Raw genomic sequence first — 227,340 nt, 5'->3', positions numbered from 1 at the left:
CCATGCTGCCCCCCCTGTCCCCTTCCGCTGCCGTGCCGGCCCCCTCGATCGACCTGCCGGCGCGCCGGCGGCTGCTCGAGTCGATGGCGAGCCGCGGGTCGTCGGAGGTCGCGGCGCTTACGCTGCCCGGCTTGCTGGCGTGGGTGCATGGTCGTTCGGCCTCCACCGGACCGATGCTGGCCTGGTGGGCGGGCTTCGCCCTCTTCGCCGTTGCCATGTTCGTGCTGCGGCGTCGTTTCAAGGCGGACCTCGCGGTGGAGGGCGACGCCGCGGCCCTGCGGTGGGAGCCCTGGTTCGGCCGCCTGGCCCTGCTCAATGGCCTGTTCTGGACCGCGCCCATCTTCCTCACGATGGGCGAGGGAAGCTACGAGTTCAAGCTGTTGCTCTACCTCGTGCTGTGCGGGGTGATCGCTTCCGCGTCCGCCTTCCTGGCGACGGTGCCCGGCGTGTTCCTGCGCTTCCTCGCCGGCTGCTTCGTGCCCATGGCGGCCGCCGTGCCGTGGGTGTTCCCGAACCGGTGGCCGTTCCTGCTGATCGTCACCTTGCTGTACGGCCTGCTGATCTGCCGCCATGCCTGGGGCACCCAGCAGTTCGTCCGCCAACAGCTCGCCCTCGAACGCGAACGGGCTGCCCTGGCCGAGCAGTACCGGCTGGCGCGGGACCGCGCCGAGCAGGCGCTGGCCGAGAAGGAGCGCTTCCTCTCGACGGCGAGCCACGACCTGCGCCAGCCGGTGCACGCCCTCGGCATGCTGGTCGACGCCGCCCTGACGCGCAATGCGGACGCAGGGCTCACGCCGGTGCTGCAGGACGTGCAGCGTTGCGCCCGCTCGCTGATCGACATGTTCGATGCCTTGCTCGACCTCTCGCGCATCGAAGCGGGCACGTATGCGCCGGCTGCGGTGCCGGTGCCCCTCGGCGACCTCTTTGCCGACGTGGCCACGGTGTTCGGACGCGACGCGCAGGCCCTGGGCTTGCGGCTGCGCTTTCATGTGCCGCGCCGCCGGGAGGCCATCGTCGCCGGCGACCCGACCCTGCTCCGGCAGATCGCCTTCAACCTGGTCCAGAACGCTCTGCGCTACACACCCCAGGGCGGGGTGCTGGTCGGCGCGCGGGCGAACGGCACGCGCTGGCGGCTGGAAGTTTGGGACACGGGCACCGGCGTGGCCCCGGAGGACCGCAACCGCATCTACTCGCCCTTCTTTCGCAGCGCCAGTGCCGAGCAGTCGGTCCAGCCCGCCCAGGCCGGCCGCGGGCATGGGCTGGGTCTCGCGGTGGTGGCGCGGTGTGCCGAACTGATGGGCGCGGGGTTCGGGTTCGACTCCACGCCCGGCCGAGGATCCATGTTCTGGGTGGACCTCGTCGCCGTGCCCACGCACGCGCCGGCACTGGCGCGGGCCGTCGCACCCGGCGATGCCGGCCTGCGCGGCCGCTGCCTTCTCGTGGACGACGATCCGCAGATCGGCGCCGGCTGGTCGGCGTTGCTGGCGGCGTGGGGCGTGACCGCCCGGGTGGCCCGCTCGGCGGCAGAGGCCAGAGCCTGCCTCGACGATGGCTTCATGCCGGATGGGATCCTGTGCGACCTGCGGCTCGGCAACGAGCGAGATGGCTTTGCGCTGCTGCAGGAACTGATGGCCCGCTGCCCGCAGGCGCGTGGCGCCATGGTGAGTGGCGAGTTCGATGCTCCAGAGCTGGTCCAGGCCGAGGAAGACGGCTACCTGGTGTTCAGGAAGCCGCTGGAGCCGGCCGAGTTGCATGCGGTCCTGGCGAACTGGATGCCGCCCGCCCGAGTCAGCGCGTACGACCCGTCGAATAGCCCATCGCCGTGAAGGCGCATGCGCCCCTCACTGGCGCACGCGGGCGAGCCGCCCTACAGTGGCCGCTCACCCCGAACTCATGGAGGATTCCCGATGAAGAGAATGTTGACCCTGGCGCTGGCCCTGATGGCCGCCCCGATGGCCATGGCCGCCGAGACGACGGTGGCACTGCACATCGCCGAGAAACAGGGGCAGGGCGCTGCGGTCGGTTCGGTGCGCATCGTGGAGACGGCCCATGGTCTGGCCTTCCATCCGACGCTCAAGGGTCTGCCGCCCGGGCTGCACGGGTTCCACGTGCATGAGAACGGCTCCTGTGCCCCGGCCGACAAGGACGGTGCGCCCGTGCCGGCCCTGGCCGCGGGCGGCCACCTCGACCCCCAAGGCAGCAAACGGCATGGCGAGCCCTGGGGCGATGGTCACCTCGGCGACCTCCCGCCCCTGTACGTGGCTGCCGACGGGACGGCACAGCAGCCTGTGCTCGCGCCGCGCCTGAAGCTGTCGGATGTGCGCCAACGTGCGCTGATGGTTCACGCGGGCGGCGACAACCATGCTGATCATCCGGCCCCGCTCGGCGGTGGCGGCGCGCGCCTGGCCTGCGGTGTGATCGGCCAATGACAACCGGGGCGCGACGCCCTCCGTCGTGCCCCGCCAGCCCCACTAAAGGGGGGCCGTGAAGCGGTGCAGCCGGCGACGCCCGATGCGATGATGGTCCATCGAGGCACTCCGCCTTTCCGTCTCCCTACCTGAAGAGGTCTCCGCATGAAATCGTTGCTGCTCGCCTTCGCCCTGGCACTGTTCTCGGTTGCCGGCTGGGCCCAGGCGCCGAGCGACCCGTCCCTCGAGCGCCTGCTCGCCGTCACCCAGGCCGAGCGCATGAACGACTCCGTCATCGCGCAGGTCAAGGCGTCGCTCAAGCCGATGATGGCCAAGGCCCTCGATGGCCAGACGCTCGACGCCGAGCAGCGTGCCCAGGCCGACGAACTCATCAACCGGTTGGCGGCCCGCACCGAGATCATCCTCGCCGAGGAACTGGCCTGGGACCGCATGAAGGCCTTCAACCTGCAGGTCTACCGCGAAGCCTTCACCCAGCGCGAGGTCGACGACCTCATCACCTTCTATGAAAGCCCCACCGGGCGCGCCTTCGTCGACAAGATGCCCGCCGTGATGGCCAAGACCATGGGGCTGATGCAGGAGCGCATGGGGCCGCTGATGGCCAGGTTGCAGGCCGCCGCTGCCGAGACGGCACGCGAATTCACCGAGCAGCAGCGCACGCGCAAGGGCGCCGCGCCCATGTGAGGCGGCGGGGCGCGCGCGGTACCATGGCGAGCCCCGACACACTGTCAGCCCCGGCCCGCGCGCATCCTGCCCGGCCGCTGCCGCCCGGCCCATGAACCGCTCCGACAACTCCGATCCTCCCGACACACCTCAGGCCGAGGCCGAACGCAAGGCGGCGGCCTCCCGGACCACCTGGACCAGCGTGGTCGTCAACCTGGTGCTCACCGTGGTGCAGATCGTGGTGGGAGTCATGGCCAAGTCGCAAAGCCTGGTGGCCGACGGCATCCATTCGCTCTCCGACCTGGTGGCCGATTTCGTCGTGCTCTTCGCCAGCCACCACAGCGGCAAGGCCGCCGACGAAGGGCACCCGTACGGGCATCAGCGCTTCGAGACCGCGGCGTCACTGGTCTTGGGCGGCCTGCTGCTGGCCGTGGGCCTCGGCATGCTGTGGTCGGCCGTGGGCAAGCTGGAGTCACCGGAGTCCGTTCCCACCGTGCACGTGGCGGCGCTGTGGGTGGCCGGCGGCACGCTGGTCGCCAAGGAGCTGCTCTTCCGCTACATGCTGGCCGTCGGCAAGAAGGTGCGTTCCGGCATGCTCGTCGCCAACGCATGGCATGCCAGGGCCGACGCCGCGTCGTCGCTGGTGGTGGGCCTGGGCATCGCCGGCAACCTGGCGGGCTACCCGCTGTTCGACCCGATCGCCGCCGCCATCGTGGGCTTTCTCGTGGCCCGCATGGGCTGGGGTTTCGCCTGGCGCGCGCTGCACGACCTGATGGACGGTGCAGCCGACGAGCGGGAGGTCACCGCGATCCGCGAGACGCTGGCCGGCACACCCGGTGTGGCCGGCGTGCACGATGTGCGCACCCGCAAGATGGGCGACATGATCGTCGTCGATGCCCACCTCGAGGTCGATGCGGCCATCACCGTGGAGGCCGGTCACGAGATCGCGGTGGAGGCCCGGGCCCGCGTGATGTCGCGCCATCCGGTGCTCAACGTGATGATCCACGTCGACCCCTGGCGGCGGCCGGACCGTGACCACGCCGACAGCTCATTACCAGCGGTCGCCCCGGCCGCTGCGGGCACCTGGGTGGCCGGCTCAGTCGCGGACGCCGGGTCCCGCTGAGAAGCGGTCCACCGCGTCGGTGATGAGGCCGTCCACCCCGAGCCCCAGCAGGCGCCGGGCTTCGGCCGGATCGTTCACGGTGTAGGCGAGGGCGCGCAGCCGGTTGTCGTGCAGCCGCCCCACGCTCGCCGCATCGAGCAGCGGGTGATGGCACACCACCGCCACGCAGCCCAGGTCGAGCGCGGTGTCGAGCCAACCGGGCCGCAGTTCGTCGAGCAGCAGGGCGCGCGGCAGATCGGGCGCACCTTCGCGCGCACCGGCAAGCGCCTCGGGCCTGAAGGAACTCAGCAGCGGCGGGCGCGCCTCGCCCGACCACAGCGTCGCGGCAGCCGCCGCCACGGCGCGGCCGGTGGCCTTTGCCGCCTCGGCGCTTGGCGGCTTCAGTTCGATGTTGAGTGCGAACCCGTTGCGCAGGCAGAAGCGGGCAATGCTGTCCAGCGAAGGCGGCGGCTCGCCGGCCCAGGCGCGGCCGTGCCAGCTGCCCGCGTCCAGGCGCGACAGGGCACCCCAGTCGAGGTCACAGGCAGAGCCGCGTCCGGAGGTGGTGCGCTCCAGCGTGGCGTCGTGGATCAGGAACGGCACGCCGTCGGCGCTCAGCTTCACGTCGCATTCGAAGGCACGGTAGCCGTGGGCTGCGCCGAGGCGGAATGCCGCCAGGGTGTTTTCCGGTGCGAGGGTGCCGGCGCCGCGGTGGGCGATCCACAGGGGGTAGGGCCAGTCGGGCAGGGCCATGGGTCAGGGGTCGATGCGAGCGCCGGTGGCCGCGTCGAACCAGTGCAGGTGGTCGGGCAGCCACTGTAGCCGCACGGTGCTGTGCTCGGCCGGCGGGGTCAGCGTGCCATCGAGCCGGAGCGTGAAATCAGTCCCGGCGAGCTGGCCGTGCACCAGCCGCTCGGCACCCAGCATCTCGAGCAGGTCGACCTGCATGGGCCAACCCGCGCCACCCTCGGCGGCGTCCAGGGCCACGTGTTCCGGACGCAGCCCCAGGATCAGATCGCCTTCGCGCGGGGCTGGAGCCGGCAGGGGCAGCCGGTGGTCACCCACCATGAAGTGGCTCCCCGCGGCGCGGCCGCGCACCAGGTTCATGGGCGGGGAGCCGATGAAGCCGGCGACGAAGGTGGTGGCCGGCCGGGCATACACCGCATCGGGCGAGCCGATCTGCTCCACGCGCCCGGCGTTCATCACGATCATGCGCTGGGCGAGCGTCATCGCCTCGACCTGGTCGTGGGTCACGAAGAGGGACGTGACGCCGAGCTCGGCGTGCAGCTTGCGAATCTCGATGCGGGTCTGTGCTCGCAGCTTGGCGTCGAGGTTGGACAGCGGTTCGTCGAAGAGGAACACCTCCGGCTCGCGCACGATGGCGCGGCCCATGGCCACCCGCTGGCGCTGGCCGCCCGACAGCTCGCGGGGTCGGCGCTCGAGCAGGGCGGACAGCTGCAGGATGCCGGCGGCCTTGTCGACCCGCTTGCGGATCTCGTCCTTCGGCACCCCGGCGATCTTCAAGCCGTAGGCCATGTTGTCGTACACGCTCATGTGCGGGTAGAGCGCGTAGTTCTGGAACACCATGGCGATGTCGCGCTCGGACGGCTCGACGTCGTTGACGACCCGCCCGCTGATGGCGATCTCGCCGCCCGAGATCTCCTCGAGGCCGGCCACCATGCGCAGCAGCGTGCTCTTGCCGCAGCCGGACGGTCCGACGATGACGATGAATTCGCCGTCGGCGATCTCGGCGTCGATGCCGTGGATGACGGCCGGGCCGTGCCCCTTGATGCCGTAGCGCTTGGTGACGCCGCGGATGGAAATGGAACCCATGTGGACTGCTCTTCTCGTGTTGTCTTGCGTTTGTCTTGTCGATCTTATTTTTCGGTGTCGACCAGGCCCTTGACGAACCACTTCTGCATCAGCATGACCACCAGCGCCGGCGGAATCATGGCCAGCACCGCGGTGGCCATGACGAGGTTCCATTCGTTGGCCGCCTCGCCGCCGCCGATCATCCGCTTGATGCCGATGACCACCGGGTACATCGACTCCTCGGTGGTCACCAGCAGCGGCCACAGGTACTGGTTCCAGCCGTAGATGAACTGGATCACGAAGAGCGCGGCGATGCTGGTGCGCGAGAGCGGCACGAGCATGTCGCGGAAGAAGCGCATCGGCCCGGCGCCGTCGATGCGCGCGGCCTCCAGCAGTTCGTCCGGCACTGTGAGGAAGAACTGGCGGAAGAGGAACGTCGCCGTGGCCGAGGCGATCAGCGGCACGGTGAGCCCGGCATAGCTGTTGAGCAGCCCGAGGTCGGCCACCACTTGGTAGGTGGGCGCGATGCGAACCTCCACCGGCAGCATGAGGGTCATGAAGATGGCCCAGAAGAACACCATGCGGAACCGGAAGCGGAAGTACACGATGGCGAACGCCGACAGCAGCGAGATGGCGATCTTGCCCAGCGCGATGACCAGGGCGGTGATCAGGCTCACGAGCATCATGCGGCCGACCGGTGCCGTGGAGCCGGCGCCCGTGCTCCGGCCCGTCAGCGCCGCCGTGTAGTTCTCCACCAGGTGGGGCCCGGGGAGCAGGGACATCGGCGCATTGACGATGTCCTCGGCGCTCTGGGTGGACGCCACGAAGGTGATGTAGAGCGGAAAGGCGACGATGATGACGCCGAGAATCAGGATGGCATGGGCCAGCAGGCCCAGGGTGGGACGGCGTTCGACCATCAGTAGTTGACCTTCTTCTCGACGAAACGGAACTGCACCACGGTGAGCGCCACGACGATGACCATCAGCACGACCGACTGCGCCGCCGAGCCGCCCAGGTCCATCGCCTTGAAGCCGTCGTAGTAGACCTTGTAGACGAGGATGGCGGTGTCACGGCCCGGCCCGCCCTGCGTGGACGCGTCCACGATGGCGAAGGTCTCGAAGAAGGCGTACACCACGTTGATCACCAGCAGGAAGAAGGTGGTCGGCGACAGCAGGGGGAACTGGATCGTCCAGAAGCGCCGCCAGGGGCGCGCGCCGTCGATGGCCGCCGCCTCGATCAGCGACTTCGGAATGCTCTGCAGCCCGGCCACGAAGAAGAGGAAGTTGTAGGAGATCTGCTTCCAGACGGCGGCCGCGACGATGAGCGCCATGGCATGGTCGCTGTCGAGCAGGTGGTTCCATTGGAAGCCGATGGCATTGAGCGCATACGACACGATGCCGATGCTGGGCGCGAACATGAAGAGCCACAGCACGCCGGCCACGGCGGGCGCCACGGCATACGGCCAGATGAGCAGCGTGCGGTAGAAGGTCGTGCCGCGCACGATGCGGTCGGCGAACACGGCGAGCAGCAACGACAGGCTGATGCCCAGCGTCGCCACGAGCAGCGAGAACACCGCCGTGATCTGGAACGACGCGAGGTAGCTCTCGTCATTGAAGAGCGCGCGGAAGTTGTCGAGCCCCACCCATTCGACGGACGTGCCGAAGGCATCCGCCTGCTGCAGCGACTGCAGCAGGGCCTGCGCCGCCGGCCAGAAGAAGAAGACGGCGATCACGGCCACCTGGGGTGCGAGCAGCACCCAAGGCAGCCAGGTCGACTTGAAGACGACTCGTTTTTCCACGCTCAGCGCTTGTTCGCCCGCTCGAACTTCTCCAGCAGTTCGTTGCCACGCTTGGTGATGGCCACGAGTGCTTCCTTCGGCGACTTCTTGCCGGCCCACACCTGTTCGAGTTCTTCATCCTCGATGGTGCGGATCTGCAGGTAGTTGCCCAGGCGGATGCCGCGGCTCTTGTCGGTCACCTTGCGGATCATCTGGGTGACCGCCACGTCGGTGCCCGGGTTCTCCTTGTAGAAGCCGGACTTCTCGGTGAGCTGGTAGGCCGCGGTGGTGACGGGCAGGTAGCCGGTGCGCTTGTGGCTGGCCGATTGCACCTCGGGGCGTGAGATGTACTGGAAGAACTCGGCCACGCCCTTGTACTCCTCGGCCTTCTTGCCCGACATCACCCACAGGCTCGCGCCGCCGATGACGGTGTTCTGCGGGGCGCCGGGCACGTCCGGGTAGAAGGGCAGGGCGGCCAGACCATAGCCGAAGCGGGCATTCTTCTTGACGTTGCCATAGAAGCCCGAGGACGTGGTGACCATCGCGCATTCACCCGAGACGAAGGACGCCTCCGGCACGTTGCCGCGGCCCTTGTAGACGAACAGGCCCTGCTTGGACATGTTGGCCAGGTTCTCGATGTGGCGCAGGTGCAGCGGGGAGTCGACGGCCAGTCGGGCGTCGAGGCCGGCGAGGCCGTTGCGCTTGGTGGCGAACTCGACGTTGTGCCAGGCGGAGAAGCTCTCCAGCTGGGTCCAGCCCTGCCAGGCGGTGGTGAACGGGCACTTGTGGCCGGACGCCTTGAGCTTGGCGGCGGCACCTGCCACCTCGGGCCAGGTGGTGGGCGCCTTGTCCGGGTCGAGGCCTGCGGCCTTGAAGGCGTCCTTGTTGTAATAGAAGATCGTCGTGGAGCTGTTGAACGGGAAGCTGATCATCTGCCCGTTCGGGGCGGTGTAGTAGCCGGCCACGGCCGAGATGTAGGCGGTCGGGTCGAACTTGAGCCCGGCGTCCTTCATGACCTGGCCCACGGGCACGGCCACGCCGCGGGCGGCCATCATCGTGGCCGTGCCCACTTCGAACACCTGCAGGATGTGCGGCGCGTTGCCGGCACGGAAGGCGGCCACGGCGGCCGTCATGGATTCGTCGTAGCTGCCCTTGAAGGTCGGGACGATGCGGTAGCGCTGCTGGCTCGCGTTGAACTCGCGGGCCAGGTCGTTCACCCATTCGCCGTTCACGGCGGTCATGGAGTGCCACCACTGGATGTCGGTCTGCGCCTGGGCGGGCAGGGCCGCGGCCAGGGCCACCAGGCCGGTTGCGAGGGTGAGGGAAGTCGAGGTCATGAAGGCTCCAGGAACGGCGCGGCGAAACGCCGGAAAAACCGACGAGTTGGCCAAAATTATGTGACACGCTGGTTTATGTCCTTCGGGTCGGTCCGCCGACATCGGGGATTACCCGCCGCCCCGGCGTGGTGCAGTGCCGGTCCTCGCCCCTGGGGAGAGCCGGAGCCGGCCGCCCGCTGCGGTACCATTCGTGTCCAAGTGCAATACAGGCGCCGTCGCTGCCTGGCAGTCATGAACGCACCGATCCCGCTCAATCACATCGCCGCCGCGGCGCACGCCCCGGACCACGCGCCCCGGCTGCGCGAAATTCCGTACAACTACACCTCCTTCTCCGACCGCGAGATCGTCATCCGCATCCTCGGCCCGCGCGCCTGGGAACTGCTGGACCGACTCCGCGAGGAGCGCCAGACGGGCCGCTCCGCCCGGATGCTGTACGAGGTGCTCGGCGACATCTGGGTGGTGCAGCGCAACCCCTACCTTCAGGACGACCTGCTCGACAACCCGAAGCGTCGGCGCCTGCTGATCGAGGCCCTGAACCACCGGCTGGGTGAAGTGCAGCAGCGTCGCACGCCAGGCACCGACCCTGCCCGTGACGCCTCCGTCGGCGAGCTGCTCGACGCGGCCACCGTTGCCGTGAAGGCCTTCGCCGACCAGTTCGAGCAGGTTGCCGAACTGCGCCGCCGTGCCACCAAGGTGCTCGGACGCCACACCGCTCGCGACAACATCAAGTTCGACGGGCTGTCTCGCGTCGCCCACGTGACCGATGCCACCGACTGGCGGGTGGAGTACCCGTTCGTGGTGCTGACGCCCGACACCGAGGCCGAGATGGCCGCGCTGGTCAAGCACTGCATCGAACTCGGCCTCACCATCATCCCGCGCGGAGGCGGCACCGGGTACACCGGCGGCGCCGTCCCGCTCACCTGGAACAGCGCGGTCATCAACACCGAGAAGCTCGAGGCGATGACCGAGGTGGAGCACGTGCGCCTGCCCGGTCTCGACCACGATGTGGCGACCATCTGGACCGAAGCGGGCGTCGTCACGCAGCGCGTGGCGGATGCGGCCGAGCGGGCCGGCTTCGTCTTCGCGGTGGACCCGACCTCGGCCGAGGCCTCCTGCGTCGGCGGCAACATCGCCATGAACGCGGGTGGCAAGAAGGCCGTGTTGTGGGGCACCGCCCTCGACAACCTGGCGTCGTGGCGCATGGTCACGCCCGAGGCGAAGTGGCTGGAAGTCACGCGGCTGGACCACAACCTGGGCAAGATCCACGATGCCGAGCTGGCGCGCTTCGAGCTCAAGTACCTCGATGCGTCCGGCAAGACGGTCGAGCGTGTCGAGCGGCTCGAGGTGCCGGGCCGCACCTTCCGCAAGGAAGGTCTCGGCAAGGACGTGACCGACAAGTTCCTCGCCGGTCTGCCGGGCATCCAGAAGGAGGGCTGCGACGGCCTCATCACCAGCGCCCGCTGGGTGGTGCACAAGATGCCGGCGCACACGCGCACCGTCTGCCTGGAGTTCTTCGGCAACGCCAAGGACGCGGTGCCCTCCATCGTGGAGATCAAGGACTTCATGTTCGCCGAGGCCCGTGCCGGTGGCGCCATCCTGGCCGGCCTCGAGCACCTCGACGACCGCTACCTGAAGGCCGTGGGCTACGCCACCAAGAGCAAGCGCGGCGGCCTGCCGAAGATGGTGCTGGTGGGCGACATCGCGGGCGACGATGCCGATGCGGTGGCCCGTGCCACCAGCGAGGTCGTGCGCATCGCCAACAGCCGTGCCGGCGAAGGCTTCGTGGCGGTGAGCCCGGATGCCCGCAAGAAATTCTGGCTCGACCGCAAGCGCACGGCGGCGATCAGCCGCCACACCAACGCCTTCAAGGTGAACGAGGACGTGGTGATCCCCTTGCCCCGCATGGGCGAGTACACCAACGGCATTGAGCGCATCAACATCGAGCTCAGCCTGCGCAACAAACTCGCGCTGGTCGATGCACTCGAAGACTTCTTCCTGCGCGGCAACCTGCCCCTGGGCAAGAGCGACGACGCGGGCGAGATCGCCTCCGCCGAGCTCCTTGAGGACCGCGTGCAGCAGGCCCTGGCGCTGCTGCGCGAGGTGCGTACCCTGTGGCAGCAATGGCTGCACGGCCTCGACGTGCTGCAGCCCGACACCGGCCGCAGCTTCTTCTTCGACCTGCAGGACCACAGCCTGCGGGCCTCCTGGAAGACGCAGATCCGCGCGCCGCTGCAGCGCATCTTCGCCGGCTCGGCCCTGTCGCCGATCGTCGACGAATGCAGCCGCATCCACAAGGAGGTGCTGCGCGGGCGGGTGTGGGTCGCCCTGCACATGCACGCCGGCGACGGCAACGTGCACACCAACATCCCGGTCAACAGCGACAACTACGAGATGCTGCAGACGGCGCACGAGGCCGTGGCGCGCATCATGGTGCTGGCGCGTTCGCTGGACGGTGTCATCTCCGGCGAGCACGGCATCGGCATCACCAAGCTCGAGTTCCTGACCGACGACGAGATCCGCGACTTCACCGAGTACAAGAAGCGGGTCGACCCGGAGGGCCGTTTCAACAAGGGCAAGCTGCTGCGCGACAGCAGCCTGAAGGCCGACCTCACCAACGCGTACACGCCGAGCTTCGGCCTGATGGGCCACGAGTCGCTCATCATGCAGCAGAGCGACATCGGCAACATCGCGAACTCGATGAAGGACTGCCTGCGCTGCGGCAAGTGCAAACCGGTGTGCGCGACCCACGTACCGCGCGCCAACCTGCTGTACAGCCCGCGCAACAAGATTCTCGCCACCTCGCTGCTGGTCGAGGCCTTCCTCTATGAGGAGCAGACCCGCCGTGGCGTGAGCGTCAAGCACTGGCAGGAGTTCGAGGACGTCGCCGACCACTGCACCGTCTGCCACAAGTGCCTGACCCCGTGCCCGGTGAAGATCGACTTCGGCGACGTGTCGATGAACATGCGCAACCTCTTGACCAAGATGGGCAAGAAGAGCTTCCGCCCGGGCAACAAGATGGCGATGATGATGCTCAACGCCACCAACCCCGAGACGATCAAGCTGCTGCGTGCGGGCATGGTGGGCGTGGGCTTCAAGGCGCAGCGCATGGCCAACAACCTGCTGCGCGGCCTGGCCCGCAAGCAGACGGCCGCGCCGCGCTCGAGCGTGGGTCCTGCCCCGGTGAAAGAGCAGGTCATCCACTTCATCAACAAGAAGTTGCCCGGTGGCCTGCCCAAGAAGACGGCGCGCGCCCTGCTCGACATCGAGGACAAGGACTACGTCCCGATCATCCGCAACCCCAAGGCGACGACCGCCGACACCGAGGCCGTCTTCTACTTCCCCGGCTGCGGCTCCGAACGCCTGTTCTCGCAGGTCGGCCTGGCCACGCAGGCGATGCTGTGGCACGCCGGCGTGCAGACCGTGCTGCCGCCGGGCTACCTCTGCTGCGGCTATCCGCAACGGGGCAGCGGGCAGTTCGACAAGGCCGACAAGATCATCACCGACAACCGGGTGCTCTTCCACCGCGTGGCCAACACGCTCAACTACCTCGACATCAAGACCGTGGTGGTGAGCTGCGGCACCTGCTACGACCAGCTGCAGGGCTACCAGTTCGACAAGATCTTCCCCGGCTGCCGCATCATCGACATCCACGAGTACCTGCTGGAGAAGGGCATCACGCTGCCGCGCCAGGGCGGGTACATGTACCACGACCCCTGCCACACGCCCCTCAAGCAGCAGGACCCGATGAAGACGGTGAAGGCGCTGATCGGCGACAACGTCGTCAAGAGCGAGCGCTGCTGTGGCGAGAGCGGAACCCTGGGCGTGACGCGCCCCGACATCTCCACCCAGGTGCGCTTCCGCAAGGAAGAGGAAATCCGCCGCAATGAAGCCACCCTGCGTGCGCAGGGCGCCGAGGGCGACCTCAAGATCCTGACCAGCTGCCCGTCCTGCCTGCAGGGCCTGAACCGTTTCGGCAACGACCTGAACAACGGCCTGCTGGAAGCCGACTACATCGTGGTGGAGATGGCCAACCAGATCCTCGGACCCGACTGGATGCCTGACTACGTGCGACAGGCAAACGCGGGCGGCATCGAGCGGGTGCTGGTCTGATGGCCTTGCAACCTGCCTGCGAGCTGTGCACATCGGCGGGGGGCGTGCCCGTCGCCGAGGGCCGGCGCTGGCGGGTGATCCGTGCGGTGGACACCGACTTCCCGGCCTTCTACCGCCTCGTCTGGACGGAGCACCTGGCCGAGTTCAGCGACCTGGAGGCGGATGAGCGGGCGGCCTGCATGGAGGCCGTCACACGCATCGAGCGGGCCCTGCGCGAGACCTTGCGGCCGACCAAGGTGAACCTGGCGACGCTGGGCAACGTGGTGCCGCACCTGCACTGGCATGTCATCGCCCGCTTCGACTGGGACAGCCATTTCCCTCAACCGGTGTGGGGGCAGCGCCAGCGGGCGGTCTTCCCCTCGGCGAGCGAGCGCCTGGGCGTGTCCCTCGACGCGCTCGACGCGGCGGTGCGGGCGGCCGTTGCCGAGTCGTGACGGCCTGGGCCTACACTCGGCGTTTCCCGTGACGCGCGAATTCCCATGGCCGGCCTGACTGCCCAAACGCCCAACCCCACCTCGATCACCGTGCACGAACAGTCGCGCGTACTCGAGATCGGCTTCGCGGACGGAGCCAGCTTCCGCATTCCCTTCGAACTGATGCGCGTCTACTCGCCTTCGGCCGAGGTGCAGGGCCACGGCCCCGGGCAGGAAGTGCTGCAGACCGGCAAACGGGACGTCGGTCTGGCCGACCTGGCCCAGGTCGGCCACTACGCCCTCCAGCCCACCTTCACCGACGGCCACAGCTCCGGCCTCTTCACCTGGGAGTACCTGTACTTCCTCGGGTCGCAGCAGGAGGCGCTGTGGCGGCAGTACGAGGAGCGGCTGGCAGCAGCCGGCAAGTCCCGAGACGCCGAGATGGCGCCGCCGCCCGCTCCGGGTTGCGGCCACTCGCACTGATTTCCCCTGAGGCCCACGCATGAGCAACACCCACTTCGGTTTCCAGACGGTCGACGAGCGCGAGAAGTCCTCGCGCGTGCGCGGCGTGTTCGACTCGGTGGCATCCCGGTACGACGTCATGAACGACCTGATGTCCATGGGCCTGCACCGGCTGTGGAAGGCGTACACCGTCGCCATCGCCCGCCTGCGCCAGGGAGACCGCGTGCTGGACATCGCCGGCGGCACGGGCGACCTGGCCCGCGCCTTCGCGAAGAAGGTGGGGCCGCAGGGGATGGTGGTGCACACCGACATCAATGAAGCCATGCTGCGCCAGGGCCGCAACCGTCTGCTCGATGAAGGCCTGGTCTTGCCGACCTCCATCTGCGACGCCGAGGCGCTGCCGTTCCCGGACAACAGCTTCGACGTGGTGAGCGTGGCCTTCGGACTGCGCAACATGACCCACAAGGACCGCGCGCTGGCCGAGATGAACCGGGTGCTTCGCCCGGGCGGTCGACTGCTGGTGCTGGAGTTCTCCAAGGTGGCGAAGCCGCTGGAGAAGGCCTACGACTGGTATTCCTTCAAGGTGCTGCCGCGCATCGGGCAGGTCGTGGCGGGCGACGCCGAAAGCTACCGCTACCTGGCCGAGTCCATCCGCATGCATCCAGGGCAGCAGGAACTGAAGGGCCTGATGAAGGCAGCAGGGTTCGCCCACGTGGATGTCCACAACCTGAGCGCGGGCGTCGTCGCCCTTCACGTCGGCATCAAGTGCTGACAGTGTGGGTGCGGGACAACGCCTCGCGCGGGCCGAGCCGTCGGGAGACGGCGTCGTGCCGGTCCGGTTGAGGTCGTCACCCCAGCGAGCGGGCGGGTGTGGCCCCGCCTGTACATCCTGCCGTCACCCCAACCGGCCCGCGGCAAATTCGGCGCGCTTGCCGGGCTGACGCCCGGCAAGCCGACGCTCTGTTCCGCGCTCGCCCGTCGGTTCGCCCGGCCGGCGGAGCGGGCCGTTGTGCAGACGGGCGCAGCCGGTGAGGCGATTCGGCGCATTTCAAAGCGTGGAGCGAGGCTGGACCGGCTCTTGCGTAAGGGCCGGCGCCTCGTGGCGACACGAGGTGACGTAGGTCAATTCGCCCCCCCGGAACCAGGGGGGGAACCCTCAATTGGAGGATGGTGGAGGGGGGCTCCGCAACGAAAATTGCAACCACTGATTGCGTGCCCTCGAACGCCGGCAACCGCCGTGCGGCCAGGGAAGAAGCGCAACGCACCAGGAAGAGCCAAATGCTGAAAGTGTTCCAGCTGCATGTGTCCATCGCAACGTTCGCCGGCATGGTTGCCGACGGCTTGCTGTGCTTTTTCGCCGTGCTGCTCGCCGCTTCCTCCCTCCAGCTGGTGCCCGGCTCGCCCGAGATCTCCACCCAGAACCTCTTCCTCATCGCCAGCGGCTTCGCCATGGTGATGTCGCTGCTGTACGCGTTCGTGGGCCTGTACCGCCCCACGCCGATCGGCTTCGGCTCCATGCTTCGCCGCACGCTGGTGGCGCTCGTCGTCGGCGGCTGCCTGACCTACCTCGTGCTCGAAAAGCTGGCGAGCAGCGGCTACGCCCATCAACTGATGCTGTCCGTCGTGCTGTACCTGCTGATCGGCCTGGTGGTGGTGCGCAGCGCGCTGTTCCTGATGCGTCGCCTGGCCACGACGCCGCGGGTGCTGATCGTCGGCACGGGGCCGGAGGCCCAGAGCGTGGCCACCGACCTCATGACCCTCAAGCGCGTGGAGCGTGATGTGGTCGGCTTCTTCGCCACCGACGCCGCCGAGGCGCAGAGCGGCACGATGCGCGGCCATCCCGTGTTCTCCGGCGCCCAGTCCATCGAGGAGATCGTCTCGGCCCACAACGTCGACGAGATCATCGTCGCCGTGCGCGAACAGCGCGGTGGCGGCGTTCCCATGGACCAGCTGCTGGCCTGTCGCATCCGGGGCATCCCCATCCTCGACCTGGCGGGGTTCTACGAGCGGGCCAAGTCCGAAGTGCCCATCGACAGCCTGAAGGCCAGTTGGCTGGTCTACGGCCATGGCTTCGTCCAGGGCCGCGCCCGCCGCATCGCCAAGCGGACCTTCGACATCGTGAGCTCGTCGGTGCTGCTGGTGGTGGCCTCGCCGGTGATGCTGATCACCATGATCGCCATCAAGCTCGACAGCCCGGGGCCGGTGCTCTACAGCCAGGAGCGGGTCGGCCTGGGCGGCAAGGGCTTCATGTGCCTGAAGTTCCGCAGCATGCGCACCGACGCCGAAAAGGATGGCCAGGCCGTCTGGGCGCAGAAGAACGATGCGCGCGTCACCCGCGTGGGCGCCTTCATCCGCAAGACCCGCATCGACGAGTTGCCGCAGCTCTTCAGCGTGCTCAAGGGCGAGATGAGCATGGTCGGCCCGCGCCCCGAGCGCCCGACCTTCGTCAAGCAGCTGAAGGAAATCATCCCGTTCTATGATGTGCGCCACAGCATCAAGCCAGGCGTGACCGGCTGGGCGCAGGTTCGTTACAGTTATGGCGCATCGGTCGATGACGCGCGCAAGAAGCACCAGTACGACCTCTACTACGTGAAGAACAACTCTTTGCTGCTGGATCTCCTGGTGCTGATTGAAACGGTGAGCGTCGTGCTCTTCCGTGAAGGTGCTCATTGATCGGCATGCGCTTCGGTTCCAGTGGATTGCAAAGGGAAATTCAGATGATTGCCAAGCGTGTCGTGCTGCTCTGGGGAGCGTTGCTCTCTGCCGTCCTCCTGTCGGCCTGCGGCTCCCTGAACAGCTATCCGGCGGCCCCCCAGTCGGCCGCCTCGCCCGATCACCGCTACAAGATCGGCCCGCTCGATACCCTCAACATCGTGGTGTGGCGCAACCCGGAGTTGTCGTCCAACGTGACGGTGCGTCCGGATGGCCGCATCTCCACGCCGCTGGTCGAAGACCTGGTGGCCGCCGGCCGCAGCCCGGCCGACCTGGCCCGCGAGGTCGAGGGCGTGCTGGCGAAGTACGTGCGTGATCCCGTGGTGACGGTGGTGGTGAGCGGCTTCCAGGGCACTTACTCCGACCAGATTCGCATCGTCGGTGAAGCCGCCCGTCCGCAGGCCGTGGCCTATCGCCAGAACATGACCGTGCTCGACGTGATGATCCAGGTCGGCGGCCTGACCGATTTCGCGGACGGCAACGGTGCCGTCCTGGTGCGCGGCTCGGAGAACGGCAAGCAGTACTCGGTCCGCCTCAAGGACCTGCTCAAGCGTGGCGACATCTCCGCCAACGTGGCCGTGCTGCCGGGCGACATCGTGATCGTGCCGCAAAGCTGGTTCTGACGACGCGGCCTTCTGCCGCCCCGTCACCGCGGGCGGCTGTCTGAGCGGCTGCTCCGGCACCCGCTCGACCTTTTGCCATCGCATGCAACGCTCCGCGTGCCGGCGCCATCGATCAGGACCCGACGGGTCCCGGCGCGGCGCACTTTGAAGTATCTCCCGGACGCAACCCCGACAGGCCATGGACACTTTCTTGACGATGATGCGGTACGACGTGCGGCGGATGTGGGATCGCCGCTGGCTCGTCGCAGCCATCGCCTGGGCCCTTGCCCTTCTTTTCGGCGCGATGCTGTTCTTCGTGCGCGACCGCTACGAAGCCTCGGCGCGCATCTATGTCGACACCCAGACGGTCCTGAAGCCACTGATGGCCGGCCTGGCCTTCCAGCCCGACATCGACCAGCAGGTCCGCATGCTCGCGCGCACGCTGATTTCGCGTCCCAACGTCGAGCGGCTGTACGAAGACCCGAAGATCGGCCTGCAGCGTCCGCCGCCGCCTCGCTACGACATGGCCGTCGAGCGCCTGAAGGACGCCATCAAGGTCACGCCGAGCGGGGGTGGCAACCTCTTCACGATCAGCTACCGCGACAGCGATTCCGGTCGGGCCCAGCGTCTGGTGGAAGCGCTCGTCGCCGTGTTCGTGGCCTCGAGCGAGGACACCAAGCAGCGCGACTCCACCGAGGCTCGCCGCTTCATCGAGGAGCAGATCAAGGACTACGAGGCGAAGCTCGTGCAGGCAGAGAACCGCTTGAAGGAGTTCAAGCTGCAGAATTTCGGGGTCACGGGCGTGGCCAACCAGGATCACTTCACCCGGCTGGCCTCGTTGTCGGACGAGGTGGCGAAGCTGAAGCTGGAGCTGTCGTCGGCCCAGCAGTCGCGTGACGCGCTCAAGCGCGAGTTGGCCGCCGAAGACCCGCAGCTGCCCCCGGAGTCGATGCCGAGCAACATGGCCGCGGCGCCGTCCGAACTCGAGCAGCGGCTGCAGGCCCAGTACCGCAACCTCGACGACCTGCTGCGCCGATACACCGAAGACCACCCCGACGTGCTGAGCGCGCGCCGGATGATCGCCTCGATGGAAAAGCAGATCAAGGACGAACAGGAAGGGCCGGCCAAGGGCGGTCGCAGCCGCGGCTCCGCCGCCACCAATCCGGTCTACCAACGCCTGCGCGTGTCACTGGCCGAGGCTGAGGCCAACATCGCCTCGCTGCGCTCGCAACTGGCCGTGCAGGAAGGCCGGTTGGAGCAGGTGCGCGGCCTGGCGAGCCGGATGCCGCAAGTGGAGGCCGACCTCTCGCAGCTGAACCGCGACTACGACATCGTCCGCAAGAACTACGAGCAGCTGGTGTCGCGCCGCGAGGCCGCCTCCCTGGGCGTGAAGATCGATCAATCCTCCCACCTCGCCGACTTCCGCATCGTCGAGCCGCCTCGCGTGGCGCCCAAGCCGGTGTTCCCGAGCCGGAAGATCCTGGCCGTGCTCGCCATGTTCGCCTCGTTGGCGCTCGCGGCAGCGGCCGTCTTCGGGCTGGGTCGGCTGAAGCCGACCGTCGATTCCATTTCGCAGATGCACCAGTTGGCGTCCCGGCCGGTGCTCGGCTCCGTCTCCCTGCTGCGCGGGACGGAGCAACGCGAGCAACGACGGCAAGATGTCTTCCGCTTCGCCAGCGTCATGGGCCTCTTCGTCGTGGCTCACGTCGTGTGGGTCGCGATGATCGCCTGGTACGGCGTCTGACCTGGAGATTCCGATGAGCACGATTCAGCAAGCCGCCAAGCGCCTCGAAGAACTTCGCCGCGCCGGCGTGTCGATCCCGTGGGAAACCGAATCACCGGAGGCCGCGGCCACGCGTGCGGCGGCCGCGGGCGACGAGGTTCCCCGCATGGCCGCCGTCGATCCGGTGGACGCCGTCCAGGCCCGGCCGGAGGCGCCCGCTCCGGCCGTGAAACCCGCACCGGCGCGTGTGCCGAGCGGCCGCCAATCCGAAGTGGTGAAGCTCGATCTGACACAACTGGCCGATGCCGGGTACCTGGTGCCTGGCAACGACAACAACCAGCTGGCCGAAGAATTCCGCGCCATCAAGCGGCCGCTCATCCGCAATGCCCAGGGGAAGGGTGCGGCCCCCGTCCACCACGCGAACCTGGTCGTCGTCACCAGCGCATTGGCCGGGGAGGGCAAGACCTTCTTCGCGATGAACCTCGCGCTGAGCATCGCCATGGAGCTGGATGCGTCGGCCTTGCTCATCGAGGCCGACATCCTCAAGCCGGCCGTCATGAGCCGCCTGGGCCTGGCGCCGCGCCGGGGCCTGCTCGACCTGCTCAATGATCCGGCGCTCGACCCGGCGGAGGTCATGCTCCGGACCAACGTCCCGAAGCTCAGCCTGTTGCCGGCAGGCAACCGCTCGGTCCACACGACCGAGCTGCTGGCCAGCACGCGCATGGGCGAATTCCTGGACGAGCTCGCCACCCGCTATGCCGATCGCATCATCGTCTTCGATGCGCCGCCCTTGCTGATGACGAGCGAGGCCCAGGTGCTGGCCAGCCGGGCCGGCCAGGTGGTGGTGCTGGCGGAAGCCGGCCGAACGCCGGCGGCGGCCTTCGCCCAGGCCATGTCCAAGGTGGAATCCTGCCCCGTCGTGATGACCGCGCTCAACAAGAGCAAGGAGTCCAACGGCGGGGTGGTGTATGGCTACGGCGCCGACTCGATGTACGCCGAAATGCAGGGGGCCGCGTGACCGGCCGCCGCAGCGGGCTGCCGGCGTCGGTTCAGCGCCGGTTGCAGACCGGCACCCTGCTGTCGCTGCTGCTGGCCGGCATCTGCTCCGTGCAGGCGCAAGGCCTGCGCGTGCCGGGGACCATGCCCGTCCCGGGAAGCTCGACCGTGGCGCCCGATCCGTTGGCGCCGCCGGCTGTGCCGGGCATGCCGGAGCCCCTGCCGCCTCTCGGCACGCCAGGCGCCGTGCCCGCCGCACCTCCCGCCGGCGTGCAGCCGCCCGGCGGCTCGGCCCCGGTTCGCGGGCTCGAGCGCGGCCTGGGCCAGCCGGTCGAAGGCAACCCCCTGGTGGCACCGCGGGTCTCGCGCACCACGTTCCTCGAAGGTGAACTGATCACCCGCGCCACCGGCACCGACCGAGGGCGGCTGGACCGTGAATCCGGCAAGGACCTGATCCTCGGCGTGAGCCCCCGGCTCAGCATGCGAACCCGCGGCGCGCGGGTCCGCCTGGATGCCACCGTCGGTTTCGACCACGTTCGCTACATCAAGCACACCGACGAGGACTACACCCAGCCCCGGGTCAACCTCGCCGCGCAGACCACCCTCGTCGACAACCTGCTTTTCCTCGACGGCGGGATCGACATCGACCGCCGCGCCGAGTCGCCGTATTCGGTGCAGACGGCCGATGTGCCGTCGGAGGAGCAGGTCGAGACGTCGATCTACCGCTTGAGCCCGCGGCTCGAGCAGCGCCGCCCGTCCGGCTGGAACACGCTGCTGCGCAGCGACAACATCTGGGCCCGGCGCTCCTATTCGCAGGTGCCGTCCACGGGGCAGGAGGGCGACTCCTACTCGCAGAGCACGCTGGCCCGCATCGAACGCCAGCCCGAGCCGTTCGGGTTCGGCCTCGAGGGCGGTCGGGAGTTGCTGCGCTACCAGGACCAGGACGACGACGTGGTGCGCATCGAGAACGCGCGCGCCTCGGTGAGCATGGCCGTGACGCCCCAGGTCACGACCTGGTTGCTCGGCGGCGCCGAACGCAGCCACTTCCTCGGGCGCAGCCAGACCGATTCCGATTTCGGCGTGCGCGTGCGCTGGGCACCGCTGGAGCGGTCCGTGTTCGATGCCGAGGTGCGCAAGCGCTTCTTCGGCACCGGCTTCAACGCCCAGTGGAACCACCGCCATCGCAATTTCGGCTTGACGCTGTCCGGCAGCCGCGAGCCGCTCACGCAGCCGGAAGCGGTGCAGCTGTCCGGCAACATCGGTGAACAGTTCGACGCGATGTTCCGGTCGCGCGGCTACACGCCCTCGCAGCGCGAGGCGCTCGTGCGTGCGGCCCTGGAGGCCTACGGCCTGCCGGCCAACCTGGCCGATCCGGTCGGCCTGCACGTCAACCGGCCCCAGCTTTCCACCACGGCCTCGGGGATGCTGAGCATCATGGGGCGGCGCTCGGTGTTCGTCCTCTCGGCCTACTACCGGAAGCTCGTGCAGTTGCGGCGCGACGGTGACATCGAGGTCCCGGGCGTGCAGGGGGACCGTCGGCAGTACGGCGGTCAGCTCTCGGCCACCTTCCGCGTCACGCCCTTGTCGTCCCTCGACGCCTCCTGGCGCTTCGACGATTCGCGTGGCATCGGTGCCGATGCGATGCGGGCGTCGCGTGATCAGGTGTTCTCGATCGGTACCTCGCATGCCATGTCGCCGCGCACCCGCGTGAACCTGTCCGTCCAGCACCATGTCCTCGAGACGGCCGAGCCGTCCCGTCCGTCGTCGGCTTCGGCCAACAGTGCCACGCTCGGCCTCCATTACCGCTTCTAGGTCCTCCGGTGTTCGAAACCCATTTCGGCTTCAGTGCCCCGCCGTTCCAGCTCAACCCCGACCCGACGTTCTACTTCGGCAGCAAGGGGCACAGCAACGCGCTGGCGTACCTGCAATACGGCGTTCACCAGGCAGAGGGTTTCATCGTCGTCACCGGGGACATCGGTGCCGGCAAGACCACGCTCGTGCGCACGCTGCTCGAAGGGCTGGACTCGACCCAGGTCAAGGCCGCCCAGATCGCCAGCACGCAGCTTGATGCCACCGGGCTGCTGCAGGCCATGCTGACCGCCTTCGGTGTTCCTCACCAGCCGGGTGCCCAGTCGAAGGCCAGCCTCATCTCCACGCTCGAAGCGTTCTTCATGACGCTCGCCATCAAGAACAAGCGGGCGCTGCTGGTCGTGGACGAGGCACAGAACCTCAGCATGGATGCGATCGAAGAGCTTCGCATGCTCTCGAACTTCCAGCTGCGCAAGCAGGCGCTGCTGCAGAGCTTCCTCGTGGGGCAGCCTGAACTGCGCGGCATGCTCGAGTCCCAGCGGCTCGAACAGCTGCGACAGCGCGTCATCGCGTCGTGCCACCTGGGGCCGCTCGACCTCGACGAAACCCGTCGCTACATCGAGCACCGCCTGAACCGGGTGGGCTGGAAGGGCAACCCGAGCTTCGAGGATGCCGCCTTCCCCCGCATCCACCAGGCCACCGGCGGCATTCCGCGTCGCATCAACCTGCTGTGCAACCGGCTGCTGCTGTCGGCGTTCCTCGAGAACCTGAACCGCATCGACGAAGACCACATCGTGCGCATCGCGCGCGAACTGCGCGACGAGGTCGGCGAAACAACGGTGGCCATGGCTCCCGTGCGGCCGGCGGAGCCGCGTGCCCAGCGCGTGGCGGAGCCCCGCACCGTGGTGCCCGTGCCGATGCCCGGCCCCGCAGAGCAGCCCGAGCGGTCCCTGGCCCTGCACCGCATCGCGCGCCTCGACGTGCAGGGCGAGCGCACCGTCATGTGCCTTGTCGACTCGCCGGCCAGCTACTTCAAGGCCGCGCTGCTGGCCTCGGCGCTGGAGCAGGGAGAGTCCGCCTGCCGCGTGGTGGTGGTCGGCTGCCGCACGGCCCAGCAGCTCGGGCCGGTGGAAAACTATGCCGAGGCGGTGGACCTGCCCTCGCTCGAAGTCCATCTGGGCGTGCAGTCCGGTGGGGCGGCCCGCCGTACCGCCGACAGCGTGCTCCGGTTCGAGACGCTGCTCGACGAGTTCGATCCCGACGCGGTCGTGCCCCTCGGGCTGTCGGACGATCTCGTCTCGTGTGTGATGCTGGCCATTCGCCGCGGCATCCCGTCGCTCCGGGTCGACGCCGGCAGCTTGCCGCCGGAGTCCTTTCCGGGCCCGCGCATCAATGCCGACGTGCTGGATCGGCTGTCGAGCGTGCTGTATGCACCCACGCGCGTCGCCTCGTTGGCGCTCGCCCAGAGCGGGGTGCCGGCGCATCGCATCCAGGTCGTGGGCAGCGTGCTGCTCGACGGCGTCGCCGCGGCCCAGACCGCGGGCACGCTGGCCAACGCCCTCATGGCCCACCACGGTCTCGGGTCCGATTTCATCCTGGTCACCTCGCGCGTCGGGGAAGGGCGCCTGGCGGCGGCCTCGCTCAGCAAACTCGTGCTGATGCTGTCCCGCGTGCGGGGCGAGCGTTCCATGCTCTGGCTGGTCTGCGGCGAGACGCAGTCCGCGCTGCGGGCCCAGGGCCTGGGCACCGTGCTGTCCCGCTCGGGCATCGCGCTGGCGTCGTTGCCGGTCTTCTCGGCCAAGCTGCCCATCCTGGAACGCGCGTCGCACCTTGTCACCGACGCGCAGGACGACCTGGTCGAAGTGGCGTTCGCCCTGGGCAAGAAGGTGTTGCTCGTCGACGAGGAGGGCCAGGCGCCGATGGTGACCGATCCCGCCATGGCCTGGCTGCCGCTCAACGCCACCGACCTCGGCCCGGCACAGCCTCCACGGGACGCGCGCAATCCCGACGGCGGCGCCGCGCCTGCCGTCGCGCGCCACCTTCGCGGATGGCTTGCCGACCCGGCTGGCCAGGCCTCCCTTCGTCCTGAGGGCGCTCCCGCGGCGCGCCTGCTCAGCGAGAGAGCCTGACCGCGCCCGGCGTGTGCAACGCCTGACACCGACCGAAGCCTTCCATGAATGACGCCATCACCGTCCTGATGTACCACGCCGTGGGCGACGAGCGCGGCGCCTGCGAAGGCGCCGATGCCCACTACGCCGTCTCGTCCCGGCAGTTCGCCACGCATCTGGCGCTCGCGCGCGACAACGGCCTGGCCGTGCGCAGCGTGGCCGACATCCTGCGCCGCGACCGCGCCGAGCGCTGCGTTGCCTTCACCTTCGACGACGGCCATGCGAGCAACGGCCCGGCGGCCGAACTGATCGCGCGCCACGGCGGCAGCGCCGACTTCTTCATCAACCCCTCCAATGTCGGCACGCCGCACTACCTCGGATGGAGCGACCTGCGCGACATGGCTGCCGCCGGCATGTCGATCCAGTCCCATGGCCAGCAGCATGTCTACCTCGATGACCTGGCGCCGGGCGAGGTGGATGCGCAACTGGGGGACTCCCGCAAGGCCATCGAGGACCAGCTCGGCACGCCGGTGACCATCTTTGCGCCCCCTGGCGGACGGGTGGTGGCTGACATGGCCGGCGTTGCGCGGCGCGCCGGTTACAGCGCGGTGTGCTCTTCGCGTGTCGGCCTCTGGCACCGGGATGAAGGCCCCTGGGACATCGCCCGCCTGGCCGTGCTGCTGGGCACGGCCGACGCGCAGGTGGCCCGCTGGATGCGGCAGGACCGCTGGGAGATGGCCAACCGGCGCGCGCGCCATGCGGTGCTGTCGTCCGCCAAGCGCCTGCTCGGCAATCAGCGCTACGACCGGTTGCGGGCCCAGCTGCTCGGCAGCGGCCGCGACGCCTGAGGCCGGCCGTGATCGAGTTCGTGTTCTGGTTCGCGCTGGGCTTGCTCGCCTATACCTACGCGGGGTACCCGCTGTGCGTGGCGGTGTGGGCGCGCCTGCGGCCCGATCCCGTCCGTCGTGGTGCCTTCGAGCCGCCGGTGGCGATCATCGTGGTCGCACACAACGAAGGCGCCCGCATCGAGCGCAAGATCGCCACCTGCCTGGCGCAGGACTACCCTGCGGACCGGCTGCGCATCGTCGTCGCCTCCGACGGTTCCACCGACGACACCTGTGCCCGCATCGTGGCCCTGGGACATGCCAACGTCACGGTGCTGCCGTTCAGCACCCGGCGGGGAAAGGCGGCCTGCCTCAACGACGCCGTGGCCAGCTGCACCGAGGAGGTGGTGGTCCTGACCGACGCCCGGCAGATGCTCAATCCCGAGGCGGTGCGCTGCCTGCTCGAAAACCTGGCCGATGCCAGGGTGGGTGCCGTCAGCGGCGAGCTGATGCTCGTGCGCGACGACATGACGCCCTTCGGGGAAGGCGTCGATGCCTACTGGCGGTACGAGAAGTTCATTCGCCAGCGCGAGGGGCTGGTCCATTCGGCTCCGGGCGTGACCGGGGCGCTCTATGCGCTGAGGCGAGCCTGCTTCCAGCCCATTTCCGAGCGCACCATCCTCGACGACGTGGCCATTCCCATGCAGGCCGTCCGGGCCGGCTTCCGCGCCGTCTTCGACGGTCGCGCGCATGCCTACGACCAGGCGTCCAAGTCGCCGGCACAGGAGCAGATGCGCAAGGTCCGCACGCTTGCGGGCAACTACCAGCTGATGGCCATGATGCCGTGGCTGCTCGTGCCCTGGCGCAACCCCATCTTCGTTCAGTTCATGTCGCACAAGGTGCTTCGCCTGATCGCGCCTTTCGCCATGCTCGCGCTGCTGCTGGCCAACCTGGCGCTGGTGGGTCGAAGCGCTGGCTATGGCGTGTTCCTCCTGGTCCAGGTGGCGGGCTACGGGCTCCCGCTGGCGGGGCGGTTCTGGCCTGCGGTCGGAGCCTGGCGCGTCACCAAGCTGGCGTCGGCCTTCGTGCTGCTGAACGCCTATGCCGTGCTCGGGTTGCGGCAGTTTCTTTCCCAGCGCGACGGCCACCTCTGGCAGTCCCACCCCGCCAATGGCGCTGACCGCAGCAAGGGACAACCGTGAACGCCCCGATCAAGAAGCGCGTCCTGTACTTCACCTCGCTCTTCCCCTGCTGGTCCGAGACCTTCATCGTGCGCGAGATCGACGAGCTCATCCGCCTGGGGGTGGACGTGCGCATCGTTTCACTCAAGCACCCGGTGGAGAAGCTGGTGCAGAACGATGCCCGGGCCCTGCTCGATCGCGTGGTGTACCCGGCGACCGGCGTGCGCGGCTGGCTGAACGCCCTGGGTGAGTGCCTGCGCCATCCCCTGCGGGAGATCGGCGCACTGGCGCAGTTGGCGCGCGGGCTGGGTCGCCATCCCGAGGTCCTCGGCAAGTCCGTCGTGGTCTGGTGGCGAACCCTCGGCATCCTGCCCACGCTGCGGGCGCAGGCGCCGGATCACCTTCACGCCCACTGGGCCACCTATCCGTCGACGTCGGCGATGCTGGCCGCCGAGCGCCTGGGCACGCCCTTCAGCTTCACTGCGCACGCGCACGACATCTTCCTCGAAGACCACCTCATCGCCCGCAAGATGAACCGTGCCGCCTTCGGGGTGACCATCTCCGAATTCAACCGCCGCTACCTCGCCGACAAGATCTCGCCGCGTGCCCTCGACTGCATGCGCATCGTTCACTGTGGCGTGCGCCCCGCCTCGTTCACGTTCGCCCCCGAGGGCCGGGAACCCGGCCTGATCCTCGCCGTCGGGCGCCTGGACGAGATCAAGGGGTTTCGCCACCTTGTCGATGCGTGCGAGGTGCTTGCCCATCGCGGCGTGGCGTTCGAGTGCCGCATCATCGGCGAAGGCCCGCTGCGCGGCGACCTCGAAGCCCGCATCGCGGCGGCCGGGCTCACCGGTCGCGTGACCCTGCTTGGCGCCCGCAAGCAGGAAGAAGTGCGCGACGCGCTCTCGCGTGCAAGCATGTTCGTGTTGCCGTCGGTCGTCACCACGCGTGGCGACCGCGATGGCATCCCGGTGGCGCTGATGGAAGCCATGGCCGTCGGCTTGCCCGTCGTGTCCACCCGGGTTTCGGGAATTCCGGAGCTCGTGGCGCATGGCGAATCCGGCCTTCTGGCTGACCCCGGAGACGCCAAGGCGCTCGCCGACTGCGTTCAGCAGCTGCTGGCCGACCCCGTTTCCGCTCGACGCATGGCGGAACACGGCCGGCGCACCGTCGAGCAGCACTTCGACATCGCGACCGAGGCCCGCAAGCTCCTCGACGCCATCGAATCCGTTCCCGCATGAACGTCCGAACCCAGCCGATGCAACCCGAACGCCGCCTGCGTGTGCTCCTGCTCACGGACGAGATGGAGGTGGGTGGCACCCAACGGCAGATCGTGCACATCGCCCGCCAGCTCGATCGATCGCGCTTCGAGCCCGTGGTGCTCTTCTTCCGCAACCCGTCCTTCTTCGTCACGGAGCTCGAGCAGGCCGGCGTTCGGGTGATCCAGGTCGAGAAGCACGGCCGGGTCGACCCCGGCTTCGTCTGGCGCCTGGTGCGCATCCTGCGCGAGGAGCGCTTCGACGTGATGCAGTGCTTTGCCTTTTCAGGTGAACTCTGGGGCGCCGTGGCGCGCCGGTTGCTGCCCCGGCGCGAGCGGCCGGCGCTGATCTCCTCCGTGCGCGGCGTCTACGAGTGGTATGCCGGCTTCCACTGGCGCGTCAAGCGCTGGGTCACGGCCCAGTCGGAGCGGGTGGTCGCCAATTCACGCATGGGCGCCGACTTCGCCGCCGAGCGCATGGGCCTGCCGTCCTCCGCCATTCGAGTGACCTACAACGGCGTGCAGGCCACGGCCGCTCGCCCCGGCCGGGCAAGCGCCCTGCGCGAGGAGCTCGGCGTGCCGTCCGACGGCATGCTGGTGCTCTTCGTCGGACGATTGGTGGTGCACAAGGACGTACCGACCTTGCTTGACGCGGTGGCCCGGTTGCGTGAGCGCCTGCCCGGCCTGCGGGTCGCGCTGGCCGGTGACGGGCCGCTGCGCGCCGAACTCGAGGCCCGCATCGGCACGCTGTCGCTCGACGGCGTGGTTCGGCTGCTCGGTCAGCGCGACGACGTGGCCGACCTGATCGAAGCGGCCGATGCCCTGGTGCTTCCCTCCCTACGTGAGGGATTGTCGAATGTCATCCTGGAAGGAATGATGGGCGGCAAGCCTGTCGTGGCATCCCGGGCCGGCGGCAACGTCGAACTGATCGAGCATGATCGCAGCGGGCTGCTGTTCGACGTGGGCCAGGCGGTGCCGCTGGCCGAGGCCATCGAACGGCTGGCGCACGACGCATCGCTGCGGCAGCGGCTCGGGGAGGGCGCGCGGCAGCGGGCCGAAGCGGCGTTCAGCATTCCGTCCATGGCCCAGGCCTACGAACAACACTATCGCGAAGCCGCCCGTGCCTCGGGCGCGCCGCGTTGAGCATCGATCGAACAGGAACATACATGTCGGGAACGATAGGCGACTTTCTGGTGCTGATGGGGCAGGGCGATGCCACCGAGGCGGCGCGCCGCCTGGCCGACCCGGCGGCCTGGGCGCCGTGGCCGGGGGTGTCCCCGGAGGTGCGCCACGAGGCCCCCGCGCCCGGCGTCAACGTCTGGTATCGCGGTGATGTCGGGTTCGCCGCCACCGGAGAGCTGGGCGGTGTGGGCCTGGCCATCGAACCGGGCGGCACCCAGCCGCCGGGCACCGACGTCCGGGCGGCCACCCTCCAGCACTGGATCACCCGCCAGCAGTGGTCCGCCAAGGCGTTGCGCGGCCGATTCGCCTATGTGCTGTGGGACGCACGCCAGCGCCGGCTGCTCGCCGCCACGGACACCTTCCGCAGTTGCACGCTGTACTACGCCGACACGCCGGCCGGCCTCGCCGTGGCAACCGACCTGCGGCTCCTGCTGCGCGCCGGGCTCGTGAAGCCTGCCGTCTCCATGCAGGCCGTCTACCACTACCTCAACTTCTCGTTCGTGCCGGCGCCGCACAGCGCGATCGAAGGCGTCCGCAAGCTGCCGCCGGGCCATTGCCTGGAGTCGATCGACGGCCGCTCCTCGCTCGTCAAATACTGGGACGCGCACTATCCGGCCGATTTCAAGGGCACCGATGAATCGCGAGCCGCGGGCTTGCGCGACAAGATGGTCGAGACCCTCGGCCACTATGGCAGCACCGACACCTCGGGCTGGGGCGCCTTCCTGAGCGGAGGCACCGACAGCTCCAGCATCGCCAGCATGTTGTCACGGGGCGGCGCCATCCCGGTCAACAGCTTCTCCATCGGCTTCGAGGAGGAAGGCTACGACGAGCTGCCGTTCTCACGCATCGCGAGCGAGGCCTTCAAGCTGAAGGCCCATGAACGCCGCGTGGGCGAGAAGGACGCGGTGTCGCTGATCCCGCGGCTGGTGCAGGCCTACGACGAGCCGTTCGGCAACTCCTCGGCCATCCCGACCTTCTATTGCGCGGAGCTGGCCGCCCGTCAGGGCGTTGGCGTCCTGGTCGGCGGGGATGGAGGGGACGAGATCTTCGGCGGCAACGAGCGCTACCGCAAGGACCAGATCTTCGAGCGCTACTTCCGCGCACCGTCGCCGGTGCGCGCGATGGGGTCGCTGGCAGCGAAGGCGTTCAGCGGGTTCGATTCGCGCTTTGCCAACCGGGTGAAGAACTTCGTCGAGCGCGGCAGCATGCCGAACCCGGACCGCTTCTACAGCGACGACTCCTTCGCCTCCGACCATTTCGACGAGCTGCTGACCGCCGGCTTTCGCTCGCACCTGCAGCGCGACGACTCCCTCGACGTGCAGCGGGACATCTTCCGTGCCTCCGATGCCGCGGACGACCTGCATCGCCTGATGTACCTCGACCTCAAGATGACGATCGCGGACAACGACGTGGTCAAGGTGGTGCGTGCGGCGAAGCTCGCCGGCGTGCAGGTGGTCTTCCCCTACCTCGACCGGGACCTGATCGACTACACGGGACACCTGCCCGTGGCCGACAAGGTGCGCGGTCTGGAAAAGCGATTCCTCTTCAAGCTGGCCACGCGGGACATCCTGCCGGAAGCCATCCGCAAGAAGAAGAAGCAGGGCTTCGGCCTGCCGGTGAGCGTCTGGATGCGCCGCGGCGGCGCCTTCCACGACATGGTCCACGACATCGTGCTGTCGCCCCAGGCGATCGCCCGGGGGTACTGCGAGCCCGCGTTCGTGCGCCACCTGATCGAGCGGCATGAACGCGGTGCCTGGGACCACGCCTCGGAGATCTACATGCTGCTGATGCTGGAGCTGTGGCACCGCGAATACGTCGACCCACTGCTTGCCTGACATGCAGACACGCGTGCTGATGGTGTTGGAGAGCGTGTTCCCGACGCCGGGCGGCGGCGGTGCGGAAAGCCAGGTGCGCACGCTCGGGCTGCACCTGCCGCAGCGAGGCGTCGCGGTGTCCGTCCTCGTGCCGATGGTGGGCTACGGGCCCCAGGTGCAGCGCGACCGGGTGGACGGCATCGAGGTCTGGCGCATCGCCTACCCCAAGCTGCGCTCCGTCGGCGCCGCCGTCATGCTGGTCAAGCTGGCCTGGCGGCTCTTTCGCCTCCGGGGCGACTACGACTTCATCCATGCCCACATCGCCGGCAACATGGCCGCGGTGTCCTGCGTCATGGGCCGGCTGCTGGGCAAGCCGGTCCTGATCAAGCTGACCGGCATGACGGAGATGGTCGGCGGCATCCTCGACCCCCAGGCCGGCTGGACCGGGTGGGTCAAGCGCCACCTGATGCGGGGCGCCGACTTCTATCAGGCGACCAGCTCGCAGATCGCCAGGATGCTGGTCGAGGCGGGGTTCGACGCCGGCAAGGTGCACCGCATTCCCAACGCAGTCGACACCGCGCGCTTCGCGACCCTGGCGCGCAACCCCGACGACCGGGCGGCCGTGTGCGGTCAGCGTCGACTCGTCGGCGTCTATGTCGGACGCCTGGAGGCCGAGAAAGACCTCGAGCTCATGCTGCGCGGCTGGGCGGGCGCTTTCCAGGGCCGCGACGACGTCGCGCTGGTGCTGGTCGGGAGCGGATCACGGCGCCCGGCACTGGAGGCGCTGGCTGCCGAACTCGGCATCGCGGGGCAGGTCGTCTTCGCCGGCCCCACCAAGACGGTCGAGCGCTTTCTCGCGATCGCCGACATCGGCCTGCTGACCTCTCGCGCGGAAGGCCTGTCGAACACCTTGCTCGAGTACATGGCGAGCGGCTTGCCGGTGATCGGCAGCCGGGTCAGCGGCACGGAGGACTTCGTCATCGATGGCCGCACCGGGTGGCTGTTCCCTGCGGGCGACGTTGCGCAGTTGCGCGTCGCCCTTCAACAAGCGGGCAAGCTCGGCGCCGAGGAGTTGCGCGGCCTCGGAGAGAACGCCCGGCAACTCGTGACGGCGGATGCCTCCAATGCGGCCGTCATCGGGCGACTGCTCGAGCTCTACGGCCACGAAGGGCGGGCCCGATGAATCACTACCAATCTGTTCAGGAAACCAGGGGAACGCCGTGTGCGGCATAGCAGGAATTTACGCGCTCCAGAACGGGCGGCTGCCAGCACCCGGCATCGTGGAGGCCATGTGCCAGCGCATCGTCCACCGGGGACCTGACGACCAGGGCACCTTCTCGAACGAGCGCGCCCAGATCGGCATGCGCCGCCTGAGCATCATCGACCTGGCGGGCGGACACCAGCCCATCCACAACGAGGACCGGTCGATCCAGGTGGTGTTCAACGGCGAGATCTACAACTTCCGGGAGCTTCGCCGGGAGCTGGAGGCCTTGGGCCACACGTTCTACACGCACACCGACACCGAATGCATCGTGCATGCGTACGAGCAGTTCGGTGACGCCTGCTTCGCGCGCCTGCGCGGCATGTTCGCCATCGCGGTCCTCGACCTGCGCCGCAACCGGCTGGTGCTGGCACGCGACCGCGTTGGCAAGAAGCCGCTGTTCTACACCGTGACGCGGGACGGCGTGCTCGCGTTCGCGTCCGAGCTCAAATGCCTTTTCGAGGTGCCGGGCTTCGAGGCGCGGGTGTCCACCACGGCCACCCAGGACTACTTCGCCATGGGCTATGTGCCCGAGCCGGCGACGATCTATGAAGGCGTGCACAAGTTGCCGCCGGCGCATTGCCTGGTGGTGGAGGGCGGCGCCACGTCCCTGCGGCGCTACTGGGAACCCGCCTTCGAGCCCAAGTGGGATCTGGATGAGGCCACGCTCACCGAGCGCCTGATCGCCCACCTGGAGGATGCCGTCAAGGTGCGCCTGGTCAGCGACGTGCCCTTCGGCGCCTTTCTCAGCGGCGGCATCGATTCGAGCGTGGTCGCGGTGCTGATGGCTCGCAACCTCGGTGCGCCGGTGAAGACCTTCACCATCGGCTTCAAGGAAGCGGCGTTCAACGAATTGCCGGATGCGCGGGCCGTGGCCAATCACATCGGCAGCGAACACCACGAGCTGATCGTCGAGGCCGACGCCGTGACGATGCTCAAGGACCTGGTCTGGTACTTCGACGAGCCATTCGGTGATTCATCGTCCATCCCGACCTACCTCGTGTCCAAGCTGGCGGCGGGCCACGTCAAGATGGTGCTGTCCGGTGACGGCGGCGACGAGCTGTTCGCGGGCTATGAGCGCTACCGCAAGTACGAGCAACTCGAGCGCATCCGGCGCGGCTCGCTCGGCCTCGCGGGGCCCGCCCTCAGGCTGGCCGGCGCCCTGGTTCCCGGCGGACGCGGCCTGCGCCTGGGCCGGGTGGGCCAGCGGCTCAGCCAACCCTTCCCCGACCGCTACCTGTCCGGCGTGGCGCTCAACACCCGCGACGACCTGGCCATGTTGCTGCGTCCGGAGGTCGGCGACATGGACCCGTTCGCGCGGGTCCGCCACCATTTCGGCCGGAGCGACATCGGCTCCGACATGGAGCGCATCCTCGCGGGCGACATGGCGACGTACCTGACCGACGACATCATGGTCAAGGTGGATCGCATGACGATGGCCACGTCGCTGGAGGCGCGGGCGCCCTTGCTCGACCACGAGCTGATCGACTTCGTCGCACGCATTCCGTTCGAGTACAAGCTGCGCGACGGCACGGGCAAGTACCTGCTCAAGCAGGTCGCCCGCGCCCTCTTGCCGGCCGAGGTCATGCAAAAGCGCAAGCAGGGGTTCGCGATTCCCGTGGCCCGCTGGCTTCGCCATGACCTCAAGGAGCTGATGCTCGACACCCTGACCGATCAGAGCTTCCGCGAACGCGGCATCTTCAACGAGCGCGGCGTCCGCCACTGCGTGGACGCACACCTCGCGGGCACGCACGACTACAGCGAGCAGCTGTGGTTGCTGCTGACTTACGAGATGTGGGCTCGGCGCTTCCTCTCGCCTGCGGGATGACGTTTCGCATGGCTTCGTTCCACACTTCCGACCGGGGCGTCCATTGATCGCCGATCGCGCCAAGTCGCTGCTGAAGCGGTTCGCTTCGCCCGTGCTCGACCAGCTGGGGTTGTACGACCGGCAGCTGCGTCAGCACCTGTCGGCCAGCAGCTGGACCATCGTCATGTACCACCGGGTCATCGACGACGTGGCCATGGACCCGTTCGGGCTGGGCATGTGCGTGACACGCCGGCACTTCGACGAGCAGCTGCGCTACTTCAACCAGTACTTCTCGCCCATCGGTCTGTCGGCGGCGGTAGACCGCCTCAGCCGGGGTGAATCGTTGCCGGATCGCGCCTTGTCGGTCACGTTCGATGACGGCTACCTCGACAACCTCACCACGGCCTTGCCCGTGCTCCGGCAGCACGGCGTCCCGGCCGCCCTCTTCGTGCCCACCGGCGGGCTCGACGACGACGAGCCGCTGTGGTGGGACCGCGTGATCAGCGCGGTGGCCTCGACCTCGCGCCGGGAATTCGTTCCCGGCGAGGTGGGCCTGCCGTTGGCGGAGGAGCGCCTGTCGCTGGGCCGGTGGCAGCGCAAGGCCGCGGTGGAGCGCCTGCTCGACAGCCTCTGGACACTTCCGATCGAGCAGGTGCTGGCCATCGTGTCCCGCATCGAGCAGCAGTTGGCGCCGGCCCGCCCGGGCGTGCCGGTGGCTCGTCGCATGACGTCGTCCCAGGTCCGCCAGATGCACCTGGCGGGGGTGGAGATCGGTGCGCATTCGGTGCGTCACCCCAACCTGACCCTGGAGTCGCCGGCGGTCGTTCGGGAGGAGATGCAGGCGTCGCGTGCGGTGCTCGAGAACCTGTGCGATGCCCCCATCAACGGCTTCGCCTATCCCGCCGGCTGGAAGAACGCCGACGCGGAGGCGGCCGCGGCCGAGGCCGGCTTCCGGTACGCCGTCGCCACGACGCGGGGCGTCAACGACCGCAACGCGCTGAACCTGTTCTCCCTCGCCCGGGTCGGCATGCCGGACACGCGGGTGTCCGACCTGAAGCGGGCCCTCAGCACGGCGCGCCAGATCCCGGGCCCCGAAAGCGCCTCGTCATGAGGCACGAGTCGGTGCCACGCGCGCCGCGCGGCGGCCGCGTCATCGTCGCGGCGTCCAGCGAACGGCGCATGGATCGACGCACCCTCGGGCCGAGGGCTGTCCGGTGAGCCTGCGCGGGGAACTGAGCGGCAACGTCCGGGCGTCCGCCTGGATGTCGGTGGCATCCCTGGCCGGCAAGGGCATGGCCGTGTTCAAGACCGTGGCCATCGCTTCGATCTTCGGCGTGTCGGGCGGCCTGGACGCCTTCTGGGTGGCGTTCGTCATTCCCAACATCCTGCCGCTGTTCCTGCGAAGCGCCTTCGTGACCTCCTTCGTGCCGTTCTTCATGCGCCGCGTGTCCGGCGGTGACGAGCGGTCGCTGTGGCAGGCCGCGAACGTGCTGTTCACGGGGGCGGTCGGCGTGTCGGTGCTCATGGCCGCCGTGCTGTACGTCTGGCCCGACTGGTTGGTGCATTGGATGGCGCCGGGACTGACGCCCGAGGTGGCCGCCACGGCGGCCGACCTGCTCCGCATCACCGTGTTCAGCCTGCTCTTCGTCGTGGCCATCTCCATGCTGACCGCGATCGCCCATTGCAAGCAGCGGTTCGTCGCGGCATCCCTCGAGAGCATCACGACGAACGTCACCGCCATCGCCGCCATCTACCTGTTCGCGCAGGGTTGGGGCGTGACGGCCCTGGCGGTGGGAACCGTGCTCGGATTTGCACTTCAGGCCGCCGTCATGGCGTGGTCGTGCCGAGCCGAACTGGCCCGGCACATCCGCCCGAGCCTGGCCTTCAGGTTGCCGCTCTTTCGCGAGTACCTGGGCGGCGTCGCCCCGGTGCTGGTGGGCGCGCTGAGCGGCATCGCGATGGGCATCATCTCGCAGGTCTACCTGTCCTACCTGGCGCCGGGCAGCGTGTCGGTCTACCAGTACGCCGCCATGGTGGCGATGCTGCCCATCGAGATCTTCGCGGGGTCCATCCAGGCGACGTTCTTTCCCACCATCGCGAAGTACGCCCAGGGGGACCGGTCGGCGGTGATCGATGCCCACGTGCTGGCAGCCCGCATCCTGGTGTTCGTGCTGGCCCCGGTGTGCGCGGTCCTGATCGCGTTGGACGAGCACGTGGTGCGGGTGCTGTTCGGGTACGGCAAGTTCTCCGATGGCGCCGTGGCCAGTACGGCCGTCGTCCTGTCCTGCCTGGTACTGGGTGTCATCGGCCGGGCACTGGCCTATTTCAACTTCCAGGTGCTGCACGCGCTGGGCCGGCCCTGGGCGCAGGTGATCATCGGGTTCATCCAGCTCGCGATGAACGCGGTGTTCGCCTATGTGCTCATGCAGTGGCTGGGGCTCGCGGGCATCGCCATCGGCAGCAGCCTGTCGCTCTTCATCTCGGTGTTCATCAGTTATGGTGTGCTGCGCCGGCTGGTGAGCCCGGACGTCGTCCGCCGTGCCGTCGGGCCGATGCTGCTGAGCGTGGCGCTCGGCGTGCTGACCTGCGGCCTGCTGTGGTTCACGGTGCGCGGCCTCGATCTGCACACGCTCGGCGGCTCTCGCTGGGGATACGCCGGCCTCACGGCCACGTTCGCCGGGCTCGGGCTCCTGGTGTTCTTTGCGCTGGCCCTGCTGGCGCGCATGAAGGAAACGCAATTCGTCGTCGACAAGTGGCGAAGGCGTTTCCCCGGAAGGAAGTAGATCCATGTTTGACAGAGGATTGCCGGCCTGGCTGAGCCGCGAGGTGGGCTACCGGCTCTTGGGGCAGAAGGGCGGATTCGCGTCCGCGGTGGCGAAGGCCTATGCCGAGCGTCTGGCGGCGGAGTTCATCCCGGCCGACACCTTGCGGGAGCGCCAGCTTGCAAAGCTGGTCGCCCTGCTGCAGCACGCCAACGCGCATTGTCCGTACTACACCGACCTGTTCCGCGACCACGGCCTCGACCCTTCGAAGGTTCGCTCGACCGACGACCTCAAGGTCCTTCCGATCCTCGAGAAGGCGGACCTGATCGCCCATCGCGAGCGCATGGTCTCCACCGCGCATGCGAAGTCCGAGCTGAACCTGAATTCCACCGGGGGCTCGACCGGGCTCACGGTGAACTTCTACCAGGACCGCAACTGGCTCGTGCACCAGGTCGCGAGCGGCCAGTTCACCGACTCGATGGCGGGCTGGCGCCGCGGTGCGCGCACGGCGTACCTCTGGGGCGCGCCGGGCGACAACGAGCGTGACAACCAGGGCTGGAAGGCCAGGGTGCGGGGCGTGCTCGGCAACTTCCGTGTGTACGACTCCTTCGACATGGCCGAGGCGCGCATGGCGAAGTACCACGAGGCGCTGTCGCGCTTCCGTCCTGAGGTGCTGGTGTGCTACGCCGGCTCGGCGCACCTGTTCGCACAGTTCCTCATCGCCAACAAGCTGCGCCCGCGCTACCCGCTCAAGTCCGTCGTCACCTCGGCGGAGACGCTGACCGATGCCATGCGCCAGACCATCGAGACGGCGTTCGGCGTGAAGGTGTTCAACCGGTACGGCAGCCGCGAGGTCGGCGTCATTGCCGCCGAATGCGACGCGCACCAGGGGCTGCACGTCAATGAACTCGACATGGTGGTCGAGGCACAGGAAGGCGGGGACCGCGAGGGCGGCGAGCTCATCGTGACCAACCTGAACAACTTCGGGATGCCGCTCATCCGGTACCGCATCGGGGACGTCGGCCAGCTCGACGGAGCGGCCTGCCGCTGCGGGCGACCCGGTTCGCGTCTCACCCGGTTGTTCGGCCGCTCGAGCGACTTCTTCACCACGGCGGCCGGTCGGAAGGTTCACGGCGAGTACTTCACCCACCTTTTCTACGGCATCGATGGCATTGCACGCTTCCAGCTGGTCCAGGAGACCGTGGACGAGTTCCAGCTGAGCATCGTGCGCAACGCCTCCCATTGGCGCGACGACACCGAGAACTTCCTCCGCGACGAGCTGTGCAAGGTGTTCGGCGAGCAGATTCGCTTGCGGATCGACCACGTGGATGCCATCCCGGTGACCGCCTCGGGCAAGTTCCGCTTCACGATCTCGAAGGTGCAGCCATGAAGCTGGGCCACCTCTTGTCGATAGCCCGATGGCGGGACGCCTGGCAGCACCGCGTGCAGCACCGGTTGGACGTGGCGTGGCTGCGGCGCCAGGGCGTCGAGGCGGGCGACGGGCTCCGCCTGGCCGGACGGCCGAAGGTCGAGCGCATCTGCGGGCGCATCGTGCTCGGCCAGCGCGTCACGCTTCGCTCGCACGATCGCGGCTATCACACCGCCATGTTCCACCCGGTTCGGCTGATGGTCGATGTGTCGCCCGAAGCCCTGATCGAAATCGGCGACGACAGTCGCATCAACGGCGCCTCGATCCACGCCACCCGATCCATCAGGATCGGTCGCAACTGCCTGATCGCCGCCAACGTGATGATCCTGGACAGCGATGGCCACGGCGTGGCGGTGGCAGACCGCGAGCGGCACAATCCGGTCGCAGAGCCGATCGTGATCGAGGACGATGTCTGGGTCGGCGCGAACGCCATCGTCCTGAAGGGCGTGACCCTGGGCAAGGGTTCGGTCGTGGCCGCCGGAAGCGTCGTCACGCGCGACGTGGCGCCCATGACGCTCGTGGGCGGCAATCCGGCGCGCTTCATCAAGGCGCTCGACTGACCTTCATCATCCGTGCACATCAACAGATCATCCGTGGACTCCCGATCGCCCTCCAGCGCGGTTCCGCACCCCCGCATGCTGATGTACATGCTGGTGGTGCTGGTCGCGTTCATGCCCAACATGCGCCGGTTCCAGTTCACGCCGCTGCCGGGCGTGAATCTGCTGAACATCTTCTTCCTGATCGCACTGGTGCTCTTCTTCGCGGCCCGGCCGAAATTCACGGACCCGCCGCGCTCGGCGCCGCTGCGGAACTACCTGTTCTTCTTCTGGCTCGTCTCGCTGATGGCCATGGTGAACGGGATGATCATGGGCGACGTCCCGGCATCGCTCAACGACGTCATCTTCTACAAGAACCATGTGTTCTACATGGGGCTGTACTTCCTGTACTTCCATGCCGTGCGCGATCGCAAGACGCTGGACTGGGTCTACTGGGCGCTCATCATCGTCACCGCGGTCGCCGGCCTGCAGGCGGTGCGGCAGTACATCGCGCTGGGTGCCACGAGCTACAGCACGGGCGCCCGGGTGTCCGGGCCGTTCGGCCACGGCTGGCAGTCGTCCAACACCGCGGGCGTGTTCTACGCCCAGTACGCGCCGATCATCTTCGGTGAGCTTCTCTACCAGAAGCGCAAGTTCCTGAAGCTCGGGCTCGCCGGTGCCATGGCCATCACGGTGCTGGGCCTGTTCTACACCTACTCGCGAAAGTCGTACTACGCCCTGGCTGCCGGCGTGATGTTGATGGGCGCTTCAGCGAGCAAGGCCGTCCTCGTCGTGATCGCGTCCGTCGTGCTCTCCTTCCCGGTGTGGGCGCCCGAATCCGCGGTCGAGCGTTTGCTGGGCTCAGAGGAACAACAGGAAACCGGCGAAAAGGATGAATCGACCGAGAGCCGCTACGTGCTCTGGGAGGGCGCCATCGCCATGTGGCACGACAACCCGATGGGCGTCGGACTGGAGCGGTTCAAACACCATATCGGCAACTACAGTCCCATCAGCAACCTCGATGCCCACAACTACTACGTTCTGGTGCTGGCCGAGATGGGCCCGTTGGGGGAGTTCGCCTACCTGCTGATGATCTTCATGATGTACCGCGAGGGCTCCAAACTCGCAAAGGTGGCGCGCAGCGCGCGCGAGAAGGCGCTTGCCTCCGGGTTCAAGGGGGCGATGGTGGCGTTCATCATCGCCAACACCTTCGGCAGCGCGTTCAATTTCGGCGACATGATGGGCAACCTCTGGGTGCTGACGGCGCTGGTGAGTCGCATGCGCTGCATGATCGAGCAAGAGCTTGCGGCTGAGCAGGCGCTCAAGCCGCGGCCCCGGATGATGGCGTGATGAGCCGGCGATTGAGCTTCGTCGGCGACCTGTTCCTCTCCGGGGAACTCGATGCGCTCGAGCCGGCAGCGCGCGACGCGTTCTTCGATGATCTGGCACGAGCCATGAACGGGAGCGAGGTGGTGTTCGGCAACTTCGAGGGCGTGGCCCTCGCCGAGCGGCCGTTGTTGCCCCCGGACAAGATCCGCATGCCGGTCGATCCCGCATGGCTGCCGGTGCTCCGCCGGGCGGGGTTCAACGTGTTGTCCTTGTCGAACAACCATGTCTTCGATTTCGGCCGGGCCGCCTTCGAGGCAAGCAGGGACCGACTGCGGGGCGCCGGCTTTCAGGTCTTCGGTGCCGGCGCCGACGTTGCCGAGGCGGCGGCCGTCAGCGTGGTGCGGCTCGATGACCTTCGGGTGGGTTTCATCGGCGTGACCTGCGACAGCACGCACCCGGCCCGCGATGCAGGCGGCGCTGTGCTTTCGCTGCAAGCGCCCGACCTGACGGCACGCGTGGCAGCCGCCCGCCAGGGCTGCGATCTGCTCGTCGTCTCGGTCCATTGGGGCGACGAGCACGTGGCGTGGCCGAGTCCCGCGCAAGTGCGGATGGCCCGCCAGCTGGTGGAGGCGGGCGCCGATGTGGTGGCCGGCCACCACGCTCATGTGCTGCAGGGGTGCGAGCGCTACCGCCACGGGGTGATCGCCTACGGTCTTGGCGGGATCACGATCGCCGGCCTGCAGCAGCGGGTGGTCTGGCAGGGCCTGGAGCAGGCGTACCGGTTCGTGCCCGAGGCGCGGCATCGTCGTTCGGCGGTGCTGACCGTCGCGGTGGAGGCGGGCAAGGTCAATGAGGTCACCCTTGAGCATGTCCGGATTGCCGATGACGGGCGCCCTCAGCTCACCGGCCATCGGCGCATGATGTCCGGGGGCCACGCGTTGCGGCTGTGGCATCTTCCGGGATACGCCTTGTTCTACCGCGCGGTGGTGTTCCTGCAGTTCTGGCTCCGCCCCCGGGCGAAGGTCCTGTTCAGTCGGCGGGCATTGCACAAGCTTCGCCGTCTGGCTGGTCGCCCCGGTGTCGACGACTCCCGCTGACCCTCCACCAAGGAGCTTCCATGAACCACTGGATGAGATCGCTCGCCGGCTTGCTTGCCGGCCTGACGCTGATGGGCGGCGCGTGCGCCGCGCAGCCCAAGCTGCTTCGTCCGGCGGAGCCGGTCGAGCCCCGCTGCGCTTCCTTGTATGCCAAATCCTGGCGGCCGCTCGCCGGACAGCACGTCGCGCCGGCCGATGGGCCGACCGCGGCACGACCCCCCAAGGGCGAACCGGTGGGCGAGGGCGTCTATGGCACGTGCGTGGTCCGGCTGACGGCGCACGACGACGAGCCGCCGCGCGGGTTCGCACGCAACGACTATTCGCGGCGCCAGGCCTTCAACGCCGACAGTTCGCGGGTGCTGGTGGTGGCGAGCGATGGGCACTGGCACCTGTACGACGGCCGCACGCTCGATCATGTCGTCCAGCTGAAGGGGCTTGCCGGTGATGCCGAGCCGCAATGGCACCCCACCGATCCCGACCTGCTCTATTTCCTTCCCAACAACGGGGTGGGCATGAAGCTGCTCGTGACGAATGTGCGCAACGGCGAGATCCGGGAAGTCGCCGATTTCGCGAGTCGCATCCGTGCGCACTGGCCCGCTGCCAATGCGGTGTGGACGCGTTCGGAAGGCTCGCCCTCGGCGGATGGCCGCTACTGGGCGTTCCTGGTCGACAGCGGCGACTGGAAGGGCCTCGGCCTCTTCACCTTCGACCTGGCGGAAAACCACATCATCGCGACCTACGACCTCGCGTCCAACCGACGGGACCGCCCGGATCACCTCAGCATGAGCCTCAGCGGCCGGCATGTCGTGGTGTCGTGGCTGGACGGCCCGACGGCGTTCACCCGGGACTTCCGCAATCCGGTGAAGCTGCAGGCCAAGAGCGAACACTCGGACCTGGCGCTCACCCCCGAGGGGGACGATGCCTACGTGGCCATCGACTACAACGCCCGGGGCGGGCCGCTGTTCATGGTCAACCTGCGCACGGGTACGCGAACCGACCTGTTCGACACCTACACCCGCGGCACGACCACGGCGCTCCACGTGTCCGGACGGGCCCACCGCGTGCCGGGATGGGCCGTGGTCTCGACGTATGCCGAGAACGGCGCCTCCTCCCCGCAGTGGCTGCACCGGAAGGTGATGCTGGTGGAGTTGAAGGCGCGGCCCCGCATCCTGCATCTGGCGCGCACCCAAGGCCAGTACAACAAGTACTTCACCGCACCGGTGGCCTCGGTGAACCGCGACCTGACCCGCGTCCTGTTCAACTCCAACTGGGGCAGCCGCAGCGAGATGGACGTGGACGCGTACATGATCGTCCTGCCTCCTGGTTTGACGCGCTGACCCCGCCGTCATGCAGGCGTTCTTCACGTCCTGGACCGACGCGCTGCTGCCGGTCAGCACCTACCTCGTTGTCGGGCTTTGCGTGGCGTCCGTGGCGGTGTGGCGGCGGCGTGATCGCTGGGGGCCGCTTGCGCGGTGGCTGCTGACCGGTCTCGCCGCCTGGGCCTGGATCTTCTCGACCCCTGCGGTGGCCAACCTGGGCCTGCGCGCGCTGGAGGGACCCTTGCCGCTCGAGATCGCGCCGGCCAGCGCCGACGAGGGACCGCCACTGATCATGGTCATGGCCAGCGGCGAGGTGAGCACACGAGGCGGGTCCTTGCGCGCCCGCCTGGACGATGCCGGTTGGGAACGATTGCTGGAAGGCGTATCGCTGTGGCGGCGCGTGGGCGGCACATTGCTCTTCGCCGGCGACGTCGATGGGCATGAAGGCACGGGCGCCTCACTGGGCCAGGTGATGGCCCGACACGCCATCCAGTTGGGCGTGCCGGCCTCGGCCGTCCGCGTGCGCTCGGGTGCCACCCGCACGCACGACGAGCTGCGCGCGGCAGCGCCGGTGATCCAGGCACATGCCGGCCCGGTCTGGCTGGTGACGAGCGCGATGCACATGCCGCGGGCGCTCGGCGTGGCGAACCGGCTCGGCCTGCGGGTCCAGCCCCATCGATGTGACTACCGACAGTTGGCCGAGCCCGCATGGGGCGCCTGGTTGCCCAACGCGCGCGGTGCGCTGAACTTTGCCGATGTGTTGCACGAGATCATCGGGCTGGCTTATTACAATGCGCGCGGTTGGGCATGAAGTCGCGCTTGCGGCCTGTGCGTTGTAACTGCCGCTCGCGCCTCCGGAGAGGCGGCGGGCCGGGGCAGCCGTGACGAATTGCTCAACAGGGGTGCCGTGCGACCAGGGCGCGGTGTCTCGGTAACCCTCTGCTGGTTACAGCCGTGTGCAGCCGGTTACATCTGATGGGCGGGTTCGGCACTACCCTGCGACAACTTACACGACCGGGCACACCGTCAAGGGGCACCGGTCGACGGCCCAGGTCATGGGTTTATTGGATTCGATGGGGAGCGTGTCACATGAACCTGAGCCGAAAAGCCGTTGCGACGGCTGTGGTCGAGGCATTTGCCTGCCTGGCGCTCGCGGCCTGCGGCGGGGCCAATGGCGACGCCGCGCCCGGTGCGGACACCGGGTCGACACCCACTGATCCATCCAAGGTTCCCACGGGCAACGGCGGCACTGCGCCGGCACCGGCACCGGCGCCAGCCCCTGCTCCGGCCCCCGCACCCGCACCCGCACCCGTCACTGCGCCAGCCCCCGCCCCGACGCCGACGCCGCAACCCGATCCGACGCCCGCGCCGGCCGTGGGTGTCGCGAGCATGAGCCCGGCCTGCACGCGGTTCTATTCGTCCACCTTCAACCTGGCGAGCGCGCTCTCCCTCGATGCCCTGGCGGTGCTCGGCAAGCCCACCAAGGGCGTGGCGGTGGCGGAGCCGACCTATCGCACCTGCCTGGTCCGCTCGACGGACCACACGGCCGACGGCGTGACGGGCTTTGCCCGGAACGACTACTCGCGTCGCCAGGCCTTCAACGCGAACAGCTCGAAGCAACTGGTGTCCGCAAGCGACGGCTACTGGCATCTGTATGACGCCAATACCCGTGCCCACCTGAAGGTGCTGAACGGCCCGGCGGCCGATGCCGAACCGCAGTGGCACCCGTCGAACCCGGACCTGCTGTACTACATCCCGCCGTTCGGCCTGGGGATGAAGCTGCATGAGCTCAACGTCACGACCGGGGCGACCCGCGTGGTCGGCGACTTCGCAGCCCGCCTGAAGGCCAAGTGGCCTGGCGCCGCGGCAGCCTGGACCCGTTCGGAAGGTTCGCCTTCGGCGGACGGCCGCTACTGGTGCTTCATGGTCGACAACGCCAGCTGGGGCAGCGTCGGGGTCTTCACCTGGGACCGTGACACCAACACCGTCCTGGGCATGTACAACACGAACGGCGAGCGTCCGGACCACGTGAGCATGACGCCGAGCGGCAACTACTGCGTGGTGTCGAGCGACGGCGCCCTGGGCACGACCGCGTTCTCCCGCGACTTCAGCACCAAGAAGCAGCTGCTGAGCAAGTCGGAGCATTCGGACATCGCGCTGACTGCCGAGGGCGACGACGCCTACGTGGCGGTGGACTACAACTCGCAGAACGGCGACGTGTTCATGGTGAACATCCGCACGGGGGCGCGTACGCCCCTGTTCAGCACCTACGTGAATGGCACCGCAACGGCACTGCACATCTCGGGCAAGGCCTTCAACAAGAAGGGCTGGGTGGTGGTGAGCACCTATGCCGAGAGCGGCGCGCTCAAATGGCTGCACCGCAAGATCATGGCCGTGCAGCTGACGGCCAACCCGAAGATCTACACGCTGGCCCACCACCGTTCGGGTGCCAATGGCTACTGGACGACGCCGGTGGCAAGCGTGAACCGGGACTTCACCCGCGTGGCGTTCAACTCCAACTGGGGCAACGGCAGCGAGATGGACGTGGACGACTACGTCATCGAGATCCCGGCCGACGCACTCAAGTGACACCGGCGGTGCCGTGCACCGCCCCGGTTCACGATTTCGACGGCGGATCCGCCCGCTGGGGCGAAGTTCCGCCCGAAAGTGCGGCATCCATCACGCTCCATTCGACTTTTCTCGGACTTAGATGTGTTCGAACGTAACGGACGCGTAGGAGTCCGCTGACGCCTGGGAAGGCGTTCCCGGAAGCCCGCATCGCAAGCATTGGCGGGCTTTCTTCGAGATTCGGCGTTTTGCGAGATGGGTCCGCAGGGCCCTGTGCAGGGACTCTCCGCCTTGGGTTTCGTTACGGGTGTTCGAGGACACGCCGCTAACCTGCGGCCTGCATTTCGTCGCCACGGAGCGAATCGGCCTCGGGCCCTGACGTTCCCCAACACAGTGCGCGACTGACCTCGAGGCCGCAGTACCGCCCAGGTCCCATTCACGAGCAACGGTTTCGATGCCGTTGTTTCTCACGACAGATCACGGAGTCCCCCGACATGAGAAAACTCGCGAAGTCCGGCCTGAAAGCCGTCCCATCCGGCCTGTTGCTGCTTGCCCTGGCTGCTTGCGGAGGCGGGAGCGGTTCTCCCGACGCGACGGCGTCGGCGTCCACCGACGACGCGGTCGCGGCAAACGGCGACGCGAACTCCGAAGCCCTGTCGCCCGAACAGGAAGCGGAGGTCGACAAGGCGCTCTTCGGCGACGACGCGGATTCTGAAGGCTCCGGACAAGCCAACGTGCTCGCCGCAGCACAGGACCGGGCCGCTCCGGCCATTTCGGTCACCGGGGGCACCTGGGTCAAGGCCAACGTCAAGCGCACCATCACCGGCACCGCGTCCGACAACGTCGGGGTCACGCAGGTCAACTGGTACAACTGGAACGGCGGCGCCAAGGGCAACGCCCGGCGCAGCGCCAATGGCAAGTCGGTCACCTGGACGATCGATGGACTGACCTTGGCCCCGGGCCGCAACGTCATCTATGTGGCCGCGCGCGATGCCGCTGGCAACAAGACCCGCACGAAACTCAGCCTGGTACGCCCGCTGGATGGCGGCACAGCCGCTCCGGCCCCGGCTCCCGCGCCGTCGCCAGCTCCGGCGCCCGCCCCGAAGCCGTCCCCCGCGCCCGCTCCGGCGCCGACTCCCGTGACGGGCGGATCAGGTGCCGCGTTGAGCCCGGCGTGCGCCAAGTTCTATGCGAACAGCTTCTCGCTGACGAGTTTGCTTTCGCTCGACTCACTGGTGTCGCTCGGCAAGCCCACCAAGGGCGTGGCGGTGGCGGAGCCGACCTATCGCACCTGCCTGGTCCGCTCGACGGACCACACGGCCGACGGCGTGACGGGCTTTGCCCGGAACGACTACTCGCGTCGCCAGGCCTTCAACGCGAACAGCTCGAAGCAACTGGTGTCCGCAAGCGACGGCTACTGGCATCTGTATGACGCCAACACCCGCGCTCACCTGAAGGTGCTGAACGGCCCGGCGGCCGATGCCGAACCGCAATGGCACCCGTCGAACCCGGACCTGCTGTACTACATCCCGCCGTTCGGCCTGGGCATGAAGCTGCATGAGCTCAACGTCACGACCGGGGCGACCCGCGTGGTCGGCGACTTCGCAGCCCGCCTGAAGGCCAAGTGGCCTGGCGCCGCGGCAGCTTGGACCCGTTCGGAAGGTTCGCCCTCGGCGGACGGCCGCTACTGGTGCTTCATGGTCGACAACGCCAGCTGGGGCAGCGTCGGTGTCTTCACCTGGGACCGTGACACGAACACCATCCTGGGCATGTACAACACGAACGGCGAGCGTCCGGACCACGTGAGCATGACGCCGAGCGGCAACTACTGCGTGGTGTCGAGCGACGGCGCCCTGGGCACGACCGCGTTCTCCCGCGACTTCAGCACCAAGAAGCAGCTGCTGAGCAAGTCGGAGCATTCGGACATCGCGCTGACTGCCGAGGGCGACGACGCCTACGTGGCGGTGGACTACAACTCGCAGAACGGCGACGTGTTCATGGTGAACATCCGCACGGGGGCGCGTACGCCCCTGTTCAGCACCTACGTGAATGGCACCGCAACGGCACTGCACATCTCGGGCAAGGCCTTCAACAAGAAGGGCTGGGTGGTGGTGAGCACCTATGCCGAGAGCGGCGCGCTCAAATGGCTGCACCGCAAGATCATGGCCGTGCAGCTGACGGCCAACCCGAAGATCTACACGCTGGCCCACCACCGTTCGGGCGCCAACGGCTACTGGACGACGCCGGTGGCAAGCGTGAACCGGGACTTCACCCGCGTGGCGTTCAACTCCAACTGGGGCAACGGCAGCGAGATGGACGTGGACGACTACGTCGTGGAGATCCCGGCCACTGCCTTGAAGTGATCCCCCAGCCGGGGTGAGCCCGTGCTCCTGCCCCTGTCCGGCCCGCCATTGGCGGGCCGGCTTCGTTTCCGGGGCCCGCGCGCGGTGGTCAGGAGGCTGAAGCGTGTCCGGGCCCCGGCGGGGTGCGCACCGGAGGGCGTCATACCGGCGGATGAAGCTTGACAGACCCAGTGCTCCTCGGCCGCGAATTGCATTTTCGGGGCCAGTGCTGGCCGCCTTTTCCGCGAACCAGCAGCCAAAAATCGCCCGGAATGTTGTTTTGGGTAACAAAACGGTCGCACTTCACGACGTAAAAACAACAAAACGGGCCTGAACCGAGCGGCGACCCCCGCGACTGCGGGGGTGCTCCACTCCCCTTACCCAGGGGAGTCGGTCGGTAAACACGACATCGGAGCTCCTCAGGACACTCCCGTGCGCTTGTTACAGGCTCTGGGTCTCGTTACGGACCCTCCATGGGCCGGGGCGACACTTCAGTCCTGCATTTGATGAATGCCGTTGATGTGAAAACGCCCAGACGGGAGTCTGGCAAGCATCAGACGGCAGTGTGTTGCGATACGCGCCCTGCGTCTCACCGATCCCGTCGGTTCCTTCGCTTTCAGCACTGCTACGCCACTGGGGCTCAGTTGACCCCCAGGACATTGTTTTCCCAGTTATCGACGGAGTTGAGATGAAAGTTACCCTGAAGTTTGGCATGACCGCTGTTGCCGAAGGCATCGTTCTCCTGGCCCTCGCTGCTTGCGGCGGTGGCGGTGGAGCAGCCGAAGGCACGAATGCCACGACCGGCGACGCAGCTCGCCAAGTGGCCGACATGGCTCCCTCCGCCGATGGCGCGGAAACGGAATCGACCGTTCAGCTGCTCGGTGCCGACACCGTGGCCCCGACCCTTTCCATCAATGGATCGGGCGGCTGGAACCTCGTGGGCAAGACCCGCACTCTGACCGGCGCTGCTGCTGACAACGTGGCCGTGGCACGCGTTTCGTGGTGGAACGCCCGCAACAACGTCTCTGGCGTCGCCAGCCTGAGCAACGTGGCCAAGTCTGCCGCTTGGGCCATTGACTCCCTTCCCGTCCTGAGCGGTGACAACGCCATCACCATTGCGGTGACCGACACCGCCGGCAACAAGACCCGCGTCTACAAGACGCTGACGGTCAGCGGCACGACGGCCACCTGGAAGACCACGACCACTGCACCTGCTCCGGCTCCGGCACCGGCTCCCGCACCGGCTCCGGCTCCTGCACCGGCTCCGGCGCCTGCACCGGCTCCTGCTCCTGCTCCGGCGCCTGCACCGGCGCCCGCACCGGCCCCGACGACCACCGGCTCGCTCAGCCCTGCCTGCTCGACGTTCTACGGCAGCGATTTCGCCCTGAACACCACGCGCGTGGCGAACACCGTGACGACCCTGGCCAAGCCGGCCAAGGGTGTTGCCATCACCGATCCCAACTTCAAGACCTGCGTGGTGCGTGCGACCAGCCACACGGCTGACGGCACGACCGGCTTTGCCCGCAACGACTACTCGCGTCGCCAGGCCTTCAACGCCAACAGCACCCGTCAACTGATCGCCGCGAGCGACGGTTTCTGGCACCTGTATGACGCCAACACCCGCGCTCGTCTCAAGACGCTGAGCGGCCCGGCGGCCGATGCCGAACCGCAGTGGCACGCCACCAACCCGGACCTGCTGTACTACATTCCGTCGTTCGGCCTGGGCATGAAGCTGCATGAGCTCAACGTCACGACCGGGGCGACCCGCGTGGTCGGCGACTTCGCAGCCCGCCTGAAGGCCAAGTGGCCTGGCGCCGCGGCAGCCTGGACCCGTTCGGAAGGTTCGCCCTCGGCGGACGGCCGCTACTGGTGCTTCATGGTCGACAACGCCAGCTGGGGCAGCGTCGGGGTCTTCACCTGGGACCGTGACACGAACACCATCCTGGGCATGTACAACACGAACGGCGAGCGTCCGGACCACGTGAGCATGACGCCGAGCGGCAACTACTGCGTGGTGTCGAGCGACGGCGCCCTGGGCACCACCGCGTTCTCCCGCGACTTCAGCACCAAGAAGCAGCTGCTGAACAAGTCGGAGCACTCGGACATCGCCCTGACGGCTGAAGGCGACGACGCCTACGTGGCGATCGACTACAACAGCGGCGACGTGTTCATGATGAACATCCGCACCGGTGTGCGTACCGCCCTCGTGAACACCTACCTCAACGGCGGCGCGACGGCCCTGCACGTGTCGGGCAAGGCGTTCAACAAGAAGGGCTGGGTCGTGATGAGCACCTACGCGGACAGCGGCGCCCTCAACTGGCAGCATCGCAAGATCTTCGCCGTCCAACTGGCGGCCAATCCGAAGGTCTACACGCTGGCCCACCACCGTTCGGGTGCCAACGGCTACTGGACGACTCCGGTGGCGAGCGTGAACCGGGACTTCACCCGCGTGGCGTTCAACTCCAACTGGGGTAACGGCAGCGAGATGGACGTCGAGACCTACACGGTCGAGATTCCCGCCGGCGCGCTGAAGTAAATCTCGGCACTTCCTTCGAGCCCCCTCGCGAAAGCCAGGGGGCTTTTTCGCGTCTTCGCAAGCCCCCGGTGTGGCTGGTTCGACCCCGTGAGTCAGGGATTGGTCGGTCCCCCGCCCTCCGGGATGATCCTGACCCAGGCGCCGACTGATCGCGAACGTGGGCGCCGGCTTTGACCGGGTGAACACCACGCCTGGCGCAGGGCCAGCTTCGAGGGTGAAACGACATGGGCGGAGGTACCGGCTCGCGTACCATGCGCAACGGCGCATCGGTGGCGGGCAACCGGCTCGGCGCGCAGCCCGACCGAAGCGGTCGCTCGCAACTTCGTCCTGCACCCGGCGTCCCCGAGGTTCATTTCCCTCCCTTTCATCCAACGCACACCATGACCACTATCGCCATCGTCGGACTCGGCTATGTCGGCCTTCCCCTGGCCGTCGAGTTCGGCAAGAAGTTCCGGACCATCGGCTTCGACCTGTCCGTCGCGAAGGTGGAAGCCTATCGGCGCCACGTCGACCCGACGGGCGAGGTGAGCACCGAGAACCTCAAGGCCGCGTCGCAGCTGACCGTCACGACCGACCCGTCCGCCCTGCGCGACGCCGACTTCGTCATCGTGGCCGTGCCCACGCCGGTGGACGACGCGCACAACCCCGACTTCTCGCCGCTCGTCGGCTCGAGCACCTCCGTCGGTCGCAACCTGAAGCCGGGCGCCACCATCGTGTTCGAGTCGACGGTGTACCCGGGCGCCACCGAAGAGGTCTGCATCCCCATCCTCGAGGCCGAGTCGGGCCTGAAGTGGAAGAAGGACTTCTTCGTCGGCTACTCCCCCGAGCGCATCAACCCCGGCGACAAGGTGCACACCCTCACCAGCATCACGAAAGTGGTGTCCGGCGACACGCCCGAAACGCTGGACCGGGTGGCCGAGATCTATTCCGCCGTCATCACGGCCGGCGTCTACAAGGCCGCCAGCATCAAGGTCGCCGAGGCGGCCAAGGTCATCGAGAACACGCAGCGTGACCTGAACATCGCGCTGGTGAACGAGCTGTCGCTCATCTTCCACCGCATCGGCATCGACACCATCGACGTGCTCGAGGCGGCCGGCACCAAGTGGAACTTCCTGCCCTTCCGTCCGGGCCTGGTCGGTGGCCACTGCATCGGCGTCGATCCCTACTACCTCACCCACAAGGCCGAGCGCATGGGCTACCACCCGCAGGTCATCCTGGCGGGCCGCCGCATCAACGACGGCATGGGCAAGTACATCGCCGAACAGACCATCAAGAACCTGATCCAGGCCGGCTTCCAGGTGAAGGGCGCCAACGTCGCGGTGCTCGGCCTCACCTTCAAGGAAGACTGCCCGGACCTGCGCAATTCCAAGGTGATCGACGTCATCCGCGAGCTGGAGTCGTACGGCGTCACGGTGCACGTGCACGACCCCGTGTGCTCGGCGGAGGAAGCCAAGCACGAATACGGCGTCAACCTGGTCTCATGGGAGCACCTGCCGCGCTCGAACGCCATCGTCGCTGCCGTGGCCCACAAGGAACTCAAGGCCCACACGGTCGATGCGTACGTCGAGAAGCTCGCTCCCGGCGGCCTCTATGTCGACGTGAAGGCGCAGGCCGACGCCGCAGCGCTGCGCGAGCGCGGCATCAGCGTGTGGCGCCTGTGATGGACGCGTTGCAGACGGTCCTCGCCCAGGTCGAGGCCTCGCCACGCCGCTGGCTGGTCACGGGCAGTGCGGGGTTCATCGGTTCCCACCTGCTCGAGAACCTCCTGCGCGCGGGCCAGCAGGTCACGAGCCTAGACAACTTCGCCACCGGCCACCGACACAACCTCGAGCAGGTGCGCGAGGCGGTCGGCGAAGCCGCCTGGGCGCGCCACCAGTTCATCGAAGGCGACATTGCCGACGCCGACACCGCCCGCCGTGCTTGCGAGGGCATTGATGTGGTGCTGCACCAGGCCGCGTTGGGCTCCGTGCCGCGCTCCATCAAGGATCCGCTGACGACGCACCGGGCCAACGCCACCGGCTTCCTCAACATGCTGACCGGCGCCAAGGATGCGGGCGTGAAGCGCTTCGTGTACGCGGCGTCCAGCTCCACCTATGGCGATTCGCCCACCTTGCCGAAGGTCGAGGACGTCATCGGACGGCCGCTGTCACCCTACGCCGTCACGAAATACCTCAACGAGCTGTACGCCGATGTCTTCGGACGCACCTACGGCCTCTCGTCGATCGGGCTGCGCTACTTCAACGTCTTCGGGCCCCGCCAGGATCCGCACGGTGCCTACGCCGCCGTGATCCCGAAGTGGGTGGCGGCCATGCTCAAGGGCGACGCCTGCCTCATCAACGGCGATGGTGAAACGTCGCGCGACTTCTGCTTCATCAACAACGTCGTGCAGGCCAACCTGCGGGCTGGCATCGCCGACGACCCGGACGCCTCGAACCAGGTCTACAACGTGGCGGTGGGCGACCGCACGACGTTGAACCAGTTGCATGCGGCGATCGCCGGCTCGCTCGCCGTCGAGCGTCCCGCCTTGCAGGTGGCGGCCCCGGTGTACCAGGACTTCCGTGCCGGTGACGTGCGGCATTCGCTCGCCGACATCAGCAAGGCGTCACGACTGCTCGGCTACGCGCCGACGCACGACGTGCACGCCGGCCTCAAGCAGGCCGTCGCCTGGTATGTCCGGGACGCCGAGCGCCGCGGCTGAACCCGATCGGCCCGCGCCGCTTCAGCGGCCGGGTTGCGTGCCGATGGCCTGGCACGCCGGATAGGTTTCCCCGCGAACCGTGACGCGGGTTTCGTTGTCGTGCTGCCAGAGGCTGGTACCCGGGTCGCCGGCGGCCACATGGCGCGTGCCCGCGGCCGCGGGCAGCGGCCTGAGTTCCCAGGCCGCGCCGTCGGCCCGCAACCACCAGACGTCGTCGACCCGCTCCAGCGACACCTCCCGCTCACCGCAGCGCAAGCGCGTCACGGCGGCCGGCGTCAGCTGCACCGGCTCCAACCACAGCGTGCCGACGCCCACTCTCCCGGGAGCAGCGGTCACCGACGTGGCCGGCCCCACCCACCGCATGCGGCCATCGACCCACAGACTGCCTCGCAGCTCGTAGCGGGCGCCGCTCGCGCGCGGGATGTTGGCGAGGGCCAGTTCGAAGGGCACCGGCACCTGCCGTCCGCTCAGGGCAAAGCGGGTGAAGGCGACGGGCGGCGCGCCCGGAATCAGCGGATCACGGAGCTCCACCAGGGCTTCGGCCTCGGCGGGCAGCGCCACCCGGGCCCGGTAGCTCAGTTCCCCTTGGAGCACCGCACTCACCGGTGAGGGTGCGGGCGCGGGCGGCGGCGGAGGTACCGGCGCGGGCGCACGCCGCGCGCTGCCACAGGCGGTGAGCGATATGGCCGCGAACAGGGCGAGCAGGGCAGGGAGGCGCGTCATGCCCCGAGTGTCCGGCGAGCCGGCGGGCCGTGGGGCGATTTCCCGCCGGGACGGCGGGGAATGGCGCGGCAGCGCCCCATGCTCACTTCAGCTGGCGCGCCCAGTCGCCGACCAGTTCCAGCAGCTGGCGCTGTGCGGCGAGCGGCGTGACGGTGTGGTCGATGGTCGGGCAGTACTCGGTGCGCACCTGGGTCGCAAAACCGTGGCCCGCGAAGGCGTCCTGAAACTGCCCGTCGTAGTTGTACTGCGGCAGCATGCTGCCGGAAAACACGGCGCACACCTGCACACCGCGGTCCGACAGGGCCTGCATCGTGCGCGCGTAGTCTTCGCGGCTCGGATGGGCACGTCCGCCGTCCGCGGCCATGTCGCCCGGGCCCGTGCGTGCAGCCGCGAGGCGCCGCTTGATCCAGGGCCAGACGGCGCTCAGGATGGGGCCGCCCAGGCGGCGGCGGTAGCGCACCCAGCGCGTCTTCGGCGTGGGATAGGCATAGCCGTCGAGCATGCACAGGCCAGCCACGCGAGCATCCGCGGCGGCCACGGCCATGCCGTTGTCCGCGCCGGAGCAGATGCCGGCGATGACGAAGCGGTGCACGTCGGCCGTGCGCTCGAGGTGGTCCATGGCGGCCCGGATGTCGGCCACGGCCTGCTCGCGGAAGTCGCCCGACGCGGAGGAGACGCGGCTGTCGCCCTGGCCGGACAGGTCGAAGCGCAGGCTGGCGAAGCCTTGCGAAGCGAGGTGGCGCGCCAGCTTCACGTTGATGCGGTGCGGTCCGATGCGGTGCACCACGCCTGCATTGAGCAGCACGAATGCGGCCGCGGCCGGCGTGCCGGAGGGCAGGGCGAGCGTGCCCACGAGGTGGCGTTCGGCGCCGAAGACCAGTGGAATTTCGTTCATGCTCACGCCTCCGGGGCGATCAGTGTGGCCAACAGCTTCACCGCTTCCTGCGGCACGAGCGCGGTGTTCAACGCCTCCTCCGAGGCCCAGTCGAACGCGTGATCGAAGGCCTGCAGTTGCACGTTGCTGCCCTGTGAGCGGCAACGCGAGGCCAGCTGGGCGGCGGCAGCGTCACGGCCCGGCGCGATCACCACGATGTCCGGGCAGCGCAGTGCATCCAGCGCGGAGGGCTTGAGTGCCTGCAGGCCGTTCGTGAGCGCGTCGCTCATGCCGAATCCCAATGCCTCGTTCACGGGGGGCCGCTGAAAGACCTTCGGGACGAGCCCGAAGCTTTGCCGCAGTGCGGTGCGATGCTGAGCGGCAAGCGAACCGAGGTAGGCGCGGCCATCGACGATCGGCTCCCAGAGCAGCAGCCGGGCCGGCGGCGCAGGTGCCTTCATGGACGCCAGCGCGGCGAGGCTCGCGCCCAGGCGGGCACCGAGCCAGCTGACCGACGCGCCCATCGCGCGTCGCTGCAGCTCCTGGTGCGCCAGCAGGATGTCCTCCTGCCAGATGTCGAGGTTGCCGTCGGTGTCGTCACCGGACGAATCGCCCGTGCCGTGGTAATCGAAGCGCAGCACGTGGACACCGCCGCGGGCCAGTCGATCGGCCAGGACGCGGTACATGCGGTGGGTGCGAACGGCCTCCTGGCCGAACGGATTGCACATCAGTACGGCCGGCGCAGGAGAGCGGCCGGGCGCGGCGGGATGGTGGACGCCATGGAGCTGGCGGGAAGGCGGACCGAAGCGGAAAGGAATCATGAGGAGCAGTGGCCGGGCCGCAGTCGGGCCCACGAGATGACGGCGCGCGCGCCATCGACCACGGACTCTACATCGACCACCACGGCGCCGTGTGGCGCCTGCACCTTCACCTCCCGCGATCCGGGGGACAGACCCACCTCGAACGAGTGGGGTTCCACCGCCAGTCCGCAACCGATCGCCTTCAGGCAGGCCTCCTTGCGGGTCCATCCGTACAGGAAACTCAGCGTTCGCTGTGCGGGTGCTGCCGCGTTGAACGCCGCCTGCTCGTTCGCGGTGAAGTGATGGCGGGCCAGCGCGTCGGCGTCGTCCATCGGGCGCAGCAGTTCCACATCGACGCCGATCTCGCCCTCGGGCGCCACGGCGAACACCGCCAGGTTCTCGCAGTGGCTCATGTTGAACGCACAGCGCAACCCGTCGCCCGGGTCGGGTCCGATCAGGGCCGGCTTGCCGAACGGCCCGTCGACGAACATCAGTTCACTGGCGGGGCGTCCCGTGTGCTGCGACAACAGCCGGCGCAGCGCCGCGTGCGCGGCCGTGTAGCGGCGCCGGTGTCGCTCATGGATGAAGCGGGCGGCCCGTGCGCGTTCGGGCTCGGACAGCACGGCAGCGCCGGCGGCCGGTTCGCCCGCATCCTCATCCAGGTCGGTCCACCACAACTGCGTCGGCGCCGCGGACGGCGCCATCAGCCGCTTCATGGCGAGGCGTGGTGGTCGTTGCTGCGCAAGGCGCCCATCAACCGGCCCCAGAGCCCCTTTGCCGCGGGTCGTCCGCCGTTGGCGCCCGCCGGCACCCCGGTGGCGTGCGGGGCCTGCGCCGCTGCAAGCGTGACGGGCGCATCGTCCCGGGCGCCAGGGGGCTGCCCCGCGTCGCTCGCACCGCCGGCAATCTGGGCCAGTGATTCGAAGATCAGCCGGCGCACGTTCAGCCGCAGGCCGAGCCGCTTCTCGATCTCGATGACGGCCCGCATGGCCAGCAGCGAATGCCCGCCGAGGTCGAAGAAGTTGTCGGTGACGCTGACCTGCTCCACGCCCAGCAGGGACTTCCAGACCTCGACCACGGCGGCTTCCGCGTCGGTGCGCGGTGCCACGACGTCGCGCCGCGTCGTGGCGGCCACGGTGGCGGCCGGCACCGGAAGCGCATGGCGGTCGGTCTTGCCGTTCGGCAGCAGCGGGATCGCTTCGAGGAAGACGATGTGCTGCGGCAGCATGTACTCGGGCAGGTTGCCTCTCAGGTGTTCGCGAAGCGCATCGGTGGTCGGGGCGGTGCCCCGCGCCACGACGTAGGCCACGAGGCGCAGGTCGCCCGGTTGGTCCTCGCGCACGATCACCAGCGAGCGACCCACCTGGGGATGGGCGGCCAGGTTGCTCTCGATCTCGCCGAGCTCGATGCGGTAGCCACGCACCTTGACCTGGAAGTCGAGCCGGCCCATGTGATCGAGCAGGCCGTCATGGCGCCAGCGCCCGCGGTCGCCGGTGCGGTACATCGCATGGCCGGGGCGGAACGGGTCCGGCACGAAGCGCTCGGCCGTGAGCTCCGGTCGATGGAGGTAGCCCGTCGTCACGCCGTCGCCCGCGATGTAGATCTCGCCGGGCAGCCCGATCGCACAGGGCTGCAGGCGTTCGTCGAGCACATGGACCTGGGTGTTGGCGATCGGCCGGCCGATGGAGATGCCGCGCTCGGGCGACTGGACCTGCCAACAGGTCGACCACACGGTGGTTTCCGTCGGCCCGTACATGTTCCACAGCTGGCCGGTGCGTTCGAGCAGCTTGGTGGCGAGGTCGGTCGGCAGACCCTCGCCGCCGACCAGGGCCTTGAAGCGACCGTGGCCCTGCCATCCCGATTCCAGCAGCATGCGCCACGTGGAAGGGGTGGCCTGCATCACGTTGGCCTCGGTCGATTCGACCAGCAGGCGCAAGGCCTGCGGGTCTACCGCGGCGTCCCGGGAGGCCAGCACGACTTCCGCCCCCACGGCGAGCGGCAGCAGCAGTTCCAGCACCGCAATGTCGAAGCTGAGCGTGGTGACCGCCAGCAGTCGGTCCCCCGGTGCGAGGCCGGGGACCCGCGCCATGCTGTCGAGGAAGTTCACGACCGCGCGGTGTGGCACCACGACGCCCTTCGGTTTGCCCGTCGAGCCGGAGGTGTAGATGACGTAGGCCGCGTCCTCGGGGGTTGCGTCGTGGGCAGGGTCCGCGGCCAGCGCTGCATCGGGCTGGCCCGCGATCGCCATGGCGTCGATGTCGATGAGCACCGACTTGCTGCGCGGCCAGTCGATCGCATGCACGAGTGCCGACTCGGTCACCAGCAGGGCGAGCCGGGCGTCCTCGGCCATGTAGGCGAGGCGGTCCGTCGGATAGGCGGGGTCGAGCGGCACGTAGGCGGCACCGGCCTTGAGGATGGCCAGCTGTCCCACGACCATCTCGATGCCGCGCTCCAGGCACAGGCCCACGAGCGCCCCGCGGCCGATGCCACGCGCGCGCAGTGCATGGGCCAGCCGGTTCGCGCGTGCGTCGAGCTCGCTGTGGCTGACCGCGCCGAGAGCGGGCTGCTGAATGGCCGTGGCGGCGGCATGGCGTGCGGCCGTTTCGGCGATGCGCGCATGCACCGTGGCGTCCAGCATGAAGTCCGCGTGCGTCGCGTTCCAGGCGGCCAGCGTCGCGGCTTCGTCGGGCGTTGCGAGCGAAAAGTCCGCCAGCCGGCGCGCCGGGGTCTCGAGGGCCTGGCGCAGCAGGTGCTCCAGTCGCAGCAGGAAGCGCTCCGCCGTTTCGGGATCGAAGATGTCGCTGTTGTAGGTCAGCGCCACTTCCAAACCGGCGGCCAGCTCCACGCAATAGAGGCTGAGGTCGTGGCTCGAGCCGCGCAGCTGGATGTCGAAGCGCGAGTGCGCCACGTCGTCCCACTGCACCGCTCGCTCGCGCACGTCCTGGAAGGAGTAGAGCACCTGGGTCACGAGGGGACGGCTCGCGTCCCGTGGCACGCCGAGCGCCTGGATGAGGTGCTCGAAGGGCACATCGGGGCTGGCAAAGGCACGGCCCACGGTGTCCTGAACCTGGCGCAGCCAGCGGTCGAAGCCGGTGCCCGGCTCCGGGCGCATGCGCAGCGGCAGCGCGTTCACGAAGAAGCCCATCAGCGGTTCGACCTCGGGCTGTTCGCGGCCGCGCACCGGGGTGGCGATGGCGAAATCGGATTGCCCGGACATGCGGTGCAACTCGAGCGCGTAAGCGGCCAGCACCACGGTCGACAGGGTCACGCCATGGCGGCGCGCCAGCTGGTGAAGGCCCTCGACCAGCGGCGCGGGCAGGATGGTGCTGTGCGAGCGGCCATCGCCGCTCATCTCGGCCGGACGCGGACGATCGGTCGGCAGCTCGAGGGTGTCGGGCAGCGGTGTCAACGTCTCACGCCAGAAGCTCAGTTGCTCGGCCAGTTCGTCGCCCTGCATCCATTCGCGCTGCCATTCGGCGTAGTCGCCGTAGCTGACGGCCAGCGCCGGCACCGTGGCTGGGCTGCCATGACGGAGGGCCGCGTAGAGCGCGGCCATCTCGCGGTACAGCAGGTCGAACGACGAGCCGTCCCAGAAGAGGTGGTGCACCATGAAGAAGAACACATGCCGGTCGTCGTCCAGGCGGAACAGGTGGACGCGGAAGGGCGGGCCCTGCTCGAAGTCGATGATCTGCTGCGTGAGTTCGAGGATGCGCGCGCGGATGTGCACCTCGCGCTGCTCGGTCGGCAGGTGGCGCACGTCCTCCACGGGCAACCAGGTCACGCTGACGTGGTCGAGCACCCGCTGGCGGGGCCCTTCGGGCGTGCGTTCGATCACCGAGCGCAACGCGCTCTGGCGCTCCACCATTTGCTGGAACGCCTGCTGGAAGGCCGCCACATCGAGCGGCCCGCGCAGGGTGTGGGCGGACGGCAGCTGGTTGAACGGGGTGCCGGGCGTCATGTTCTCAAGGAACCACAGCCGCTGCTGCATCAGCGACAGCGGCGCAACGCGCTGCTCGGCTCGGGCCTGCACGCGCATGAGGCGTGCGGGAGCGGCGGTCGATGCCGAAGGCGTGGCGGCCTGCAGCGCGGTGGCCAACGCCGCGGGCGTGGCGTTCTCGAACAGGGTTCGCAGCGACAGCCGGCGGCCGACGATGGCGCCTGCGCGGGAGGCCAGCTTGGCCGCCTGCAGCGAGTGGCCGCCGAGTTCGAAGAAGTGGTCGTCGAGGCCGACCGACGGCACGGCCAGGACCTCGGCCATCACGGCCGCGATGCGGTCGGCAAGGTCGGCGGGCAGGGCGGCCGCGGGTGCAGCGGCCGCGCCGGCCACCGGGGCGGCGGCTTCGGCCGGCGTCACCGCCGGCGAGGCGTTCGCGACGACCGCCGGCACGGCAAGGCTCGGTGCGGCCGCGGGCGAGGGCAGCGCCTTGCGGTCGATCTTGCCGTTCGGCAGCAGCGGCATGGTGGCGATGAGCACCACGTGCTGCGGCACCATGTAGTCGGGCAAGCCCGCCTTGAGCGCCTGCCGCAGCGCGCCGCTGTCGAGCGCCACGCCGGCGGCGGGCACCGCGTAGGCCACCAGCCGGACGTCGCCGGGCTCGTCCTCGCGGGCCATCACCACGGTGCGGGCCACGCCCGGCAGCGCGGCGAGGCGTGATTCGATTTCACCCAGCTCGATGCGATAGCCACGCACCTTCACCTGGAAGTCCAGTCGGCCGAGGTGGTGCAGCTGCCCGTCCTCACCCCAGCGTCCGAGGTCGCCGGTGCGGTACAGGCGGGCACCGGGCGTGCTGTTGAAGGGATCGGCCACGAAGCGCTCGGCCGTCAGTTCCGGCCGATTGAAGTAGCCGGTCGCCACGCCCGTGCCGCCGATGCAGATCTCGCCCTCGCCGCCGACGGGGCAGGGGTTCATCTGCTCATCGAGCACCCAGACCTGCGTGTTGTCGATGGGCCGGCCGATGGTGATGCGCTGGCCGGCGTCCTGGATGCGGGCCAGCGTCGACCAGACCGTCGTCTCGGTAGGGCCGTACATGTTCCACAACTCCACGCCCGCAGCGAGCAAGCGGGTGGCCAGCGCGGGCGGCAGTGGCTCGCCGCCGCACAAGGCACGCAGGCCGGCGGGCGCCTGCCAGCCGGCATCGAGCAGCAGGTGCCAGGTGGTGGGCGTGGCCTGCATCACGTTGATGTGGTGCCGCCCGATCAGCTCGGCCAGCGCCTCGGCGTCCATCGCGTCCTCGCGCTGGGCCAGCACGACACAGGCGCCGCTCACGAGGGGCACGAAGAGCTCCAGCACCGCGATGTCGAACGACAAGGTGGTCACGGCCAGCAGCCGGTCGCCGGCGTGCACGCCGGGCTGGCGCTGCATGCTCGCGAGGAAGTTGCACACCGCCCGCTGCGGCAGCACCACGCCCTTCGGGTGGCCGGTGGAGCCGGATGTGTAGATGACATAGGCGGGGGCGTCGTCCGAGCCGCCCGATGGACCGTCCACGGGCGTGCACGCAGCGGCCGCCAGCGCCGCGCCGTCATCGTCCACGCGCAGCTGGCGCTCGCGCGGCAGGCCGGCCAGGTCGGCGTGGCGCCGCTCGGTGATCACGGTGTGCAGCGAGGCATCCTCCGCCATGTACTGCAGCCGCTCCTTCGGAAAGCCGGGGTCGAGCGGTACGTAGGCGGCACCGGTCTTGAGCACGCCCAGCAGGGCCGGCACCAGGTCGACGCCGCGCCCGAGGCACACGCCGACCAGCGCGCCGGCACCCACGCCGCGCTCGCGCAGCAGCTGCGCAAAACGATTCGCGCGCTCATCGAGCGCGCGGTAGGTGAGGGATCCGTCTGCGGCCACCAGGGCGGTGGCGTCCGGTGTTCGCAGCGCCTGTCGCGCCACCCACACCTCCAGCCGCGGGTGGGGCTCCAGTGGCACGGCGGTGTCGTTCCATGCGATCAGGCGCGGGTCGATCGCGGCCGAGGGACCGGTGGCCCCTTGGGCATCGAGCGCACCCTCGAGGCCGTCGGCCCATCGACGGCATTGGCCCACCAGCTCGTCGGCGAGCGACTGCGCCAGCGACGGGCTGAAGAACTCGCTGCCGTGGTGCAGGTCCAGCGTGAGCGAATCGTCGTTCTCGTAGAAGTTGAAGAACAGCTCGCTGAGGATGCCCTGCTTGCGGCCCTCGTGCAGGGTCGCGGTGAGGGGTGCGTAGGCCGAGAGGTCGATGCGCGGGTTGAGGTTGAAGTAGATGCCGGTGAGCGGCGGACGGCTGCCCGCGCTGCGCAGGCCCAGCGCACGGGCGACCGTGCCCTGCGTCATCAGCGGGTGCTCGAGCGCGTCCATCAGGTGGTGGCGAACGCGCTTGAGCAGCGTCTGGCCGTCGTCGTCCGGCGTGCAACGCAGGCGCAGCGGCAGGTCGAGCACGCCGTCGGCCATCAGGGGGCCGTGGCGCTGCAGGCTCTGGCTCGCGTAGGGAATGCTGACGACGAAGTCGTCCTGCCCGCTGCGCCGGTACAGCACGGCCGTGACGGCCGCGAGCAGCACCTGAAAGAGCGTGGCCGACTCCCGCTTGGCCTGCGCGCGCAGTCGCGCGAGCGCCTCGCCGTCGAGTCGCACCCGCACGGTATCGGCGGCAAACGTGCGCTCGGCGCCGGGGCTGCGGTCACCGAGCGAAAGAGGGGCCGGAGCATCGCGGAGAACGTCGCGCCAGTAGGCGAGGTCGGCCTCGGCGTCCGGCGAGCTGAAGCGTGCCTGTTCGGCGACGCCGAAGGCAAGGGCCGACTCCGCCGGCTTGAACGCCGGCGGCAGCCCGGTGCTGCGGGCACGGTAGGCGACGGCGAGCTCGGCATTGAACACGCTCGAGGCCCAGCCGTCGAACACCAGGTGGCTGGCCACCACGTGGACGACGGTGCGACCGTCGCCGAGCATCAGCAGGCTCACCGCAGCCAGGGGCGCATGCTCGACCGGGAAGTCGCGCAGGCTTGCCTGGGCACAGAAGTCGTCGAGCGCGGCGTCGGCATCGGGGAGCTGACGCAGGTCCACGTCGGCGATGGTCAGCTCGAAGGTCGGCGACAGGCGTTGCAGCGGCTCCTCCAGGTCGAACCGCACGCGGAAGGCCTCATGACGGCGCAGCACGTCGAGGACCGCCGCCTTGAGTGCAGCGCGGTCCACGTCGCCCGACAGGCTCACGCAGAAGGATTCGTTCAGCGCACGCCGTGCCGAGGGATCGAAGCTGCCCGCCAGCCAGCGCTCCGTCTGGCCCGGGGTGAGCGGCGCTTCCTGCGGCGTGGCCGGCTTGTCCCCGGGGCCCTTCGGCGCCGGGCCGCCTTCGCGCGGCGTGATGAAGCCCAGCGCCATCAGTTCGTCCAGCGCGTCGGTGAAGACGGTGAAGATGCGGTCGGTCTCGGCGTCGCCCATGGCTTCGGTGACGAAGTGACCGAACTGCTCGTACAGGTGCAGGCCGTGATAGCGCACGAGGTAATAGAAAAGGCTGACGAACTTCTGGTTGTCGTCCCAGCTGAGGCGCCACAGCGAGGCACAGTGCACCGCCTGCACGGGCGCACCCCGCACGGCGAAGGCGGCGTTGAGGCGGTCGATCAGGCGTTGGGTCCGGTCGTTGAGCGCCTGGTAGAAGCCCCGGCCACCTGCCTGGATGTGGCGCAAGGTGGCACGCGCGGCAGCGAGCGCGAGCGGGTGCCGCACGAAGGTGCCCGCGAAGTAGGTGACACCCGCCTCTGGATAGGAATCGTCGCCGTACTGCCACTGGCCGCCGTCGAGCGCGTCGAGCCAGCGGTCGCTGCCGGCGATGGCCGCGAACGGCAGGCCGCCCCCGATGACCTTGCCATAGGTGGCGATGTCGGCACGCACGCCGTAGAACTCCTGTGCGCCGCCCGGGGCCACGCGAAACCCGGTGACGACTTCGTCGAAGATGAGCGCGCAGCCCGAGGCGTCGGCGATCTCGCGCAGGGCGCGGACGAACTCCCGCGGCTGAACCGTCGGGTACTTGTTCTGGATCGGCTCGGTCATGATGGCCGCGAGCTCATGGCCGCGCTCGCGCAGCACGCGCAGCGACTCCTCGCTGTTCCAGTCGAGCACGAGGACGTTCTCGACGGCGTTGGCGAGGATGCCGGGAGCGGCCGACAGCGAGCGCAGCTGGCGCGTGCCGCGCACGATCACTTCATCGAAGATGCCGTGGTACGAGTTGCTGAAGATGGCGATCGTCTTGCGCCCGGTCACCGTGCGGGCCACTCGCATGGCACCCATCACCGCCTCGGAGCCGGTGTTGCAGAAGCCGACCCGCTGCATGCCGGTGAAGCTGGAGATCAGCTGCGCGACCTCGGCCGCCAGCGGGTGCTGCGGACCGACCTCGAGGCCCCGGTCGAGCTGCTCATGCATGGCGGCCACGACCGACGGCGGCTGGTAGCCCAGCAGGTTGCCGCCGAAGCAGGAGAGCAGGTCGATGTACTCGTTGCCGTCCAGGTCCCACAGGTGCGCACCCTTCGAGCGGTCGACGACGATGGGGTAGACCAGGTCTTTCCAGAGCGGGTTGAAGCCCGTCACGACGCGCGGGTCGGCCATCAGCTTGCGGTGCTCCTGGCTGAACGCCTTGGAGCGCCCCGAGCGCTGGTTGTAGCGGACGATGAAGTCGTCCAGCCAGCGTTGCTGGCCCGGCGTGAAGTTGCGGGCGGCCTCGAGCGTCAGGCGGGGCGAGGCGCCGAAGGGCTTCTCGACCAGGGCCTGGCGCGACAGCTCGGGACTTGTCGTTGCCATCTCGGCCGCCAGAGTCGGAGCGGCGGCCGGTGCCTCCGCAGCGGGCGCGGGCGCCTGCACGGCGGGCAGTGCGGCAGGGGCGGACGGCGCGAGCCCCAACGGTTGGCCCGCCAGCAGTGCCAGTTGTTGCGCCATCAGCTGCATCTGCTGCTGGATCAGTTGCTGCACGCCTGCGCCTGCGGCTCCGACCACCGGTGCGAACACCGGCGCCGGCATGGCCGACGGGGCCGTGGAAGCGGGCGCCGGCGCCGCGGCCGCCGGGACGGCGGGCGCGGTCTCGGCCGGGGGCGGCGGTGCGAAGCGGTCGGCGGGCAGTTCGCCATCCAGAAAGCCGGCGAGCTTGTCGATGTCGTTCAGGTCCTCGAGCAGGCGCCGGAAGCGCAGCTTGACGCCGAACACCCGCTCCAGCTCCAGCGTGGCCTGCGTGAGCGACAGCGAGTCGAGGCCCTGGTCCACGAAGCTGGCGCTGCGGTCGATGTCTTCGGCCGGCACACCGGAGACGTCGCTCAGGATGCGCTGGAGTTCCTGTTGAAGGCGTGGGAGACGGGTCATGGCAACGGGCACGGCGGCGGTGGAAGCAGGGGCGATCTGCAGCGCGGCGGCGCTGGCAGGAAGAGAGGAAGGCGTCTCGGCAGTGGCCGGCGCCGCACGGCGCTTGAACCAGTGCCGTTCGTCCTTGAACGGGTAGGTGGGCAGGGCCACGCGTTGTGCGCTGGCGGCCACGGGCCAGGCGATCGGTACGCCGAGCGACCAGAGGGCGCCGATGGCCGACAGGGCCGAAGCCGCGGGCTCGCCCGGGTTGTTGGCGGGGCCGAGCACGGCCACCTGGCGCGGCACGCTGCCTGACATGCCGCGGTGCTGGCGCAGCAAGGCGGTGAGTGCCTGGCCGGGGCCCACTTCGATGAAGACCGTGTGGTCGCCCTGGGCGAGTTCGGCGGTGACGGCCCGGGTGAACTGCACGGGCGCTCGCACCTGGCCGGCCCAGTAGCCGGGGTCGCGCGCTTCGTCCGCGGCCAAGGGCGCGCCGCTGACGCAGGAGTAGACGGTGCGGCGTGGAGGCTGCAGCGTCGTGCCTGCCAGGGCAGCCCGCACCCTCGGCAAGGCATCGTCCATGGCGGCACTGTGAAAGGCGTGAGACACCCGCAGGCGCGTCGTGCCGATGTCGCGTGCCTCGAGCTGCTGCGCGAAGGCATCGATGGCCTCTACGCTGCCGGCCACCACGGTGAGGGCCGGCGCGTTGTGCCCGGCGATCTCGACACCGGCGGGCAGCAGCGGGCCGAGCGTGTCGGCGCCGGTGCGCACGGCCAGCATCGCACCGCCGGGTTGCGCGAACATCGCCTGGCCGCGGGCGATCACGGCGACCGTCGCGTCCTCCAGCGACATCACGCCGGCGTGGCAGGCGGCGGCGTACTCGCCGATGCTGTGGCCGATCATCGCGTCGGGCTCGACGCCGAGGCTGTCGAGCCAGTGGGCGAGGGCGATCGAGACGGCGAACAGCGCAGGCTGCGCATGGCGCGTCTCGGCAAGGAGGCGCGCCACCGCGTCGTCGGCAGGGTCGGCATCGACCAGCCACGCGCGCAGCGGCACACCCAGCTGCGGTTCGACCACGGCCATCACGCGCTCGAAGGCTTCACGGAAGGCGGGCGCTTCGTCGCACAACTGGCGGGCCATGCCGGGATGCTGCGAGCCCTGGCCGGGGAAGAGGAACACCAGCCGCGGCGAGGGCAGGACCTCGACCGGCGACTTGAGCGCACGCAGGACCGCCACGGCTTGCGCGGTGCTGCCGGCCACCACGGCCTGGCGGTGCGCCATGGGCCGACGCCCGCGCATCAAGGTGGCAGCCACGGCGGCCAGTGGCAGGTCGGGGTGCTGCTCCAGGTGTGCGGCCAGTTGGCGTGCACGGGCGGTCACGCCGTCGGCGTCCCGGGCCGAGAGCGGAAGAACCCAGCGGGCAGCCTGGGCCGCTCCGTTGCCGACGAGGGATGAACGCTCGACGGCCGGGGCTTCCTCCAGGATGACATGCGCATTGGTGCCGCCCACGCCGAAGGAACTCACTGCGGCTCGGCGCGGCTCGTCCGCCTTGCGCGGCCACGGCGTGCTGCCGGCGACCACCCGGAATGGCGATGCTGCGAAATCGATCTGCGGGTTGGGGCTGCGGAAGTGCAGCGTGCCGGGAATGACTTCACGGTGCAGCGACAGCGTCGCCTTGATCAGGCCGGCCACACCCGCGGCCGCGACCATGTGGCCGAGGTTGCCCTTGAGCGAGCCGAGGCCGCAGAACTGCGCGTCCGGCGTGTCCTCGCGGAAGGCCCGGGTGAGGGCGGCCACCTCGATCGGGTCGCCGAGCGAGGTGCCGGTGCCGTGGGCTTCCACGTAGCCGATGCTGCGGGCGCTGAGGCCGGCGTGGTCCAGACCCATGCGGATCGCCTCGGCCTGGCCGCTCACGCTCGGCGCCGTGAAGCTGGCCTTGTCGCCGCCGTCGTTGTTCAGGCCGACGCCGCGGATCACCGCGTAGACGGTGTCGCCTTCGGCGAGCGCATCTTCGAGTCGCTTGAGCACGACCACGGCACCGCCGCTCGCGAATACCGTGCCGGTGGCGTCGGCATCGAACGGGCGGCAATGCCCGTCGGCCGATTCCATGCCGCCTTCGACATGCAGGTAGCCGGTGTGCTGCGGGACGCTCAGGCTGGCGCCGCCGGCGAGCGCGATGTCGCACTGGCCGGCAGCGAGCGCATGCCAGGCCTGCGCCACGGCGACAAGCCCCGTGGAGCAGGCGGTGTGCACGCTGACGGCGGGACCGTTCAGGTTCAGGCGGTGAGCCACCCGCGTCGCGACGTAGTCCTTCTCGCTGGCCAGCATGGTCGCGAACTCGCCGTAGCGTTGCGCGAGCTCGGGGTCTTCCTGGCGCAGGGCGGTGATGTAGCTGTTGTTGCCCGTGCCGGCGTACACGCCGATGCGGTGGTCTTGGCGGGACGGGTCGACGGCCGCGTGCTCCAGCGCCGTCCAGCTGAGCTCGAGCAGCAGGCGCTGTTGCGGATCGGTCACCGCGGCCTCGCGCGCCGGCAGGCCGAAGAACCCGGCATCGAACCGGTCGGCGTCTTCCAGCACGCCCCGTGCGGCCACGAAGTTGGGCCGCTCGCGCAGCGAGGCCGGCACCGAGGCGTCCAGCTCGGCGGCCGAGAAGTGACGAATGCCTTCCCGGCCGGCGAGCAGGTTGTTCCAGAAGGCCTCGACATCCGCGGCACCCGGAGTGCGGCTCGCCATGCCGATGATGGCAATGCCCGCGGTGGCCTCGCGTCGCGAGGCGCCCGCAGAGCGGCGGCGGCCCGCGGCCTGGCCGCTGGCCGCGATGCCGGCGACGGTGGGGCGGTCGTAGACGTCGGCCACGCCGATGTGGCCGATGCCGGCTTCCTTGAGCTGCGAGACGAAGCGCAGCACCAGCAGCGATCGGGCGCCGAGGTCGAAGAGGTTCTGGTCGTCGGCGAGCGCGTCCAGACCGAGCAGTTCCTGCCAGAGCGCGCGGCACAGGCCGCGCAGGTCGGAGCGATCGACCGGCCGCGCCGGCGCGGCCGCCGGCAGCGGCAGTGCACGACGGTCGATCTTGCCGCTCGGGGTGGTGGGCAGGGCCGCCAGCGCGACGAAGCGCACCGGCACCATGTATTCGGGCAGGCGTGCGCGCAGGTGAGACCGCAGGGCCGGCACCAGCGCCTGGGCGTCCTGGCCGGCGTCGAGCACGAGGTGGGCCACCAGCTGGCGGCCGGCACCGGGAATGTCAGGCGCGGTCACGACCGCATCCCGCACCGCCGGGTGGGCCATCAGCACGAGCTCGATCTCGCCCGGTTCAATGCGGAAGCCATCGACCTTGAGCTGCTGGTCGGCGCGGCCCAGGTAGGTGAGCACGCCATGGGCGTCGGTGCGGACCAGGTCGCCGCTGCGGTACCAGCGGCCGGGCAATCCGGGAATGTCGGTGCGGAAGCGTTCGCCGGTGAGGTCTTCCCGGCCCAGGTAGCCGTGGGCGAGGGTGGCGCCCCCGATGAGCAGTTCGCCGATATCGCCTTCGGTCGGCCGGCCGGTCTCGGGGTCGCACAGCGCGAGCACCGCGTGCGGCAGCGCCTGGCCGATGGCCGGGATCTCGGGCCACGTGCCGGCCGGCCCCGTGAGTTCCAACGCGGTGACGACGTGGCTTTCGGTCGGACCGTAGTGGTTGTGCAGCGCCGCGTGCGGCAGGCGTTCGAAGAGTCGGCGGATGGCCGGTGTCACCTGCAGCTGTTCACCGGCACTGATGACGTCGGTGAGGTGCGAGGGGACGTCGTCGCCTGCAGCCTGGGCGATCATCTGCAAGGCCACGTAGGGCAGGAAGATGCGCTCGATGCGCTGGGCCACCAGGGCCTGGTGCAGCGCGGCCGGGTCGCGTCGCACGGCCTCCGGCACCATCACCAGCGTGCCGCCGCAGGCGAGGGTGGAGAAGATCTCCTGGAAATGCACGTCGAACGACAGCGGCGCGAAGAGCAGCGTGCGGGCGGGGCGGCCGAGCCGCTCATGGGCGGCATGCCAGTCGATCAGGTGGGCCAGTGGCGCGGCGCCCATGGCCACGCCCTTGGGCCGGCCGGTGGAGCCCGACGTGAAGAGCACGTAGGTCAGGTCCGGAGCGACGCCATGGGGAGCGTCGCCTGCCGGCGCCGGATGGGCGAGCGTCGGGAAGGCACCCGCGAGCCGGCCGAGTTCGGCCAGTGCGGCCTCATCGCCCAGCACGGCGCGGGGACGGGCGTCCTCGAGCATCGCCTGCAGCCGGTCGGCCGGGTAGGCGAGGTCGAGCGGGACGTACGCCAGGCCGGCGTCGACCACCGCCAGGATCGCGACGATGGTGTCGGCGGAACGGGTGGCGGCGATGCCGATGCGGTCGCCGGGACGGAAGCCCGATTCCACCAGGCGGGCCGACAGCGAGTGAACATGCTGCAGCAGTGCGTCGTACGTGAGCGAGGTGAGCGGCGTTTCGAGCGCCGCGGCCGTGGGCCACCGACGGGCGGCATCGCGCAACACGGAGGCAAGGGCGCGCGGGGCGTTGGGCGACTCGGCGGGGGAAGGACGACGTGCGGTCATGTCGGGTGGAGCAGCCGGCGGCCGTCCAGTGGGTAAAGGGCTCAGGCTGCAGGTGATGCCGCAGCCTGGACGAGCGGGTGTGCGCGCAGTGGTTGCCGGCGCGCCGGCGGGCACGAACGCTTGCTGCGTGGCGCACGGGCTCGGGTATGTTTTTGATTATGTCCGGGGGGTTCCCGGTGCAAATCCCCCGAATGCGTGAGTGTGAACAAGGGGAGGGATGGCCGACACTTGTGCCAGATCATGCCCCTGCCCCGAACATTGAGGCGTGCCCTGGCCCTGCTGGCCCCGGCACTTGCCCTGCACCTGCCCCTGACGCCCGTGAACGCCCTTGCATCGCCCATCGCGCTCGCGGTCGTGGGCGACTCCGACAGCCACGGCTATCACGACACCCGCGCCTTCCCCCCCGGATCACCCGAACGAGGGGGTGCGCAACGCGCCACGACCTACCAGTGGACCGAAGTGCTGGCCGCGCTGCGCGGACAGGCGCTGGACCTGGGCCCGCGCACCGACACCGGCACCTTCGGCCGGCTTGCACGTGCGCTCCGGGCCGTGGGCCTGGATGCCCGGGCGCCCCGAAAACTGGACCACCTGCACAACTTCGCCGTGTCGGGCCAGGGTTGCGAAGACCTCTGGGGCGGCGCCTCCCGCCAGGTGCCGCAACTGCTGCGCCTGATGGACGAACACCCGGCGCGCTGGCGCGGGGGCGTGGTGGTGATCCGCATCGGCGTGAACACCTTCGGCCGGGCCGCCGACCTCGAGCGGTTGTCGCTCAACCCACGCGACCCCGAGGTGGCCGGCCGCATCGATGCCTGCGTCGGCCAGGTGCGCGCCGCCGCCGAAGCCATCGGCCGGGCCCACCCGCAGGCGCGCGTGGTGCTGGTCGGCATCTTCGACAACGCCCATTGGGGTCCGTACCACGCCCGCTGGCGCAGCCCGGCCGCCCTGGCCAACATCGCGGCCGGGCTCGATCGCTTCGACCAGGCGTTGCAGCGGCTGGCAGCCGAGCGGCCCCAGTTCGCCTTCTTCGACGATCGCGCCTGGTTCGCCGGTCTGTGGGGCGGCAGGGACGCGGAAGGCACGCCCGCCTACCGCAGCGTGCCCTTCGGCCCGCTGCAGGTGACCAACGCCTCGGGCGACGCCCCGCGGTTCGCCACGCTGGCCGACGGCCATGCGGGCACCGCCTGGAACGCGCTCTGGGCGCGGGCACTCGTCGACTTGCTGAACCGCCGATTCCAGACCGGTATCGCGCCGTTGACGGATGCCGAACTGGCAACGCTGCTGCAGCGCCCGTTCGGACGTTGAAGCGGGGCGCGCGCTCTGCCGCGCTCGGACTCCAAGCGCACTTCACGCCCCGTGGCAAGTCCCGCGACTCGGCAGGCGCGGCGGCAGGGTCTCTTGATGACGTGTTCGCGTGAAAGCCCGTCCCTGAGGTATACCGGGGCGGGACTGGCATCGGCCCGGCATGCCTGCGCCTGCGCAGGTGCCGTCCATTGTTTCGTCTGTCTCGCTCGCTGATTCGCTGTCCGCCCGACCCGGAGTTTGCCGATGCCGTTCGACTGCCCAGACCACGCCTCTCGTCCGGAAGGCTTCAGCCGCCGGCTCTTGCGTGGACTGGCCACGGCCTCCGTCCTGCTGATGGCGCTGCCGGCCGTGGCCCAGGCGCTGTCGATCGGCGTGGCACGATCGCCCCTGTCGCTGCCCATCTACGTGGCCGAGGCCGAGGGCCTGTTCCGCGAGCAGGGCCTCGAGGTCCGCACGACGGACTGCGTCGGCGGACAGCGGTGCATCGGGCTCGTGTTCGATGGCCGCACCGACCTGGCGACGGTGGGAGACGTTCCCGTCATGCTGGCGAGTTTCAAGCGCAGCGATTTCGTCGTCATCGCGACCATGGCGACGACATCCGAGGACCTGAAACTGATCGCCTCGCGCGCCAGTGGCGTGGCGGCGGCCACCCAGCTGGGTGGGCGCCGCATCGGGCTGGTCGTCGGCACCGCGGGTCAGTACTTCCTCGACACGCTGTTGCTCATGCATGGGGTCGAGCCTCGGGCCGTGACGCTCGTGCCGCTGCAGGGGGACGGCTTGCAGGCCGCGCTCGAATCCGGCCAGGTGGACGCGGTGGCGGCCTGGGAGCCGTTCGGCTACCGCATCGTGCGGTCCATGAAACAGGAGGCGGTGGTGCTGCCCAAGGCCGGCAACTACACCGCGACCATGAACCTCGTGGCGCAGCGCGCGCTCGCCGGACCGCGGGATGCCGAGCTGGCCCGCTTGCTGACCGCGCTTCAGCACGCCGAACAGTTCATCCTCCGGCATCCCGACCGGGCACGCGCCATCCTCGCGCGCCGGCTCGACGCCGACGATGATTTCGTGCGCTGGGTCTGGCCGCAACAGGTGTTTCGCCTCTCACTTGACCAGGCCCTGCTGCGCACGCTCGAGAGCGAGGCTCGCTGGGCGATGCGCGAGGGGCACGTGGCCGGGCGCACGGCACCCGGTTTCCTCGCCATCCTTCACCGCCGACCGCTGTCGATGGTGAATCCGGCGGCCGTGGGCATCAGCCGCTGACGACCGGCCATGCGCGTGCGCACCCAGCTCCAGCTGACGGTCGTCCTGGCCCTGGCCGTGGCGGTGGTGGTGGGCGTCCTCTCCTGGCGCTCCAGCGTCGCCGCGCAGGAGGCCGAGATCGAGCAGGAGCACTCGCGCGACGCCGCGCGCCATGCGGCCGCGTTGCTGCTGCTGACGCAGGAGTACCCGCGCTACTTCGAGGCCCGGGTGGCCACCCAGTGGCAGGAACGCCACCGTGACCTGACGGCCGTGCTGGGAGGCGCGGTGCCCGCCTCCACCACCGAGGCCGCTCACCGCGCGTTGCGCGACTCGGTGGCGCGCCTGCCGGCGCTGTTCGCGAAGCTGACCGAGATTCCATCCGCGCCCGACACCGCCTTTTCGGCCCGGCGCGCCGACTTCCTGGTCGACCAGATGATCCTGGAGACCCAATCACTCGCCGACGGCATCTACCGGTGGTCGCGTGATGCGGCCGAGGCCCAGCAGGCGGCCACCCGCCGATTCCGCTGGATCTCGGTGGCTTCGCTGGTGCTGGTGTTCGTGCTGCTCTTCGGCCAGGTGGTGGTGGTGGCCCGCCGGCTCGTTTCGCCCCTTGCCCGCATCGAGCAGGCGGCGGCAGCCGTCGAGGCTGGCGATCTGGAGGCCCGCGTGGGGCTCGAATCGCGGGACGAGCTGGGCCGCCTCTCCCGGGGCTTCGACCAGATGACGGCGTCGCTCGCGCAGCGCCGGTCCGAGTTGCATGCCGAGATCGAACGCCGCGAGGCCACCGAACGCCGCCTCACCGACGTGACGAATGGCATTCCGGCGCTGGTGGGGCACTTCGACCTGACCGAGCGGCTGCTGTTCGCCAACGAGCCGGCGATCCGGTCCCTGCGTCTGGACCGGTCGCGGCTCCACGAATACACCATGCGCTCGGCCCTCGGCGACGTGCTGTATGCGCAGCACGAGCCGGCGCTGGCCCGAGTGCGTGCAGGCGAGCGTTCGTCCGTCGAAGCCGAGGCCGAGCTCCGCGGCGTGCGGCAGAACTTCCAGGCGCACCTGGTTCCGGAGCTCGATGCCGCCGGTCAGGTGTGCGGCTTCTACGCCATGACCTTCGACATCACGCCGCTCAAGCAGGCGGAGCAGGCGAGGGCGGCCGGTGAACACCGGCTGCGCACCATCACCGACAACCTGCCGGTGCTCATCTCCTACATCGACGCCGATGGCGTCATGCGGTTCTGCAATGCCACCTATCGCCATTGGCTGGGGGTCGACCCGTCCCGGCTCGTCGGCCGGCACCTGCGCGATGCCATCGGTCCCGTGCTGTATGCCGAACGGCAGGAGCACCTGGAGCGCGCGTTGCGCGGCGAGCAGGTCACCTTCGAGATCGAGAACACCGTGCGGGGAACGACGCGCTACCTGAAGACGGAGTACATCCCCGATCGCCAGCCCGACGGGCGTGTCGCCGGCGTCTATGCATTGAGTGCGGACATCTCGGCGCTGAAGGCCGCCGAAGCACGCATGAGCGAACTGGCCCGCAGCGATGCACTCACCGGGCTGCCCAACCGGCGCCAGCTGGACGAGCGCCTGGCTGAAGCGATTGCCCGCAGCCGGCGCAGCAGCCGGCCGCTTGCGCTGATGTTCCTCGACATCGACCACTTCAAGAGCATCAACGATTCGCTCGGGCACCAGGGTGGCGACACGGTGCTGAAGGAATTCGCCGACCGCCTGCGCGCCTGTGTGCGCGTGACCGACACGGTAGCCCGGCTGGCGGGCGACGAATTCGTGGTGCTGCTGGAGGGACTCAACGTGGGCGTGGAAGCCGAAGGCGTCGCGCGCAAGATCATCTCCAGCATGACGACGCCCGTGATGGTGGGGGCGATGCCGTTGAACGTCACCACCAGCATCGGCGTCGTGGTGTCCGCGGCCGGCCAGGACGACGCCGCGTCGCTCATGTTCCGCGCCGACGAGGCCTTGTACCGGGCCAAGCGGGCAGGGCGCAACACGTTCGAGGTCTCCACGCTGTGAACGGGCCGAGCTTCTCCTCGTCGGCGGAGGGCGGGGCGACACGGGATTTTCCCGCCCCGCGAACGTGTGGATGCGGCCGCCGCGCCGCCGCGCCAAACTGGTGGCATGAACACCGCCACGGACACTGCCAACGCTTCGCGGCGCGCTTCCCGCGCGGCGCCCTTGGCCTCCTTCGCCGCTGACATCCGGCGCGACCTCCTCGACCGGGAGCCCTTCACCTTCCGGCACCGCCTGCTCGGGCATCCGGCCCTGTCGCTGCAGAACCTCGGCCGGGCCATCCCGGCGCTGCCGGCGTCCCAGGTCTACTACTCGAGCGGCCGGCTCGAGCGCGGCGATGACTTCGACCGCGCCCACGTCGACCACGCCAATGGCCTGTCGATCGAGGAAACCATCGAGACCATCCGCACGTCCGACTCCTACATCATGGTGCGCGCCGCCGAAACCGATGCCTCGTTCCAGCCCCTGTTCCGCGAACTCGTCAGCGACGTGCAGGAACTGATGCGCGAGCGACGGGTCGGGCGCGTCGCCCATGGCGCCACCCTGTACCTCTTCATCGCCTCGCCCGGCAGCATCACACCGTTTCACATCGACCGCTATTCCACCATCCTGATGCAGTTCCAGGGCAGCAAGGAGGTGACCGTCTTCCCGGCCTGGGACGACCGGGTGATGCCCTCGACCGTGCGCGAAGGGTTCGTTGCGCATGCGGGGCCGCGCCCCATCTGGGACGCGCAGGCCGAGCCGCTCGGCACCACCTTCCGCTTTGCGCCGGGCGATGCGCTGCACATCCCGTTCGTCGCGGGCCACCATGTGCGCAACGGGCCGGGCGAGGTCTCCATCTCGATGTCGATCATCTTCAACACCGATGAGACGCGCCGCATGACGCAGGCCATGGTGCTGAACGAAAGGCTGCGCCGGCTCAATCTGGCCCCGGCGCCGGTGGGGCGCAACGCATGGCGGGACGGCGCCAAGGCGGCGCTGTGGGCCGCCGGCGCCCGCCTCGCCCGAGGCCTGCGGTAGCGGTCTCGCTGCGGTTCCCGGAACGCGGATGCCGCACGGCCGCGCGGGGGTTACGGTGCGGCGGCCGGGACACCGCCCTCTACCCTGTGTACGATGTCGGACGTCGCGATTCTGCCTCGCCCGTTCCGACCCGCCAACTGCATGGAAGCTGCGCCCCGACCTGCCGCCCTGACCGCCCTTCGCCACGCGACGGCAGCCTCCCATGGGGCCATTGAATCCCTGCTGCGCCTCGACGCGCAGATCGACCGTGACCGCTATGCCGCCATCCTGTGCGGCTTCGATGTTTTTCTGTCGGCCTGGGAGCCGGCGGTGATGTCGGCGCTTCCGGAGCGATTGCACGGCGGGTTCATGGCGCGGTCGCGCCGCGCATTCCTCCACCAGGACCTGGCCACGCTGGGTCTGGAACGCACCCCCGCTGCAGCCGCCGCGCTGCCGAACCTGCCATCGCGCGCCGCCGCGTTCGGCTCGATGTACGTCATCGAAGGCTCGGCGCTCGGCGGACAGGTGATCGCCCGGCAGCTGGCGGGCCGCTTCGGCGAGGGGAAAGGCACCGGCTCAGCCTATTTTCTCGGCTGGGGCGATCTGACGGGCCGCATGTGGCGCGAGTTTCGTGAGCAGCTCGAGATCGAGGTGGGTACCGACCCTGTCGATCTCGAAGCCGCCTGCGTCGCGGCCGTCCAGACCTTCGACGCCCTCGCTTCCACTGTACGGGCCCGACTCGATGAACCTCTTGTCCTCGCTGCCTGATCTCGACGATTGCGCCTCGGAGCCGATCCGGATCCCGGGGGCCATCCAGCCGCACGGCCGGATGGTCGTGCTGGATGCCGACGGGCGGGTCTGCGTGTACAGCGCCAACTGGCGGCGTGCCGAGGATGCGGCGCAGGCCGTGTCCGCGCTCGACCTGTCCCGGCTGGCCCCTCACGACGCCCCGATGGCGCTCGGGGACGTGCGGCTCGATGACGCGTCGTACACCGCGAGCGGACACGTCCGCGGCGGGCTGGTCATCGTCGAGTTCGAGCCGGCCTGGGCGCTCGGTGCGGAGCCGCCCATCTATTCGCTGGCGCGTCATTTTCTGCCCCGCCTCCAGGGCGCTGCCGACCTGTCCCGGCTCGTCGTCCTGGCCGTCGAGGAGATGAAGCGATTGACCGGTTTCGGGCGCTGCCTGCTCTACCGCTTCGACGACCACGGCCATGGCGAGGTGCTGGCCGAGGCCCTCGACCCTGGCTACGACTCGTACGCCGGCCACCATTTCCCCGCCTCCGACATCCCGCCCCAGGCGCGGGCGCTCTACTGCGAGAACCACATCCGCCTCATCGCGGACGCCAACTACCTGCCGGTGCCGCTGCTCGGCATCGACCCGGAGTGGCGCGCCGACCAGCTCGACCTGACCGGATCCAGCCTGCGCAGCGTGTCGCCTGTGCACCTGGAGTACATGCGGCACATGGGCACGCTGTCTTCCATGTCGGTGTCCATCGTGGTCCGCGGCCGACTGTGGGGCCTCGTCTCCTGTCACGACCATGCACCGCGGTACCTGGGCCTGCCGGTGCGCGTGGCGTGCGAGCACCTGGGCCGCTTGCTGTCCTTGCAGATCGAAGCCAAGGAGGACAGCGCAGACGTCGCCGTTCGCCACGAACTGCGTCGCCTCACGCTGGCCATCGTGTCGCACCTGGCGGACAGCGACGCATCGTTGCAGCGCCTGGTCGAAGAGCCGGCCGCCCTCATGAACCTGGCCGGCGCCTCGGGCGCAGCGGTGGTGCTCGACGAGGCGTGCTGGTCGGTCGGCAGCGTTCCGGACGAAACGACGATCCGCGAGATCGCCACCTGGGTGACTCGGCAGGACGACGTCGTTGTCGCCACTGATGAACTCCCCCGCGAGGTACCTGCCGCAGCCTCATCGTTGGCGGTGGCCGCCGGTGTGCTGGGCCTGTCGATCTCGCAGGTGCACCGGCACGTGATTCTCTGGTTCCGCCCTGAGATCCTGCAGACCATCCAGTGGGCTGGTGACCCCCGCAAGGAGGTCGGCGCAGGCCAGCGCATCCACCCGCGGCGCAGCTTCGCCAGCTGGCGCGAGACCATCCGCGGCCACTCGCTGCCCTGGTCGGCGACCCAGCTTGCCGCCGTCGGCGAGCTGCGGCAGGCGCTCATCGGCATCGTGCTCCGGCGAGCCCAGGAGCTGGCCGAGGCCGCTACCGAGCTCGGCAAGCTGAACAAGGAGCTCGAGGCTTTCTCGTACACCGTCTCGCACGACCTGCGGGCGCCGATGCGGCACATCTCCGGCTACGTCGACCTGGTGCTCGATACCGAGGGCAAGCAGCTCGGCGAACGGTCGCAGCGCTACCTGTCGCACGTGAAGGAAGCATCCCAGTACGCGGGGCAGCTGGTCGATGCGCTCCTGGAGTTCTCCCGCATGGGGCGCTCCGCGCTGCAGCGGCGTCCGGTGGACACGCAGGTGCTGGTGGCCGACCTGGTGCGCGAGCTCACCCGCCATGCCGGCGACCGGCAGGTGGAATGGGACATCGATGAACCGCTGCCGATGCTGCAGGGCGACCCCTTCCTGCTGCAGGTGGCCATCCGCAACCTGCTCGAGAACGCGCTCAAGTACACCCGCGACCGCGCCGTGGCGCGCATTCGCATCGAGGTGATCCGCCGCTCCGGGCAGTGCGGGCTGCAGGTGAGCGACAACGGCGCCGGCTTCGACATGGCCTATGTCGCCAAGCTGTTCGGCGTGTTCCAGCGCCTGCACCATTCCGAGGAGTTCCCCGGCACCGGCATCGGCCTCGCCAGCGTGCGGCGCATCGTCGAGCGACACGGCGGAGAGGTATGGGCGCACGGCGAACTGAACCGGGGCGCCACGTTCGGCCTGACCATTCCCGAGTTTTCCCAAGAAGGTGATTGAATGCTGAAACCCATCCTGCTGGTTGAGGATGACAAGCGCGACCTCGAACTGACGCTCGTCGCGCTTGAACGAAGCCAGCTCGCCAATGACGTCGTCGTCGTCCGTGACGGCGCGCTGGCGCTCGACTACCTCCTGCGCGAGGGCCAGCATGCCGATCGCATCGAGGGCAACCCCGCCGTCATCCTGCTCGACCTCAAGCTGCCCAAGGTCAACGGACTCGAAGTGCTGCGCGTCGTTCGCAGCACGCCTGCCCTGCGGAGCATTCCCGTCGTCATGCTGACCTCCTCGCAGGAGGAGTCGGATGTGCTGAAGAGCTACGAACTTGGCGTCAATGCCTACGTGGTCAAGCCGGTGGACTTCAAGCAGTTCGTCGCCGCGATTGCCGACCTGGGTGTGTTCTGGGCCGTGCTGAACGAGCCCCCGCCCGGCTCCACCAAGGCCAGCCGCCGGTATGAGTGAGCCGGCTGCGCTCCGGGTGCTGGTGCTCGAGGACTCGCGCTTCGACGCGGAGCTCCTCCGCGAGCATCTGTTGGCGGCGCACCCTGACGCCGAAGTCGTGTGGGCCGTCCATGGCGCGGCATACTTGGCAGCGCTGGCGTCACGCAGTTTCGACCTCATCCTGTCGGACTACGAGATTCCCGGCTACAGCGGCCTGGAAGCGCTCGCGGCGGCGCAGTCACTCGCCCCTCGCACGCCCTTCGTGTTCGTCTCCGGCGTGATCGGCGAGGACAACGCGGTCGAGATGATGAAGCGGGGCGCCACCGACTACGTGAGCAAGTCACGGCTCGATCGTCTCGCCTTCGTGATGGACCGCGCGCTGCGCGAGGCGGCCGAACGGGAGGGGCGCGAGCGCGCCGAAGCCCAGCTGCGCGTGGCCGATGGCGTCTATGGCCGCGTCGTCGATTCGCTTCAGAACTACGCGGTCATCCTGCTGGACGGTGAAGGTCGCATCCATGCCTGGAACCGCGCCGCCCGCGAGATCTTCGGTCATGACCGTGCGGCGATGCTCGGGCGCTCGGCCGAATGCCTGTTCACGGCCGATGACCAGGCAGCCGGCGTGTTCGCCGCCGAGCTGGCGCTGGCGCTCGAGGCCGGCAAGGCCGAGTGCGACCGCTGGATGCTGCGCGCCGACGGCTCGCGGCTGCGGGCCGAAGGCATCGTCTCGCCCCTCTTCGGAGACGACGGTGCGCCGTCGGGCTTCTGCAAGATCGTCCACGACGTGACGGCCGCCTACGAGCACGCTGCCGCGCTGCAGGCCGCCAAGGAAGAAGCGGAGCGCGCCAACAGGGCGAAGGACCGCTTTCTCGCGATGCTCTCTCACGAGCTGCGCACCCCGCTCACGCCCATCTCCGCCGCGGCGCATGCGCTGGAGCGCGTGGCGCAGGTGCCGGAGCGCTTTCGTCACCTGCTGCCCATGATCCGCCGCAACGTCGCCATCGAGTCGCGCCTGATCGACGACCTGCTCGACGTCACGACCATCGGGGCCGGCAAGATCCGGCTGCGCAAGCTGCCGGTGGACATGCACCAGCTGGTGCAGGACATCGTCGGCATGGTCCGGGAGTCGCTGGACGAGAAGGGCCTGGACCTGCGACTGGACCTCGCCGCGGCGCGTGCGCAGGTGCTGGGTGACGAGGCCCGCCTGCACCAGGTGGTCTGGAACGTGGTGCGCAACGCCGTGAAGTTCACGCCTGCCGGCGGCGCCATCACGCTGCGCACGGCGGACGAGGCGGGTTGCTTCGTCCTGTGCTGCAGTGACACCGGCGTTGGCATCGCTCCCGAAGCGCTGCCGCGCATCTTCGGCGCCTTCGAGCAGGAGGGCACCGGTGACGGTCACGGCGCCCCGGGGCTCGGTCTCGGGCTGGCCATTGCCGACGGTCTTGTGCAGGCGCATGGTGGCACCCTCACGGCGGAGAGCGACGGGCGAGGGCAGGGTGCGCGTTTCACGCTCCGCCTGCCGGCCCTGGATGCGACCGGATCGCCCGTCACCCCCCGATGCGACGGCGAGGCCGCGAGCCCGACGCCGCAAACGGATGCGGGCACGCAAGCCGCGGCCAACGCGCAGCCGCAGGCGGGACCGGCGCCGGCCGGGCACCGCATCCTGCTGGTCGAGGACAACCTCGACGCGGCCGACGCGCTGCGCATGGCGCTGGAGCCCTTGGGACACGTGGTGCTGCATGCCGCCACCTGCTCGGACGCCCTCTCGCTCGCCGCGCGCGAGCGCTTCGATGTGGTCGTCAGCGACCTGGGCCTACCCGATGGCAGCGGCATCGACGTCGGACGGGCGCTCGCCGGCCGGGCCCCGGTGATCGCGCTCACGGGCTACGGTCAGCCGGAGGACCTGCGCGACTCGGCGGCGGCCGGTTTCCATGGGCACCTGGTCAAGCCGGCCGACCCGCAGGTGCTGCACGAGACCATCCTGCAGGCGGCGCGCGCAGCGGCGTCACGCTGACGCGGCGCTGCCGCTGGGGCGAAGGCCGCGTCAGGCGCGGCCGTTCAGTGGGGGGAGGAAGCGGCGTAACCGTTCGGCGGCCAGCGGCTTCGGCAGCAGGAAGTCGATGCCGGCGGCCTCCAGGCGCTCGTGGTCCTCGGGGCGCGAGGCGGCGGTCACGGCGATCACGACCAGCTCGGTGCCCAGCTCGCGGCGCAGCTGGGCGGTGAAATCGGCTCCGTCCATGCCGGGCAGGGCGAAGTCCACCAGCACCGCAGCCGGCTGGAAGCCTGCCGCCTCGGCGAGTGCGGACTCGGCGTCGCCGTAGGCCTGGACGGTGTAGCCGTCGGCCTCGAGCAGGAGCGAGAACGCCTCGCGGATATCAGGGTCGTCCTCGAGGATGAGGACCCGTACGACTTCCTTGTCCATGGTCTCCCGTGCCGATTCAGCGATAGCCTTCCGGATTGGCGCTCTGCCAGCGCCACGCGTCCGCGCACATGTCGGCGAGGCCGCGACGCGCGGTCCAGTCGAGCACTTCCCGTGCTCGCGTCGGGTCGGCATAGCACTCGGCCACGTCGCCGGGGCGGCGGTCGACGATCTCGTGGGCCACCGGACGACCGCTGGCCGCCTCGAAGGCCTTGATCACTTCGAGCACGCTGTAGCCCTGGCCGGTGCCGAGGTTGACGGTCACCGAGGCGTCGCGGTCGATGAGGTGGCGCAGCGCGGCGACGTGGCCGTCGGCCAGGTCCATCACGTGGATGTAGTCGCGCACGCCGGTGCCATCCGGCGTGGCGTAGTCGCCGCCGAAGACCTGAAGCCGCGGCCGCTTGCCCACGGCCACCTGGGTGACGTAGGGCATGAGGTTGTTCGGGATGCCGCTCGGGTCTTCGCCGATGCGGCCGCTGGGATGGGCACCCACGGGGTTGAAGTAGCGCAGGTAGGCCACCTTCCACTGGGGCGTGCAGCGCTCCAGCTCGCGCAGCAGTTCCTCGCCCATGAGCTTGGTGGTGCCGTAGGGGCTGGTGGCCGCCAGGGGCGAGTCCTCGGTGATGGGCAGGCGCTCCGGCTGGCCGTAGACCGTGGCCGAGGAGCTGAACACGATGCGGTGCACGCCGTGGTCCTGCATGGACTGCGCCACGGTGACCAGCCCGCCGATGTTGTTGCGGTAGTAGGCGAGCGGCATGCGGGTGGACTCGCCCACCGCCTTGAACGCGGCGAAGTGCACCACCGCGTCGATCGCATGTTGATCGAACACCCGGTCCATGGCCGCCTTGTCGGTGACGTCGGCTTCGACGAACACGGGCGTCATGCCGCCGAGCTCGGCCAGGCGCTCCAGCACGCGCGGCGAGCTGTTGGAGAAGTTGTCGACCCCGACGACGTCGAACCCGGCCGCATGGAGGGCAAGCCAGGTATGGGAGGCGATGTAGCCGGTGGCACCGGTGAGCAGGATGCGAGCCATGAAGGGTTCTTGAAGGGGCTGAAGGTCGTGGGACGGGCGGTGCTGCGCCGCGATGATAGGGCCGGCCCCATGACAGGCGCATCCCCCTCGATGAATGCCCCCAGGGTTCGCCTCGGGCGTTCAGGCCCCACCCTACAATCGCCGGATGCTCAATGCCATCACCTCCTCGCTCGGCTCCGCGGCCATGGAGCGCATCACCCTGCTGCTCAACCATGTGATCGCCGCGGAGACGGTCGCGACCGACCGCCTCCGGCCGCACGCCGGGCGCACCATCCAGTTGCACTGGACGGGCTGGCCGTCGCTGCTGCCGGCGCCGCCCGTGGTGGCCTTCGCCGTCACGCCGGCCGGACTGCTGGAATGGGCTGGCGAAACGCCGCCCGCCGCGCCCGACCTGCGCGTCTCCCTCGACGCGTCCAACCCGGCCCGCCTGGCCGCGCAATGGTTCGCCGGCGAGCGCCCGAGCGTCAACATCGAAGGTGATTCCGCCTTCGCGGCCGACGTGAGCTGGCTCATCGAGAACCTGCGCTGGGACATCGAGGACGACCTCGCCCGCATCATCGGCCAGGGCCCGGCGCACCAGCTGTCGCGGGCGGCCGGCGCGCTGTCGTCGGGCTTCACCTTCGCCGCTCGCCGCTTGCAGGACCTCGTCGCCCGCGGCGGCCCGCGATGAGGCACATCGCCCGGCTCCTCTACATCATCGTCACGGTTCTTCGCTACGGCCTTGACGAGGTGGCGCTGTCGGGCTTCCGGCAGCCGTGGGTCCGGGCCTTCGTGAAGGTGGTGACCGTCGGGCGCCGCCTGCATGCGCCGCCCGGCCAGCGCCTGCGCGAGGCGCTGGAGCGGCTGGGCCCGATCTTCGTCAAGTTCGGCCAGGTGCTGTCGACCCGCCGTGACCTGCTGCCCGATGACATCGCCGACGAACTGGCACGCCTGCAGGACGACGTACCGCCGTTCCCGGCCGCCGTGGCCCGCCAGCTGGTGGAGCGGGCCTTCAACCGGCCGATCGAAGCCATCTTCGCCACCTTCGAGGCCGAGCCGGTGGCCAGCGCCTCCATCGCGCAGGTGCACTTCGCCACCTTGAAGGACGGCCGCGAGGTGGCCGTGAAGGTGCTGCGTCCCGGCATGCTGGCCGTCATCGACGACGACATGGCCCTGCTGCGCACGCTGGCCCGCTGGATCGAGCGCCTGTCCGTCGATGGCAAGCGCCTCAAACCGCGCGAGGTGGTGGCCGAGTTCGACAACTACCTGCACGACGAGCTCGACCTGGTGCGCGAGGCCGCCAACGGCGCCCAGCTGCGACGCAACATGGAGGGGCTCGGCCTGCTGCTGGTGCCCGAGATGATCTGGGATTACTGCACCCAGACGGTCATCGTGATGGAGCGCATGAAGGGCGTGCCCATCAGCCAGACGCAGCGCCTGCGCGACGCCGGCGTCGACATCCCGAAGCTCGCCCGCGACGGCGTGACGATCTTCTTCACCCAGGTGTTCCGCGACGGGTTCTTCCACGCCGACATGCACCCGGGCAACATCCAGGTGAGCGTGGACCCGGCGAGCTTCGGCCGCTACATCGCGCTCGACTTCGGCATCGTGGGCACGCTGACCGAGGTCGACAAGGACTACCTCGCGCAGAACTTCATCGCCTTCTTCCGCCGCGACTACAAGCGCGTCGCCGAGCTGCACATCGAAAGCGGCTGGGTGCCGCCGGGCACGCGGGTCGACGAGCTCGAAGGCGCCATTCGGGCGGTGTGCGAGCCGCACTTCGATCGGCCGCTCAAGGACATCTCGCTCGGCCAGGTGCTGCTGCGCCTGTTCCAGACCTCGCGCCGCTTCAACGTCGAGATCCAGCCGCAGCTCGTGCTGCTGCAGAAGACGCTGCTCAACGTCGAGGGGCTGGGCCGCCAGCTCGATCCCGAGCTCGACCTGTGGAACACGGCCAAGCCCTTCCTGGAACGTTGGATGAACGAGCAGGTGGGCTGGCGCGGCCTGCTCGAAGGCATCAAGAAGGAAGGGCCGCGCTATGTGCAGCTGCTGCCCGAACTGCCCCGCCTGCTGCACCAGGCGTTGCAACGCCCTGCACGAGACGACCATGCCCTCTTGCTGCGCATGGTGTCGCAGCAGCGCCGAACCGAGCGGCTGCTGATCGCCCTGATCTCGGCGATGCTCGGCGTGGCAGGCGGCGCGGGCCTCATGTGGTGGCTGGTCCGCGGACCGGCGTGGGGTTGAGGGCGAGCGGCATCGGTGCCGAGCCCACCCGGGGCGCCGGCGGCCGCGCCGCATAGCGCACGAAGCGCAGGCTGATGCCCAGGCCGCGGCCGTCGAGTCCCGTGCCGGCTTCCACGTCGGCGCCATGCAGCTCGGCGATGCGGGCCACGAGCGACAAGCCGATGCCGCTGCCCCGCCCGGGCGTGCCCGGCACGCGGTAGAAGCGATCGAACAGGCGGGCCAGCTCGCCGGACGGCACGCCGGGCCCGTCATCGCGCACCGCCAGTTCCACACACCAACCCGTGCCGCAGGGCACCCGGCGGCAGGCCACCTGGATGCGCGAGCCGGGCCCGCTGTAGCGTTGCGCGTTGTCCAGCAGGTTGCGCAGCAGCACGCCCAGCGTGTCCACGTCCACCGGCAGGGCGCACGCCTCGGCATCGAGCTGCAGGCGCTGGCGCGCCTGGCGGGCGGATGCATCGAAGTCCTGCACCACCATCTCGACGATCTCGTGCAGGGCCACCTCCGGCTGGGTGTCGCTGGGCGAGGCGTCGAGGCGGGCCGAGTCGAGCAGCTGCTCGGTCAGCCGCGACGCGCGCTCGATCCCGCAGAGCAGGGGCTCGGCCGAGGCGCGGCTTTCCTCGAGCGTGCGGGCGGACTGCACCAGGCGCGCCTGCGTCGTGAGCACGGCCAGCGGGGTGCGCAGTTCGTGGGCCGCGTCGGCGAGGAAGCGCCGCTCGCCGCGCAGCGCGGTGTCCAGCTGGCCGAGCAACTGGTTGAAGCCCTCGACGAGCGGCCGCAGTTCCTGCGGCAGCCCCGCCATGGGCAAGGGCTGCAGGTCGAGCGCGGCCCGGGAGTCGAGCGCGCGCCGAACGGTGAGCACCGGCCGGAGCATCCAGCAGATCGTCCACCACGACACCGTGCCCAGCAGCACCATCGCCAGCAGCGCCACGGCCAGGCTCCCGCCGAACCAGGAAGACAGCTCCGCATCCAGCGTGCGCTGCGACTTGGCGACCTGCACCTGCACCTCGCCCGAGGCGTCGCTGATGGTGTAGACCCGCCACGGCTGGCCGCCGGCTTCCGATTTCCCGAGCCAGTCCGGCACGTCGAAGCGCACGGGGACCCATGGCACCTCGGGCGCATCGGCCGAGCGCAGGATCACGTGGCCGTCGCGATGCCACACCTGGTAGCTGAGGTGCTCCTCGCGCATCGGCACCGCGTCGGGCAGCCGAAGGGGCCGGCCAGCGGCGGCCGGCCCCATGCTGGCCGGCACGGAGCGGAGGATCTGCTGCCCCACGGACTGCATCATGGTGTCCCAGTGGCCCGATTGCTGCTGCGCCATCTGCACCACCATGCAGCCGATCCAGATGGCCCAGACGATGCCGATGGCCAGCATCAGGCTGATGAGCAGGCGCACCCGCAGCGATCGGATCGTCCACAGCTTGATCATCGTGCGTCTCCCATGCGGTAGCCGTGCCCGTGCACGGTGGTGATCAGTTCGTCGCCGAGCTTCTTCCGCAGCTGGTGCACATAGACGGCCACGGTGTTGCTTTCGATGGCGCTCTCGCCGCCGTACACCGCTTCCTCCAACTGCGCGCGGGTGACGACGCGGCCCGCACGTTCCATCAGCGCCATGAGGGTGCGGTACTCGTGCACGCTCACGGAGACGGGTTCGCCATCGCGCGTCACCGCGCGGCGGGCCGGGTCCAGGCGCACCGACCTCACCACCAGTTCGGGGGCGACGCGGCCCTGGGCACGACGCAGCACCGCGCGCAGCCGGGCGCTGAGTTCATCGGGCTGGAAGGGCTTGACCAGGTAGTCGTCGGCGCCGGCGTCCAGACCTTCGATGCGGTCGCTCAGCTTGTCGCGGGCCGTGAGGATGAGCACCGGCGTGGTGTCGTAGCGCTCGCGCATGCCGCGCAGCACCTGGAGTCCCGAGCCGCCGGGCAGGCCGAGATCGAGCAGCACGGCCGCGTAGCCGTGGTCGCCGAGGGCCAGTCGGGCGGCCGGGGCGTCGGTCGCCGCGTCGACGCGATAGCCCTCGCGTTCGAGGCCCGCCTGGACGGCGGCCCCGAGCATTGCATCGTCTTCGACCAGGAGCAGTTGCATGGGCGTGCGTGTGAAGTGAGTGCCGAGGCAGAACCGCAGTGTGCGGACGAGCCATTAAAAACTTCTTAATGGCGCCGCCGCACGATGCGGCACGAACACGGATTCAGGAGAGGGCGATGATCGAGTTGAACCTTCCGGGATGCAAGCTCCCGCGCGATGCGGGCAGGCAGTCGGGGAGCCTGCCGGGCTGGGCCCGCCTGTGGCCCCGGCGCCCCCAGCCTTTCGCGCCCGGGTCGGAAGGGCCGACCCTTACGTCCGCCGCGACGCCCGGCGTGGTCGCGACCCGGCCGGTGGCCCCGGAATGCGAGATCGACCGGGCCGCCCGCGAGGCTTGGCGGGATCCCGTGCAATACCGCCGGGAGCTGTTGCCGGCCGGATCGCGTGAGCGCCGCGTGCTGGACGAAGCCGCTGCCCGGTCCCGGTGGAGCCGATCGTTGTCTCCTGGGCAGGCACGCGGCGTGGCCCTGGGCGAGGCCAGCGGGGCGGTCGCCGCCTGCGTCGTCGAGCTGTCGGCGGGCCCCGGTGGCGTCGTGGTGGCGCGCATCGTGGCCGCCGTGGACTGCGGCGCGGTGATCGACCTCGACCTGGCGGGCCAGGAGGTGCGCGAGGCGCTGACGAGCGCGCTGTGGGCCGACGACGCGTCGCACGACATCATGGCCGGCGAGGTGAGGGTGGAGGTCTGGTGGGTCTGCAGCGACGCCCCCTGCACCGACCGCGCTGCCGCGGCCCGTTCGGCCCTGTCGCCGGCCCTCGAAAACGCCTTGCAGGCGTTGCGCCTGGATGCGCTGCGCCTCGAAGCCCTCGAACGCGTGGGCGGCATGCCGCGCGCCATGGCGCCGGCGAACCGCTGACGGCGCCCGCAGGCAGCTCACGCAGATCGGGGACCGCTCGTCGCAACCGACTTCGCGCTGCCCGGAACCCGGTCCACAGTGACATCGCCCCGGCCCACGAGGCCGGCCGACGTACTCAGGAGAATCCGATGAAGACCTTGTCCAAGACCCTCTCCTTTGCCCAGATGATGGTCAGGGCGCAGCAGCGCCACGAGCACCGGGGCGGCCGTCCGCCCGCAGCCGCCCTGGCCTCGCCCCAGAACGAAGCGGCGCCAACCCGCCCGCCCAAGGGCGAGCCGGCGCGCTTCGGCTGGTTCCTTCTCACTCCCCGGTTGTGAGCCCCGAGGGCCGTCGGGCTCAACGCGCCTCGTACACCGTGATGGTGACGCGGCCGAGGCCCGGGGCGATGGTGCCCACGTATCGACCCCGGTTGAGCGCATCGTGGGCGCCGTCCGTGCGCGCCTCGAAGCCCACGGCGGTCAGCGAGCCCGAGGCGAAGTCACCGCAGTTGCGCACCACCACCGTCTCCCCGTTCGCGGCCGTCACGGTGTAGCGCGCCTCGATCTGCAGCTCGCCGGCCACCGTCAACTGGTGGTCCGCCCCACCCGGATCGACGGCTCCGCTGCCCAGGGCGCCGCTGTGGGTCCCGCCGGTGATGGGAATGATGTTGCGTCGTCCGCGCTTGGACTCGCCCACCGTCTGCGAACTGCCGATGCTTACCCGGGCCTGCAGCACCTGGCTGCCTTGCGCGGTGCCCGCTGGCGGCGGGCCGCAGTTCCAGGCTTGCTGGGGCAGGGAAGGGTCCGCCGGAACGCGCACGACGGGATCGCCTGGCGGCGCCGTGGCCGAGACCTCATGCACCGACAGGCGGATGCCCTGGGGCGTCACCTGCCGCCGTCCCACATAGGTGCCGCGGTTCAGCCACTGCCAAGCACTGGCGGAGGGTGCCTCGAACTCCGCAACGAAACGGATGTCGGCCCCATCCGCCACGCCGCAGGTGCGCAGGTAGATCAGCGTCTGGTCCGGTGCGCGCAGGGTGTAGCGGGCTTCCTGCTCGACCGCACCGCTTGGCAGCAGGAGTTCGAAGTCGAGCGCGCCAGGCAGCACGCTGCCCGTCAGGCCTCCGCCGGCGAGCGTGCCTCCCTGTGTGCGAGTGACATGGCGCTGCCCATACGGCGTCGCGCCGACCCGGCGTGGCGGATCAGCCGCGAGCGTGGTGGTGAACACGGCCGCGCCGCGGGCCGGGTCCGGAATGCCGCCAGGCAGCCCGCACGTCCAGCTCGGGTCAGGCACGATGGTGTGCGCCGAAGGCACTGGCTCGCATCCGTCGCAAGGCGGGGTCGGCTCGCCTTCCAGCCGCAGGCGGGCGACCGTGAAGGTTTCGAGCGCGTTGCTGGCGTTCACCGTGAACTGCAGCGCCACCGGCCCGGTGACGTCCCCGAGTTCGAACACGGCCGCCCCCGAGGCGCTCGCCGTCGATTCCAGGGTTCGCGTCTGGCCGGCGATCGTCGCGGTGATGGTGGCCGCCTCGCCCGCATCGAGTCCGCTCGTGGCGCGTTCCACCGTGACGCGAAGGCGGCCGTGCCCGGTGGTGTCGATCGCCGGGCCGGTCAATCGCCCGGGGCCGCTGCCGCCGCGAAGGCGAGCGCCGTAGCTGCCGGTGGAGACGCTCCCGCTGGCTGCGTACGGGCCGAGTCCGGTGGCAAAGGCCTGTTCGGCCAGCACCGCGGTGAGCGCTGGCTGTGACGAGGCCATGAGGAAGGCCGCTGCGCATGCCGTCGGCAGCCAGCGGGAGAGCAGGTGGTTCATGAGCTTGCCTTCATGCAACGAAGAGGGGCGCCCGGCGCGGGTGTGCCGGAGCGCCGATGGGACGCCTGCGCGTGCGCCGTGGGGCTGCCGTCGGCGGTTCGGCGCAGGAGCGCGACGAATCAGCGGCTGCAGGCGTCGGCCGGCAAGCCCGGCGTGACCTGGGTGCTGAACACCTTCCAGGCATCGTCCGAGGGCCGGCCAAAGCTGGTGCTGGTGCAGTAGCCGTGGCCGCAGGCCAGGCTCGCAAGGCCCACCACGACACCCCCATTGCAGTTGCGGTACTGCTTGTTGTTGGACGACAGGAACGACCAGGTGGTGGTCGGGGTGCCCGTGCAGCCGTTGAGCTCCGCCCACTTCTGGAAGCTCGCGTTGGCCGACAGGTGGGTGACGGTCTGACCGGCCACCGAACTGGTGCCGCCGTTGTAGCGAACCAGCAGGTCGCGTGTGCCGGCGTACTCCAGCACCGAGATGGGCCGCGAGGGCGCGCACACATAGTCCTGCGGGCTGCTGTGCAGGTGGAAGACCACGGGCGCGGCCGCGGCGAAGAAGTCGGCCTCAGTGCAGGCCATCTTGTGCGAGAAGCCGCCGCCCAGCGAGGTTCCACTGATGTAGACCCGGTTCGGCGCGATGCGCACGCGGGCGGAGACATGGTCGACGATCGCCTTCATCAGGCCCGTGTCGTCGACACCGGCGTTGAACCCCGCGACGTTCCAGGCGTTGTCGACCCCGTCCGGGTAGGCCACGACGAAACTGCGGGCGTTGTCGGCGGTGGTGTCCCAGCCGCTGTCGGACTGCTGCGCCGAGGCGCTGCTGCCCAGGCCGTGCAGGCTCAGCACGACCGCGGCCGGGGTGGTCAGGTTGCGCGGGATGTGCAGGCGGTAGCTGCGCGTCAGACCACCGTGTGACACGGTGAAGCTGTGGTTGCCGGCGGCCAGCGTGCTCGTGTTGCAGACGGCGGCCTGCGAGTGTGTGGCCGGCAGCACGAGCAGTGCGGACAGGGCGAGGGCGCTTGCCGCGGCAAGGCGTGTGAGGGGCGTGTGCATGGACATGTCTCCAGGAGGATTTGCCGCTCTGTGGGCGGCGTGGTCGCGTCGGCCAAGTCACTGGGCCGCCCGCGGGCCGAGCGCCGCGAGCGCAGGCGCCGCGGAGCTCGAGGCGCGGCCTGACTGTAGGAAGCGCACGTGGGGCGGTCTTTCAGGATCGTGCGCACCGCGGCGCACGATGGTGACGGCCCGCAGCGGCGGCGACCGTGCGTTCAGCGCTGTTCGCGCAGCTCGCGGGGAGAGCGACCGAGGACACGCCGACAGACAGCCGCGAAGTGGCTCTGGCTGGAGAAGCCGACCGCGAGGGCGACCTCGGCGATGGACAGCGAGGTACCGCTGAGCAGCGTGTGCGCACGAATCAGCCGCTCGCGCAGCACATGCTGGTAGGGGCTGCGCCCCACGGTGTTCTGGAACAGGCGACAAAAGTGATAGCGACTGAGGCCCGCCTCGCGCGCCAGATCGGCCAGGCCGATGCTGTCGGCCAGGTGGATGCGAATGTAGTCCTCGACCCGCCGCAACTGGGCGACGGCCAGCACCGCCCCGGCCTCCCGGCGATCGTCGGCGAGCCGCCCGAAGCGGCGGTGCGCGTAGGCTGCAAGCCCGAGGGTCAGGCTGTCGGTGAAGAGCTTGCCCTGCGGGCACCCGGCGTGCACCTCCTTCCAGAGCGCGAGGATGAGGGCGGCCAGGTCGGGATCGGTGAACCGGGGCGTGCCGTCCAGCGTGTCGCGGGCGAAGCGGGCGTCGCCGCCGTCCACGGCGACCAGCCGCGCGGGGTCCAGCTCGACCGAGATGAGGGTGGCCTCGCTCGCCTTCCACTGCGCCGAGGTGATTTCCCGGCGGCCGCTGTAGCACATCATGTCGAAGGCACGGTACTCGGTGCTGCTGTCGTCCAGGCCCATGCGCAGGCGGGCGGAGGCCCGTCCCTGGCACATCAGCGTGAGGATGGGATGGTCGGCGCGAACGTGTCGGTCGTGCACCTCGGCCGGCATCCGGTAGCGCACGATGCGCACGCCCGTCCAATGGGCCAGGTTCTCGGGGCGGTAGGCCGGCTCCGTCGCGAGGGGGGCCAGCCGGTCGGACTTCGAGACCCAGATGTGGTGGTCCTGCATGGTGCGCGCCGCGTGGGCCCGGGGGTGGGCTGACGATGCTGCGCGTCGCCCGGGCCCCTCACCATCCGGGCGTCTCCGGTTGACGGTGCCCGCCGTTCTGGGGGGTGCGACACGCCATGTCGAAATATTCGACGCCCGTGCGTTGGCGCCACGGTATGGCACACCGCTTGCGGGGATAATGCCGCCCACTTCGATTTCCGTCGGACCCCGCGCCAAGCGCTCCTGGAGACACCTTCCCCATGCTGCTGACCCTGGTCTTCCTCTACCTGCTCGTCACCATCGGCATCGGCCTGTGGGCGGCCAAGCGTGTCAAGAACACGGCCGACTTCGCCATCGCCGGGCGGCATCTGCCCCTCGTGATGATCATCACGACCACCTTCGCCACCTGGTTCGGCTCCGAGACGGTGCTGGGCATTCCGGCGAAGTTCGTCGAAGGCGGCTTGGGCGCCATCGTGGAAGACCCGTTCGGTGCGGGCACCTGCCTCGTGCTGGTGGGCCTGTTCTTCGCGGCCAAGCTGTACCGCATGACGCTGCTCACGATCAGCGACTACTACCGCGAGCGCTACGGGCGCGGCGTCGAGCTGGTGTGCTCGCTGATCATCATCCTGAGCTACCTCGGCTGGGTGTCGGCGCAGGTCACTGCGCTCGGGCTGGTGTTCAACCTGCTGTCCGCCGGTGCCATCAGCATTCCGGTGGGCATGGTGATCGGCACGGTGTCCATCCTGGCCTACACCCTGTTCGGCGGCATGTGGTCGGTGGCAGTGACCGACTTCCTGCAGATGATCATCCTGGTGGTGGGCCTGAGCGTGATCGCCCTGTTTGCGGCTGAACAGGCGGGCGGCGCCGACAAGGTGATCGCGCTGGCCTCCAGCCGCGACCTGTTCAAGTTCTGGCCCGAGCCGACCTTCACCCAGATCGCCTTCTTCATCGCCGCGGCGATCACGATGATGCTCGGGTCGATTCCGCAGCAGGACGTCTTCCAGCGCGTCATGTCGGCCAACAGCATCCAGGCCGCCACGCGCGGGCCCGTCATCGGCGGCGTGGCCTACATCCTGTTCGCCTTCGTGCCGATGTTCCTCGTCACCAGCGCGCTCATCATCATGCCGGAGCAGGCCGCCACCCTCATCAAGGAGGACCCGCAGAAGGTGCTGCCCACGCTGGTGCTGGAGCACATGCCGTTCGCCATGCAGGTCATCTTCTTCGGTGCCTTGCTCTCGGCACTGAAGTCCACCGCCTCGGCCACCCTGCTCGCGCCGTCGGTCACCTTCGTCGAGAACATCTGGCGCCAGTTCTTCCCGCGCATCAACGACCGTCAGGAGCTCTTCACGATGCGGGTGGCCGTGCTCGTGTTCAGCGCCTGCGTCTGCGCCTACGCCATCGCCCTGGAGGGCACGCCCATCTACGACATGGTGTCCGGCGCCTACCAGGTGACGCTCGTCGGCGCGGTGGTGCCACTCGCCTTCGGCCTGTACTGGAAGCGGGCCACCACCCAGGGCGCGGTGACCTCCATCGTGCTCGGCATCGGCACCTGGCTGGTGCTGCTGAACACCGCGCTCGGCGAGGCGTTCCCGGCCCAGTTGGCCGGCTTTGCGGCGGCCATCGTGGGCATGGTGGCGGGTACCTTGGCGCCCCAGGTTCTTGCGAATCGGCACGGCGGCCACAATCTGTTGGCCGGCGCCGAGAAGGCCTGATACCCGTGGCCGGGCGCGCGCATGCCGGAGCACCGGAAGGTGCCCCGGGGGACTATAATTTTCTGTTTTGAATCAAAGGCTTAGCCATGCCAATCTACGCCTATCGCTGCGAAGCCTGCGGACACGCCAAGGATGTGCTGCAGAAGATCTCCGATCCCGTGCTGACGGTCTGCCCCGCTTGCGGGGCGTCGGCGTTCCAGAAACAGGTGACGGCGGCCGGTTTCCAGCTCAAGGGTTCCGGCTGGTACGTGACCGACTTCCGCGGCGGTGCCTCCACCGCCACCCCGCCGCCGGCCGAAGGCGGCAGCGCCCCGGCGCCCGCGGCTTCTCCGGCGCCGGCAGCGGCGGCGGCCCCGGCGGCCGCCAGCCCGGCGCCCGCGCCGGCCGCACCGAGCCCGGCCCCGAAGACCGGCTCCTGACGCCGTCGCCGCGCCCTCCCAAGGAACCTCTTGAAAAAATACCTCCTCGCCGGCCTGCTGGTCTGGATGCCGCTGACCATCACGCTGTGGGTGCTGTACTCGGTGCTCGGCCTGATGGATGGCCTCTTCGGCAGCGTCATCACGGCCGCGCAGGCGGTGCTGCCGTGGGGCCCGGTGCGCGACGTCCTCGAAGGCCTGCGCCGCATTCCCGGGCTGGGCGTGATCGTCATGGCCGTCGGCCTGCTGCTGACGGGCATGTTCGCCACCAACATCTTCGGCCAGTGGGCGCTTCGCCAGTGGGACCGGGTGCTGAGCAACATCCCGATCGTCAAGTCGATCTACAACTCGGTCAAGCAGGTGTCGGACACGCTGTTCTCGAGCAGCGGCAATGCATTCCGCGAGGCGGTCCTGTTGCAGTACCCGCGCCAGGGATCGTGGACCATCGCCTTCGTCACCGGCAAGCCGGGCGGCGAGGCCGCCGTCCACCTGAGCGGCGACTACTTGAGCGTGTACGTGCCCACGACACCGAACCCCACGTCCGGCTTTTTCCTCATGGTGCCGCGCGCGGACGTCATCGAGCTGAAGATGAGCGTCGACGAGGCGCTGAAGTACGTCATCTCGATGGGTGTGGTCGCGCCGCCGATGCAGCAGACGGCCTTGCCCGAGAATCACATCCACGTGACATGAACGGCGCGGCCTCGAACCCTGGCATGAGCCCGGCCTGACCCTCCGCCACCGAACCACCCCATACCCCGCCGCTGGCGCCGTGCCCGCAGCGAAGACCCAGACCCTGGAGAGACCTATGAGAACAACGTATTGCGGGCTCGTGAGCGAAGCCCTGATGGACCAGACCGTCACCCTGATGGGCTGGGCGCACCGTCGCCGTGACCACGGCGGCGTGATCTTCATCGACCTGCGCGACCGCGAAGGCCTGGTGCAGATCGTCTGCGACCCCGACCGTGCCGCGATGTTCAAGGCCGCCGAAGGCGTGCGCAACGAGTTCTGCCTGAAGATCGTGGGCAAGGTGCGTGCGCGCCCGGCCGGCACCGAGAACGCCAACCTCACGAGCGGCAAGATCGAGGTGCTGTGCCACGAGCTCGAGGTGCTCAACCCCAGCATCACCCCGCCCTTCCAGCTCGACGACGACAACCTCTCCGAGACCACGCGCCTGACCCACCGCGTGCTGGACCTGCGCCGCCCGGTGATGCAGAAGAACATGATCCTGCGCTACCGCGTGGCCATGGAGGTGCGCAAGTTCCTCGACGCGAACGGCTTCATCGACATCGAGACGCCGATGCTCACCAAGAGCACGCCCGAAGGCGCGCGCGACTACCTGGTGCCGAGCCGGGTGAACGAGGGTGAGTTCTTCGCCCTGCCGCAAAGCCCGCAGCTCTTCAAGCAGCTGCTGATGGTGGCCGGCTTCGACCGCTACTACCAGATCACCAAGTGCTTCCGCGACGAGGACCTGCGCGCCGACCGCCAGCCCGAGTTCACCCAGATCGATATCGAGACGAGCTTCCTCAGCGAGGAAGAGATCCGCGCCATGTTCGAGGACATGATCCGCAAGGTCTTCAAGAGCGCGATCGACGTCGACCTGCCGGCCTACCCGGTCATGAAGTACGCCGAAGCCATGCACCGCTTCGGTTCGGACAAGCCCGACCTGCGCGTCAAGCTCGAGTTCACCGAACTCACCGACGTCATGAAGGACGTCGACTTCAAGGTGTTCTCGACGCCCGCCACCACCCCGGGCGGCCGCGTGGCCGCGCTGCGCGTGCCGGGCGGCGGCGACATGAGCCGCGGCGAGATCGACGGCTACACCGAGTTCGTCAAGATCTACGGCGCCAAGGGCCTCGCCTGGGTCAAGGTCAACGACGTGGCCAAGGGCCGCGAAGGCCTGCAGAGCCCGATCGTCAAGAACCTGCACGACGCGGCGCTGAACGAGATCCTCGCCCGCACGAAGGCCGCCAACGGCGACCTCATCTTCTTCGGTGCCGACAAGGAGAAGGTGGTCAACGACGCGCTGGGCGCGCTGCGGGTGAAGATCGGCCACAGCGAGTTCGGCCGTTCGCATGGCCTGTTCGACGACGTCTGGGCGCCGCTCTGGGTGGTCGACTTCCCGATGTTCGAGCGTGACGACGAAGCCGGCCGCTGGAACGCCGTGCATCACCCGTTCACCGCCCCGAAGGACGGCCATGAGGACTACATGGACAGCGATCCGGGCAAGTGCATCGCCAAGGCCTACGACATGGTGCTCAACGGCTGGGAACTGGGCGGCGGCTCGGTGCGTATCCACCGGGCCGAGGTGCAGAGCAAGGTGTTCAGCGCACTGAAGATCGGCCCCGAGGAAGCCCAGCTCAAGTTCGGCTTCCTGCTGGACGCGCTGCAGTACGGCGCCCCGCCGCACGGTGGCCTGGCCTTCGGTCTCGACCGCCTCGTCACGCTGATGACCAAGGCCGAGAGCATCCGTGACGTGATCGCCTTCCCGAAGACGCAGCGCGCCCAGTGCCTGCTGACGCACGCACCGAGCCCGGTGGACGAGAAGCAGCTGCGCGAACTGCACATCCGGTTGCGCAATCCGCAGGCCGCGAACGCCTGACGGCCCGGGCCCGGGTGGGTGCCATAGCACTCGCCGGGGCTCGAGGGTGCCGCCTGCCGTGCAGGGGCGGCTGATCAGCCCGCCGGCTCGCGCGCCATCGCCTTGAAGAAGGTGTAGCAGAAGCTGCCATCGGGTTCGGCCGTGCGGTGCAGGGCCTGGATGCCGGCGTCGAAACGCTCCGGTGAGATGAGCGCGCCGGCCAGCGCGGCCTCGCGCACGCCTTCGATCATCGGGATGAAGGTGCGGCGGGTGAACCCCTCGACCCAGCCGGGATGGCTGGCGTCGGCATAGGCGGTGCGGGCGGCGACGAGCGGCCTTTGGAACCCGGCGTCGTTCAGCAGCGCGTGCAGCTGTCGCCCGATCAGTGCATTGCCACCGGCACGCTGCTGAAGGCTTGCCTGGCAGGCGATGGCCTCCCGCGCCGCGTGGCTGTCCGGGTGGAAGCAGGTGGTGCCGTGGTCACCCTCGATGACGGTGATGCTGCCGCCCGGGCGCAGCACCCGTCGCAGGCCGCGCAGCGCGCTCACCGGGTCCGGCAGGTGTTCGAGCACGAAGCAGACGAAGACGTGGTCGAAGCGCCTCGACGTCCAGGGCAGGGCGAGGATGTCGGCCTGCTCGAACGTCACGCCTGACACGCCCGCCCGCTTGCAGCGCTCGCGCGCCGCGGTGAGCGAGTCGGCCGACAGGTCGATCGCCGTGATGCGGGCGCCGTGGTGCCGGCGTGCCAGTTCCACGGTCTGCGCGCCCACGCCGCATCCGGCTTCCAGCACGTCGGTGCCCTCGGCGTAGTGAGTGCCGCCATGAAGCAGCTCCGCCAGGGTGCGCGCCTGGTCGCCAAGGCGCTGGGTTTCGGTCGGCGCGTAGCCGTGCACGTAGTCGATGTCCATGGATCGCTCCGGGGTCGTGGATTCGGTGCGGAGTCTGCGGCGCCGCGCCCCGGCCGTCTGGAACGAAATTGCGGCCGTTCGTGAAACCGTGCCGCGCGGCGCCGTGCAGTCAGGGAATACCCGGGGTCCTCCCGCCCCCTGCGGTTACCGATATCAGCATCGAGAAGCCCGTCCCCTCGGGGTGCTGCGCCCGGCGCAGGTGCACCGTCGCCGAGGCGTTTGATTCCCTGTCATCGATCGAAAGCACTGCATGAATTTCGCTGCCCTCGGCAACATGAGCATCTCCCGTCGCCTGTCGGTCGGCTTCGGCGTCGTGGTGAGCCTGCTGGCCGTGCTGACCGCCGTGTCGGTCGTCAGCATGCGCGACACCCGACACCGGGTGCTCACCATCAACGAGCAACTGCGCCCGAAGATCGACCGCGTGGTGCAGATGAAGCAGCAGGTGAACCAGTCGGCCATGTCGATGCGCAACCTCGGCATCCTGACCAGCCCTGAAGACCTGGAAAAGGAGTTCAAGCAGCTCACCGCCGCCTACGAGACCTACGACCGCCTCGCGCAGGACTTTGCCGCCACGGCCGATGCCGCGGAGAAGGCGCAGCTCGCCAAGCTCGCCCAGGACCGCCAGGCCGCGGCCTCGGTGTTCCAGGCCGCGGTGAAGCAGGCGGCCTCGATCACGGCGGTGCAGGACATCGCGGTCCTCATCCGGCTGGAACTGCGGGTGAACCTCGAAGCGTGGAGCCGCTCACAGACGCAGTGGCTCGCCGACATCGACGCCCTCGAGGCCAGCACGGCCCGCGTCATCGCGGCGCAGGAGCAGGCCCTGGTGCAGCAGGCGGATCGCGGCGTGACCGTGCTGCTGGTCGTGGCCACGCTGGCCATCGCCTTCGGCGGCCTGGCGGCCTGGATGATCACCCGTTCCGTGAAGCTGCCGCTGCGCCGCGCCGTCGACGAGGCCGACCGCATGGCCGATGGCGATTTGTCCCATCGCATTGCCTCCGACAGCCAGGACGAGACCGGTCAGCTGCTGGCCAGCCTGGAGGTGATGCGGGGCCGCTGGGCCGAGACGGTGGAGCGGCTGCGTGCCACCACCAACAGCATCTCCACGGCCAGCACCGAGATTGCCAGCGGCAACCAGGACCTGAGCCAACGCACCGAGCAGACGGCCTCGAGCCTGCAGCAGGCGGCGTCCTCGATGTCACGGCTCACGGAGACCGTCCGGCAGTCTGCCAGCGCCGCCCAGCAGGCCAACCAGCTGGCGTCGTCCGCCGCCGAGGTGGCGGCGCGCGGCGGCTCGGTGGTCTCGCAGGTGGTGTCCACCATGACCGAGATCCATGCGAGCTCCAAGCGCATCGCCGACATCATCGGCGTCATCGACGGCATCGCGTTCCAGACGAACATCCTCGCCCTCAACGCGGCCGTCGAGGCCGCCCGGGCCGGCGAGCAGGGCCGCGGGTTCGCCGTGGTCGCGAGCGAGGTGCGGGGCTTGGCGAGCCGAGCCGCCACGGCCGCACGCGAGATCAAAGACCTCATCAGCGCGAGCGTCGACCGGGTCGAGGCGGGCTCCCGCCTGGTGGGCGACGCCGGCCACACCATGACCGAGATCGTCGGGTCCGTTCAGCGCGTGTCCGACATCATCGGCGAGATCAGCGCGGCCTCGGCCGAGCAGTCCCAGGGCATCGGCCAGGTGAACGCCACCGTGATCCAGCTCGACCAGATGACCCAGCAGAACGCCGCGCTCGTGGAGCAGTCGGCCGCGGCAGCCGAGTGCCTGGAGGGTCAGGCGCGGCAGCTGACGCAGGCGATGGGCAGCTTCAGGCTCGGTGGGCAGTGAGCCGGGCGGCCTGCGGGCACGGCTGAAGGCCGCGGGGCAGGCGATCGGCGGGCGGCAGGCGGCAGGCGCCGGGTCAGGGTGGAAGCGTCCCGACGCGTCGGCGTTCATGCCGACGGTTGCGGCTGGCATTGCGCGGCGCGACCCGCTTGAACCGTCGTCCGGTCGCGCGCGGCGTCGGACTTCAAGGCGCTGCGCTCAGGAGTCGGGGTCGTACCCGAAGACGCGCAGTTCCTGGTCGCAGCGGCAGGCCCGCGCCAGGCGCGCGGCCCAGGCGATGGCATCGTCGCGCGAAGGCAGTTCGAGCACGGTGAAGCCGCCGTTGAGCGGGCGTGCATCCGGGTAGCTGCCTTCGGCAATGGTGCCGTCGGCCGAGACCCGCACGGGCGGTACACCCTCGTCGATCCCGCCGCCGAACACGTAGACCCCGGCTGCCTTCGTCTCGGCGATCACGGCGTGTGAATCGCGGACCACCGCGTCCCAGTCGCTGGCGGGGACGACCATCGCCGCGCTGGGAAACGAGATCAGGTACTTGGCCATGGCGCTCCGTTCCGGAAGGTGACGGCGCCCGTCGTCCGTGATGGACTGGCATTCCGGGGCCGCAGGGCCGACTTTGCCAGCCGCTTCGACGCGGCGCAACGCCGGCCCTTCACCTCACTGGCTCAGGATGGTGAACAGCTCTTGCCGGGTCACCGGATCCTGGAAGTACTTGTCGTGCAGCGAGCGCATCTTCGCCACCATCGGGCCGTAGTCGCGCATGACGGCGAACTCGGTGCCTTGCTTGGCGGCGTTGACGCGGGCCTGTTCGACGCGTGCCTTCCAGAGCTGCCGCATGGTCTGGGCCGACTGCTTGCCGGCGGTCATGAAGTGGTTGCGGTCGCTGTCGCTCATGCGCTCCCAGGCAGCGGTCGAGATCACCAGGGCCTCGGGACTCACGGTGTGGCTCGACAGGTACATGTGCTTGGCCACGCCCATGTGGCCGGCCGATTCGTACGACGGCAGGTTGTTCTCGGCACAGTCGATGCGACCGGAACGGAGGGCGTCCTGCACCTCCTTGTAGGGCAGCGCGACGGGCGTGGCGCCCAGCAGCTTGACCATCTCCATGGCGGTCTCGGACTGTTGCACCCGGATCCGAAGGCCCTGGAAGTCGCCCGCCTGCCGGATCTGCTTGTTGGCACAGTAGAAGTGGCGCGCACCGCCGTCGTACCAGCCGAGCACGACGTAGCCGGCCGTCTTCAGCTTGGTGACGAACTGCTCGCCGAGCTTGCCGTCCAGCTGGCGGAACATGTGCTCGGCGTCGCGGAAGAGGAAGGGCAGGGTCAGCACCTTGGTGCCCGGGGCCGCTTCGGCGAGGGGGCCCAGGCTGAACTCGGCCAGGTCGATGTCGCCTTGCTTGAGCATCTGCACGGCCTTGGGCTGGTCACCCAGCACGCCGTTGGAGTGGACCTTGACCTTGTAGCGGCCGCCGGTGAGGCGTTCGACGTTCTGCGCGAAGGCCTCCATGGCCTGGCTCACCGGATAGCCATCGGGATGGATGTTCCAGGCCCGCAACTCCGTCTGGGCGCAGGCGAGTGACGGGAGCGCAGCGGTGAGCGCCAGGAGGAGGGAGGAGAGGTGCCGTTTCACTGGAGCCTTCAGGAGTTGGTGGGCGGGTCGTCTGATGACTGCCGGCGATTCTGGTGCGACCCGTCCGGCGCGATTCGCGGGTTAACCCGCGGATTGCGAGCGAGTCCGTGCACGAATTCTGAAAACGTTGTCTGACGACTTCAGCCGGGGTGTCGAACCCCTGGCGATTGGGCCATTGCAGCCCGCCACGCACCCGGCGTGAAGCCGAACTGGCGCAGGAACACCCGACCGAGGTGGCTCTGGTCGGCGAAGCCGGTGGCGGCGGCCGCGTCTGCCAGCGCCAGTCCCTGCCGGATGAGGCGGCGTGCTTCCTCGGCACGTTGCATCAGCAGCCAGGCGTGCGGCGGGACGCCATGGGCCCGCTCGAAACGGCGCAACAGCTGGTAGCGGCTCAGTCCGGCCTGTTCCGCGAGCTCGGCCAGGGTCGGTGGCGCGAGCAGGTCGGCGGCGAGCCGGTCCCGCACCTGCGCCAGGTTGACATCGGCGTCGCGCACCGACGGCGCATGCTCGACGTGGGCTGACAGGCAATGGGTGGCCCGGGCCAGGGCTTCGTCACAGGCCATGCCGTCGACCCCGTCGCCGGGCCGTGCCTGGTCCAGCCGCAGGAACAGCTGGCGCAGCGCGGTGGCCAGGCGTGGGTCCTGGATGACGGGCCGCACGATGGCCAGGTCGCCTGCACGGTCGGCATCGGGCGGGGCCAGCAGGTCCCGCATGCAATCGGGCTCGACATAGAGCATGCGCCACCGCCGGGACGGGCTGCCCAATGGCCGGCCGTCGTGCACTTCGCCCGGATGGCTGCTGATCACGTCGCCGGCGAAGGCCTCGACGGCGCCGCGTCCGCTGGCCGACTGCTGTGCGCCATCGTCCAGCACACCGAAGCCGTGCGTCGCGTGCCAATGGCGCGGGAAGTGCCTTGCGCTGTCGAGCTCACAGGCGTGGATGCCGGCCCAGGGGGTGGGCAGCACGCGGGCGCGGTGGACGGGAGCGCAGGCCATGGCGGATTGTCGCCCGGCCCGGCCGGCGCGCGGTGGCGCCGGCCAACACGGCGGTCAGCGCAGGAACTTGCCGTCCGGGCCGACGATGGTGATTTCGACGAAGTGGCTCCCGTGGTGCTTCTTCGGGCCGTAGGCCACCTCGTAGCCGCCCAGATCGACCCGGGTCATGCCTTCCATCGCGCGCGTGACGCTGTCGGGCGTCGGGGCCTTGCCGGCCCGGCGCAGGCCTTCGATCAGCACGCGCGTGGTCAGGTAGCCCAGCATCGACTCGTACGCCACCGGCACCTTCGCCTTGCGCGCGGCCGCATTGAATTCGCGCACGAGCGGCGTGGTCTCGCGCCAGGGGTAGGGGGCCGTCTGGGTGATGGCCAGGCCGCGAGCGTCCTCGCCCATGGCCTCGATGAGCGAGGCGACGTTGGTGATGGACAGTGCGTAGACCGGCACGCCGATCTGCTTGCGCGCGGCCTTGACGAAGCTCACGGTGGGCGGCCCGAAGGCCATCATCAGCACGGCCTTCGGCTGCTTGGCCGCAAGGGCCTGCGCGGCGGCAACGGCGTTGCTGCCACTCGCATCGAGGGGCTGGCGACCGACCAGCGTGGCGCCGTTCTCCTGGATGACCTGTTCCACCACCGGCATCATCAGCTGGCCGAACGGGTTGTCGAGGTAGACGACCCCGATCTGCCCCTGCTGCAGCGTGACGAGGTTGCGCACCATCTGGACCACTTCGTCCCGAAAGCTGGCGGCGGTGGTGAAGAGGTAGGGGTGATGCTGTGCACGCAGTGCGGGCGAGCCGGAGTACAGGCCGATCAAGGGCACGTGGCGTTCGGCCAGCAGCGGCAAGGTGGCGGCAATGGCCTGGCTGTTGGCCAGCCCGAACAGGGCGACGACCTTGTGCTTGTCGATCAGGGTCTTGACGTTCTCGATGCAGCGGGCCGCATCGTAGCCATCGTCGAGCTGGATCAGGCGGAGCGGGCGGCCATTGATGCCGCCTTGCTGGTTGGCCTCCTCGATGGCCAGGTCCTGGCCCTTGAGGGACAGCGCTGTCGTGGCCGCCATCGGGCCACTCAGGTGGATGCTCTGGCCGATGCGGATCTCTCCGTCCTGCGAGCGGGACGGCAAGCCGACCATCAGGCTGGCCGCGGTGGCGGCCTTCAGCGCGTCGCGCCGGGTCCAGAAGAGCGATGGGGACATGAACGAGGATCCTTTCAGCAGACCTTGCATTCTTGCGGATGGCAGCCGTGTCGCCCATCCCCTTTTGCGCGCATCTTTTTGCAGGCCCCTCGATTGCGGCTGGTCTCACGGCCGTGCCCAGCGGGCACGGGGTCTTTCAGCGTTGACGTGGCGCAGGGGCGCGCTGCCCGGCGCTGCGCGGCACGCTCGCTGCCCGGTATCCTTGGCGCCATGCCAGCCCCCCCGTCCGTCCCCGCCCGCCACAAGATTCCCCGTTCGGTGCTCGTCGTCATCCATGATCCCGCGCGCCGGGTGCTCATCATCGAGCGGGCCGCCCAGCCGGGCTTCTGGCAGAGCGTCACCGGGTCGATCGACTTTCCCGAGGAGCGTCTGCGCGACACCGCGATCCGCGAGGTGGCGGAGGAGACCGGCATCGTGGCCGGTTCACCGGAGGTGCCGCTCGAGAACCTGCGCGACTGGGGCATCGAGAACGTCTACGAGATCTATCCCGTGTGGCGGCATCGCTATGCACCGGGCGTCACGCACAACAACGAACATGTGTTCGGCCTGCTGGTACCGGAGGGCACACCGGTCACCCTGGCGCCGCGCGAACACACCCGCTTCGAATGGCTGCCGTGGCGCGAGGCCGCCGACCGCTGCTTCTCGCCGTCCAACGCCGAGGCCATCCTCCAACTGCCCCGATTCACCGCATGAACCCGCCGACCTTCGCCCCCAGTTCCCTCCATGGCCCCGAGGTGCTGCGCGTGGCCACCTACAACATCCACAAGGGCGTGCGCGGCGTGGGGCCCCGCCGGCGCCTGGAGATCCACAACCTCGTGCTCGGCATCGAGGCGCTCGATGCGGACCTGGTGTTCCTGCAGGAAGTGCGGCACTTCCATCACGGCGAGGCGCGCGCCTTCCCCGACCCGCATCGAGGCTGGCCGCGCGCCAGCCAGTCGGACTACCTCGCGCCCGAGGGCTACCACGTGGCCTACCGAACGAACGCCGTGACGCCCGAGGGCGAGCATGGCAACGCGCTGCTGTCGCGCTGGCCGATGGGAGACCCGGGCCACCACGATGTCTCCGACCACCGGTTCGAGCAGCGTGGCCTGTTGCATGTGCCCATCGACTGGCACGGCACGCGGGTTCACGGCATCGTGGCCCACCTCGGCCTGATGCACTCCAGCCGGGTGCGCCAGGTGGACCGCATCGCGGCGTTCATCGCGCAGCACGTACCGACCGACGAATGTCTCGTGCTCGCTGGCGATTTCAACGATTGGGGCGAGCGGCTCGGTGCACCGATGAAGGCAATGGGCCTGCGCCGCGCAGAGCCACGCGAAGGCAGTTTGCCGCGCACCTTTCCCTCGCGCGTGCCCGTGTTCTCGCTGGACCGCATCTACCTGCGCGGCCTGCGCTGCAGCAGCGTGCATGTGCCACGCGGGCCGGCGTGGGCGCGCATGTCCGACCACCTGCCCCTCGTGGCCGATCTCGCACTCGAACGCGAATGAGGTCGGCCGACACCTCGCTCACGCGCGCTGCGGTTCGCCCGCTCTTCAGTGGCGGCAACCAGGCCCGGCTGCTCAAGGGAGGCGACGAGCTGTTCGCGGCCATGGTCGAGGGCATCCGCATGGCGCGCCACCAGGTCTGGCTGGCGACCTACATCTACACCAACGAAGGCGCGGTGCGAGAGGTGACCCGCGCGCTCACCGATGCGGCGCGCCGGGGCGTGCAGGTCAAGCTGGTGCTCGACGGCTTCGGGTGCCGAAGCGACCTGCCGGGGTTGCGACCCTTGCTCGAGGAGTCCGGCGTGCAGTTGGCCGTCTTCCGTCCGCTGGAGCGCTGGTGGAGCTGGTTTCGACCGGGGCAGCTGCGTCGCCTGCACCAGAAGATGTGCGTCGTCGATGGCACGGTCGCGTTCGTCGGGGGCATCAACCTCATCGACGACCGCTACGACCTGGTGCACGGGTGGAGCGAATCACCCCGCCTCGACTTCGCGGTGCAGGTGCGCGGGCCGGTGGTGGCGCCCGTCGAGCAGGCGGTGCGCGCGCTGTTCACTCGTGCCCGGCTCAGCAGCAACTTTCGCCACGAACTGGCCACGCTGGCCCGCAGTGCCGAACCGGTCGCGCGAGCCCGCCGATTGATGCGTCGGCTTCGCATGGACGACGAGGCGCGACCCGGTCCGGGTGCTCAGGCCCTGGCCCCCGTGCGCGCGGCCTTCGTGCTGCGCGACAACCTGCGTCGGCGGCGTGCCATCGAGCGCAGCTACATCGACGCCATCCGCAAGGCGCGCGTTCGGGTCGACCTGATGTCGCCGTACTTCTATCCGGGCCGGGCCTTCCGCCGCGTGTTGCGACAGGCCGCCCGGCGCGGCGTGGAGGTGCGGCTGCTCCTGCAAGGCAAGGTGGACTACCGCATCGCCGCGCTGGCGGCGCGGGCCTTGTACGACGAACTGCTGGCCGATGGCGTGCGCATCTTCGAGTACACGCCCGCCTTCCTGCATGCCAAGGTGGCCCTCGTCGATGACGACTGGGCCACGGTCGGCAGTTCCAACATCGATCCCCTCTCGCTGCTGCTGAACCTCGAGGCGAACGTGGTGGTGCGGGACGCCGCCTTCACCCGCGCCTTGGCGGCGGAGTTCGATGCCGCGGCGGCTGCATCGCGCGAGATCGACACCAGCCTCGGCTCGCATCCGACGGGCGTGCGCGCGCGCGTGCGCCGGTGGTGGGTGGCCTGGTGCGCGCGCCTCTACCTGCGGGTTGCCGGAGCGACGGGACGCTATTGATCGGCGCGGGCGACACGGCGGCTCGCTTGGGACGCCCTCGCGCCATGGCAACGCCGCCGCTCTCGGTGTGATGCGGCCGGAGCGACACCGGCGTCGTCGCGATGATGTACCTGCTTGTTACACCTCCGCAGCGGTCGTCGGCGCTGCAGACGAGGCGCCTTTGCTAGCATCCGCGCCACCCTGGCGGCTTGCCGCCCCCTCAGTCCCTGGATGCCATGCCTGATCCCTCGCCGTTCGTGCTCGGACCCATGGAACGTGGGCATGTGGTCAATCGGCGCGGCCGTTCACTGTACCGGGCGTTCCACGCGCCGACGGGGACCCCACGCCGCCTCTGGGTCTTCTGCAGTGCGCTGCTCGAGGACGCCACCTTCGGCTGGCGCGTCTTCGTCGAGCTGGCCGACGCGGTCGCCGCCGCTGGGGACGCCGCAGTCCGCTTCGATGTCGAAGGACAGGGCGACAGCGAAGGCGAGGCCCGCGCGCTCGGGCTGGACGACTGGATCGACGACACGCTCGATGCCGTGGCGCATGCGCGAGCGCGCTTCGGCGGAGGGCTGGAGTTGGTGCTGGTGTCCCTCGGCTCCGGTTCACTCGTTGCGGCTGCGGCGGCGGAACGTGCGGGTGCCGACCGGTTGCTGCTCATCGAGCCTGTCGTCGAGGGTGGGCGCTGGTTCGACAAGCTGCTGAAGGGCCACACCACCATGCAGTTGAGCTGCTACAACCGGCTGCGCCAGACGCCCGCGGAACTCGCGGCGCAGCTCGATCGCGATGAACCGGTCAGCCTGCTCGGTCAGGAGGTCGGGCGGGCGTTTGCGCAGAGCCTGCGCGCGGCCCGCCTCCTTCCCTCGCTGACGGGCCGCGCACGGCGGACCGACGTCATCGGCGTCGCGCGCGCGGGTCGGCCGGGCGTGCCGAGCGAGGTGCAGGCGTTGGGCGGCCTGCCCGGGGTGCAGGTCCACCTCTGTGAAGTCGCCGCCTTCCTCGACAAGGGCCTGCGCTTCTGGGAGCTGCCGCCGCCGCTCACCGCGCTGTGCCTGGCCCTCGTGTCCGAGGAGGCGCAGTGAACGAGCATCCATTCGAGCTGACGGGCCCTGACGGTCTGGTGCGCCGAGGCGTCCTCCATGCAGCCCGGCGCCCGAACGGCACGGCGGTCGTGCTGCTGCCCTCCGGTTTCAAGCACCGGGTCGGCTCGCACCGGTTCAACCTGCTGCTGGCACGCCGCCTGGCCGCGCTCGGCCATGCGGTCCTGCGCTACGACCCGGCGGGCATCGGCGAGAGCGACGGCACGCTGTCCGTCGTGCCGCCGGGCACGCTGAGCGCTCGCCTGGAAGAGGGCTACTTCGCCGACGACGCGCTGCTGGCGGCTGCGGCGCTGCGGGAGCGGCATGGCGCCACATGCGTATTGCTGGGCGGACTGTGCGGTGGCGGCATCACGGCGCAGCTGGCCGCGTCTCGCGATACCCGAGGTCACGTGCAAGGCGTGATTGCCCTGGGCCTGCCCGCGCTGACCATCGGACCGCCCGGCGACCGCAACGTGCCCCAGGCGCAAGTGGCGCGCAGGCGCCTGCGCAACTACGCCCAGAAGCTGGTGTCCCCCGCCGCCTGGGCCCGCGTGTTCAGTGGGCAGAGCGACTTCGATCACATCGGGCGCAACGTCCTCGGGGCCGTGCTGCCGGTCCGGCCGTCGGGTTCGATCAGCGCCCCGGCTGGCACGACCGCGGGAGGCCAGCCGAATCCCCACTTCCTGCGGGCCTTCGCCACGCTGCGCGAACGCGGCGTTCCACAGCTCTTCGTGTACGGCACCGCGGACAACCGCTGGATCGAGTTCGAGGAGACCTTCCTGCCGACGGTGCTCGGGGGGCGGCTGGACGGTCCGGGCTATGCAGTGCGCCTGGTGCCCGAGGGAAGCCACGAACTGGATTTCGGGCCGGCGAAGCGCCAGGCGATGGAGGCGGTCGAGGCCTGGCTCGAGGCGAACTTCGCCCCACAGCCCCTCGCGTGACCCGGTTCGCGGGACGAGGCATCATGCACGAGCCGCCATGTGGCGGCCTGAAGGAAGGTGCCATGGACTCGTTCGATTGCGATCTCTTCGTGGTGGGTGCGGGCAGTGGCGGCGTGCGCGCCAGCCGCATGGCCGCTGCACGGGGAGCGCGGGTCATCGTGGCCGAGGGCAGCGCGCTCGGCGGCACTTGCGTGAACCTCGGCTGCATCCCGAAGAAGCTGTACAGCCATGCGGCGCATTGCCATGAACAGTTCCAGGAGGCCGTCGGCTTCGGATGGCACGTCGGCGAAGTGAGCTTCGACTGGCAGCGCCTGCGGACCCGCCGTGCCGCGGAGATCACCCGGCTCAATGGGGTCTACGACAAGCTGCTGTCGGGCGCGGGTGTCCGGCTGGTGCGCGGCTGGGCGCGGCTTCTCGATCCGCACACGGTGGGTGTGAAGAGCCACGACGGCGAGGAGCAGCGTTTCACGGCGCGCCACATCCTGCTGGCAACGGGCGGCAGACCGCAGCGGCCGTCCGGTCCGGGCGCCGAGTGGGCCATCACGTCCGACGAGCTCTTCGACATCGACCCGTTTCCCCGCCGCCTTCTGGTCGTCGGCGGCGGCTACATCGCGTGCGAGTTCGCATCGATCTTCCAGGGCCTGGGCAGCCAGGTCACGCTGGTGCACCGCGGCCCGCGCATCCTGCGCGGCTTCGACGAGGAGATCGCCGGGTTTGCCGATCTGGAGATGCGCAAGAAGGGGCTCACCGTTCGATTGAACGCCACGGTGGCCGAGGTGCAACGGCGCGGCGACGTGCAGGTGGTGCGATTGAGCGACGGGCACACCGTCGAGGTGGATGCCGTGCTCCAGGCGACGGGCCGCCTGCCGCTGACCGAGGGGCTGGGCCTCGAGGCACTCGGCATCACCCTGAACGCCGAGGGAACCGTGCCCGTCGATGCCCGATTCCAGACCGCCATTCCGTCGGTGTTGGCCATCGGCGACCTGGTCGGTCACAAGGCATTGACCCCCGTGGCCCTGGCCGAGGCGATGGTGCTGGTGGATCACCTCTTCGGCGACGGGCAGCGTCCGCCCATCGACTACGAAGCGATCGCCACCGCCGTGTTCACCCATCCCAACATCGCGACCGTCGGCATGAGCGAGGAGCGCGCCCGCCGCTTGCATGGCGAGGTGCGCGTGTTCCGCAGCGAGTTCAAGGCCTTGAAGCACACGCTGAGCGACAGCACCGAGCGCACGCTGATGAAGATCGTGGTGGACGCCGCCACCGATCGCGTGCTGGGCATGCACATGGTCGGCGCCGACGCCGGTGAGGTGATCCAGGGGTTCGCGGTCGCGGTGCAGGCGGGGCTGACCAAGGCCCAGATCGACCGCACCATCGGCATCCATCCGACCGGGGCCGAGGAGTTCGTCACCATGCGTGAACCGGTGCGATGAGCGCCGCACCGCCCACTGGGGCGGACTGGCTCATTGCCGGCGTCGACTTCACCAGCCGCCCGACGCGACGCAAGCCGATCACCGTGGCGATCGGCCGGCGCGCCGGTCCCGTGGTTCGGCTGGAGCGGCTGGATGAACACTTCGACTTCGACACCTTCGCCGCCTGGCTGCGGGAGCCGGGGCCCTGGATCGGCGGCTTCGACCTGCCGTTCGGCCTGTCGCGGGAGTTGATCGAGCACCTGGGCTGGCCCGACCGCTGGCTGGACGCGATGACGCACTACCGCGGCCTGTCGCGAGAGGCGGTGCGTGAGACCTTCGCCGCGTTCTGCAATGGGCGACCGGTGGGTGCGAAGTTCGCCCATCGGGCCACCGAACGGCCGGCCGGCTGCTCGCCTTCGATGAAATGGGTCAACCCGCCCGTCGCGCTGATGATGCATGCCGGTGTGCCGCTGCTGATCGACTCGGGCGTGAGCCTGCCGGGGCTTCACGAAGGGGATCCCGCGCGGCTGGCCCTCGAGGCCTACCCCGGACTGCTGGCGCGCGAACTGATCGGCAGCCGCTCGTACAAGAGTGACGAGAAGGCGCGGCAGACGCCCGAGCGCCTCATCGCCCGCAAGGACCTGGTGGAGGCCCTGGAGCAGGGACGTACCCGGCTTGGCTTGCGCCTGCGCATGAGCCACGCGATGAGGGATTCGCTGGTGGCGGATGCCTCGGGCGACCGTCTGGACGCGGTCGCTTGCATGGTCTTCGCCGCCTGGGCGCTGGACCAGCCCGCCCACGGCATTCCGCCCGACAGCGACCCCTTGGAAGGCTGGATCGTCGGCGCCTAGACGGGTGGGCGTACAGGCGGTCCGGTCGCTCTGCCGCCCATCGCTCTCGCTGTCACGACACGCCGGCCGGCAGGGTGACGGTGAAGGTGGTGCCCTGGCCTGGCTCGCTCCTGACCGTGATGGTGCCGTCCATCCGGTCGACCAGCATCTTGGTGACGGCCAGGCCGAGGCCCGTTCCGGGGATGCGCGTGCGTTCGGCCCCGAGCCGGTCGAAGGGCATGAAGAGCCGCGCCTGCTGCGTCGCATCCATGCCCGTGCCGGTGTCGCTCACCGACAGCACGAGCGATTTGCCCTTCGCGCCCACGCTCAGTCGAACATGACCGCCGGGCGGCGTGAACTTCACCGCATTGGACAGCAGGTTGTCGAGCACCTGGCGCAGGCGCGTGGGGTCGCCCCAGGCGCTGGCGGGCCGGACGGGTTCAGGCGGGCCGATGACGGTGATGGCTGCGGGCGCCGCTGCCGCACGCGCACGTTGCAGGGTTTCGCCGAGCAGTGCGCCCACGTCCAGCGCCTCGCGACGCAATTCGATGCGCCCGGCTTCGGCCGCCGAAATGTCGAGCACATCGTTGACGAGCGCCAGCATGTGACGACCACTGGCAAGGATGGCCTCGATCCATGACCGCTGCACGGGATCGACTTCGGCCCGGGCCTGCAGCAGCTGGGCGAATCCGAGGATGCCGTTCAAGGGCGTGCGCAGCTCGTGGCTCACACGGGACATCAGGTCCGACTTGTTGCGGCTGGCCGCTTCAGCGACTTGCAGCTGCACCCGGGCTGCCTCGTTCGTGCGGCGCGGCGTGACGTCGAGCGCGGTGCCCTGCAGGCGGACGGTGGCGCCGGAGGCGTCACGGATGACCTCGCCGCGAGCCTCCATCCAGCGCAGTTCGCCGCTCGCATGCCGGTACTGGACTTCGAGCCGGTAGGGATCGCCGGTGCGCAGAGCGTCGGCCACCGCCACCTGGATCGCCTGCCAGCTGTCAGGTGCGTACAGCGCGGCCCGATCGGCTGGCGGCGGCAGCGGATCAGACGGATCGCGGCCGAAGAGGTGGTACATCTCCTCGGACCAGGTGACGACGCCGGTGGCCAGTTCCCATTGCCAGCTCCCGATCTGCCCGAGCCGCTGGGCCTCGCGCAGGGCCGCCTCGCTTCGCCGCAGCGCCTCTTCCTTGCGCTTGAGCGCCGTGATGTCGGTGACGAACGCGATGAAGCCCATGACGTCGCCGTCGACCACGTCGGGGAGGTACATCGCCAGGCTCTGGCGGATCACGCCATCCGGCCCCGGGATGGCGCGTTCGAACTCCTGCGGCGTGCCGGCGAGGGCGGCCCGCATGTGGGGTTCATTGAGTGCGAAAAGATCCGGCCCGAGCAAATCGGCGATGTGTCGCCCGAGCATGTTGTCGGGGTCGGCGCCGAACCAGGCAAGGTAGGCCCGGTTGGCAAAACGGCACCGCAGGTCGCGGTCCCAGTAGGCGAGCATGGCCGGCACGTGGTCGACGAGGTGCCGCATGAAGTGCGCGCTGTCCTGTCCGTCTCCGCCGGGGATGCCGTCCATCGTGATCTCGATTGCGCCGCAGCGCGCTGGTGGCCCGAGCAGGACGCGGCCATCGCTGCCGTGGCCCGCCGGTGGGCCAGTATCCCCCTATCCCCATCGAGCTGCCTGAGGGCCACTACCGAGTGCCGGCTGGGGCGAACACTGCACTGTCATCGGATCTGCCCGAGAATGCCGGCCATGCCGTGGTTTCAAGTCTTGTTCCGAGTCGTCTTGCTGGCGGGCTGCCTCGCCGGCCCGGGCGTGGCCGCGACCCTCAATGGCACCGTCAGCCGCGTGACCGACGGCGACACCGTATGGGTTCGACCTCCCGGCCAGCGTCCGGTGGCGGTCCGGCTGGTCGGCCTGGACGCACCCGAGCGGTGCCAGGCGGGCGGGAGCGAGGCCACGGCCGCGTTGACCGCACGGCTGTTGCGTCGTCAGGTGGAGGTTGAGTCCGTGGGCCGCGACGACTACGGTCGCACGCTGGGCCGGCTTCACCTCGACGGGCACGACATCGGCGCATGGCTGGTGCGCGAAGGCCATGCCTGGAGCGCCGGGCGCGGGCGCGAGGGCGGACCGTATGAACGCGAAGAACGGAGCGCTCGCCGCCACCGCCGCGGGGTGTTCGCCGCCGCTGCGTCGACCGTCGAGACACCGCGAGACTTTCGTCGCCGCCATGGCCCATGCCCTCGGCCGCCCGCTCGCAGGGCTACCCTTCGTTGATCTGCCGCCGCCCCCCTTTTCACCTGTCCCTCACCCCGCGCGGCCTGCCGCCCTTCACTGAAAGCCATCGATGATTCGTCCTCTCCTTGTCTCGGCCGCTGCCGCCGCTGCGTTCCTTGCGTTGCCTACCGCTGCCTCCGCCCAGGCGTTCGACGCCGTGCGGCTGGGCCCCGGAACCGCCTCGGGCGGGCAGGTGGGCCTCGCGGCCATTGCCGGGCGCGCCTATCCCGGTGCGGATGAAGAGCGCCTGCGCGTGCTGCCCTGGGTCAACTACCGCTGGTCGAACGGCTGGTTCGCGGGCGTGGGCAACGGGATCGGCTATGTCTTCCCCTCGGCGTCGCCGGAATTCCAGTACGGCGTGCGCCTGACGGGGGACTTCGGTCGCAAGTCGCGTCGTTCTCCGGTGCTGGCCGGCCTCGACGACATCGATGCGTCGCCCGAGCTGGGCGGCTTCTTCAACTGGAACCTGAGCCGCGAGCTGTCGCTGACGACCTCTGTGCGCTACGGTGCCGGCCGCGACCACGACGGCCTCAAGCTCGATGTGGGCGCACAGTATGGCTGGATGCTCTCGCCGAACTGGCGCGCGGGCGTGGGTGTTTCCGCGGGTTTCGGCAACGCGAACATCGTCCAGGACTACTTCGGCGTGCCGGCCGATCGGGCCACGGCCGACCGGCCCGCGTACAGCCCGGAAGGTGGCCTGACCGAGCTGCGTGCCTCGGTCTCCCTCGGATGGGCCATCAATGCCGAGTGGAGTGCTTTCGGTGCGCTGTCCGTCACGTCGTGGGAGGGCGATGCGGGGGACAGCCCGCTGGTGCGTGAACGCCGGCCGATCGGCGGGGTGCTCGGCGTGTCGCGCAGCTTCTGAGCGTCTCAGCGGGGGCGGGCGCCCATGGCCATCAGAGGCGCCCGAGTCGAAGCCCCGCGTCGAGCAGGATCACCTCGCCGGTGGTCTTCGCGGCGCCTGCGCCCAGCCACCAGGCCGCATCCGCCACGTCTTCGGGCTGGATGACGGCCTCGAGCACCGCGCCTCGGCGATACGCCTGGGCCCCGGCCTCGTATTTGTCGTCGCCCAACCCGGCCTTGAGCCACGGCGTCTCGACGAAGCCGGGGGCGATGGCGTTGACCCGCAGGGAGGGGCCGAGCGCGCGGGCCAGTGCGATCGTCATGGCGTTCAGCGCACCCTTGGATGCCATGTACGGCAAGGACGAGCCCCGCCCCATCATCGAGGCGACGGACGAGATGTTGACGATGCCGCCGCCCGGCGTGCGCTGCATCAGCGGCACGAGCGCGCGCGTCATGTGGAAGCTGCCCACCACATTGACGTCGTAGATGGCGTGGAAGTCTTCGGCGGTCAACGCGTCCAGGTCGCGCAGCGGAACGAACTTCGTGGTGCCGGCATTGTTCACCAGCACGTCGACACGGCCCCAGGCCGCCTCGGCCTCGGCGGCCAGCCGACGGCAATCGGCGTCGGAGGCGATGTCCGCCTGCACGACGCGCACGTCTGCCCCGAGCGCGCGGCATTCGGCGGCCACGGCTTCGGCCGGTACCGGGTTGCGCGAGTAGTTCACGAGCACGTTCCAGCCCTTGCTGGCGTAGAGACGGGCGGTGGCTGCGCCGATGCCGGACGAGGAACCGGTGATGACGGCGACTTGGCGGACAGGGGTCATGGGCAAGGGCGGGCGAAAGGGTTGACGGGGGCGGCGACGGGCCTGCGGCTCAGCGGCGGCGCATCAGGGTGCTCTTGCCGAACAGGCTTTCGATCAGGTCCACGGCAACTTCGGCCGTGCGATTGCGCACGTCGAGGGCCGGGTTCAGTTCCATGACGTCGAGCGAGGCCATGCGCCCGGTATCGGCGATCATCTCCATGCACAGCTGGGCTTCGCGATAGGTGGGGCCACCGCGCACCGTGGTACCGACGCCCGGGGCGACGTCCGCGTCGAGAAAGTCGACGTCGAAGCTCACGTGAAGGTGCGTGTTGGCGTCGATGGTCGCCAGCGCGATCTCCATCGCGTGCCGCATGCCCATCTCGTCGATGTAGCGCATGTCGAAGACCTCGAGGTCCATCTCGTGGACGAACTGCTTCTCGCCCTTGTCGACGCTGCGGATGCCGATCTGCCGCACCCACTTCGGGCTGATGGCCGGCACGTGCCCGCCGATCTCGATCAACTCCTTCGGGCCATGCCCGCACAGGCAGGCGACCGGCATGCCGTGGAGGTTGCCGCTCGGCGTCAGGGCCTGGGTGTTGAAGTCCGCGTGGGCGTCGAGCCAGAGGATGCGCAGTTTGCGGCGCTTCTCCCGGCAATGCCGCGCCACGGCACTGATCGAGCCGATGCCCAGGCAATGGTCCCCGCCGAGCAGCAAGGGGCGGCGCCCGAGTTGCAGCTCGGCGTAGACGGCTTCGTGCACGGCGAGGTTCCAGGCGAGGACCTCGGGCAGGTGGCGGTAGCCGTCGACCGGTGCCAGGCCCGGGTTGGGCGGGCCGCTGAGGTTGCCTCGATCGACCACGTCGAAGCCGAGGCGGCTCAGCACCGGGCCGATGTCGGCCACGCGCAGCGCCTCCGGGCCCATGCTGGATCCGCGAGTGCCTGCGCCGACGTCGGTCGGCGCGCCAATGATGCTGATGCCGGTGTCCATGACGGGGCCTCCGTTCAAACGTCGATCGAACCCGGTTCGGTGTCCCGGTGGTCGAACCCGTACTCGGCCTCGAGCACGGCCCAGGCCTCCTCGGCGGTCTCGACATAGCGGAACAACTGCAGGTCCACTTCGCTGATCATGCCGGTCTCCACGAGCCAGTCGAAGTTGATGAGCTTGGACCAGAACTCGCGCCCGACGAGCAGGATGGGCCGCCGACGGCACTTGCCGGTCTGCATGAGCGTGAGGACTTCGAACATCTCGTCGAGGGTGCCGAATCCCCCGGGGAAGCACACCAGCCCGATGGAGCGCATCAGGAAGTGCATCTTGCGCAGCCCGAAGTAGTGGAACTGGAAGCACAGTTCGGGCGTGATGTACGGATTGGGCTCCTGCTCGTGGGGCAGCACGATGTTCAGGCCGATGCTCTTGCCGCCCGTCTCATGGGCGCCGCGGTTGCCGGCCTCCATGATGCCCGGGCCGCCACCGGTGACGACATACACGGGCGAAGCCATCGACCGGGACCGGGTGGTGACGATCTGGGCAAACCGACGCGCTTCCTCGTAGTGCGGCGACATCCTGAGGTGCCGCCGGGCCAGTGCAAGCGCCGTCTCGTTGCCCGCCGAGGTGGCGTCGGCCACCAGGCGTTCGGCGACCTCGCGGGAAACGATGCGGGCGCTGCCGAAGATCACGATCGTGGACTCGATGCCGAGCTCCGATTGCACGAGTTCCGGTTTGAGCAGTTCGAGCTGCATGCGCACCGGGCGCAGTTCGTCGCGCAGCAGGAAGTCGGTGTCGGTGAAGGCAAGCCGGTAGGAGCTTTCCGGCCCGTCGTAGCGAGAGGGTGGTGCGACGGTCTCGGCTTCCTGCTGGGCAGACGGGAAATTGCGGGCAGTCAGTTCGGCTCTTTTGTTCATGGTGTGCAGCTTAACGCGGCGATCACGCCGGAGAGGGGTCTGGTGTCAGTGGGCGGCGTGAGCGCCGCAAGTGGGGCAGGCAGGGTCGCGGGCGATGCGAATCTCGTTCCAGGCCATGTGCCGCGCATCGAGCATCTGCAGTCTTCCGGCAAGCGAGGTGCCGACACCGGCCAGCAGCTTGAGCGCTTCGGCGGCCTGCAGGCTGCCGATGATGCCGACGAGCGGCGCCCAGACGCCCATGGTGGCGCAGCGTGCCTCCTCGGCGGGGCGGTCGGGAGGGAACAGGCAGGCGTAGCAGGGCATCTCCGGCCGCCGGCTGTCGAACACCGAGACCTGGCCGTCAAACCCGATCGCGGCACCTGACACGAGTGGCTTGCGATGGTCGACACAGGCGGCGTTGACGGCCTGACGCGTCGCGAAGTTGTCGCAGCAGTCGAGCACGACGTCGGCGTCGGCCACGAGCTCGGCGAGCCGTCGCGCGTCGGCGCGCTCGGCCAGGGCCACCACCCGGACGTCCGGATTGATGGCCGCGATCGACCGCGCGGCCGAGGCTACCTTGGGCCGGCCGACCTGCGAGAGATCATGGGCGATCTGGCGCTGCAGGTTGGTCACGTCCACCGTGTCGTGGTCGACCAGGGTGATGCGCCCGACGCCGGCAGTGCCCAGGTACAGCGCGACGGGCGAACCAAGGCCCCCGGCACCGATCACGAGGGCATGTGCGTCGAGCAGCCGCTGCTGGCCTTCGATGCCCACGTCGTCGAGGAGGATGTGCCGCGAGTAGCGCAGCAGCTGGTCGTCGTTCATGGGCAGAGGATACCCGCCGTCCGCCAAGAAAAACGCCCGCACGGAGGCGGGCGTCGTTCCTGCGGTCTCGGCGACTCACTGCGAGGTGGTCGCGTCCTCCGGCTTGCGCTCGGTGGCGGTCTTGGAGACCTGCACCGGCTTGTTCTTCAGCTGGTTGAGCGCCTGCATCAGCGGGAAGTCTTCCGGGCTGCCGAGTTCGGGCGGCTGCTTCAGCGGCGACTTGCCCGCCTTGGCGGCTTCCTCTTCGTAGCGCTTGCGGGCTTCCTCGCGCGCCTTCTCGCGCGCCAGGTCCTTCTCTTCCTCGCCTTGGCCGCTCTGCAGGTGCTTGTCGAGGTCCGCTTCGCGGGTGCGCAGGGCCGAGTACAGCGGGCCTTCGGCGGTCTCGTCGAGCATGATGTCGGGGACGATGCCCTTGGCCTGGATGGAGCGGTCGGCCGGCGTGTAGTAGCGCGCGGTCGTGATCTTGATAGCGGCCGATGGGCAGCGGTCGATGCGCTGCGGTTCCGGGCCGAGGCAGATGAGCGTCTGGACCGAGCCCTTGCCGAAGGTCTGCGCGCCCATGACGACGGCGCGCTTGTGGTCCTGCAAGGCGCCTGCGACGATCTCGCTCGCCGAGGCCGAGCCTTCGTTGACGAGCACGACCATCGGCACCGTCTTGATGCCGGCCGGCAGGCGACGCAGCGGATCGGGCGGCAAGGCGCGCAGCAGCCCGCGGCCCTCGTAGTACAGGTAGTCCTTGGGCGTGGCCTTCAGCACGGACTTCGACGAGGCCAGCTGCCCCTTGGTCGATACCACCACCACGTCAGGCGGCAGGAACGCCGAGGCAATGGCCACGGAGGCCACGACCGAGCCGCCCGGGTCGTTGCGCAGGTCGAGCACCAGGCCCTTGAGGTTGGGGTCCTGCTTGTAGACCTCGTCGACCTTGCGGACGAAGTCCTCGACGGTCTTGTCCTGGAACTGGCGCACCTGCACCCAGGCGTAGCCCGGCTCGACCACCTTGGCGCGAACGCTCTGGGCCTGGATCTCGGCCCGCACGATCGGCACGGTGAAGCTGCGGGACTCCGACTTGCGGAAGATCGTCAGGACGACCTTCGTATTCGGTTCGCCGCGCATCTTCTTCACGGCCTGCTCGACCGTCAGGCCCTTGACCTGCGTGTCGTCCACCTTGGTGATCAGGTCGCCGCTCTTGATGCCGGCCTTGAACGCGGGCGAGCCTTCGATCGGGGTGATGACCTTCACGAGGCCGTCTTCCATGCCGATCTCGATGCCCACGCCGACGAAGCGACCGGTGATGCCTTCCGAGAATTCCTTGACGCTCTTCTGCTCGATGTACTGGCTGTGCGGGTCGAGCCCGGCCACCATGCCGCCGATGGCGTCAGTGATGAGCTTCTTCTCGTCCACCGGGACGACATAGGTGCTCTTCACAAGCTCGAAGACATTCGACAGCTGCTGGATTTCCTCGAGGGGGAACTGCGACGCCGTGTTGCGGGCCGTCGCCTGGAGCTGCATCGTCGTCAGCGCACCGGCCACAGCCCCGAGCGTGACCCAGCCGGCGACCTTCAATTTCGAACCCATAGATGACCTGCTCCTGGCCGGACGACCGGCAAACGAAAAGACTTCAATTCAGTATATGACGCGAGACCCTCGCTTTGAGGGGCTTCGGGCACGGAAGTTCACGCGGGTTTCACATGTCGGCAGTGCGGCGCGGCGCCTGCATCGCCGCTCAGGAAGACCGCCGAATTGATGACCGATACCAGCGCGCTTGGCAAGCGGTGCGCCTGCTCGACGGCCAAATGCGTGATGTTGGAACGGTCCCCCGGAAGTCGGGGGAGGGTCCCTTCATAACCGGGGGAATCCCGGGGGTTTTGTCACGCACGTTGTCGCACGGCAATGGCAGTATGGAGCCGCGTCACAACGTTCGGGTGCCCTCATGAGCGAGCTTCACCACAGTCTGGAATCGATGGGTGTCTTGCAGTACCTGTTCGCCGTCGTGTTCCTCATCTGCTATGCCTTGGCCATTGGCGACTTCCTCGGCGCCGGCGCGCGGCCGGCCGTCGGAGCCTCCGGTTTGGCATCGGCCATCGGCTTCTCGTTCGCCACCGACCCGTGGGTCCATGGCGTTCTTCTCACCGCGTTCGCGGTGATCGGCATCGGGCTGTTCCTCGGCCTTGCCTGGTTGCTCAAGGCCGTGTTGGCCTCGGCAGTGGGCGAGGTGTCGGTCGAGGCGGCCTACGACAACGCCGTGTCCGTGTCCGCTGCCGTCGACGAGGAACTCGCCGCGCTCGAGCAGGCGCCAGCCCGCCCGCCCGCGAGCGAGCCACGCACTGCAGCAGACGTCCGCGGAGAGGCCGCCATTGGCCGCCTGCTCGGCGCCGAGGCGCGCTCACTGGACCAACGCACGTCTTGAGACACGCCGTTGGCGGGGCGCGGGAGCGCCAATTGCCTGCGGGCGTGTGCAAGGAGGTCCAGCATGCGTGTGAGGTGGCGGTTGCCAGCCTGTCTCGAGTCCCAATGGGTACGTCGTTTCCGCGTTGCGCTGCGCGACATCGAACCGCGACTGTCGGAGTTCGAAACCAGCGTCATCGCTTCCAGCCAGTTCGCCCAATGGGGCGACATGGACCCGGAGCAGGCAGCCGAGGACTACGCTGACGAACTTCCCCGCGCTGGTCGCCCGACCTGAGCGTCGGGGGCGGGCCGTGAACCTGCCGCAAAACCATCGGTTTGCACGGTGCCGGCGTCGAAGCGCAAGGCTGCCCGCCGCGCACGACCATGGCGATGAGACCACCGCTGCGAATGGTCCCGCCGACAGGAATCGAACCTGTATCTGCCGCTTAGGAGGCGGCCGTTCTATCCATTGAACTACGGCGAGGGCCGGGCGGCGCATTCTAAGCCGACCGCGAGCGGACCCTCACGTCCTGCGAACCGCGCAAGCGTCCACCCGGGCCGTTTTTCCGCCCCTACTCCGGGCAGCGCGGCGGATTCCGACGCGCGTTGTCGGACGGCGCCGACACGCGGGAACGCCGCTTGCCTACCGTGCGCCAGGACACGTCCGTTCACACTTCGGCAGGCCCGGCCTCGAAACGGGTGCATCGATAGGGGAGCTTTCACATGACAGACGATTTGGCAGTGAGCATGCCGTCCCGTGGCTGGTCCGCCGTCGGCGGCCGGGTGATTCCGCCTTCACCGCGGGAAACGGCACCTCGTTCTCCAGTACAGACGCCCCGTGCCAGCACGGAACTGCGCGGGCACCTTTCGTTCGCCACCTCCGACGGCCTGCTCGGTCCTGGACGCCGGTTGCGCTACCGGCGCGCGCGCTGGGCCCGCTACGCGTTCGTCTGGGCGGCGATCGTGCTGCTGCTGCCGTTGGGCGTCGGCTGGGCTTGGGGTGCCATGGGAATGCTGATGCGCTGAGCGACATGGCGCACCATGTCGTCAACCGGATGGCAACGAAACATTTGCGCGCATTTCGCTCCCTCAAGACGCCTGTTGTCCTACACCCTAGGGTTTTCACGTGGCCCATACTGCACCGCAGCAGAGACCCAAAAGGAGCGATTCATGGGATTCAACGAGCTGAACGGCAAGTACCGTCAACTGCGTTACGAACTCGAAGAGGCCTACTCGGCCCCGGCATGGAACCGGCCGCGCATCGACCGCATCGCCGACGAACTGGCTGCCACCGAACGCGCGCTGGCGTCCATCCTTCCCCATGAGGAAGAGCACCAGATGCCGCTCGAGCTGAGCTGAGCTGCCAAGGGGTTCGCCGGGCGCCGGCTGAGAGGCCGCTCAGGCAACCCTTCGCGGTGCCTTCGTCCAAGGACATCCGATGAAGACCCTGACCAACGACGAGTACATCGCCGAGTTGAATCGGCGCCTCCAGGCCGACCCTGACTACCGCGACGGAACCCACTTCGTCGCCATTCCCCCTGAACAGCAGGAGCGCGCCCGGGGTGGCTCGACCTGGGTCGGTCCGGACGACATGCTGCCCGTCATCGTGCGCATCGTGAAGGACACGGCCGGCGAGTTCCAGATCGAGCACCCGTTCGTCGCCGAGCGCGGCTGAACTCCGATCCGCTCAGGCCCCTGGCCGCCCGCTGTCAATCGTGAACGCCGACACGAGGCCGCGGCGGTGACCGGCCCCGGGCATCCGCATCGTTGGTGTCCGTCGTTCCCATCCTGCTGTCCACGCACCCTGCGGCGGAGCAGCAGTCGTTGTGATCGCCAGTCTCCCGTGTCCTATCGACAAACGTGGGGGCCAACGCGGCGACCGACATCCATCTGCCATTTGCTTTTATGGCGTCCGCTTGCCGTTGACCGGGACATCGCAGAGCCGCTTCGCGGGGTGCTGATGCGGTGCACCAGGCGAATCACCTGGCCCGTTCCGCCGTCCCTTCAGTCCCAGCGCCAGGTCCAGATCACATCGAGCGAGTTGTCGAGGCCCGACTGGGCCCGCAGCGTGAAGCGTCGGGCGATGCGGTAGATCAGTTGCCATGTGCCCTGGGTGGCGTTCAGCCCCCGCTCGTAACCCACGTACCAGCGGCGTGACAGCTGCTTGCCCAGTGAGACGACCGTGTCCCGCGTGTCGCCCTCGGTCTGGCGCACCGAGAGATCGTCGAGGCCGAAGGTGGACAACACCTGGTCGGTGACGCCCGGGCTGTCGCCGGCGAGCAGCGCCATTGCGGCCCGTTGCAGCAGGGCGGTGTCCGAGCTGCCGAGGCCATCGCTCGCGCGACCGAGCATCAGCCACGACAGCTTGTCGATGTCCGACATGTCAGGGTCCGAGAAGAGGCGAATGCGCGGACTCAACGCCGAGCCCGTGATGGTGACGCCGACCCGCACATCCAGGTTGGGCCGGGTGGCCTCGATGTCGAGCCGCGGGTCGTTCACCGGGCCGTTGAAGCTGATCACCCCGCGATCGATGCTCAGCTTCTGCTGATAGGCCGCGTAGGTGCCCCCGACGGCGCGGATGCTGCCGTTGAAGGACGGGAATCCGTTCGGGGTGCTGATGCGCAGTTCGCCCTGCAAGCCGGTGTCGATGCCGCGGCCCTTCAGGCGCAGGCGCTCGCCCAGGTTGATGGCCAGGTTGATCGACACGTTGCGATGGCGTTGGGGGACCGGCACCGCCTCCGGTTCATCGTCGCTGCGGTTGACCACCACCACGTCGCCCCCGAGCGCGGGTGCATCGGAGCGGGTGAAGTCGATCAGGCCCTCATCGACGCCGAAGCGGCCTTCGACGCGCACGTTCTCACGGTCCAGCGCCACCTCGCCCTGCCCGGAGACGACGATGCGGCGGTCCACCCGGGCCAACAGCTGGAACGCCTCGGCTTTCAGCTGGAGCCGCGCTTCCGGGGACTCGCCGAAGCTTGCGTCGCCCATCAGGTTGATGGCACCGGAGCCTCCGCGGGCGGTGAGCTTGTTGATGCGGGCGGTGTCGCCGCGCAGGGTGATGTCGACTTCCCCGCCCGTCACGTTGACGCCCTCGAGCACGTTGCGCACCGAGATGCCGCTGCCGATCATCTGCCCGGTGTACTCGGGCGCACCGAAGCGGCCCCCGAGGCCGGCCGTGGTCCGCATGCGTCCGCCGAGCCGCCAGCCCGTCGGGACCCACGCGCCCCAGGTGCCCAGGTCCTCGACCTGCGCCTCGAAGACGCCTTGCAAGGGCGCATCGGCATCAGGCCAGGCGCGCTGCGGCGAGGTGCGTGCCACGAAGGCGCCAGCCGCAACCCCCAGGCGCTTGCCTGCGAGGCCCTGGGTGAAGGTCCACACGCCGTCTTGCACGTTGAGCGAAAGGACAAGGTCACTGAGCCCGAGCGCCTGCGTGCCGCCGTCGTCGGTCACTGTCAGGTCGCCGCTGACCCGCTCGAGCACGATGTCGGCGCTGAAGTCGCCCGCCTGCTTCACGAGGACCTTGCCGCCGATGCGCAGGTCTCCCCCCCAGCCGAACTCGGGCTGGGCCCGGGACAGCAGCGGAGCAACCGCCAGCGGCTCGAGTTCGGCCTGCATGTCGAGCTGCTGGGTGCGGAGTCCCTGCTCGGGATGCCACTCGATGCGGTCCCAGCGCAAGCCGGCGGTGAAGATGTCTGCCCGGCCGGCGGACATGACGAAGCGGGGCGACGGGCCGCCTTCGACTTCCAGCGCGACGTTGCCGGTGCGCACCCACGGGGTTGCGCCGGCCTGGCTGCTGCGCAGGTCCAGCTGCTGCAAGGTGCCACGCCAGAGGGGCGGCGCGTCGCCCTCGGGTGTGAGCGGTCCGCCGCTCAGGCTGCCATGGGCGTTGACCGAAACCAGGGTGCGGGTGGGCGCGCCGGCCGGCGGTGGCACGCGGTGGCTCAGTCCCTCGGCCCAGGCGGGCGGGACGGCGCGCAGTTCGCTGCGCAACTGGAAATCGTGGTTGCCCGGCGTGCCCTTGAGCTGGATCTGGGTGGCATTGACCTGCTGCGTGCCCCAACTCGCCTGCTCGACGCCGACCACCACATCGAGCGGGGCGTCGATCTGCGTGCCGAAGGTCCAGCGCAGGTCCGCACGGCTCACGTTCAGCGGGCCCGCGCGCAACGCTGCGGAACGGGCTTCACCGGTGGAGCGCATGTCCGGCCAACGCCCGCGCACGGCGGTGTTGCCCGTGAGGCTGCCGTTCAGCGCCTCCAGCAGGCCGGTCCGGCTGGCCCCCGGCACCAACTGCAGCACGGGAGCGAGGCGGGCGAGAACCGGCAGGTCCAGTTGAGCCGTCCATTCGTCACGCGCGCCGTCGACGTCGGGGCTCAAGCGGCCTTCCGCCTGGACGCGGTTGCCGTCCATGTTGAGGGCGACCTCCACGGTCACCGGGTCAGCGGCGGCCGCATGCGCCAGCGACACGCTGCCCGACGTCGGCACCCCCGCCAGGATGCTGGGCGTGATGTCGACCCGGGTGGTGCCGCGCAGGCTGGCTGCCCGCGCCAGCGGGGTCGGCTTGCGGGCTCCTGCCGCCAGGTCGGGCAAGGTCAGGTCGGCATCCGCCTTCAGGTTGAGTCGGTGCGGACCAGCCTGCCAGGCCGAGTTGGGGGCGCCCGGAAACCAGGGCCTGGGATCGAAGTCGACCAGGCTGGCCTGCGTGCGCACTCGCCAGGCGTTGGGGCTGCGTTCGGCGGTCCCCGCCATGGCGGCCCGGGCGTCGCCCGAGCGGGCCTCCAGTGATCTGAGTTCCACGCGCGTGCCGTCGCCCGAGGCATCCAGGTTGACTTGCACGTCGCGGTCGAAGTCGGCGAGCCGCCCGTCCAGGTCTGCCTGCGCGGTGAAGACGGGAACGCGGCCGCGTTGTCCGTCCGGTCCCTCGGGCCAGGTGCCGGCCGCGGTGATGGGGCCGCTCAGGGTCATGGCCGGCAGTGCCGGGTCCAGCGCAGACGGCCGCACCTGGGCCAGTTCCGCCTTGAGCGAAAAACGGGACTCATCCCAATGGCCGGTGGCCCGCAGGACGCCGGCGTCGCGCCGCCCGTCGGAGAGCAAGGCCTCGAACGCCTTGATGTCGAGCGGCCCGGTCGCGCTGGCCTGTCCGGAGAAGTCGGCCTTCAGGCTCCGCACCGGCAGGTGTCCTTCGGCAAGACTGCCGGGCCGGGTGTTGACGAGGCTGCCCTCGACATGAAGCCCGCCGGCCGCGCCCTTGGCACTGTCGACCGGCGCGATCTCGACCCGGCCGGTGAGGGCGGTGATGGGCGCGCGTGCCACGAGCGCCGAGACGTCGAACGCCTGGGTCTTCAGGTCGAGACGGGGCAGCGGCCACGGCGCGGTGGGCTCGACGGTTGCCGATGCGTCGAGGGTCTGGCCCTTGCCCTTGACTTCGAGCGTGGTGTCGAAGGCGGCCAGTGGCCCCTTCGCGCGCAGCCGGCCTTGCCAGTCCTCGCGGAGCGCGCGGGCCCATGTCGGCAGTGGCTGGCCGGCCGAGGCGGGTGAAGGGGGGGCCTGCACCGCGTCGAGGCTCACCGCGAGCGCCTTGTCCCCGACGGTGCCGATGCGTCCCTCTCCGGTGATGAGCAGCGGTTCGGCGCGGACGCTCACGTTGCCGAATCGGTGCACGCGGCCCCCGTCCATGCCCATGTGCACGTCCACCGACGCCTCGCGAAGCGGGTAGCCGGCCAGGCCCGGGACGATCACTTCATCGGCCGTCACGAGGTCGACGTCGATCTCGACAGGCAACTGCAGGCTGCCCGGCAGCGTCATCGGTTTGTTGTCGCCGCTCGAGCGCACCTCGACCGTCACCCGCCGCGCATGCAGCGCCCTGGCCTTCAGCCGCGCCCAGGTGGCGGGGTAGGGCGTGTAGGCGACCGTCAGGCCTTTCCAGGCGGGCTCGTCGATGGTGACCGTGGTGTTGCCGGCCTTGACCACGACCTGGCGCGCACTGAAGTCCCCGATGAGCGGACCGGTCGGGTCGACAACTTGCACCCCGACACCAGCCCGCGCCAGCCGCGCGAGCAACCAGGCGGTGCCGCGTGCGTCGCCCACGGCCCAGAACACGCCGAACAGCGCCGACCCGACCATCACCAGGACGAGGACCATGGCCGCCAGACCCATCCACAGCCCGGCCCGCCGTCGGCGACGTGCCGGAGGCGGTGTTTCGGCGGGCGGGGGCGGCGACGCCTGGGGTTCGGAGTTCGCGTCGGTCATGGCAGCCGGGACGTCAGAACGCGATGCCCACGCTCAGGTGCAAGCGCGCCTTGCGGATTTCCTGCCCGTAGGCGAGGTCCAGGCGCAGAGGGCCCACCGGGCTGCGGTAGCGCAGGCCGACGCCGTAGCCGAGCACCGGATCGAGCTCCTGCCAGGTGTCGGCTGCATTGCCGGCATCGACGAAGGCGGCCCACCACAGACTCGGCAGGCGCGGGGTGAACGGGCGGGCGATCTCGGCGCTGCCGGTGAAGAGGACCCGGCCGCTGGCCAGCACGCCATCACGCGTGGGCCCGAGGGTGCGATAGGCATATCCGCGCACCGATTCGTCGCCGCCCGCACGAAAGAGCAATGGGTCCGGGATGCCGACCCGGTCGGCGGCGAACACCTGGCCGGCTTCCACCCTCACCTGGGTGAACCAGCTGCCGCCGAGCGGCCAGTAAAGCGTGTTGCGCGCGTACAGCCGGGTGAACATGCCCTGGCTCGCATAGTTCGAACGCGCGTAGCCGACGCCCGCCTGGAGCGAGGACGACAGGCCTTTGGTGGGCAGGATGACGCTGTCGAGCCGGCGCCACACCCAGTGGTAGTTGGCCGACAGCGCCCGGGTGGCTTCTTCCACGCCGTTGGCCCGGCGCAGCTCGCTCAGGAGCCACTCCGCGAAGACGAGGCGTTCGATGCGCTCGGTGTCGAGGGAACGCCCGATGCGCACGCGGTTGGCAAGGGATATTTCACTCGCGGCTTCCTCGCGCGACAGGCTGGTGGCGAGGAGCTTGCGATAGCCGTCCTCGTCGGGGTTGGCGATCAGCTCGCCCTCCCAGGCGCGGCGCGTGCCACCGAGCTCGAGCTTGTTGTAGACCTGCCCGTTCCAGCCGAACGGGCGCCGGTGACGGTGCTCCAGCGTGACGCGGAAACGCGTGGTGTCGCTGTAGCCGAAGCCGGTGGTGGCCTGCTGCAGGCTCTGCTCGCGCACCCGCACGCGCAGCGGCGTCGAGGAGGCCTGTGCCGGGTCGGGCTCGATGTCGACGGTGACGGTCTCGAAAAGGCCCAACTTCAGCAGGCGTTCCTGGAAGTCGAGCAAGCGCTTCTCGGTGTACGGCGTGCCCGGCGGCAGATCGGCCACGTTGCGGATCACGCTTTCGTCGTAGCGTTCGAGGCCTTCGACCTGCAGCTGGCCGAGGATGAACTGCGGGCCGCTGTCGATCTCGCCGGACAGCGCCACCGTGTGGGCGCGGGCATCGACACGCGCCTCGGTGTTGCCCCAGGTCGCGGTGGGATAGCCGCCCGCCCGCAGCGCAGCGAGCGTGCCGTTCTTGGCGGCATTCCAGGCGGCCTGGCGAAACGGCTCGCCCGGCGGCAGCGCCCAGTTCTCGGTAAGCTCGCGCAACAGGGACTGCGCGTCGCGGTTGCCGGCGTCGGCCTGGCGCTTGAGGTCTCCCTGCGCCGCGATGGCCAGCGAAGTGACCCGGCTGCGCGGGCCGGGCTCGACCGTGAGCCGGACGATCGGGATGCCGTCGTCACCCGTGTCCCGCACGACATTCACTTCCGCGGCGAAGTAGCCTTCGGTCTCGAGGAGGGAGCGGGCGTGCGCGGGGGAGGCGTTGGCCAGGCGGGTGAGCTCGCTTTGCGTGATGGACTCGGCCTGGGTCTCACCCTGGAATCGGGAGAGGTCGAGGTAGGTGAGCAGCAAGGTGCGCAGCTCGCCGGGCGCCTGGACTTCCAGCCGGTAGGTGGCATCGGCGTCGCCGCCTGCGGGCGCGGACGCGGCGCCTGGGGCCGGGGCAGGGCGAGGCGCCGCCGAACCCGACACGGTGGCGCCGCCGTCGGCGTTGGGGTCCTGGGTCGGCAGCGCGCCGCAGGCACCGAGCGCCAGGCACAGCGAAGCGCCGCCCAGCCGACGGGCGACGTCCTGTCGCACGCTCATTTGCTCAACAGCCGCATGGCCCCTTCCAGCCCCTGCAGCGTGAGCGGGAACATGCGGTTGTTCATCAGCTGCTGGATGACCGAAATGCTCTGGCGGTAGCCCCACACGCCCTGCGGCTCGGGGTTGATCCAGGCGTACTTGGGAAACGCGTTGGTCAGCCGCTGCAGCCATTCGGCTCCGGCTTCCTCGTTGTTGTACTCCACGCTGCCACCCGGCTGGAGGATCTCGTACGGGCTCATCGTGGCGTCGCCGACGAAGATGAGCTTGTAGTCCTTGTTGTACTTGCGCAGGATGTCCCAGGTGGGAAACTTCTCGCTGTAGCGGCGCCGGTTGTTCTTCCACATGTAGTCGTAGACGCAGTTGTGGAAGTAATAGAACTCGAGGTGCTTGAACTCCGCCTTGGCCGCGCTGAACACCTCCTCGACGCGGTGGATGTGCTCGTCCATCGTGCCGCCGACGTCCATCAGAAGCAGGACCTTCACCTTGTTGTGCCGCTCGGGCACCATCTTGATGTCGAGGTAGCCGGCATTCGCGGCGGTGGAGCGGATCGTGTCGTCGAGGTCGAGTTCGTCGGCCGCGCCCTCGCGCGCAAAGCGCCGCAACCGGCGCAGGGCCACCTTGATGTTGCGCGTGCCGAGTTCGAGGTTGTCGTCGTAGTCCTTGAACTGGCGCTGGTCCCAGACCTTCACCGCGCTCTTGTTGCGGCTCTTGTCCTGGCCGATCCGGATGCCCTGAGGGTTGTAGCCGTAGGCGCCGAAGGGCGAGGTGCCGCCGGTACCGATCATCTTGTTGCCACCCTCGTGGCGCTCCTTCTGTTCCTCGAAGCGCTTCTTGAGGGTCTCCATCAGCTCGTCCCAGCCCATCTTCTCGATCAGGGCCCGTTCCTCGGGGGAGAGTTCGAGCTCGAACTTCTTCTTCAGCCAGTCGAGGGGAATGTCGCGGGTGAAGTCGGCCAGCAACTCGACGCCCTTGAAGTAGGCGGCGAAGGCACGGTCGAACTTGTCGAACTGGGCCTCGTCCTTGACGAGCGAGGTGCGTGCCAGGTAGTAGAACCGGTCGACGGTGGGGCCGCCCTCGTCGTCGATCACCCCGGACTTCACGGCCTCGAGGAGCATCAGGTACTCCTTGACCGAGACCTTGAGCTTGGCCGCGCGCAGGGTGAAGAAGAAGTTGATCAGCATAGTCCGTGATTCTCATGCATCCGCGGGTACCAGACCATGCCCGGGTGTCTCTCGAAGGCGCCACTCCCGGAGCCGGCAGGTGCGGCGTGCCGGAATAAAGCGGAAAAGGCCTGGAAAGCTGCCGTTTTTTCCGGCCCGGCCGGCAACCGCGGACGGCAGAATGGCCTGCAGTGACATCACGGTCACGGCGGGCAATCCCTGGCCGTCACCCGTCGTCACGCTCCCCACCTCCGAGGTTCGCCTCATCATGTCCCTCGCATCCCGCCAGACACGCCCGTCAGGGTTCGCCCTGCTCTGGCTGCTGCTGCTCGCAGCACTGGTGCTGCCGGCGTCGCCTTGCCTGGCCGTCGGCCTGCCTTCGGCGGTGCTGGCCGGCGGCACCGAGCCCGTTCGCATCGAGCAGGGCGTGGAACTGCTCTTCGAGGGCCCCGACGAGTCGCTGACGGCCGAGCAGGTGGTGGCGCCCGAGAACGCCGGCCGCTGGAAGGCGTACCGCGGACGCAAGATCAATGTCTCGCGCCAGATCAGACCCGTCTGGGTCCGGTTCTCGGTGCGCAACGATGCCGCCCCAGGGAAGGTCTGGTGGCTCGGCATCGAATCGCCCCTGCTGGAGCAAGTCGACCTCCATTCGCGCGACCCGGCCACCGGCGCGTGGGATGCCGTCCACCGGGCGGCCTCGGGCGTCACCGATGCGTCCAAGCCGCTGAAAGACCCGGCCTTCGTCTTCGCGCTCGACCTGCCATCGGGCGAGACGCGGGAGTACGTGATGCGGGTCGCTTCCGACGCCGCACTCTACGTACCGCTGGTGGTCTGGCAAGCCAAGGACTTCCAGCAGCACCGGTTCGACATGGCCGTGCTCATGGGCGTGCTCTTCGGCATGCTGGGCGTGATGTTCCTCTACAACGCGGCGCTCGCCGTGTTCGCCCGGGCGCCGATGTACGCCATCTACAGCGTGTACCTGCTGTCGGTGCTGTTCTACGAACTCAGCGTCACCGGATACGGCGCCCTCTACCTGTGGGGGCACAGTGACTGGTGGCTCCAGCACGCCTACGAGGTGACGGCTACATCGAGCTTCCTCGCCGCGTGCGTGTTCTTCCGCCTGTTCCTCGACCTGCGCCACGGGATGCGTCACCTGCGCATCATCAACAACGTGCTGGTCGCGTTCTGGGCGACGGCCCTGGTGGGCGCTGCCTTCTTCTCGTCCCTGTTGCTGTCGGCCGTGATGGTGGTGATGGTGCTGGTGGGTACCTTGCTCGCCATCTATTCGTCGATCGTGCTCGTCTACCAGGGGAACCGGGACGCCCGCTACTTTGCGCTGGCCTGGTTCGCCATCGCCGTGGGCACGGTCATGACCGTGCTCACGCTCGTCGGTGCGATCGAGGGCAACTGGATCACCATCAATGCGCAGCATGTGGGATTCGTCGTCGAGATCGTGCTGCTGTCGCTGGCGCTCGCCGACCGGATCCGCCGCGACCGCGAGTCGCGCGAGGCGGCCCAGCGGGAGGCGCTCGACCTCACCGAGCGCGTCCGCCTCGAACGCGAGGAGAAGATCCAGGCGCAGGAGCACGCCATCGCCTTGCAGGCCCGCGCCAACGAGACGCTGGAGCAACGCGTGCGCGACCGCACCTTGCAGCTCGAGCGCACCCTGGCCGATCTGGAAAAGGCCAATGTCGAGCTCGGCCGGCTCAGCACCACGGATTCGCTCACGGGTGCCCACAATCGCCGCTACTTCGACGATGTGCTGGCCAAGGAAGTCGAACGCTCGCACCGCACGCACACACCGCTCGCGCTCGTCATGGTCGACATCGACCACTTCAAGCAAGTGAACGACACCCTGGGTCACGTCGCGGGCGACGAGTGCCTGCGTCTCGTGGCCGCGGCGCTGCGCCGCACCGTGGGCCGCGCGACCGACCTGGTCGCCCGCTTCGGCGGCGAGGAGTTCGCCCTCGTGCTGCCTGGCACCGCGGCAGAGCAGGCCGTGGAACTGGCCGAGCGCGTCCGGCTGGCCATCGAGGCCCTGGTGTTCGAGCATGGCGGGCAGCGCACGCCCATCACGGTCAGCCTTGGCGTGGTGGCGAAGGTGACGCAGCCGGGCCAGTCGGTCGAGACCTTCATTGCCGAGGCAGATGCCGCGCTCTATGCGGCAAAGGCCGCCGGCCGCAACCGCGTGGTGCTGGCAGGCGTCGCGCCCGGTCTCAGCGCGGTCTCTGCAACTGCCACGTGAGGTGCGTGCGCACCGTGGGCCACTCGGCCGCGGTGATGCTGTAGACCGCGGTGTCGCGCAGGTTGCCGTCGGCGGTGCGCTGATGGGCCCGAAGGATGCCGTCGAGTTGCGCGCCCAGCCGTTCGATGGCGCGCCGGCTTGCCGCGTTCAACCGGTGCGTGCGAAATTCAACCGCGATGCACTGGTGCTGCTCGAAGGCATGCCGCAGCAGCATGAGCTTGCACTCGGTGTTGAGGGCGCTGCGCTGCACCCGTCGTGCGTACCAGGTGCCGCCGATCTCGAGCCGCTTGTGCACCGGATCGAGGTTCATGAGGCGTGTCATGCCCACGGGCACACCGGCCGCGTCAAGCACGGCAAAGGGCAGCACACGGCCCGCGTCACGCTGGGCGAGCAGGTCCTGCACCGCCTGGGCCAACACCTCGGGCGCGGGGACGGAGGTGTACCAGAGCTTCCACAGCTCCCCGTCCTGCATCGCCGAGGCCAGCCCCGGCACGTGCGCGGACGACAGCGGGGCCAGGGTGGCGTTCGTGCCCTCCAGGGTGACGGGTGCCAGCCAGTTCACCGGTTGTGCTTCTGCATGAAGACCAGCTTCTCGAACAGCGAGACGTCCTGCTCGTTCTTGAGCAGCGCGCCGACCAGCGGGGGAACCGTGACCTTCTCGTCCTTGGACTGCAGCACGTCGAGCGGGATGTCCTCGGCCACGAGCAGCTTCAGCCAGTCGATGAGCTCCGAAGTGGAGGGCTTCTTCTTGAGGCCCGGCAGGTTGCGCACGTCGTAGAAGCGGCGCAGGGCGGCGGTGAGGAGCTCCTGCTTGAGGCCGGGGAAGTGCACGTCGACGATGGACTTCATCGTGTCGGCGTCGGGAAACTTGATGTAGTGGAAGAAGCAGCGGCGCAGGAAGGCGTCCGGCAGTTCCTTCTCGTTGTTCGAGGTGATGAACACGAGCGGCCGGTGCTTCGCGCGGATGAGTTCGCGCGTTTCATAGCAGTAGAACTCCATGCGGTCGATCTCGCGCAGCAGGTCGTTCGGGAATTCGATGTCCGCCTTGTCGATCTCGTCGATCAACAGCGCCACGGGTTGATCGGCCGCAAAGGCCTGCCAGAGCACGCCCTTCACAATGTAGTTGTGGATGTCCTTCACGCGTTCGTCCCCGAGCTGGCTGTCTCGGAGGCGGCTCACGGCGTCGTATTCGTACAGGCCCTGCTGGGCCTTGGTCGTCGACTTGATGTGCCACTGCAGCAGGGGCAGGCCCATGGCTTGCGCCACTTCCTCGGCCAGCATCGTCTTGCCGGTGCCCGGCTCGCCCTTGACGAGCAGCGGGCGCTTCAGCGTGGCCGCGGCATTGACGGCGAGCATCAGGTCATCGGTGGCGACGTAGTTTTCGGAGCCTTGGAACTTCATACGTGCGTGTCGGTTGAGGGTGGAGTCTGAGCAGGGTGTCGGGTCAGTATAAGGGCCCCTATAATCGCCGGCTGTCCGAAGACTCGCCCAGCCGAACCATGAAACAGTCGTTCTCCAAATTCATTCCCGTGGTGATCGCCGCACTGGCTGGCATGGCCTCGGCCCAGGCTCAGCAGGCCGCGAGCACCACCGCCGGCGAGAAGAAGGCGGCCATGTGCATCGGCTGCCATGGCATTCCGGGCTACCAGTCGAGCTTCCCCGAAGTGCACAAAGTGCCCATGATCGGCGGCCAGAGCGCCAAGTACATCACGGCCGCCCTGGTGGCCTACCAGAAGGGCGAGCGTCGGCACCCGACGATGAAGGCCATCTCCGCCTCGCTCACCGAGCAGGACATCGCCGACCTGTCGGCCTTCTACGAGAAGCAGAGCGTCGCTGCCGCCCAGGCCGAGGTCGCCGCCCCGTCCGCCCAGGTCAAGGCGCTGCTCGACAAGGGCAACTGCGTGTCCTGCCACGGTGCCAACTACAACACGCCGATCGGCGACTACCCGAAGCTCGCCGGCCAGCACCCCGACTACCTCTATGTCGCACTGAAGGCGTACCAGACGGCCAACAACCCGCACATCGGTCGCGCCAACCCGACGATGACGGCCCAGGTGCAGAACTTCACGCATGACGAACTGAAGCAGATGGCCAAGTACATCGGCTCCCTGAAGTCCGACCTGACCGTCCAGCCACAGCCCCGCTTCCGCTGATGCGCAAGGGGCGCTGGTGCCCCTGACCGAGAAAGGCCGCACACTGTGCGGCCTTTTTTTCGTCCGTCGCGGCCGTCGTCAGGCAGGCGAATGCCTCCCGACGCACACTGTAGGACTGTCATTGTCCCGCCTCGCCCGATGCTGAAGAAGATTGCCGTCCGCGACGTGCGCCTCGGTATGCACATCCATTCCCTGTGCGGCGCGTGGCTGGACCATCCGTTCTGGAAGACGAAGTTCGTCCTCGAGGATCCGGTCGACCTGGGCAAGCTGCAGGGCAGCGGCGTGACCGAGTGCTGGATCGACACCGGCAAAGGCCTGGACGTGGCCGTCGCGCCACCAGCCGCCGAGCGGCAGGCCGCGGGCGACGGTGCCGCGGCGCCTGGGGCGGCCCGGCCGGCAAGCGCACCCGCGGCGCCCGTGGCGCCGCCCGAGTCGACCGAGTTCGCCGAGGAGGTGCGGCGAGCGTCGGCCCTCATCGGCAAGTCGCGCCAGGCCGTGACCGAGCTTTTCTCGCAGGCGCGGCTCGGCCGGGCCATCGACGCCGAGGAATGCCTGCCGCTCGTCGACGAGATCGCGAGTTCGGTGTGGCGCAATCCCGGGGCGATGGTGAGCCTGGCCCGCCTCAAGACGCACGACGACTACACCTACATGCATTCCGTGGCGGTGTGCGCGCTGATGATTGCGCTGTCGCGCCAGCTCGGTGCCGATGAGCAGGAGACGCGCCTCGCGGGCCTGGCCGGTCTGCTTCACGACATGGGCAAGGCGGCCATGCCGCTCGACGTGCTCAACAAGCCCGGGCGCCTCACCGACGACGAGTTCCGCGTCATCAAGTCGCATCCCGAGCGTGGCTTCGAGATGCTTCGCGAAGGGGGCACTGCGCCGGTCGCCGTGCTCGACGTCTGCCTCCATCACCACGAGAAGATGGACGGCAGCGGGTATCCGCGCGGGCTCGTGGGCGAGCAGATCTCGCGCATGGCGCGCATGGGCGCGGTCTGCGACGTGTACGACGCCATCACCTCCAACCGCCCGTACAAGGCGGGCTGGGACCCGGCCGAGGCCATCCGCAAGATGGCCGAGTGGCGCGGCGGGCACTTCGACGACGCGGTGTTCCAGGCGTTCGTCAAGAGCCTCGGCATCTACCCCACCGGCTCGCTCGTGCGCTTGCAGTCCGGCCGTCTTGCGGTCGTGGTGTCCCAGAACGAGCGTTCGCTGGTGACGCCCGTCGTGCGGGTGTTCTTCTCCACCCGCTCGCAGCTGCACCTGCCGCCGGAGCTTCTCGACCTGGCGCACCCCGGTTGCAGCGACCGGATCGCCGCACGGGAATCCAACGCCCAGTGGAAATTCACCCACCTCGACGAGTTGTGGGCCGGCCCTGAGACGCTCAAGCGCCTGGGCAAGTAGGGGCCGCCGCAAGGCCAAGGGGCGTGCGGCGCACGGCCCTTGAGGTGCGCCTCTAAACTGCGGGTCTTTGCACAGGAGACCGCAGATGCGCCGATCGTTCGCCTTGGCTACCCTCGTCCTTGCGCTGGCGAGTCCCGCGCTGTCGCAGACCCTGCGCTGGGCATCCCAGGGTGATGCCCAGACGATGGACCCGCATTCGCAGAACGAGTCGCTCACCAACCAGATGAACGGCCAGGTCTACGAGACGCTGATCAACCGCGGCAAGACCCTCGAACTCGTGCCCGTGCTGGCCACCGAATGGAAGCAGGTGGCTCCCACCCGCTGGCGCGTGAAGCTGCGCCCGAACGTGCGCTTTCACGACGGCTCGCCGTTCACTGCGGCCGATGTGATCTTCTCCGTGCAACGCGCCCGGGCCGGAACCTCCGACATCGGCGTCTACGCCGCGGCACTCGGCACGCCGCGTCAGGTCGATCCGCTGACCCTGGAGTTCGACCTGCCACAGGTGAACCCGGTGTTCGAGCAGCACCTCACCACGCTGCCCATCATGAGCCGCGCCTGGGCAGAGAAGCACAAGGCCACCGAGCCGGTCGATTTCAAGGGCAAGTCCGAAGGGTATGCCTCCTTGAATGCGAACGGCACCGGCCCCTTCATGCTGGTGTCACGCCAGCCGGATGTGAAGACGGTCTACAAGCGCAACCCGGCCTGGTGGGGCAAGTTCGAAGGCAACCTGCAGCAGGTGGTGTACACGCCCATCGCGAGCGACGCGACCCGCACCGCGGCCCTCATCTCCGGCGAGATCGACTTCGTGCTCGACCCGGTACCGCAGGACGTGCCTCGCTTGCGCAACACCCCTGGCGTGAAGGTGATCGACGGTCCGGAGAACCGCATCCTCTTCATCGGCATGGATCAGTCACGAGACCAGCTGCTGTACGGCAGCGTGAAGGGCAAGAACCCGTTCAAGGACGTGCGGGTGCGCCGCGCCCTGTACCAGGCGATCGACATCGAGGCCATCAAGACCCGGCTGATGCGCGGCCAGTCGCTGCCGACCGGCGGCATCACGCCCTCTCCGCTCGGCGCCTACAACGACCCCGCCATCGAGAAGCGCCTGCCGCACGACCTGGCTGCCGCCCGCCAACTCATGGCTGACGCCGGCTATGCCGACGGCTTCGAGGTGACGCTCGATTGCCCCAACAACCGCTACATCAACGACGAGGAGCTCTGCCAGACGCTGGCCGCGATGTGGGCCCGGCTCAAGGTGAAGGTGCGCGTGAACGCCATGCCGCGCAGCCTGTACTTTCCCAAGCTGCAGAAGCTCGACACGTCCATGTACCTGCTGGGCTGGGGCGGCTCCATCACCGACGCAGAGACAACGCTCACCCCCATCCTGCGCAGCCGCGGGGAGGGCGGCACCGGATCCTGGAACTTCGGTGGCGTGAAGGACGCCCGCCTCGACGAGCTGGCCGCGGCCTCCAGCCGCGAAGCCGATCCGAAGAAGCGCGAGCAGCTGGTGCGCGATGCCCTGCGGCACCACAACGAACAGGTGCTGCACCTGCCGCTGCACCGCCAGGTGATTCCCTGGGCGTCCCGTGCCAACGTGTCGGTGGTGCACCGGGCGGACAACTGGCTCGAGTGGAGCTGGATCACCGTCGACGCCAAGGGCGCGAAGTGATGCGGGCTGCCCGGCCATGCTCGGCCGGGCAGGTCAGGCTCGTCAGGGCGTGCGGCGCTTGGCGATCAGGCCGTAGACGAACAGAACGATCAGGGCGCCGATGACCGAGGCCACGAGGCCGGCGCCTTCACCGTCGCCATACCAGCCCATCGTGCGGCCGAGGAAGTTGGCGACCAGCGCACCCACGATGCCCAGCACGGCGGTGAGGATGAACCCCATCGGGTTCGGTCCGGGCATCAATGCCCGTGCGATGAGGCCCGCGACGAAGCCGATCAGGATGGTCCAGATGATGCCCATGGTGAATCTCCAATGGTGGTTCGAGGTGCCGGCAGCGTAGCAAGCCGGCAGAAGCCGGCGTGTCGGACAGCGCGCCGACTTCGCGTGTCCACAATGGCGCGGATTGCATGGGGCCGGGCAACCGCAACCCGGAGCGCGCCGCCGAGCGGCAAGGCGAGCGCGCAAGGCCGTGCACTCTGCCGCACAGCCAGGCACGGCGTGGCCGAAGACATCGGTTAGTGTCATGGGCTCCGCAGCGTGCGGGCAACAACACGACCATTCAGGGAGCTTTCATGTCATCCAGTGCCCTTTCCACGCGCCTGCGCCTTGCCGCGCTCGGGTTCGCCTTCGCGATGGCCTCCGTCTCGGCCCAGGCCGCCGACGCCGAGGACACCGAACCGGCTGACGATGTGCCGGCGGCTGGTGAGTCGCAAGCGGCGCCTCCCGTCCGCATCGACGAGAGCCTCGCCAAGTTCTGCTTCATTCCCGGCCGGCCCTCGGGCGACGTGAGCTACACCGTGGTCCGCAAGCTCAAGGTGGGCAAGGGCACTTACGGCAAGGTCACCGACATCCTGCCCCAACTGGCCCAGCGCGCACGCGGCCTCGGGGCGCACGCCGTCGTGGACTACGACGCCGGTCAACGATTCGGGTTGTTCCCGTGGCGGCTCGTGCGCCCGGTGGTGCGCGGTACGGCCATCCGCTGGAACGGCACGCCGCCCACGGACTGCACGGCACTCGGTGGCGGCACGCTGGAGACCATCATCGCCGAGGACCGGGCGCCCGCCGACGTCGGCCGGCCGGCGGGGGCGGACGCGACGCCGCCCAGCGCAGCGCCCGCCTCGTCGGCCGCGCGCTGAAGACCTCAGGGCCTGGTCGAGCGGTCCGCTCGAGGGGGACCGTCTCGCTTCAGGACCGGCTCGCCTCCGGCTCACGCCTCGATCGCGCTGACGCGACAGGCGGTCTGGCGGGACGCCCGTCCGGGCACAATGCGGCCCCCCTTTTCCGAGTCCCGATGAGCGAACCCCTGACCCCCGCCGAAACGCTGGCCCGGCTCCTGTCCGGCCGGCTGCAAGGCGCGACTCGGCTTGACCTGCGTGGTCTCGGTCTGACCGAACTCCCTCCCGAGGTGCTGGCGCTGGCCGACACCCTGGAGGTGCTGGACGTGTCGGGCAACGCGCTGGTCACCTTGCCCGAGCAGCTCGCCGAGTGCCGACGCCTGCACACCGTCTTCGCCTCCGGCAATCGGCTCGCCGCACTTCCGGCGGTGCTGGGCCGACTGCCGCTGCTGGACACGCTCGGCCTGAAGGCGAACTTCATCGCAGAGGTGCCGCCCGAGGGCCTCTCGCCCAGCCTGCGCTGGCTCATCCTGACCGACAACCGCATCTCGTCGTTGCCCGACACGCTCACCGAATGCAGCCGCCTGCAGAAGCTGATGCTGGCCGGCAACCGGCTGCGCCGCCTGCCCTCGGCACTGCACCGCTTGCATCGGCTGGAACTGGTGCGGCTGGCGGCGAACGCCTTCGAGCGCGCGGAGGACGCATTGCCGGACGCACTGCTGGCGCTTCCCCGCCTGGCCTGGCTCGCGCATGCGGGCAACCCGTTTCATGCGACGCGGGAGCAAGCGGCGGTGACCACGGCGGGCCAGGCCATTCGGTGGCACGACCTGCAGGTGGGGGAACGCCTGGGTGAAGGCGCCTCGGGGCACATCCACGCGGCGCGCTGGAACCAGCCTGACGGCCCCCCGCTCGACGTCGCGGTGAAGCTGTTCAAGGGGGCCGTCACCAGCGACGGCCTGCCGCGCAGCGAGATGGCCGCCACCCTTGCCGCCGGCCGACACGACGGGCTGCTGGGCGTGCACGGCGTGATCGACGGTCATCCCGCCGGAACACCGGGCCTCGTGCTGCCGCTGCTCGGCTCGGCGTGGTCACCCCTCGCGGGCCCGCCGAGCATGGCGAGTTGCACGCGGGACATCTACGCCGAAGGGCAACGCTTCGCGGGCGACCGGGCCCTGGCCATCCTGCGCTCGGCCGCGTCGGCCCTCGATCACCTGCATGCCTGCGAACTCAGCCATGGAGACCTGTACGCCCACAACCTGCTGGTCGACGGTCGGGGTGGCGCGTTGCTGAGCGACTTCGGGGCCGCGTCCTTCTGGCCGGTGAACGATCCGTCCCGGGCCGCGGCCCTGCGCGCCATCGACCGGCGCGCACTCACGGTGCTCGCCGATGAGGTGGCGGCGCGCTGCGATGTGCCTGAAGCCGTGCGCCAGGCGACAGCCTGACGGCCCTCATGCCGGAGCGGCACCCGACAGCAATGCCGCGTTGCCGCCGGCCGCTGCGGTGTTGATGGTCACGGTCTGCTCGGCGCAGAAACGCAGCAGGTAGTGCGGCCCGCCGGCCTTCGGCCCGGTGCCGGACAGGCCTTCGCCGCCAAAGGGCTGCACGCCCACGACGGCGCCGATCATGTTGCGGTTCACGTAGACGTTGCCGACGCGCGCCAGGGCAGCCAGGCGCAGCGCGCGCGAGTCGATGCGGGTCTGCAGGCCCAGCGTCAGCCCGTAGCCGAGCGCATTGATGCGGGCGATCGTGTCGGCCGGATCGCCCGACCAGCGCACGATGTGGAGCACGGGCCCGAACACCTCCTCCTTCAGCGCCTCGATGCCATCGATCTCGAAGGCAGCCGGGGCGAAGAAGTTTCCTTCCAGGCCCGCAGGCAGCGGGGCACGCGCGACGGTCCGGGCCGTGAGGGCGAGCCGCTCCAGTTCCCTCGAGATGCTGGCGTGCGCTTGCGCATCGATGAGCGGCCCCACGTCGGTGGCCACGCAGGCCGGGTCACCGACCACCAATTCCCGCAAGGCGCCCGCAATGAGGTCGATCACCTGCTCCGCGATGGCCTCGTGAACGCACAGCAGCCGCAGCGCCGAGCAACGCTGGCCGGCGCTGCGAAAGGCGCTTTGCACGACGGCGTCGACGACCTGCTCGGGCAGCGCGGTGCTGTCCACCACCATGGCGTTGATGCCACCGGTCTCGGCGATCAGGGGCACGATCGGACCGTCCTTCGCCGCGATGGCCCGGTTGATCGACCGCGCCACCGCGGTGGACCCGGTGAAGCACACGCCAGCCGCGAGCGGGTGCGCAACCAGCGCGGCCCCGACGGTGTCGCCGGCGCCGTGCACCAGTGCGAGGGCGTCGCCCGGCACGCCCGCGGCATGCAGCAGCGTGACGAACCGCGCCGCCACCGCAGGTGTCTGCTCGGCAGGCTTGGCCGCGACGGCGTTGCCCGTCACCAGTGCGGCAGCCACCTGGCCGGCAAAGATCGCCAGCGGGAAATTCCAGGGGCTGATGCAGATGAACACACCGCGGCCGCGCAGGTGCAAGGTGTTGGTTTCGCCGGTCGGGCCGGGCAGGTGCTGGCTGGCCAGGCTGGCTTCGGCCAGGTCGGCGTAGTAGCGGCAGAAGTCGATGGCTTCGCGCACCTCGGCAACGCAGTCGCCCAGGGTCTTGTGGGCCTCGCGCACCAGCAGGCCGCAGAACTCCGGCACGCGAGCCTCCAGCGCGTCGGCCGCGCGACGGAGCACGCTGGCGCGCTCGGCGAGCGGGCGTGCCGCCCATGGGGCGAAGCCGTGGTGCAGGTGGGCCATCACCTTGCCCACGTCTTGTACCCGGGCCTCGGGGACCGGCCCTACCCGAACCTCGGCCACGGCCTGCTCGTACAGGGCGCGATCGGCGCGCACGGCGAGGTCGACGCCGTTCGCGTTGCGGCGACCCGAGCGGCCATCCCAGCCGTAGAGCGCGGCCGGCAGTGGCACGCCGCTGCCTTCGGCCACGTGCAGGGGCGACTGGAGCAGTTGCTCGACCGGCACCGCGTCGTCCGTCAGTTGATGCACGAAGGAGGAGTTGGCGCCGTTCTCCAGCAGGCGCCGCACCAGGTAGGCCAGCAGGTCACGGTGCTCCCCGACCGGTGCATAGACCCGCACCCGCGCATCTCCGGCCTGAAGCACTTCGCGGTAGATCGCCTCGCCCATGCCATGCAGGCGCTGCAGTTCGTGAGGGGCATTGCCCGCCCGCGCCATCGCCTGGATGGCCGCGATCGTCCCCGCGTTGTGCGTCGCGAACTGCGGGTAGACGACGTCGGCATGCTCGATGAGGCGCGCCGCGCAGGCCAGGTAGGCGATGTCGGTGTGGTGCTTGTGCGTGAACACCGGATAGGCCGGCAGGCCCAGCTCCTGCGCCCGCTTGATCTCGCCGTCCCAGTAGGCCCCCTTGACGAGGCGCACCATGAAGCGCTGGCCACGGCTGCGAGCCAGTCGCACCACTTCGTCGACCACCTCGCGCGACCGCGACTGATAGGCCTGCACCGCCAGACCCAGGCCGCGCCAGCCCGGAAAGGCGGCGTGGGCGCGGCGCGCGAGCGCCTCGAAGACATCCAGTGAGAGCTCCAGCCGGTCGCTCTCCTCGGCGTCCACGGTGAGATGAATGTCGGCATCCGCGGCGGCCTCGACGAGGGACATGGCCCGCGGCAGGAGCACATCCATGACCCGTCCCCGCTGGGCCTCCTCATGACGAGGAAAAAGGGCGCTGAGCTTGATCGACATGCCGTCGCGCTCCTCGGGACCGTTGCCCTGTGCGTGCTGCGCGATGTGCGCAAGCGCCTGACGGTAGGCCGCCAGGTACCGCAGCGCGTCGGCATCGCTGCGGGCTCCTTCGCCGAGCATGTCGTAGCTGAAACCCGGGCCGGGCCCGGACCGACGTGCGCGCCGTGCCTCGGCCAGGGCGTCCGGCATGTCGCGGCCGAGCACGAATTGCCGGCCGAGCAGCTGCACCGCCCGCACGGTAGCCGCCACCACCGTCTGGGCGCCCAGCCGCTGCAGCAAGCCGCCGGGCGCCTCACCCTCCGGCAGCAGCCGGCGCGACAGTCCGATGACGCTCGACGACAGGTTGGCGATCACGGGGTGGTCGGAGGAGGCCGGGCCGGCGAAATCGGCCTGCCGAAGCTGGTCGGCCGTGAGCGCCATGGCAGTCGCTGCATCCGGCACCCGCAGCAGCGCCTCCGCGAGTCGCATCAGGGCGATGCCTTCGGCGCTCGACAACGGGTAGTCCTTCAGGAGCGACTCCAGCGCCCAGAACGGTGCCGGCTGTGTCCGGACGGCGGCCACCCATGGCGCGGCGCGCGCGGCGACCGAATCCCAGGACAGGCTGGACGGCAGTTGACCGAGCAGGGCTCGAACGACAGCCTGCTCGTCGCGGCAGGGGTGGGGCAGCCGGTCGCGGGTCCGGCATGCCGGAGGTTCGACGTTGTCGTCGGCCATGGTCGTGCTCCAGGGTGCGCTGCAGAACATGCTAAGGCGCTTTGCGATGTTCCACACGCCGGCGCGACCCGAGTGGAAATTCCCGGGCGACGGGCGCGGGGCCCATGCCGGCTTGCGGGCCAGTAGACTGCGGATCGATGAACCGAGGATTCCGCCCACCGATGTCCCGCAAGATGCCTCCCTCCAAGGAGGAATCGGCACTCCTGCCTCCGTTCGCGGGCCTGCCCCTGTCGCGCATCCATGTGCCGCAGACGGCCCAGCAGGTCGATGCCGCGTGGTCCGAGCTGGGACGCTGTGCCTTTGTGGGGTTCGATACCGAATCGAAGCCCACCTTCACCGCGGGCGAGGTGTCGGGCGGCCCCGACGTCATTCAACTGGCCACCCCGACCGACGCCTGGATCTTCCAGCTGCGGGTGGACGCCTGCCTCGATGTCGTGCGGCAGGTGCTCGAATCGCAGGACGTGGTCAAGGTCGGCTTCGGCCTGCACAGCGACCATGCGCAGATCCGGGCGCGCCTCGGGGTCGAGGTGCGGCCGGTGATCGACCTCGACACGGTCTTCAGCCGCCAGGGCTACCCGCGCACGATTGGCGTTCGCGGTGCGATGGCGGTGGCCGCCGGCCTGAGCTTCAGCAAGTCCAAGCGGACCACGACCTCGAACTGGTCCGTCGCGCAGCTCGACGCCCGCCAGCTGACCTATGCGGCCAACGATGCGTTCGCGGCGCTGAAAGTGCTCGAGGCACTGGCGCCCTCGGCCGACGAACTCGCGCGCTGGATCGACCGCCGCCGCTGAGGACAGCCCCGCGGTTTCAGCGCCGGCGCACCGCGGCCGCAGCCGCCGCCGCGTCGGCCTCGGCCTCCCGCAGCTTGTCCTTCTTGCTCTTGCGCGCGCCCTTGACGCCCCCGGTGGCCTGGGCCTCGGTGGCCGTCTCAGTCGGCTCGAAACCGCGCACGAGTTCGCGTTGCACCCTCACGCCCTGGCGCTTCTCGATGAGGCGGAAGTGGGCTTCGGTGGCGGCGGTGATGAAACTCACCGCCAGCCCCTCGGCGCCCGCGCGGCCGGTGCGGCCGATCCGGTGGACGTGGTCGGCGGCCGAGCGTGGCAGGTCGTAGTTGACGACGACGGGCAGCTCGACGATGTCGATGCCGCGCGATGCGATGTCGGTGGCGACCACGATCTGGCCGTGCCCCGACTTGAAGTCCTCGAGCAGCCGCGTGCGGGCGCCCTGGCTGAGGTCGCCGTGGAAGGCGGCCGCCTTCAGGTCGCGGCGGCGCAGCTTCTCGGCCAGGTGTTCGCTGCCGTGGCGGGAGGCGACGAACACCAGCACGCGCGTCCATCCCTCCTGCCGCACGAGGTGGGCCAGCAGGGCGGTGCGGCGGCCTTCGTCCACCAGGAACGCGCGCTGTGCGATGGACGGCACGGCGAGCGGTTCGTCAGCGATTTCCACCTGTACCGGATCGGTGAGGTGGCTGTCGGCCAGGGTGCGCACGGCGGCCGGGAAGGTGGCCGACAACAGCAGCGTCTGGCGACGCGGCGGCAGCAAGGTCAGCACAAGGTTCAGTTCGTCGGCGAAGCCCTTGTCGAGCAACCGGTCGGCCTCGTCCAGCACCAGGGTGGTGACGTTCGACAGGCGCACGGCGTTGTGCTGCACCAGGTCGAGCAGGCGGCCGGGCGTGGCCACGACGATGTCGGCGCCACCGCGCAGCGCCATCATCTGCGGGTTGATCGATACGCCGCCGAACACGCACTCGACGCGCGGCGGGCGTGCCAGTCCCGGCGCCAGCGATTCGAAACTCTCGGCCACCTGCACCGCCAGCTCCCGTGTGGGCACGAGCACGAGGACGGAGACCCGCCGCGGCGTGGTGATGGGCGCCGTGGTGAAACGCTGCAGCAGCGGAAGGACGAAGGCGAGTGTCTTGCCCGTGCCGGTGCGGGCCTGGGCGCGCACGTCGCGCCCCTCGAGCACCGGTCCGATGACGGCCTGCTGGACGGGCGTGGGTTCGTGTGCGCCGACGGCATTCGCGGCCTCGGCGAGGCGGGGCGAGATGCCGAGCGCGATGAAGGAGTCGGTCATGCGCTCAGTCCTGCGTGGCACGACGGCGCACGCAGTCGATGTACTTGTCGCCGTCGGGCGGAAGGCCGCTGCGCTGCGACTCCCACATCATCTGGCCGAGGCACTCCATCACCTCGTGCTGCGCGTCGTGGCGGGAGCCGCGGCGCGCCGCGAGCAGCTCGTAGGCCTGCTTGATGCCGCGGGGCTGGTCGATGCTGACCTGCTCGCTGATCGACAGGTGCATGGACAGGTGGAGGAACGGGTTCTCGCGGCCCAGGTCGGGGTCGTAGACGGCGGCCAGCGCCGCCTCGGCATCGGCGAAGTCGCCGTGGTACTCGGGGTGCTCGGCGATCCAGTCGGCGGCCAGGGCTTCGAGGGGCGTGACGGGGCTGCCGTCGCGCTGCTTGCGGTAGGCGTCGCAGAAAAAGCGGCGCACGTCGTGCTGTGAAGGGGCGAACATGCCCGATTGTCGCCTGCATTGACCAGGCTGGCAGGCCGCCGACGCGGGGGCGGGTCTCCGGCGTGACAGCGCATCGTGAACGCCCGTGCAAAGATGCCGCAGAATAGCGGACTGTCGCAAGGTTACCGAGGAAAGACACATGGCCACCCGTAGTTTCATGATGACCGCCGAAAACTTCATGGGGGCAGGCTGCCTGCCTGACGCCATGACGGTGTTGCAGACCCGCGGCTTCAAGCGCGCATTGATCGTCACCGACGCACCGCTCACCCAGCTGGGGGTGACCGAGAAGATTGCCGCGCTCCTGCGCGAACGCGGCCTCGAAGTCGCGGTGTTCGATGGCGTGCAGCCGAACCCGACGGTGTCGAACGTGGAGGCGGGCCTCGCCGTGCTGAAGGCCTCCAATTCCGATTGCCTGGTCTCCCTCGGTGGCGGCTCGCCGCACGACTGTGCAAAAGTCATTGCCGTGCTCGCCACCAATGGCGGCTCCGTCATGGACTACCGCGGCCTCAACAAGGTGAAGGTGCCCCCGCTGGCGCTGGTGGCCATCAACACCACCGCCGGCACCGCGAGCGAACTGACCAAGTTCGCCGTCATCACCGAAGAGACGCGGCACCTGAAGATGTCCATCGTCGACCGGCAGATCGCACCGCTGATGTCCGTCAACGATCCCGAGCTGATGCGCGGCATGCCGGCCTCGCTGACGGCGGCGACGGGCATGGACGCCCTGACGCACGCGGTCGAGGCCTACGTGTCCACCATGGCCACGCCGGTGACCGACGCCTGCGCGCTGCACGCCATGCGCCTGATCGGCCAGTTCCTCCCGCGCGCCGTGTCCAACGGCAAGGAAGACCTCGAGGCCCGCGAACAGATGGCCTATGCCCAGTTCCTCGCGGGCATGGCGTTCAACAACGCCCTGCTCGGCTATGTGCACGCGATGGCGCACCAGCTGGGCGGCCAGTACAACCTGCCGCACGGCGTGTGCAACGCGATGCTGCTGCCCCATGTGGAAGCCGTCAACGCCAGCGCCTGCGCCGCGCGCCTGGCGGACGTGGCGCGTGCCCTCGGCGTGGACACGGCCGGCATGTCGGTGGAGGCGGCAGCCGAGGCCGCGGTGCAGGCGATGCGCAACCTCGCGAAGACGGTCGGCATCCCGGCTCGCCTCTCGGAGCTGGGCGTCAAGCGCGAAGACTTCCCCCTGATGGCGGCCAATGCCATCAAGGACGGCTCGGGCTACACCAACCCCAAGAAGCTGTCGCAGGCCGACATCGAAGCCATCTTCGAAGCGGCCTACTGACAACGTCGCCCCGCTGCCGCCCAGGCCATGCCCGGACGGCGGCTACAGAGGCCGGGTTCGACGTCCGACTCAGGTTGCCAGTGGCCCCGGCTCCCGCGGCTTTCCGCCGGGCGGGGCAGCCTCGATCGGCGTCGACTGCGCGGTCCCGGCGCCCGAAGTCGGTTCGGCCCCGATGCCTGCCGGTTGTGTGGCGCCCGCGAGGGCCTGGGCCCGCTCCTTCGCCCACTGCGCCTCCAGCTGGGCGCGCCCTTGTTTCGCCACCGCGATCAGCTTGCCCTCGTCGCCAGCATGCGGCGCCATCTCCTCGATCAGTTCGACGGTGTGCTGCTTGAAGCGCTGCGCCTGCTGTGCGGCGTGGGTGGGCGCCCAGCCCATCAGCTCGAGGACCGAGCGGGCGCTCAAGAGCGCCGCGTCGAGCGTCTCGCGTTCGATCAGCGTGACCCCGCGCTCACGCAGACCGTAGTAGTGCGTGACGTTGCGGGCACGCACCACGATCTTCAGGTGCGGGAAGTGATGCCGAGCCAGGTCGACCACCTTCAAGCTCTGGGCCACGTCGTCGATGGCCACCACGATCACCCGGGCCTGGGCCGCACCCGCCGTGCGCAGCAGGTCCAGGCGCGTCGCGTCGCCGTAGTAGGCGGGGATGCCGAAGCGACGCACCGTCTCGACCTGCTCGGCGTCGTGATCCAGCACGGTGGAGCCGATGCCGTTGGCATGCAGCAGCCGGCCCACCACCTGGCCGTAGCGGCCGAAGCCCGCGATGATGACCGGCGCCGACTGCGCTTCGTCCATGGTGGGCGCGTTGCGCCGGGACGTCCCGGTGGCAAGCCGGGGGATCCACCAGCGGTCCGCCGCCACGAGCAGCAACGGGGTCAGCAGCATCGACAGGGCGACTGCAGCCACGAGCACGGACGAGGTCGGCGCATCGATCACGCCGGCCTGCTGCGCCGCCTGGAACACCACGAAGCCGAACTCCCCGCCCTGCGCCAGCAGCAGGATGAAGACGGGACGCTCCGGACCGGGCAGGGGAATGGCGCGGCCCATGGCCCACAGCACGGCGGCCTTCACGGCGAGGAACACCGTCACGATCAGCGTGATCGCCAGCGGCTGCGCCAGCACGACCGCGAAGTCGACGTTCATGCCGACGGCCATGAAGAAGAGGCCGAGCAGCAGGCCCTTGAACGGTTCGATGTCGGTCTCGAGTTCACGGCGGTACTCGCTCTCGGCGAGCAGCACGCCAGCCAGGAAGGCGCCGAGCGCCATCGACAGGCCCACCGCCTGCATCAGCGAGGCGGTGGCCACCACGAGCAGCAGGGCCGTGGCGGTGAAGATCTCCGGCGTGGCGCTGCGGGCGATCCATCGCAGGGCCGGCCGCAGCAGCAAGCGGCCGCCCAGCACGATGGCCACCACGGTGCCGAGCGCCTTGGCGGCCGTCATCCAGCCGGCGCCTTCCGGCGCCGCCGGCGCGGTCGTCACGGCCAGCAGCGGCACGAGGGCCAGGATGGGAATCGCGGCGATGTCCTGCAGCAAGGCCACGCTCAGCAGGCTCTGGCCGCTGCTCGTCCCCATCAGGTTGCGCTCGGCGAGGACACCGAGGCCGATGGCCGTGGACGAGAGGGCAAGGCCCAGGGCTGCCACGAGTGCGAGCGGCCACCCGATGCCGAAGGCGAGGGCGATGCCGGCGATCACGGCGGCCGACCCGGCCAGCTGCACGCTGCCCCATCCGAAGATGGGCTTGCGCAGGGCCCAGAGGCGGCGAGGCTCCAGTTCCAACCCGACCAGGAAGAGCATGAGCACGACGCCGAACTCGGCGAAATGCAGCATGTCCTGTGCGTCGGTCACCAATCGCAAGCCCCAGGGGCCGATGGCGATGCCGGCCACGAGGTAGCCGATGATGCTGCCGAGTCCCAGCTTCTTGGCGAGGGGGACCGCGAGGACGGCTGCGCTGAGGTAGACGAGGCTGCTGGTCAGCCAGTCGGTGCCATGTTCCATGGTCGGGGGAAGTCTCGATGAAGCCGCGCCGTGCGGACCGTTAACATGAACAGCAGACTGTCTCACACTTCAGGAGCGACGCATGCCGGTCATCGTGGTGGCCAATCCGAAGGGCGGCGTGGGCAAGAGCACGCTGTCGACGAACCTCGCAGGGTGCCTGGCCGCCGCAGGCCATGCCGTGATGCTCGGCGACCTCGATCGCCAGCATTCGACGCGCACCTGGCTCGCACTGCGCCCGCCGGGGCTGCCCCCCATCACCGGCTGGGACATCGACCAGGACGACATCGTGCGCCCCCCCAAGGGCACGACCCACGCGGTGATCGACACGCCGGCCGGCCTTCACGGCAAGCGGCTCGATGCCGTGATGAAGCTCGCCGACCGCATCATCATCCCGCTGCAGCCGAGCGTCTTCGACATCCATGCCACCCACGCCTTTGTGCGCGAGTTGCAGGCCCATCGCCGCAGCGATCGGGTGAAGCTGGGCCTGGTCGGCATGCGGGCCCGCGAGGGCACCATCGCGGCCGATCAGTTGCACAAGTTCCTCGAGACGCTCGACGTGCCCATCGTCGCGTTCCTGCGCGACACCCAGAACTATGTTCACCTCGCCGCCCGCGGCCTCACCCTGTGGGACGTGGCCCCTGGCCGCGTCCAGCGGGATGTCGACCAATGGGCTCCCCTCATCGACTGGATCAACCAACCATGACGAAGACCTTCGAGAAGATCACCGACCTGCAGGCCCTGGTGGGCCAGGAACTGGGCGTGAGCGACTGGATCACCATCGACCAGGAACGCATCAACCTCTTCGCCGAGGCCACCGGCGACCGCCAGTGGATCCACCTCGATGCGGCGCGCGCGGCCCAGGGCCCGTTCGGCACCACCATCGCGCACGGCTTCCTGACCCTCAGCCTCCTGCCCGAGATGACGGCGTCGGCCTTCTCCGTCAAGGACACGCGCATGGGGGTCAACTACGGGCTGAACAAGGTGCGCTTTCCTTCACCCGTGCCCGTCAACAGCAAGGTGCGCGGCCGCTTCAAGCTCGTGGCCTACGAGCCGCTCGAGGGCGGGGCGCAGATGACGGTCGAGGCGACGATGGAGCGCGAGGGCGGCACGAAGCCGGTGTGCGTGGCGGAGTCGCTGTCGCGCCGGTACTGGTGAACCGGGCCGACGCCCGGCTTCGGACACGCCCGGCCGTCGCCGTCCTGCCGCCACACCCGCGGCCGCGGCGCGCGACTGAGGCGAGGTCGCTGCGGGCTCCGATGATGCGCGGCGAGCCTTGAGCCGGAGGGCCCCGTCCGGTGTCCCGGACGTCGCACGCGCCCGGTCGGCACCACGAGACCGGCTTGCCAAGGTCACGGCACGGCCTTCCTGGCGTGACTGAAAGACCCGGTTCAACGGGTGGCCGGGCGCGACCTGCGCCCAGCTGCCGATCGCCACCAGCTGGTTGTCGGACGCGGGCCCGAAGCTGGTCAGCACCCACACCGGCGGGTAAGCGTCGAACCCCCAGTGTTCGCAGCCCCGGGAACAGGCCGCCGCGGCCGGGGAAGATGCGCCGGGCGTCTAGGGGAAGGTCCGCCGAGGCGATGGCGTCGAGAAGGGGTTGCATCCCGCGACGGGAATGCAGCCTCGCCCCGGGTCATCACGTCGGAGGACGGTACCCTCTGCCGAACAGCGCGAGGCACTTTCACACCACCGTCACCCCGTCGATGACGGGGTCCACCGGTGGCGCTCGCAACAGGGGTCTCACGGCGATGCAGTGGTTCCCGACGTTCGTCGGGATGACGGCGTGAGTTGAACCACGGATTCACGAATGGCGTCTTCGCCAGACCGTCGCTCAATCGCGCGGCCCCACCATCCGCACCGCCAACGCCCCGGCACTGGCCAGCGTGGCCATGCCCGCCACGGCCACCCATCCCCCGATCGCGAGCACCCAGCTGCCCAGCGCCGCCCCCGCCGACATGCCGATGAACATGCCCGTGAACAGCAGCGCATTAAGCCGGCTGCGGGCCGCCGGGTCGAGGCCGAAGACGATGGACTGGTGCGCGACGAGCACCGCCTGGACACCGAAGTCGAACACGACCGCGGTGACCACGAGCAGCACCAGGGCGGGCATCTTGTCGAGCCACGGCACCACCGTCATCGCGGCGAAGGCCACGACGGCGAGCGCAGCGCCCCAGCGTGTCACGCGCCCCGGGCCCCACCGGTCGGCCACGCGACCCGCCAGCGGGGCTGCCAGCGCGCCGGCTGCCCCGGCCAGGCCGAACGCACCGGCGGCGGCGCTGCCCATGCCGAAGCGGTCGTGAAGCATCACCGCGAGCGTCGACCAGAACGCACTGAAGGCCAGCGCGAGCAGGCCCTGGGCGACGGCCGAACGGCGCAGGGCCGGCAGGCGCTGCCAGAGCGCCACGAGCGATCGCATCAGCGCGCCGTACGTGGTGGGCTCTGCCGGAGGCGCCGACGGCAACCACCGCCAGCTGGCCAGGCCGGCGACGGCCAGCGACGCCGCCGCGCCCGCGTAGACCCACCGCCACCCGAACCGGTCCGCGACCACCCCGCTCGCCACGCGCGACAACAGAATGCCCAGCAGCAGCCCGGTCATCACCTGTCCCACGATGCGGCCGCGGTGCGCTGTCGGGCTCAGGGTCGCGGCCATCGGCACCACGTCCTGCGCTAGCGTGGCGGTCAGGCCGAGCACCGCGCTGGCGGCGAGGAAGGCGGGCAGGGTGGGCACCGCGGCGCACAGCAGCAGCGCGAGCACCAGCAACGCGAACTTGACGAGGATGACCCGGCGTCGGTCGAACCGGTCGCCGAGCGGCGTCAGCAGCAGGATGCCGGCGGCGTAGCCCAGCTGGGTCAATGTGGGCACGGCGCCGATCTGCGCGGTGGTGGCGTGCAGGTCCGCGGCCAACGGCGCCAGGATCGGTTGCGCGTAGTAAAGCGACGCCGCGCCCTGGCCGGCGGAGGCGGCGAGCAGCAGGACCAGCGCGGTGGGCGGTGCCGTGGGTTCGGCGGCCGGACGGGCCGTCGCGGCGGACAGGGGGAGGGCGGTCATGGGATCTCCGGGACAGGGGCGTTGGTGCGTGGGGCATTGTTCGGCGCGAGCCTCCGCCTGGGTAGCCACCCGTCACGCACAAGCGCTATACCCTTCACGCATGAACGACACTCCCCGCGACAGCGGCCAGGACCGCATCGCCCTGCTCCAAACCTTCCTGCGCGTGGCCGAGGCCGGCAGCTTCTCCGCCGCGGCCGCGTTGCTCGACACCACGCAGCCCACCGTCAGCCGCCGTGTGCAGCAGCTCGAAGACCTGCTCGGGGCCCGGCTCGTCGAACGGTCCACCCGGGGCCTTCGGCTCACCGAGGAAGGCGAACGCTGCATCGTGCAGGCCCGCGCGCTGCTGGACCGCTGGTGCGCCCTGGCCGACGACGCCGCCGGCGACGGCGCTGCGCTGCGCGGTACGCTGCGGCTGCGGGTGCCCCACGCCTTCGGCCAGGGCCAGCTGATGGCCCCGCTCGAACTGTTCCTGAAGCAGCACCCGCAGGTGTCGGTGGAGTGGATGCTCAACGACCAGCTGCCCGACTTCAGCCGCGAGCCGGTCGACTGTTCGCTGATCGTGGGCCAGGTTGAGCGCCCGAACCTCGTCGCCGTCCAGCTGGCCGAAGTGCCGCGCCTGCTGGTGGCCGCGCCGTCCGTGGCCGCGCTGCTGCCCGAAGGCCTCGACCGGTCGCCCGCCACCCTGCGTGCCGCGCTGTCGACCTTGCCCTGGCTGGCGCTCACCACCTTCTACCGGGACGCCATCGAACTGGTCCCCGACGCCGGTGGCGAACCGATCACCGTGCCCTTCCACCCCCGCATGGGCACCGACAGCGTCTTCGCCCTCATCGACGGGGCCCGCCGCGGCCTGGGCGTCACGCTGGTCTCCGAGTGGGCCGTGCTCGACGACCTGGCCGGGGGGCGCCTGGTGCGGCTCCTGCCGGGATGGGGGGCGTCGCCGCTGCCCATCTCGCTGGTGTACCCCACGCGCCAGCTGCAGCCGCCTCGGCTGCGTGCGTTCGTCGCCCTGATGCGCGAGGTGGTGCCCACGTTGCCAGGGATGCGGGCGGTCCGCCGCGGCTAAGGCAGGCCCACGAGAAGCGGAAAGAGTTTCGCTGAGAAACAGCTGAGCACGTGATCGGGCCTTCTCGGTGTTCCTGTCAACAAAGTCCGTGACAGCTGGCCCGGGCGAGCGGGTCGATGTTTCGCTGCGAAAGTCTGAGACAAGTACCCCTCGGGGGGCACTCGCAAGCAGGCGGGCGGCAATGTCCGGGCCAGCGCGACGGTCCGCTTCAGGCGGCATAGCGGTCGTTCAGATCAGCAAACGTGAACCGGCCTGGTAGCAAGGCCAGGAACCATGAATGGCACGGGCAGACAGCCGTTCACATGGTGCGCAAACCAATGCCAGCGCCACCATCCGCGCTCAACACTGTGAACGGCGACAGGCGGTTCACCACGCCGGTCATCGGCGACGGAAACGGGTGGTAACGGCGGCCTCTTTGCAGCCGCCGGACACCGGGCGTGCATCGCTTCGCGGCTCCTTTCCCCCTTTGGAGGGGCCTCGCTCCCGAGGCCATCCGGCGTACGATCGCCGGTCGTGGCATCCGCCTGGGAGAGACAAGAATGAAAGTGCTGCTGGTTGATGACCACCCGCTGATCCTTTCCGCGCTGCAGACCGTGATCCAGGGTCTGGGCGATCACGTGACCGTCGTGGGCGTCGGCAGTGCGCGCGCGGCGCGCGAAACGCTGGTGGCCGACGCCGATTTCGACCTCGTCCTGCTCGACCTGCAGCTGGGCGACGCCGACGGCTTCGACCTGCTCGTGGAGTTCCGTGCCGCCTACCCGGCGCTGCCGGTGGTGGTGGTCTCGGCCTCGGATCGCGCGAGCGACGTCATCCGCTCGATCGACCAGGGCGCCATGGGCTTCGTACCCAAGCGGGCGTCCAACGACACGCTCTTCGAGGCGCTGCACATGGTCATGTCCGGGGGCATCTACGTGCCGCCGATGAACATCGGCGCTGACAGCTCGTTCTCGGCCCAGGCCGACCGCCCCGCCGACCTCAACGTCGTCAAGCGGGAGGCGGCCGACAGCAGCTTCCAGCAGCAACCCAGCCTCGCATCGCTGGGCCTCACGCCGCGCCAGACCGACGTGCTGGCGCTGCTGCTGCAGGGCAATCCCAACAAGCTCATCGCCCGCGAACTCGGCCTGTCGGTCGAAACCGTGAAGGATCACGTCGCGGCCGTGCTGCGTGCCCTCGGCGTGAGCTCCCGCACGCAGGCCGTGCTGGCCGTCAGCCAGATGAGCCAGAAGCACGGCGGCTTCTCGACCTGGCGCACCAGCTCCTCACCCATCCGTTGAACATGGCATCGTCTCCTCCTGCCGCAGGCGCGCTGCCCACGCCCGCTCCCACGCCGACCGCCGCGGAGGCTGCGTCGGCCGCGGCCGAGAACCATGCGGCCGTGAAGGCCATGCTCGACGACCAGGCCTCGGCCGAGCGGGTCCAGAACATCTTTTCCTACCTGCCCACCACGCAGGCAGCCAGTGCGGCCGGCGCGGCCGTCGTGGCCGTGCTGTACTGGGAGCATGTGCCGGCGACCGGGCTGCTCAGCTGGCTGGGCCTGCTGTTCGCCCTCGGCCTGGCGCGCAGCTACCTGCACCGCGCCTTCCTGCGCGAGCGCCCCACCACCCAGGAGCGGCTGCTCAAGTACTACCAGGGCTGGCGCTACAGCACCCTCACGGCCGGCGTGCTGTGGGGCGGGGCGGCCTGGTTCTTCTACAGCTACGGGGGGGCCACCGAGAAGATCGGCCTGATCCTCACCATCTACAGCTTCTGCATGGCCGCCATGCAGATCCTCTCGCCGCAGCACCACACGTTCTACGAGTTCTGCGTGCTGGCGCTCGTGCCGCTGGTGGTCAAGGTGGCGTGGCCCGCCACCTTCGAAGACTTGTTCCTCGCCGGCGTGCTGATCTTCATCTTCGGCATCACCGTGTCGCTCAGCCGCCTCTACCGCCGCAACTTCGAAGGCCTGCTGCAGATCAAGGTCCGGGCCGACCAGCTGCTGGTGCAGCTGCGGGCGGAGAAGGCCGCGGCCGACGAGGCCCGCCAGGAGGCCGAGGTGGCGAACCGGGCCAAGACCCAGTTCTTCGCCGCCGCCAGCCACGACCTGCGCCAGCCGCTGCACGCGATGGGCCTCTTCGCCGAGGCGCTGCGCCAACGCAGCCATGACGAGGAAGTGACCCGCCTCGTCACCAGCATCAACGGTTCGGTGGATGCACTCGAGGGCCTGTTCTCCGAGCTGCTCGACATCACCAAGATCGACACCGGCGGGGTCGACGTCACGCCCGAGCACTTCAACATCGGCGACATCTTCCGCAAGCTGCGCCTCCACTTCGAGCCGACGGCATTCGAAAAGGGCCTGGCGCTGCGTTTCCGCGGCGAGAACCACAACGTCTACGCCGACCCGGTGCTCGTCGAACGCATCCTGCGCAATCTGGTGTCGAACGCCATCCGCTACACCAATGACGGCAGCATCCTCGTGAGCTGCCGGCGCCGCAACGGGCGCATGGTGCTGCAGGTGTGGGACACCGGCGTCGGCATCCGCGAGCGCGAGCAGACCCGCATCTTCGAAGAGTTCTACCAGGTGCCGCACAGCGAGGTGCTGTCGCCGCAGCAGCGCAAGGGCCTGGGGCTGGGCCTTGCCATCGTCAAGCGCCTGGCCGACCTCATCGGTGCACCGCTCACCCTGCGCTCGGAAGTGGGTCGGGGCACGGTGTTCTCGGTCACCTTGCCCATCGGCAAGGCCCCGCGCTCCATTTCCACCGCCAGCGTTTCCGGCAAGGCGCCACTCGGCCTCACCCTCGACCACAAGTTCATCGTGGTCGTCGAGGACGAGCCGGCCGTGCGCGGCGGCCTCGAAGTGCTGCTCAAGGGATGGGGCGCGACCGTCGCGACGTTCGAGACGGTCGAGGCCAGCCGCGCCTGGGCCCAGACGGCTCCGTCCGACGCGAAGGCGCCCGACCTCCTCATCGTCGACTACCGCCTGGAACACGGCAACACCGGCCTCGACGCCATCCAGGCCCTGCGCGGCCGCTTCGGCCTCCAGGTCCCCGCCATCATGGTCACCGGCAGCACCATGAGCGGCCTTGAAGCCGACGCCCAGGCCCACGACTTCCACCTGCTCGTCAAGCCGGTGGTGCCCAACAAGCTGCGCGCCATGATCGGGTTCAAGCTGGGTGTCCGTGGCGGGTAGCTGTTGGCCCCCCAGTCGCTTCGCTCCTGCCCCCGAGGGGCGCCCCGGGTCGCCCGGGAGACCCGGGCTCGCGGGTGGCTTGAACGGCGCTTCGCTTCGCTTGCTGGGCTCTGCGGCACGGCCTTGGCATGAGGGCCGGCTCGTGCGGCGCGGGGCGGTGTTGGCGATTGAGCGGCCGCACACAAGAGCTACTGATCAAGCAGACCTGGAGAGACGTCCTGGCTTCCTCAAGTCCTCGGCGTTCACGGCGCGTAAGACCTTCACATTACCAACGATACGAATAAGCTGAAGCTGGTGTTCAGGCGTTCTTTGGTGATTTTCTGGCGCGCCAGAAAGTTACTCGGCTGCCGGGCCGAGACCCGGCGCGGCCGTGCCGCCGAGACATGGTCTGCAGATGAGATGTACCTCGGCATGAGCGGCTAGCAGCGGCTAAGCCCCGGCGCGTGATCGGGGCGGACGCGGCCACTACTTGTAGCAACGGCGCCAGGTCTCCGTCCCTGCCCGCGATGGCTAAAGCGAACCCGCTCAGAACTCCAGGTTGTCGATGAGGCGCGTCGTGCCGAGCCGGGCGGCGCCGAGGACGACGAGGGGGGAGGCCAGGTCGTCGGCCGCCGGGGGCAGCAGGTCGGTGCGGCGCCGCACCGTGAGGTAGTCGGGCGCCCAGCCCTTGGCGCGCAGTTCGTCGGTGGCTTCGGACTCAGCCTGGGCGAGGGACGAGGGGTCGAGGCGCACGCGATCGGCGATGAAGCGCAGGGCCTGCGACAAGGCGATGGCTTGCTGCCGTTCGGCTTCGCTCAGGTAGCCGTTGCGCGAGGACAGGGCGAGACCGTCGTCGGCGCGGGTCGTGTCGGCGCCTTCCACCGTGATCGGCAGGGCGAACTGGCGCACCATCTGGCGAATGACCATCAGCTGCTGGTAGTCCTTCTTGCCGAACACCGCCACCTGCGGCTGAACACACTGGAAGAGCTTCATCACCACGGTGCAGACCCCGGTGAAGAAGCCGGGGCGGAAGTGCCCTTCGAGGATGTCGGCCAGGGCCGGATCGGGCTGCACCTTGAACGTCTGCGGCTGGGGGTAGAGCTCGGCCTCGTCGGGCGCGAAGACGATGTTGGCGCCGGCGCTGCGCAGCAGGTCGGCGTCGCGTGCGAGCGTGCGCGGGTAGGTGTCGAAGTCCTCGTGCGGCGCGAACTGCAGGCGGTTGACGAAGATGCTCACCACCACCGGAAGGCCATGGGTGCGCGCCTGGCGCACGAGCGACAGGTGCCCCTCGTGCAGGTTGCCCATGGTGGGCACGAAGGCGCAGCGGCCGGCGCCGGGCAGTGCAGCGCGCAGGGCGTCGATCGTGTGGAGGATCTGCATGGCGTTCGGTGAGGTCAGTAGGCGTGGATGGCGTCGTCGGGGAAGCGGCGTGCTTTCACGTCGGCGACGTAGCGTTCGACGGCTGCGGCGATGGACGGCGCCCCTTCCATGAAGTTGCGCACGAAGCGCGGCAGCTTGCCATGGGTGATGCCCAGCATGTCGTGGAGCACGAGCACCTGCCCCGCGCAACCGGACCCTGCGCCGATGCCGATGGTGGCCATGGACACCTGTTCGGCGACCTGCCTGGCGGCTTCGGAGGTGACGAGTTCCAGCACGCACATGGCGGCGCCCGCGTCCGACAGCTCACGGGCGTGACGCACGAGCGTGGCGACCGCGTCTTCGCCGCGGCCCTGGATGCGGTAGCCACCGAGTGCGTGCACGGACTGCGGCGTGAGGCCGAGGTGCGCACACACCGGCACGCCGCGCTCGACCAGGAAGCGGGTCGTCTCGGCCGTCCAGCCACCGCCTTCGAGCTTCACCATCTGCGCGCCGGCCTGCATCAGGGCGGTGGCGCTGCGCATCGCCTGGCTCGGCGACTCCTGGTAGCTGCCGAAGGGCAGGTCACCGATGAGCCAGGCCGCGGGCCGGGCACTGGCGACGGAACGCACGTGGTAGGCGATCTCGTCCAGCGTCACCGGCACCGTGCTCGTCTGGCCCTGCAGCACCATGCCCAGCGAATCGCCCACCAGCATGCAGTCCACGCCGGCGGCATCGAGCACCCGCGCGAAGCTCGCGTCGTAGCAGGTCAGCATGGTGATGGGCTCACCGGCCTTCTGCATCTCGCGCAGGCGGTGGAGGGTGACGGGCTTGCGGGGCTGGGCGAGGTCACTCATGACGTGGTCATCCCGAGTTTGTCGAGCAGGTTGCGGTCGGCCGAGACATCAGGGTTGCCCGTGATGAGCAGCTTGTCGCCGTAGAAGATGGAGTTGGCGCCTGCCAGGAAGCACAGCGCCTGGATGGCCTCGCCGAGTTCCTGGCGGCCGGCCGACAGGCGCACGCGTGACAGCGGCATGGTGATGCGGGCCACGGCGATGGTGCGCACGAACTCCAGCGGATCGATGCCGGTGCTGCCGTGCAGCGGCGTGCCCGCCACCTGGACGAGGTTGTTGATGGGCACCGACTCGGGGTACGGGTCGAGGTTGGCCAGGGCCGCGATCAGGCCGGCGCGCTGCTGGCGCGTCTCGCCGAGGCCCACGATGCCGCCGCTGCAGACCTTGACCCCTGCGCCGCGCACCTTGTTCAGCGTGTCGAGGCGATCCTCGAACTGGCGGGTGCTGATGATGTCGCCGTACTTGTCGGGTGCGGTGTCGATGTTGTGGTTGTAGTAGTCGAGACCGGCGTCGCGCAGCTGTTCGGCATGCCCTTCGTCGAGCATGCCCAGGGTGGCGCAGGTCTCCATGCCGAGGCCCTTGACCGCCGCGATGAGGGCCGCGACCTTCTCCACGTCCCGGTCCTTGGGGCTGCGCCAGGCCGCGCCCATGCAGAACCGGGTGGCGCCGGCCTCCTGGGCCGCGCGTGCGGCCGACAGCACGGCATCTTCTTCCATCAGCTTGCTGGCTTCCACGCCGGTGTCGTAGCGGGCGGCCTGCGGGCAGTAGGAGCAGTCCTCGGGGCAGCCGCCGGTCTTGATGGACAGCAGGGTGGACAGCTGGACGTTGGTCGGGCTGAAGTGTTCGCGGTGCACGGTTTGCGCCTGGAACATCAGCTCCGGGAACGGCAGGTCGAACAAGGCCTCGATGGCTTCGACGGACCAGCGCTCGGCCGGCTTGTCCTGTGCCGGGCGGCCCTCGGGGCGGGGATGGATGCGAACGGCGGCTTCTTGCATGTCTCGGACCTTTTCTCGGAAAGGTGGACTGCGCAGGCGGGCGCAGTCCGGGCGATGGTGAGGGTTCAGGCCGGCTGGTAGGCCAGCCGGACGTAGATCGGGGCGAAGGCCTCGGCCTGGGTGACTTCGAGCAGGTGCTCGCGCGACAGTTCGAGCATCGCGATGAAGGTGACGACCAGCACCTGCGGGCCGCGGGAGACGTCGAACAGGTCTTCGAAGGTGGCGAACCGCCGGCCCTGCAGGCGCTTGAGCACGATGCTCATGTGCTCGCGCACACTGAGCTGCTCGCGGGTGATGGTGTGGTGCTGGTTGAGCTTGGCGCGCTTGAGGATGTCGAGCCACGCCGCGCGAAGCTCGTCGGGTTCGACATCGGGGAATCGGGTGACGAGCGACTGCTCGACGGCCACCTGGGCCCGCAGGAAATCACGCCCGATGACGGGCAGGTTGTCGAGCCGCGCGGCGGCGAGCTTCATCTGCTCGTACTCGAGCAGCCGGCGCACGAGTTCGGCGCGCGGATCCTCGGCCTCCTCGCCCTCGGCCGACTTCTTCGGCGGCAGCAGCATGCGCGACTTGATCTCGATCAGCATCGCGGCCATCAGCAGGTATTCGCTCGCCAGCTCGAGGTTGGTCTTGCGGATCTGCTCCACGTAGGCCAGGTACTGCACGGTGACGCTGGCCAGGGGGATGTCGAGGATGTTGAAATTCTGCTTGCGGATCAGGTAGAGCAGCAGGTCGAGCGGCCCCTCGAAGGCTTCGAGGAACACCTCCAGCGCATCCGGCGGGATGTACAGGTCGGTCGGCATCGCGAACAGGGGCTCGCCATAGAGGCGGGCCACCGCGACGTTGTCGACCACGCTGGGCGAGATCGCATCGGGCGGCGACTGGGACAGGGCGGTGTCCATCGTCACGGGCGAAGGCCGGCGCGCGGCTGCTTTCAGCGCTTGGTCTGGTAGACGTAGGGCTGCTGCGGCACGCGGGAGGCGCGGTACTCGGCCTGGCGGTCCGCGTCGATCGGACGGTCCCACAGCAGGCCGCGCCCCTGGCGTTGCTCGGCTTCCAGGGTGGGCTTCTTCTCCTTCAGGCTGTCGATGAAGGTGGAGATGTCGGACTTGTAAGGCTTCCAGAACAGCGGCATGGTGAGCGTTCGCCCGGGGGCGTTAAAGTGGCTGTCAGGGATTTTACCGGGGATGGACATGGCACGCGGATTCATCGTTGTGGCACTGCTGGCAGCCTCGCTCGCGGCGTGCGACGCCCGGCGCATCGAGAAGCTGGAAGAGGGCTTCTCGAACGAATCGGACGTGCGGGGCCAGTTCGGCGAACCGACGGTCGAACAGCGCCTGGCAGACGGGTCGCTGCGCCTGGAGTACACCCGGCAACCCGAGGGCCACGTCAACTACGAGATCGTCATCGGGCCGGACGGCAAGATGGCGTCGCTGCGCCAGCTTTTGACCCCGGCCAACTTCGCCAGGCTCCAGGCAGGCGCGACGCAGGCCCAGGTCCGTCAGGCCCTGGGTGCCCCGGGCAAGGTGCAGGCCTTTCCGCTCAAGGCGGAGGAGGTGTGGGAGTGGCGTTTCCTCGATGGCCAGGAAAGCAAGCTCTTCTGGGCCACGTTCGACAAGGACGGACGGCTCACCACCACCACCACCGTGCAGGACCCGCGCAACACGGCCAGCTGAACGCCCTGGGCAAAGGCCGGGGCCAAAGCTCGCTGACCTGGCCTCAGGCCTCGACGCGCTTCACGCCCTCGGCTGCCTTGAGGAAGCCGTGGCTCATGTCGCCGGTGAGCCAGCGGGCCAGCTCGTCGAGCAGGCCGGTGGTGACGGCATGCGCCGGGAACTCGGCGGTCACGGTCTCCAGGCCGTCGAGGTTCACCATCTGGAAGCGCAGGCGGCCCTGGTCGTGCTCGGGAAACACCTTGACCATCAGGATCACGTCGGCCGTGAAGCGGAAGTTGACATGCAGCAGGCGGCCCTTGTCGGGATCGCGCCGCGTTTCCACATCGGCCGTGATGCCGGCCTGGCGAAGGCGGGACTCCAGCCGCTCGATCTCGGGCGGGAAGTCCTTCGTCATGGTCATCACTTGGCCGGACTTCTGCTGGCCGTGGATGACGAGGTGGTCGAAGACGTCCTGATCGCGCAGGCGCTGCTTTCGCGAGTCGACCATGAAGTCGCCCCGGGCCAGGTTGTCGAGCGGCGTGCGGCTGTCCAGGGAGAAGCGAATGCGCGGCTTGAGCTGCAGCACGTTCAGCTGGGGCGCCAGCTCCATGAAGTAGTGCAGCGTCGCCTTGCAGGCGGCTTCGACGAGCGCCGTGTTGCGTGCTACCGCGGCGGCGTCGAAGGAGCTTTGCGTCTTGAGGGCGTCAGCCTGACGCTTGAGGTCGTCCAGAAATCCCACGTGTTCGTTCCCTGATGAACTTGTCGATGTTGTATCGAAAAGCTTACATCATGGGCGTGACGTCGCGGCGAGGCGGCGGCGAATAATCTCGCCGCCGACCCTGTTCACCGAGCCATCTGCCGATGGCCGGTCGGCTTCATCGGACGCGCATGCCCGGGGTGGCACCTTCGCCCGGCTCCAGCACGAAGATCCCGGGGTTGGCCTTCTCGTCGGCATGCGAGGCCGCGAGCACCATGCCCTCGCTCACGCCGAACTTCATCTTGCGCGGCGCGAGGTTGGCCACGAGGACCGTGAGCTTGCCGATCAGGTCCTGCGGCTGGTATGCCGCCTTGATGCCGCTGAAGACGTTGCGGGTGCGGCCTTCGCCCACGTCGAGCGTGAGGCGCAGCAGTTTGTCGGAGCCCTCGACGTGTTCGCAGTTCACGATCTTTGCGATGCGCAGGTCGACCTTGGCGAAATCGTCGATCTTGATTTCCGGGGCGATCGGCTCCCCGCCCGGCGGGGGCAGGGCCACCACCGGCGGCTCGAACAGTGCATCGAGGAGCTTGGGGTCCACGCGTTGCATCAGGTGCTGGTAGGCCCCGATGGTGTGGCCTCCGAGGGCCCGCTCGACGTCACTGAAGGTGAGGGGCTCGACGCGAAGGAACGCCTCCACCTGGGCGGCAAGGCCCGGCAGCACCGGCTTGAGGTAGATGGTGAGCAGGCGGAAGGCCTCGATGCAGACCGTGCAGACGTCGTGCAGCACGGCGTCTTCCCCGTGCTTCTTGGCCAGCTCCCAGGGCTTGTTCTGGTCGACGTACTCGTTGACCTTGTCGGCCAGCAGCATCACCTCGCGCAAGGCCTTGCCGAACTCCCGTTCGTCGTAGAGGCGCTCGACCTCGGCCCGGTGGGCGCGCAGTGCATCGAGCAGCATGCGGCCCTCGACACCGACGTCGGCCGACAAGGTGCCACCGAAGCGCTTGCTCAGGAAGCCGGCGGCCCGGCTCGCGATGTTGATGTACTTGCCCACCAGGTCGCTGTTGACGCGGGCGATGAAGTCATCGGGGTTGAAGTCGATGTCCTCGTTGCGGGCGTTCAGCTTGGCGGCGATGTAGTAGCGCAGCCACTCCGGGTCCATGCCGAGCTCGAGGTAGCGCAGCGGCGAGATGCCCGTGCCACGGCTCTTGCTCATCTTTTCGCCGCTCACGGTGATGAAGCCGTGCACGTACACGTGGTCGGGTGTCTTTCGGCCGCTGAAGTGCAGCATGGCCGGCCAGAACAGGGTGTGGAAGTAGGTGATGTCCTTGCCGATGAAGTGCACCTGCTCCACCGAGGGGTCGCGGAAGAAGGCGTCGAAGTCGCGGCCGGTCTTGCCGAAGTGGTTCTTCAGCGACGCGAGGTAGCCCACGGGAGCGTCGAGCCAGACGTAGAAGTACTTGTCCTCGGTGTCGGGGATGCGGATGCCGAAGTACGGTGCATCGCGGCTGATGTCCCAGTCGGCCAGGCCCGCGCGACCGGTGTCGTCGACGTTGAACCACTCGCGGATCTTGTTCAGCACCTCGGGCTGCAGGCGTCCCGGCGCGTGCGTCCATTCCTTCAGGAAGTCGACGCAGCGGTCGGAGGAGAGCTGGAAGAAGTAGTGGGCGCTCTTGCGCAGCTCGGGCGTCGCGCCGCTCAGCGCCGAATAGGGATTGCGCAGCTCGGTCGGCTGGTAGACCGCGCCGCAGGATTCGCAGTTGTCACCGTACTGGTCCTTGGCGCCGCACTTCGGGCACTCGCCCTTGATGTAGCGGTCAGGCAGGAACATGCCCTTCACCGGGTCGAAGAACTGCTCGATGGTGCGTTCGGCGATCAGGCCTTCCTTGCGCAGGGCCCGGTAGATCTCCTGGGCGAGTTCATGGTTCTCCGGGCCATCGGTCGAGTGCCAGTTGTCGAAGGCGATGCGAAAGCCATCGAGGTACTGCTTGCGGCCGGCAGCGATCTCGCCCACGAAGGCCTGGGGCGTTTTGCCTGCCTTCTCGGCGGCGATCATGATCGGCGCGCCATGGGCGTCATCGGCCCCGACGAAGTGCACCTCGTGGCCCTGCATGCGCAGGAAGCGCACCCAGATGTCGGCCTGGATGTACTCCATCATGTGGCCGATGTGGAACGGGGCGTTGGCGTAGGGCAGGGCGGTGGTGACGAACAGCTTGCGGGTCATGGTGGTCTTTTCTGGCAGGCGCCGGGCCGTGCGGCACGAGGGCCCCCGATTCTAGTGGCCTGCCTTCGCCCTCAGGGCCGGCAGGCTGCGTCCCGCGTCCGCCTGGCAGCCCGGCGGACGGGTGGCGGAAGGGGCATTGCGAGGCGCTAGACTGGCGCGATTCCTTTCCCCTGCGACAGATCAGTACCCATGGCCCTCAGCGAGCAGACGATCACCGCGGCGATCCAGACGGTCGTCGATCCCCACACCGGCCGGGACTTCGTCTCGACCCGCCAGCTCAAGAACCTGCGCATCAAGGGCGGCGACGTGTCGTTCGAGGTGGAACTCGGCTATCCCGCGCGCAGCCAGGAGGCCGGACTCAAGGCCACCCTCGAGGCGGCGGTGCGCACGGTCGAGGGCGTGCAGAAGGTCGATGTGCAAGTGGTGAGCCGCATCGTGTCGCATGCCGTGCAGCGCGGGGTACAGCTGCTGCCCAATGTGAAGAACATCATCGCCGTGGCCTCGGGCAAGGGCGGCGTGGGCAAGAGCACGACCGCCGTGAACCTGGCGTTGGCGCTGGCCGCGGAAGGTGCCTCGGTCGGCCTGCTCGACGCCGACATCTACGGCCCGAGCCTGCCCACCATGATGGGCATCACCGGACGGCCGGAGAGTGACGACGGCAAGACCATGGAGCCGATGCGCAACCATGGCGTGCAGGTCATCTCCATCGGCTTCCTGGTGGAACCGGACAACGCCATGATCTGGCGCGGCCCCATGGCCACCCAGGCGCTGGACCAGCTCCTGCGCCAGACCCGCTGGAAGGACCTCGACTACCTCCTCATCGACATGCCCCCGGGCACCGGCGACATCCAGCTCACCCTCGCGCAACGCGTTCCGCTCACCGGCTCGGTCATCGTGACGACGCCGCAGGACATCGCGTTGATCGATGCCAAGCGCGGCGTCAAGATGTTCGAGAAGGTCGGCGTGCCGATCCTCGGCGTGGTGGAGAACATGGCCATGCACGTCTGCTCCAACTGCGGCCACGTGGAGCACATCTTCGGTCACGACGGCGGCCGTCGCATGGCCGCCGAGTACGGCATGGACTACCTCGGCGCGCTGCCGCTGGACCTCGGCATCCGGGTGCAGGCTGACGCCGGCCGGCCCACCGTCGTGGCCGAACCGGACGGCGAGATTGCCGGCCTCTACAAGGCCATGGCGCGGAAGGTGGCGGTCAAGATTGCCCAGCAGACCAAGGACTTCTCGGCCAAGTTCCCGACCATCACGGTGTCGAAGAACACCTGAGCGCCCGGCCCGATGTCGACGGGCCATGGCGTTGCCCAGCCGGGTGAGCGCCTGTCCCGGAACTTGAATGGCCGGCGGGCAAGGCTAAGCGTGCTGCCCGGTCTTTTCTGGTGTGGATGGCTTGGACATGCCAGCGAGGTCGGAGGCATGACACTCCGGCCGGAGCGTCCGCTTTGCAAAGCCGAAGCGGTCATCTCACCGGAGGGCCGCCGCGGGCTCGTATCCGGCGGACAATCCTCAACGCAGGACTGCGAGCGAGCTGAGCGGAGCGACGCCAAGCCAAAGAGCAGCAGCGGCATTTGAATCGTCGTACCGTGGGCGTCTACGCCCCGCTGGAGCCAGCCACACCATGAATCCACTGCACGAGAGCGAGGCCCGCATCCGTGCGTTCGCCGACGCCGTTCCCGCCATGCTGTGGGAGACCGACCCCACCGGCCACTGCACGTTCCTGTCCCGCGAGTGGTATTCGTTCACCGGCCAGACCGAAGCGGAAGCCCTCGGCCTGGGCTGGACCAGTGCCACCCACCCGGACGACCAGGCGGAGGCCGCGCGGATCTTCCTGAGGGCCAATACCAGCCGGGAGGAGTTTCGCCTGGAGTACCGGCTCCGTGGCGCTCGCGGTGAATACCGGTGGGCGCTCGACGTGGGCCGGCCCCGGTTCACGGCCACGGGTGAATACCTCGGCATGGTTGGCGCGGTCATCGACATCGACGAACGCAAGCAGGCAGAGGAGGCCTTCACGGCCAGCGAAGTGAGGCGGCAGCTGGCCCTTGAAGCCGCCGAAGTCGGGATGTGGCATGTCGATCTGGCAACAGGGGCCATCCAGAGCGACGCCCGCTTCCGGACGATCTTCGGCGCCGCCGTGGCGGACTACCCCGAGCTGTTTGCGATCATCCACCCTGGCGACGTTCCGGCCGTGCAGGAGGCCATCGCTGCGGCAACCCGCCCGGACGACCCCGCTCCGTACGCGATTGAATACCGGATCGTTCAACCGGACGGATCTCTCCGCTGGATCGCCGCCAAAGGACGGTCGCACATCGACGCCAGCGGCTCGATCAACCGCGCAGTGAGTTTCGACGGCACCGTGGCCGACATCACGGACCGGAAGAACGCCGAGGAGGAACGCGAGCGGCTGGTCGGACGCCTTCAAGAGCAGGATCAGCGGAAGAACGAGTTCCTTGCCACCCTGGCGCACGAACTCCGAAACCCCTTGGCCCCGATTCGCAACGGCCTGCAGATCATGCGCCTGGGAACGGGCGATGCTCAAGCGATCGAGCGAGTCCGCGAGATGATGGAGCGCCAGCTCGGGCACATGGTGCATCTCATCGAGGACCTGCTCGACCTGAGCCGCATCAGCCGGGGCAAGATCGAACTGCGCAGTGAGCGGGTCGATCTGGCGCAGGCCATCGCGCAGGCTGTCGAGGCCAATCGGCCGGCCATCTCGAAGTGCGATCAAGAGCTGCTGGTCGACCTGTTCCCGGGCCGGATCATCGTGCAGGGCGACTTGACCCGTCTGGCTCAGGTGTTCTCGAACCTCTTGAACAACGCCAGCAAGTTCACCGGGCGTGGTGGCCGCATCGAATTGACCGTTCGACACGTCGAAGGCGAGGCCATCGTCTCCGTGCGGGACAACGGTATCGGCATCTCGGCGCACATGCTGCCGCTGGTCTTCGACATGTTCTCCCAAGCGGAAAGCAACCTCGAACGGTCACACGGCGGGTTGGGCATCGGGCTGTCCATCGTCAAGCGGCTGGTCGAGATGCACGGCGGGGCGGTTGAAGCCCGAAGCGAGGGGCTCGGCTCTGGCAGCGAGTTCGTCGTCCACCTCCCGGTGGCCTCGGGAATGGCCATGCCGGCCGCGACTGATCAGGAGGAACCGATCGCCGACAGCGGGCGCAAGCGGATTCTCGTGGTGGATGACAACCGTGACGCCGCGGACAGCTTGGCGATGATGCTGACGATGACGGGCAACCACACCCTGACCGCGTACGACGGCTTCGAGGCACTCGATGTCGCGGCCCGGTTCAAGCCGGACCTGGTGCTCCTCGATATCGGCATGCCCAAGGTGAATGGCTACGAGGTGTGCCGCCGCCTGCGACAGGAAGCGGGGACCAGCGGCGCGATGATCGTCGCCTTGACGGGGTGGGGCCAGGAAGAGGACAAGCGCCGGTCGCTGGAGGCGGGCTTCGACGCTCACCTGGTCAAGCCGGTGTTGCCGGGGGCCATCGATGCGCTGGTGGCCCACGCCAGCGTCGCAGACCGTTGAGTGGCCCCGCGGCGCACCGCTCGGCAGCAAGCTCGCGCACGCTGCCGAGTTGACCCGCTCGCCTCCTGCCAGCGGTCCGGATTTGCATCAAGCCACATTCGGGCCGCGGCTGAAAGGGCCGCATGCAGCGCCTGCCTCCCGGCAAGCGCGCAGCGGCCCGGTTCTCACTTCAGCTTCGGCAGGTGCTTCGGCCGCATGTCGGCCGGCGGCTTGTAGGCGCTGACCCGAGCGGAATTGCCGGCCACGCGGGCGGGGATGCCCTCGGTGCTGTTGGCATAGCGCAGGGTGACCAGGGCGACGGCGTCGGAGTTGAGGTCGAGCGCGTCGTCGTTGAGGTTGGTCATGTCATCGCAAGCGGCGTGGTAGCACTTGTCGTAGGCGACACCGGCCTGGCCGCCCCACAGCGCCACTTCGTCTTCCGTCTTCAGGCCTTCGGCGCCGGTGAACAGGCCGCCGGCGGGAATGCCGGCCGCGATGAAGGGACCGTAGTCGGAGCGCCCGTCGAAGTCGGTGCCCTTGAACTTCTTGCCGCGCTCGGTGTAGAACGCCTCGAAGGCCTTCTCGATCGCGTCGGAGCCCGCGGGGCCGGCGGCCTCGCCGGTGTTGTCCGAGTTGTCACCGTCATAGATGAAGTAGCCCGGGTTCGGGGAACCGATCATGTCGAAGTTGAGGTACAGCACGATCTTGGCGCGCTCGGCGTCGGGCAGGGTGTCGACGTAGTCGGTCGAGCCGAGCAGGCCCGACTCTTCGCCACCCCACAGCGCGAAGCGCAGCTTGTTCTTCGGCGTCACCTTGGCCATCTGCACCGCGGTCTCGAGGATGGCGGCCGAACCGGTGCCGTTGTCGTTGATGCCTGCGCCTTCGTGCACCGAATCCAGGTGCGCGCCGACCATGACCACCGCATTCGGGTCACCGGCCTTGGATTCGGCGAGCACGTTGTAGGTGGTCGTCGTGGTCCGGGTGGTGTCGGCCTTGATGCGCAGCGTGAGGCCGGGGGTGGCGGCGAGCTGCTGGCCGAGGACCTGGGTGACCGAGACCACCGGGATGTTCTCGGCGAAGGCATCGCCCAGCGTGCCGTTCAGGTCGCCTTCGGCGTTGTTGTAGATCACCACGCCCGCCGCACCGGCCGTCGCTGCATTGGCGGCCTTCTGGCCGAACGGGCAGGTGCCGCGGCTGATGAGGGCGATGTGCCCGGCGGTGAAGGTAGTGAAGTCGGCCGCGTCGCAGCCGAGGTTGGGAACCACGGTGACCGGGGCCGAGGCCACGTCGCCGGTGCCCGAGTACGACATGACGTTGTGCGCGATATCGGCTGCCGGGGCGGGAGCCACCTGCTGCAGGGCGCTGCCCCCGTTGTCGGTGAACGAGACGAACGAGAAGGTCGTGCGGGTGACGGCGTAGCCGGCGTCGTTGAAGACCTTCATGGCGTAGTCGATCGATTGATCGAACCCTGGCGTGCCCGAGGCGCGGTTGCCGTTGTTCGCCTTGGCGATGCGGTCGAGTTCGGTCAGGTGAGCCTTGACGCCGGTGAGTGAAACGCACGCCGCCAGTTTCTCGGCGGTGTCGTTGACCTGCTGCGCACAGTTGGGCACGGCCACGTCGTCATCGCCGCCGCCGCAGGCCGCAAGGCCGACTGCCACCGAGGCCGCCGTGGCGGCAAGCCAGACCTTGCGGCCTGGTGATGAGAGCTTCGGAAGAATCTTCTGCATGTTTCGTCTCCCTGACGAGATGGGCGCCCTGGCGCCCGAGGGTGATGTCGCACGACCGCATCCAACGGCATGCTGCAAGACGCTGCATGCCGGATGGACACGGACCTTCGGCTCGACGTTCCGGACACGAATCCGAGACTGCTTGCCGGTCGAGACGCACCGGCCGTGGATGTGTCCGCGAGCCGAAGCCCCAGAGAGCAAGCGATGTGCCTTCGCACTGCACCAAAGCGGAGATGGCGCGCGGTGCCGCGGTCGTGGAGCACCTCGTCCACGGACCGGCGCGGGGCCATGCGAGATGCGAGTTGCGGGTTGCAAAGGCTGCGGGATCGGGGTCGCGAGAGGCGGCGGCGACACCTTGCGCTGTGCGGCGGCGAGGCGTTTGCAATCTCGCTGGGACCGGAGCGCAACCCATGCAGTTGCAGCGCACACTCGAAATGCCAGGAGGAAGGGAAGAAAAGAAAAGCCATCGCGGCTTGCTACAGAATCAAGCAGATCAAATGTGGCTGCCGCCTTACAGGACCAGAAGATGCCAAGCTCGGCCGATGATTTGTCAGGACGCCTGTCCGCTGCTTTCCCTGAGAAGGTCAGGTGGTCGGAGGATTTTCTGCAGGTGAGCTTGCCCTCCATGCACGATGAAGCCCAGTTTCTGCACGATGCCTGCCTCGGCAGGGCGTGGAAGGAAGTGGACTTGAAGAAGCTCAGCGAGGTCTACTTCAGCCGGTCGCTGTACTTGACTTCGGAAGGCGTGCGATTTCTCTTGCCAGCCCTGGCCTTGGCCACGCTCGCCTATCCAGACTCGGATGTCGCCATGCACGCCGTCGAGTGCCTGACGCCCGCCTCGCGCCGGGCCGAGAAAATCGAGGTCTGGAAAGCCGAGCGATTCGACAAGTTCTCGGGCGATCAGCTTCGCGCGTTGCAGGAATGGCTGGCATTCATCAATTCGACGAATGAAGGGGAACGGGCTTGGTTTCCAGCGGGAATGGCGCTCGAACTGCTTCGCGAGCACGTGAGCGAGGGGAAATAGCGGGCTGCACGTCACCCCGACGCTGATGCAGGGCCCCCGACCCGAAACGTGCCACCGGCTCTCGCCAAGGACGGTGGCATCCGGGGCATGACGCCAGGCCGTGCGTACTGCGACGGCGGTCGAGCGCGTGCACAGTGCGCCTCAGGTCGGCGGACGCAATGACAAGTCAACGCCAGCGGACGAGTGGCGATGGCCTATGGCAGCAGGGATGGCAGGCCGGGGGCCCGCTGCTTCAAATGCTGACGAGGTTGCGCAGGTGGGTGGGGCCGGCGCGGCGCTCGATCTCGGCATGCAGCGGCTTGTTCCAGCCGAGGGCGAACAAGGCTTCGGCGGTGACGAACATCGGGCCCACCAGCAGGCCGACGAGGTCGTCGACGAAGGCGGGCTTGCGGCCCTCGTAGTAGTGGCCGATGAACTGGATGATCCAGCCGATGATGAAGGTGCCCAGACCCCATGCGAGCCAGGCGCCGACGCTGCCGCGTGACACGGCATGCGCCGCCAGGATGATCACGCCCGTGGCCGCGGTGACCGCGAGGCTGAGGGTGAACGCACCACGGCGGGTCAGGTACCAGACGGCTGACAGGGCGAAGGCCACCCAGGCCGCGGAGACGGTGACGTCGCCGATGTCGACGCGGGCCCGCGCGAGCAGCACGCCGATGCCGAAGACGATCATGGGCACGCCCACGAAGTGGGTGGCGATGTTGCGCTGGTCGCGGTGGTACACGGCGTACTTGGCGAGCAGGTCGATGGCGGTGCGAGCTTGGCTCATGGCGCGTCCTCCGGATGCGGCGAGGGGCCGCGGTCGTGGAACCATTGTGCGCCCCTGCACGGGCATGGTGTCTGCGGGGTTTCCTGCACCCGATCACCTGCACGCGCAGCAGAGCATGCGAGGCACTCCGGGCGGGGGAAGCGCCCGAAGATCCAGCTGCAAACCAGGCCCGGGTGCGTTGGATCGGATGCGGCCTCGACGGGCCGGCGCGGCGTCACGACATGTTGCGCGCACCGGAGGGACGCGCCGGGAAGCGCGCCGCGTACGACTCCAGCGGCAACTGCAGCGCGTTCACGAACAGGCTCACGGTGCGGTAGAAGCCGGCCACTGCGAGCACTTCCAGCACCTGGGGTTCGTCGAAGTGCGCACGCAGCGCGCCCCATGCTTCGTCATCGAGGCGAGTGGTGTCGTGCAGCTGCTCGGCCGCGGCCAGGAGAGCCGCTTCGGGCGCGTCCCAGTTGCCGGCGCCATGCACCGTGGCCGCCAATTGCGCCTCGGTGAACCCTGCGCGGGGGCCGAAGAAGGTGACGTGCACGCCCCATTCGTACTCGTTGCCTGCGAGCGCGCAGGTCCGAAGAATGACGAGCTCCCGATGCCGAAGCGAGAGCGGGCCCTTGTCGAGCAACGCCCCTGCGCGGAATTTCCTGAACACGCGCGGCGAGCGCGCCAGGGTGCGAAACAGCACCAGAGGGGTCATGCCGGCCGGCGTGAGCTCGGCGAGCACCGGTTCAATGTCGGGGGAAAAGGGGGCGTGGACGGGGGCGATGCGGGTCATGAGCGGCTCCGATGCTATTGAATCCGTAGCATGCCACGGCTAGCGGAAAATCACTACTGATTTGATAGCATCGAGGCATGCAGCCCGCCTCCGACCCCGACATCGTGTTCGCCAAGCAGGCCATCAACGAGGCGATGGAGATCCTGCAGCGTCGCTGGACACTGCGGCTGCTGTGGGAGCTCAATGCGTCGCCGATGACCTTCCGCACCCTGCAGGCCCATTGCGACGAGGTCTCTCCGAGCGTGCTCAACCAGCGGCTTGCGGAGTTGCGTGAAGCCGGTCTGGTCGACCGTGTAGAGGGCGGCTACGGGCTCACTGCGGCCGGCACCGAACTGGTCGCCGCGTTCGCGCCCCTTGGGGCGTGGGCCGTGCTCTGGAAGGGCTCCCGTTCGTCACGCCGGGGTGGTCCGGCGCAAGGCGATCGTTGAAGAACCGGGCCGCTGCATCGAGCCGGGCAGGGGGCGGCGGGGCGCAGGCGCCATCCCGGCCGGTCGGTTTGACGTGCCCGTGGCGCCGGGTTCGCCCGGATCCCTACAATCCGGGCTTTCGTCTGACGTCGAGCCGCGGGACCTTCAACATGAGCATCAAGAGCGACAAGTGGATCCGCCGCATGGCGGAGGAGCACGGGATGATCGAGCCGTACGAGCCCGGGCAGGTCCGGCAGGCGGCCGACGGCAGCAAGATCGTGAGCTATGGCACGAGCAGCTACGGCTACGACATCCGGTGCGCGCCGGAGTTCAAGGTGTTCACCAACATCTACAGCACGGTGGTCGACCCGAAGAACTTCGACGAGCGCAGCTTCGTCGACATCAACGCGGACGTCTGCGTGATTCCGCCCAACAGCTTCGCGCTGGCGCGCACGATGGAGTACTTCCGCATCCCGCGCAACGTGCTGACCATCTGCCTCGGCAAGAGCACCTATGCCCGCTGCGGCATCATCGTCAACGTGACGCCGTTCGAACCCGAATGGGAAGGCTATGTCACGCTCGAGTTCAGCAACACCACGCCGCTGCCTGCCAAGATCTACGCGGGCGAGGGTTGTGCGCAGGTTCTTTTCTTCGAGAGTGACGAAGTGTGCGAAACCAGCTACAAGGACCGAGGTGGCAAATACCAGGGCCAGCGCGGCGTGACCCTGCCCAAGACCTGACGCGGCCTCCCGGCCGCAGGAGCCGGACATGAAGTGGGAAGGCAATCGCCAGAGTGACAACGTCGAGGACGCCCGCCAGGGCGGTGGCCGTGGAGGCCTGCCCTTTGGCGGCGGGCGCAGCGTGGGCATCGGCACCATCGTGGTGGCGCTCGTGGCCGGCTGGATCTTCGGCATCAACCCGCTGACGGTGCTCGGGCTGCTGAGTGGTGGCGGCTCGCCCGTGGCCGTGCAGCAGGAACCTGCAGGTGCCCCGCCCGCCGACGATCCCATGGCCCGCTTCGTGTCCACCGTGCTGGCCGACACCGAGGACGTGTGGCGTGACCAGTTCCGCCAGCTGGGCAGCACCTACCGCGAGCCCAAGCTGCGGCTCTTCCGGGGCAGCGAGCCCACGGCCTGCGGCACCGGGCAGTCCGCCATGGGGCCGTTCTACTGCCCCGGCGACGAAAAGGTCTACATCGACCTGAGCTTCTACGAAACCATGCGCACCCGCCTGGGCGCACCCGGCGACTTTGCGCAGGCCTACGTCATCGCGCACGAGGTCGGGCACCATGTGCAGCACCTGATGGGCATCACCGACCGGGTCGACGGTGCCCGCGGCCGGGTGAGCCAGGCCGAGCAGAACGCGCTGAGCGTGCGGCTCGAACTGCAGGCCGACTGCTTCGCCGGCGTCTGGGCCCATCATGCCGATGCCTCGCGGCAGATCCTCGAGTCGGGCGATGTCGAAGAGGCACTCAATGCGGCGTCCCAGATTGGTGACGACACCTTGCAGCGCAAGTCTCACGGAACGGTGCAGCCCGAAAGCTTCACGCACGGCAGCAGCGCGCAGCGGGTGGCCTGGTTCAAGAAGGGCCTGGCGAGTGGCAGCGTGCAGCAGTGCAACACCTTCGAGGCGCGGCAGCTGTAGTCGACGGTGGTTCTGTGGCTCAGGCCCGCTGGGCGCCGCGGTGACGCCGGGCGCTGGGCGGCATCAGCGGCGCATCGGCACCCCGGCGCCGGGCAGCAGGATGTCGCGCCCCACGCGGCGGATGTCGGTGTGGCCGCAGAAGGCCATGGTGAGGTCGAGTTCACGGGCGATCACCTCGAGGCACCGCGTGACGCCGGCCTCGCCCATGGCGCCCAGCCCATAGAGGAACGGCCGCCCGATGAGCGTGCCGCGCGCGCCCAGGGCCACCGCCTTGAGCACGTCCTGCCCCGAACGCACCCCGCCGTCCATCCAGACTTCGATCTGCGACCCCACGGCATCGACGATGCCCGGCAGCGCCGCGATGGACGACGGCGCGCCATCGAGCTGCCGGCCGCCGTGGTTGGAGACGATCAGCGCATCCGCACCACTGGCAACCGCCAGGCGCGCGTCCTCCTCGTCCATGATGCCCTTCAGGATGAGCTTGCCGCCCCAGCGCTGCTTGATCCATTCCACATCGGACCAGCTGAGGGCGGGGTCGAACTGTTCGGCCGTCCAGGCGCTCAGCGACGACAGGTCGCCCACGCCACTGGCATGACCCACGATGTTGCCGAAACCGCGACGCGGTGTCTGCAGCATGTTCCAGCACCAGCGCGGCTTGGTGGCGAGGTTGATCAGGTTGGCAAGCGTCGGCTTGGGCGGCGCCGACAGGCCGTTCTTGATGTCCTTGTGGCGCTGCCCGAGGATCTGCAGGTCGAGCGTCAGCATGAGGGCGCTGCACCTGGCCGCCTTGGCACGGTCGATGAGCCGTTCGACGAAGGCGCGGTCGCGCATCACGTAGACCTGCAGCCAGAACGGCCGGTGGGTGCGCGCGGCGATGTCCTCGATGGAGCAGATGCTCATGGTCGACAAGGTGAACGGGACACCGAAGCGCTCGGCCGCCCGGGCCGCGAGGATCTCGCCGTCGGCGTGCTGCATGCCGGTGAGGCCGGTGGGTGCGAGCGCCACCGGCATGGCCACGTCTTGGCCCACCATGGTGGTCCGCAGGCTGCGGTTCTCCATGTTGACCGCCACTCGCTGACGCAGCTTGATGGCCTGGAAGTCGGCCTCGTTGGCGCGGTAGGTGCTCTCGGTCCACGAACCCGAGTCGGCGTAGTCGTAGAACATCCGCGGCACCCGCTTGCGAGCGAGCACTCGCAGGTCTTCGATGTTCGTGATCACGGGCATGGTGGTCCTTCGGGAAGAGCTTGCCACTCTACGACAGCCGGAGCGGAGTCCGCAGCAGGGGCGACCCGTAGCGGGCCGGGTCCGGGTTCGTCGAAGAGGGGCAGCGATGCCGCGTAGGGCACCTCCGGCTCCCGTGCGGGGGGCGGGGTGCCCTCGGGCGGCAGGTCCGCCAGGCGAGCCAGGTTGCCGGCTCGCACGCCGAGCAGCCGCATGCGACGCGACAGGTCCACGCGCTTCAGGCATTCGCCCGCGGCGCGCCGGATGCTGCGGGCGTCGCAGGTGTGCGCGGGCAGCGTGATGTCGCGGGTGACGATGCGAAAGTCATCGAAGCGCAGCTTCAGGCCGATGGTCTTGGCGGCATAGCCCTTGCGTTGCAGGTCACCGGCGAGCTTGACGCACAGCGTGGTGAACAGCTCGGTCAGGCGTGGCCGGTCGCGCACGGCGTGCAGGTCGCGCTCGAACGTGGTTTCGCGGCTGATGGAGCGCGGCTCGCTGAAGAGGACCACCGGCCGGTCGTCGATGCCGTGCGAGGCGGTGTGCAGCCAATGGCCGTAGCTGCGACCGAAGTGCTCGATCAGGAAGGCCGGGTCCGCACGGGCGAGGTCACCGATGGTGTGGAGACCGAGGCCGGCGAGCTTTTCGCTCGCCTTGGGTCCGATGCCGTTGACCTTGCGCGCCGCCATCGGCCAGATGCGCTCGGGCACCTCGGCGGCGCTGAGCAGGGTGAGGCCGTTCGGCTTGTCGAGCTCGGAGGCGATCTTGGACAGCAGCTTGTTCGGCGTGATGCCCACCGAACAGGTGAGGCCGGTGGCGTCCAGGACCGCCTGCTTGAGGGCCCGGCCGGCCGCTTCGCCCCGGTCGTCTGCGACACCGGGGAGGTCGGTCAGGTCGATGTAGATCTCGTCGATGCCCCGGTCCTCGACCTGGGTCGCGATGGCGCGCACGGCTGCCTTGAACAAGCGCGAGTACTTGCGGTACTCGTCGAAGTCGACCGGCAGCAGGATGGCGTCGGGTGCCAGCTGTGCGGCCTTCATCATGCCCATCGCCGAATGCACCCCCAGCGCCCGGGCCTCGTAGGTGGACGTGGTGACGACGCCTCGGCCGGCGTAGTGGCGCAGCCTGGCGAAGCGCCGCGTGCCGTCGGGCTGCAGGACCGGCGCCTGGTCGCGCCCGCCGCCGATCACGACCGGCTGCCCGCGCAACTCGGGGTATCGCAGCAGCTCGACCGATGCATAGAAGGCATCCATGTCGAGGTGGGCGATGAAACGCGGTGGGGGCGAATTCACGGGAAGGCGGACGGGTGGGCGCAAGCCGTTGGCTGTTTGGCAGAGCGGCCGGTTGCGCGATGCGGCTGTATTTTCGTACAGTATCGGCGAGCCGGCCGGCGCTGGCAATCGTGTCAGCCGTTCAGGGGAGTGCGTCCGGCGCGCAGGCGCGGTAGCCTGCGGCCTTCAGAGGCGGTCTGGTCGGGGAGGTCAACTTGGTTGTTCGAGTGGTGAGGCTGGGCGGCCCGCGGTTGCCCGACGAAGGCTTGCGCATCGGCACGGTGCGACGGCCGCCGCGTGGTGTGCCCAAGACGAGCTTCGCGAGCGAAGACTGGTTCGACGTCTGGTACCCGAACCTTGCGCCGTCCGCGGACACGGTCAAGCTCGCGCTCGGCGCTGAATCGGATGCGGCCTGGGCCGCTTTCGTCCGCCGATACCGTGCCGAAATGAACCAGCCCGAGAACGACCGCACCCTGACCCTGCTGGCCGCCTTGTCGCACCGTGCGAACTTCTCCGTGGGTTGCTACTGCGAGGTGGAGACGCGCTGCCACCGCTCGGTGCTGCGCGAACTGCTGGGCGAACGCGGGGCCGCATTGCCACCCGCTGGGGAGCCCTCCTGACCCCCGCCTTCGAGTTCGCGGATTCCGAGGTCGCAGCGGTTCGGCTGGCGGGCGATCAGCTTCACGTGCGCTTTGCCGCGGCGCAGGTCAGCGGTCCGCGCGAAGGCGGTCTGGGCATGGCGTTCCGCCACCTTGCCGGGCTCGGACTCGTGGCCAGCGGAGGGCCGTGGCCCGGGCCTGACTGTGGGTGCGTCGGTCGGCTGGTGTCGGGCTGCCTGCGGTACGGCGGGCACGGGCTGCAAGCATTGCCGCTCGACTTCCAGTGCCACGGCCCCGCCTCCCTTGAACTGCGATTCGCCAATGGAACGGTCTTTCATGCAGACGTCCTCTCCTTGGCGTTGATCGTGCCACCCGACGCGCGCTTCACCGACTCCCTGGCCTGCTGAGCCGGCTTCTCGAGATCGCCCCTCATGACCTTCGAACTGCGCCCCTATGCTGACGATGACCTGGAGCCCGTGCTGGCCCTCTGGGAGGCCTGCGGCCTCACCCGCCCGTGGAACGATCCGCGCAAGGACATCGGGCGCAAGCTCACCGTGCAACCCGAACTGTTCATCGTGGGGACGCTGCAAGAGCGCGTCGTGGCCACCGCCATGGGCGGCTACGACGGCCACCGCGGTTGGGTGAACTACCTCGCGGTGGAGCCGGCATGCCAGCGGCAAGGGCTGGGCGAGGCCATCATGCGGCGCCTGGAAACGTTGCTCATCGAGCGAGGTTGCCCCAAGCTGAACCTGCAGGTGCGCGGCAGCAACCAGGCGGCGCTCGCCTTCTATGCGCGCCTGGGCTACCGGCAGGACGACGTCGTCAGCCTCGGCCATCGCCTCATCGCCGATTGAGGCCTGTCTTCGCCACCCGGAGGGCCAGGGCTTGGCATAGACTGGCCGCCTCATCGTTTTCGGAGTCGCCGTGAAACTGGTCGGGATGCTGGATTCGCCCTACGTTCGACGCGTGGCCGTGTCGCTCCAGTTGATGCGGCTGCCCTTCGAGCACGCGTCCGTGTCCGTCTTCAGCACCTTCGAGCAGTTCCGTGCGATCAACCCGGTGGTGAAGGCGCCCAGCCTGGTCTGTGACGACGGCGAGGTGCTGATGGACTCCACGCTCATCCTGCAGTACCTGCAGGCCATGCCCTGCCACCGCAACCTGATGCCCGAGGGCCTTGCCGAGCAGCAGCATGCCTTGCGCATGATCGGCCTCGGGCTGGCGGCTTGCGAGAAGAGCGTGCAGATGGTCTATGAGCACCAGCTGCGGCCTTCGGAAAAGCGCCACGATCCCTGGCTGACACGGGTGACCGGTCAACTGCTCGCGGCCTGCGCCGCGCTCGAGACCGACTTGCGGCAACGCCCTCTGGCCTGCGAAGCTGACACCATCGACCAGGCCGGCGTCACCGCGGCGGTGACCTGGACCTTCATCCAGGCGATGCTGCCGGAGGTCGTGCCCGCAGCCGCCCACCCTGCATGGGCCGCGTTCACCACCCGGGCCGAGTCGATGGTGGCGTTCAGCAGCGCGCCGCACGGCCCCGGCCTGTGCCAGCCCCTGGCCTGAGCGGGACCCCCCGAGTCCTTCATGCTGACAGCGTCCTTCATTTCGTTCCTTCATTTCACGGCCGCTTTCGGCGTGTTCGGCACCCTGCTGGCTGAATGGCTGCTGCTGCGCCGCACGCCCGACCTGGCAGACGCCCGGCGCCTGCAGCAGCTCGACCGCTGGTACGGGATGAGCGCGGTGCTGGTGCTGGTGGCCGGACTGCTGCGCGCCTGGCGCTACGAAAAGGGCCTCGACTTTTACCTGGCCACGCCGTTCTTCCACGCCAAGCTGACCTTCTTCGTGCTGCTGGGCCTGCTGTCGATCTATCCGACGGTGGTGTTCATCCGGTGGGGGCGCGAGACGCGCCGGGGCCAGGTGCCGGTGTTGCCGGCGGGCAAGCACCGCACGCTGATCCGCCTCGTCAAGCTGGAGCTGCTCGCCTTCGTCGCCGTGGTCGCATGCGCCACGCTGATGGCCAAGGGGGCCGGCCTCTGAAAGGATCGTGATGATGGTCGAGACCGTGATCCTCTTCTCCGGCGTCGCGCTGGTGGCCATCGCATTGCCCGGGCCCACGGTGCTGCTCGCGCTCGGCAACGGGGCTCGGCACGGCGTGACCCTGTCGCTGGCCGGCATGGCCGGCGCCATGGTGTCCGACGTGGTGCTGGTCTCGGCCGCGGCGCTTGGGATGGGAGCCTTGCTGGCGGCGTCCGAGGCGGCCTTCACGGTGGTGAAGTGGGTCGGGGCCGCCTACCTCGCCTGGCTGGGTTGGCGCATGCTGCGGTCGCGACGGCAGCTGGAACTGCCCGAGCCGGGCGCGACCGCGGGGGCGGGTGCGGCGCGCGGCCTCTTCATGCGCAGCTTCCTCGTGGCGGTGACCAACCCCAAGGGCTACCTGTTCGTGTCGGCCTTCTTTCCGCAATTCATCGACCCGCTGATGCCGCAGTTGACGCAGTACCTGGTGCTGGGCAGTGTCTTCGTGGGGCTCGATTTCATCGTGATGCTCGCCTACGCCCTCACGGGCGCCCATGCCTTGCGATGGCTGGGCGGCAAGGGCCTGCAGCGGCTCGATCGCCTGTGCGGTGGCATCCTCGTGGGCCTTGCCGCCTCGCTGGCCTTGACCCGTCGCACCGCGGCCTGACGTCCCCCGCGCAGCCACGCAGGGCGCCAGTCGGATGCACCCGACCCCGGGGCGCGCATCGGAGTTCGCGAAGCGGCGATGGCGGCCCCGCCGTCCGGCCGCGCCGCTGCCGGCACAATCACGCTGACAAGGAGTGAACACGGATGTCGATGGGATGGATCTGCCGGTGGATGCCGGTTCGCAGGCTGGCGTCACTGGTATTCGCGTGCATGGCCTGGACCTCCCAGGTCCAGGCGGCCGATCGGGCGGTGCCCGCCACCTGGTCGATGAACGTGCCGAACGGCTACCGACAGGCTTTCGAGGACAACGGCAACACCATCGTGTTGACGCCGGCCAACCCGGAGCAGTTCATGCTCCGCTTCACCTACCATTCGCTCAAGGCGTATGTGAAGGAGCGGCCTCGCGTGGGACGCGAGTTCATCGAGCATCTGGCGCGCAAGAGAGCGCTTCCGACGTTTCCGGTGGACGGCAACGGCGGGGTCGCCTACCTCGAGCCGCCCGTCGTCAGTGAGCAGGATGGCGTCCGGGTCCACGAATCGGCCGGCGGGCTCGGGCTGGACGATGCCTACGTCACCTTCACCATCGCGATCGACGACGCGCATCGGTCCGACCCGGTGGTGCAGGAGCTGATGCGCTCCGGCATCCGGGTGCTCCTCGGCCGCATTCGCAGCGCACCGGGCTGATGCGGGCGTGCGATCGGCTGCGGGCGTGACACTTGCCTCATTGGGCGTTCGCTGCCGATTCAGCGTGTGGCCTGAGTGCCGAAGTCGATGAACGTCTCCTTCACCTTGGATTCTCCGATGCATGCTCTCCCGGTTCGCCTCATGCCACGGGCTGCCGCCAGCCGCCCGATGGGACGCTGGCTGGCACGCCTGGTCTGCCTCTGGGTGCTGGCCCTGGTCGGCAGCCTGGTTCAGGCGGCGCCGGTCGAGGCCGGGGTGGTGCGCGTGCACTTCCACCGGCCGAGCCACGACTACACCGGCTGGGGCCTGCACGTGTGGGGGCCGCATCTGCGCCTGTCCCGCGATGTGACCTGGGACCGTCCGCTCGAGCCGAGCGGCGTCGACGCCTATGGCGTGTACTTCGATGTGCCGGTCGATCCCTCCGGAAAGGGCTTCGAGTTCATCGTCCACCGGGGTGAGGTGAAGAGCTTTCCTGGCGACCAGAGCGTGGTGCTCGCCAGCCACGGTCGAGAAGTCTGGGTGCTGGAGAACACCGGCACCGTGTTCACCGCGCCGCCCAGCGTGGAAGCCGACTTCACCATCGGGCTCGAGACGGAGGAGCGCCGTCAAAGGGGCCTGCTGCTGATGGGCGGCGCGGCGGTCGCCGCGCTGGCAGCGCTGGGCCTGGCCGGTTGGTTCGTGATGCGGCGGGTGTCGGGCGCACGGGGCGAGCTGGCGCAGCAACTCGCCCAGCTCGTGGCGGCGCAACAGGAGATCAGCCAGCGGGGTGACCGCCCGACCCCTGGCGTGGATGACGAACTCACCGGCCTGCCGACGCGCAGCGGGCTGCAGCAGGCGCTCGACCAGGCACTCGGGCGGGCTCGCCGCGGCGGCGGGCATGTGGCGGTGATGTTCATCGACCTCGATGGATTCAAGGGCGTGAACGACACCGGCGGTCACGATGCCGGTGACTTGGTCCTGCGCACATTGGCCGGACGTTTCAAGGCGTGCCTGCGTGAGTCCGACATGGTGGCGCGCGTCGGCGGGGACGAATTCGTGGCCGTCGTCGAAGGCCTGCAGTCACCGCTGCACGCGTTCTCGATCGGGCGCAAGCTGACGGCCGCCGCCCGGTTGCCCATCGATGATGCCGGACGCCGACACCAGGTCGGCGCCAGCGTCGGCGTGGCGGTCCATCCGGCCGATGGTGACGACGGTGCCGCCCTGGTGAAGGCGGCCGACACCGCCATGTACGAGGCCAAGAAGGGCGGCAAGGACGCCTGCCGGTTCAACCGGCCGGAACTGCAGGTTCAGATCGACCGTGAACTGGCACGCCTCAGCGGTTTGCACGAGGCGCTGGCCTGCGGCGAACTCGGCCTCGACTACCTGCCGGACGTTGACCTCGCGAGCGGGCGCGTCGTGGCGGCGGAGGCTGTGCTTCGGTGGCCGGGAGACGGCGGCACGCCGCAGCCGCTGCGCGCCTTGTTCGATGTGGCGCAGGATCCCATCCTCGCTGACCGCGTCAACCGCTGGCTGGTCGCTGAAGCCGGTCGACAGGCACAGGCCTGGCGAGCCGATGGCCTACCACCGCTGCGCATCGGCGTTTCGTTGATGGGCGACGCGGGTGCCTCGCTCGCCCAATCCCTTCAGCAGTTGTCGGGCGACCGCACCCTGGCCCAGGGACTGGTGCTCCAACTGCCCGCAACGTTGCTGGACGATCGGCATGGGCGGCTCGGCGTGCTCGATGCCCTGCATGCGGCAGGCGTCGGGCTCGGCGTGGCCGGCCTTGGCGTGCAGGACGTGAGCCTGCTGCGTCTGGTGGAAACGCCGATCGACGTGCTCTCCATCGAGGTGGGCGCGTTCGCGGACTCGCCCTCGGCTGCAAGCGACGCCCTGGCGCGGTGCCTGGTGGCGCTGGGCGAGGCGCGTGCGTTCCGCACGGTGGCCGCGGGCGTCGACACGCAGGCGCAGCGCGACTGGGCACGCCGCATCGGTTGCACGACCGTCAGCGCTTCCGCAGCCCAGGGGTGTGTCTCCATCGACGCCTTGACGGCCTGGCGTCGCGCCGGACGCCAGGCCCGGTGAGGCGGAGGTGGCCGAGTGCCCTCGGCCGTCAGGTGCGACGCACGACCAGGTCGAAAGGGAGTGGATCGCTCTTCTGCCCGTCCAGCACCTGCCGAACGGCGAGTCGGCCTTTCAGCGCGCCGTCCTGGCGCATGGTGGTGAGCCCCGCCGCCTCGGCGGCCGGAATGTCGTCGAACCCGACCACCGAGACGACCTGGATCCGGTGCTTGCCCTTGAGGGCCTCGAGTGCCACGAGCGCCATGGTGTCGGCCATGCCCAGCACGGCGAGGCGCGTGCCGTCGGGGAGGTCTTTCAGATAGGTCCCGATGCGCTCCATCTCGATGGCCAACTGCGTTTCGTCGATCTCCAGCCAGTCGATGTGGTTCAGGTCGAAGCCCTGCCGGTGCGCGGCGCCGACGTAGCCGTGGCTGCGTTCCATCGCGACGGAGGCGCTGCGCTGCGACCGCAGGTCGAGCCGGTGCCGGCGCTGCCGCTCGTGGAGGGGAAATGACAGCACGAGCACGCGGTCAGGCCGTTGCGCGAGCGCGTGTTCCATGGCCGACGCCGCTCCGGCGCGGTCGTCCATGCGCACCGACGGCACGCCGGGCACGCCGGTGTCGACGAGCACGATGGGCTTGCTGAACGCCTTCACCTCGGGTGCCAACTCGGCGTCGATCTCCGCGTAGACGACCAGTGCGTCCGCCGTGGTCTGAAACGCATAGGCGAGGGACACCGTGCGGCCCATCTTCGGGATGAGCTGCATGGTCATGCCGCGGGCGTCGAGTTCCTCGGCCACGCCGCGCAGGAAGGCGATGCTGAGCGGGTCGTCGAAGGCGAAGCGCAAGTCATGGTGAAAGACGACGGCCACCTGGCGCACCTCGCGGCTGCGCAGCGCGCGGGCGGCGGGATCCGGGCCGAAATAGCCCAGTTCGCGCGCCTTGGCGAGGATGTCCGTGCGGAGCGCTTCCGACAACTGCTCGGGCCGGTTGAAGGCATTCGAGACCGTCGTGCGGCTGACGTTCAATGCGGCGGCAACGTCCTTCAGCGTGAGCCGTGGCTTGCGACCGGCAGCAAGGGGCAGGGGCGACGGCTGGGGGAGGTCTTTGACTCGCATGGCGGGAAGGTGAAGGCTCGGAGCTCTGAAAAGACGGTCGTTCAGCGTTGGAAGATAACCCGGAAGCGTGGCCGTTCGTCGCTTGACGGCCAGACCTGGCGCGAATTCACGGCGACGTGAGCCGGCTCAGGTGTGCCATCATCCTGGTTTTCCAGTAGATACTCCAGTTACATGGCTCGCCAACTGATCAGCTCCGGTTCGACCTTCGAAGACGACATGGCCTACTCCCGCGCCGTGGTGGACGGTGAATGGGTGTTCGTGTCCGGCACGACCGGCTTCGACTACACCACCATGACCATCGCCGACAACGTCGTCGACCAGGCGGAACAGTGCTTTCGCAACGTGGAGGTGGCGCTGAAGGAAGCCGGCGCGAGCCTGGCTGACGTCGTGCGCATCCACTACATCCTGCCGGTGGCGTCGGAGTTCTCCAGCTGCTGGCCGGTGATGCGGCGCTACCTGGGCGAGATCCGCCCGGCGGCGACCATGATCTCCGCCGGCCTCGTCGACCCGCGCATGCGGATCGAGATCGAGGTGACGGCCCGCAAGCGCTCGGCCGCCTGACGACCGGGCCCTCCCGGGCCGGTTCGTCGCAGGGTTGCGGTTGACGCGGCCCGGAGCCGCCTCAACCGTTCCCGGGTTTCCGCTTCGTTCAGTCGAGGCGAAGGTTCAGGCGCAGCCAACCGAGCTGGCCTTCAGGGCGGTTGCGCACCGCGAACTCCTGCATCACCTTCATGTCGACGGCCCAGGTGCCGCTTTCCGAGGTGTAGGCCACGAGCGGGCCGGCCGACAGGGCCTGCACCTTGTTGCCATGGGCTTCCACACCCGGGCCGCGGTCATTGGTGGTCTGCTTGAGCACGTAGCCCTGCACGCCGAAGCGCCACAGGTCGTTGGCCCGGTACATCGCGGCCCAGTCGGCATGCAGGTACTGGCCCGAGCGGACGTCCGTCTCGCGGTTGATGCTGTTGATCGAGTAGGTGGCACGGGCACCGATCTCGAAACCGTTCTCCCACACGCGGGACGCGACGACCAGCGGTCGCATGGTCCAGAAGTCACCGGCGCCCGGGTTCACGGCGCGGTTCTTGTCATAGTCACCGGTGGGCACGCCCAGGGCCAGACCGGCCACGATGCGCGACTCGTCCTGTTGCCAGTCGAGGAAGGCGCTGATCTCGGCATCGCCGAGACCGCTCTGCTCGCCCGATTGCGCGGCGCTGGCAGCTGCCAGGGTCGGAGCGAGCGCCGGCACATCGGATGACAGGGTCACGGTCGTGCGCTGGCTGATGATGGGCAGCGCGAGCGAGAAGCCGAGGCGACCGTCATTGATGATCTGCTCGGTCACGTAGGTCAGGCGGGGCGCCAGCACATCCGCCCGAACCTTGGCTTGCACCTTGACCGGGACGCCACCGGCGTTGCGAGTCAGTTCGTTGCCCGCATCGTCCATGAACTTGTCCGCCTGGTAGCGCTGGTACCAGAGCTGGCCGTACAGGCCCGGAAACTGGGGCGTGGCCATTTCGAAGGACGGTGCGCCGAGCAGGGCACGGACCTGGCCTCGTTCGGTGGCGAAGGCCGGGCTGCAGGCGGCGGCCAGGGCCGATGCAAGCAGGGCCAGGCGGCAGGGGAAAGTCGTCGCGGTCATGAGATCTCTCGGTTGAACGGGTGCCCCGGACGGAGCCAGGGCGCGAATATATCGTGCTTCCAGAAACGATCGAACGTTCGTTCGTTTCGAGCAACATATGCACGTGTGAAGTTCACGTCTTGCTCCCCCATGCGGGTGGGTGTGACGGTTCCCGGCCCTACAAGCGCTTACAGTTAAATGCTGCGAGCACATCCTTGCTTCGCCGAAGTTTCATCCCGCTGTCAAAGGAAACCGTCATGCCCCGTTCTTTCACCGCCTCCTGGCGTGCCTTCGTTTCGATCTGCGCCTTCGTGGCGGTCGGCGCGGCCCGCGCCGAAGTCGAGGTGGAAGGCTTCAAGTTCGCCGACACCGCCGTGGTCCAGGGCCAGGTGCTGCAACTCAACGGGGCCGCGGTGTCGAGCGTCCTGTCCGCCAAGTCCACGGCAGTCGCTTTCTACCTCCCGCGCAAGCAGACGACGATGGAGGGCGCGGTGGCCGAGAAGGGCGTCAAGCGCATCCACTTCTTCATGATGCGCGACGTGTCCGCCCGCGACCTGTCGAACGCCATGCTCGACCGCATCCGCCAGAACGTGCCGACGGCCGAGTTCTCGGCCAACATCGTCGCCACCTCCCAGCTCGGTACGGTGTTCGGCAACCGCAAGAAGGTCTTCAAGGGTGACGAGATCATCGTCGACTACACCCCTTCCACGCAGAGCACCCAGTTCACCCTGAACGGCCAGCGCGTCGGCGAGACCATCATGGGCGAGAGCTTCTTCCCGATGCTGATGAAGGTGTGGATCGGCCCGAAGGTGCGCGGCAGCACGCGCGACGGGATCCTGGGCGCGGTCCAGAAGGACTGAGTCAGCGCGCGGTCTCCGGGGCGCTCGCACCCCAGCGCGCGGCCCACGCCTGCACGGCCGGGCCCAGCCATTCGCTTGGCGACGAAGCCGCGGGCAGGTGCAAGCCCAGCGCGGCGCCGGCCGCTTGCAGCGCCTGGAGCGGCCGGCGGACGGTATCCACCGCCTCGGCCCCGGTCTGCTTCGACAGCTTCTCGCCTCTTGCGTCGCGCACCAGCGGCACGTGGAGGTAGCGCGGCGTCGGTACGCCCAGCAGGCGCTGCAGCAGGATCTGCCGCGGTGTGTTGTCGGCCAGGTCTTCGCCCCGCACCACGTCAGTGATGCCTTGCGCGTCGTCGTCGACGACAACCGCCAATTGGTACGCCCACAGGCCATCGGCTCGGCGAAGGACGAAGTCCCCCACCTGCGCGGCGACGTCCTGCGCCTGGGCCCCTGACCGGCGGTCGCTCCAGCGCAGCGGGCATTCCACCGACGGCAGATCGGTGCGCAGGCGCACGGCCCGGGGCGGCTTGCCGTGCAATCCGCCCCGGCAGGTGCCGGGGTAGACGAGTTCGCCATGGCGGTGCTTGGCTTGGCCCGATCGGGCCAGGGCCTCGGCGATGTCCGCCCGGGTGCAGCCGCAGGGGTAGGCGACGCCGCCGGCAACGAGGCGATCGAGTGCCGACTGGTAGTGCGCGCCGCGGGTCGACTGCCACACCGGCGGCTCGTCCGGCTGCAGCCCGCAGTCGGCAAGCTGTCCGAGGATGATCCTGTCGATGCCGGGCACGCAGCGCGGCAGGTCCACATCCTCGATGCGCACCAGCCAGCGGCCGCCGTGCGCGCGGGCGTCCAGCCAGCTCGCCAACGCCGCGACCATCGAGCCGGCGTGCAGCGGCCCGGTCGGCGAGGGCGCGAAGCGTCCGCGATAAAGGGCGGTCATGTCGGCCGCGGCGCTCAGTCCAGGCCCAGCTGCAGCGGGCCGCCGTGCCGCTCGAGCAGCGCCAGGCGGGTGGCCGGACTTTCGAGCTGCGAGAGCCACCATTTCAAGGCCTCGCCCAGGCCGCCTCGACGGGACCCGCCGACGGCCGGGGCAACTCGCCACGCGTAGCCCATGCGCGCCGGCGGAATGGCCCGCTCGACCGGCCGGGTGACGAGTCGCCCGGCGGCAATGTGTTCGCGCGCCAACGGCTCCGGCAGGAAGCCGCAGCCCATGCAGCGGATCTGGGCCTCGATCTTTGCCTGCATGCTGGCCACGGTGAGGACGTCCTGGCCGGGAAGCAGGTTGACGGTGAGGGGCGCGAGGTGCTGGGCTGAATCCGCGACCGCCACGGCGCGGTGGCGCAGCAGTTCGGCATCGCTGATGACGCCTTCTGCCGAGGCGAGCGGGTGATGGGGTGCGACCGCGAACACGAAGTCGAGCGTGCCGAGCGCCTGCATCTGGATGCCGGGCGGCAGCGTCCGCTCGGTGCCGACCCCGATCGCCAGATCGGCGTGCCCTCGCACCAGCGCTTCCCAGGTGCCGGCCAGGACCTCGGTGCGCAGCCGCAGGCGTGTCCCTGGGCCGCCGGTCACGCCTTCGGGCTGCAAGGCATAGAAGGCCTCGCACAACTCGAAGACGGTCAGGCGCGAGATGACGCCATCCACGGCGATGGTGAGTTGCGACTCCCACCCCGTGGCCACCCGCTTGACGCGGCTGGCCACCGCTTCCATCTGCTCCAGCAGGCGAAGGCCCTCGTTCAGTAGCTCCTCGCCGGCGGCCGTGAACTTCGCCTGCCGCGAGGCCCGGTCGAAGAGCAGCACGTCGAGGGCATCCTCGAGCTGGCGCACGTTGTAGGTGAGGGCGGAGGGCACCTTGCCCAGTTCGCGGGCTGCGGCGGCAAAGCTCCCGGTGCGCGCGATCACCTCCAGCATGGACAGGGCGTCGGGCGTCAGGACGTTGCGGGCGGTGGTCATGGGGCGGGCGAAGCCGTGGTCAGAGTCGTTCATCTTATTTGAACGGATGCTTCATGCCACCTCGACCTGCGGTGCGCGCCCGCTCCCTACAGTGAATGCACACCAAGGAGCCACACCATGATCACCCTTCGCCGATCCGCAGAACGAGGCCACGCCGACCACGGCTGGCTCAAGTCCTTCCACAGCTTCTCGTTCGCCGACTACATGGACCCCCGCCACATGGGCGTGGGCAACCTGCGCGTCATCAACGAGGACCGCATCGCGCCCGGCACGGGCTTCGGCACCCACGGCCACCGAGACATGGAGATCGTCTCCTATGTGCTGTCCGGGGCCCTCGGCCATCGCGACAGCCTGGGCAATGGGGCGCGCATCGTGCCGGGCGACGTGCAGCGCATGAGCGCGGGCAGCGGCATCCGGCACAGCGAGTTCAACGTCGCCGAGCAGGCCGAGACCCATTTCCTGCAGATCTGGCTGCTGCCGGACACGAAGGACATCGCGCCCGGCTATGAGCAGAAGCACTTCTCGGCTGACGACAAGCGCGGCCACCTGCGGCTCGTGGCAAGCCGCGATGGCCGGGACGGTGCGGTCACCGTGCATGCCGATGCGAGCATCCACGCTGGTCTGTTCGACGGAGACGAGGCGGCAGAGCTGGCGCTGGCGCCCGGGCGCCTTGCCTACGTGCATGTGGTGCGGGGTGCGGTGCAGGTGAACGGCGAGTCCCTGCAGGCAGGCGACGCCGTCACGCTGCGCGACGAGACCTCGGTGCGCCTGGCCCAGGGCAAGGATGCGGAAGTGCTCGTGTTCGACCTCGCCGCCTGATCGCGGGGCGTATCGCCGTTCACTGTGCGAAGCAGGGGATCCGGGCGCTACAGTTGCGTCATGAATCCCTTGCTCAAAGTCATCGGCCTGCTGCCCTGGATCGACTGGGTAGCGCTCGTGGTGTTCTTCGGTGGATGGGCCGGCTACGCCTGGTTCGCCCGCGACCGGGCGCTGACCCGACCGTCGATCCTGGCCGCGACGAATCGCGTGCGACTCCAGTGGATGCTGCAGACCACGTACCGCGAAGTGCGCGTGCTCGACGGCGCCGTGGTGCAGAGCCTCTCGACCAGCCCGTCCTTCTTTGCCTCCACCACCGTGCTGATCATCGGAGGCCTGCTGGCCGTGCTCGGCACGAGCGACAAGGCCAGCGAACTCGTGCGCGAGATTCCCTTCGCCGCCTCGGCCTCGGTCCTCATCTTCGACATGAAGGTGATCCTGCTGCTGGTCGTCTTCGTGTACGCCTTCTTCCGCTTCACCTGGTCGATGCGGCAGTACACCTTCGGGGCCTTGCTCGTGGCGTCCGCGCCCGAGGCCTCGCAGTTCGCAGCGCAGGGGCTGTCGCGCGAAGCCTTTGCCAACAAGGCCGGGCGGGTGGTCGGCATGGCGGCCGAGACCTTCAACGACGGACTGCGCGCCTATTACATGTCGTTCGCCGCCGTCGGCTGGTTCTTCTCGCCGCTGATGTTCATGCTGAGCACCGCAGGCGTCATCTACATCCTGTTCCAGCGCGAGTTCCACTCCGACGTACTGGGCGTGCTCAACGGCTGAGCCCGGGGTGAGCCTGGCCGCTACTGCTGTCGAGCGGACAGGTCCGCGGCGAGCGCCTCACGTTCATCGAAGACGAAGCAGTCGCCCTCGAAGTGCGCGCCGCCCGCTTCCTCGAAGTACTTGAGGATGCCGCCCTCGAGCTGGAGCACGTGCTCGATGCCGGCCTCGGCCATGAAGAGCGCCGCCTTCTCGCAGCGGATGCCGCCCGTGCAATAACTCACGACCGTCTTGCCCTTCAGGCTGTCGGCGTGGGCCCGAACCGCATCGGGGAATTCGCCGAACCGGTTGATGCGCCAATCGATGGCACCGCGGAAGCGACCGTGGTCGACCTCGAATGCGTTGCGGGTGTCGAGCATGACCACCGGCCGGCCCTCGTCGTCGCGCCCGGCGTCCAGCCACCGCGACAGCGTGCGCGGATCGACCGCGGGCGCACGGCCAGCCGAGGGGCGCAGGTGCGGATGGTTCATGCGGATGATCTCCTGCTTGACCTTCACCAGCAGGCGGCCGAACGGCACCGTCTCCGACCAGCTTTCCTTGGGCTCGAGTTCCCGAAAGCGGGCGTCTTCGCGCAAGGCATCGACGAACGCACGCACCCCTTCTGGCGTGCCGGCGAGGAAGAGGTTGATGCCCTCCTCGGCAAGCAACACCGTTCCCTTCAGGGCATGGGCAGCGGCTTGTGAGCGAATGCTCTCGCGCAGCGCGAGCAGGTCCGTCAACGGCACGAAGCGATAGGCGGAGATGTTGAGAATGGGTTGCAAAGTCGGATCCACCTGCGCATTTTACGGAGCGCCGGCTCTCTAAAATGCGTGGATGGCCTTTGTTCATCTCCGTACCCACACCGAATTCTCCGTCGTCGATGGCACCTTGCGAATCGACGAACTGGTGGCTGCCGCGGCGGCCGACGGCCAGGCCGCCTTGGCCATCACCGACTTGTCGAACATGTTCGGCGGCGTCAAGTTCTACAAGGAAGCACGCAAGGCCGGCGTGAAACCCCTGCTGGGCGCGGACGTCTGGCTCGAGCCCGACCTCGCCGCGGGCGAGAAGCAGCCCAGCCGCCTGCTGCTGCTGGCCCAGAACAAGACCGGTTACCACAACCTCTGCGAGCTCCTCTCGCGCGCCTGGGTGCACGACGCCCAGCGCGGGCAAGCCTGGGTGCGCTGGCAATCGCTGGCCGACCTGGGCGGCGGGCTGATCGTCCTGTCCGGCGGCGACCTCGGCGCCGTCGGGCAAGCGCTCCTGGCGGACGACACCCAGCGCGCCGCGAGCATCGCGCGCCGATTGGCCGACCTCTTCCCCCAGCGCTTCTACATTGAGCTCCAGCGCGCCGGCCTCGCCGGGCACGAAGCGCATGTGCGCGCCGCGGTGCCGCTGGCGGCCGAGCTGGGCCTGCCCGTCGTCGCCACCCATCCGGTGCAGTTCCAGACCCCGGAAGACTTCGAGGCCCACGAGGCACGAACCTGCATCGCCGAAGGCGAGACGCTGACCAACCCGCGGCGCATCAAGCGCTTCAGCCGCGACCAGCACTTCAAGACGCAGGCCGAGATGGAGGCCCTCTTCGCCGACGTGCCGAGTGCCGTGCAGAACACGGTCGAGATCGCCCGTCGCTGCAGCCTCACGCTCGTGCTCGGCAAGCCGCAGCTGCCCGACTTCCCGACGCCGGAGGTCAACGGCGAGCGCATGGCCCCGGAGGCCTACTTCCGGTACGCCTCCCACGAGGGGCTGAAGGAGCGCATGCTCCAGCTGTTCCCCGACCCCGTCGCGCGCGAGAAGGAAAACGCACGGTATGTCGAACGGCTGGAGTTCGAGATCAACACCATCCTCAAGATGGGGTTCCCCGGCTACTTCCTCATCGTGGCCGACTTCATCAACTGGGCCAAGAACAACGGCTGCCCTGTCGGACCCGGACGGGGTTCCGGCGCGGGCTCGCTGGTGGCCTACGCCCTCAAGATCACCGACCTCGATCCGCTGCGCTACAACCTGCTGTTCGAACGGTTCCTGAATCCGGAGCGGGTGTCCATGCCCGACTTCGACATCGACTTCTGCCAGGGCAACCGCGACCGCGTCATCGACTACGTGAAGGACAAGTACGGCCGCGAGGCCGTCAGCCAGATCGCCACCTTCGGCACCATGGCGGCCAAGGCCGCGCTGCGGGACGTGGGTCGGGTGCTCGGCATGGGCTATGGGCACGTCGACGGCGTGGCCAAGCTGGTCCCGGCCCCGCCGGGCAAGACGGTCACGCTCAAGCGGCCGGGCGACAAGCCCGACGCCAGCGTCATCTACGCACGTCTCGAAGCCCCTGAGCTCGAGCAGCGCGAGAAGAACGAGGAGGAGGTTGCCGAACTGCTGGCGCTGGCCGAGCGCGTCGAGGGCATGGTGCGCAACATCGGCATGCACGCCGGCGGCGTGCTGATCGCGCCGGGCAAGATCACCGACTTCTGCCCGCTGTACATGCAGCCCGGCAGTGACAGTGCCGTGAGCCAGTTCGACAAGGACGACGTCGAGGCCATCGGCCTCGTGAAGTTCGACTTCCTGGGCCTGGCCACGCTCACCATCCTGGAGCTCGCCAAGGACTACATCCGCGCGCGACGCCCGAAGCAGGAGAACTTCGCCCTCGAGAACATCCCGCTCAACGACCGGGGCGCCTACCAGCTGATGAGCGAAGGCAAGACGGTCGCCGTGTTCCAGCTGGAAAGCTCCGGCATGCAGCGCATGCTGAAGGACGCCAAGCCGAGCGTGTTCGAGGACATCATCGCGCTCGTCGCGCTGTACCGCCCGGGCCCGATGGACCTGATCCCGAGCTTTTGCGCACGCAAGCACGGCCGCGAGGAGGTCCAGTACCCCCATCCGCTGATGAAGGGCGTGCTGGAGGAGACCTACGGCATCATGGTCTACCAGGAGCAGGTGATGCAGGTGGCCCAGATCGTCGGCGGCTACTCGCTGGGCGGCGCCGACCTGCTGCGCCGCGCGATGGGCAAGAAGAAGCTCGAAGAGATGGTGGCCCACCGTGCCACCTTCGCCGAAGGCGCGGCCAAGCAGGGCATCGACGAGCCCAAGGCCAACGAGATCTTCGACCTGATGGAGAAGTTCGCGGGCTACGGCTTCAACAAGTCGCACGCCGCCGCCTACGCCCTGCTGGCGTACCACACCGCCTACCTGAAGGTGCACTACCTGGCCGAGTTCACGGCGGCCAACATGAGCGTCGCGCTGGACGACACCGACAAGCTCAAGATCTTCCACGACGATGCGGTCAACCTCGGCATCACCTTCGAGCCGCCCAACATCAACACCGGCAACTACCGGTTCGAGCCGGTCGAGGACAAGGTGGTTCGCTACGGCCTGGGCGCGGTCAAGGGCACCGGGCAGAGCGCAATCGAGGCGATCATCCAGGCGCGCCGCGAGGGCGGGCCGTTCAAGAGCATCTTCGACTTCGCCGCGCGCGTGGACCGCAGCCGGATCAACAAGCGCACGGTGGAAGCGCTCGTCAAGGCCGGCGCCTTCGACCTGCTGCACCCCGAGCGCTCGCAGGTGCTGGCCAGCATCGGCCTGGCATTCGAATACGCCGACTCGCAGGCGGCCCACGCCGACCAGGGCGGGCTCTTCGATTTCGACGACTCCCATGCCTCGTCGACGGCCGAGCCGGAGCTCGTGAATGAGCGGCCCTGGAGCATCAAGGAGCGCTTGAGCCTGGAGAAGACGGCGCTCGGCTTCTACCTGTCGGGCCACTTGTTCGACCAGAGCGCGAGCGAAGTGCGGCGGTTCGCGAAGCGCGCCATCGCCGACCTCATCGACTCCCGCGAGCCGCAGATCCTTGCCGGCATCGTGAGCGACCTGCGCGTCATCAACGGCCAGCGCGGCCGGGTCGCCATCTTCAAGCTCGACGACAAGAGCGAGGCCATCGAAGCCGTGGCCAACGAGGACCTGCTCAACGCCAACAAGGACCTGCTTCGCGACGACGAACTCATCATCGTGCTGGGCAAGGCGCAGCCGGACCGTTTCTCGGGCGGCATGCGGCTCAACGTGCAACAGGTGTGGGATCTCGCAACCGCCCGTTGCCGTTTCGGCAAGTACCTGCGCGTGGAGGTGAACGGCAGCGTGCCGCCGGTGGTGGACGTGCTGCGTGAACACCCCAGCCGGCGCATCGAGACGGAAGAGGGGCCGATCACCCAGGGCCTGCCGGTGCGGCTGGTGCTGCAACGCGAGGGCGCTTCCGGCGAGCTGGACCTCGGCGACGAGGGACGGTTCTTCCCCACGGATGCCGCCCTCGAACGCTGGCAGCAGGGCAGCCATGGCAAGTCGGTGGTGGTCTATGACTGAAGCCGTGTCATCGGGCGGCGCCCCGACGACGTTGACGATGCGAACCATTCGGTTTCACGGAGAACATTGATGAAGAGAATCTTGTGGGCGCTGGGCATGGCCTGGGTGAGTGCGACGGCGTGGGCCGGCCCGAGCGTTGGGGTGTCGGTGAGCGTCAACCAGCCCGGGGTCTACGGGCGCGTCGACATCGGCAACGTGCCCCAGGCACCGGTGGTCATCTATCCGCAGCCGGTGGTGATCAGCCAACCGGCCGTGGTCGTCGACCGCCGTCCCATCTACCTGCGCGTGCCGGAGCGCCACTCGCATGACTGGCGGCGCTATTGCGGGCGCTACAACGCCTGTGGCCAGCCGGTGTACTTCGTGCGCGAAGACTGGTACCAGCGTCACTACCATCCGTCGCACCGGGCGCGCGGCGACCGCTGGGACCGGGATGATCATCACCATCACGGCCGGCACGACCGCCGTGACCGGCATGATCGGCATGACCGCCACGATCGGCATGACCGGCACGATCGCCATGATCGCCATGACGACCGCGGCCACCACGGCCGCCACTGAGCGTCCGGCGGTTCGGCATTCAGCCTGAAGCGGCGGCCTGCGGGCCGCCGCTGTCACATGAGCCCGGCATGCGTAGGCGGGCGACAGCGCCCAGCCGATGAGGGGGGCGTGCACTGCTTGCACGGCTCGAGTCTCGACGAGCGGAACGAGCGTGATGAAGTTGGAGGTCGCCGCGATGGCGATGCCCGCGGGCTGCGGCGTCGCCACAACGGATGGGGCCGATCCCGAGCAGCGCCGCAGCGTCAGCTGTCTACACTGATTCCATGCCGAAGCAGAATGATGACGCAGTGACGGGCCTGATCCTCACGGGGGGTGGCGCCCGCGCGGCCTACCAGGTGGGGGTGCTGAAGGCCATCGCACAGATCCGCCGCGAAGTGGCGCCATGGCGCAAGGAGAATCCCTTTCCGGTGATCACCGGCACTTCGGCGGGGGCCATCAATGCAGCGGCCTTGGCCAGTCACTGCGACGACTACGACCAGGCGGTGAATCAACTGTCGCAGGTGTGGGAGAACTTCCGCGCCGAGCAGGTTTACCGGTCGGACGCGCTGGGGGTGATCCGCACCGGGGCGCGCTGGCTCACGATGATGTCGCTCGGGTGGGTCATCGCCCGCTGGCGCCGCGCCCGACAGCGTTCGCTGCTCGACAACTCGCCCCTCGAGGGCCTGCTCGAAGCCATGGTGCGTGTGGATCGGCTGCAGTCGCTCATGCAGGGCGGCCACCTGCAGGCGCTCGCCGTGACCGCGTCGAGCTACAACTCGGGCACCCACGTCACCTTCTACGACTCCGTGAAGGACTTCGTGCCCTGGAACCGCTCACAACGGGTGGCCGTGCGCGACACCATCACCGTGCCGCACCTGCTGGCGTCGGCCGCCATTCCGTTCGTCTTTCCCCCGGTGCCGCTGGCGTTCGACGACAGCACCGAGTATTTCGGGGACGGCTCCATGCGCCAGAGCGCACCGATCTCGCCCGCGGTGCACCTCGGCGCGAGCCGCATCCTCGTGATCGGTGCCGGTCGCATGCATGAGCCGGCCGGGCGCCGCAAGGTGAAGGGCACCTACCCGAACCTGGCGCAGATCGCCGGCCATGCGCTCTCGAACATCTTCCTCGATGCGCTGGCCGTGGACGTCGAGCGGCTGCAGCGCATCAACAAGACGCTCGCGCTCTTGCCCGAGGAGGCGCGCGCCCAGACGACGCTGCGCCCGATCGACGTGCTGGTGATCGCGCCCACCGAGCGGCTGGACGACCTGGCCGCCCGTCACCTCGACAGCCTGCCGCCGCCGGTGCGGGCGCTGTTGCGAGGTGTCGGTGTGTCCGGCAAGGGCGAGGACGCCCGCGGCGCGGCGCTGGCCAGCTACCTGCTCTTCGAAGCGCCCTACACCCGCGACCTGGTGGGGCTCGGCGTGGCCGACACCATGTCGCGGCGCGAGGAGGTCATCGCGTTCTTCGGCTGGGAGCGGCCGGAAGCGCCGCCCTCGCCGGTGCAGGACAGCGGGTTCTACACGACCGAACTGCAGTGAGCGCCGCGCGCCTGGCCCGTCAGTGCTTCGGGTCCGCCGCGGCCTGATCCTTCGGCGCGGCCTTGCCAAAGGGTGCGCGGCGCGCGGGCTTCTCGGCACCTTCGGTCGGGGTGAAGGCGGCTCCGTTCACGGTCAGGCCCTCCTTCGAGAAGCGGGCCGCCGTGCCTTCGCCCACGCCCTTGACGCGGTCGACCAGGTCGGGCCAGTCCTTGAAGGGACCCTTCTTGCGCTCGTCCAGGATGCGGGTGGAGACGGCCGGGCCGATGCCCTTGACGGTCTCGAGGGTGGCCTGGTCGGCCTTGTTGGCGTCGACCGCGGCCCAGGCGGCCTGGGCCGTCAGCATGGCGAGCACGCACAGCAGCTTCTTGAACATGGGATTTCCTTGGAGTGGAGGGAGGGGACACGGCCAGTCCGTGTCCCTGGGTCGCACTCTAGGAAGCTGCCGGCTCGGACGCCCCCGCCACGGGCCTCGAAAGGTCGCAGTCGGCGGGCCGCCGTCGGGACTCAGGCCTTTTGGTGGCTGAGCCACTCCACGTAGCGCTTCACCCCGGTGGCGACATCGGCGAAAACATGGTCGCAGCCGGTGGCGCGCAGCCGCGTGGCGTCGGCCTGGGTGTAGCTCTGGTACTTGCCGACCAGCGCGTCCGGGAACGGGATGTACTCGATGAAGCCGTGCTGGACGAGGTCGGCCAGTGGCATGGCCGGTGCGCCTTGCAACGCACGCGATGCGTTCACCGTGGCCACGGCCACGTCGTTGAACGGTTGGGCGCGGCCGGTGCCGAGGTTGAAGATGCCGCTGTGGCCGGGGTTCTGCAGGAACCACAGGTTCACGGCCACGACGTCGTCGACGTGGATGAAGTCACGGGTCTGGCCGCCCGGGCCATAGCCGCCGTACTCGCCGAACAGTTTCACCCGCCCGGTGTCGCGGAACTGGTTGAAGTGGTGGAACGCCACCGAGGCCATGCGGCCCTTGTGCTGCTCGCGCGGACCATAGACGTTGAAGTAGCGGAAGCCGGCCACCTGCGAGGTGGCGCCGGGCAGCATGCGGCGCACGACGTTGTCGAACAGCAGCTTGGAGTAGCCGTAGACGTTGAGCGGGTGCTCGAAGGCCGGCTCCTCGCGGAAGGTGTCGCTGCCGCCATAGGTGGCGGCCGATGAAGCGTAGAGCAGCCGCACGCCTTGGCGCTGGCAGGCGTCGAGCAGGCCCTTGGAGCACCGGTAGTTGGTGTCCATCATGTAGCGGCCGTTGTGCTCCATGGTGTCGGAGCAGGCGCCCTCGTGGAACACGGCGTCGACCTTGCCGAACTCGCCGCGGGCAAAGCGCTCGTAGAAATCGCTGCGGTCGAAGTAGTCGCTGATCCCGCCGCCAAGCAGGTTGCGGTACTTGGGGCCGTCGGTGAGGTCGTCGACCGCGATGACATCGTCGATGCCGATCGCATTGAGGCCGTGAACGAGGTTGCTGCCGATCATGCCGGCAGCGCCGGTTACCACGACTCTCATGTCGATTCTCCAGGGAACAGTTCGTCGTACGAGACGGAGGCGGTGCCGAACTTGCCGACCACGATGCTGCCCGCCCGGTTGGCGATGGGCATCGCATCGCGCAGCGGCAGGCCGGCGGCGAGCATGACGGCCAGGGTGGCGATGACGGTGTCGCCGGCGCCGGTGACGTCGAAGACTTCCCGCGCCTGCGCCGGCACGTGGGTGTGTCCTGCGGCATCGAACAGGGACATGCCTTCCTCGGAGCGGGTCAGCACCAGGCCTTCCAGGCCGAGTTCATTCCGCAAGGCCTGGGCGCGCTCGTGCAGCTGGGCTTCGTCGCGCCAGGTGCCGATGACCTGCGCCAGCTCGGCCCGGTTCGGCGTGATGGCGGTGGCGCCGGCATAGCGCGTGTAGTCGCTGCCCTTCGGGTCGACGAGCACCGGCTTGCCGGCGGCACGCGCCAGCTCGATCATGCGCGGGATGTGCGTCAGGCCGCCCTTGCCGTAGTCGGAGAACAGCACCGCGTCGAACTGCGGCAGCACCCGCTCGTAGTCGGCCAGCATGCTGTGCAGCACCTCGTGGTCGGGCGCGTTCTCGAAGTCAACGCGAATGAGCTGCTGGTTGCGCCCGATCACCCGCAGCTTGACGATCGTGTACAGCTGGGGGTCATGGCCCAGCAGGGTGGACACGCCCTGGGCCTCGAGCAGCGCCTGCAGCTTGCGGGCCGGTTCGTCCTGGCCGACCACGGTGAGCAGCGTGACCTGCGCGCCGACCGTCTTGGCGTTGAGCGCGACGTTGGCGGCTCCGCCCAGGCGCTCCTCCTCGCGGCTGACGCGCACGACCGGCACCGGCGCCTCCGGCGAAATGCGTTCGACGGCGCCGAACCAGTAGCGGTCGAGCATGGCGTCGCCGACGACCAGCACACGGGCCGCCAGGACCCGCTCACGCGAGGGGCGCTTGTCCATCAGAGATCCTCCAGCCGTTGCGGCGGATAGCTGTCCCAGCTCAGGCAGCCGGGACATTGCCAGAAATAGTGCTGGGCCTCGAAACCGCAGGCGGCGCAGCGATAGCGTTGCAGGGGTTTGGCCGCGCGGCCGACGGCGTCGCGCACGCCCTGGGTCTCTTCGGCTGTCAGCGGGGCCACGCCATCGGCGGCCGTGGTCTGACGCAGCAGCTCCTGTGCCGCGGACAAGGTGGGCTGGTCCTGCAGGTGTCGGAACAGGCGCACGCGCTGGCCCTCGGGTGCAGGGTCGAGCATGGCGATGGCGGCGAGCAGGTCCATGGTGGGCGCGCGGGCATAAAGCTCGCGCAGGCGGTCCAGTGCCGCGTCGGCCTGGCCGGCAGCCAGCGCGGTGGCAGCGTAGTCCTTGGCCACGAGGTTGAAGGCGGTCGGTTGGGCGACCAGCAGCTCGTTCCATGCCTTGAGCGCACCGTTCAGGTCGCCTCGCCTGGCCGCGCGCTGCCCGGTGATGACCAGGGGGCGCGCCAGGTGGGGGGCGGCCAGCCGGGCGTGACGCAGGGCGGTGTCCCCATCTTCCGGGTGCTGCGCCGCGTCCGCTTCCAGGGCCAGCTCACACCAGTAGTGCGCGATGCGGGTGGAGAACGAGCCCGTGCCGCTGCGTTCGAGCTTCTGGGCCACCTCGACGGCGGCCCGCCAGGCGCGTGAGCGCTCGTGCAGCGTCAGCAGGGCCAGCCGTGCCTCGGTGTCGAAGGCGCTCCCGTCGAGTGCCTGATAGGCCTGTTCGGCGCGGTCGAAGAGGCCTGCTTTCATGAAGTCCTGGGCCAGTGCGTACTGGGCCCGGTCGCGGTCGGCCTGGGCCAGGTCGGCGCGACCGAGCAGGTGCTCGTGCACCCGCACCGCTCGCTCGTACTCGCCGCGCCGGCGAAAGAGGTTGCCGAGCGCGAAGTGGAGTTCGGTGGTGTCGGGGTCGTGCTGCACGGCCTCGATGAAGGCGTCGATCGCCTTGTCCTGCTGTTCGTTGAGCAGCAGGTTCAGGCCCTTGAAATACGCGCGCGGCGATTCGCGTTGCTCACGCTTCCATTGGCGAAGGTCGAGCCGGGAGCCCAGCCAGCCGAGGGCGAACGCGATGGGCAGCCCGATGAGCAGCCATTGGAGGTCAAACGCCATGTCGGGTGGGGTCGGATTCGATCGGTGTCAGGGGTTCGGTGGGCGCGGGCGACGTGGGCATCGCGGCATCCTCGCGGAGGGCCTGGTGCTGGCGTGCCACGCGGCGGTGGCGCCACCAGCTCGGCGCCATGGCGAGGCCGCCCACGACCACGCCCAAGGTGAAGGCGGCCAGCACGATGAACACCATCGGCGCACGCCACTCGTGGCTGAAGAACCACCGGATGCCGGCTTCGTGCTGGTTGTTCAGCGCGAACGCGAACAGCGTGAAAAAGAGGGCGGCTCGAACGAGCCAGACTAAAGATCGCATCGCTTCTCCCAGCCGGATTCTAGGTCGAACACAGGTGTTCGACAGGCTTGCCTGCGACATCGATGCGGGCAGCGACAGCGCAGCCCGATCAGCGCAGCGGACTCAGGCGTCCTGGGCGTCGGGCGAGGAGGGTGCAGGGGCAGCGGTCGGCGCGGCGGCAGGCGCTGCGGAGGGCAGGGCGCGCGGCACAACGGCTTCGGTGGGGTCGACCACCGGTACATGGGCATCGACGGCTTCTCGAAGCGCCTTGCCCGGCTTGAAATGGGGAACGAGCTTCTCGGGAATGACCACCTGCTCACCGGAGCGGGGATTGCGCCCCACCCGCGGCGGTCGGCGGTTGATCGAGAAGCTGCCGAACCCGCGGATCTCGATGCGGTGTCCGCGCGCGAGCGCATCGGACATCGCATCCAGGATCGTCTTGACGGCGAACTCGGTGTCGCGATGGGTCAGCTGGCCGAAGCGTTCGGCCAATTGGGTCACGAGATCGGAACGTGTCATTCAGTCCTGCAGGTCCTGGGGTTCGGCGCCGGAACGACAGCGATCAGCTGTTGTTCTGGTTGTCGAGCTTGGCGCGCAGCAGGGCGCCCAGGCTCGTCGTGCCAGCGTTCTCACGCTCGCTGGTGGCCGACAGGCGCTGCATGGCTTCTTGCTGGTCGACGTTGTCCTTGGCCTTGATCGACAGCTGGATCGAACGCGTCTTGCGGTCGACGTTGATGATCATGGCGTTGACTTCGTCGCCTTCCTTCAGCACGTTGCGGGCATCCTCGACGCGGTCACGGCTGATTTCCGAGGCGCGCAGGTAGCCCGTCACGTCGGCATTCAGTTCGATCTCGGCGCCACGGGCGTCCACCGTCTTGACCTTGCCGGTCACGGTCTGGCCACGGTCGTTGACCGAGGTGTAGGACGTGAACGGATCGGAGTCGAGCTGCTTGATGCCCAGGGAGATGCGCTCGCGCTCGACGTCGACGGCCAGCACCACGGCTTCGACTTCCTGGCCCTTCTTGTAGTTGCGCACGGCAACTTCGCCCGGCTCGTGCCAGGACAGGTCGGACAGGTGCACCAGACCGTCGATGCCAGCGGACAGGCCGATGAACACGCCGAAGTCGGTGATGGACTTGACCGGGCCCTTGACGCGATCGCCGCGCTGGACCGTGCCCGAGAACTCTTCCCACGGGTTGGTCTTGCACTGCTTCATGCCGAGGCTGATGCGGCGCTTGTCTTCGTCGATCTCGAGGACCATGACTTCGACTTCGTCGCCCAGGGAGACGATCTTGTTCGGCGCAACGTTCTTGTTGGTCCAGTCCATTTCGGAAACGTGGACCAGGCCTTCGATGCCCGGCTCGATTTCAACGAACGCGCCGTAGTCGGCGATGTTCGTGATCTTGCCGAACAGGCGGGTGCTGTTCGGGTAGCGGCGGGACACGCCGTGCCACGGATCGTCACCCAGCTGCTTGATGCCCAGCGAGACGCGGTTCTTCTCGGCGTCGAACTTGAGGACCTTGGCCTGCAGTTCCTGGCCGACCTGAACGACTTCGCTCGGGTGGCGGACACGGCGCCAGGCCATGTCGGTGATGTGCAGCAGGCCGTCGATGCCGCCGAGGTCGACGAACGCACCGTATTCGGTGATGTTCTTGACCACGCCGTTGACGATGGCGCCTTCGGACAGGGTGCTCAGCAGCTTGCTGCGCTCTTCGCCCATCGAGGCTTCGACCACGGCACGACGCGACAGCACGACGTTGTTGCGCTTGCGGTCGAGCTTGATGACCTTGAACTCCATGGTCTTGCCTTCGAACGGGCTCATGTCCTTGACAGGGCGCGTGTCGAGCAGGGAACCGGGGAGGAAGGCGCGGATGCCGTTGACCAGCACGGTCAGGCCACCCTTGACCTTGCCGTTGACGGTGCCGCTCACGAATTCGCCGGACTCCAGCGAGTTCTCGAGGGACAGCCACGAGGCCAGGCGCTTGGCCTTGTCGCGGGACAGGATGGTGTCGCCATAGCCGTTCTCGACGGCGTCGATGGCCACGGACACGAAATCGCCGACCTGGACTTCGAGCTCGCCCTGGTCGTTCTTGAATTCTTCGATGGGCACGTAGGCTTCGGACTTGAGGCCTGCATTCACCACGACAAAGTTGTGTTCGACACGGACGACTTCCGCGGTGATGACTTCACCGGTGCGCATCTCCGACTTGTTCAGAGATTCTTCGAACAGGGCGGCAAAGGATTCCATACCTTCGGCGGCGCTGGTTTGGGTTTGGGACATGGGGGACGATCCAGATGCAGCTTGCGCTGCGGGTTAGGTTGAACAATCCGTCGCTTCGGCGCGCATGCAGCGCAGGAGGGAAAGCGACGGGGTGAACGGGTGGAGCTCAGGGTGGCCCGGCCTTTTTCAAGGTCAGGATGCCGCGAACGCCTGCTTCGCATTCCACCACTCGAGCACCTGGGCGACGCACTGGTCGACCGGCAATTCGGAGTTGTCGAAGAGCTTGGCATCTTCGGCCGGCTTGAGCGGCGCGACGGTCCGGGACTGGTCTCGGGCGTCACGCGCCTCGAGATCGGCACGCAGACTGTCGATATTAGCCGGAATTCCCTTAGAAATCAATTGCTTATACCGGCGCTCGGCGCGCACGGCGGCGCTGGCCGTGACGAAGACCTTCAGGTCTGCGCCGGGGAAGATCACGGTGCCCATGTCACGTCCGTCGGCGACGAGGCCGGGCAGGCGGCGGTGGGAGAGCTGCAAGGCTCGCAGGGCGTCGCGTACGCTTGGAAAGGCGGAAACCTTCGACGCCATGGCGCCGACGTCCTCCCGGCGCAAGTCGTCGCTCACCTCGACGTCGCCCAACCAGATCTCATGCCCGGTGAATCGCAGCCGCAGGCCGGACGCCACGGCCGCCAGGCCGGCCTCGTCCGTCTCGGCAACGCCTGCCTCGCGGGCGGCAAGCGCCGTCGCCCGGTAGAGCGCGCCGGAGTCGAGGAAGTGGTAGCCCAGCGAAATGGCCACGGCGCTGGCCAGGGTTCCCTTGCCCGATGCCGTGGGCCCGTCGATCGTGAGCACCGGAACGTCCGTCGGGTCGACCTCGACCACGCCGAAGAGCGTCTCGAAGTAGTCCGGAAAGGTCTTGCCGACACAGCGGGGATCAAGGATGCGCACCGGCACGCCGAGGCTGTTGGCGGCGAGCGGATTGAAGGCCGCCAGCGAGAAACACATCGCGATCCGGTGATCGTCGTAGGTGTGGATGGCCGCCCGTTGCCAGCGCGCCGGCGCCGCCACCTCGATGAAGTCGGCGCCTTCGGTCACCACGGCGCCCAGCTTGCGAAGCTCGGTGGCCATGGCGGCGATGCGGTCGGTTTCCTTGACGCGCCAGCTCGCGATGTTGGTGAGCCGGGTCGTCCCGGTGGCGAAGAGCGCCATGACGGCCAGCGTCATGGCGGCGTCGGGGATGTGGTTGCAATCGAGGGTGATGGGCCTGAGCGGCCACGCGCCGCGTCGAACCTCGAGCCACCCCGGCCCGCTCGAGACATCGGCACCCATGGCCCGGGCCGCGTCGACGAAACGGATGTCGCCCTGGATGGAGTCGTCCCCCACGCCTTCGATGCGCACGGTGCGACCGCCGTGGGCGGCAATGGCCCCCAGCGCCACGAAGTAGGACGCCGAGGACGCGTCTCCCTCGACGCGGACGTCGCCCGGCGAGCGGTAGCGGCTGCCCTGCGGCAGCGTGAACCGCTGCCAGCCATCACGCTCGACGGCGATGCCGAAGCGGGCCAGCAGGTTGAGGGTGATCTCGATGTACGGCTTGGAGGTCAGTTCGCCTTCGACCTCGATGGTGACCGGCCCCTGTTCCGTCACCAGCGGCAGGGCGAGCAGCAAGGCGGTGAGGAACTGGCTGGAGACATCGCCCCGCACGCGGATGGGCGAGGCCGTCGACAGCGCGCCGTTCCCAGGCCCGAGCCGCAGCGGCGGATAGCCCTCGTTGCCCAGGTAGGTGACGGGACATCCCAGCTGGCGCAGCGCATCGACCAGGTCACCGATCGGGCGCTCGTGCATGCGCGGGATGCCTTTGACCTCGAACTCGCCGCCCTGGGTTGCGGCCAGCACCGCCAGCGCCGCGGTGAGGGGGCGCATCGCCGTGCCGGCGTTGCCGAGGAAGAGGGATGCCGACTTCGCGGACAGGCGCCCGCCCAGGCCGGTGATGTGCCAGCGCTCGCCGTCGGCCTGCACGCCGCAGCCGAGCGTGCGCAGCGCGTCCAGCATCACGGAGGTGTCGTCGGAGTCCAGCAGGTCATGAACGACCGTCGTGCCTTCGCTCAGGCCGGCAAGCAGCAGCACCCGGTTGGAGATGCTCTTGGAGCCGGGCAGCCGGACGGTGCCCTGTGCGGCACGCAGCGGAGGCAGGTCGAGGAAGGGGGTGGTGAACATGGGCGTCGCGGGTGGACTGCGAAAGGGCTGATGAGTTCGAGCGAGCCGTCGGACAGGCGGTTGGCGCAACGGGCAGCGGCCGCTCGGGAGGGAAGAGATGCGCCTGGCCCGCGGGTGGTGCGGGACGCCAGGCGGCAATCAGCGTCCCGACCCGGGCTTGGCCGCGCCCATCTGCCAGTTCGCACGGGCATCCGAGGCGTTGCGGATCAGGTCTTCGAGGGCCTCGACGTTGCCGGTCTTCATGACATGCTCCATCGCGTCGAGGGTATGGCGAAAGCGCAGTGACTGCTTGAGGATCTCTTCGCGGTTCGACATGAGGATGTCGCGCCAGACTTCCGGATCGCTCGCGGCGATGCGGGTGAAGTCGCGAAAACCCGGGCCTGCCAGCGAGAGGAAGTCCCGTCCCGCCGGCTGCTTGGCCACCGAACTGAAGAAGGCGAAGGCCAGCATGTGCGGCAGGTGGCTCACGGCGGCGAAGGCGGCGTCGTGGTTCTCCGGCGTCATGCGCAGCACCTGCGACCCGATGGCCGACCAGACGTCGGTGGCCTTCTGCACGAGCTCGGGGTCGGTCTGGGGCAGAGGGGTGATGATGACCTGCCGGCCGCTGTAGAGCGAGGCGTCCGCGTGGGCGATGCCCGCCACTTCCTTGCCGGCGATGGGGTGGGCGGGGACGAACGACGGCAGGCGATCCTTCAGGACCCGGCGCGCCGCGTCGACCACATCCCGCTTGGTGGAGCCCACGTCCATGAAAAGCACGCCCGGCTCGACCAGATGGCGAATGGCACGGAAGGTGGCTTCGCTGGCCGAGACCGGCACGGCCATCAGCACGATGTCGGAACCCGAGACGGCCAGCAACGCCGATTCGGCGGTGTCATCGATCACGCCGAGCTTCTTGGCCCGCTCAGTGGTCGAGGGCGACTTGCTGTACCCGATGACGCGCTTGACGAGCCCGGCGCGTTTGAGCGCGAGCGCGAAGGATCCGCCCATCAGGCCGCAGCCGATCACGCCAAGCTGGTTGAACATCGTGCGAGGGCTTTCTTCTGGTTGTTGTCGGGTTTTCGCGAGGCGGCGCACTCAGTGCACGTCCACGGGATAGGTGCCCAGCACCTTGAAATACGCACAGACCTTGCGCAGGGCCGCCATCGCGGTGGCCACGGCCGGCTGATCCGGGTGGCCCTGCAGGTCGATGTAGAAGTAGTACTCCCATTGGCCCGAGCGGGCCGGACGCGACTCGAAGCGCGTCATGGACACGCCGTGCTCCTTGAGCGGCACCAGCATGTCGTGCACCGCGCCCGGGCGGTTGGTGACCGACACCACGAGGCTCGTGCAGTCGTGGCCCGAGGCTTGTGGCGTGGGCTGGCGATGCGGGTGCGCGACGATCGCGAAGCGCGTGCGGTTGTGCGGGTCGTCCTGGATGGCCGGGGCGAGGATGTGCAAGCCATATTCGCTGCCGGCACGGTCGCTGGCGATGGCGGCGAGCGATGGATCGTGGCTCGCCATCCGGGCGCCCTCGGCATTGCTCGACACCGGCCGGCGTTCGACGTTCGGCAGGTGGTTGCTGAGCCAGCCGTGGCACTGCGCGAGCGCCTGCGGATGCGCGACCACCGCCTGGATGCCGTCGAGCGAGTTGTCGCGGCGCAGCAGGTTGTGGCGTACGAACAGACTGGTCTCGCCGACGATGTGCAGCGGCGTCGTGAGGAACAGGTCGAGCGAGCGCGCGACCACCCCCTCGGTGGAGTTCTCGACGGGCACGACGCCGAAGTCGGCGGCCCCGGCCGACGTGGCGCGGAACACCTCGTCGATGCTCGTGCAAAGCACCTGGGTGATCGACGAGCCGAAGAAACCGAGTGCGGCCAGTTCGCTGAACGTGCCGGCCGGACCCAGGTAGGCGACGCGGGTGGGCGCTTCCAGTGCCCGGCAGGCGGACATGATCTCGCGCCAGATGGGCGCCACGCTGTCGGACTTGAGCGGGCCGGGGTTGACGGCCTTGAGGCCGTCGATGACCTGGGCTTCGCGCTCGGGGCGGAAGGCCACCGAGCCCTCGCGCTTCTTCACTTCGCCGACCTCCAGGGCCAGGCGGGCCCGGCGGTTGAGGAGGTCGAGCAGTTCACGGTCGACCGTGTCGATGCGGGTGCGCAGCGCCAGCAGTTCGGGATGGGGGGCGGACGGTACTTCAGCCATGGCGTGCCGCAAATTCTCGCATGTGCCCGACGAGCGCCTGCACGCCGGCCAGCGGCATGGCGTTGTAGATGCTGGCCCGCATGCCGCCGACCGACTTGTGGCCCTTGAGCTGCAGCAGCCCCTTGTCACGCGCCTCGGCAAGGAAGGCGTCGTTGTGCCGTTCGTCCTTCAGGAAGAAGGGCACGTTCATGCGCGAGCGGCACGCCCGGTCGACCTTGTTCACATAGAAGCCGGAACCGTCGATGTAGTCGTACAGCAACCGGGACTTGGCGACGTTGCGTGCCTCCATGGCGGCGACGCCGTGCAGGCCGCCCTCGGTCTGCCGACGCAGCCATTGGAAGACGAGGCCGGCGATGTAGATGCCGTAGGTGGGCGGCGTGTTGAACATCGAATGATTGTCGGCCACCGTCCGGTAGTTGAAGGCGGACGGGCAGATGGAAAGGGCGTGGCCCAGCAGGTCGTCGCGGACGATGACGAGCGTGAGGCCGGCCGGGCCGATGTTCTTCTGCGCACCGCCGTAGGCGAGTCCCACGCGGGACCAATCGGTGGGGCGCGACAGCACGTTGGAGGAGAAGTCGACGACAAGGGGAGCTTGGCTGCCAAGGGCGGCCAGGTCCGGCAGCGACTGGAACTCCACGCCGTGGATGGTCTCGTTGCCGCACACGTGCACGTAGGCGGCATCGGCACTCAGTTGCCACTGCGCCGGGTCGGGCAGCGAGGTGTGCCGGGTGTCGGCATTGGAAGCAATGGTGCGCGCCTCGCAATAGCGTTGCGCCTCCTTGTGCGACTTCTGCGACCACGAGCCCGTGATGACGTAGTCGGCGACCCCACCCTTCGACAGGTTCATCGGCACGATGGCGTTCTCCGCCAGCCCGCCGCCCTGCATGAACAGCACGTGGAAGTGCTCGGGCACGGCCAGCAGTTCGCGCAGGTCGGCCTCGGCCTGGGAGGCGATGGACTGGAACTCCCGGCCGCGGTGGCTCATTTCCATCACGCCCATGCCGCAGCCGTGCCAGTCGAGCATCTCGCCGGCGGCTTGCGCCAGCACCTCGTCGGGCAGTGCGGCCGGGCCCGCTGAAAAGTTGTAGGGACGTGCCATCGTCATGTTGTCGTGAGCTCGGGAAAGGGTCGCCGGGGCGACGTCACTTACTTCTTGGGCTGCGATGCCTTGCCGGCCGGCGCCTTGCCCTTGGCCGGTGCCGCGTCGCCATTGGCGGGCAGGCCGAGTGCGCTGGAGACGCTCTGCTCGAGGGCCTTCATCTTGGGCTCGACGGTCGGGCGCAGTTCCGTCACCAATTGCTCGGTGAAGGCATTGCCGAGCTCGGGCAGCGCAGCCTGGTACTTCTTGTAGGCCGGGGCTTCGAGGGCCACCAGCAGCTGGCGGAGCTCGTCCTCGGTGAAACGCTCGTTCAGCATGGGGCCCAGTGCCGACTGGCCCAGCTTGGCGGCCTTCTCCTTGGCGATCGGGCGCATGTCGTCGGAGTACTTCTTGGCCAGGCCTTCGATCTGGGTGATGGCGGCCTGTCGCTTGTCTTCCGGCACGCGGCCGAGCGCTTGCTGCGCGGCGCCCAGCATCTGGCGCAGCGGCTGCTCGGTGAGGCCGACGGCCATGCTCTCGAGGCCCGGCTGCTGCAGGGCCACCAGGCGGTCGAGCAGCTGCTTCTTGGCAGCGCTCGGCGCGGCGGCCGGCGCCGGCGTTGCCGCCGGGGTGTTCTGGGCCAGGACCGGCGACGTTGCAGCGCCCACGAGCAGCGCGATCATCAGGGATTTCTTCATGCTTGGGTCTCGTCAGTGGGCGGCTCTTCGCCAGCCTCGGGGTTGGCATCGTTTTCCGCGATGCGTTGCAAACCAATCAGCTTGGTTCCGTTATCGAGCGCGATCAGCGTGACGCCCTGGGTGGCGCGTCCGAGTTCGCGGATTTCCGCGACGCGTGTGCGCACCAGCACGCCCTTGTCGGTGATGAGCATGATCTCGTCGGCCGGCCGCACCAGCGTGGCCGCGACCACCTTGCCGTTGCGCTCGGACTGTTGGATCGCGATCATGCCTTTGGTTCCACGGCCGTGTCGGGTGTACTCGACGATGCTCGTGCGCTTGCCGTAGCCGTTCTCGGTGGCGGTGAGCACGCTCTGCGACTCGTCCTCGGCCACCAGCATGGCGATGACGCTCTGGCCTTCCTCGAGGGTCATGCCGCGCACGCCGCGGGCATTGCGGCCCATCGAGCGTACGTCGTCCTCGTCGAAGCGAACGGCCTTGCCGCCGTCGCTGAAGAGCATGACATCGTGCTTGCCATCGGTGAGCGCCGCGCCGATGAGGAAGTCGCCCTCGTCGAGGTCGACGGCGATGATGCCGGCCTTGCGCGGGTTGCTGAACTCGTCGAGCGAGGTCTTCTTGACGACCCCTTGGGCGGTCGCCATGAACACGTAGTGGTCGGCCGGGAAGCTGCGGAAGCCGTCGGTGAGCGGCAGCACCACGTTGACCTTCTCGCCCGCCTGCAGCGGGAACATGTTGACGATCGGTCGTCCGCGCGAATTGCGCGAGCCGGTGGGCACTTCCCACACCTTGAGCCAGTACACCCGGCCGCGGTTGGTGAAGCACAGGATGTAGTCGTGCGTGTTGGCGATGAAGAGCTGGTCGACCCAGTCGTCTTCCTTCGTCTGGGTCGCCTGCTTGCCGCGTCCGCCGCGCTTCTGTGCCCGGTACTCCGAAAGTGCCTGGCTCTTGATGTAGCCGGTGTGGCTCAGGGTGACGACCATGTCGGTCGGCGTGATCAGGTCCTCGGTGCCGAGGTCCTGCGCGTTGTGCTCGATTTGGCTGCGGCGCATGCCCACCTTGGTCTGGCCGAACTCCAGGCGCAGTGCGGAGAGTTCGTCGCTGATGATGGTGGTGACGCGCGACGGGGTGGCGAGGATGTCGAGGAGGTCGGCGATCTGCGCCATGACGTCCTTGTACTCGGCGACGATCTTGTCCTGCTCGAGGCCGGTGAGGCGCTGCAGGCGCATCTGCAGGATCTCGCTCGCCTGGTCGTCCGACAGACGGTAGAGGCCGTCCGGCTGCAGGCCGTAGTGCTTGGCCAGGCCCTCCGGACGGTAGGCCTCGCGTCCCCCGGGCGTCTCGCCCTCGGCGCGGGTGAGCATCTCGCGCACGAGCGATGAATCGAAGGACTTGCTCATCAGCGCCAGCTTCGCGGCCGGCGGCGTGGGCGAGGTCTTGATGGTCTCGATGAACTCGTCGATGTTGGCCAGTGCGACGGCAAGGCCTTCCAGCACGTGACCGCGCTCGCGCGCCTTGCGCAGCTCGAAGACCGTGCGACGGTTGATCACCTCGCGGCGGTGCTCGAGGAAGACCGCGATCAGGTCCTTCAGGTTGCACAGCTTCGGTTGCCCGTCGATCAGGGCCACCATGTTGATGCCGAAGGTGTCCTGGAGCTGGGTCTGCTTGTACAGGTTGTTGAGCACCACCTCGGGCACTTCACCGCGCTTCAGCTCGATCACCACCCGCATGCCGGACTTGTCGGACTCGTCCTGGATGTGGCTGATGCCTTCGATCTTCTTCTCGTGGACCAGCTCGGCGATGCGCTCGAGCAGGGTCTTCTTGTTCACCTGGTAGGGAATCTCGTCGACGATGATCGACTGGCGCTGGCCGCGGTCGATGTCCTCGAAGTGGCACTTCGCGCGCATCACCACCTTGCCGCGGCCGGTGCGGTAGCCATCGCGCACGCCGCTCGTGCCATAGATGATGCCGGCCGTCGGGAAGTCGGGCGCCGGGATGATCTCCATCAGCTCCTCGATGGTCGCCTGCGGGTTCCTGAGCAGGTGCAGGCAGGCATCGACCACCTCGTTGAGGTTGTGCGGCGGAATGTTGGTCGCCATGCCCACCGCGATGCCGCCTGAACCGTTGACGAGCAGGTTGGGCAGTCGCGACGGCAGGACGAGCGGCTCCTTCTCGGAGCCGTCGTAGTTGGGGCCGAAGTCGACGGTTTCCTTGTCCAGGTCGGCCAGCATCTCGTGGGCGATCTTGGAAAGGCGGATTTCCGTGTACCGCATGGCCGCCGCGTTGTCGCCGTCGATCGAGCCGAAGTTGCCCTGGCCGTCGACGAGCATGTGGCGCAGGGAGAAGTCCTGAGCCATGCGCACAGCAGTGTCATACACCGATTGGTCACCGTGCGGATGGTATTTACCGATCACGTCACCGACGATACGGGCCGACTTCTTGTACGGGCGGTTCCAGTCGTTGTTCAGCTCGTGCATCGCGTAGAGCACGCGGCGGTGGACGGGCTTCAGGCCGTCACGCGCGTCGGGGAGGGCGCGGCCCACGATCACGCTCATCGCGTAATCCAGGTACGAACGCCGCATTTCCTCCTCGAGGCTGATGGGCAGGGTTTCCTTGGCGAACTGAGTCATTCGGTCTCGGCGTCAAAGCGAACGGGGGAGCACAGGCGGACCTGCCTGCGCAATCCTGGATTCTAGTTCGGCTGCGATGTCGTTCCAGCGCAACAGGCGCACTGACAAAGAACGGGGTCACGGCCAGAATCCAGAGGTCCGAATACCCTATGGCACAATCCGGCGTCGGTGGTGAGTGCTCGAGAAATCGAGGAGTCGCCCGTCTCTTTCCGATTCCGGTTTGGACGTTTTGCAGAACACTGCACCTTCCCTTGAGAGGAGAATCATGAAGAAACTCAATAAAGTCGCATCGCTCTTCGCATCGGCCGCTCTCGCCGCTTCTGCAACCGGTGCTTTCGCCCAAAACTGGGTCAACAGCTCCGGTCAGACGTGGAAGAACGGCACGGGCGAATATTGCTGGCGCAACAACTTCTGGACGCCGGCCACTGCGACGGAAGGTTGCGACGGCGCTCCCGTGAAGGCCGCGGCTGTTCCCGCGCCCGCTCCGGCTCCCGCACCCGCCCCGGCCGCTCCGGCGCCGGTCGCGCCTGTCGTGCCGGTGGCCCCGCCGGCCCCGGTCAGCGAGAAGGTGACCTTCGCTGCTGACGCCTTCTTCGACACCGCCAAGTCGGTGCTGAAGCCGGACGCACGCGCCAAGCTGGACGACCTGGTTGCCAAGACCAAGGACGTGAATCTGGAAGTCATCATCGCTGTCGGCCACACCGACTCCGATGGCTCTGACAACTACAACCAGCGCCTGTCCGTGTCGCGCGCCGAGTCGGTCAAGAAGTACCTGGTGAGCAAGGGCATCGAGACCAACCGCGTCTACACCGAAGGCAAGGGCGAGAAGCAGCCGGTCGCCGACAACAAGTCGAAGGAAGGCAAGGCGAAGAACCGCCGCGTCGAAATCGAAGTCGTCGGTACGCGCACCCGCAAGTAATCGCTTCGCGATGACTTGAATCCCGTCTCGACGGGGTTGCCAGAAACCCCGCCTCGGCGGGGTTTTTCTTTGTCTGCGCCGTAATGCTGCGCGCGCGGTTGAGGGAGGTACCATTCCCACCATGACGAATGCCGATCCCCAAGAACTCGCCAAGTTCGGCGAGCTGGCCCACCGGTGGTGGGACCCCGAAAGCGAGTTTCGCCCACTGCACCAGATCAACCCGTTGCGCCTGGACTGGATCGACAGCCAGGCTCGCCTGAGCGGCAAGAAGGTTGTCGACATCGGGTGCGGCGGTGGCATCCTGAGCGACGCGATGGCCCGCAAGGGCGCCGACGTGCTGGGCATCGACCTGTCCACCAAGGTGCTGAAGGTGGCGCAGTTGCATGCCATGGAGGCCGGTACTCCCTCGGTGCAGTACCGCGAGGTGGCGGCCGAAGCCCTTGCCGCCGAGCAGCCCGCCCAGTTCGACGTGGTGACCTGCATGGAGATGATCGAGCACGTGCCCGATCCCTCGTCCATCGTCCAGGCCTGTGCGACGCTCGTGAAGCCGGGGGGGTGGGTGTTCTTCTCCACCATCAACCGCAACCCGAAGTCCTTCCTGTTCGCCATCGTCGGGGCCGAGCATCTGCTCAAGATGCTGCCCAAGGGCACGCACGAGTACGGCCGCTTCGTCCGGCCCAGCGAACTGGCCCAGTGGTGCCGCGATGCCGCGCTCGACATCACGGCCACCCGTGGCATGGAGCACAGCCCGTTGACGGGGCGCTACTGGCTCTCGGCCGACACGAGCGTGAACTACCTCGTCGCGTGTCGGCGTCCCGCATGATGTCGCCGGTCAGGGCCGTGCTGTTCGATCTGGACGGCACGCTCGTCGACAGCGCGCCCGACCTTGCCGGCGCGGGCAACGAGATGCGCGCGGCGCGCGGTCTCGAGCCGCTGCCCTATGAGCGCTTCCGACCGCTCGTGGGCACGGGTGCCCGCGGCATGGTCGGGGTGGCACTTGGCGTGCAGCCCGAGCACGCCGACTTCATTGCCCTCCGCGACGAGTTCCTGGCTCGCTACGAAGCGCGCATGACCTTCGGGACCGGCGTGTTCCCGGCGGTGGAGGGCATTCTCGAAGCGCTGGAGGGTCGAGGATTGCCCTGGGGCATCGTGACCAACAAGGCTCAGCGGTTCACCACCCCACTCGTGAAGGCGCTCGGCCTCGACCGGCGCGCCGCGACGGTGGTGAGCGGTGACACCACGCCCCACTCGAAGCCTCATCCGGCCCCGCTCCTGGAGGCGGCACGGCAGTTGAACCTTTTGCCCGAGACCTGCCTCTACGTGGGAGACGACTTGCGCGACGTGCAGGCGGGCCGTTCGGCTGGCATGCGCACCGTGGCAGTGTCGTGGGGTTACCTGGGCACGGGCGAGCCGATCGACGCATGGGGCGCCGACCACATCATCAATGTTCCCGATGAGCTCTTGAAACTGCCCGGAATGACCTAAACTACTTGATTCCTGGGGCCGACCTGGCTTCGACGCGGGTGCGGAGTCGGATCAGGGCATGCCGAGCACCAGTTCGCTCGTAAATCCACTGGATCAAAGTAACTGCGAACGACTCTACGTACGCCCTCGCCGCTTAAAACCGGTGAGCTTCGCAACAGTTGGCCGATGGGCTGGGTCTGAGGGGTAACCCGAAGACTGCGAAGTCATACACATTGGCTCGTCCCGAGGTGGGTCACTCACTTCGGGATCAAATCAAGTGACTCGGTTCTTGGGTAGCGTGTTGCTGCGCGACTCAGGGACTTAAAACCAAATCAGACAACTACGCATGTAGAACTGCCCGGCGATGGCTTGCGGACGCGGGTTCGATTCCCGCCGGCTCCACCATCATTCAAAAACCAACCGGTTTCCCCGGTTGGTTTTTTTTTGCCCGACCCCCGGCCGCCGTGCCGCCATGTGGTTCGGGCCGGGCCCGACCCTTGTCCTGCCGCTTCGCCGTCGGCACTGCAAGGCGTTGCCCTACAGGACGACTCCGGCTTGTCCGCTCCCCGGCGATCGGCGCGGTGGCCATCATCGTCGCGTCGTCACCACCGGAGTACGCGATGTCCTTTGCGCTCTACCTGACCGGGTTTCTCATCTTCATCGGCGGCGTGGCCTGGGGCCTTGTCGTCGCCGGCGTGCCCACGCTCTATGTCGCCATCGGTTCGGTGATCCTGCTGGGCATCGGCATGTTCACCGGCGTGTCGCGCACGCGGGGCAAGGACCCGTCGGCCTGACGCCAGAATGGAACTTGCTTGTCAGCGGGTGTCCCCCGGCTCGATCAACTGGGACTGCCGGATGCGCGTCTTCGACAGCGCGCCGGCCGACTCCAGGATCGGGTAGGCGATGGAGCAGATGTGCGAGTTGATTCGCTTCAGGTCGCTGATCAGGTCGATGTGCAGTGAGCTCGTCTCGATGCTCTGTGCCGTGTTGCCCCGCAGGCGGGCGAGGTGCGTCGCCGCGTACTCGTGTTCCAGGTCCCTGAAGCGAGCCTTCTCTTCGAGCAGGCGCTGGGCGTCGCGCACCTGGCCGTCAAGGAAGACGCTCATCGCAAGCCGGAGGTTGGCGATCAGCGCGTCGTGCAGGTGAGCGATCTCGGCCATGCCGGCGTCCGAAAAGCTGCGGTTCTTGCGAACCTTCTTGTCCTCGACGTCCTGGAGCACGCGCTCGATGGTGTCGCCCACCTGCTCCATGTTGATGGTGAACGACATGATGTCGGCCCAGCGTCGCCCCTCGCGTTCTGACAGCGCCTCTCGCGAGATCTGGGTGAGGTAGAACTTGATCGCGGCGTAGAGGTCATCCACCGCGTCGTCCATGCGCCGCAGCTGCTCGGCGAGCTGCAGGTCGTTGTTCCGGATCACCGGCATGATGCCGCGCAGCATGGTCTCGACAAGGTCGGCCTGGTGCAGCGCCTCGCGGGCCGCACAGCTGATCGCAAGCGACGGCGTGGCCAGGGCCATCGGGTCGAGGTGGCGCGGACGGGTCGAGGCCGCGTCGACGTCGGTGTCGCTCAGCCAGCGGTCCACCCAGCGGGCGATGGGGTGGGTGAAGCCGATGAAGACCAGGGCCAGTGCGATGTTGAAGGCGAGGTGGAAGGTCACCACCTGCTGGTGCACGCTCGGCACCCACTCCTGGAGCAGCACATGGGCATGGCCCAGGAACGGGATCGTGAGCAGCACGCCGATGGCCTTGAAGATCAGGTTGCCGACGGGCAGCCGGCGCACCGGCGCGCGCTGACCGCTGGTTGCGAACAAGGCGAGCAGCCCGCTGCCCACGTTGGCGCCCAGCACCAGTCCCAGAGCCACCGGCGCGGTGAGCAGGCCGGTCTCGGCGAGGGTGGCGGTGAGCAGCACGATCGCCAGGCTGGAGTACGACAGCACCGTCAACGCGGCGCCGACCAGGATGTCGAGGAGGATCTCCTGCGGCAGCGCCACCAGCAGCGCGCGCACCGCGGGCGAAGCGGTCATGGGGCGCGTGGCTTCGACGATCAGGTGCAGGGCGAGGGTGATGAGGCCGAGGCCGATCAGCACGCGCCCGATGCGGCCGGCGACGCTCGCCTGCCGTGTGATGAACATGACGACGCCGAGCACGATCAGCAGCGGCGACAGCCAGGACAGGTCGAACGAGAAGACCACCGCCATCAGCGAGCTGCCCACGTCGGCCCCGAGCATGACGGCCAGCGCGGCGGCGGTGGTGACGAGCCCCTTGCCCACGAACGAGGCGACGATCAGGCAGGTGGCCGTGCCTGACTGCACGACGGTGGTGACCCCGAATCCGGCGGCCAGGCCCTTGAAGCGGTTGCCGAAGCTGCGTGACAGCACGAGCCGGAGGTTTTCTCCGAAGACCCGCAGCACACCGGTGCGGACGATGTGGGTGCCCCAGACGAGCAGGGCGATGGCGGCGAGCAGGTTCAGCAGGGACTGCATGAAAGCGGGGACCTCCTGGCGGGCGGCGACCGCACGATGCGGCGCTGCTGCCCCAGTCTATCCCCGGCGAGCCGGGTTCGCCGCTCAGAGCGGCATCAGGCCCAACGGCATGCTTTCGGCGAAGACCGGGTTGTCGTCATCGCCATGCGCGACAACGGCGCAGTTGCGGCCCTGCCGCTTCGCCTCGTAGAGGGCCTGGTCCGCCCGGTGAAGCGCGGCGTCGATGGTTTCGCCCGGGTGGACTTCGACCACGCCAAAGCTCAGCCCCACCGGCACCGGGCGATCGCCCGCCAGCGGGTGCACGATGCGCGCGGCCACCGCGATGGCATCGGCGGAGGAGGTGGCCGGGAGCAGCACGACGAATTCGTCGCCGCCCAGACGCCCGGCCACATCACCGACCCGCAGGCATTCACGCACGCTGCGCGACACCTCGCACAGGGCTTCGTCGCCGGCCTTGTGGCCGAACCGGTCGTTGATGCCCTTGAAGTGGTCGATGTCGAACATCAGCAGGGCGGCGCCCGCGGCACCGTGGCTCGTCAGGCTGCGGGTGGCCAGTTCATGGAAGTGGCGCCGGTTCGGCACCTGGGTGAGCATGTCCATGTTGGCGAGTTCGCGCAGCTGCCGCTGCGACTCGCCCAGGTCGTGCTGGGTGCGCTCGTAGGTGAGCAGCAGGGCGAGGTAGACCATCACCAGCGACAGCGCCACGACGATCCCGGCTCCGGCCAGCAGCAGGTGCTGGGTCGAGTCCGGGTCCTGAGGCAGCAACACGCCTTGCAACAGCCGCCAGACGTGCATGGCGCATGACACGCCGAGGGCCACGGTCAGCGTCTTGAGCCCGGCGCTGGTGGCGAAGTCGTCGAGCCGGGCGAGCAGCGTGGCGGTGTAGAGCAGCAGGGTGCCGGCGGCGAACGAGAACGCGGCAATCCGCCAGACCAGGTCGGCCTGCGCCACCCAGGTCGTCAACCAGACGAGGTAGCAGCCCACGAGCAGGGCCCAGTCGAACGCCGCGGGCAGCGCCATGCCGCTGCGCTGGTAGAAGCGGCGAAGGCCGGCGAGCAGCAGGACCGGCCACTGCAGCATCAGCAGGTTGGCCAGGGGCAGCAGGTCGGGGTGGCTGTCCCGGAGCAGGTGGAGCGCCAGGCCCACGGTGGCGAGCGCCTGCGCGGCCGTCCAGTGACAGTAGCCCCGGTAGGTGCGTTGCGAAAAACCGAACAGCACCATTAGGCACGCCGACATGCCCATGGCGAGCACGGAGCACAGCAGCAGGGTGGGTGGGTGGAGGTCCATGGCAGTGTCAGAATCCGGGCTTGATTTTCCGGTGCGCCCGCGAGATTCGATTCCCCCTGAGGAACGAGGCGCACCCCACCGGCTCCCCCCAAAGGGTGGAGTCGGCCCCCCGGCGAAGCAACTTTCTGGAGAGATCAACGTGGCAATGGACGTGGTGGACTTCGATATCAAGGGTTCGGAGATGCAGTTCGTCGAGGTCGAGCTCGACCCCGGCGAGGCAGCGGTCGGTGAAGCGGGCAGCCTCATGTTCATGGACGCCGGCATCGGCATGGACACCGTCTTCGGCGACGGCTCGGCCGGGCAGGGCGGATTCCTCGGCAAGCTCTTCGGCGCCGGCAAGCGCCTCATCACCGGCGAGTCGCTCTTCACGACCGTCTACACCAACCAGTCCTCCCGCAAGCTGCGCGTGGCGTTCGCCGCACCGTACCCGGGCAAGATCCTGCCGATGGACCTGTCCAAGCTCGGCGGCATGCTGATCTGCCAGAAGGATGCGTTCCTGTGCGCCGCCAAGGGCGTGTCGCTCGGCATTCACTTCCAGCAGAAGCTGTCGGTGGGCTTCTTCGGCGGCGAGGGGTTCATCATGCAGAAGCTCGAGGGCGATGGTCTTGCCTTCGTCCACGCCGGTGGCACCGTGGTCCGCCGGGACCTGCAGCCCGGCGAGACGCTGATGGTCGACACGGGTTGCCTGGTGGCATTCACCCCCAGCGTCAATTTCGAGATCCAGTACGTCGGCAAGATCAAGACGGCCCTGTTCGGCGGTGAAGGCCTCTTCTTCGCCAAGGTCACCGGCCCGGGAACGGTCTGGCTGCAGAGCCTGCCCTTCTCGCGCCTGGCGTCGCGCGTGTTCGCGGCAGCGCCCCAGCGCGGCGGTGGCGGCCAGGGCGAAGGCTCGGTGCTCGGCGGCTTCGCCACCGGCGGCTTGCTCGGCGGTTTGCTCGGCGGCGACGACGAGTAACGCGATGGCCGGCGGCCCGCCCGCCGGCCCGTTATCCTGCTCCCATGACCCTGTTCCTCGATTCCCTGTGGCGTGCCGCGGCGTACTGCCTGCACTTCCGCGTCATTCTGTACTCGCTGCTGCCGCTGGTGGTGATGGTGGCGTTGGGCTTCGGGGCCGGGTGGTTCTTCTGGGAGCCGGCCATGGATGCCGTGGCGGGCATGCTGGACTCCTGGAAGCTCGTCAACGCGGCCCACGAATGGCTGTCGAGCGTCGGGCTCTCGGGCCTGAAGGCGGTGCTGCCGCCGCTGGTCGTGGTGCTGGTCGCCACGCCGGTCATCGTGGTGCTGTCGCTGTTGGCGGTGGCCACGCTCATGACGCCGGCCATGGTCAACCTCGTCGCGGCCCGGCGCTTTCCCAGCCTGACGAAGCTCCATGGCGGCTCGTTCCTGTCGAGCCTGCTGGGCGGGGCCGCGGCCACCGTCGTGGCCCTGGTGGCGATTGTGATCTCGATGCCGTTCTGGCTCATTCCGCCGCTCGTGCTGCTGCTTCCGCCCCTCATCTGGGGCTGGCTCACGTACCGGGTGCTGACCTACGACGTGCTGGCCGACCACGCCAGCCGGGAGGAGCGCCGGGAGCTCGTGAAGCGCCATCGGCCGGCACTCGTGGGCATGGGCATCATCACCGGCTACTTCGGCGCGGCACCCTCGCTGGTCTGGGCGTCGGGCTGGATGTTCGTCGCGGCGGCTCCCGTGCTGATCCCGGTGGCGATCTGGATCTACACCCTGGTGTTCGCCTTTTCGTCGCTCTGGTTCGCCCACTTCGCGCTGTCGGCCTTGCAGAACCTGCGCGCCGAGCGCGATGCGGCGCCTGCGGTCCTCGGGCCCCGACTCACCGAGCCCGAGGACGCGACCCTGCCTCCTCTCCTTCCACCCCTTTGAACCTGCCATGAACTTCGGCCTCATCATCGTCGGCGACGAAATCCTCTCGGGCAAGCGGCAGGACAAGCACCTGGCCAAGGTGATTGAACTGCTCGGCGCACGTGGCCTGTCGCTCGCATGGGCGCGCTATGTCGGCGACGACCCCGACCGCATCGCGGCCGACCTGAAGGACGCCTTCGCGGCGGCCGAGCGCCATGGCGACATGGTGTTCAGCTGCGGCGGCATCGGCGCCACGCCCGACGACCACACCCGGCAGAGCGCCGCCCGCGCCCTCGATCGCCCGCTGGCGCTGCATCCGCGGGCGCGCGACCTGATCCTGGAACGCATGCGCGAGACCGCGGCCGAGCAGGGCGTGCCCTTCGAACCCGACCGTTCGGACAACATCCACCGCCTCAACATGGGCGTGTTCCCGGAAGGCGCCGACATCATCCCGAACCCCTACAACAAGATCGCCGGTTTCTCGGTCAAGGCCGGCGAGGGCGCGGTCTGGTTCGTGCCGGGCTTCCCCGTCATGGCCTGGCCGATGATCGAGTGGGTCCTCGACGAACGCCTGCCTCACCTCCACCGTGCCGATCGCCAGCGCGAGCAATCGGTGATCGTCTACGGCGCGATGGAAGCGGCGCTCACGCCGCTCATGGAAGACGTCGAGGCTCGCTTCCCGGGCATCAAGGTGTTCAGCCTGCCAAGCGTCGATCATCCTCAGCACGGTCGACATATCGAGCTCGGGGTGAAGGGCAGTGGCGACCTGCTGGCGCCGGCGTACGCCCACCTGGTGGCCGGCCTGCGCCAGCATGGTGCAAAGATGGGCCCTGAATTGGTGCGCTAACCTCCCGTGATTCGCCCTGGTCTGGTGCGAATAGTGGCCATTCCTGTCGCCGTTTCAGGGCCGTGCGTCGCGGGGCGGCCATATGCTCCGGCGTGCGATGCGCCGCGCTCGAAAGCCGTGCGGCCCTGTCCGAGTCGGGGTCGTTTCGGGCATGCTTTCTGCTACATTCCTGTGCGCATTTCAGCACCCGTCGCAGGGACTGAAAAGCCTGTTCACCCACCGAATCCACCCCCGCCCAAAAGCGCCTCGCTAGGAGTTCCTGATGGCAAAGACCGTCGCCGACGTGATGAATCTGGTGAAGGAAAACGAAGTCAAGTTCGTCGATTTCCGTTTCACCGACACCCGCGGCAAAGAGCAGCACGTGACCGTGCCCGTGTCCCACTTTGATGAAGACAAGTTCACGTCGGGCCACGCCTTCGACGGCTCGTCCATCGCGGGCTGGAAGGGCATCGAAGCCTCGGACATGCAGCTGATGCCTGACCCGAACACGGCGAACATCGACCCCTTCTTCGAAGAGCCGACGCTGATCCTCACCTGCGACGTGATCGAGCCGGGCGACGGCAAGCCGTACGAGCGCGATCCGCGTTCGCTGGCCAAGCGCGCCGAAGCCTACATGAAGGCCTCGGGCCTCGGTGACACCGCCTTCTTCGGTCCGGAACCCGAGTTCTTCGTCTTCGACAACGTGCGTTGGTCGAACGACATGTCCGGCTGCTTCTCGAAGATCGAATCCGAGGAAGCCTCCTGGAACACGGGCAAGGAATACGAGCACGGCAACTCGGGCCACCGCCCGGCCGTCAAGGGTGGCTACTTCCCCGTGCCGCCGGTCGACAGCGCGCAGGACATGCGCTCCGAGATGTGCCTCGTGCTGGAGTCGCTCGGCATCCCCGTCGAAGTCCACCACCACGAAGTGGCCAACGCCGGCCAGATGGAAATCGGCACCCGTTTCAGCACGCTGATCCAGCGCGCCGACTGGGTTCAGCTGCAGAAGTACGTGATCCACAACGTGGCTCACTCCTATGGCAAGACCGCCACCTTCATGCCGAAGCCGATCGTCGGCGACAACGGCTCAGGCATGCACGTGCACCAGTCGGTCTGGAAGGACGGCAAGAACCTGTTCGCCGGTGACGGCTACGCCGGCCTGTCCGAGTTCGCCCTGTTCTACATCGGCGGCCTCATCAAGCACGCTCGCGCGCTGAACGCCATCACGAACCCCGGCACGAACAGCTACAAGCGGCTCGTCCCCGGCTTCGAAGCCCCGGTGAAGCTGGCCTACTCGGCGAAGAACCGCTCGGCCTCGATCCGCATTCCCTACGTGGCGAACCCGAAGGGCCGTCGCGTGGAAGCCCGCTTCCCGGATCCCCTGATGAACCCGTACCTCGGTTTCTCGGCGATGCTGATGGCCGGCCTGGACGGCGTGGAAAACAAGATCCATCCGGGCGAAGCCGCCAGCAAGGACCTGTACCACCTGCCCCCGGAAGAGGACAAGCTGATCCCGACGGTCTGCCACAGCCTCGACCAGGCCCTGGAATACCTCGACAAGGACCGCGCGTTCCTGACCAAGGGTGGCGTGTTCACCGACTCGTACATCGACGCCTACATCGACCTGAAGATGCAGGAAGTGACCCGCTTCCGGATGGCCACCCATCCGATCGAGTTCGACATGTACTACAGCCTGTGATGCACGCGGCGGCCTGAGGGCCGCCTCGCTGCAGCGCACGAAAGGGACGGCTTCGGCCGTCCCTTTTGCTTGGGGCGTGATTTGTTGACGTTTGCCCAGGGGAACGTCTGGTGACATGCGGGGTCTGCCCCAGGAGCGGCATGTTCGGCCACAATGAGGTGTTCCGATGGCTGCACGAGGGATGAGACAAAGGTGATGCGCATGAGCCGAGTGGGTCAAACAACCGCGATGGTCCTCGCACTGGCATGCGCCAGCGGGGGCGCCTTCGCGCAGAGCGAGTCCGGCAAGCCGGTCTACCGCTGCCCGGGCACGCCCGTGCTCTACACCGACAGCCTGTCGGCGAAGGAAGCCAAGGAGAAGGGCTGCACCACGCTGGAGGGCGCGCCCATCACCGTGATTGCCTCGCCGCGGCGAAGCGCGGCCCCGTCGGCTGGAGCGGGCACGTCCCCGGCCGCCACCTCGCCGCGCCCCGACGCCCGCGTCGACCCGAACGACCAGCGCATGCGCGACAACGACGCGCGCCGCATCCTCGAGCTCGAGCTGCGCCGCGAAGAGGAAGCCCTGGCGGCCCTCAAGAAGGAATACAACAACGGCGAGCCGGAGCGTCGCGGCGACGAGCGCAACTACCAGAAGTACCTCGACCGCGTGGCCGAACTCAAGGCCAGCCTGGCGCGCAAGGAAAGCGACGTCGCCGCGCTCAAGCGGGAACTCGGCAAGCTCCAGTGACCACCGTCTCGTCGTCGGCGCTGCCAGCCGGCGCCAGTTCGGCCTGGAATGCCTTCGATCACCTGGCCACCATGGTGGCGGTGGTCCAGCACGACGGCGCTTGCGTGTTCGCCAATGCGGCCTTCGAGAACGTCCTCGGGCTCTCGCGCCGCAACGTGCTGCGCGGCTCCCTGTTCGACTGGTTCGTCGAGGCGCAGATCGTGCGCGACACCGTCACCGCGGTGTCTCGCAACGATTTCTCCACCAGTCGCTTCGACGGCCTCCTCAAGCGGCCTCTCGCCGCGCACGGCGAACCCTTGCCAGTGCACGTGATCGTGAACCAGATGGATGCCGGCGAGCTCGTCATCGTCGAACTCGTCGAGATCGAGCAGCAGACCCGCCAGGACCGCGAAGAGCGCGCACTCGGCCAGGCCCAGGCCAACAAGGAACTCATCCGCAACCTGGCCCACGAGATCAAGAACCCGCTCGGGGGCATTCGCGGCGCAGCGCAGCTGCTCGAGATGGAAGTCGATTCGCGGGCGCTCACCGAGTACACCCAGGTCATCATCAACGAGGCCGACCGGCTGCAGGCCCTCGTCGACCGCCTGCTCGCCCCGCACCGCAAGCCCCATGTGGTGAGCGACGTCAACATCCACGAGGTGTGTGAACGGGTGCGTTCACTGATCCTCGCCGAATTCCCGCGCGGCCTCACGGTCCAGCGCGACTACGACACCTCCATCCCCGAATTCCGTGGCGACCGGGAACAGCTCATCCAGGCCGTGCTCAACATCGCGCACAACGCGGCCCAGGCCCTGGTCGACCGCATCGGCGAGGGCGACGCCCGCATCATCCTGCGCACCCGCATCGCACGGCAGGTCACGCTGGGCAAGCAACGCTACCGACTGGCACTGGAATTGCATATCGATGACAACGGCCCGGGTGTCCCCGAGTCGATCCGGGATCGCATCTTCTACCCTCTGGTATCGGGACGCGATGGCGGGTCGGGCTTGGGACTTACGCTGGCGCAGACGTTCGTGCAACAACACCAGGGCATGATCGAATGCGAAAGCCAACCGGGCCAGACCCTTTTCAAGATCGTGATTCCTCTGCCTTGAGCCTTGCGGCTCGTGTCGGGGGAGCACAACCACAGGCACGGCATGAAACCCATCTGGATCGTTGACGACGACCAATCCATCCGCTTCGTGTTGGAGAAGGCACTGGCCCGCGAGGAGCTGGCCGTCCGCAGCTTCACCAACCCGCGTGACGTGCTGCTCGCGCTGGATACCGAAGCACCTCAGGTGCTCGTCTCCGACATCCGCATGCCGGGCGGCTCCGGCATCGACCTGCTCACGCAGGTGAAGGAGCGCCACCCAGGCCTGCCCGTCATCATCATGACGGCCTACTCCGACCTGGACAGCGCCGTCAGCGCCTTCCAGGGGGGCGCCTTCGAATACCTGCCCAAGCCCTTCGACGTGCCCAAGGCCGTCGAGCTGATCCGGCGTGCCGTCGACGAAAGCATGCGCGAGGAAGTGCTCGACGAGCGCACCGCGCAGATGCCCGAGATGCTCGGCCAGGCGCCGGCCATGCAGGACGTCTTCCGCGCGATCGGCCGGCTGAGCCAGAGCATCGTCACCGTGCTCATCACGGGTGAGTCCGGCTCCGGCAAGGAGCTCGTCGCCCATGCGCTGCACAAGCACAGCCCGCGCGCGGCCGGCCCCTTCGTGGCCATCAACACGGCGGCCATCCCGAAGGACCTGCTGGAGTCCGAACTCTTCGGCCACGAGCGCGGTGCGTTCACCGGGGCACAGACCACCCGCCGCGGGCGCTTCGAGCAGGCCGATGGCGGCACGCTGTTCCTCGACGAGATCGGCGACATGCCCTTCGACCTGCAGACGCGCTTGCTGCGCGTCCTCAGCGACGGGCAGTTCTACCGCGTCGGCGGGCACAACCCGCTGCGCAGCAACGTCCGCGTGATTGCCGCGACCCATCAGAACCTGGAGGAGCGGGTCAAGCTCGGCGCCTTCCGTGAGGACCTGTTCCATCGCCTGAACGTGATCCGCCTGCGCCTGCCGGCGCTGCGCGAGCGGCGAGAGGACGTGCCCGCCCTGGCGCGCTTCTTCATGCAGAAGAGCGCCAAGGAACTCGGCGTCGAGGCCAAGCGCATCACGGAGGCGGCGCTCGCGCGCCTGATGCAGTTCGACTTCCCCGGCAACGTCCGGCAGCTCGAGAACATCTGCCATTGGCTGACCGTGATGGCGCCGGCGCAGGTGGTGGAGCCGAAAGACCTGCCCCCTGAGCTGATGGGCGGCGAGGCCAGTGCGCCGTCGCAGGCGCGCCCCGTGGCGCAGGCGCCCGTGCTGGTGGAGGGGCATGCCGTCGAGCACAACACCGCCCCCGCGCCCATGCCGGCGAGCTGGCCGCTCTCGGCCGCGTTGTCCGGCAGCGCAATCGAGCCCGTGATGTCGCCGACCGCGGCCGCATCCGCACCGGCCGTCGCCGCACCCATGCCCACGCACTGGCTGTCCGACCTGGAACGCGAGTCACGCAGCATGCTGCAGGCCGGCATGCCGGACGTGTGGGACACGCTCACCCGCAAGTTCGAGGCGCAGCTCATTCACACCGCGCTCGAGATCACCCGGGGCCGCCGCATCGAGGCGGCACAGAAGCTCGGCATCGGGCGCAACACGATCACCCGCAAGATCCAGGAACTCGGCCTGGAAGACTGAACCGTCCCGCAAGACAGGAGGCCGCCGTGGCCTCCTTTCGCGTCGGTCAGTCCAACGAGATCTCGGCGATCACCGGTGCGTGGTCGCTGGGTCGCTCGTTCTTGCGCGGCGCCTTGTCGATCACGCACTGCCGTGTGCTGCCGCGCAGGGCGTCGCTCACCAGGATGTGGTCGATCCGCAGCCCCTGGTTCTTGCGAAAGGCGAGGTTGCGGTAGTCCCACCACGTCCAGGGCTTCGGCGGTTGGTCCTCGAAGAGGCGGAAGGCATCGTGCAGGCCCAGCGCGACCAGCCCGGCGAACTGCGCTCGTTCCTCGGCGGTGCAATGGATCTGGCCGGCCCACAGGACGGGGTCGTGCACATCCCGGTCCTCCGGGGCGATGTTGTAGTCACCCAGCAGCACGAGCCGCGGGTGCCGAGCCAGCTCCTCGGCCAGCCAGCGGTTGAGCGCGTCGATCCAGCCCATCTTGTACGCGAACTTCTCGGTGCCGGGCGCCTGCCCGTTCGGGAAGTACGCGCCGACGATCCGCACGCCGTCCACGGTGGCCGCGATGACGCGCGCCTGCGGGTCGTCGAGCAGGGGAATGTTGCGCACCACCTCCGTCGCCGGCGTCCGCGACAGCAGCGCCACACCGTTGTAGGTCTTCTGGCCGAACCACTCCGCCCGGTAGCCGGCCGCCTCGATCTCGGCGGCCGGGAACTTGTCGTCGGTGAGCTTGGTTTCCTGGATGCACAGCACGTCCGGCTGATGGGCGGCAAGCCAGTCGAGCACCTGCGGCAGGCGGATGGCGAGGGAGTTGACGTTCCAGGTGGCGATCTTCAAGGGGCACCCATGTGAGGTTCTGCAGGCAAGCGCGCATCGTACTCGCAGCAACTGCAGACGCGCCCCTGCGGGTCGTCAGGACTTGCCGTGCGTCCAGCCGTCCCACAGTTCCCGGAAGCTGGCCGCGACGACCTGACGCGCCTCCGCGTCTCCCTGCAACAGGGCCTTCAGGTAGTGCCGCACCTGCTTGGCGCTGACATGGGGCGGCAGCGGCGGCACGGTCGGGTCCGTCACCACCTCGACGAGTACCGGGCGATCGGCCCGGAGCGCCTCGTCCCAGGCCGGCCCCACGTCGTCGGGCCGGTCGACGCGCAGTCCCTTGAGGCCCAGCAGTCGGGCGTACTCCGCGTAGGGGAAGGCCGGCAGATCCTGGGAGTCAGCGAACTTCGGGTCGCCCGCCGTGATGCGCTGCTCCCACGTCACCATGTTCAAGTCGCCGTTGTTGAGCACCAGCACGATGAGGCGGGGGTCCTGCCATTCGCGCCACCGGTGCGCCACCGTCACGAGCGCATTGATGCCGATCATCTGCATCGCCCCGTCGCCCACCAGCGCGAACGCCGGCCGGCCGGGGAACGCCATCTTGGCCGCCAGCGCATACGGCATGGCGGCGCCCATGGTGGCGAGGCCTCCGGACAGCGAGCCCAGCATGCCGGGCTGGGCCTTCAGGTCGCGGGCATACCAGGCGGCGCAGGTGCCCGAGTCGCAGGCAATGATGCTGTCTGCCGGCAAGCGAGGAGAGAGTTCCCAGAAGACCCGCTGCGGGTTGACAGGGTTCGCCTCGTTCATGGCGCGCGCCTCCAGCACGCGCCACCAGTCCTTGACCTTCTCCTCGATGTGGGTGCGCCAGCGGCGATCGGTCTTGCGCTGCAACCGTGGCAACAGGGCCTCGAGGGTAAGGCGGCTGTCGCCCGCCAGGTTCACCTCCATCGGGTAGCGGAGCGAAAGGCTTCGACCGTCGATGTCGATTTGCACGCCGCGGGCGCGCCCCTCGGCCGGCAGGAACTCCGAATAGGGAAAGCTGGAGCCCACCATCAGCAAGGTGTCGCACCCGTTCATCAATTCCCAGCTCGGCTGGGTGCCCAGCAGGCCGATGGCGCCAGTCACGAAGGGCAGGTCGTCCGGCACCACCATCTTGCCGAGCAGCGCCTTCGCAATGCCGGCACCGAGCCGGTCGGCCACCTGGAGCAGGGCATCACCCGCCTGCAGTGCACCTGCGCCCGCGAGGATGGCGACCCGCTCGCCGGCGTTCAGCACGTCGGCGGCGGCCTGGAGTTCCGCTTCTCCCGGCAGGGCATGGCGGGCCGCATGGCCGAGCCCGGTGTGCACCGTCCCGTGTTGGCGGGGAGGTGTCTCCACGGCGGGCAGTTCCTGCAAGTCGTGCGGCACGATGATGCAGGTCACGGCCCGCTGGTCGCGCGCGATGCGCATGGCACGGTCCACCAGGTGTCGCACCTGGGCGGGCACCATGGCGGTCTGCACGTACTCGTGTGCCACGTCCTTGAACAGGCTGTGCAGGTCGACCTCCTGCTGGTAGTCACCGCCCATGGCCGAGCGGGCTGCCTGGCCGACGATCGCCACCACCGACGTGTGGTCGGCCTTGGCATCGTAGAGGCCGTTCAGCAGGTGGATGGCGCCGGGGCCGGAGGTCGCAAGGCACACGCCTACCTCACCGGTGTACTTCGCGTGGGCCGTGGCCATGAAGGCGGCCAGTTCTTCATGACGCGCCTGCACGAAGCTCATGTCCTGCTTCATGCGGCCGAAGGCACCCACCAAGCCGTTGATGCCGTCGCCGGGATACCCGAAGACGCGGCGCACGCCCCAGGCGTGCAGTCGCTGAAGAATCTGATCGCTGACGGTGATGCCCATGCCGGTCCTCCTGCTGCTGTTGTTGCCAGCGTTCGGCAAGCGGCATTCCGCCGCCCGCCGTCAGGGCTTGCGGCGGTAGGTCACGAACGCGTAGGGACGGCCTTCGGGATCGGTGTGCGGTTCGCGGGAGACTTCCGTGTAGGCCGCCCGGTTCCACGCGGGGAAGAAGGCGTCCGCTTCGAACGCTGCATCCACTTCCGTGAGCACCAGCTCGTCCGCCAGGGGCAGGGCGGCCGCGTACAGCTGGGCGCCTCCGATCACGAAGACCTGGGTCGCGTCGCCCGCCAGGGCCAGGGCCAGGGCCGCGTCCAGGGACAGGGCCGCTTCGGCACCGTCCGCGGACCAGGCCGGATTGCGGGTGACCACGATGTTGCGTCGCCCGGGCAGGGGACGGAAACGCGCGGGCAGCGAGTCCCAGGTGCGCCGCCCCATCACCACCGGATGGCCCAGCGTCGTGCTGCGAAAGCGCTGCTGGTCCTCGCGGGTGCGCCAGAGGAGGTCGTTGTCGCGACCGATCTCACCGTTGCGGCCGACGGCCGCCACCAGGGCAATGCGCATTCAGGCGAATCCTCTTGAAATGACCTTGCCGCAGCAAGGATGGCCGGCCGCTGCGCGCGCCGAGGGTCCCGTTGCCGCATCGGAGCGGACTTCACAAGGCGAGCGCCGTTCGGTGACGCCAGGGAACATCGACAGTCGGGTCATCGTCAGCGGATCGGGGCAAAAGGCATGCACGGGAGGGGAGCCCGCAAAGCTCATCCAGGCCCCGCGGGGCTTGGCGTCTGGAGAGCGACCGAGCGACCGTCGGGCGCGCCACACCGTGCGGAACCCTGCCATGTTATCGCGCTGCGACGGCCACTGCTCACTGCGTGATCAGAGCACGCCCGGACGTTCCGAGCCATGGCGCCCACTTCGCCGGCCCGGTCGCCGCTTCGGGTTTCCGCATCGCTGCCTCTCGGTTGCACACCAGCATGGCCACGGTTCCGCGCACTCTTCGCAGAGGTTCCACCGTTGCGACACTTCCACCTGAGCATGCCGTCCTGGCTGAGCCGCCACACCGCGGACAAGCCGGAGAACGGGCCGCGCGCGGAGGCCGGCAACCGCGCGCCCGCCAAGGCGCCGCCGCTCCCTCCGCGCCCCACCCATGTTCCGCAGGCACGGCCTGCGCCGACCATCGGCACCACCACCCCGATGGGCCAGTTCGCCGCCAGGCAGCCGTTGACCGCGACGCTCGGCAAGCTGAGCGCCCTGCGCGACCGCACGGCCACGCCGGCGGCGCAGCCGGCCGTGCTGGCCAGCGTCGACCTCGCCGGGAACCTGACCACCTCGCGGGTGCGCGTGCCACCGATGACCGTCTCCGTCACCTGCGACGACCCGCGCCTGCTCGCGCACTACGGTGCAGGACGCGAAAGCGTGGTGTTGCAACGCCTGCAGATGCGGGCCTTCGAGGCGATCCAGGCGTCGTCGCGCGAAGTCCAGGCTGCGATTCGCGAGTTCGACGACGCCATGGCGGCCCGCCCGCCCGCGTCGCCCCAGGAGGCCGCGGAGCGGCAACGCACCTTCGAGTCGGTGTGCCGGATGGTGGCGACGGCCCAGCAGGCCCGTGTCGACCAGGCGGTGCAACAGGAATGGGCGATGCAGAAGCAGCGGGACACCGCCCTGCTGGCCAGCAACGTGCGCTTCGGGGTGAAGCTCACCATGCAGACCGTCTCGGTGGCTGCCAACACCGCCACATCGGCGTTGCTGCCCAACCCGCTGAGCCCGGCCAAGGCGGCGTACTCCCTCTTTCGCATGGGGCAGACGGTCCAGCAGTTCGTGAAGGACCGCGAGCAGGCGGCCCGTTCGATCGAGAAGGGCGATGCCGCGCTCGTCAAGCTGCAGGCCGGGGAGGCCGAGGACGGCGGCGGTGCGCATGCCTGGCGCACCCGCACGCGGGAAATGGTGTCGGCCGTGCACATCCCGTTCACCCAGAAGCTCGTCCGATCGGTCCACCACCAGGAGCAGAAGCTCGACGAGTTCCTCGCCAAGTCGGCCCGTGTCGACAAGCAGGCGCAAGCCATGTACGCACAGGCGGACGAGTTGATGAAGTCGCTGGCGGCACTGCCCCCGGCTGCGCCGGGCGAGCCGGACCCCCACGCCGACATGCGGCGCGAGACCACCGAGCTGCTCGGGGCCCTGGGCGACCTGATGCAGTCGATCGACCGCGACAACGCCTTCTACCGCGAGCACCAGGCGCGATGCCGCGCGTTCCATGCCAACCAGCCGCCGGGCCTGGCCCGGCAGGCTGATGCCGTGGACCTCGTCGCCTCGGCCCTGCGGGTGGGACGCTTCGCCGGCAACGTCGCCAAGATCGCCGCGCACCTGGGCGCTTGACCCGCTCCGCGACGTGCCCGCGTGCCACTTCGTCCGGGTGGCTCGCACTTCGGATGCATGGCGTTACGACTGGTTGCCAACGGCAATAGTGAGTGTCACGGGCCCGCACCCGAGACGGGTCCGGAAGGAGGACTTGATGCTCACCCAGGAACTGCTCGACAGGATTGAACGAGACGCCCCCGCCACACCGGCCCGGGGCTTGCGATTGCAACGCGCCATGCTGCAGGCCGAGTTGGCCGGGCCTCACCCACCGGCGCTGCGTGCCGCCACCACCGCCTTGCTGCTCAAGCTCGAGCATCTGGAGCGCTGCGAGTGCGTGGCGAGCGACGTGCCCTCCGGCTACCTGGCGCCTCACCTGATCGTGCTGCCCCAGTTGTCCGTGGCGGCTTGACGTTCGCGCGGGCATGCGCTCGCCCGATCGGGGACCGGCATCGCGCCGGTCCCCTTTTTCATGAGAAGCGCCATCCCGGCTCAGATGGAAAAAAAAAGGGGCCGGCGTACGCCGGCCCCCATGCCGTGATTGGCCGACCGCCTCAGGCGTTGGCCTCCTCTCGCAAGCCCGCCAGGATCGTGCGCCCGAGGTCGTCCTGGGCCATCCGATCGGCCTCGAAGGCGCGCAAGCGCCATGCCGGATCCTCCTGGGCATGCAGCGTGTAGGCGAGCAGGGCGCTCACGAGCGGGACGTCGCGCGCGTGAGGCTCGGCTGCCTCGAGCGTGTCCCGCGCCGGCTGCAGCTGCCCGGCGAGCAGATGCCGCTGCGCCAGCGCCAGGGCCAGCTCCGGGCGCTCGGGCCGCGCGGCCTGAAGCACCTGCAGCGTCACCAGCACGTCGTCCGAGGCGGCATCATCGGCCGCCACCGACAGCACACCGACCAGGGCCGCGAACACCTCGTCGGACACGAAGGCGGGGGGTGGAATGATGGAAGTCATGCCAAGGCGCTCCGTGGTCGATCAGGCGTGCTGCTGCTGGTAGGCGTGGGCCTGGTTCGTGGCCTGGCCCGTCACCTCGGCCTTGGCGCCCGACTCGGTGAACGCCGTCGACGCGGCGGTGGTCGCCGTGCTCGTCGCCGCTGCCTTGCCGGCCACCTGGGCGACCTGTCCGTTGGTGATGTCGGTCGAGTTGTTCACCGCTTGCGTGGACCACGTCTTCGCACCGCCCTTGGCCGCGTTCTCCGCCGCTTCGCCCACGATCTTGCCGCCGCCCGGGATCACGAGGCCGGCCGCGGTTGTCGCCATGCCGATGCCTGCGCCGATCGCTGCCCCCTTCACATCACCCTGCTCGAGTGCGGCGGAGCCGATCTTGGCAAGACCGGACGCCGCCTGGGCGCCCATCGCTCCCACGGCGGCCAGCTGGCTCAGCCCCGGGATCTTGAGCGCGGCGACGGCGCTCAGCACCGATGACGCGATGTTGGTGA

The 227,340-nt window shown here is 68.8% G+C and carries 189 protein-coding genes, 1 tRNA gene and 1 other RNA gene (1 of these 191 cut by a window edge); 114 read left to right on the top strand and 77 right to left on the bottom strand.

Features of this window, described 5'->3' with window-relative positions; all coding sequences use genetic code 11:
* The first annotated feature begins 2 nt into the window (after window positions 1–2).
* From ACSQ2F_RS13995 to ACSQ2F_RS13980, 4 genes are all read left to right on the top strand, one after another.
* Window positions 3–1,826, top strand: coding sequence for an ATP-binding protein (locus ACSQ2F_RS13995; RefSeq protein ID WP_436023792.1), 1,824 nt, complete (start codon window positions 3–5; stop codon window positions 1,824–1,826).
* 81 nt (window positions 1,827–1,907) lie between these two features.
* Window positions 1,908–2,429 (top strand): superoxide dismutase [Cu-Zn] SodC, encoded by a 522-nt coding sequence (gene sodC / locus ACSQ2F_RS13990; protein ID WP_436023790.1) that lies wholly within the window; start codon window positions 1,908–1,910, stop codon window positions 2,427–2,429.
* A gap of 144 nt (window positions 2,430–2,573) precedes the next feature.
* Window positions 2,574–3,110 (top strand): DUF2059 domain-containing protein, encoded by a 537-nt coding sequence (locus tag ACSQ2F_RS13985; RefSeq protein ID WP_436023788.1) that lies wholly within the window; start codon window positions 2,574–2,576, stop codon window positions 3,108–3,110.
* Window positions 3,111–3,201: 91 nt separating this feature from the next.
* Window positions 3,202–4,212, top strand: coding sequence for a cation diffusion facilitator family transporter (locus ACSQ2F_RS13980; RefSeq protein WP_436023786.1), 1,011 nt, complete (start codon window positions 3,202–3,204; stop codon window positions 4,210–4,212).
* Here the strand turns inward: ACSQ2F_RS13980 and ugpQ are convergent.
* Genes ugpQ through ugpB form a run of 5 tightly spaced genes read right to left on the bottom strand, consistent with a single transcriptional unit; the run spans window position 4,186 to window position 9,117 of the window.
* The gene (ugpQ, locus tag ACSQ2F_RS13975) at window positions 4,186–4,944 is read right to left on the bottom strand and encodes a glycerophosphodiester phosphodiesterase (protein WP_436023784.1); all 759 of its coding nucleotides are present in this window, start codon (window positions 4,942–4,944) and stop codon (window positions 4,186–4,188) included. The genes ACSQ2F_RS13980 and ugpQ overlap by 27 nt on opposite strands.
* Before the next feature lie 3 nt (window positions 4,945–4,947).
* Window positions 4,948–6,024 carry a sn-glycerol-3-phosphate import ATP-binding protein UgpC gene (locus ACSQ2F_RS13970; protein WP_436023782.1) on the bottom strand — a complete coding sequence of 359 codons (1,077 nt, stop codon included), beginning with the start codon at window positions 6,022–6,024 and terminating at the stop codon, window positions 4,948–4,950.
* A gap of 44 nt (window positions 6,025–6,068) precedes the next feature.
* Window positions 6,069–6,920 (bottom strand): sn-glycerol-3-phosphate ABC transporter permease UgpE, encoded by an 852-nt coding sequence (gene ugpE / locus ACSQ2F_RS13965; RefSeq protein WP_436023780.1) that lies wholly within the window; start codon window positions 6,918–6,920, stop codon window positions 6,069–6,071.
* The gene (gene ugpA, locus ACSQ2F_RS13960) at window positions 6,920–7,801 is read right to left on the bottom strand and encodes a sn-glycerol-3-phosphate ABC transporter permease UgpA (protein ID WP_436023778.1); all 882 of its coding nucleotides are present in this window, start codon (window positions 7,799–7,801) and stop codon (window positions 6,920–6,922) included. The genes ugpE and ugpA overlap by 1 nt, the downstream gene beginning before the upstream one ends.
* Before the next feature lie 2 nt (window positions 7,802–7,803).
* On the bottom strand, window positions 7,804–9,117 hold the full coding sequence (gene ugpB / locus ACSQ2F_RS13955; RefSeq protein ID WP_436023776.1) for a sn-glycerol-3-phosphate ABC transporter substrate-binding protein UgpB: 1,314 nt from the start codon (window positions 9,115–9,117) through the stop codon (window positions 7,804–7,806).
* A 231-nt stretch (window positions 9,118–9,348) separates the two neighbouring features.
* On the opposite strand from ugpB, the gene ACSQ2F_RS13950 reads away from it, so the two are divergent.
* From ACSQ2F_RS13950 to ACSQ2F_RS13805, 30 genes are all read left to right on the top strand, one after another.
* Window positions 9,349–13,227, top strand: coding sequence for a DUF3683 domain-containing protein (locus ACSQ2F_RS13950; RefSeq protein WP_436023774.1), 3,879 nt, complete (start codon window positions 9,349–9,351; stop codon window positions 13,225–13,227).
* On the top strand, window positions 13,227–13,661 hold the full coding sequence (locus ACSQ2F_RS13945; protein ID WP_436023772.1) for an HIT family protein: 435 nt from the start codon (window positions 13,227–13,229) through the stop codon (window positions 13,659–13,661). Before ACSQ2F_RS13950 ends, ACSQ2F_RS13945 begins: the two co-directional genes overlap by 1 nt.
* A gap of 45 nt (window positions 13,662–13,706) precedes the next feature.
* Window positions 13,707–14,123, top strand: coding sequence for a gamma-butyrobetaine hydroxylase-like domain-containing protein (locus ACSQ2F_RS13940; protein WP_436023770.1), 417 nt, complete (start codon window positions 13,707–13,709; stop codon window positions 14,121–14,123).
* Between the two features lie 19 nt (window positions 14,124–14,142).
* Window positions 14,143–14,874: a bifunctional demethylmenaquinone methyltransferase/2-methoxy-6-polyprenyl-1,4-benzoquinol methylase UbiE gene (gene ubiE / locus ACSQ2F_RS13935; protein ID WP_436023768.1), complete on the top strand. Its 732-nt coding sequence runs from the start codon at window positions 14,143–14,145 to the stop codon at window positions 14,872–14,874.
* Window positions 14,875–15,380: 506 nt separating this feature from the next.
* The gene (locus tag ACSQ2F_RS13930; RefSeq protein ID WP_436023766.1) at window positions 15,381–16,775 is read left to right on the top strand and encodes a TIGR03013 family XrtA/PEP-CTERM system glycosyltransferase; all 1,395 of its coding nucleotides are present in this window, start codon (window positions 15,381–15,383) and stop codon (window positions 16,773–16,775) included.
* Window positions 16,776–16,819: 44 nt separating this feature from the next.
* On the top strand, window positions 16,820–17,437 hold the full coding sequence (locus ACSQ2F_RS13925; RefSeq protein ID WP_436023764.1) for an XrtA/PEP-CTERM system exopolysaccharide export protein: 618 nt from the start codon (window positions 16,820–16,822) through the stop codon (window positions 17,435–17,437).
* A 178-nt stretch (window positions 17,438–17,615) separates the two neighbouring features.
* Window positions 17,616–19,160 carry an XrtA system polysaccharide chain length determinant gene (locus ACSQ2F_RS13920; protein ID WP_436023762.1) on the top strand — a complete coding sequence of 515 codons (1,545 nt, stop codon included), beginning with the start codon at window positions 17,616–17,618 and terminating at the stop codon, window positions 19,158–19,160.
* A gap of 13 nt (window positions 19,161–19,173) precedes the next feature.
* Complete coding sequence (locus ACSQ2F_RS13915; RefSeq protein ID WP_436023760.1) at window positions 19,174–20,157, top strand: XrtA-associated tyrosine autokinase; 984 nt, start codon at window positions 19,174–19,176, stop codon at window positions 20,155–20,157.
* Window positions 20,154–21,947, top strand: a complete 1,794-nt coding sequence (locus ACSQ2F_RS13910; RefSeq protein WP_436023758.1) for a TIGR03016 family PEP-CTERM system-associated outer membrane protein — start codon at window positions 20,154–20,156, stop codon at window positions 21,945–21,947. Before ACSQ2F_RS13915 ends, ACSQ2F_RS13910 begins: the two co-directional genes overlap by 4 nt.
* An 8-nt stretch (window positions 21,948–21,955) precedes the next feature.
* On the top strand, window positions 21,956–24,073 hold the full coding sequence (locus tag ACSQ2F_RS13905) for an XrtA/PEP-CTERM system-associated ATPase (protein WP_436023756.1): 2,118 nt from the start codon (window positions 21,956–21,958) through the stop codon (window positions 24,071–24,073).
* A gap of 44 nt (window positions 24,074–24,117) precedes the next feature.
* On the top strand, window positions 24,118–24,900 hold the full coding sequence (locus tag ACSQ2F_RS13900) for a polysaccharide deacetylase family protein (protein ID WP_436023754.1): 783 nt from the start codon (window positions 24,118–24,120) through the stop codon (window positions 24,898–24,900).
* 8 nt (window positions 24,901–24,908) lie between these two features.
* Complete coding sequence (locus ACSQ2F_RS13895; RefSeq protein ID WP_436023752.1) at window positions 24,909–26,078, top strand: glycosyltransferase family 2 protein; 1,170 nt, start codon at window positions 24,909–24,911, stop codon at window positions 26,076–26,078.
* A complete protein-coding gene (locus ACSQ2F_RS13890) occupies window positions 26,075–27,298 on the top strand; it encodes a glycosyltransferase (RefSeq protein WP_436023750.1) in 1,224 nt (407 codons plus the stop codon). The genes ACSQ2F_RS13895 and ACSQ2F_RS13890 overlap by 4 nt, the downstream gene beginning before the upstream one ends.
* Window positions 27,295–28,458 carry a glycosyltransferase gene (locus tag ACSQ2F_RS13885; protein WP_436023748.1) on the top strand — a complete coding sequence of 388 codons (1,164 nt, stop codon included), beginning with the start codon at window positions 27,295–27,297 and terminating at the stop codon, window positions 28,456–28,458. The genes ACSQ2F_RS13890 and ACSQ2F_RS13885 overlap by 4 nt, the downstream gene beginning before the upstream one ends.
* Window positions 28,459–28,481: 23 nt before the next feature.
* On the top strand, window positions 28,482–30,332 hold the full coding sequence (locus tag ACSQ2F_RS13880) for an asparagine synthase (protein ID WP_436023746.1): 1,851 nt from the start codon (window positions 28,482–28,484) through the stop codon (window positions 30,330–30,332).
* Window position 30,333: 1 nt separating this feature from the next.
* On the top strand, window positions 30,334–31,494 hold the full coding sequence (locus ACSQ2F_RS13875; RefSeq protein ID WP_436023744.1) for a glycosyltransferase: 1,161 nt from the start codon (window positions 30,334–30,336) through the stop codon (window positions 31,492–31,494).
* Window positions 31,427–33,400 (top strand): asparagine synthase (glutamine-hydrolyzing), encoded by a 1,974-nt coding sequence (asnB, locus tag ACSQ2F_RS13870; protein WP_436023742.1) that lies wholly within the window; start codon window positions 31,427–31,429, stop codon window positions 33,398–33,400. The genes ACSQ2F_RS13875 and asnB overlap by 68 nt, the downstream gene beginning before the upstream one ends.
* A 43-nt stretch (window positions 33,401–33,443) precedes the next feature.
* Entirely contained in the window at window positions 33,444–34,490 is a 1,047-nt protein-coding gene (locus ACSQ2F_RS13865) for a polysaccharide deacetylase family protein (RefSeq protein WP_436023740.1), read from the top strand.
* Window positions 34,491–34,593: 103 nt separating this feature from the next.
* Window positions 34,594–36,162: a murein biosynthesis integral membrane protein MurJ gene (gene murJ, locus ACSQ2F_RS13860; protein WP_436023738.1), complete on the top strand. Its 1,569-nt coding sequence runs from the start codon at window positions 34,594–34,596 to the stop codon at window positions 36,160–36,162.
* A gap of 4 nt (window positions 36,163–36,166) precedes the next feature.
* On the top strand, window positions 36,167–37,531 hold the full coding sequence (locus ACSQ2F_RS13855) for a phenylacetate--CoA ligase family protein (RefSeq protein ID WP_436023736.1): 1,365 nt from the start codon (window positions 36,167–36,169) through the stop codon (window positions 37,529–37,531).
* On the top strand, window positions 37,528–38,130 hold the full coding sequence (locus tag ACSQ2F_RS13850; RefSeq protein WP_436023734.1) for an acyltransferase: 603 nt from the start codon (window positions 37,528–37,530) through the stop codon (window positions 38,128–38,130). The genes ACSQ2F_RS13855 and ACSQ2F_RS13850 overlap by 4 nt, the downstream gene beginning before the upstream one ends.
* Window positions 38,131–38,163: 33 nt before the next feature.
* Window positions 38,164–39,456 (top strand): O-antigen ligase family protein, encoded by a 1,293-nt coding sequence (locus tag ACSQ2F_RS13845; protein WP_436023732.1) that lies wholly within the window; start codon window positions 38,164–38,166, stop codon window positions 39,454–39,456.
* Window positions 39,456–40,532: a CapA family protein gene (locus tag ACSQ2F_RS13840; RefSeq protein WP_436023730.1), complete on the top strand. Its 1,077-nt coding sequence runs from the start codon at window positions 39,456–39,458 to the stop codon at window positions 40,530–40,532. The genes ACSQ2F_RS13845 and ACSQ2F_RS13840 overlap by 1 nt, the downstream gene beginning before the upstream one ends.
* A gap of 20 nt (window positions 40,533–40,552) precedes the next feature.
* Entirely contained in the window at window positions 40,553–41,869 is a 1,317-nt protein-coding gene (locus ACSQ2F_RS13835; RefSeq protein ID WP_436023728.1) for a hypothetical protein, read from the top strand.
* A gap of 10 nt (window positions 41,870–41,879) precedes the next feature.
* Window positions 41,880–42,662, top strand: coding sequence for a YdcF family protein (locus ACSQ2F_RS13830; RefSeq protein WP_436023726.1), 783 nt, complete (start codon window positions 41,880–41,882; stop codon window positions 42,660–42,662).
* A gap of 278 nt (window positions 42,663–42,940) precedes the next feature.
* Window positions 42,941–44,440 (top strand): hypothetical protein, encoded by a 1,500-nt coding sequence (locus ACSQ2F_RS13825; RefSeq protein ID WP_436023724.1) that lies wholly within the window; start codon window positions 42,941–42,943, stop codon window positions 44,438–44,440.
* Between the two features lie 473 nt (window positions 44,441–44,913).
* A complete protein-coding gene (locus ACSQ2F_RS13820) occupies window positions 44,914–46,782 on the top strand; it encodes a hypothetical protein (protein ID WP_436023722.1) in 1,869 nt (622 codons plus the stop codon).
* Window positions 46,783–47,449: 667 nt separating this feature from the next.
* A complete protein-coding gene (locus ACSQ2F_RS13815; RefSeq protein ID WP_436023720.1) occupies window positions 47,450–49,297 on the top strand; it encodes a hypothetical protein in 1,848 nt (615 codons plus the stop codon).
* Window positions 49,298–49,677: 380 nt separating this feature from the next.
* Window positions 49,678–50,958: a nucleotide sugar dehydrogenase gene (locus ACSQ2F_RS13810; RefSeq protein WP_436023718.1), complete on the top strand. Its 1,281-nt coding sequence runs from the start codon at window positions 49,678–49,680 to the stop codon at window positions 50,956–50,958.
* Window positions 50,958–51,995 (top strand): SDR family oxidoreductase, encoded by a 1,038-nt coding sequence (locus ACSQ2F_RS13805; protein ID WP_436023716.1) that lies wholly within the window; start codon window positions 50,958–50,960, stop codon window positions 51,993–51,995. The genes ACSQ2F_RS13810 and ACSQ2F_RS13805 overlap by 1 nt, the downstream gene beginning before the upstream one ends.
* Window positions 51,996–52,016: 21 nt before the next feature.
* On the opposite strand, the gene ACSQ2F_RS13800 is transcribed toward ACSQ2F_RS13805, so the two are convergent.
* From ACSQ2F_RS13800 to ACSQ2F_RS13780, 5 genes are all read right to left on the bottom strand, one after another.
* Window positions 52,017–52,718, bottom strand: coding sequence for a YbaY family lipoprotein (locus tag ACSQ2F_RS13800; protein ID WP_436023714.1), 702 nt, complete (start codon window positions 52,716–52,718; stop codon window positions 52,017–52,019).
* 82 nt (window positions 52,719–52,800) lie between these two features.
* Window positions 52,801–53,613 carry an alpha/beta fold hydrolase gene (locus ACSQ2F_RS13795; protein WP_436023712.1) on the bottom strand — a complete coding sequence of 271 codons (813 nt, stop codon included), beginning with the start codon at window positions 53,611–53,613 and terminating at the stop codon, window positions 52,801–52,803.
* Window positions 53,614–53,615: 2 nt separating this feature from the next.
* The gene (locus ACSQ2F_RS13790; RefSeq protein WP_436023710.1) at window positions 53,616–54,413 is read right to left on the bottom strand and encodes a serine aminopeptidase domain-containing protein; all 798 of its coding nucleotides are present in this window, start codon (window positions 54,411–54,413) and stop codon (window positions 53,616–53,618) included.
* Window positions 54,410–55,108 carry a 4'-phosphopantetheinyl transferase family protein gene (locus ACSQ2F_RS13785; RefSeq protein WP_436023708.1) on the bottom strand — a complete coding sequence of 233 codons (699 nt, stop codon included), beginning with the start codon at window positions 55,106–55,108 and terminating at the stop codon, window positions 54,410–54,412. The genes ACSQ2F_RS13790 and ACSQ2F_RS13785 overlap by 4 nt, the downstream gene beginning before the upstream one ends.
* Entirely contained in the window at window positions 55,105–68,238 is a 13,134-nt protein-coding gene (locus tag ACSQ2F_RS13780; RefSeq protein WP_436023706.1) for an amino acid adenylation domain-containing protein, read from the bottom strand. The genes ACSQ2F_RS13785 and ACSQ2F_RS13780 overlap by 4 nt, the downstream gene beginning before the upstream one ends.
* Window positions 68,239–68,478: 240 nt before the next feature.
* Between ACSQ2F_RS13780 and ACSQ2F_RS13775 the strand changes: the two genes are divergently transcribed.
* The 8 genes from ACSQ2F_RS13775 (at window position 68,479) to ACSQ2F_RS13740 (ending at window position 79,163) form a co-directional block, all read left to right on the top strand.
* Complete coding sequence (locus tag ACSQ2F_RS13775) at window positions 68,479–69,540, top strand: GDSL-type esterase/lipase family protein (RefSeq protein WP_436023704.1); 1,062 nt, start codon at window positions 68,479–68,481, stop codon at window positions 69,538–69,540.
* 243 nt (window positions 69,541–69,783) lie between these two features.
* The gene (locus ACSQ2F_RS13770) at window positions 69,784–70,797 is read left to right on the top strand and encodes an ABC transporter substrate-binding protein (protein WP_436023702.1); all 1,014 of its coding nucleotides are present in this window, start codon (window positions 69,784–69,786) and stop codon (window positions 70,795–70,797) included.
* Window positions 70,798–70,806: 9 nt separating this feature from the next.
* Window positions 70,807–72,801, top strand: coding sequence for a diguanylate cyclase domain-containing protein (locus ACSQ2F_RS13765; protein WP_436023700.1), 1,995 nt, complete (start codon window positions 70,807–70,809; stop codon window positions 72,799–72,801).
* 105 nt (window positions 72,802–72,906) lie between these two features.
* Complete coding sequence (locus ACSQ2F_RS13760) at window positions 72,907–73,818, top strand: cupin-like domain-containing protein (RefSeq protein ID WP_436023698.1); 912 nt, start codon at window positions 72,907–72,909, stop codon at window positions 73,816–73,818.
* A 141-nt stretch (window positions 73,819–73,959) separates the two neighbouring features.
* Window positions 73,960–74,565 (top strand): biliverdin-producing heme oxygenase, encoded by a 606-nt coding sequence (locus ACSQ2F_RS13755; protein WP_436023696.1) that lies wholly within the window; start codon window positions 73,960–73,962, stop codon window positions 74,563–74,565.
* On the top strand, window positions 74,540–76,714 hold the full coding sequence (locus tag ACSQ2F_RS13750; protein WP_436023694.1) for an ATP-binding protein: 2,175 nt from the start codon (window positions 74,540–74,542) through the stop codon (window positions 76,712–76,714). Before ACSQ2F_RS13755 ends, ACSQ2F_RS13750 begins: the two co-directional genes overlap by 26 nt.
* Window positions 76,715–77,173, top strand: a complete 459-nt coding sequence (locus tag ACSQ2F_RS13745) for a response regulator (RefSeq protein WP_436023692.1) — start codon at window positions 76,715–76,717, stop codon at window positions 77,171–77,173.
* Window positions 77,166–79,163, top strand: coding sequence for a response regulator (locus ACSQ2F_RS13740; RefSeq protein ID WP_436023690.1), 1,998 nt, complete (start codon window positions 77,166–77,168; stop codon window positions 79,161–79,163). The genes ACSQ2F_RS13745 and ACSQ2F_RS13740 overlap by 8 nt, the downstream gene beginning before the upstream one ends.
* A gap of 30 nt (window positions 79,164–79,193) precedes the next feature.
* On the opposite strand, the gene ACSQ2F_RS13735 is transcribed toward ACSQ2F_RS13740, so the two are convergent.
* Complete coding sequence (locus ACSQ2F_RS13735) at window positions 79,194–79,571, bottom strand: response regulator (protein WP_436023688.1); 378 nt, start codon at window positions 79,569–79,571, stop codon at window positions 79,194–79,196.
* A 16-nt stretch (window positions 79,572–79,587) separates the two neighbouring features.
* Window positions 79,588–80,601, bottom strand: coding sequence for a UDP-glucose 4-epimerase GalE (gene galE, locus ACSQ2F_RS13730; RefSeq protein ID WP_436023686.1), 1,014 nt, complete (start codon window positions 80,599–80,601; stop codon window positions 79,588–79,590).
* Window positions 80,602–80,746: 145 nt separating this feature from the next.
* Between galE and ACSQ2F_RS13725 the strand changes: the two genes are divergently transcribed.
* Window positions 80,747–81,271 (top strand): hypothetical protein, encoded by a 525-nt coding sequence (locus tag ACSQ2F_RS13725; RefSeq protein ID WP_436023684.1) that lies wholly within the window; start codon window positions 80,747–80,749, stop codon window positions 81,269–81,271.
* Window positions 81,268–82,824: a ubiquinone biosynthesis regulatory protein kinase UbiB gene (ubiB, locus tag ACSQ2F_RS13720; protein WP_436023682.1), complete on the top strand. Its 1,557-nt coding sequence runs from the start codon at window positions 81,268–81,270 to the stop codon at window positions 82,822–82,824. Before ACSQ2F_RS13725 ends, ubiB begins: the two co-directional genes overlap by 4 nt.
* Here the strand turns inward: ubiB and ACSQ2F_RS13715 are convergent.
* A complete protein-coding gene (locus ACSQ2F_RS13715) occupies window positions 82,787–84,250 on the bottom strand; it encodes an ATP-binding protein (protein WP_436023680.1) in 1,464 nt (487 codons plus the stop codon). The genes ubiB and ACSQ2F_RS13715 overlap by 38 nt on opposite strands.
* Window positions 84,247–84,909: a response regulator transcription factor gene (locus ACSQ2F_RS13710; protein ID WP_436023678.1), complete on the bottom strand. Its 663-nt coding sequence runs from the start codon at window positions 84,907–84,909 to the stop codon at window positions 84,247–84,249. Before ACSQ2F_RS13710 ends, ACSQ2F_RS13715 begins: the two co-directional genes overlap by 4 nt.
* Window positions 84,910–85,025: 116 nt before the next feature.
* On the opposite strand from ACSQ2F_RS13710, the gene ACSQ2F_RS13705 reads away from it, so the two are divergent.
* Both ACSQ2F_RS13705 and ACSQ2F_RS13700 read left to right on the top strand, forming a co-directional pair.
* A complete protein-coding gene (locus ACSQ2F_RS13705; protein ID WP_436023676.1) occupies window positions 85,026–85,760 on the top strand; it encodes a hypothetical protein in 735 nt (244 codons plus the stop codon).
* Window positions 85,761–85,888: 128 nt separating this feature from the next.
* Complete coding sequence (locus ACSQ2F_RS13700; RefSeq protein WP_436023674.1) at window positions 85,889–86,077, top strand: hypothetical protein; 189 nt, start codon at window positions 85,889–85,891, stop codon at window positions 86,075–86,077.
* Between the two features lie 19 nt (window positions 86,078–86,096).
* Here ACSQ2F_RS13700 and ACSQ2F_RS13695 read toward each other — a convergent pair whose 3' ends face one another.
* The 3 genes from ACSQ2F_RS13695 to ACSQ2F_RS13685 form a co-directional block, all read right to left on the bottom strand.
* Window positions 86,097–87,548 carry a DUF3237 family protein gene (locus tag ACSQ2F_RS13695; protein ID WP_436023672.1) on the bottom strand — a complete coding sequence of 484 codons (1,452 nt, stop codon included), beginning with the start codon at window positions 87,546–87,548 and terminating at the stop codon, window positions 86,097–86,099.
* Window positions 87,549–87,667: 119 nt separating this feature from the next.
* Window positions 87,668–88,591, bottom strand: a complete 924-nt coding sequence (locus tag ACSQ2F_RS13690; RefSeq protein ID WP_436023670.1) for an alpha/beta hydrolase family esterase — start codon at window positions 88,589–88,591, stop codon at window positions 87,668–87,670.
* Between the two features lie 212 nt (window positions 88,592–88,803).
* Window positions 88,804–89,700: a helix-turn-helix transcriptional regulator gene (locus ACSQ2F_RS13685; RefSeq protein ID WP_436023668.1), complete on the bottom strand. Its 897-nt coding sequence runs from the start codon at window positions 89,698–89,700 to the stop codon at window positions 88,804–88,806.
* A 239-nt stretch (window positions 89,701–89,939) separates the two neighbouring features.
* Here ACSQ2F_RS13685 and ACSQ2F_RS13680 point away from each other — a divergent pair, with 239 nt between their 5' ends.
* The 4 genes from ACSQ2F_RS13680 (at window position 89,940) to aspS (ending at window position 94,406) form a co-directional block, all read left to right on the top strand.
* On the top strand, window positions 89,940–91,391 hold the full coding sequence (locus ACSQ2F_RS13680) for a sodium:solute symporter family protein (protein WP_436023666.1): 1,452 nt from the start codon (window positions 89,940–89,942) through the stop codon (window positions 91,389–91,391).
* 86 nt (window positions 91,392–91,477) lie between these two features.
* Complete coding sequence (locus ACSQ2F_RS13675) at window positions 91,478–91,810, top strand: FmdB family zinc ribbon protein (protein ID WP_436023664.1); 333 nt, start codon at window positions 91,478–91,480, stop codon at window positions 91,808–91,810.
* A 30-nt stretch (window positions 91,811–91,840) separates the two neighbouring features.
* Window positions 91,841–92,497: a DUF502 domain-containing protein gene (locus ACSQ2F_RS13670; protein WP_436023662.1), complete on the top strand. Its 657-nt coding sequence runs from the start codon at window positions 91,841–91,843 to the stop codon at window positions 92,495–92,497.
* A 115-nt stretch (window positions 92,498–92,612) separates the two neighbouring features.
* A complete protein-coding gene (aspS, locus tag ACSQ2F_RS13665) occupies window positions 92,613–94,406 on the top strand; it encodes an aspartate--tRNA ligase (protein WP_436023660.1) in 1,794 nt (597 codons plus the stop codon).
* 74 nt (window positions 94,407–94,480) lie between these two features.
* On the opposite strand, the gene ACSQ2F_RS13660 is transcribed toward aspS, so the two are convergent.
* Window positions 94,481–95,293, bottom strand: coding sequence for a class I SAM-dependent methyltransferase (locus tag ACSQ2F_RS13660; RefSeq protein ID WP_436023658.1), 813 nt, complete (start codon window positions 95,291–95,293; stop codon window positions 94,481–94,483).
* 250 nt (window positions 95,294–95,543) lie between these two features.
* On the opposite strand from ACSQ2F_RS13660, the gene ACSQ2F_RS13655 reads away from it, so the two are divergent.
* Window positions 95,544–97,124: a methyl-accepting chemotaxis protein gene (locus ACSQ2F_RS13655; protein WP_436023656.1), complete on the top strand. Its 1,581-nt coding sequence runs from the start codon at window positions 95,544–95,546 to the stop codon at window positions 97,122–97,124.
* Window positions 97,125–97,319: 195 nt separating this feature from the next.
* On the opposite strand, the gene ACSQ2F_RS13650 is transcribed toward ACSQ2F_RS13655, so the two are convergent.
* From ACSQ2F_RS13650 to ACSQ2F_RS13635, 4 genes are all read right to left on the bottom strand, one after another.
* On the bottom strand, window positions 97,320–97,661 hold the full coding sequence (locus tag ACSQ2F_RS13650; RefSeq protein ID WP_436023654.1) for a YciI family protein: 342 nt from the start codon (window positions 97,659–97,661) through the stop codon (window positions 97,320–97,322).
* A 114-nt stretch (window positions 97,662–97,775) separates the two neighbouring features.
* Window positions 97,776–98,747, bottom strand: a complete 972-nt coding sequence (locus ACSQ2F_RS13645; protein WP_436023652.1) for a TRAP transporter substrate-binding protein — start codon at window positions 98,745–98,747, stop codon at window positions 97,776–97,778.
* Between the two features lie 140 nt (window positions 98,748–98,887).
* Window positions 98,888–99,742, bottom strand: coding sequence for a helix-turn-helix domain-containing protein (locus tag ACSQ2F_RS13640; RefSeq protein ID WP_436023650.1), 855 nt, complete (start codon window positions 99,740–99,742; stop codon window positions 98,888–98,890).
* Between the two features lie 54 nt (window positions 99,743–99,796).
* Window positions 99,797–100,933, bottom strand: coding sequence for an ABC transporter substrate-binding protein (locus ACSQ2F_RS13635; RefSeq protein WP_436023648.1), 1,137 nt, complete (start codon window positions 100,931–100,933; stop codon window positions 99,797–99,799).
* A gap of 210 nt (window positions 100,934–101,143) precedes the next feature.
* Between ACSQ2F_RS13635 and nudB the strand changes: the two genes are divergently transcribed.
* The 7 genes from nudB (at window position 101,144) to ACSQ2F_RS13600 (ending at window position 107,956) form a co-directional block, all read left to right on the top strand.
* The gene (nudB, locus tag ACSQ2F_RS13630; protein ID WP_436023646.1) at window positions 101,144–101,626 is read left to right on the top strand and encodes a dihydroneopterin triphosphate diphosphatase; all 483 of its coding nucleotides are present in this window, start codon (window positions 101,144–101,146) and stop codon (window positions 101,624–101,626) included.
* Window positions 101,623–102,420 (top strand): endonuclease/exonuclease/phosphatase family protein, encoded by a 798-nt coding sequence (locus tag ACSQ2F_RS13625; protein ID WP_436023644.1) that lies wholly within the window; start codon window positions 101,623–101,625, stop codon window positions 102,418–102,420. The genes nudB and ACSQ2F_RS13625 overlap by 4 nt, the downstream gene beginning before the upstream one ends.
* On the top strand, window positions 102,417–103,694 hold the full coding sequence (clsB, locus tag ACSQ2F_RS13620) for a cardiolipin synthase ClsB (RefSeq protein WP_436023642.1): 1,278 nt from the start codon (window positions 102,417–102,419) through the stop codon (window positions 103,692–103,694). The genes ACSQ2F_RS13625 and clsB overlap by 4 nt, the downstream gene beginning before the upstream one ends.
* Before the next feature lie 215 nt (window positions 103,695–103,909).
* The gene (locus ACSQ2F_RS13615; RefSeq protein WP_436023640.1) at window positions 103,910–104,755 is read left to right on the top strand and encodes a serine aminopeptidase domain-containing protein; all 846 of its coding nucleotides are present in this window, start codon (window positions 103,910–103,912) and stop codon (window positions 104,753–104,755) included.
* Complete coding sequence (locus tag ACSQ2F_RS13610; protein WP_436023638.1) at window positions 104,752–105,693, top strand: serine aminopeptidase domain-containing protein; 942 nt, start codon at window positions 104,752–104,754, stop codon at window positions 105,691–105,693. The genes ACSQ2F_RS13615 and ACSQ2F_RS13610 overlap by 4 nt, the downstream gene beginning before the upstream one ends.
* 62 nt (window positions 105,694–105,755) lie before the next feature.
* A complete protein-coding gene (gene gorA, locus ACSQ2F_RS13605) occupies window positions 105,756–107,126 on the top strand; it encodes a glutathione-disulfide reductase (RefSeq protein ID WP_436023636.1) in 1,371 nt (456 codons plus the stop codon).
* Window positions 107,123–107,956, top strand: coding sequence for a DUF429 domain-containing protein (locus tag ACSQ2F_RS13600; RefSeq protein WP_436023634.1), 834 nt, complete (start codon window positions 107,123–107,125; stop codon window positions 107,954–107,956). The genes gorA and ACSQ2F_RS13600 overlap by 4 nt, the downstream gene beginning before the upstream one ends.
* Window positions 107,957–108,008: 52 nt before the next feature.
* Here the strand turns inward: ACSQ2F_RS13600 and ACSQ2F_RS13595 are convergent, their stop codons facing one another.
* Entirely contained in the window at window positions 108,009–109,505 is a 1,497-nt protein-coding gene (locus tag ACSQ2F_RS13595; protein ID WP_436023632.1) for a PAS domain-containing sensor histidine kinase, read from the bottom strand.
* Window positions 109,506–109,682: 177 nt separating this feature from the next.
* Here ACSQ2F_RS13595 and ACSQ2F_RS13590 point away from each other — a divergent pair, with 177 nt between their 5' ends.
* Window positions 109,683–110,207 carry a thermonuclease family protein gene (locus ACSQ2F_RS13590; protein ID WP_436023630.1) on the top strand — a complete coding sequence of 175 codons (525 nt, stop codon included), beginning with the start codon at window positions 109,683–109,685 and terminating at the stop codon, window positions 110,205–110,207.
* A 70-nt stretch (window positions 110,208–110,277) separates the two neighbouring features.
* Window positions 110,278–111,072: a MipA/OmpV family protein gene (locus ACSQ2F_RS13585; protein ID WP_436023628.1), complete on the top strand. Its 795-nt coding sequence runs from the start codon at window positions 110,278–110,280 to the stop codon at window positions 111,070–111,072.
* Window positions 111,073–111,103: 31 nt separating this feature from the next.
* Here ACSQ2F_RS13585 and ACSQ2F_RS13580 read toward each other — a convergent pair whose 3' ends face one another.
* From ACSQ2F_RS13580 to ACSQ2F_RS13560, 5 genes are all read right to left on the bottom strand, one after another.
* On the bottom strand, window positions 111,104–111,874 hold the full coding sequence (locus tag ACSQ2F_RS13580) for an SDR family NAD(P)-dependent oxidoreductase (protein ID WP_436023626.1): 771 nt from the start codon (window positions 111,872–111,874) through the stop codon (window positions 111,104–111,106).
* A 49-nt stretch (window positions 111,875–111,923) separates the two neighbouring features.
* Complete coding sequence (gene rocF / locus ACSQ2F_RS13575) at window positions 111,924–112,841, bottom strand: arginase (protein WP_436023624.1); 918 nt, start codon at window positions 112,839–112,841, stop codon at window positions 111,924–111,926.
* A gap of 14 nt (window positions 112,842–112,855) precedes the next feature.
* Entirely contained in the window at window positions 112,856–113,752 is an 897-nt protein-coding gene (locus tag ACSQ2F_RS13570) for a TIGR00730 family Rossman fold protein (RefSeq protein ID WP_436023622.1), read from the bottom strand.
* Between the two features lie 45 nt (window positions 113,753–113,797).
* The gene (locus tag ACSQ2F_RS13565; RefSeq protein WP_436023620.1) at window positions 113,798–114,556 is read right to left on the bottom strand and encodes a HesA/MoeB/ThiF family protein; all 759 of its coding nucleotides are present in this window, start codon (window positions 114,554–114,556) and stop codon (window positions 113,798–113,800) included.
* A gap of 75 nt (window positions 114,557–114,631) precedes the next feature.
* Window positions 114,632–116,131 (bottom strand): S41 family peptidase, encoded by a 1,500-nt coding sequence (locus ACSQ2F_RS13560; RefSeq protein ID WP_436023618.1) that lies wholly within the window; start codon window positions 116,129–116,131, stop codon window positions 114,632–114,634.
* A gap of 355 nt (window positions 116,132–116,486) precedes the next feature.
* On the opposite strand from ACSQ2F_RS13560, the gene ACSQ2F_RS13555 reads away from it, so the two are divergent.
* Window positions 116,487–116,963, top strand: coding sequence for a hypothetical protein (locus ACSQ2F_RS13555; protein ID WP_436023616.1), 477 nt, complete (start codon window positions 116,487–116,489; stop codon window positions 116,961–116,963).
* A gap of 63 nt (window positions 116,964–117,026) precedes the next feature.
* Entirely contained in the window at window positions 117,027–117,236 is a 210-nt protein-coding gene (locus ACSQ2F_RS13550; RefSeq protein WP_436023614.1) for a hypothetical protein, read from the top strand.
* Window positions 117,237–117,350: 114 nt separating this feature from the next.
* Here ACSQ2F_RS13550 and ACSQ2F_RS13545 read toward each other — a convergent pair.
* Window positions 117,351–117,425 (bottom strand) — tRNA-Arg (locus tag ACSQ2F_RS13545).
* 239 nt (window positions 117,426–117,664) lie between these two features.
* Here ACSQ2F_RS13545 and ACSQ2F_RS13540 point away from each other — a divergent pair.
* The 3 genes from ACSQ2F_RS13540 to ACSQ2F_RS13530 all read left to right on the top strand — a co-directional run bounded on the left by ACSQ2F_RS13540 (window position 117,665) and on the right by ACSQ2F_RS13530 (window position 118,616).
* Window positions 117,665–117,967, top strand: coding sequence for a hypothetical protein (locus tag ACSQ2F_RS13540; RefSeq protein WP_436023612.1), 303 nt, complete (start codon window positions 117,665–117,667; stop codon window positions 117,965–117,967).
* A 144-nt stretch (window positions 117,968–118,111) separates the two neighbouring features.
* Window positions 118,112–118,300 (top strand): hypothetical protein, encoded by a 189-nt coding sequence (locus ACSQ2F_RS13535; RefSeq protein ID WP_436023610.1) that lies wholly within the window; start codon window positions 118,112–118,114, stop codon window positions 118,298–118,300.
* Between the two features lie 79 nt (window positions 118,301–118,379).
* Window positions 118,380–118,616, top strand: coding sequence for a hypothetical protein (locus ACSQ2F_RS13530; protein WP_436023608.1), 237 nt, complete (start codon window positions 118,380–118,382; stop codon window positions 118,614–118,616).
* 329 nt (window positions 118,617–118,945) lie between these two features.
* Here the strand turns inward: ACSQ2F_RS13530 and ACSQ2F_RS13525 are convergent, their stop codons facing one another.
* From ACSQ2F_RS13525 to ACSQ2F_RS13515, 3 genes are all read right to left on the bottom strand, one after another.
* Complete coding sequence (locus ACSQ2F_RS13525) at window positions 118,946–123,079, bottom strand: translocation/assembly module TamB domain-containing protein (protein ID WP_436023606.1); 4,134 nt, start codon at window positions 123,077–123,079, stop codon at window positions 118,946–118,948.
* Window positions 123,080–123,200: 121 nt separating this feature from the next.
* Window positions 123,201–125,105, bottom strand: coding sequence for an autotransporter assembly complex protein TamA (locus ACSQ2F_RS13520; RefSeq protein ID WP_436023604.1), 1,905 nt, complete (start codon window positions 125,103–125,105; stop codon window positions 123,201–123,203).
* The gene (locus ACSQ2F_RS13515) at window positions 125,102–126,286 is read right to left on the bottom strand and encodes a vWA domain-containing protein (protein WP_436023602.1); all 1,185 of its coding nucleotides are present in this window, start codon (window positions 126,284–126,286) and stop codon (window positions 125,102–125,104) included. The genes ACSQ2F_RS13520 and ACSQ2F_RS13515 overlap by 4 nt, the downstream gene beginning before the upstream one ends.
* A gap of 160 nt (window positions 126,287–126,446) precedes the next feature.
* Between ACSQ2F_RS13515 and ACSQ2F_RS13510 the strand changes: the two genes are divergently transcribed.
* Window positions 126,447–128,510 carry a sensor domain-containing diguanylate cyclase gene (locus ACSQ2F_RS13510; RefSeq protein WP_436023600.1) on the top strand — a complete coding sequence of 688 codons (2,064 nt, stop codon included), beginning with the start codon at window positions 126,447–126,449 and terminating at the stop codon, window positions 128,508–128,510.
* Here ACSQ2F_RS13510 and ACSQ2F_RS13505 read toward each other — a convergent pair.
* Both ACSQ2F_RS13505 and ACSQ2F_RS13500 read right to left on the bottom strand, forming a co-directional pair.
* Entirely contained in the window at window positions 128,482–129,072 is a 591-nt protein-coding gene (locus ACSQ2F_RS13505) for a GNAT family N-acetyltransferase (RefSeq protein WP_436023598.1), read from the bottom strand. The genes ACSQ2F_RS13510 and ACSQ2F_RS13505 overlap by 29 nt on opposite strands.
* Window positions 129,069–129,911, bottom strand: coding sequence for an AAA family ATPase (locus tag ACSQ2F_RS13500; protein ID WP_436023596.1), 843 nt, complete (start codon window positions 129,909–129,911; stop codon window positions 129,069–129,071). The genes ACSQ2F_RS13505 and ACSQ2F_RS13500 overlap by 4 nt, the downstream gene beginning before the upstream one ends.
* A gap of 98 nt (window positions 129,912–130,009) precedes the next feature.
* On the opposite strand from ACSQ2F_RS13500, the gene ACSQ2F_RS13495 reads away from it, so the two are divergent.
* The 3 genes from ACSQ2F_RS13495 to ACSQ2F_RS13485 all read left to right on the top strand — a co-directional run bounded on the left by ACSQ2F_RS13495 (window position 130,010) and on the right by ACSQ2F_RS13485 (window position 133,733).
* Window positions 130,010–130,663 carry a c-type cytochrome gene (locus ACSQ2F_RS13495; protein WP_436023594.1) on the top strand — a complete coding sequence of 218 codons (654 nt, stop codon included), beginning with the start codon at window positions 130,010–130,012 and terminating at the stop codon, window positions 130,661–130,663.
* 138 nt (window positions 130,664–130,801) lie between these two features.
* Complete coding sequence (locus ACSQ2F_RS13490) at window positions 130,802–132,064, top strand: HD-GYP domain-containing protein (RefSeq protein ID WP_436023592.1); 1,263 nt, start codon at window positions 130,802–130,804, stop codon at window positions 132,062–132,064.
* 85 nt (window positions 132,065–132,149) lie between these two features.
* Entirely contained in the window at window positions 132,150–133,733 is a 1,584-nt protein-coding gene (locus ACSQ2F_RS13485; RefSeq protein WP_436023590.1) for an ABC transporter substrate-binding protein, read from the top strand.
* 42 nt (window positions 133,734–133,775) lie between these two features.
* Here the strand turns inward: ACSQ2F_RS13485 and ACSQ2F_RS13480 are convergent, their stop codons facing one another.
* Complete coding sequence (locus ACSQ2F_RS13480; protein WP_436023588.1) at window positions 133,776–134,030, bottom strand: GlsB/YeaQ/YmgE family stress response membrane protein; 255 nt, start codon at window positions 134,028–134,030, stop codon at window positions 133,776–133,778.
* A 272-nt stretch (window positions 134,031–134,302) separates the two neighbouring features.
* Between ACSQ2F_RS13480 and ACSQ2F_RS13475 the strand changes: the two genes are divergently transcribed.
* Both ACSQ2F_RS13475 and ACSQ2F_RS13470 read left to right on the top strand, forming a co-directional pair.
* Window positions 134,303–134,866, top strand: coding sequence for a hypothetical protein (locus ACSQ2F_RS13475; protein WP_436023586.1), 564 nt, complete (start codon window positions 134,303–134,305; stop codon window positions 134,864–134,866).
* A gap of 155 nt (window positions 134,867–135,021) precedes the next feature.
* Window positions 135,022–136,287 (top strand): leucine-rich repeat-containing protein kinase family protein, encoded by a 1,266-nt coding sequence (locus ACSQ2F_RS13470; protein ID WP_436023584.1) that lies wholly within the window; start codon window positions 135,022–135,024, stop codon window positions 136,285–136,287.
* Window positions 136,288–136,293: 6 nt separating this feature from the next.
* On the opposite strand, the gene ACSQ2F_RS13465 is transcribed toward ACSQ2F_RS13470, so the two are convergent.
* Window positions 136,294–139,314: an L-glutamate gamma-semialdehyde dehydrogenase gene (locus ACSQ2F_RS13465; RefSeq protein WP_436023582.1), complete on the bottom strand. Its 3,021-nt coding sequence runs from the start codon at window positions 139,312–139,314 to the stop codon at window positions 136,294–136,296.
* Between the two features lie 161 nt (window positions 139,315–139,475).
* On the opposite strand from ACSQ2F_RS13465, the gene ACSQ2F_RS13460 reads away from it, so the two are divergent.
* Window positions 139,476–140,105 carry a 3'-5' exonuclease gene (locus tag ACSQ2F_RS13460; RefSeq protein WP_436023580.1) on the top strand — a complete coding sequence of 210 codons (630 nt, stop codon included), beginning with the start codon at window positions 139,476–139,478 and terminating at the stop codon, window positions 140,103–140,105.
* A gap of 16 nt (window positions 140,106–140,121) precedes the next feature.
* On the opposite strand, the gene ACSQ2F_RS13455 is transcribed toward ACSQ2F_RS13460, so the two are convergent.
* The gene (locus ACSQ2F_RS13455; RefSeq protein ID WP_436023578.1) at window positions 140,122–141,387 is read right to left on the bottom strand and encodes a DEAD/DEAH box helicase; all 1,266 of its coding nucleotides are present in this window, start codon (window positions 141,385–141,387) and stop codon (window positions 140,122–140,124) included.
* Window positions 141,388–141,391: 4 nt separating this feature from the next.
* Window positions 141,392–141,826: a DUF1841 family protein gene (locus tag ACSQ2F_RS13450; protein WP_436023576.1), complete on the bottom strand. Its 435-nt coding sequence runs from the start codon at window positions 141,824–141,826 to the stop codon at window positions 141,392–141,394.
* 139 nt (window positions 141,827–141,965) lie between these two features.
* On the opposite strand from ACSQ2F_RS13450, the gene ACSQ2F_RS13445 reads away from it, so the two are divergent.
* Complete coding sequence (locus tag ACSQ2F_RS13445) at window positions 141,966–143,120, top strand: iron-containing alcohol dehydrogenase (protein WP_436023574.1); 1,155 nt, start codon at window positions 141,966–141,968, stop codon at window positions 143,118–143,120.
* A gap of 69 nt (window positions 143,121–143,189) precedes the next feature.
* Here the strand turns inward: ACSQ2F_RS13445 and kefC are convergent, their stop codons facing one another.
* Complete coding sequence (gene kefC, locus ACSQ2F_RS13440; RefSeq protein WP_436023572.1) at window positions 143,190–145,112, bottom strand: glutathione-regulated potassium-efflux system protein KefC; 1,923 nt, start codon at window positions 145,110–145,112, stop codon at window positions 143,190–143,192.
* Between the two features lie 82 nt (window positions 145,113–145,194).
* Between kefC and ACSQ2F_RS13435 the strand changes: the two genes are divergently transcribed.
* Entirely contained in the window at window positions 145,195–145,815 is a 621-nt protein-coding gene (locus ACSQ2F_RS13435) for a ParA family protein (protein ID WP_436023570.1), read from the top strand.
* Window positions 145,812–146,267, top strand: coding sequence for a MaoC family dehydratase (locus tag ACSQ2F_RS13430; protein WP_436023568.1), 456 nt, complete (start codon window positions 145,812–145,814; stop codon window positions 146,265–146,267). The genes ACSQ2F_RS13435 and ACSQ2F_RS13430 overlap by 4 nt, the downstream gene beginning before the upstream one ends.
* Before the next feature lie 676 nt (window positions 146,268–146,943).
* On the opposite strand, the gene ACSQ2F_RS13425 is transcribed toward ACSQ2F_RS13430, so the two are convergent.
* Window positions 146,944–148,161 carry an MFS transporter gene (locus tag ACSQ2F_RS13425; protein ID WP_436023566.1) on the bottom strand — a complete coding sequence of 406 codons (1,218 nt, stop codon included), beginning with the start codon at window positions 148,159–148,161 and terminating at the stop codon, window positions 146,944–146,946.
* A gap of 100 nt (window positions 148,162–148,261) precedes the next feature.
* Here ACSQ2F_RS13425 and ACSQ2F_RS13420 point away from each other — a divergent pair, with 100 nt between their 5' ends.
* The 3 genes from ACSQ2F_RS13420 (at window position 148,262) to ACSQ2F_RS13410 (ending at window position 152,390) form a co-directional block, all read left to right on the top strand.
* Window positions 148,262–149,224, top strand: a complete 963-nt coding sequence (locus ACSQ2F_RS13420; protein WP_436023564.1) for a LysR family transcriptional regulator — start codon at window positions 148,262–148,264, stop codon at window positions 149,222–149,224.
* Between the two features lie 539 nt (window positions 149,225–149,763).
* Window positions 149,764–150,498, top strand: coding sequence for a response regulator (locus tag ACSQ2F_RS13415; RefSeq protein ID WP_436023562.1), 735 nt, complete (start codon window positions 149,764–149,766; stop codon window positions 150,496–150,498).
* Between the two features lie 2 nt (window positions 150,499–150,500).
* Window positions 150,501–152,390, top strand: a complete 1,890-nt coding sequence (locus ACSQ2F_RS13410; RefSeq protein WP_436023558.1) for an ATP-binding protein — start codon at window positions 150,501–150,503, stop codon at window positions 152,388–152,390.
* Window positions 152,391–152,915: 525 nt separating this feature from the next.
* Here ACSQ2F_RS13410 and panC read toward each other — a convergent pair.
* The 5 genes from panC to ACSQ2F_RS13385 all read right to left on the bottom strand — a co-directional run bounded on the left by panC (window position 152,916) and on the right by ACSQ2F_RS13385 (window position 156,709).
* Window positions 152,916–153,749, bottom strand: coding sequence for a pantoate--beta-alanine ligase (panC, locus tag ACSQ2F_RS13405; RefSeq protein ID WP_436023556.1), 834 nt, complete (start codon window positions 153,747–153,749; stop codon window positions 152,916–152,918).
* Between the two features lie 14 nt (window positions 153,750–153,763).
* Window positions 153,764–154,582: a 3-methyl-2-oxobutanoate hydroxymethyltransferase gene (gene panB, locus ACSQ2F_RS13400; protein ID WP_436023554.1), complete on the bottom strand. Its 819-nt coding sequence runs from the start codon at window positions 154,580–154,582 to the stop codon at window positions 153,764–153,766.
* Window positions 154,579–155,574, bottom strand: coding sequence for a biotin synthase BioB (bioB, locus tag ACSQ2F_RS13395; RefSeq protein ID WP_436023552.1), 996 nt, complete (start codon window positions 155,572–155,574; stop codon window positions 154,579–154,581). Before bioB ends, panB begins: the two co-directional genes overlap by 4 nt.
* A 65-nt stretch (window positions 155,575–155,639) precedes the next feature.
* Entirely contained in the window at window positions 155,640–156,476 is an 837-nt protein-coding gene (locus ACSQ2F_RS13390) for a segregation and condensation protein A (RefSeq protein ID WP_436026826.1), read from the bottom strand.
* A gap of 32 nt (window positions 156,477–156,508) precedes the next feature.
* Entirely contained in the window at window positions 156,509–156,709 is a 201-nt protein-coding gene (locus ACSQ2F_RS13385; RefSeq protein WP_436026824.1) for a DUF3460 family protein, read from the bottom strand.
* 58 nt (window positions 156,710–156,767) lie between these two features.
* On the opposite strand from ACSQ2F_RS13385, the gene ACSQ2F_RS13380 reads away from it, so the two are divergent.
* Window positions 156,768–157,250 carry an outer membrane protein assembly factor BamE gene (locus tag ACSQ2F_RS13380; RefSeq protein ID WP_436023550.1) on the top strand — a complete coding sequence of 161 codons (483 nt, stop codon included), beginning with the start codon at window positions 156,768–156,770 and terminating at the stop codon, window positions 157,248–157,250.
* Window positions 157,251–157,293: 43 nt separating this feature from the next.
* Here the strand turns inward: ACSQ2F_RS13380 and ACSQ2F_RS13375 are convergent, their stop codons facing one another.
* A complete protein-coding gene (locus ACSQ2F_RS13375; protein ID WP_436023548.1) occupies window positions 157,294–157,968 on the bottom strand; it encodes a hypothetical protein in 675 nt (224 codons plus the stop codon).
* Window positions 157,969–158,104: 136 nt separating this feature from the next.
* Window positions 158,105–160,147: a methionine--tRNA ligase gene (gene metG / locus ACSQ2F_RS13370; protein ID WP_436023546.1), complete on the bottom strand. Its 2,043-nt coding sequence runs from the start codon at window positions 160,145–160,147 to the stop codon at window positions 158,105–158,107.
* 189 nt (window positions 160,148–160,336) lie between these two features.
* Here metG and apbC point away from each other — a divergent pair, with 189 nt between their 5' ends.
* Together apbC and ACSQ2F_RS13360 are read left to right on the top strand one after the other, a co-directional pair.
* The gene (gene apbC, locus ACSQ2F_RS13365) at window positions 160,337–161,428 is read left to right on the top strand and encodes an iron-sulfur cluster carrier protein ApbC (RefSeq protein WP_436023544.1); all 1,092 of its coding nucleotides are present in this window, start codon (window positions 160,337–160,339) and stop codon (window positions 161,426–161,428) included.
* 349 nt (window positions 161,429–161,777) lie between these two features.
* On the top strand, window positions 161,778–163,694 hold the full coding sequence (locus ACSQ2F_RS13360; RefSeq protein ID WP_436023542.1) for a hybrid sensor histidine kinase/response regulator: 1,917 nt from the start codon (window positions 161,778–161,780) through the stop codon (window positions 163,692–163,694).
* 164 nt (window positions 163,695–163,858) lie between these two features.
* On the opposite strand, the gene ACSQ2F_RS13355 is transcribed toward ACSQ2F_RS13360, so the two are convergent.
* Complete coding sequence (locus tag ACSQ2F_RS13355) at window positions 163,859–165,400, bottom strand: M28 family metallopeptidase (protein WP_436023540.1); 1,542 nt, start codon at window positions 165,398–165,400, stop codon at window positions 163,859–163,861.
* Window positions 165,401–165,926: 526 nt separating this feature from the next.
* Here ACSQ2F_RS13355 and ACSQ2F_RS13350 point away from each other — a divergent pair.
* Window positions 165,927–166,424 carry a hypothetical protein gene (locus tag ACSQ2F_RS13350; protein ID WP_436023538.1) on the top strand — a complete coding sequence of 166 codons (498 nt, stop codon included), beginning with the start codon at window positions 165,927–165,929 and terminating at the stop codon, window positions 166,422–166,424.
* A gap of 232 nt (window positions 166,425–166,656) precedes the next feature.
* On the opposite strand, the gene ACSQ2F_RS13345 is transcribed toward ACSQ2F_RS13350, so the two are convergent.
* Both ACSQ2F_RS13345 and ACSQ2F_RS13340 read right to left on the bottom strand, forming a co-directional pair.
* Entirely contained in the window at window positions 166,657–167,193 is a 537-nt protein-coding gene (locus ACSQ2F_RS13345; RefSeq protein ID WP_436023536.1) for a DUF962 domain-containing protein, read from the bottom strand.
* 214 nt (window positions 167,194–167,407) lie between these two features.
* The gene (locus tag ACSQ2F_RS13340) at window positions 167,408–167,968 is read right to left on the bottom strand and encodes a carboxymuconolactone decarboxylase family protein (RefSeq protein WP_436023534.1); all 561 of its coding nucleotides are present in this window, start codon (window positions 167,966–167,968) and stop codon (window positions 167,408–167,410) included.
* A gap of 77 nt (window positions 167,969–168,045) precedes the next feature.
* On the opposite strand from ACSQ2F_RS13340, the gene ACSQ2F_RS13335 reads away from it, so the two are divergent.
* The 3 genes from ACSQ2F_RS13335 (at window position 168,046) to ypfJ (ending at window position 170,019) form a co-directional block, all read left to right on the top strand.
* On the top strand, window positions 168,046–168,396 hold the full coding sequence (locus ACSQ2F_RS13335; RefSeq protein ID WP_436023532.1) for a winged helix-turn-helix transcriptional regulator: 351 nt from the start codon (window positions 168,046–168,048) through the stop codon (window positions 168,394–168,396).
* Window positions 168,397–168,545: 149 nt separating this feature from the next.
* Entirely contained in the window at window positions 168,546–169,115 is a 570-nt protein-coding gene (dcd, locus tag ACSQ2F_RS13330; RefSeq protein ID WP_436023530.1) for a dCTP deaminase, read from the top strand.
* Between the two features lie 28 nt (window positions 169,116–169,143).
* On the top strand, window positions 169,144–170,019 hold the full coding sequence (gene ypfJ / locus ACSQ2F_RS13325) for a KPN_02809 family neutral zinc metallopeptidase (RefSeq protein ID WP_436023528.1): 876 nt from the start codon (window positions 169,144–169,146) through the stop codon (window positions 170,017–170,019).
* Window positions 170,020–170,082: 63 nt separating this feature from the next.
* On the opposite strand, the gene ACSQ2F_RS13320 is transcribed toward ypfJ, so the two are convergent.
* On the bottom strand, window positions 170,083–171,243 hold the full coding sequence (locus ACSQ2F_RS13320) for an alpha-hydroxy acid oxidase (protein WP_436023526.1): 1,161 nt from the start codon (window positions 171,241–171,243) through the stop codon (window positions 170,083–170,085).
* The gene (dinB, locus tag ACSQ2F_RS13315) at window positions 171,234–172,529 is read right to left on the bottom strand and encodes a DNA polymerase IV (RefSeq protein ID WP_436023524.1); all 1,296 of its coding nucleotides are present in this window, start codon (window positions 172,527–172,529) and stop codon (window positions 171,234–171,236) included. The genes ACSQ2F_RS13320 and dinB overlap by 10 nt, the downstream gene beginning before the upstream one ends.
* 194 nt (window positions 172,530–172,723) lie before the next feature.
* Here dinB and ACSQ2F_RS13310 point away from each other — a divergent pair, with 194 nt between their 5' ends.
* From ACSQ2F_RS13310 to ACSQ2F_RS13275, 8 genes are all read left to right on the top strand, one after another.
* On the top strand, window positions 172,724–173,128 hold the full coding sequence (locus ACSQ2F_RS13310; protein ID WP_436023522.1) for a DUF488 domain-containing protein: 405 nt from the start codon (window positions 172,724–172,726) through the stop codon (window positions 173,126–173,128).
* Window positions 173,129–173,244: 116 nt separating this feature from the next.
* Window positions 173,245–173,514, top strand: a complete 270-nt coding sequence (locus ACSQ2F_RS13305) for a hypothetical protein (RefSeq protein WP_436023520.1) — start codon at window positions 173,245–173,247, stop codon at window positions 173,512–173,514.
* Between the two features lie 24 nt (window positions 173,515–173,538).
* Entirely contained in the window at window positions 173,539–173,961 is a 423-nt protein-coding gene (locus ACSQ2F_RS13300; protein WP_436023518.1) for a GNAT family acetyltransferase, read from the top strand.
* Between the two features lie 70 nt (window positions 173,962–174,031).
* Entirely contained in the window at window positions 174,032–174,667 is a 636-nt protein-coding gene (locus tag ACSQ2F_RS13295; protein WP_436023516.1) for a glutathione S-transferase family protein, read from the top strand.
* Window positions 174,668–174,688: 21 nt separating this feature from the next.
* Window positions 174,689–175,141 carry a DUF2214 family protein gene (locus ACSQ2F_RS13290; protein WP_436023514.1) on the top strand — a complete coding sequence of 151 codons (453 nt, stop codon included), beginning with the start codon at window positions 174,689–174,691 and terminating at the stop codon, window positions 175,139–175,141.
* A gap of 10 nt (window positions 175,142–175,151) precedes the next feature.
* Window positions 175,152–175,784, top strand: a complete 633-nt coding sequence (locus ACSQ2F_RS13285) for a LysE family translocator (protein WP_436023512.1) — start codon at window positions 175,152–175,154, stop codon at window positions 175,782–175,784.
* A 209-nt stretch (window positions 175,785–175,993) separates the two neighbouring features.
* Window positions 175,994–176,467, top strand: a complete 474-nt coding sequence (locus tag ACSQ2F_RS13280) for a hypothetical protein (protein ID WP_436023510.1) — start codon at window positions 175,994–175,996, stop codon at window positions 176,465–176,467.
* Between the two features lie 117 nt (window positions 176,468–176,584).
* A complete protein-coding gene (locus ACSQ2F_RS13275) occupies window positions 176,585–178,528 on the top strand; it encodes a diguanylate cyclase domain-containing protein (protein WP_436023508.1) in 1,944 nt (647 codons plus the stop codon).
* A 28-nt stretch (window positions 178,529–178,556) separates the two neighbouring features.
* Here the strand turns inward: ACSQ2F_RS13275 and ACSQ2F_RS13270 are convergent, their stop codons facing one another.
* On the bottom strand, window positions 178,557–179,621 hold the full coding sequence (locus tag ACSQ2F_RS13270) for a LacI family DNA-binding transcriptional regulator (RefSeq protein WP_436023506.1): 1,065 nt from the start codon (window positions 179,619–179,621) through the stop codon (window positions 178,557–178,559).
* Window positions 179,622–179,792: 171 nt separating this feature from the next.
* On the opposite strand from ACSQ2F_RS13270, the gene ACSQ2F_RS13265 reads away from it, so the two are divergent.
* Window positions 179,793–180,182, top strand: a complete 390-nt coding sequence (locus ACSQ2F_RS13265) for a RidA family protein (protein ID WP_436023504.1) — start codon at window positions 179,793–179,795, stop codon at window positions 180,180–180,182.
* Between the two features lie 88 nt (window positions 180,183–180,270).
* Here the strand turns inward: ACSQ2F_RS13265 and ACSQ2F_RS13260 are convergent, their stop codons facing one another.
* Window positions 180,271–181,254 carry a SphA family protein gene (locus ACSQ2F_RS13260; protein ID WP_436023502.1) on the bottom strand — a complete coding sequence of 328 codons (984 nt, stop codon included), beginning with the start codon at window positions 181,252–181,254 and terminating at the stop codon, window positions 180,271–180,273.
* 236 nt (window positions 181,255–181,490) lie between these two features.
* Here ACSQ2F_RS13260 and ACSQ2F_RS13255 point away from each other — a divergent pair, with 236 nt between their 5' ends.
* Window positions 181,491–182,093, top strand: a complete 603-nt coding sequence (locus ACSQ2F_RS13255; RefSeq protein WP_436023500.1) for a chalcone isomerase family protein — start codon at window positions 181,491–181,493, stop codon at window positions 182,091–182,093.
* A gap of 1 nt (window position 182,094) precedes the next feature.
* Here ACSQ2F_RS13255 and gluQRS read toward each other — a convergent pair whose 3' ends face one another.
* Both gluQRS and ACSQ2F_RS13245 read right to left on the bottom strand, forming a co-directional pair.
* The gene (gene gluQRS / locus ACSQ2F_RS13250; RefSeq protein ID WP_436023498.1) at window positions 182,095–183,009 is read right to left on the bottom strand and encodes a tRNA glutamyl-Q(34) synthetase GluQRS; all 915 of its coding nucleotides are present in this window, start codon (window positions 183,007–183,009) and stop codon (window positions 182,095–182,097) included.
* A gap of 14 nt (window positions 183,010–183,023) precedes the next feature.
* Window positions 183,024–184,022 (bottom strand): LysR family transcriptional regulator, encoded by a 999-nt coding sequence (locus tag ACSQ2F_RS13245; RefSeq protein ID WP_436026822.1) that lies wholly within the window; start codon window positions 184,020–184,022, stop codon window positions 183,024–183,026.
* Between the two features lie 117 nt (window positions 184,023–184,139).
* Between ACSQ2F_RS13245 and ACSQ2F_RS13240 the strand changes: the two genes are divergently transcribed.
* Both ACSQ2F_RS13240 and ACSQ2F_RS13235 read left to right on the top strand, forming a co-directional pair.
* Window positions 184,140–184,841, top strand: coding sequence for a pirin family protein (locus ACSQ2F_RS13240; RefSeq protein WP_436023496.1), 702 nt, complete (start codon window positions 184,140–184,142; stop codon window positions 184,839–184,841).
* A gap of 60 nt (window positions 184,842–184,901) precedes the next feature.
* Window positions 184,902–185,609, top strand: a complete 708-nt coding sequence (locus ACSQ2F_RS13235) for a DUF599 domain-containing protein (protein ID WP_436023494.1) — start codon at window positions 184,902–184,904, stop codon at window positions 185,607–185,609.
* Window positions 185,610–185,629: 20 nt separating this feature from the next.
* On the opposite strand, the gene ACSQ2F_RS13230 is transcribed toward ACSQ2F_RS13235, so the two are convergent.
* A complete protein-coding gene (locus ACSQ2F_RS13230) occupies window positions 185,630–186,367 on the bottom strand; it encodes a sulfurtransferase (RefSeq protein WP_436026820.1) in 738 nt (245 codons plus the stop codon).
* Window positions 186,368–186,419: 52 nt separating this feature from the next.
* Here ACSQ2F_RS13230 and dnaE point away from each other — a divergent pair, with 52 nt between their 5' ends.
* From dnaE to ACSQ2F_RS13215, 3 genes are all read left to right on the top strand, one after another.
* Window positions 186,420–189,923 (top strand): DNA polymerase III subunit alpha, encoded by a 3,504-nt coding sequence (gene dnaE, locus ACSQ2F_RS13225; protein ID WP_436023492.1) that lies wholly within the window; start codon window positions 186,420–186,422, stop codon window positions 189,921–189,923.
* A gap of 69 nt (window positions 189,924–189,992) precedes the next feature.
* The gene (locus ACSQ2F_RS13220) at window positions 189,993–190,481 is read left to right on the top strand and encodes a hypothetical protein (protein ID WP_436023490.1); all 489 of its coding nucleotides are present in this window, start codon (window positions 189,993–189,995) and stop codon (window positions 190,479–190,481) included.
* A 263-nt stretch (window positions 190,482–190,744) separates the two neighbouring features.
* Window positions 190,745–191,998 (top strand): patatin-like phospholipase family protein, encoded by a 1,254-nt coding sequence (locus tag ACSQ2F_RS13215; RefSeq protein ID WP_436023488.1) that lies wholly within the window; start codon window positions 190,745–190,747, stop codon window positions 191,996–191,998.
* Window positions 191,999–192,017: 19 nt separating this feature from the next.
* Here ACSQ2F_RS13215 and ACSQ2F_RS13210 read toward each other — a convergent pair whose 3' ends face one another.
* From ACSQ2F_RS13210 to gyrA, 13 genes are all read right to left on the bottom strand, one after another.
* The gene (locus ACSQ2F_RS13210; protein ID WP_436023486.1) at window positions 192,018–192,371 is read right to left on the bottom strand and encodes a ComEA family DNA-binding protein; all 354 of its coding nucleotides are present in this window, start codon (window positions 192,369–192,371) and stop codon (window positions 192,018–192,020) included.
* 131 nt (window positions 192,372–192,502) lie between these two features.
* Window positions 192,503–193,498, bottom strand: a complete 996-nt coding sequence (gene rfaD / locus ACSQ2F_RS13205) for an ADP-glyceromanno-heptose 6-epimerase (RefSeq protein ID WP_436023484.1) — start codon at window positions 193,496–193,498, stop codon at window positions 192,503–192,505.
* Window positions 193,495–194,442 carry a D-glycero-beta-D-manno-heptose-7-phosphate kinase gene (rfaE1, locus tag ACSQ2F_RS13200; protein ID WP_436023482.1) on the bottom strand — a complete coding sequence of 316 codons (948 nt, stop codon included), beginning with the start codon at window positions 194,440–194,442 and terminating at the stop codon, window positions 193,495–193,497. The genes rfaD and rfaE1 overlap by 4 nt, the downstream gene beginning before the upstream one ends.
* Complete coding sequence (lapB, locus tag ACSQ2F_RS13195) at window positions 194,442–195,605, bottom strand: lipopolysaccharide assembly protein LapB (RefSeq protein ID WP_436023480.1); 1,164 nt, start codon at window positions 195,603–195,605, stop codon at window positions 194,442–194,444. Before lapB ends, rfaE1 begins: the two co-directional genes overlap by 1 nt.
* Window positions 195,595–195,912 carry a LapA family protein gene (locus ACSQ2F_RS13190; RefSeq protein ID WP_436023478.1) on the bottom strand — a complete coding sequence of 106 codons (318 nt, stop codon included), beginning with the start codon at window positions 195,910–195,912 and terminating at the stop codon, window positions 195,595–195,597. The genes lapB and ACSQ2F_RS13190 overlap by 11 nt, the downstream gene beginning before the upstream one ends.
* Before the next feature lie 102 nt (window positions 195,913–196,014).
* Window positions 196,015–196,410: an integration host factor subunit beta gene (locus ACSQ2F_RS13185; RefSeq protein ID WP_436023476.1), complete on the bottom strand. Its 396-nt coding sequence runs from the start codon at window positions 196,408–196,410 to the stop codon at window positions 196,015–196,017.
* Window positions 196,411–196,453: 43 nt separating this feature from the next.
* Entirely contained in the window at window positions 196,454–198,172 is a 1,719-nt protein-coding gene (gene rpsA, locus ACSQ2F_RS13180; RefSeq protein ID WP_436023474.1) for a 30S ribosomal protein S1, read from the bottom strand.
* A gap of 132 nt (window positions 198,173–198,304) precedes the next feature.
* Complete coding sequence (locus tag ACSQ2F_RS13175; RefSeq protein ID WP_436023472.1) at window positions 198,305–200,326, bottom strand: bifunctional 3-phosphoshikimate 1-carboxyvinyltransferase/cytidylate kinase; 2,022 nt, start codon at window positions 200,324–200,326, stop codon at window positions 198,305–198,307.
* 138 nt (window positions 200,327–200,464) lie between these two features.
* Window positions 200,465–201,349, bottom strand: a complete 885-nt coding sequence (locus tag ACSQ2F_RS13170) for a prephenate dehydrogenase (protein WP_436023470.1) — start codon at window positions 201,347–201,349, stop codon at window positions 200,465–200,467.
* 51 nt (window positions 201,350–201,400) lie between these two features.
* Window positions 201,401–202,507 carry a prephenate dehydratase gene (gene pheA, locus ACSQ2F_RS13165; protein WP_436023468.1) on the bottom strand — a complete coding sequence of 369 codons (1,107 nt, stop codon included), beginning with the start codon at window positions 202,505–202,507 and terminating at the stop codon, window positions 201,401–201,403.
* On the bottom strand, window positions 202,500–203,606 hold the full coding sequence (serC, locus tag ACSQ2F_RS13160) for a 3-phosphoserine/phosphohydroxythreonine transaminase (protein ID WP_436026818.1): 1,107 nt from the start codon (window positions 203,604–203,606) through the stop codon (window positions 202,500–202,502). Before serC ends, pheA begins: the two co-directional genes overlap by 8 nt.
* 47 nt (window positions 203,607–203,653) lie before the next feature.
* Window positions 203,654–204,283, bottom strand: coding sequence for a hypothetical protein (locus tag ACSQ2F_RS13155; protein WP_436023466.1), 630 nt, complete (start codon window positions 204,281–204,283; stop codon window positions 203,654–203,656).
* Window positions 204,280–206,907 (bottom strand): DNA gyrase subunit A, encoded by a 2,628-nt coding sequence (gene gyrA / locus ACSQ2F_RS13150; protein ID WP_436023464.1) that lies wholly within the window; start codon window positions 206,905–206,907, stop codon window positions 204,280–204,282. Before gyrA ends, ACSQ2F_RS13155 begins: the two co-directional genes overlap by 4 nt.
* 265 nt (window positions 206,908–207,172) lie before the next feature.
* Here gyrA and ompA point away from each other — a divergent pair, with 265 nt between their 5' ends.
* The 5 genes from ompA (at window position 207,173) to ACSQ2F_RS13125 (ending at window position 210,084) form a co-directional block, all read left to right on the top strand.
* The gene (gene ompA, locus ACSQ2F_RS13145; protein WP_436026816.1) at window positions 207,173–207,826 is read left to right on the top strand and encodes an outer membrane protein OmpA; all 654 of its coding nucleotides are present in this window, start codon (window positions 207,173–207,175) and stop codon (window positions 207,824–207,826) included.
* 121 nt (window positions 207,827–207,947) lie between these two features.
* Window positions 207,948–208,649, top strand: coding sequence for a bifunctional 2-polyprenyl-6-hydroxyphenol methylase/3-demethylubiquinol 3-O-methyltransferase UbiG (ubiG, locus tag ACSQ2F_RS13140; protein ID WP_436023462.1), 702 nt, complete (start codon window positions 207,948–207,950; stop codon window positions 208,647–208,649).
* Window positions 208,646–209,311 carry a phosphoglycolate phosphatase gene (gph, locus tag ACSQ2F_RS13135; protein ID WP_436023460.1) on the top strand — a complete coding sequence of 222 codons (666 nt, stop codon included), beginning with the start codon at window positions 208,646–208,648 and terminating at the stop codon, window positions 209,309–209,311. Before ubiG ends, gph begins: the two co-directional genes overlap by 4 nt.
* A gap of 14 nt (window positions 209,312–209,325) precedes the next feature.
* Window positions 209,326–209,695: a transfer-messenger RNA gene (ssrA, locus tag ACSQ2F_RS13130) on the top strand.
* Window positions 209,696–209,910: 215 nt separating this feature from the next.
* On the top strand, window positions 209,911–210,084 hold the full coding sequence (locus tag ACSQ2F_RS13125) for a hypothetical protein (RefSeq protein ID WP_436023458.1): 174 nt from the start codon (window positions 209,911–209,913) through the stop codon (window positions 210,082–210,084).
* A 21-nt stretch (window positions 210,085–210,105) separates the two neighbouring features.
* Here the strand turns inward: ACSQ2F_RS13125 and ACSQ2F_RS13120 are convergent, their stop codons facing one another.
* Both ACSQ2F_RS13120 and ACSQ2F_RS13115 read right to left on the bottom strand, forming a co-directional pair.
* A complete protein-coding gene (locus ACSQ2F_RS13120; protein WP_436023456.1) occupies window positions 210,106–211,773 on the bottom strand; it encodes a Na/Pi cotransporter family protein in 1,668 nt (555 codons plus the stop codon).
* 84 nt (window positions 211,774–211,857) lie between these two features.
* Window positions 211,858–213,060, bottom strand: coding sequence for a GGDEF domain-containing protein (locus ACSQ2F_RS13115; RefSeq protein WP_436023454.1), 1,203 nt, complete (start codon window positions 213,058–213,060; stop codon window positions 211,858–211,860).
* 139 nt (window positions 213,061–213,199) lie between these two features.
* On the opposite strand from ACSQ2F_RS13115, the gene ACSQ2F_RS13110 reads away from it, so the two are divergent.
* The 7 genes from ACSQ2F_RS13110 to ntrC all read left to right on the top strand — a co-directional run bounded on the left by ACSQ2F_RS13110 (window position 213,200) and on the right by ntrC (window position 220,870).
* Window positions 213,200–214,015, top strand: a complete 816-nt coding sequence (locus ACSQ2F_RS13110) for a TIGR00266 family protein (protein WP_436023452.1) — start codon at window positions 213,200–213,202, stop codon at window positions 214,013–214,015.
* A gap of 44 nt (window positions 214,016–214,059) precedes the next feature.
* Window positions 214,060–214,935, top strand: a complete 876-nt coding sequence (locus ACSQ2F_RS13105) for an EI24 domain-containing protein (protein WP_436023450.1) — start codon at window positions 214,060–214,062, stop codon at window positions 214,933–214,935.
* 7 nt (window positions 214,936–214,942) lie between these two features.
* The gene (locus ACSQ2F_RS13100; RefSeq protein WP_436023448.1) at window positions 214,943–215,761 is read left to right on the top strand and encodes a competence/damage-inducible protein A; all 819 of its coding nucleotides are present in this window, start codon (window positions 214,943–214,945) and stop codon (window positions 215,759–215,761) included.
* A gap of 262 nt (window positions 215,762–216,023) precedes the next feature.
* Window positions 216,024–217,439 (top strand): type I glutamate--ammonia ligase, encoded by a 1,416-nt coding sequence (gene glnA, locus ACSQ2F_RS13095; RefSeq protein WP_436023446.1) that lies wholly within the window; start codon window positions 216,024–216,026, stop codon window positions 217,437–217,439.
* Between the two features lie 201 nt (window positions 217,440–217,640).
* Window positions 217,641–218,165, top strand: a complete 525-nt coding sequence (locus ACSQ2F_RS13090) for a hypothetical protein (RefSeq protein ID WP_436023444.1) — start codon at window positions 217,641–217,643, stop codon at window positions 218,163–218,165.
* Window positions 218,166–218,236: 71 nt separating this feature from the next.
* Window positions 218,237–219,259, top strand: coding sequence for a nitrogen regulation protein NR(II) (glnL, locus tag ACSQ2F_RS13085; RefSeq protein ID WP_436026814.1), 1,023 nt, complete (start codon window positions 218,237–218,239; stop codon window positions 219,257–219,259).
* Window positions 219,260–219,301: 42 nt separating this feature from the next.
* Entirely contained in the window at window positions 219,302–220,870 is a 1,569-nt protein-coding gene (gene ntrC / locus ACSQ2F_RS13080; protein WP_436023442.1) for a nitrogen regulation protein NR(I), read from the top strand.
* Between the two features lie 46 nt (window positions 220,871–220,916).
* Here the strand turns inward: ntrC and ACSQ2F_RS13075 are convergent, their stop codons facing one another.
* From ACSQ2F_RS13075 to ACSQ2F_RS13065, 3 genes are all read right to left on the bottom strand, one after another.
* The gene (locus ACSQ2F_RS13075) at window positions 220,917–221,690 is read right to left on the bottom strand and encodes an exodeoxyribonuclease III (protein WP_436023440.1); all 774 of its coding nucleotides are present in this window, start codon (window positions 221,688–221,690) and stop codon (window positions 220,917–220,919) included.
* Window positions 221,691–221,765: 75 nt separating this feature from the next.
* Window positions 221,766–223,556, bottom strand: coding sequence for a thiamine pyrophosphate-requiring protein (locus ACSQ2F_RS13070; protein ID WP_436023438.1), 1,791 nt, complete (start codon window positions 223,554–223,556; stop codon window positions 221,766–221,768).
* Window positions 223,557–223,616: 60 nt separating this feature from the next.
* Window positions 223,617–224,114, bottom strand: coding sequence for a dihydrofolate reductase (locus tag ACSQ2F_RS13065; protein WP_436023436.1), 498 nt, complete (start codon window positions 224,112–224,114; stop codon window positions 223,617–223,619).
* A 471-nt stretch (window positions 224,115–224,585) separates the two neighbouring features.
* Between ACSQ2F_RS13065 and ACSQ2F_RS13060 the strand changes: the two genes are divergently transcribed.
* Window positions 224,586–225,926, top strand: a complete 1,341-nt coding sequence (locus ACSQ2F_RS13060) for a hypothetical protein (protein ID WP_436023434.1) — start codon at window positions 224,586–224,588, stop codon at window positions 225,924–225,926.
* 136 nt (window positions 225,927–226,062) lie between these two features.
* Complete coding sequence (locus ACSQ2F_RS13055) at window positions 226,063–226,317, top strand: hypothetical protein (RefSeq protein WP_436023432.1); 255 nt, start codon at window positions 226,063–226,065, stop codon at window positions 226,315–226,317.
* Between the two features lie 142 nt (window positions 226,318–226,459).
* Here ACSQ2F_RS13055 and ACSQ2F_RS13050 read toward each other — a convergent pair whose 3' ends face one another.
* Both ACSQ2F_RS13050 and ACSQ2F_RS13045 read right to left on the bottom strand, forming a co-directional pair.
* Window positions 226,460–226,855, bottom strand: a complete 396-nt coding sequence (locus ACSQ2F_RS13050) for an HrpB1 family type III secretion system apparatus protein (protein ID WP_436023430.1) — start codon at window positions 226,853–226,855, stop codon at window positions 226,460–226,462.
* A gap of 21 nt (window positions 226,856–226,876) precedes the next feature.
* Window positions 226,877–227,340, bottom strand: the end of a protein-coding gene (locus ACSQ2F_RS13045; protein WP_436023428.1) for an HrpF/NolX family T3SS translocon protein. Its footprint extends 1,537 nt past the window's final position; 464 of the gene's 2,001 nt are visible here — the last part of the coding sequence; the start codon falls outside the window, past its right edge; the stop codon is at window positions 226,877–226,879.

The organism is Rhizobacter sp. LjRoot28 (assembly GCF_964253025.1).
GTDB lineage: Bacteria > Pseudomonadota > Gammaproteobacteria > Burkholderiales > Burkholderiaceae_C > Rhizobacter.
Note: the sequence above shows the minus strand (reverse complement) of the source record. Positions and strands in the feature narration are given on the sequence as shown.

What these genes read in the sequence shown, in the direction of transcription:
- ACSQ2F_RS13995 (WP_436023792.1), top strand. Translation starts at nt 3, where the DNA reads ATGCTGCCCCCCCTGTCCCCTTCCGCTGCCGTGCCGGCCCCCTCGATC.
- sodC (WP_436023790.1), top strand. Translation starts at nt 1,908, where the DNA reads ATGAAGAGAATGTTGACCCTGGCGCTGGCCCTGATGGCCGCCCCGATG.
- ACSQ2F_RS13985 (WP_436023788.1), top strand. Translation starts at nt 2,574, where the DNA reads ATGAAATCGTTGCTGCTCGCCTTCGCCCTGGCACTGTTCTCGGTTGCC.
- ACSQ2F_RS13980 (WP_436023786.1), top strand. Translation starts at nt 3,202, where the DNA reads ATGAACCGCTCCGACAACTCCGATCCTCCCGACACACCTCAGGCCGAG.
- ugpQ (WP_436023784.1), bottom strand. Translation starts at nt 4,944, where the DNA reads ATGGCCCTGCCCGACTGGCCCTACCCCCTGTGGATCGCCCACCGCGGC.
- ACSQ2F_RS13970 (WP_436023782.1), bottom strand. Translation starts at nt 6,024, where the DNA reads ATGGGTTCCATTTCCATCCGCGGCGTCACCAAGCGCTACGGCATCAAG.
- ugpE (WP_436023780.1), bottom strand. Translation starts at nt 6,920, where the DNA reads ATGGTCGAACGCCGTCCCACCCTGGGCCTGCTGGCCCATGCCATCCTG.
- ugpB (WP_436023776.1), bottom strand. Translation starts at nt 9,117, where the DNA reads ATGACCTCGACTTCCCTCACCCTCGCAACCGGCCTGGTGGCCCTGGCC.
- ACSQ2F_RS13950 (WP_436023774.1), top strand. Translation starts at nt 9,349, where the DNA reads ATGAACGCACCGATCCCGCTCAATCACATCGCCGCCGCGGCGCACGCC.
- ACSQ2F_RS13945 (WP_436023772.1), top strand. Translation starts at nt 13,227, where the DNA reads ATGGCCTTGCAACCTGCCTGCGAGCTGTGCACATCGGCGGGGGGCGTG.
- ACSQ2F_RS13940 (WP_436023770.1), top strand. Translation starts at nt 13,707, where the DNA reads ATGGCCGGCCTGACTGCCCAAACGCCCAACCCCACCTCGATCACCGTG.
- ubiE (WP_436023768.1), top strand. Translation starts at nt 14,143, where the DNA reads ATGAGCAACACCCACTTCGGTTTCCAGACGGTCGACGAGCGCGAGAAG.
- ACSQ2F_RS13930 (WP_436023766.1), top strand. Translation starts at nt 15,381, where the DNA reads ATGCTGAAAGTGTTCCAGCTGCATGTGTCCATCGCAACGTTCGCCGGC.
- ACSQ2F_RS13925 (WP_436023764.1), top strand. Translation starts at nt 16,820, where the DNA reads ATGATTGCCAAGCGTGTCGTGCTGCTCTGGGGAGCGTTGCTCTCTGCC.
- ACSQ2F_RS13920 (WP_436023762.1), top strand. Translation starts at nt 17,616, where the DNA reads ATGGACACTTTCTTGACGATGATGCGGTACGACGTGCGGCGGATGTGG.
- ACSQ2F_RS13915 (WP_436023760.1), top strand. Translation starts at nt 19,174, where the DNA reads ATGAGCACGATTCAGCAAGCCGCCAAGCGCCTCGAAGAACTTCGCCGC.
- ACSQ2F_RS13900 (WP_436023754.1), top strand. Translation starts at nt 24,118, where the DNA reads ATGAATGACGCCATCACCGTCCTGATGTACCACGCCGTGGGCGACGAG.
- ACSQ2F_RS13885 (WP_436023748.1), top strand. Translation starts at nt 27,295, where the DNA reads ATGAACGTCCGAACCCAGCCGATGCAACCCGAACGCCGCCTGCGTGTG.
- ACSQ2F_RS13880 (WP_436023746.1), top strand. Translation starts at nt 28,482, where the DNA reads ATGTCGGGAACGATAGGCGACTTTCTGGTGCTGATGGGGCAGGGCGAT.
- ACSQ2F_RS13875 (WP_436023744.1), top strand. Translation starts at nt 30,334, where the DNA reads ATGCAGACACGCGTGCTGATGGTGTTGGAGAGCGTGTTCCCGACGCCG.
- asnB (WP_436023742.1), top strand. Translation starts at nt 31,427, where the DNA reads ATGCCTCCAATGCGGCCGTCATCGGGCGACTGCTCGAGCTCTACGGCC.
- ACSQ2F_RS13855 (WP_436023736.1), top strand. Translation starts at nt 36,167, where the DNA reads ATGTTTGACAGAGGATTGCCGGCCTGGCTGAGCCGCGAGGTGGGCTAC.
- ACSQ2F_RS13850 (WP_436023734.1), top strand. Translation starts at nt 37,528, where the DNA reads ATGAAGCTGGGCCACCTCTTGTCGATAGCCCGATGGCGGGACGCCTGG.
- ACSQ2F_RS13840 (WP_436023730.1), top strand. Translation starts at nt 39,456, where the DNA reads ATGAGCCGGCGATTGAGCTTCGTCGGCGACCTGTTCCTCTCCGGGGAA.
- ACSQ2F_RS13835 (WP_436023728.1), top strand. Translation starts at nt 40,553, where the DNA reads ATGAACCACTGGATGAGATCGCTCGCCGGCTTGCTTGCCGGCCTGACG.
- ACSQ2F_RS13830 (WP_436023726.1), top strand. Translation starts at nt 41,880, where the DNA reads ATGCAGGCGTTCTTCACGTCCTGGACCGACGCGCTGCTGCCGGTCAGC.
- ACSQ2F_RS13825 (WP_436023724.1), top strand. Translation starts at nt 42,941, where the DNA reads ATGAACCTGAGCCGAAAAGCCGTTGCGACGGCTGTGGTCGAGGCATTT.
- ACSQ2F_RS13820 (WP_436023722.1), top strand. Translation starts at nt 44,914, where the DNA reads ATGAGAAAACTCGCGAAGTCCGGCCTGAAAGCCGTCCCATCCGGCCTG.
- ACSQ2F_RS13815 (WP_436023720.1), top strand. Translation starts at nt 47,450, where the DNA reads ATGAAAGTTACCCTGAAGTTTGGCATGACCGCTGTTGCCGAAGGCATC.
- ACSQ2F_RS13810 (WP_436023718.1), top strand. Translation starts at nt 49,678, where the DNA reads ATGACCACTATCGCCATCGTCGGACTCGGCTATGTCGGCCTTCCCCTG.
- ACSQ2F_RS13805 (WP_436023716.1), top strand. Translation starts at nt 50,958, where the DNA reads ATGGACGCGTTGCAGACGGTCCTCGCCCAGGTCGAGGCCTCGCCACGC.
- ACSQ2F_RS13800 (WP_436023714.1), bottom strand. Translation starts at nt 52,718, where the DNA reads ATGACGCGCCTCCCTGCCCTGCTCGCCCTGTTCGCGGCCATATCGCTC.
- ACSQ2F_RS13795 (WP_436023712.1), bottom strand. Translation starts at nt 53,613, where the DNA reads ATGAACGAAATTCCACTGGTCTTCGGCGCCGAACGCCACCTCGTGGGC.
- ACSQ2F_RS13790 (WP_436023710.1), bottom strand. Translation starts at nt 54,413, where the DNA reads ATGATTCCTTTCCGCTTCGGTCCGCCTTCCCGCCAGCTCCATGGCGTC.
- ACSQ2F_RS13785 (WP_436023708.1), bottom strand. Translation starts at nt 55,108, where the DNA reads ATGAAGCGGCTGATGGCGCCGTCCGCGGCGCCGACGCAGTTGTGGTGG.
- ACSQ2F_RS13780 (WP_436023706.1), bottom strand. Translation starts at nt 68,238, where the DNA reads ATGACCGCACGTCGTCCTTCCCCCGCCGAGTCGCCCAACGCCCCGCGC.
- ACSQ2F_RS13775 (WP_436023704.1), top strand. Translation starts at nt 68,479, where the DNA reads ATGCCCCTGCCCCGAACATTGAGGCGTGCCCTGGCCCTGCTGGCCCCG.
- ACSQ2F_RS13770 (WP_436023702.1), top strand. Translation starts at nt 69,784, where the DNA reads ATGCCGTTCGACTGCCCAGACCACGCCTCTCGTCCGGAAGGCTTCAGC.
- ACSQ2F_RS13765 (WP_436023700.1), top strand. Translation starts at nt 70,807, where the DNA reads ATGCGCGTGCGCACCCAGCTCCAGCTGACGGTCGTCCTGGCCCTGGCC.
- ACSQ2F_RS13760 (WP_436023698.1), top strand. Translation starts at nt 72,907, where the DNA reads ATGAACACCGCCACGGACACTGCCAACGCTTCGCGGCGCGCTTCCCGC.
- ACSQ2F_RS13755 (WP_436023696.1), top strand. Translation starts at nt 73,960, where the DNA reads ATGGAAGCTGCGCCCCGACCTGCCGCCCTGACCGCCCTTCGCCACGCG.
- ACSQ2F_RS13750 (WP_436023694.1), top strand. Translation starts at nt 74,540, where the DNA reads ATGAACCTCTTGTCCTCGCTGCCTGATCTCGACGATTGCGCCTCGGAG.
- ACSQ2F_RS13745 (WP_436023692.1), top strand. Translation starts at nt 76,715, where the DNA reads ATGCTGAAACCCATCCTGCTGGTTGAGGATGACAAGCGCGACCTCGAA.
- ACSQ2F_RS13740 (WP_436023690.1), top strand. Translation starts at nt 77,166, where the DNA reads ATGAGTGAGCCGGCTGCGCTCCGGGTGCTGGTGCTCGAGGACTCGCGC.
- ACSQ2F_RS13735 (WP_436023688.1), bottom strand. Translation starts at nt 79,571, where the DNA reads ATGGACAAGGAAGTCGTACGGGTCCTCATCCTCGAGGACGACCCTGAT.
- galE (WP_436023686.1), bottom strand. Translation starts at nt 80,601, where the DNA reads ATGGCTCGCATCCTGCTCACCGGTGCCACCGGCTACATCGCCTCCCAT.
- ACSQ2F_RS13725 (WP_436023684.1), top strand. Translation starts at nt 80,747, where the DNA reads ATGCTCAATGCCATCACCTCCTCGCTCGGCTCCGCGGCCATGGAGCGC.
- ubiB (WP_436023682.1), top strand. Translation starts at nt 81,268, where the DNA reads ATGAGGCACATCGCCCGGCTCCTCTACATCATCGTCACGGTTCTTCGC.
- ACSQ2F_RS13715 (WP_436023680.1), bottom strand. Translation starts at nt 84,250, where the DNA reads ATGATCAAGCTGTGGACGATCCGATCGCTGCGGGTGCGCCTGCTCATC.
- ACSQ2F_RS13710 (WP_436023678.1), bottom strand. Translation starts at nt 84,909, where the DNA reads ATGCAACTGCTCCTGGTCGAAGACGATGCAATGCTCGGGGCCGCCGTC.
- ACSQ2F_RS13705 (WP_436023676.1), top strand. Translation starts at nt 85,026, where the DNA reads ATGATCGAGTTGAACCTTCCGGGATGCAAGCTCCCGCGCGATGCGGGC.
- ACSQ2F_RS13700 (WP_436023674.1), top strand. Translation starts at nt 85,889, where the DNA reads ATGAAGACCTTGTCCAAGACCCTCTCCTTTGCCCAGATGATGGTCAGG.
- ACSQ2F_RS13695 (WP_436023672.1), bottom strand. Translation starts at nt 87,548, where the DNA reads ATGAACCACCTGCTCTCCCGCTGGCTGCCGACGGCATGCGCAGCGGCC.
- ACSQ2F_RS13690 (WP_436023670.1), bottom strand. Translation starts at nt 88,591, where the DNA reads ATGCACACGCCCCTCACACGCCTTGCCGCGGCAAGCGCCCTCGCCCTG.
- ACSQ2F_RS13685 (WP_436023668.1), bottom strand. Translation starts at nt 89,700, where the DNA reads ATGCAGGACCACCACATCTGGGTCTCGAAGTCCGACCGGCTGGCCCCC.
- ACSQ2F_RS13680 (WP_436023666.1), top strand. Translation starts at nt 89,940, where the DNA reads ATGCTGCTGACCCTGGTCTTCCTCTACCTGCTCGTCACCATCGGCATC.
- ACSQ2F_RS13675 (WP_436023664.1), top strand. Translation starts at nt 91,478, where the DNA reads ATGCCAATCTACGCCTATCGCTGCGAAGCCTGCGGACACGCCAAGGAT.
- aspS (WP_436023660.1), top strand. Translation starts at nt 92,613, where the DNA reads ATGAGAACAACGTATTGCGGGCTCGTGAGCGAAGCCCTGATGGACCAG.
- ACSQ2F_RS13660 (WP_436023658.1), bottom strand. Translation starts at nt 95,293, where the DNA reads ATGGACATCGACTACGTGCACGGCTACGCGCCGACCGAAACCCAGCGC.
- ACSQ2F_RS13655 (WP_436023656.1), top strand. Translation starts at nt 95,544, where the DNA reads ATGAATTTCGCTGCCCTCGGCAACATGAGCATCTCCCGTCGCCTGTCG.
- ACSQ2F_RS13650 (WP_436023654.1), bottom strand. Translation starts at nt 97,661, where the DNA reads ATGGCCAAGTACCTGATCTCGTTTCCCAGCGCGGCGATGGTCGTCCCC.
- ACSQ2F_RS13640 (WP_436023650.1), bottom strand. Translation starts at nt 99,742, where the DNA reads ATGGCCTGCGCTCCCGTCCACCGCGCCCGCGTGCTGCCCACCCCCTGG.
- ACSQ2F_RS13635 (WP_436023648.1), bottom strand. Translation starts at nt 100,933, where the DNA reads ATGTCCCCATCGCTCTTCTGGACCCGGCGCGACGCGCTGAAGGCCGCC.
- nudB (WP_436023646.1), top strand. Translation starts at nt 101,144, where the DNA reads ATGCCAGCCCCCCCGTCCGTCCCCGCCCGCCACAAGATTCCCCGTTCG.
- ACSQ2F_RS13625 (WP_436023644.1), top strand. Translation starts at nt 101,623, where the DNA reads ATGAACCCGCCGACCTTCGCCCCCAGTTCCCTCCATGGCCCCGAGGTG.
- clsB (WP_436023642.1), top strand. Translation starts at nt 102,417, where the DNA reads ATGAGGTCGGCCGACACCTCGCTCACGCGCGCTGCGGTTCGCCCGCTC.
- ACSQ2F_RS13615 (WP_436023640.1), top strand. Translation starts at nt 103,910, where the DNA reads ATGCCTGATCCCTCGCCGTTCGTGCTCGGACCCATGGAACGTGGGCAT.
- gorA (WP_436023636.1), top strand. Translation starts at nt 105,756, where the DNA reads ATGGACTCGTTCGATTGCGATCTCTTCGTGGTGGGTGCGGGCAGTGGC.
- ACSQ2F_RS13600 (WP_436023634.1), top strand. Translation starts at nt 107,123, where the DNA reads ATGAGCGCCGCACCGCCCACTGGGGCGGACTGGCTCATTGCCGGCGTC.
- ACSQ2F_RS13595 (WP_436023632.1), bottom strand. Translation starts at nt 109,505, where the DNA reads ATGGACGGCATCCCCGGCGGAGACGGACAGGACAGCGCGCACTTCATG.
- ACSQ2F_RS13590 (WP_436023630.1), top strand. Translation starts at nt 109,683, where the DNA reads ATGCCGTGGTTTCAAGTCTTGTTCCGAGTCGTCTTGCTGGCGGGCTGC.
- ACSQ2F_RS13585 (WP_436023628.1), top strand. Translation starts at nt 110,278, where the DNA reads ATGATTCGTCCTCTCCTTGTCTCGGCCGCTGCCGCCGCTGCGTTCCTT.
- ACSQ2F_RS13580 (WP_436023626.1), bottom strand. Translation starts at nt 111,874, where the DNA reads ATGACCCCTGTCCGCCAAGTCGCCGTCATCACCGGTTCCTCGTCCGGC.
- rocF (WP_436023624.1), bottom strand. Translation starts at nt 112,841, where the DNA reads ATGGACACCGGCATCAGCATCATTGGCGCGCCGACCGACGTCGGCGCA.
- ACSQ2F_RS13570 (WP_436023622.1), bottom strand. Translation starts at nt 113,752, where the DNA reads ATGAACAAAAGAGCCGAACTGACTGCCCGCAATTTCCCGTCTGCCCAG.
- ACSQ2F_RS13565 (WP_436023620.1), bottom strand. Translation starts at nt 114,556, where the DNA reads ATGAACGACGACCAGCTGCTGCGCTACTCGCGGCACATCCTCCTCGAC.
- ACSQ2F_RS13560 (WP_436023618.1), bottom strand. Translation starts at nt 116,131, where the DNA reads ATGGGTTCGAAATTGAAGGTCGCCGGCTGGGTCACGCTCGGGGCTGTG.
- ACSQ2F_RS13555 (WP_436023616.1), top strand. Translation starts at nt 116,487, where the DNA reads ATGAGCGAGCTTCACCACAGTCTGGAATCGATGGGTGTCTTGCAGTAC.
- ACSQ2F_RS13550 (WP_436023614.1), top strand. Translation starts at nt 117,027, where the DNA reads ATGCGTGTGAGGTGGCGGTTGCCAGCCTGTCTCGAGTCCCAATGGGTA.
- ACSQ2F_RS13540 (WP_436023612.1), top strand. Translation starts at nt 117,665, where the DNA reads ATGACAGACGATTTGGCAGTGAGCATGCCGTCCCGTGGCTGGTCCGCC.
- ACSQ2F_RS13535 (WP_436023610.1), top strand. Translation starts at nt 118,112, where the DNA reads ATGGGATTCAACGAGCTGAACGGCAAGTACCGTCAACTGCGTTACGAA.
- ACSQ2F_RS13530 (WP_436023608.1), top strand. Translation starts at nt 118,380, where the DNA reads ATGAAGACCCTGACCAACGACGAGTACATCGCCGAGTTGAATCGGCGC.
- ACSQ2F_RS13525 (WP_436023606.1), bottom strand. Translation starts at nt 123,079, where the DNA reads ATGGTCCTCGTCCTGGTGATGGTCGGGTCGGCGCTGTTCGGCGTGTTC.
- ACSQ2F_RS13520 (WP_436023604.1), bottom strand. Translation starts at nt 125,105, where the DNA reads ATGAGCGTGCGACAGGACGTCGCCCGTCGGCTGGGCGGCGCTTCGCTG.
- ACSQ2F_RS13515 (WP_436023602.1), bottom strand. Translation starts at nt 126,286, where the DNA reads ATGCTGATCAACTTCTTCTTCACCCTGCGCGCGGCCAAGCTCAAGGTC.
- ACSQ2F_RS13510 (WP_436023600.1), top strand. Translation starts at nt 126,447, where the DNA reads ATGGCCTGCAGTGACATCACGGTCACGGCGGGCAATCCCTGGCCGTCA.
- ACSQ2F_RS13500 (WP_436023596.1), bottom strand. Translation starts at nt 129,911, where the DNA reads ATGAAGTTCCAAGGCTCCGAAAACTACGTCGCCACCGATGACCTGATG.
- ACSQ2F_RS13495 (WP_436023594.1), top strand. Translation starts at nt 130,010, where the DNA reads ATGAAACAGTCGTTCTCCAAATTCATTCCCGTGGTGATCGCCGCACTG.
- ACSQ2F_RS13490 (WP_436023592.1), top strand. Translation starts at nt 130,802, where the DNA reads ATGCTGAAGAAGATTGCCGTCCGCGACGTGCGCCTCGGTATGCACATC.
- ACSQ2F_RS13485 (WP_436023590.1), top strand. Translation starts at nt 132,150, where the DNA reads ATGCGCCGATCGTTCGCCTTGGCTACCCTCGTCCTTGCGCTGGCGAGT.
- ACSQ2F_RS13480 (WP_436023588.1), bottom strand. Translation starts at nt 134,030, where the DNA reads ATGGGCATCATCTGGACCATCCTGATCGGCTTCGTCGCGGGCCTCATC.
- ACSQ2F_RS13475 (WP_436023586.1), top strand. Translation starts at nt 134,303, where the DNA reads ATGTCATCCAGTGCCCTTTCCACGCGCCTGCGCCTTGCCGCGCTCGGG.
- ACSQ2F_RS13470 (WP_436023584.1), top strand. Translation starts at nt 135,022, where the DNA reads ATGAGCGAACCCCTGACCCCCGCCGAAACGCTGGCCCGGCTCCTGTCC.
- ACSQ2F_RS13465 (WP_436023582.1), bottom strand. Translation starts at nt 139,314, where the DNA reads ATGGCCGACGACAACGTCGAACCTCCGGCATGCCGGACCCGCGACCGG.
- ACSQ2F_RS13460 (WP_436023580.1), top strand. Translation starts at nt 139,476, where the DNA reads ATGTCCCGCAAGATGCCTCCCTCCAAGGAGGAATCGGCACTCCTGCCT.
- ACSQ2F_RS13455 (WP_436023578.1), bottom strand. Translation starts at nt 141,387, where the DNA reads ATGACCGACTCCTTCATCGCGCTCGGCATCTCGCCCCGCCTCGCCGAG.
- ACSQ2F_RS13450 (WP_436023576.1), bottom strand. Translation starts at nt 141,826, where the DNA reads ATGTTCGCCCCTTCACAGCACGACGTGCGCCGCTTTTTCTGCGACGCC.
- ACSQ2F_RS13445 (WP_436023574.1), top strand. Translation starts at nt 141,966, where the DNA reads ATGGCCACCCGTAGTTTCATGATGACCGCCGAAAACTTCATGGGGGCA.
- kefC (WP_436023572.1), bottom strand. Translation starts at nt 145,112, where the DNA reads ATGGAACATGGCACCGACTGGCTGACCAGCAGCCTCGTCTACCTCAGC.
- ACSQ2F_RS13435 (WP_436023570.1), top strand. Translation starts at nt 145,195, where the DNA reads ATGCCGGTCATCGTGGTGGCCAATCCGAAGGGCGGCGTGGGCAAGAGC.
- ACSQ2F_RS13430 (WP_436023568.1), top strand. Translation starts at nt 145,812, where the DNA reads ATGACGAAGACCTTCGAGAAGATCACCGACCTGCAGGCCCTGGTGGGC.
- ACSQ2F_RS13425 (WP_436023566.1), bottom strand. Translation starts at nt 148,161, where the DNA reads ATGACCGCCCTCCCCCTGTCCGCCGCGACGGCCCGTCCGGCCGCCGAA.
- ACSQ2F_RS13420 (WP_436023564.1), top strand. Translation starts at nt 148,262, where the DNA reads ATGAACGACACTCCCCGCGACAGCGGCCAGGACCGCATCGCCCTGCTC.
- ACSQ2F_RS13415 (WP_436023562.1), top strand. Translation starts at nt 149,764, where the DNA reads ATGAAAGTGCTGCTGGTTGATGACCACCCGCTGATCCTTTCCGCGCTG.
- ACSQ2F_RS13410 (WP_436023558.1), top strand. Translation starts at nt 150,501, where the DNA reads ATGGCATCGTCTCCTCCTGCCGCAGGCGCGCTGCCCACGCCCGCTCCC.
- panC (WP_436023556.1), bottom strand. Translation starts at nt 153,749, where the DNA reads ATGCAGATCCTCCACACGATCGACGCCCTGCGCGCTGCACTGCCCGGC.
- panB (WP_436023554.1), bottom strand. Translation starts at nt 154,582, where the DNA reads ATGAGTGACCTCGCCCAGCCCCGCAAGCCCGTCACCCTCCACCGCCTG.
- bioB (WP_436023552.1), bottom strand. Translation starts at nt 155,574, where the DNA reads ATGCAAGAAGCCGCCGTTCGCATCCATCCCCGCCCCGAGGGCCGCCCG.
- ACSQ2F_RS13390 (WP_436026826.1), bottom strand. Translation starts at nt 156,476, where the DNA reads ATGGACACCGCCCTGTCCCAGTCGCCGCCCGATGCGATCTCGCCCAGC.
- ACSQ2F_RS13385 (WP_436026824.1), bottom strand. Translation starts at nt 156,709, where the DNA reads ATGCCGCTGTTCTGGAAGCCTTACAAGTCCGACATCTCCACCTTCATC.
- ACSQ2F_RS13380 (WP_436023550.1), top strand. Translation starts at nt 156,768, where the DNA reads ATGGCACGCGGATTCATCGTTGTGGCACTGCTGGCAGCCTCGCTCGCG.
- metG (WP_436023546.1), bottom strand. Translation starts at nt 160,147, where the DNA reads ATGACCCGCAAGCTGTTCGTCACCACCGCCCTGCCCTACGCCAACGCC.
- apbC (WP_436023544.1), top strand. Translation starts at nt 160,337, where the DNA reads ATGGCCCTCAGCGAGCAGACGATCACCGCGGCGATCCAGACGGTCGTC.
- ACSQ2F_RS13360 (WP_436023542.1), top strand. Translation starts at nt 161,778, where the DNA reads ATGAATCCACTGCACGAGAGCGAGGCCCGCATCCGTGCGTTCGCCGAC.
- ACSQ2F_RS13355 (WP_436023540.1), bottom strand. Translation starts at nt 165,400, where the DNA reads ATGCAGAAGATTCTTCCGAAGCTCTCATCACCAGGCCGCAAGGTCTGG.
- ACSQ2F_RS13350 (WP_436023538.1), top strand. Translation starts at nt 165,927, where the DNA reads ATGCCAAGCTCGGCCGATGATTTGTCAGGACGCCTGTCCGCTGCTTTC.
- ACSQ2F_RS13345 (WP_436023536.1), bottom strand. Translation starts at nt 167,193, where the DNA reads ATGAGCCAAGCTCGCACCGCCATCGACCTGCTCGCCAAGTACGCCGTG.
- ACSQ2F_RS13340 (WP_436023534.1), bottom strand. Translation starts at nt 167,968, where the DNA reads ATGACCCGCATCGCCCCCGTCCACGCCCCCTTTTCCCCCGACATTGAA.
- ACSQ2F_RS13335 (WP_436023532.1), top strand. Translation starts at nt 168,046, where the DNA reads ATGCAGCCCGCCTCCGACCCCGACATCGTGTTCGCCAAGCAGGCCATC.
- dcd (WP_436023530.1), top strand. Translation starts at nt 168,546, where the DNA reads ATGAGCATCAAGAGCGACAAGTGGATCCGCCGCATGGCGGAGGAGCAC.
- ypfJ (WP_436023528.1), top strand. Translation starts at nt 169,144, where the DNA reads ATGAAGTGGGAAGGCAATCGCCAGAGTGACAACGTCGAGGACGCCCGC.
- ACSQ2F_RS13320 (WP_436023526.1), bottom strand. Translation starts at nt 171,243, where the DNA reads ATGCCCGTGATCACGAACATCGAAGACCTGCGAGTGCTCGCTCGCAAG.
- ACSQ2F_RS13305 (WP_436023520.1), top strand. Translation starts at nt 173,245, where the DNA reads ATGGCGTTCCGCCACCTTGCCGGGCTCGGACTCGTGGCCAGCGGAGGG.
- ACSQ2F_RS13300 (WP_436023518.1), top strand. Translation starts at nt 173,539, where the DNA reads ATGACCTTCGAACTGCGCCCCTATGCTGACGATGACCTGGAGCCCGTG.
- ACSQ2F_RS13290 (WP_436023514.1), top strand. Translation starts at nt 174,689, where the DNA reads ATGCTGACAGCGTCCTTCATTTCGTTCCTTCATTTCACGGCCGCTTTC.
- ACSQ2F_RS13285 (WP_436023512.1), top strand. Translation starts at nt 175,152, where the DNA reads ATGATGGTCGAGACCGTGATCCTCTTCTCCGGCGTCGCGCTGGTGGCC.
- ACSQ2F_RS13280 (WP_436023510.1), top strand. Translation starts at nt 175,994, where the DNA reads ATGGCCTGGACCTCCCAGGTCCAGGCGGCCGATCGGGCGGTGCCCGCC.
- ACSQ2F_RS13275 (WP_436023508.1), top strand. Translation starts at nt 176,585, where the DNA reads ATGCATGCTCTCCCGGTTCGCCTCATGCCACGGGCTGCCGCCAGCCGC.
- ACSQ2F_RS13270 (WP_436023506.1), bottom strand. Translation starts at nt 179,621, where the DNA reads ATGCGAGTCAAAGACCTCCCCCAGCCGTCGCCCCTGCCCCTTGCTGCC.
- ACSQ2F_RS13265 (WP_436023504.1), top strand. Translation starts at nt 179,793, where the DNA reads ATGGCTCGCCAACTGATCAGCTCCGGTTCGACCTTCGAAGACGACATG.
- ACSQ2F_RS13260 (WP_436023502.1), bottom strand. Translation starts at nt 181,254, where the DNA reads ATGACCGCGACGACTTTCCCCTGCCGCCTGGCCCTGCTTGCATCGGCC.
- ACSQ2F_RS13255 (WP_436023500.1), top strand. Translation starts at nt 181,491, where the DNA reads ATGCCCCGTTCTTTCACCGCCTCCTGGCGTGCCTTCGTTTCGATCTGC.
- gluQRS (WP_436023498.1), bottom strand. Translation starts at nt 183,009, where the DNA reads ATGACCGCCCTTTATCGCGGACGCTTCGCGCCCTCGCCGACCGGGCCG.
- ACSQ2F_RS13245 (WP_436026822.1), bottom strand. Translation starts at nt 184,022, where the DNA reads ATGACCACCGCCCGCAACGTCCTGACGCCCGACGCCCTGTCCATGCTG.
- ACSQ2F_RS13240 (WP_436023496.1), top strand. Translation starts at nt 184,140, where the DNA reads ATGATCACCCTTCGCCGATCCGCAGAACGAGGCCACGCCGACCACGGC.
- ACSQ2F_RS13235 (WP_436023494.1), top strand. Translation starts at nt 184,902, where the DNA reads ATGAATCCCTTGCTCAAAGTCATCGGCCTGCTGCCCTGGATCGACTGG.
- dnaE (WP_436023492.1), top strand. Translation starts at nt 186,420, where the DNA reads ATGGCCTTTGTTCATCTCCGTACCCACACCGAATTCTCCGTCGTCGAT.
- ACSQ2F_RS13220 (WP_436023490.1), top strand. Translation starts at nt 189,993, where the DNA reads ATGAAGAGAATCTTGTGGGCGCTGGGCATGGCCTGGGTGAGTGCGACG.
- ACSQ2F_RS13215 (WP_436023488.1), top strand. Translation starts at nt 190,745, where the DNA reads ATGCCGAAGCAGAATGATGACGCAGTGACGGGCCTGATCCTCACGGGG.
- ACSQ2F_RS13210 (WP_436023486.1), bottom strand. Translation starts at nt 192,371, where the DNA reads ATGTTCAAGAAGCTGCTGTGCGTGCTCGCCATGCTGACGGCCCAGGCC.
- rfaD (WP_436023484.1), bottom strand. Translation starts at nt 193,498, where the DNA reads ATGAGAGTCGTGGTAACCGGCGCTGCCGGCATGATCGGCAGCAACCTC.
- rfaE1 (WP_436023482.1), bottom strand. Translation starts at nt 194,442, where the DNA reads ATGGACAAGCGCCCCTCGCGTGAGCGGGTCCTGGCGGCCCGTGTGCTG.
- lapB (WP_436023480.1), bottom strand. Translation starts at nt 195,605, where the DNA reads ATGGCGTTTGACCTCCAATGGCTGCTCATCGGGCTGCCCATCGCGTTC.
- ACSQ2F_RS13190 (WP_436023478.1), bottom strand. Translation starts at nt 195,912, where the DNA reads ATGCGATCTTTAGTCTGGCTCGTTCGAGCCGCCCTCTTTTTCACGCTG.
- ACSQ2F_RS13185 (WP_436023476.1), bottom strand. Translation starts at nt 196,410, where the DNA reads ATGACACGTTCCGATCTCGTGACCCAATTGGCCGAACGCTTCGGCCAG.
- rpsA (WP_436023474.1), bottom strand. Translation starts at nt 198,172, where the DNA reads ATGTCCCAAACCCAAACCAGCGCCGCCGAAGGTATGGAATCCTTTGCC.
- ACSQ2F_RS13175 (WP_436023472.1), bottom strand. Translation starts at nt 200,326, where the DNA reads ATGTTCACCACCCCCTTCCTCGACCTGCCTCCGCTGCGTGCCGCACAG.
- ACSQ2F_RS13170 (WP_436023470.1), bottom strand. Translation starts at nt 201,349, where the DNA reads ATGTTCAACCAGCTTGGCGTGATCGGCTGCGGCCTGATGGGCGGATCC.
- pheA (WP_436023468.1), bottom strand. Translation starts at nt 202,507, where the DNA reads ATGGCTGAAGTACCGTCCGCCCCCCATCCCGAACTGCTGGCGCTGCGC.
- serC (WP_436026818.1), bottom strand. Translation starts at nt 203,606, where the DNA reads ATGGCACGTCCCTACAACTTTTCAGCGGGCCCGGCCGCACTGCCCGAC.
- ACSQ2F_RS13155 (WP_436023466.1), bottom strand. Translation starts at nt 204,283, where the DNA reads ATGAAGAAATCCCTGATGATCGCGCTGCTCGTGGGCGCTGCAACGTCG.
- gyrA (WP_436023464.1), bottom strand. Translation starts at nt 206,907, where the DNA reads ATGACTCAGTTCGCCAAGGAAACCCTGCCCATCAGCCTCGAGGAGGAA.
- ompA (WP_436026816.1), top strand. Translation starts at nt 207,173, where the DNA reads ATGAAGAAACTCAATAAAGTCGCATCGCTCTTCGCATCGGCCGCTCTC.
- ubiG (WP_436023462.1), top strand. Translation starts at nt 207,948, where the DNA reads ATGACGAATGCCGATCCCCAAGAACTCGCCAAGTTCGGCGAGCTGGCC.
- gph (WP_436023460.1), top strand. Translation starts at nt 208,646, where the DNA reads ATGATGTCGCCGGTCAGGGCCGTGCTGTTCGATCTGGACGGCACGCTC.
- ACSQ2F_RS13125 (WP_436023458.1), top strand. Translation starts at nt 209,911, where the DNA reads ATGTCCTTTGCGCTCTACCTGACCGGGTTTCTCATCTTCATCGGCGGC.
- ACSQ2F_RS13120 (WP_436023456.1), bottom strand. Translation starts at nt 211,773, where the DNA reads ATGCAGTCCCTGCTGAACCTGCTCGCCGCCATCGCCCTGCTCGTCTGG.
- ACSQ2F_RS13115 (WP_436023454.1), bottom strand. Translation starts at nt 213,060, where the DNA reads ATGGACCTCCACCCACCCACCCTGCTGCTGTGCTCCGTGCTCGCCATG.
- ACSQ2F_RS13105 (WP_436023450.1), top strand. Translation starts at nt 214,060, where the DNA reads ATGACCCTGTTCCTCGATTCCCTGTGGCGTGCCGCGGCGTACTGCCTG.
- ACSQ2F_RS13100 (WP_436023448.1), top strand. Translation starts at nt 214,943, where the DNA reads ATGAACTTCGGCCTCATCATCGTCGGCGACGAAATCCTCTCGGGCAAG.
- glnA (WP_436023446.1), top strand. Translation starts at nt 216,024, where the DNA reads ATGGCAAAGACCGTCGCCGACGTGATGAATCTGGTGAAGGAAAACGAA.
- ACSQ2F_RS13090 (WP_436023444.1), top strand. Translation starts at nt 217,641, where the DNA reads ATGAGCCGAGTGGGTCAAACAACCGCGATGGTCCTCGCACTGGCATGC.
- glnL (WP_436026814.1), top strand. Translation starts at nt 218,237, where the DNA reads ATGGTGGCGGTGGTCCAGCACGACGGCGCTTGCGTGTTCGCCAATGCG.
- ntrC (WP_436023442.1), top strand. Translation starts at nt 219,302, where the DNA reads ATGAAACCCATCTGGATCGTTGACGACGACCAATCCATCCGCTTCGTG.
- ACSQ2F_RS13070 (WP_436023438.1), bottom strand. Translation starts at nt 223,556, where the DNA reads ATGGGCATCACCGTCAGCGATCAGATTCTTCAGCGACTGCACGCCTGG.
- ACSQ2F_RS13065 (WP_436023436.1), bottom strand. Translation starts at nt 224,114, where the DNA reads ATGCGCATTGCCCTGGTGGCGGCCGTCGGCCGCAACGGTGAGATCGGT.
- ACSQ2F_RS13060 (WP_436023434.1), top strand. Translation starts at nt 224,586, where the DNA reads ATGCCGTCCTGGCTGAGCCGCCACACCGCGGACAAGCCGGAGAACGGG.
- ACSQ2F_RS13055 (WP_436023432.1), top strand. Translation starts at nt 226,063, where the DNA reads ATGCTCACCCAGGAACTGCTCGACAGGATTGAACGAGACGCCCCCGCC.
- ACSQ2F_RS13050 (WP_436023430.1), bottom strand. Translation starts at nt 226,855, where the DNA reads ATGACTTCCATCATTCCACCCCCCGCCTTCGTGTCCGACGAGGTGTTC.